We start from the raw sequence: 224068 nt of genomic DNA, 5'->3' as shown, positions 1-224068 counted from the left end.
CGAGCGGCATCGACAGCGCGCGTTCCAGCGCCTCGGCCATCTGCGACAGGTCGTACGGATTGACGAGCAGCGCGCCGGTCAGCTCGGCCGCCGCGCCCGCGAACTCCGACAGCACCAGCACGCCCGGATCGGCCGGGTCCTGCGATGCGACGTATTCCTTCGCGACGAGGTTCATCCCGTCGCGCAGCGGCGTCACGTAGCCGACCTGCGACATCCGGAAGAACGCCATCAGCAGGTTGCGCTCGTACTTGCGGTTCAGGTACTGGATCGGCGTCCAGTCGAGCTGCGAGAAGCGGCCGTTGATGCGGCCGGCCTCGCCTTCGAGCGTTTCGCGGATCTGCTGATAGGTCTGCACGTCGGAACGCGTCGGCGGCGCAATCTGCAGCAGCGACACGCGGCCCTGCCAGCCCGGCGCATTCGCGAGCATCCGCTCGAACGACTGGAAGCGCTCGACGAGCCCCTTCGAGTAATCGAGGCGGTCGACGCTCATCACCAGCTTGCGGTCGCCCAGCGCCTCGCGCAGCATCTTCACCGGCTTGCGCGTGCCGTACTGGACGGCCGCCTGCGCGATCGCGTCGGGATGCACGCCGATCGGATAGGCCGCGACCTTCACGACGCGGCCATGCGCGTGCAGCATCCCGTCCTCGCTCGCCGCGCCGATGCCGCGCCGCTCGATGTAGTCGGTGAACGCCTGTTTGTCGGCCTCGGTCTGGAAGCCTGCGACGTCGTACGCGCACATGAACTTCACGAGTTCTTCGTGCGGCGGCACGAGGCGCAGCATGTCGGGCGACGGAAACGGAATGTGCAGGAAGAAGCCGATCGGGTTCTTCACGCCGAGCTCGCGCAGGTAGTGCGCGAACGGCAGCAGATGATAGTCGTGCACCCAGATCAGGTCGTCCGGACGCAGCAGCGCGGCGAGCTGCTTCGCGAGCATCGCGTTCACGCGCAGATAACCGGCGTACTCCTGCCGATCGAAGCGCGCGAGATCGCCGCGGTAATGGAACACCGGCCACAGCGTCGCGTTCGAGAAGCCGCGGTAGTACTGGTCGTAGTCGCGCCGGGTCAACCCGAGCGTCGCGTACGTCACGTTGCCGTCCCGCTGGATCGCGGGCTCGGCATCCGGCGCCCCGACGATCTCGCCGTTCCAGCCGAACCAGACGCCGCCCGTTTCCTTCAGCGCGTCCATCACGCCGACGGCCAGGCCGCCCGCGCTCGGGCGCGTGTCCTCGCCGGCGGCGACACGATTCGATACCACGATCAATCTGCTCATGCGACTTCCCCTCCTCGATTCGATTGGCTGGCGCGCGACGCACGCCAAAGCAGGCGCGGCGGCCCGAGGGCGGCCGCGCGGCGATTCAGTTCCGAGAATTGCAATGAAATACGGCGATGGAATGCGGCGACGACCGTATCAAGCGTCCTGCTCCTGACCGAGGTCGCGTTGATAGTCGAGCCCTTCCGGGCGAGCACCGCCCTGGTTGTGATCGCCGTCCGACGGCGTCTCGTCCGGCGCGCCCGCGGGCGGTGCCGATGGCGCGTCGGTCCGCGGACGCGAGCGGTCTTCCGGATGGCCGGCCGCCGCGTCAGGCGGCCGGTGTGACAACCGTTTCGAACGGCGCATGGCTGGGTGTCTCATATGCGGCGCGGCTCGAGGCCGTCGTAGAAACATTCCATAGCTAAACAGTCTAGGTCGCCCGATCGCATCCGAAGGTAACAATTACCTTCAATTTGTAACGTTTCGACCCTTCGCCAATCATCTATCCGACAATGACGCCGCCCGCGCGCACGCGGCCTGCCGCGCGCACGCGGCCTGCCGCGCGGCGATTTGTCAAAGCTTTGCAGTTTTCCTATGACAATTGCGAAACAATGACGCGGCATCAGGGCGTGCATGCGTCGCCGCTCACCCAGACAGGACTTGCACTCAGGGATGAACATTCGTTTCGAATCGCCGCGCCGGGCCACGCCGGCGCGCATCGTGCTGGCCGTGATCGCCACGGCCGCACTGCTGTCCGGCTGCAATTCGTTGTACAGCGAAGGCGCGACAGCCGGCGCCGGTATCGCGGGCGCCGCGATCGCCTCCAAGGTCACCAACAACGCCGCCGTCGCGACGGGCATCGGCCTCGGCGCCGTCGCCGGCGCGCGGGCTGGCGTCCAGTATTCGCAACGCGTCGCGCACCGCTACACGCAGGAGCAGATCGCGAAGGCGGCCGGCCCGCTCGACGTCGGCGGCGTCGCGCCGTGGTCGACGCACCATTCGTTCCCGATCGAGGACGACGAGCAGGGCCGCGTGACGGTCAGCCGGATGATCAGCGTCGGTCCGCTCGACTGCAAGGAAATCGTGTTCGCGGTCGACACGCCGGCGAAGGCCGACAAGGCCGCGCAATCGGCGTTCTACGTCGCCACCCTCTGCCGCGACGGGCCCGTGTGGAAATGGGCCTCGGCCGAACCGGCGACCGAACGCTGGGGCGCGCTGCAATGAGCGTGGCGATCCGTATCGCGGCGATCGGCGCGCTGTGCGCGGCGACGGCCACGCTGTCGGGCTGCGGCTCGGTCGGCGCGGCGAGCGGCGCGCTGGCCGGCGCGGCGACGGGCCTCGTCACCGCGAACCCGGCGGTCGGTGTCGGCGTCGGGATTGCCGTCCAGGCCGCGACCGACGAAGCCGTCAACCGTACGATGAAGCAGCTCCATCAGAACCAGCAGGACGCGATCGCGAAGACGGCCGGCAGCCTCGCCGTCGGCGAAGTGAAGCCGTGGAAGGTGAAGAACACGCTGCCGCTGGAAAACGGCGAAGGCGAAGTGCGCGTCACGCGTGCGTACGCGTCGGCGCTCGCGCTGTGCAAGGAATTCGCGTTCTCGGTGAAGGACGGCGACAAGGCCGACTGGTACTTCGCGAATGCGTGCCAGCAAGGCACGCACTGGAAGTGGGCGTCCGCGGAACCGGCCGTCGATCGGTGGGGGAATTTGCAGTAACGGTGCGAGGCGCCGCGCATCATGCGTGGCGCCCGTGGCGTTCTGCGAGGCGTGGTTGGTTATACCAAGCGCCTCGCCAGCATCAGGACTCGACGTCCTCGAGGCTGAAGATTTCGGTCTGGTCGTTGTACGAGAAGATCTCGCCGTACCGCCCCCAGTCGATCACCGCGTCGAGCGTTTCCTCGGCCGCGCCGTCCGACAGGAAATCCTCGAGCTCCTGCTCGAAGCGCACGCGCGGCGCGCGATGACCCGGACGCTCGTTCAGCACCTTCTTGATCCGCGCCGCGAGCGGCACGTGCTTCAGCAGGTGATCGGCGAACATCAGCTTGCGCTCCTGCGTGCCGAATTCCGCGAACACGCGCCCCGGCGGCGTCAGGAACACGTCGCCTTCGCGCACGTCCGCGAAGCCGAGGTACTGCAGCACTTCCGCGATCGGGAACAGGTCGTCGACCTCGAGGTGCAGCGTCCGCGCGATTTCCGGCATGTCCGCGCGGCCGTGGTACGGCGCCATCGCGAGCGTCTCGATCAGGCCGGCCATCAGGTTGGTCGACACCTGCGGCAGCCAGCTGCCGAGTTCGAGCCCCTTCTTCGTCGCCTCGCCGGTCTGGCGCGCGGTCATCTTCGCGTAGATGTCGTCGACGAGCTTGCGGAACGCCGGATCGAGACGATTGCGCGGATGCTTGAACGGCACCTTGATCTCGGCGATCACGCGGCCCGGGTTCGACGACAGCACGAGAATCCGGTCGCACATGAACACCGCTTCCTCGATGTTGTGCGTGACGATCAGCACCGACTTGATCGGCATGCGTCCTTGCGTCCACAGGTCCAGCAAATCGGTACGCAGCGTTTCCGCCGTCAGCACGTCGAGCGCGGAAAACGGCTCGTCCATCAGCAGAATGGTCGGATCGACAACGAGCGCGCGAGCAAAACCCACGCGCTGGCGCATCCCGCCCGACAGCTCGCGCGGGTACGCGTTCTCGAAGCCGTCGAGACCGATCAGGTCGATCGCGGCGAGCGCACGCTCGCGCCGCTCGCGCGCGCCGACGCCGAGCGCTTCCAGCCCGGCTTCCACGTTCTGCAGCACGGTGAGCCACGGGAACAGCGCGAAGGTCTGGAACACCATCGCGACGCCTTCGGCCGGGCCGCGCAGCGGCTTGCCGAGGTAGGTCACCTCGCCGCCGGTCGGCTCGATCAGGCCGGCAATGATGCGCAACAGCGTCGATTTGCCCGAGCCCGAGCGGCCGAGCAGCCCGACGATCTCGCCTTCGCGCAGCGACAGGTTCGCGTCGTCGAGCACGAGCAGCTCGCCCTGCGTCTTGTTGAAGCCGCGGCAGACGTGATCGACGCGCAGGATTTCTTCACCGAGGCGCGGCGGCTGGGACGTCTGGACGGGGGCGTTTACAGCATTCGGATTGTGCATCGCGTTTCGCTCTCAATCGGTCTCAGTCGAGCCGCAGCTTCGCTTCGGCGAAGGCATACAGCGGCCGCCACAGCAGGCGGTTGAACAGGGTGACGAACAGGGACATCACGGCGATGCCCAGGATGATCTTCGGAAAATCGCCGGCGGCGGTGGTCTGCGCGATGTAGGCGCCGAGGCCGTGCGCCTCGATTCGGGTGCTGCCCCACTGCACGGCTTCCGACACGATGCTCGCGTTCCACGCGCCGCCCGATGCGGTGATCGCGCCCGTCACGTAGTACGGGAAGATGCCGGGCAGGATCGCCTGGCGCCACCACTGCCAGCCGCGGATGCGGAAGTTGGTCGCCGCTTCGCGATAGTCGTTCGGGTAGGACGTCGCGCCGGCGATCACGTTGAACAGGATATACCACTGCGTGCCGAGCACGATCAGCGGCGACAGCCAGATATCCGCGTTCAGGTGGAAGCGCGCGATCACGATCACGAATACCGGAAACAGCAGGTTCGCCGGGAACGCGGCGAGGAACTGCGCGAGCGGCTGCAGCTTCTCGGCCAGCTTCGGGCGCAGCCCGACCCACACGCCGATCGGCACCCAGATCACCGACGCGATCGAGATCAGCACGACCACGCGCAGCAGCGTGATGAGCCCGAGCACGAGCACGTGGCCGACCTCGGCCATCGTCACGCCGGTCGCGACGAAGCTGACGACGCGCCACACGATATAGGCCGTGCCGATCAGCACGAGCCCGGCCCACGCGATGTCGACCGTACGCGACGCCTTCTTCTCGACCTTCGGCAGCGTGAAACGCATCGCGCCCGACAACGGCAGGCGCAGCGGAATCCGCGCGGCCTTCGCGAAGAACCAGCCGGCCGGCACGAGCAACTGATGGATCAGCCGCGTGCGGCGCACGAGGTCGAGCAGCCACGATTGCGGCGCATCGCCCGACGCGGTGTTCTCCATCCGGAACTTGTCGGCCCACGCGATGAGCGGGCGGAACAGGAGCTGGTCATACGCGAGGATCACGACCGTCATCGTCAGGATCACCCAGCCGATCGCGCCGAAGTTCTTGTCGGAGATCGCCTGCGCGAGATACGCGCCGATGCCCGGCAGCGTGATCGTCTGGTTGCCGACGGTGATCGCCTCCGACGCGACGACGAAGAACCAGCCGCCCGACATCGACATCATCATGTTCCAGATCAGGCCCGGCATCGAGAACGGCACTTCGAGCTTCCAGAAGCGCTGCCAGGACGTCAGGTGGAAGCCGCGCGACACTTCGTCCAGGTCGCGCGGCACCGTGCGCAGCGACTGGTAGAAGCTGAACGTCATGTTCCACGCCTGGCTGGTGAAGATCGCGAAGATCGCGGCCAGCTCGGCGCCCAGCACGCGGCTCGGGAACAGCGCGAGGAAGAACGTGACCGTAAACGAGATGAAGCCGAGCACCGGCACCGACTGCAGGATGTCGAGGATCGGGATCAGCACCATGCCCGCGCGGCGGCTCTTGGCCGCGAGCGTGCCGTAGACGAGCGTGAACGCCAGCGACGCGACCATCGCGGCGAGCATCCGCAGCGTGGTGCGCAGCGCGTATTCGGGCAGGTTCGACGGATCGAGCGAGATCTTCTGCGTCTGCAGCACGCCGATCGGCGCCATCGTTTCGTGAAAGCCGACCACCGCCATCGCGATCAGGCAGATGATCAGCGGAAATGCGATGAAGTCCCACCGGTTCGGCAACACGCGCCACGCGGATGCGTTGGCGGTCCGGTTCGGATTGAAGAATCCGACGTTCATCAGGCGCCCTCCCCGGTAAGGCCGAACGAAGCCGGCAGTCGATGTTGATTCATGGCAAAGCGCACGGGCGCGGTAATTCGATTGACTGGCGATGTCGCGCACGCGCGGCGCGCCGTGCGCGCATGCGCTGCCGCGGCCGGGCGAGCCGGGCCGCGACGGCACGACACTACACCAACCTGTATTTCAGGTACAACCGTCCCGGGACGGCTAGGCAGCGCATGGATCGTGCCCGGCGCGTGGGCGGATGACGGGCGCGCGGTACGGAACGACCCGGCCGCGGTCGTGCGGCCGGCGCGCAGGCCCGAATTATGCCGTGATCCGGCCCGGCCGTGAACCCGCCCCCCGCACGCGGGCACAAACCGTGTCCGGCATCAGCAGCCGGATACGGCGAAGCAGGTATGATCGGGGCTAGCCCCCGGGTCCGTTTCGGCCGTGCCGCCGCAATGCGCGCGCGCCGTCCGTATACCGGCCCCGGGGATCGACCGACGAGCGGGAGGAAGGGAATGGCAGGAAACTTGGTGATCGTCTGTCGCGATCAGGATGCCGACGCGTTCTATGAACTCATGCAGGAGTACGGGTCGTTCCAGACGCGCCTGTCGTCCACGGCGTGGTACCTGAACATGAACGTCGTGCCGGAATCGTTGCAGGAGGAAATCCTGGAGCGCCTCGGCCGGTATACGACGGTCTATATCTTCGAGGCCACCACGGTGACCTACAACACGATCGACAGCAACGCGGCGGAGACGCTCGGCACGCTGTTCGGCGAATGATGCCGCGCGGCGCTTGCCCGCCCGGGCAGGCGCCGCGGCCGCTCATGCGGCCTGTGCGTGGGGTTCGTCCTTCGGCACGGCGTCGAACGGGAACGTCATCGATACCCGCAGGCCGCCCTCGGGGCGATTGCCGATGTCGCACGCGCCCCCCAGCCTGAGCACGAGCCGCTCGACGATCGCGAGCCCGAGCCCGCTGTGGCCGTTCCCGCCGCGCGCGGGATCGAGCCGCACGAACGGCCGCGTGGCGGCCGCGAGGTCGCGCGGCGCGATGCCGCCGCCGCTGTCGCTGACCGACAGCACGTAGCCGGCCGGCGTGCGCGCCGTCTCGACGAACACGGGCGGCGCACCGTACGCATGCGCGTTGTCCAGCAGGTTCGACAGGATCCGGTCGAGCGTCGCCGTCGGCAGCCGGAAGCCGGGATCGGCCTCCAGCCGCGTCTGGACCGTCGGCGCATTCGGCGCGACCGCACGATAGCTGCGCGCGATCCGCTCGCACGCCTGGTCGACCGACACCGGCTCGCTGCGGTCGGCCCCGCCGTGCGCAAACACCAGGAACTGGTCGACGATGTGCGACATCGAGTCGACGTCGCGCACGACGCCGTCGCGCAGCCGTGCGTCGTCCATCATTTCGGCCCGCAGGCGCATCCGCGCGAGCGGCGTGCGCAGGTCGTGCGCGACGCCGGCCAGCATCACCGCGCGATCGCTCTCGGCCTGCGACACCTGCTCCACCATCTGGTTGAAGCCGTGCGTGAGCTGGCGCAGCTCGCGCGGGCCGCGCTCGCGCAGCGGCGGCACCGGCTGCCCGCGACCGAAACGCGCGACCGCGCGCGCGAGCGAGCGCAGCGGCTGCTGCAACTGCCAGGCCGCGAACAGCGCGGCGATCACGCCGGCCGAGAAGATCGTGCCGAGCCACAGCAGCATCCGGTCGAGCGAGCGCGGCGGCCGCAGCGGCTGCACGGGCACCACGATCCAGTTGCGGTCGGTCGGCTCCTTCACCCACAGCACCGGCGGATGGCCGGGCGTGCCGATCTCCACCTGCGTGCCGGGCGGCATGCGCTCGCTCACGTCGTCGCGGAACCGCTTCAGCGGCGGCGGCAGGCCCGAATCGCCGCTCTTCGGCACATCGGCACTGTCGGGCGACACGAGCCGCACGCGCGATGGCAACGGCTGGTCGGGCGTACGCTCGATGTGCTGGCGCACCGCGTCGACGAGGAATGCGGCTTCCTCGACCGCATAACGCGTCTGCATCTGGTTGCGCTCGAGCCGCATCGCGAAGAACCACGCGAAGTGCGACAGGAGCAGGACACCGACGACGAGCAGCGCCAGCCGCCCGAACAGTGAATCAATGGGTTTGCGCATGGGCCTCGCCGTCGGGCACGAACACGTAGCCGCGCCCGCGGACCGTCTGGATGAAGCGCGGCGTCGACGGATCCGTTTCGAGGATGCGGCGCAGGCGCCACACCTGGACGTCGATGCCGCGGTCGGTGCCGTCGTACTCGGGTCCGTGCAGCAGCTCGAGCAGCCGCTCGCGCGTGAGCGTGCGCAGCGCGTGGTTCACGAAGATCTTCAGCAACGCGAATTCGCTACTCGACAGCGTGGCCGGCTTGCCGTCGACCGACAGCGTGCGCGCCTGGAAGTCGAGCAGGAAGCGGCCGAACGCGAACGGCTCGCGCTGCTCGGGCGCGGCCGCCGATGGCGTCGCGCGGCGGCGGCGCAGCACGGCCTGCACGCGCGCGAGCAGCTCGCGCGGATTGAACGGCTTGCCGAGGTAGTCGTCCGCGCCGAGCTCGAGCCCGACGATGCGGTCGACGTCGTCCGCCCGCGCGGTCAGCATGATCACGGGGATGTCGTCGCCGGCCGCGCGCAACTGGCGCAGCGCGGTCAGGCCGTCCACGCCCGGCATCATCAGGTCCAGCACGATCAGGTCGGGCCGCTCGCGCTCGAGGCGCTTCTCGAGCGTCGCCGCGTCGTGCAGCACGGACACTTCCATCCCCTGGCGCACGAGATAGTCGCGCAGCAGGTCTCGGAGTTCTTGGTCGTCGTCGACGATGAGGATCTGGGTAGTCATGGCTCGAAGTTTACCGCGCGAGGGCGGAGTCGAAGAACGAAACAAAGGGGCGAAAGGGTTACTGCGGGTTACCGCGCAAGGGAACTGTAATGCGCGGTAACCGGGCCGCCACCCCGCGTAACACCCGCCGGGGCCTGCATCGCTAACCTGCGTCTTACCGGATGCGGTACCCGACTTTCCCGGCACCGCATCGCCGGACCCTTTGGATACAAGGAGTTTCTGAAATGTATAAGAAGACTTCCCGCGTGGCCATCGCGGCCGCCACCGTGCTCGCTCTCGCATTCGGCACCGCGCATGCCGCGCAACCCACCGACGTGCCGCCGCCGGGCGGCCCCGGCATGCACCAGATGCACGGCGGGCACGAAGGCGGCCCGTTCGGCGCGATCATGAAACTGCACGACCAGCTGAAGCTCAACGCGTCGCAGGAACAGCAATGGCAGGCAGCCGTCAACACGATGAAGCAGAACCGTGACGCGATGCGCAAGAGCCACGAGCAGATGCGCGAGCAGTTCAAGGCGCAGCAGAACCAGCCGATCCTCGACCTGAGCGCGATGCACTCGGCACGCCAGCAGGCGGAGGCGCAGAACGCGCAACTGCGCGAGCAGACGTCCGCCGCGTGGCTCACGTTCTACAACGGGCTGAACGACCAGCAGAAGACGACGGTCAGCACGGCGCTCAAGCAGCAGTTCGCGAAGATGGAGCAGCGCCACGAGAAGATGAAGGAGCGCTGGGAGCAGCATCGCGCGGCCGCGAAGGGTGCGTCGGCGCCGGCGCAGTAAGCCGGCGGGCCGCTCCCGCAGCGGCATCGAAGGGGACGCAGGCACCGGCCTGCGTCCCTTTTTCGTTTCAGGCGACGTCGAACAGCAGCACCTCGGCCGTGCGGCCACGCGCGAACGCCACCGCATCCACGCCGCCGATCCGCGCGCCGTCGCCGGCCGCCAGCGCGCGGCCGTTGACCTCGACCTCGCCGCGCACGACGTGCACGTAGATGCTGCGTCCGGCCGGCACGTCGAACGCCGCCGTCTCGTCGCCGTCGATCAGCCCCGCGAAGATGCGGGCGTCGGCCCGCACCGACAGCGCGCCGTCGCCGCCGTCGGGCGCCGCGACGAGCCTCAGCCGGCCGCGCTTCTCGTCATCGGCGAAACGCCGTTCCTCGTAGCCGGGCCGTCCGCCCCGTTCGGCCGGCTGCAGCCAGATCTGCAGCAGATGCAGCGGCCGGTCGCGCGACGCGCTGGTTTCGCTGTGCACGAGCCCCGTGCCGGCGCTCATCCGCTGAATGCCGCCGGTCCGGACGATCGCGCCGCAGCCGAGGCTGTCGCGGTGCGCGAGCTCGCCATCCAGCACGTAAGTGAGGATTTCGACGTCGCGGCGCGGCTGCATCCCGAAACCGCGCGTCGGCGCGATCCGGTCCTCGCTCAGCACGCACAGCGCGCCGACGGGCGGACGCACCGGCGCATGCCCGTCGCGGCAGACGGACGAAAAGCTGTGACTCGATTCGAGCCAGCCGTGGTGCGTGCGGCAGCGGTCTTCGGCGCGCAGGATCTGGAACATTGGGGCGGACGCTCGGGGCGCAGATGTTCTGTTCGGGTTTACCTCCACTGTAAGGGGAGGCCGGCAGCGCCACAATCCGCCGCCCGCGCACCGCATCGTTGCACCCGCACACCCAATTGCCGAAATATTCGTTGCGAATACCTCGATTGCCGCAACAGCCGAATCGAGGAATCGGTCGACCGCGCCGGATTGCCGTTTTCCGGGTATCGCGTTCGGGTAAAATACCGCCCTTTTGGCGTTCGCCCTTCCGGCGGCCGCCAACGCCAGAGCGCCGATCGGCGATTTTTGGCCGTCTAGAATACGCCGCGGCGCCCGGTTCGACCGGCCGCGAGCGCCCCCGGAAAGTCAGCAACAGAAGGATGGAAATGAAGAAGGCCGCCCTGTGCGCCGCCCTCGCCCTCGTGGCGGGCAGCGCCTTCGCGAAGGAGTGGAAGACCGTGCGGATCGGCGTCGATGCCAGCTACCCGCCGTTCGAGTCGACCGCGCCGAGCGGCGAGATCGTCGGTTTCGACGTCGATCTCACCAAGGAAATCTGCAAGCGGATCAACGTGAAGTGCGTGTGGGTGGCGCAGGATCTCGACGGGATCATCCCGGCGCTGAAGGCGAAGAAGTACGACGTCATCGTGTCGTCGCTGACCGTGACGGACAAGCGTCGCGAGCAGATCGACTTCTCCGACAAGGTGTACGACGCGCCCGCGCGGATGATCGCGAAAACCGGCTCGCCGCTGCTGCCGACGGTCGCGTCGCTCAAGGGCAAGCGCGTCGGCGTCGAGCAGGGCTCCACGCAGGAAACCTACGCGAAGGCGTACTGGGAACCGCAGGGCGTGACGATCGTTCCTTACCAGAACCAGGACCAGGTCTATGCCGATCTCGGCACGGGCCGCCTCGACGCGACGCTGCAGGATGAACTGCAGGCCGACTACGGCTTCCTGCGCACGCCGCGCGGCAAGGGCTTCGCGTTCGCCGGGCCGGAAGTGAAGGATCCGAAGACGATCGGCGACGGCACCGCGATCGGCCTGCGCAAGGAAGATACCGACCTGAAGCTGAAAATCAACCAGGCGCTGGCCGACATGCACAAGGACGGCACGTACGACCGGCTGTCGCACAAGTACTTCTCGTTCAGCGTCTACTCTGCGCCGGCCCGCTGAACGTCGACAAGCAGCAGCGGATGCGGGGGCGGCCCCGCGTCCGGGCAGTACAGGCAGTCAACCACGCGCCGCCCGCCCCCTTGCCCGCCGTTCGCGCGACGGGCTCGCCCGGCACCGTTGCCGGGGCGGACGGTCATGATACGCACGGGGCGTTCCGCGCAGCTTGGCGGGCGCGTCTTTCGCGGCGCACGACGTGCACCGTCAGGGACCACACCAGGGACCACATATGTTTCTACAAGGCTACGGCCCGCTGATCCTCGCCGGCACCTGGCAAACCGTCAAACTGGCGGTACTTTCGCTTGCGCTGTCGTTCCTGCTGGGGCTGCTCGGCGCCGGCGCGAAGCTGTCGCGCAACCGCGTGACGAACGGCGTCGGCACCGTCTACACGACGCTGATCCGCGGCGTACCCGATCTCGTGCTGATGCTGCTGCTGTTCTACAGCCTGCAGATCTGGCTGAACATGGCGACCGACGCGCTCGGCTGGGACCAGATCGACATCGACCCGTTCCTCGCCGGCGTGCTCGTGCTCGGCTTCATCTACGGCGCGTACTTCACCGAGACGTTCCGCGGCGCGTTCCTGTCGGTGCCGCGCGGCCAGCTCGAGGCCGGCAGCGCCTACGGGATGACGAACTGGCAGGTGTTCACGCGGATCATGTTCCCGCAGATGATGCGCTTCGCGCTGCCGGGCATCGGCAACAACTGGCAGGTGCTCGTGAAGTCGACCGCGCTCGTGTCGATCATCGGCCTGGCCGACGTCGTGAAGGCGTCGCAGGACGCCGGCAAGGGCACGCTGCGGTTCTTCTTCTTCACGCTGATCGCGGGAGCGGTCTACCTCGCCATCACGACGATCTCGAACTTCGTGCTGATGTGGCTCGAAAAGCGCTACTCGACCGGTGTCCGCAAGGCTGACCTATGATCGAACTCATCCAAGAATACTGGCGCAACTATCTCTACACCGACGGCTATCGCATCACCGGTGTCGCGATCACGCTGTGGCTGCTCGTCGTGTCGATCGGCCTCGGCTTCTGCCTGTCGGTGCCGCTCGCCGTCGCGCGCGTGTCGAAGCGGAAGTGGCTGTCGGGCGCGGTATGGCTGTACACGTACGTGTTCCGCGGCACGCCGCTCTACGTGCAGCTGCTGCTCTGCTACACGGGCCTCTACAGCCTGCAGGCCGTGCGCGGCACGCCGATGCTCGATGCGTTCTTCCGCGACGGGATGCACTGCACGCTGCTCGCGTTCACGCTGAACACCTGCGCGTACACCACCGAAATCTTCGCGGGCGCGATCAAGGCGACGTCCTACGGCGAGATCGAAGCCGCGCGCGCGTACGGGATGTCGCCGTTCACGATGTATCGCCGCGTGATCCTGCCATCGGCGCTGCGCCGCGCGCTGCCGCTGTACAGCAACGAAGTGATCCTGATGCTGCACGCGACGACGGTGGCCTTCACCGCGACCGTGCCCGACATCCTGAAGATCGCGCGCGACGTGAACTCGGCGACCTACATGTCGTTCCACGCGTTCGGCATCGCCGCCCTGCTCTACCTCGTGATCTCGTTCACGCTCGTGTGGCTGTTCCGCCAGGCCGAGCGTCGCTGGCTCGCGTATCTGCGCCCGCAAGGCAAGTAAGTTTTCGCAGGACTATTGATGAACTCCCAGACCCAGAAGCTTTTCGTCGACGATCTCCACAAGCGGTACGGCGACAACGAGGTGCTCAAAGGCGTGTCGCTGAGGGCGAACTCGGGCGACGTGATCAGCGTGATCGGCTCGTCCGGCTCCGGCAAGAGCACGATGCTGCGCTGTATCAACTTCCTCGAACAGCCGAACGCGGGCCGCATCTTCGTCGACGGCGAGGAAGTGCGCACCGCGCTCGACAAGACGGGCGCGCTGCGCGCGGCCGATTCGAAGCAGCTGCAGCGCGTGCGCACCAAGCTGTCGATGGTGTTCCAGCACTTCAATCTCTGGTCGCACATGAACGTGATCGAGAACGTGATGGAAGCGCCGGTGAACGTGCTCGGCATCCCGAAGAAGGAAGCCGAGGACCGTGCGCGCGAGTATCTCGAGAAGGTCGGCCTCGCACCGCGCGTCGAGAAGCAATATCCGTCGCATCTGTCGGGCGGCCAGCAGCAGCGCGTGGCGATCGCGCGGGCGCTGGCGATGCATCCGGACGTGATGCTGTTCGACGAGCCGACCTCGGCGCTCGACCCGGAGCTGGTGGGCGAAGTGCTGAAAGTGATGCAGAAGCTCGCCGAGGAAGGCCGCACGATGATCGTCGTCACGCACGAGATGGGCTTCGCGCGCAACGTGTCGAACCACGTGATGTTCCTGCACCAGGGGCGCGTCGAGGAACAGGGCGTGCCGTCCGAGGTGCTCGCGAACCCGAAGAGCGACCGCCTGCGCGCGTTCCTGTCGGGCAGCCTCAAGTAACGCCCGCCACGCGCCACGCCCGAACGGGCGCCCGCGGTTCGCCGCGCGGCGCCCGTTTTGCGTTTACGCGGCGCTCACCGGCGCGCCGTCGGCGAACGCGCGCAGTTCGTCGCCCGCCAGCCGGTAACGCACCCATTCGCTCTGCGGCGCCGCGCCGACGCTTTCGTAGAAGCGGATCGCCGGCTCGTTCCAGTCGAGCACGCTCCATTCGAAACGCCCGCAGCCCGAGTCGACCGCGATCCGCGCGAGCGCCTTCAGCAGCCGCAGCCCCGCGCCCGCACCGCGAAAACGCGGCGATACGTACAGATCCTCCAGATACAGCCCCTGCCGCGCGAGCCACGTCGAATACGAGAAGAAATACACGGCGAAGCCGGCCGGCTCGCCGTCGACCTCGCACATCAGCGCACGCGCCGGCGAGCCTTCGCCGAACAGGCTGCGTTCGAGCGATTCGGGCGTCGCGACGACTTCGTGCTCCGCCTTCTCGTAGACGGCCAGTTCGGTGATGAAGCGCAGGATCAGCGGCACGTCGGCGACGGTGGCGGAACGGATATCGATTTGCACGGGTTGAGCCCTCCTCCGGCCCGGATGTGAAACGGAAAACAGCGGGAAAACGGTGCCGCGCGCCCGCGCTGGCGCCGTTCGAACCATCATGCTACGTTCATGCCACGCCTGCAGGAAGTGCAGTTTCTTCATCCGGACCTGAACATGATGCATCCCGATCTGCGCCGCCTCGACCTGAACCTGCTGCTCGTATTCGACGCGTTGTACCGCCATCGGTCGGTCGCGGCGGCCGCGCACGAGCTCGCGTTGAGCCCGTCGGCGTTGAGCCACGCGCTCGCCCGGCTGCGCGACGCGATCGGCGATGCGCTGTTCGTGCGCCTCGGCAACGAGATGCAGCCGACCGTGCGCGCCGACGACATCGCCACCTGGGCCGGCGACGCGCTCGACGCGATGTCGAAAGGGCTCGCCCGCGCGCGCCGCTTCGATCCTGCTCAAAGCGACCGCACGTTCGTGTTCGCCGCGACCGACTACACGGCGTTCGCGGTGCTGCCGGCGTTCCTCGCCCGCATCCAGCACGTGGCGCCGCACCTGCGGGTCCGCGTCGTCCATTCGGACCGCAAGATTTCCGTCGACGAGCTCGCGGCGGGCCGCATCGACTTCGCGCTCGGCTACCACGAGGAATCGGCGGCCGACGCGCCGGGCATCGAGGATTTCGACTGGTTCTCCGACGACTACGTCGTGATCGCGAGCGCCGCGCATCCGGACATCCGGCGGCGGCTGACGCTCGACCAGTACCTGGCGGCCCGCCACGTGGTCGTCACGCCATGGAACGAGTCGCGCGGTGTCGTCGACTACGTGCTCGACCGGCTCGGTCTCGCGCGGCAGGTGGCCGTGCAGTTGCCGACCGTGCTGGTCGCGCCGTTCGTGATCGCGGAGTCGGCACTCCTGATGACGGTGCCGAACCGCGCCGCGCAGGCGCTGCGGCATGCGGCGCCGATCCGCATCTTCCCCGCGCCGTTCGAGATCCCGCGCTACACGGTGAAGGTCTACTCGCACGCGAAGCATGCGCGCACCGATGCGCACCGCTGGATTCGCGCCCAGTTGCTCGCCGCACGGCCGAGCTCAGACTAGGGCCTGTTCCCGCTAATAACGGGCTTGCGAACGTGCCTTTCCGCCCGCAGGGCAAGAAGAGAGGAGGCGCAATAGCCGTAGCTATTGCAACGACGAACGACGCCGCCATGCGGGCGGAAAGGCACGTTCCCCTGTTTGGAAAAATTCATTCGTGGGGCTGGCCCCCAGAAGGGCCGATCGCCGCGTCATGCTCCTCGCGAATACGTCGAGTATTCGCTTCGTCGCAATCCTTGCGCTCGGCCCTTCTGGGGGCCAGCGCAAGCCCGTTATTAGCGGGAACAGGCCCTGGGCAGCGCGTTGCGGGACGGGGGTTTCACGCGTTGATCGGCGCTGTCGGCAATCGCCCGAATCATTACGAAATACTTACCAATTTCGCGACTTTCACGCTTACGCCGGCGCCCCGGCGACGTCAATAGTGGCAATCCTTGACCCACACCCGCGGAATCCATGTCTCCCTTGCGGGACAAGGGTTTTCCGGTAATCAGGAACCCTAGGGACACCCGTTGCACACCGTGTTGCATGGCAATTTGGCGACAGCGGTTAGTCAAACAACGATTTCCGTCGCCACAAAATTGTATTTTTGCTAAATTAGTAACCAAAGTAGCAAAACGAAGTTCGTGAAATGTAGTTTAGCTTCACGACACAACAAGGAGACCCCGCAGGCCGACCCGGCTGCGCGGGACCGCTCAACGGTTTTCCGTCTGCTTGCCCGCGTGCCGCGCTTACCGGCCCTGCACGAGGTCTCCCTGGTTATCCCGCTTTTGCCCGGCGCTCGCGCTCCGGGCATCTCGTGCAGTCTGGGTTGACTTTTTGACAGGGTATGGAGGAGATGATGAAGAAAGCTTTGGTCGCGGCCGCGCTGATGGCTGCTGGGGTGGTGACGGCGCACGCGCAGAGCAGCGTCACGCTGTATGGCCGCCTGGATGCAGGCATCGAGTACATGAACGGCCTGCAAAACGGCCACCAAGTGCGCGCGGAAAGCGGCGACTGGGGCACGAGCCTGTGGGGCTTGAAGGGTAGCGAGGACATCGGCGGCGGCAACAAGATCCTGTTCCACCTCGAAGGCGCGTTCAACACGATGACGGGCGGCTTCAGCGGCTCGATCTGGGATCGTTTCGCGACCGTCGGTATCTCGAACGACCGCTACGGTACGCTGCTGTTGGGTCGCGAGCTCGCGATCGCCAACGGCGTGTGGGACTTCGACCCGTTCGGTCAGTCGGCCTGGTCGACGGCCTCGCTGGTGCGCGGCCGCAACTGGAACAAGACCAGCAACAACGTGTCGTACCAGTCGCCGTCGCTCTACGGCCTCGACTTCTACGGCCAGTTCTCGTTCTCGAACTCGACCAGCTTCAACGGCAACACGACGGCCGGCCAACCGGGCCGTGCAATGGGCGGTCAGGTCACCTACACGAACTCGCTGTTCCAGTTGCGCGGCATCTACGACGAAACGCGCGACAGCAACGGCCGCTTCTCGGACGTGTTCAACTACTCGCGTGAATACTTCGCGGGCGTGAACGTGTTCCTCGGCCAGTTCAAGGTTCAGGCGGCCTACCAGGCATCGCGCGCCGACGGCAGCGGTGGCCCGGCAGTGAACGCCGGCGTGACGGGTACGCAACAGGTGTGGGGCGGCGTGACGTGGCAGGCCACGCCGGCAGCGGCGCTGATCGCGGCCGTGTATCACGTGAACGCGAACCACGGCGGCGGCAACGCGAACATCTACACGGTCGGCGGCTCGTACAACATCTCGAAGCGCACGCTGTTCGACCTGCAGGTCGCGACGGTGCGCAACAGCTCGTCGGCCAACTTCGGCCTGAACGCGAACGGCGCCGGTACGGCCGTCTCGACGGGCAACCCGCATCAGGGCGGCAGCCAGACCGGCGTCTACGCCGGTATCCAGCACCTGTTCTGATCAGGCGCCGTCAAAGAACGATTCGACAACACTTTCCACGCTGCTGCGAGAGGCGCGTATCGGTGCGGTACCCAACCGGGTATCCGCACCGTTTTTTCTTGGGCGTCGGGTTCGTACGACCCGTGGCCCGATCGGCCGAAGCGGCCGGGAAGTTAATCGAATGGCGCGGACGCGGCGCTCAGACGGCCGCTTCGTTCTCTTCGCCGGTACGGATGCGGATCACGCGCTCGACGTCCGACACGAAGATCTTGCCGTCGCCGATCTTGCCGGTGCGCGCCGCACCGATCACCGCGTCGATCACCTGATCGACCTGCGCTTCCGCGACGACCACCTCGATCTTCATTTTCGGCAGGAAGTCGACGACGTATTCCGCGCCGCGATACAGCTCGGTATGACCCTTCTGGCGGCCGAAGCCCTTCACTTCCGTCACGGTCAGGCCCGTGAGCCCCACTTCGGCGAGCGCTTCGCGGACTTCGTCCAGCTTGAACGGCTTGATGATGGCGGTGATGCGTTTCATGATGGTTGTCCCTCAATGCTCATTTGGATGAAAAATCGCGTTCCCGATTGTAAGCCGGCGGGCCGCCTCCGGCCCAGCACCGCTCAATCGAGCCGTTCGGTGAAGCGTGACGTGATCGGGTAGCGCCAGTCGCGCCCGAATGCGCGATGCGTGACGCGGATGCCGATCGGCGCCTGGCGGCGCTTGTATTCGTTGATCTTGATGAGCCGCGTCACGCGCTCGACGTCGGCCTGCGCGTAGCCGGCCGCGACGATCTCGGCGAGCGGCCGGTCTTCTTCCATGTACATCCGCATGATCGCGTCGAGCACGTCGTATGGCGGCAGGCTGTCCTGGTCGGTCTGGTTCTCGCGCAGCTCGGCCGACGGCGCGCGCGTCAGGATTCGCTCGGGAATCACGTCGCGCAGCGCGTAGTCGGTCGTTGCGTTGCGATAGCGGCACAGCCGGTACACGAGCGTCTTCGCGATGTCCTTGATCACCGCGAAACCGCCGGCCATGTCGCCGTACAACGTGCAATAGCCGACCGCCATCTCGCTCTTGTTGCCGGTCGTCAGCACGATCGAGCCGAACTTGTTCGACAGCGCCATCAGCAGCGTGCCGCGGATACGCGCCTGGATGTTCTCCTCCGTCGCGTCTTCCGCGCGGCCGGCGAATTCGCCCGCCAGCGCGGCGCGGAACGCATCGAACATCGGCGCGATCGCGATCTCGTCGTAGCGCACGCCGACGCGCCGCGCCATCTCCGCCGCGTCGGTGGTCGAGATGTCGGCCGTGAAGCGCGACGGCATCATCACCGCGCGCACGCGCTCGGGCCCGAGCGCGTCGCATGCGACGGCCAGCACCAGCGCCGAATCGACGCCGCCCGACAGCCCGATCAGCACGCCGGGGAAACCGTTCTTGCCGATGTAGTCGCGCACGCCGGTCACGAGCGCGCGGTACACCTGCGCGTCCGTGGACAGCTCGGGCGCGATCGCGCCGGGCAGCGGCCGCGCGCCGTCGAATTCGACGATCGCGTGCCCTTCGTCGAACTGCGGCATCTTCGCGACGAGCGCGCCCTCGCCGTCGAGCACGAACGACCCGCCGTCGAACACGAGTTCGTCCTGGCCGCCGACGAGGTTCACGTACACCATCGGCAGCCCGGTCTCGCGAATCCGCGCGCGCAGGATGTCGATGCGCACCGCTTCCTTGTTCAGGTGATACGGCGAGCCGTTCGGGATCAGCAGCACCTGCGCGCCGGCCGCCTTCGCGATCTGCGCGGCCGATGCATGCCACGCGTCCTCGCAAATGATCACGCCGTATTTCACGCCGTTCAGCTCGAACACGAGCGGCTCGGTGTCGGTCGCGAAGTAGCGCTTCTCGTCGAACACCTCGGCGTTCGGCAGATCCTGCTTGCGGTAGGTGCCGACGATCTCGCCGCCGACGATCAGCGATACCGCGTTGAAGGTGTCGGTGGGCGGCACGCCGCGCTCGATCGGGCGGTTTGCATTACCATCGACGGCTGACGCGCGCGCATCGTCGCCGGCCCCGCTGCCCGGACCGCGCAACGGATGGCCGACCAACACCGCGAGCCCGTCGAACGCCTTCAGCGCGTCGGCGAGCGCATCGAGTGCGGCGGCGGCGGCCGCGTAGAACGCAGGCCGCAGCAGCAGGTCTTCGGGTGGATAGCCGGACAGCGCGAGTTCGGGTGCGACCATCAGTTGCGCACCATCGTTGTGCGCGGCGCGTGCGGCCGCGACGATCCGCGCGACGTTGCCGGCGAAATCGCCGACGGTGACGTTGATCTGGGCGAGAGCGAGTCGGGTCTTCATGGCGGGAGCGGCGCAACCCGGCGGCGCGCCTTGAACGGCTGACGAAATCGACCCGGATGCGGGCCACGGCGGCCCGCATCCGGCAACATCCAACGGTACGGATTCACGCTTGAAACACGAACGCATCGATTATCGCACGGGCATCCTGTCGTCCCCCGCCGAGGTGCCGGCCGACGAATGGAACGCGCTGCTCGCGCGCGACGCGCAGCCCACGCCGTTCCTGCGCCACGAATTCCTCGACGCGCTGCACGTCGCGCGCTGCGCGGTGGACGACACCGGCTGGTCCCCGCACTTCGTCACGCTGACCGATGAGCGCACCGGCCGCCTCGCGGCCGCCGCGCCCGTCTATGCGAAACAGCATTCGTACGGCGAATACGTGTTCGACTGGGCGTGGGCCGACGCGTACCAGCGCAACAACCTGCCCTATTACCCGAAGCTGCTGTGTGCGGTGCCGTTCACGCCGGTGCAGGGCACGCGGCTGCTCGCGGCCGACGACGACGCGCGCCGCCATCTCGCGGCCACGCTGCTCGCGTTCGCCGAGCAGAGCAACGTGTCGTCGCTGCACGTGCTGTTCCCGACCGGCGACGAAGCGCGGCTGCTCGAATCGATGGGGATGATGCTGCGCGAAGGCGTGCAGTTTCACTGGCTCAACGACGGCTACCGCCACTTCGACGATTTCCTCGGCACGCTCGAGCAGAAGAAGCGCAAGAACATCCGCGCCGAACGGCGCAAGGTGCACGACGCGGGCGTGACGTTCCGGCGGCTCACCGGCGACCAGATCACCGACGCCGACTGGCGCTTCTTCTCGCGCTGCTATCAGCAAACGTACCGCGAGCACTATTCGAGCCCGTACCTGAACCTCGACTTCTTCCGCACGATCGGCGCGACGATGCCCGAGAACCTGCTGCTCGTGATCGCGGAAGCCGACGGGAAACCGATAGCGAGCGCGCTCGCCGTGTACCGGCGCGGCGAACACGGCGGCGGCACGCTGTACGGCCGCTACTGGGGCGCGATCGAGCACGTGCCCTGCCTGCATTTCGAAACGGCCTACTACCAGTTGCTCGAGTTCTGCATCGAGGCCGGGCTCGACACCTTCGAGGGCGGCGCGCAAGGCGAGCACAAGCTCGCGCGCGGTTTCCTGCCGACCGTCACGCACTCCGCGCACTGGCTCGCGCATCCGGCGTTTTCCGATGCGGTCACGCGCTTTCTCGAACGCGAGACCGAGCATATCCACGCATACGTCGACGAACTGCGCGAACACGATCCGTTCCGGCGCAACAGCGGCTAGCGTCGTCCGGCGCACCGCGCAGGCGGCGAAGCCACGCAGGGGCCTCGCCGCATGCCGCACGATCGTCGCCAGTTCAGTGCGCGGCGAGCGTCACCGTCTGCGACAGCGCCTGCGGGTCGCGCGACGACGCGGCCGCCGACAGCCCGTAGCTGCCCGCGCCGATCCGCCATGCGTGCGCGCTCGCATCCCACACCGCGAAGCGCTGCGCCGGCACCGCGATGCTGACCGTGCGCGCCTCGCCCGGCTGCAGCGCGACCTTGGTCCAGCCGACGAGCCGCTTCGGCGGCTCGCCGAGCGACGCGGGCAGCGCGGCGTAGATCTGCACCGTGTGCGTACCGGCGCGCGAGCCCGTATTCGTCACCGTCACGCCGACCGTCACGTTACCCGCTGCGTCGGCCTGCGCGGACATCGCCGACAACGCATACGTCGTGTACGACAGCCCGTAGCCGAACGGGAACAGCGGCTCGATCGCCTTCGCGTCGAACCAGCGATAGCCGTACGCGAGCCCTTCCGCATAGACGTTCCGCAGATTCGACGGATCGATCGTCGGCTGCGGCAGGTCGGCCTCCTGCTTCGGGAACGTCAGCGGCAGCCGGCCCGACGGGTTCGCGTCGCCGAACAGCAGGTCGGCGATCGCCTGGCCGCCCTGTGCGCCCGGATACCACACGTCCAGCACGCCATGCACGTTCGCGAGCCACGGCATCAGCACCGGGCTGCCGTTCTCGAGCACGACGATCACGCGCTTCGCCTTCGCGGCGACCGCGGCGATCAGCGCGTTCTGGTCGTATTGCTGGTTGTACGGGTCCGCCTTCGCATCGGGCAGCGACAGGCTCGCGAGGTCGAGCCCTTCCGTCTGCCACTGCGTGGCGAACACGATCGCGACATCGGCCTGCGCGGCCGCGGTGGCCGCGGCGTTCGCGTCGGTCCCGTCGAGATAGCTGACCGACGCATTCGGCGCCTTCGCGCGGATCGCCGCGAGCGGCGCGGACTTGTACCAGGTCGCGCATCCGCCGAACAGCATGTCTGCCGGCTGCTGGCAGGACGTCACCGCATTGCCGTCGATAGCCGGCACCGCCCCCGAGCCGCCGCCCGACAGCACGCCCGCGTCCGCATGCCCGCCGATCACGACGACCGACTTGAGTGTGCCGGCGGCCAGCGGCAGCACCGGCTGCGAGTCGTCGGGCGCGGCCGCGTTCTTCAGCAGCACCGCCGCTTGCCGTGCGATCGCGAGCGCATCGGCATTGCCGGCGGCTTCGTCGATCGTGCCGCCCGGCTTCGGCGGCGCGTCCATCACGCCGATGCGGATCAGCGTGCGCAGCTTGCGCTGCACCATGTCGTTCAGCCGCGCGGCCGACACGCTGCCGGCCTGCAGCGCCGCGCGCAGCTTCGAATTGAAGTACGAGCCGAGCGGCGCGTTGCCGTCGTCGGCCGCGCCCGGCTGTTCCTCGTCGAGCCCGGCCTGCACGGCGGCGACCGTCGAATGCGTCGCGCCCCAGTCCGACTGCACGACGCCCTTGAAGCCCCACTCGTTCTTCAGCACCGTCGTCAGCAAATACGGGTTCTCGCACGCATACACGCCGTTCAGCTTGTTGTACGCGCACATCACGTTGCCCGGCTGGCCGTCCTTCACGCCGATCTCGAATGCGAGCAACTCGGCCTCGCGCATGGTCCGCTCGTCGACGACCGAATCGACCGTCATCCGGTTGGTTTCCTGGTCGTTGAACGCGAAATGCTTGATCGTCGCGATCACCTTCTGCGCTTGCGTGGCCTGCGTGCGCGCGGCGCTCAGCGTGCCCGCAAGCACCGGGTCCTCGCCCATGTATTCGAAGGTGCGGCCGTTGCGCGGCTCGCGCGCGAGGTTCACGCCGCCGCCGAGCCCTTCCGCGAAGCCGAGCGCGCGCAGTTCGAGCGCGATGCGCGTGCCGTAGGCGCCCGCGAGCGCCGGGTCCCATGTCGCCGCGAGCGCGACCGGCGCCGGCAGCGCGGTCACGCGCGCATTCTTCACGTTCACGCCGCCCGCCGAATCGGCACTGCTGACGGCCGGAATGCCGAGCCGCGGCACGCCCGGGATGTAGCTCGCGCCGTTCAGCGCGTCGGCCGGGAACGGGCCGCCCAGGTCGAGGGCCGGCATGCCCGTGCCATGCACGAGTTGCAGTTTCTCGTCGGTCGTCAGTTGCGCGACGAGCGCGGCCGCGCGCTGGTCGGCTGCCGCGTCGGGGTCGGCCGGCGCGGTCGGGGCATGAATGTCGTCGCCGCCGCACGATGCGAGCAGCACCGTGAGCGCGCACGCGGACGCAATCGTCGAACACCGGAACAGCGAAGTTTTCATTGATCCTCCAGAATCGTTCTGTTGTAGTACTTGTCGCCTCACTCCAGCGTCCGAGTCTAAAAATCAACCGGTCACCACGCTTGACCGGCAGGAGCATGCGTTGACCTCTCGCAGCGGGGACAAACCCGAACGGCATGACGACAGGGAGACAGACATGGAGTTGCAACAGAAATCGGTATCCGTCCGGATCTACCGCTGGCTGTGCGAAGACGCGCGTGCGAACGGCATCGATCCCGCACCGCTTTACGAGACGCTCGGCATCGGGCCGGCCGAGCTCGCCGACGACACGCGCCGCATCGCGGGCGACCGGCATGTGGCCGCCATGCAGCAGACGAGCGGCTGGCCGCTGTCGTGGCATCGCCCGCCGCCGGAGGTCGTGCCGTGGCTCGTGCCGTTTCCCGAGCTCGCCGGCATCACCTGCAACGCGGCGACGCTGCGCGACGCGCTGCACGGCTACCTGCGCTATCGCGAGCTGATCGGCAACGTCGACTGGGTCTTCGCACACGAGAACGACGACGCGATCGCGCTCGAGTACGTGAACGAAGGAGACGGCCGGCACGCGGGCAGCGCGTTCGCGAACCTCGCGATTCTCGCGGCGCTGGCGCGTCTGTACGACCCGCACGTGCGCATCGACGATGCCGAATTCACCGGCCGCGCGTTCGCGCCCGTTGCCGCGCTGCGCGACATGCTCGGCGCGCCGGTATCGTTCGATGCCGCGCACAACCGCATCGTGCTGCGCTCCGCGCACGTCGACACGCCGTTCGAACGCTACAACGCCCCGCTCGCCGGTATCCAGCGTCATGCGGCCGACGCCGCGCGCGAACGCGTGCGCGCCCGCTCGACGTTCGGCTCGTCGGTCGAGCAATGCGTGCGCGACTGGCTGCGCACGTCCGACGACGTCGACGTGCCGACCGATACGCTGATGCAGCACGTGTGCACGCGCTTCGCGATGTCGCGCTGGACGCTGCGCCGGCGGCTGCATCGCGAAGCGGTCGGGTTCCATGCGCTCGTCGCGCAGGCACGGCTCGGCGAGGCGCGCGACCTGCTGCTCAACACGCAGTTGCCGATCGGCGAGATCGGCGTGCGCGTCGGCTTCCGTTCGACGAGCGCGTTCACACGGTTCTTCACGCGCGAACTCGGCGCGGCGCCGAGCCGCTTTCGCGACGGGCACGGCGACCGGTGGCGTTGACGCCCGTTTTTTCTGAGACACTGGCGGCTTCGCATCCCGCCGCCCCGCCATGTCCTGGTTTCTGTATCTGATCGAATGCGCCGACGACAGCGTCTACACGGGCATCACGACCGATGTCGCCGCGCGCTTCGACGAACACGCGTCCGGCAAGGGCGCGCGCTACACGCGTTCGCGCAAGCCGCGCGCGGTGCTCGCGTCGTTTGCGCTGCCCGACCGGTCGAGCGCGTCGCGCGCCGAATACTGGGTGAAGCGGCTCACGCCCGCGAAAAAGCGCGAGCTGGCGGCTGGGTTGCGCACGCTGGAATCGGTGTTGCCGGTGGTGGTCGCGCTCGACGAGGCCGGCGACACGGCCGGGACGAAGGCCACGGCGCGCGGGCGGAAGAAGGAGAAGGCGGAAAGCATCGACGATGCGGCGACGGCGGCTGCAACGGAACAGGTTGCCGGGAAAAAGGTGAAGGCCGGGAAAGTGGTCGGGGCCGCAACGGCCGCGAAGACGGCGCAGCCCGCGAAGGGCACACCAGCGTCGAAGTCGAAGTCGACGAAATCAAATCAAGCCGCGCCGGACGCGAAACGTGCAAAAGCCGACGGCAATGCTGCCGCAAAAAAGACCTCGTCGCGTGGCACACCGGTAAAGAAAACCGGCTCGCCCTCTTCCACGCCGTCAAAAAGGAAGGCGTCGGTCACTGCCGGCAAACCCGGCGCGAGCGTACGCGAAGCGGCCGCTTCCGCACCGGCCCGGCGCCGTCCAGCGGCCAAGAAAGCCGCCGCCGCGATCGCTCCGTCCGTTGCCCCGCCCAGAACGAAACGCGCGAAGAAAGCGCCGGCTGTCCCGCCCGCGCCCGTCTCCCCGGCCGCCCGCCCGAAAACCGCACGCGCAAAACAAAACCGCGCGGCCTCCTGAGGAGACACGCGCGGTTTGCGTTCCGTACGAACCGGCCGTCGGCCGGCACGCCGCTTACTTCTTGTAGTTCGCGGCGCCGTCGGTGATTTCCTTGTGCGCGGCTTCGATGCCGGCCCAGCCTTCGACCTTCACCCACTTGCCCTTCTCGAGCGCCTTGTATTGCTCGAAGAAGTGCTTGATCTGATCCTTCAGGTACTCGGGCACGTCGTCGATCGTCTTCAGGTTGGCCGTCATCGGGCAGATCTTGTCGTGCGGCACCGCGACCAGCTTCGCGTCGACGCCCGACTCGTCGGTCATCTGCAGCATGCCGAGCACGCGCGAACGCACGATCGAGCCGGCCAGCAGCGGAAACGGCGTGATCACCAGCACGTCGACCGGATCGCCGTCGCCCGACAGCGTCTGCGGGATGTAGCCGTAGTTCACCGGGTAGCGCATGCCCGTGCCGATGAAGCGGTCGACGACGAGAAGGCCCAGTTCCTTGTCCGCCTCGTACTTCACCGGATCGCTTTGCGCGGGAATCTCGATGATCACGTTGAAATCTTGCGGCAGGTCCTTGCCGGCCGGAACATGATTGAAGCTCATGAGCACTCTCTGTAGGTCGATGGGAATTCGGGACAGGGCGCCGCGGCCGATGCACCGCCGCGGGCATCCCCCAAAAGGAATGCGCCATTATAGCCAATCGACCGGTGGCGTCCTGATGACGATCGGCGCGATAATCGTTCCGGATGTCGGGCCGTCGAACCGGCGGCCCGTTGCACGTCGACCACAAAGCATGGAGCCCGGGCAAGCGCTGAAGCGCTCACTTGGATCGACCGCATTGCATGGGGCCCAAGTAACCACTAAAGCGCTAACTTGGGTCGACCGCTTTGCATGGGACCCAAGTAAGCGCTAAAGCGCTAACTTGGGTCGACTCGCGATGCATGGGACCCAAGTAAGCGCTAAAGCGCTAACTTGGGTCGACAGGAGGAGGCATGGAAGAGGCGAAGCATTTCATCGCGGGCGAATGGACGTTGCCCGCGCAACTGGAAACCATCGCGGTCGTCGATCCGTCCGACGGCCAGCCGTTCGCGACGATCGCGCGCGGCACCGCGCCCGACATCGAACGCGCGGTCGCCGCGGCCCGCGACGCGTTCGCGGGCCCCTGGGGCGCCGCCAGCGCCGCCGAACGCGGCCGCGTGCTGATGCGGCTGTCGGCGCGCGTGGCGGATTCGATCGAGGAGCTCGCCACGATCGAGGCGCGCGACACCGGCAAGCCGCTGAAGCAGGCGCGCGCCGATGCCGCCGCGCTCGCGCGCTACTTCGAATTCTACGCGGGCGCCGCCGACAAGCTGCACGGCGAAACCCTCCCCTACCAGGCCGGCTACACGGTGCTGACGGTGCGCGAGCCGCACGGCGTCACCGGCCATATCGTGCCGTGGAACTACCCGATGCAGATCTTCGGGCGCAGCGTCGGCGCGGCGCTCGCGGCCGGCAACGCGTGCGTGGTCAAGCCGGCCGAGGATGCGTGCCTGTCCGTGCTGCGCGTCGCCGAGCTGGCCGCCGAGGTCGGGCTGCCGGCCGGTGCGCTCAACGTCGTCACCGGCTACGGCCATGAAGCGGGTGCCGCGCTCGCGCGCCATCCGGGCATCGACCACATCTCGTTTACGGGCTCGCCGGCCACCGGCAAGCTGGTCACGCAGATGGCGGCCGAGAACCACGTGCCCGTCACGCTCGAACTCGGCGGCAAGTCGCCGCAAATCGTGTTCGCCGACGCCGATCTCGACGCGGCGCTGCCCGTGCTCGTAGCCGCCATCGTGCAGAACGGCGGGCAGACCTGCTCCGCTGGCAGCCGCGTGCTGATCGAGCGCGCGGTGTACGAGCCGCTCGTCGAGCGCCTCGCCACCGCGTTCAACGGGCTGCGCGTCGGCCCGAGCCGCGCCGATCTCGACTGCGGCCCGCTGATCAACGCGAAGCAGCAGCAACGCGTGTGGGATTTCCTGTCCGACGCGCAGCACGACGGCATTCCGATGGCCGCGCACGGACAGGTCGTCGCCGACGCGCCCGAAAGCGGCTTCTACCAGGCGCCCGCGCTGTTGCGCGACGTGCCGCCGTCGCATCGGCTCGCGCAGGAGGAAGTATTCGGCCCCGTGCTCGCGGCCATGCGTTTCGTCGACGAGGACGAAGCCGTCGCACTCGCGAACGGCACGCCGTACGGCCTCGTCGCGGGCATCTGGACCCGCGACGGTGCGCGCCAGATGCGGCTCGCGCGGCGCCTGCGCGCAGGCCAGGTGTTCATCAACAACTATGGCGCGGGCGGCGGCGTCGAACTGCCGTTCGGCGGCGTCGGCCATTCGGGCCACGGCCGCGAGAAAGGTTTCGAGGCCCTGTACGGCTTCACCGCGCTGAAGACGATCGCGATCCGGCACGGCTGAGCGCACGGCCCGCGACAGGCAGCCGGCAGCGGCCGGCTACCCGTCGACACGCGACGACCCTCGTCACCAGCACAGGAGACACACCATGCGGTTGAGCGGCAAGACGGCCATCGTCACGGGCGGCGGCTCGGGGTTCGGCGAAGGCATCGCGAAGACCTATGCGCGCGAAGGCGCGAACGTCGTCGTCAACGACCTGAACGGCGCGGCGGCCGAGCGCGTCGCGAGCGAGATCGCGCTCGCGGGCGGCAAGGCAATCGCGGTGGCCGGCGACGTGTCGAAAGAGGACGACTGGCGCGCGCTGCTGCAGGCCGCGCTCGACGATTTCCATGCGGTGCAGATCGTCGTGAACAACGCGGGCACCACGCACCGCAACAAGCCCGTGCTCGACGTGACGGAAGCCGAATTCGACCGCGTATACGCGGTCAACATGAAGAGCCTGTTCTGGTGCGTGCAGACTTTCGTGCCGTACTTCCGCGCACAGGGCGGCGGCGTGTTCGTGAACGTCGCGTCGACGGCCGGCGTGCGGCCGCGCCCGGGCCTCGTCTGGTACAACAGCACGAAGGGCGCGATGATCACCGCCAGCAAGTCGCTCGCGGCCGAACTCGGCGCCGACCGCATCCGCGTGAACTGCATCAACCCGGTGCTCGGCGAAACCGCGCTGATGACCGAATTCATGGGCTGCGAGGACACCCCGGACAATCGCCGCCGCTTCCTCGCGACGATCCCGCTCGGCCGCTTCTCGACGCCGCAGGACATCGCGAACGCCGCGCTTTATCTTGCATCCGACGAAGCCGAATTCATCACCGGCGTCTGCCTCGAAGTCGACGGCGGGCGCTGCATCTAGTCGTACCGGGCCGCACGATCGGCCCGTCTTGCTTCGCACGAAACCGGATCGGGCACCACCGCGCCTGCTCCGGCCCACTACAACGACAGCGGTGCATCGGATCAAGGTAGCCGCCCAAGCGCCGACCTCGATCGACCGCAAAGCATGGGATCCAGGTAACCGCTAAAGCGCCAACCTGGATCGACAGGAGACAACATGGCAACATCGACGCAGTCGCTGCCGGGCTCGTCCGGCGCATTCGAGGAAGCAACCTACCGCAAGGTGTCGTGGCGGCTCGTGCCGCTCCTCCTGCTGTGCTACGTGGTCGCGTATCTCGACCGCGTGAACGTCGGGTTCGCGAAGCTGCAGATGGCGAGCGACCTGAACCTGAGCGATACCGTGTACGGGCTCGGCGCCGGGATCTTCTTCTTCGGCTATTTCCTGTTCGAGGTGCCGAGCAACATCATCCTGCACCGGGTGGGCGCCCGCGTGTGGATCGCCCGCATCATGGCGACATGGGGCGTGATCTCGATCCTGACGATGTTCGTCACGACGCCCGCGATGTTCTACGTGATGCGCTTCCTGCTCGGCGTCGCCGAAGCGGGCTTCTTCCCCGGCGTGATCCTCTACCTCACCTACTGGTATCCCGCGCACCGGCGCGGCCGGATGACGACGTTCTTCATGACGGCCGTCGCGCTGTCCGGCGTGATCGGCGGGCCGATCTCGGGCTTCATCCTGAAGGCGTTCGACGGCGTGAGCGGCTGGCACGGCTGGCAATGGCTGTTCCTGCTCGAAGGCATTCCGTCGGTGCTCGCCGGCGTGCTCGTGTTCTTCACGCTCGACGAGCGGATCGCGAAGGCGACGTGGCTGACCGACGAAGAAAAGGCACTGCTCGCCCGCAACGTCGACGCGGAGGAAGCCACCAAGGAAGACCTGCCGCTCGGCGCCGTGATGTCGAGCCCGCGCGTCTGGCTGATGGCGCTGATCTATTTCTCGTTCGTGATGGGGCTCTACGGCGTCGGCTTCTGGCTGCCGACGATCATCAAGGCGACGGGCGTGACCGACACGTTCATGATCGGCCTGCTGTCGGCGATTCCGTATGCGGCCGCGGTGGTCGCGATGATCCTGATCGCGCGCAGCGCGGACAAGCGCCGCGAACGCCGCTGGCACCTCGCGATTCCGGCCGCGATCGGCGCGGTCGGCCTCGTGCTGTCGGTGATCTGGGCGCACCAGACGGCGCTCGCGATGCTCGGCCTCACGCTCGCGACGATCGGCATCCTGACGACGCTGCCGCTGTTCTGGAGCCTGCCGACCGCGTTCCTCGGCGGCACGGCCGCCGCCGCCGGCATCGCGATGATCAACTCGATCGGCAACCTCGCCGGCTTCCTGAGCCCGTACCTGATGGGCTGGCTCAAGCAGGTGACGGGCACCAACGATGCGGGCATGTACATGCTGGCCGGGTTCCTCGTGCTCGGCGGGCTGCTGGCGCTGTCGGTGCCGAAGCGGCTCGTCGACAAGTGACGACGCGCGGCGCGTAAAGGCGCCCGGATCGATCGAACACGCCGGCCGATTGCCGGCCCGTTTCTCCCCGATACGCCCCGACGTCCGGCATGGCCGGCCGCCGGGGCGTTTTCGATTCCGGACGGGCACACCCCGGATCGGCCGAGTGTCTCGCCCATCCGACGGCAGCCCCTTTATCACCCAAATTATTCCCTTATGCTCCTTTATATATGGAACAATAAAGATAATTAAGGAAATCATCGATAGCTCATGTTCCACACCGTCGAAGACACCGCCGCCCGCCTGCGCGTCCATCCGAAGACCGTCCTGCGGTTCATTCGCGACGGCAAGCTGCGCGCGACGCGGGTCGGCCGTGCATACCGCATCCTCGACGCCGACCTCGCCGCGTTCGCCCGGACGGAGCCGGCCTCGCCCGCACCGCGTGCGGTGCGCGTCACCAGCATCGTCGACATTCCCGATGCGTCGCAGTCGCTGCACCAGTACCTGTCGCGGTCGCTGCACGCGTTGGCGTCCGGCCGCACATCGTATGTCGACCCCGTGCGAATCGACGTCACGTTCGATCCCGCCTCGAGCGTGGCCAAGATCATCGTGACCGCGACACCGGCCGACACGGCCGCGCTGATGTCGTCGCTCGACATGCTGCTCCAGCAAAGCGGGACATGAGCGCAATCTTCAAGTCACCCCGCCATGCCCGCGCGATTCGCGCCGCTTACGCGGCCGCGCTGTCGCACTGGCCGGCCGGGCATCGGCGCGTCACCGTGCAAACGCGTCATGGCGCGACGCACGTCATCGCCTGCGGTCCCGAACACGCGCCGCCGGTCGTACTGATCCACGGCGCACAGACGACGGCGGCAAGCTGGCAGCATCACGCGGCCGACTGGGCGACGCACTTCCGGCTCTACGCGATCGACGTGATCGGCGAAGCGGGACCGAGCGCGCCGTCGCGCCCGCCGCTCGCGGGCGACGCCTATGCGCAGTGGCTCGACGACGTGCTCGACGGCCTGCAGGTGTCGCGCGCCGCGTTCGTCGGCATCTCGCTCGGCGCGCGAACGGCGCTCGACTTCGCGTTGCGGCGGCCGCCGCGCGTCACCCGGCTCGCGCTGCTCTGCCCGTCCGGCATCGGCAGGCAGAAGCCGTTTCTGTGGTGGGCGCTGCCGCTGTTGCTGCTCGGCGATGCCGGGCGCGCATGCGTGCGGCGGCGCGTGCTGGGTCGCCTGCCACCCGCATCGACGCCGGCCGAACGGGACGCGCTCGCACTGATGCGCGCCGTCGATCGCGGCTTTCGGCCGCGCATCGAGCCGATTCCGGTATTCGACGACACCATGCTCCGCACGTTATCGATGCCCGTGCTGGCGATCGTCGGAGGCCGCGACGTGATGCTCGATTCCCGCGACACGCAGGATCGCCTGACGCGCCTCGTGCCGCACGCGCAGGTGCGGTTTCTTCCCGAGCAGCCTCACTTCATCCGCGGGCAGCGCGACACCGTGCGCACTTTTCTCTCATCGACGGACACGCTCGACATGCCCCATCGAATCGTTCAGGCCGCCGGCAGCCGCGTGCTGGTCCGTGATCCTTCCGCCGGCCTCGTGCAACGGGAAAGCGACGCGCTCGATCTCGTCGCGCTCGCGCACGAGCATGAAGCCGACTGGATCGCGGTCGCGGCGGACACGCTGCACGACGACTTCTACCGGCTCGACAGCGGGCTGGCCGGCGCCGTGCTGCAAAAGCTGACCAACTACGGCGTCCGGCTCGGCGTGGTCGGTGACATCGACCGCCGGCTCGCGCGCAGCGAAGCGCTGCGCGCGCTCGTTCGCGAGTGCAATCGCGGAAAATCGGTCTGGTTCGTCGCGAGCGAGGACGACCTGCTGCGCAGGCTCGGCGCGTAACGCGCTGCGGGCCGCCCCTGCCTCGCCACAGGCGAAAAAAAGCCCCGAAGGCCGATCGGCGTTCGGGGTTTTTTACGCGGCGCAGCGCAGCGCCGCGCCGCGCCGCGTCACACGACGGTAATCGCCAGCGCGCTTTCGCGGTAGTGCTTCGCGGCCTTGTCGGTTTCGCCGAGGTGCTCGAACAGGCGGGCGAGCGCACGATGCGCCCGCACCTTCAGCGCCTCGTTGTCGGCCAGCTTCAGCGCCGATTCGAGGAACGACTGCGCCTTGCCCCACAGCTGCTGCTGCTGGCAGAGGCGGCCGAGCGCGAACAGCAGGTCGGCATCTTCCGGATGATCCTTCTTCCAGCCTTCGGCCTTCTGGATCAGCGGCAGCGCATCGGCGCCGGCCGTGTCCGGGTAACGGCGCAGCAGGCGTGCATCCCAGTTGTGCGCGAGCGCGTCCTCGACGATGCGGCGCGCTTCGTTGCGGCGCTCGAGCGGCACCAGCAGCTCGGCCGCGAGATCGGCCAGACGCGGCGACTGGCGCTCGACCGGCGACAGCGACTGCCACACTTCGAGCAGCGCGTCCGGATCGTGCCGGCGTTCGCGCAGCAGGTTTTCCGCTGCCTGCTGGCGCAGCCGCACGGCCGCGGCCGGATGCAGCGCCTCGCGCTTTTCGAGCGCCTTCGCGAGCTTCAGCACTTCGGCCCAGTTCTTCAGTTGCTGCTGGGCACGCAACGCGACCTGCTGCGCATGAATGCGCTTGCCGCCGGCCTGCATGTCGGCCAGCGCGGCGAGCGCGCCGTCGGCGTCGCGGGCGTCCGCGCGCATGTCGGCCGCGGCGAGCAGCCGCGCATCCTGCCATTCGGGCGCGTCGACCTTCGACAGCCAGTCGTCGCGGCGCGTGTACTCGTGCATCCGGTGCGCGGCCGTGGCCCCGACGAGACTCGCGGCGCCCAGGTTCGCGTCGACGGTCAGCGCTTCACGCGCGGCCTTCTCCGCACGCGAAAAGCGGCCCGCGTACAGGTTCGCGATCGCATCGCGCAGCGACGCCTGCGCCTTCTCGTTGCGCGAACGCGCGCGATACGCGGCGACCCGCTGCGGCATGCGCCAGATGTTGCGCACGATGCGCAGCAGCGCGTACACGACGATGAACAGCACGACGATGGCGATCACGAACAGGTTCAGCGACACGTCGATCCGGTACGGCGGATAGACGAGCAGCACCTGCCCCGCGTCGAAACGGCCGACGGTGGCGAGCGCCGCGGCGATCGCGAACAGGACCGCGAGCCAGACGATTCCTCGAAGCGTCATCGTTACCCCCGGCTCTTGAACTGCTGAACGGCGTTCAGGCTCGTGTTCAGGTTCGGCACCGCGACCGTCAGCGATGCGCCGTCAACCTGCTTGAGCAGATCCTCGACGGTCTGCGTGTCCTTCGACGCCTGATCGAAATACTTCCCGAGCGACGCCTGGGCGGCGTGCAGGTCGGCCTTCATCGCGCTGTCGTTGCGCGCCAGCAGCGACAGCCGTGCGGTCAGCAGGCGCAGCTTCACGTTCTCGCGCACGAAGTAGCCCTGGTCGGGCGACGCGAGCATCGCGTCCGCGTTGTCGATCCGGCGCACCTGCACGAGGCCCTTCAGTTGCTGGCCGAGGCCGGCCGAGAAGTCGTGCCACCACACCTTCCAGCGCGGCTCGCCGGCGGCGACCGACGAGGCGGCGTCAACCGGCGCGGCCTTCGGCGCCGCGTGCGGCACGATCGCCTCGCCGGACAGCGGCAGCGCGTCGATCCTGGCGATCGCGTCGTCGAGCTTGATCGCGAGGCCGGTGAGATCGGCCGTGGGCGCGGCCTTCAGCTTCTCGATGTCCAGCGCGAGCGCCTTGCGCACCGTGACGGCCTGCGCGCTCTGCGACGTCGCGAGACGCGCGTCGGCGTTCTGCAGCGCGATCAGCGCGAGTTGCGTGTTGCCGGTCAGTTGAAGCTGCTGGCTCGCGCTCGACAGCATCTGGTCGACTTCCTCGAGCATCCACGCGTCGCGGTTGCGCGACAGGTCCTGGTATTGCTGCTGCAGCGCCTGCTGCGCGCTCTGCGCATCGGCGAGCTTGCCGTCGAGCTGCGCGAGCTGCGTGTCGACCTGGTGCGTGCCGGCGAGCGCCTGCTCGGTCTTCAGCCGCGTTTCGGCCGCTTGCGCGTCGAGCGCCTTCTGGCGCGCGACGAAGGTGCCGTCGAGCCGGTCGATCTTGCGGTTCAGCGCGTAGCCGCCGACACCCGCCGCGCAGCCGAGCACGACGACGACGAACCACAGCACCGCGCTGCCGCCGCGGCGCGCACGCGGCTCGGGCGCGAGATAAGGGGGGCTGGACGGCGGTGCGGATGCAGCGGCCGGCTGGGAAGCGACGCTTTTGGAATCGTTGGTATCTGTCATGCGTTTAGTCACCGGTACGGCTGTCGCCGGTTGGACGGCCTCGTCGGCCATCGTTCGAAACGCGCGGACGATGCGCTCATCGCCCGCGCCGGTCAGCGTAATCCTATCAAAACCCAATGCCCGCGCGGTCTGCTCGATCCGCGGGTGCGGCGTGACGAGCGGCGCATGCTTGAGCGCGTCGATCTCGGCCTCGTTCAGATGGGCCCGCGCAAGCTCGTGCAGGTTGCGCACGCCTTCCGAGCTCGTGACGAGCCACCCATGCGGCTGGCCGTCGAGCAACGCGTGCACGCGCTCCCACGCACCGACGCGCGGCTCCGGCACGACGCGCCGGTACGCGGCGACGAGCGTGACGTCCGCGCCGGCCTCGCGCAGGCGCTCGGCGAGCCATTCGCGCCCGCCGTCGCCGCGCACGATCAGCACGCGCTTGCCCGCGAGCGCCTGCGCGCCGCCGAACGCGACTTCGATGCTCGCGAACAGGCTTTCCGAATCGTAATGGGGCACGCCGCCGTCGGCCGGCGCCTGCGGCGCGATCACGCGATGCGCGGGCGCCGCAATGCCGTGGCGCTCGAGCGCCGCGACGCTGCCGGGCCCGACCACGCCGACCGGCAGCGCGTTCGGCCAGATCGCGTCGTACCGCGCGAGCGCGCGGTCGATCGCATTCGGCGACACGAAGATCACCAGCGCGTAGTCGGCCAGCGCCGCGAACGCGGCGTCGAGCGGCGCCGGATCGTCGACCGGCGCGATATCGATCAGCGGGAATTCGAGCACGTCGCAACCGGCATCGGCCAGTTGCGCCGCAAGCGCGTCGGACTGGCCGTCCGGACGCGTCAGGACAGCGGTGAACGCGCGCGCGCCGCCCGCCATCAGGCGTCGCCCTTGCCCGCGGCCTGCGAGCCCGCGAGCAGCGCCTGGACGATGTCGAGCGCGCCTTGCGCCTCGAGTTCGTCGGACACCGCGCGGCCGAGCGCTAGCGCATCGGCGACGGTCACGACCGCGCCGCATTCCTCGGCCGTCAGCACGCGCTTGCCGTCGGTGGTCGATACGCGTCCCGTCAGGTACAGCTCGCCCGCGCGCCACACCGCGTGCGCGGCGAGCGGCACCTCGCAACTGCCACCGAGCGCGCGCGACACCATCCGTTCGGCCTCGACCGCGAGCGCGGTCTGCGGGTCATGCAGCGGCGCGAGCCACGCGGCGACGTCGTCGCGGTGCGCGGCGATCTCGATGCCGAGCGCGCCCTGGCCGGCCGCGGGCGGGCTGGCCTTGACGTCGAGCAGCGCGCGAATCCGCGCTTCGAGGCCGAGGCGTTTCAGGCCGGCGGCCGCGAGGATGATCGCCGCGTAGTCGCCGCGGTCGAGCTTCGCCAGGCGCGTGTCGAGGTTGCCGCGCAGCGGCAGGACCTCGAGATGCGGATAACGCGAACGCAGCATCGCCTCGCGACGCAGGCTCGATGTGCCGACGACCGCGCCGGCCGGCAGCGCGTCGAGCGACGCGTAGTCGTTCGACACGAAGGCATCGCGCGGGTCTTCGCGTTCCATGATCGCGGCGAGCGAGAAGCCGTCGGGCAGCGCCATCGGCACGTCCTTCAGCGAATGCACGGCGAGATCGGCGCGGCCGTCGGCCAGCGCGGCTTCCAGTTCCTTCACGAACAGGCCCTTGCCGCCGACCTTCGACAGCGTGCGATCGAGAATCTGATCGCCGCGCGTCGTCATCCCGAGGATTTTCACGTCACAAGCTGGATATAATTTGCGCAGCGCATCACGCACATGTTCGGCTTGCCACATCGCCAGGCGGCTCTCGCGCGAAGCAATCGTCAACGTCGCGGGCGGCTGTGCCTGCTGCGGCCCGGCCGCGGGGGTCTCGGAATTCATTGCTGGAACATCGAAGGACGGGATTGAAGATCGAACAATGGTAGCACGCACGCCCCGGCCCGCCCGGGCCCGGAGCCTGCGCCCGGCTTGCTTCCGCGCGGGTCGCGGCGCCGTTGTGCGGATGTGCCGCACGTAGCTGGTTGCTTGACCGCAGTTCCCGCAGTTTCCGCAGTTCCTTTTGACTCGAGCTTTCCCAAGGAAACCCATCGTGAAGTCTTCCGGATCGGCGCGTACGGCGCGCCGCAATGCTGCCTTGCCCTCCCCCGATGCCTCGACGGACACCGTCGCCACCGCCGCGAACGGCCGTGCGAAAACGGCAGCGAAACCCACGGCAACGAAACCGAAAGACCCGATACGTCAGACAAAACGCACGACGAAAGCCACGAGCCCCGCCGCCCGCAATGCCGTCGCGCCGAAGGCCGGCACCCGCACGCGCGACGACAAGGACGGCCCGCTGTTCGAGGACATCCGCTTCCTCGGCCGCCTGCTCGGCGACGTCGTGCGCGAACAGGAAGGCGATACCGTGTTCGACGTGGTCGAGACGATCCGCCAGACCGCGGTGAAGTTCCGCCGCGAGGACGACAGCGAAGCCGCGCAGACGCTCGAGAAGAAGCTGCGCAAGCTGACGCCGGAGCAGACGGTGAGCGTCGTGCGTGCGTTCAGCTATTTCTCGCACCTCGCGAACATCGCGGAAGACCGTCACCACAACCGCCGCCGCCGCATCCACGCACTGGCCGGCTCCGCGCCGCAGCCGGGCACGGTCGCGTACGCGCTCGACCAGCTGAAAACCACCGGCAATGCGTCGAAGCGCCTGCTGCAACGCTTCTTCGACGATGCGCTGATCGTGCCGGTGCTGACCGCGCACCCGACCGAAGTGCAGCGCAAGAGCATTCTCGACGCGCAGCACGACATCGCGCGCCTGCTCGCCGAGCGCGACCAGGAGCTGACCGCACGCGAGCGCCAGTACAACGAAACGATGCTGCGCGCGCGCGTGACCGCGCTGTGGCAGACGCGCATGCTGCGCGACGCACGCCTGACGGTCGGCGACGAGATCGAGAACGCGCTGTCGTACTACCGCGCGACGTTCCTCGACGAGCTGCCCGCGCTGTACGGCGACATCGAGGCCGCGCTCGCCGAGCACGGGCTGTCCGCGCGTGTGCCCGCGTTCTTCCAGATGGGCAGCTGGATCGGCGGCGATCGCGACGGCAACCCGAACGTGACCGCGGCGACGCTCGACGAGGCGATCAACCGCCAGGCCGCGGTGATCCTCGAACACTATCTGGAACAGGTGCACAAGCTGGGCGCCGAGCTGTCGGTGTCGAATCTGCTGGTCGGCGCGAACGACGCGGTGAAGGCGCTCGCGGCCGCGTCGCCCGACCAGTCGCCGCACCGCGTCGACGAACCGTATCGCCGCGCGCTGATCGGCATCTACACGCGGCTCGCCGCAAGCGCGCGCGTGCGTCTCGGCGAAGGCACGGTGCCGGTGCGCAGCGCGGGCCGCGGCGCGCCGCCCGTGCGGGCGATTCCGTACGAGGATTCCGAAGCGTTCGTCGCCGATCTGAAGGTGCTGACCGCGTCGCTCGACGAACACCACGGCGCGTCGCTCGCCGCGCCGCGTCTCGCGCCGCTCGTGCGTGCGGCGGAAGTGTTCGGCTTCCATCTGGCGAGTATTGACCTGCGCCAGAGCTCCGACATCCACGAAGCGGTGGTCGCCGAGCTGTTCGCGCGCGCGGGCGTCGAGGCCGACTATGCGGCGCTCGCCGAGGAGGACAAGCTGCGCGTGCTGCTCGCCGCGCTCGCCGACCCGCGCCCGCTGCGCTCGCCGTATCTCGAATACTCGGCGCTCGCGCAGAGCGAGCTCGGCGTGTTCGAGAAGGCGCGCGAGGTCCGCGCGCAATTCGGCGCGCGTGCGGTGCGCAACTACATCATTTCGCACACGGAAACCGTCAGCGACCTCGTCGAGGTACTGCTGCTGCAGAAGGAGACGGGGCTGCTCGAAGGCACACTCGGCGTGCCGGGCAGCCACGCAAAGAACAGCCTGATGGTGATCCCGCTGTTCGAGACGATCCCCGACCTGCGCGACGCGTCGCGCATCATGCGCGACTACTTCGCGCTGCCGGGCATCGACGCATTGATCGCGCACCAGGGCGCCGAGCAGGAAGTGATGCTCGGCTACTCGGACAGCAACAAGGACGGCGGCTTCCTCACGTCGAACTGGGAGCTGTATCGCGCGGAACTCGCGCTCGTCGACCTGTTCCGCGAGCGCAAGATCACGCTGCGGCTGTTCCACGGCCGCGGCGGCACGGTCGGCCGCGGGGGCGGCCCGACCTACCAGGCGATCCTGTCGCAGCCGCCGGGCACCGTGAACGGCCAGATCCGCCTGACCGAACAGGGCGAGGTGATCGCGAGCAAGTTCTCGAACCCGTCGATCGGCCGCCGCAACCTCGAGACGGTCGTCGCCGCGACGCTCGAGGCGTCGCTGCTGCCGCAATCGAACGCACCGGCGCAGTTGCCCGCGTTCGAGGCCGCGATGCAGACGCTGTCCGATTCCGCGATGGCCGCGTACCGGGCGCTCGTCTATGAAACCCCGGGCTTCACCGACTACTTCTTCTCGTCGACGCCGATCACCGAGATCGCCGAGCTGAACATCGGCAGCCGCCCGGCGTCGCGCAAGCTGCAGGACCCGAAGCAGCGCAAGATCGAGGATCTGCGCGCGATTCCGTGGGGCTTCTCGTGGGGCCAGTGCCGGCTGCTGCTGACCGGCTGGTACGGCTTCGGCAGCGCGGTGAGCGCGTATCTCGACGGCGCGCAGGACGACGCCGAGCGCGCGAAACGCGTGACGCTGCTGAAGAAGATGAACAAGACCTGGCCGTTCTTCGCGAACCTGCTGTCGAACATGGACATGGTGCTCGCGAAGACCGATCTCGCGGTCGCGTCGCGCTATGCGCAGCTCGTGTCCGACCGCAAGCTGCGCAAGCACGTGTTCGAGCGGATCGTCGCGGAATGGGAGCGCACGTCGCGGGCGCTCGCGGAAATCACCGGGCAGGAAGGCCGCCTCGCGACCAACCCGCTGCTCGCGCGCTCGATCAAGAACCGCTTCCCGTATCTCGATCCGCTCAATCACCTGCAAGTGGAGCTGATCAAGCGTCACCGCGCGGGCGACACGAACGCGCGGCTGCGCCGCGGGATTCACCTGACGATCAACGGGATCGCGGCCGGCCTGCGCAATACCGGCTGATTCCGCGGGCGGCGCGGGCGCCGGGTGTGTTCTTCGGCGCCGGCCGGCATCACGAAAGCCGCGATACGCGTTCATGCGTATCGCGGCTTTTTTTCATGCGGCGACGAAATGGCGCAACGGCAAAGCGGCGCGGCGCGCGCCGCACGCTCAGTGCGCGTCGATCAGCAACGCATCGTGCTCGAACGAACCGTCGGGCTGCACCGCGTAATAGGTGCGCACCTCGTCCGGCGCATGCGCCCACAGCGCGCGGATGCCGGCGACGCTGTCGGCCGGCGTGCGAATCCGCTCGACCCACGTATCGAAATCGATCGGCAGCCGCCAGCGGCTGTGCACCTGCGCGTCGAAGCCGGCTTCACGGAACATCGCGAGCCATTCGTCCGCGCGGTAGTCGCGCACGTGCGACGCGTCGCGCAGCACTTCCGCGGCCTGCAGGTACGTATCGAGCAGCGGATGGTCGTTGCCGGCGATGTCGATCATCAGCACGCGGCCGCCCGGCTTCAGCACGCGGCGCACCTCGGCGAGCGCCGCGCGCATGTCGTGCCAGTGGTGCGCGCTCATCCGGCTCACGACCCAGTCGAACGTCGCGGTGTCGAACGGCAGCCGCTCGGCCGGCCCCTGCTGCGTGCGGACGTTCGCGAGCCCGCGTTCGCGCGCGGCCGCATCGACGGTCGCGAGCATCGGCGCGGCGAGATCGTACGCGACCACATCGCGCACGTGCGGCGCGACCGCGAAGCTCGCGTGGCCGGCGCCGCAACCAAGGTCGAGCACCGCGGCGTCGGGCGTCGCGCTCACCGCGTCGGCGAGCGTCTGCAGGTCGGCGCCCGTCGCATGAACCGTGCTCGTCAGATAGGCGGCGGCCGTCGTGCCGAATGCGTCGGCGACCTGGTCGTGGTGTTTCATCGTTCGCTCCTTTCCTTGATGCAGTCGGCCGATCCCGGCGCTTCAGCGCGCGATCCGGCCCCGTGCAACGCATTGTGTGGGACGCCCGCTGCCCTGCCAGCGCGCGAGCCGCTACAATAGGCCTGCGCTTGTACCAGTACAAGTTAAGTAGTTATTCTGGTATTCGATCCACCTGTCTGATCCTTCGATCGTTGCCGCGTTTTCGCTTCCACTTCGCCGTTTCCGCATGAACCAGCCGTCCTCCGCCCCCGTCCCGCCGCTCGACGCCACGCCCGCCCGCGCGCTCGGCGAATTCATCCGCGCCCACCGCGAGCGGCTGTCGCCGCAGGCGGTCGGTCTGCCGCCCGGCCCGCGCCGCCGCACGCCGGGGCTGCGGCGCGAGGAAGTCGCGCAACTGTGCGGCGTGAGTCCGACCTGGTACACGTGGATCGAACAGGGCCGGCCCGTGTCGGCCTCCGCCGACGCGCTCGCCCGGATCGCCGTCGCGCTGCAGCTGTCGAAGGCCGAGCGCGCGTACCTGTTCGAGCTGGCCGCGCAGCGCGACCCGGCCGAGCCCGACGTCGCGGCCGGCGACCTGCCGCCGACGCTCGCCGCCACCGTCGCGGCCATCGCGACGCCCGCCTACGTGCTCGATCGCCAATGGAACGCGCTCGCGTGGAATGCGCCGGCCGCCGCGCTCTTTTCCGGCTGGCTCGACGACGAGCACGACCGCAACCTGCTGCGCTTCACGTTCATGTCGCCGGCCGCACGCACGCTGATCGTCGACTGGGACACCCGCGCGCGGCGGCTCGCGGCCGAATTCCGCGCCGATGCGATCCGCCACCTGACCGACGCGCCGACGCGCGCGCTGATCGACGCGCTGACCACCGGCAGCGACGCGTTCGCACAGTACTGGGCGTCGCAGGACGTGTTCGAGCGCGAAGGCGGCCTGCGCGAATTCGACCATCCGGCCGATGGCCGTCTCGTGTACCAGCAGATCACGCTGAAGCCCACGCACCGCGAGGACCTGAAGCTCGTCGTGCTGGTGCGCGACTGAGCGCGCCGGCCCCCGCGCCGGCGGCGGTCGGCCGGCCCGCGAATGTTAGAATCCCGGGATTCCCTCGGCGGCTCACGGCCGCCCAACTCCCCTTCGAAGAATCGCCATGACGTCCCAACTGCACAAAAAGGGCGAGGCCTGGTCGGCCCGCTTCTCGGAACCGATGTCGGAGCTGGTCAAGCGCTACACGTCGTCGGTGTTTTTCGACAAGCGCCTCGCGCTCGTCGACATCGCCGGCTCGCTCGCGCACGCGAACATGCTCGCCGCGCAGAAGATCATCAGCGCCGACGACCTCGCCGCGATCGAACGCGGGATGGCGCAGATCAAGGGCGAGATCGAGCGCGGCGAATTCGAATGGCAGCTCGACCTGGAAGACGTCCACCTGAACATCGAGGCGCGCCTGACCGCGCTGATCGGCGATGCCGGCAAACGCCTGCACACGGGCCGCTCGCGCAACGACCAGGTCGCGACCGACATCCGCCTGTGGCTGCGCGGCGAGATCGACCGTATCGGCGGCCTGCTGAACGACCTGCGCGGCGCGCTGATCGACCTCGCGGAACAGAACGCCGACACGATCATGCCCGGCTTCACGCACCTGCAGGTCGCGCAGCCGGTCACGTTCGGCCACCACCTGCTCGCGTACGTCGAGATGTTCACGCGCGACGCCGAACGCATGCGCGACTGCCGCACCCGCGTGAACCGCCTGCCGCTCGGCGCGGCCGCGCTTGCGGGCACGAGCTATCCGATCGACCGTCACGCGGTCGCGAAGACGCTCGGCTTCGACGGCATCTGCGCGAACTCGCTCGACGCGGTGTCCGATCGCGACTTCGCGATCGAATTCACGGCGGCGTCCGCGCTCGTGATGACGCACGTGTCGCGCTTCTCCGAAGAACTCGTGCTGTGGATGAGCCCGCGCGTCGGCTTCATCGACATCGCCGACCGCTTCTGCACCGGCAGCTCGATCATGCCGCAGAAGAAGAACCCGGACGTGCCCGAGCTCGCGCGCGGCAAGACCGGCCGCGTGAACGGCCACCTGATGGCGCTTCTCACGCTGATGAAGGGCCAGCCGCTCGCGTACAACAAGGACAACCAGGAAGACAAGGAACCGCTGTTCGACACGGTCGACACCGTCGCCGACACGCTGCGGATCTTCGCCGAGATGGTCGCCGGCATCACCGTGAAGCCGGACGCGATGCGCGCGGCCGCGCTGCAGGGCTTCTCGACCGCCACCGACCTCGCCGACTACCTGGTCAAGCGCGGCCTGCCGTTCCGCGACGCGCACGAAGCCGTCGCGCACGCGGTGAAGATCTGCGACGACCGCGGCATCGACCTCGCCGACCTGACGCTCGACGAGATGAAGCAGGAACTGCCGAACGTCGCGCACCTGATCGGCGACGACGTATTCGGCTACCTGACGCTCGAAGGGTCGGTCGCGAGCCGCAACCATCCGGGCGGCACCGCGCCCGACCAGGTGCGTGCGGCCGTCAAGGCTGCCCGCGCCGCGCTGGCCAAGTAACGCCCTGCGGTTCCGGACGGACGCCTTCGGCGTCCGTTTTTCATTCGGGCGCCCCTCGCGCCGCCCGCTGCTTTCCCCGCTTCACGGATGCCCCCGATGACCTTTTCCGCCGCGCTCTTCGACATGGACGGCCTGCTCGTCGATTCCGAGCGGACCATCATGAACACGTGGATCGACGTGTCGAACGCGCATGGCGTCGTGCTGACCGAGATCGACTACCTGCAGATCGTCGGCCGCTCGTTCGCCGAGGGCCAGGTGATCCTGGCGCGGTTAATCGGCGACCCCGCGACGTTCGATGCGGTGCGTATCCGCGTGCGCGAGCAACTCGCCGCACCCGAACCCCATTCGAAGTTTCCGCTGAAGCCGGGCGCGCTCGAGCTGCTCGAAACGCTCGCGCGGGCGGGCATTCCGTGCGCGGTCGCGTCGTCGTCCGCGGGCGACGTGATCCGCGCGCGGCTCGGCGCGGTCGGCGTGCTGCCGTTCTTCCGTGCGATCGCGGGCGGCGACGAAGTCGCGCGCGGCAAGCCCGACCCGGCCGTCTACCGGCTCGCGGCCGAGCGTCTCGGCGTGCCGGCCCACGCGTGCGTCGCGTTCGAGGACAGCGACTTCGGCGCGCAGTCGGCCGCCAGCGCGGGTGCTGCCGTCGTCACCGTGCCCGACCTGAAGGCGCCGACGCCCGAGATCGTCGCGCTGAGCCTGCACGTGCTCGCGTCGCTCGACGATGCGGTCGCGCTCGTGCCGTCGTGGTTCGGGCTGCAGGGCACGTCGCAACCCGCGTAGGCCCGCGTAGGCAATACGCCGCGCCATGCAAAACGGGCACCCGAGGGTGCCCGTTTCGTCGTGTCGCCCACTCGAAAGCGGCGCGCCCTTTACCGGTTGCCGGCCGTCTCCGACAGCCGCTTCATCGTCGCGATGCGCGCACCGATCAGGTCGACGCGTCCGTCCTCGCCGACGAGCGGCGCCGTCGCATCGCGGAACGCCACCCACGCGCGCTGCGCGCGCACGAGCGTCGCGGCCGAATGCGCGGGCATCTTGCGGCGCAGCTTCTGGTAATAGCGGTTCAGGTCGAACAGCGCGTGTTCGCACGCGGCATCCTGCACGCACGGCCGCACGCGGCGGATCGCCGGATCGCGCGACGCATTCGCCGGCTTGGCGCCAGCCGGCGCGGCCGCGCCACTGCCCTGCGCACCGCTCGTCGCCGCGACCGGCACGGCTGCCGGCGGCGGGGCATAGCGATCGGCCGCCCCGCGCAGCGCCAGCGCGCGATCGCGCACCGGCTGCAGCTGCAGGTCGGCGCTCGACATCGCATACGCGGTGCCGCGCGTCGTGTCGTACACGGCCTTCAGCAGCAGCACTTCGTCCTTGCGCCACGTGAGCCAGCGGCGCTGGCTGTCCTGCCAGCCGCGCTTCGCGTCGGCCGGCGCATCCTTCGACAGGCGCTGGTATGCGCCGTCCATCACTGCCTGCCACTGCTGCTGTGCTTCGCCCATGCACTGGATCTGCCCGGCCGGCGACGACCGGTCGCGCCGCGCGAGGCATTGCCGCATCGCGACGTCGATCGGGTCGGCCGCCGCGACTTCCGCATGGGCGACGCCCGCGCCCGCGAGCCCCGCCAATCCTGCCGTCCAGACGACGAGCGCGGCCAGCGCCGCGCGCATCGTCCGGAATCGTCCGTGCGCCGCCATCAGTCGCGCACGCAGTCGACGAAGTACTCGACGCGGCCGTTCACCTCTTCCGCGACGAGGCCGTGGATGTCGGTGTGGAAGCCCGGGAAACGCTCGTTGAAGTCGCGCGCGAACCGCAGGTAGTTCACGATCGTCTTGTTGAAGCGCTCGCCCGGAATCAGCAGCGGGATGCCCGGCGGATACGGCGTGAGCAGGATGCTCGTCACGCGGCCTTCGAGCTCGTCGAGCGGCACGCGGTCGATCTTGCGGTGCGCGAGCTTCGCGAACGCGTCCGACGGCTTCATCGCCGGCTCCATGTCCGACAGGTACATCTCGGTCGTCAGGCGGGCGATGTCGTTCGCGCGGTACACGTCGTGGATCTGCGTGCACAGGTCGCGCAGGCCGACGCGCTCGTAGCGCGGATGCTGCGCGACGAATTCCGGCAGCACGCGCCACAGCGGCTGGTTGTTGTCGTAGTCGTCCTTGAACTGCTGCAGCTCGGTCACCATCGAGTTCCAGCGGCCCTTCGTGATGCCGATCGTGAACATGATGAAGAACGAGTACAGGCCGGTCTTCTCGACGATGATCCCGTGCTCGGCCAGGTACTTCGTGACGATCGCCGCCGGAATGCCGGTCTCGCCGAACTCGCCGTCGACGTCGAGCCCCGGCGTGATGATCGTCGCCTTGATCGGGTCGAGCATGTTGAAGCCTTCCGCGAGCGGGCCGAAGCCGTGCCAGTGGTCGTTCGGCTTCAGCATCCAGTCCTCGCGCGAACCGATGCCTTCCTCGGACAGGTTGTCCGGGCCCCACACGCTGAAGAACCAGTCGTCGCCGTACTCGGCGTCGACCTTGCGCATCGCGCGGCGGAAGTCGATCGCCTCGGCGATCGATTCCTCGACGAGCGCGGTGCCGCCCGGCGGCTCCATCATCGCGGCCGCGACGTCGCACGACGCGATGATCGCGTACTGCGGGCTCGTCGACGTGTGCATCAGGTACGCCTCGTTGAAGCGGTGCTTGTCGAACGTGCGGTTCTCCGAATCCTGCACGACGATCTGCGACGCCTGCGAGATGCCCGCGAGCAGCTTGTGCGTCGAGTGGGTCGCGAACACGAGCGCGCCCGTGCGCGGACGGCCGTCGCCGATCGCGTGCATGTCGCGGTAGAAATCGTGGAACGTCGCGTGCGGCAGCCATGCTTCGTCGAAGTGCAGCGTGTCGAGCAGGTCGCCGAGCAGGTCCTTGATCATCTCGACGTTGTACACCACGCCGTCGTACGTGCTCTGCGTGATCGTCAGGATGCGCGGCTTCATGTCCGGGTTCTGGCGCATCGCCTCGCGCGCGAACGGGTTCGCCTCGATCTTCCTGCGGATGTTCTCCGGCTTGAATTCGTCGCGCGGGATCGGCCCGATGATGCCGAAATGGTTGCGCGTCGGCGTGAGGAACACCGGAATCGCGCCCGTCATCGTGATCGCGTGCAGGATCGACTTGTGGCAGTTGCGGTCGACCAGCACGATGTCGCCCGGTGCGACCGTCGCGTGCCAGACGATCTTGTTCGACGTCGACGTGCCGTTGGTCACGAAGAACAGGTGATCGGCGCTGAAGATGCGCGCCGCATTGCGCTCGGACGCCGCCACCGGGCCGGTGTGGTCGAGCAGCTGGCCGAGTTCGTCCACCGCGTTGCAGACGTCCGCGCGCAGCATGTTCTCGCCGAAGAACTGGTGGAACATCTGGCCGAGCGGGTTCTTCAGGAACGCGACGCCGCCCGAGTGGCCCGGGCAGTGCCACGAGTACGAGCCTTCGTCCGCGTACTTGACGAGTTCCTTGAAGAACGGCGGCGCGAGCGAGTCGAGATAGACCTTCGCTTCACGGATGATGTGGCGCGCAACGAACTCCGGCGTGTCCTCGAACATGTGGATGAAGCCGTGCAGTTCGCGCAGGATGTCGTTCGGCAGATGGCGCGACGTGCGCGTCTCGCCGTACAGGAAGATCGGAATGTCCGCGTTGCGGCGACGCACTTCGGTGACGAACGCGCGCAGCTCGATGATCGCGGTCGCGAGCTCGGGCAGCTCGCCGTCCGGGCCGGTTTCGCCGAGCATGAGTTCGTCGTCGTCGATCGACAGGATGAAGCACGACGCGCGGCTCGATTGCTGCGCGAACGACGTCAGATCGCCGTAGCTCGTGAGGCCGAGGACTTCGACGCCCTCCTTCTCGATCGCTTCGGCCAACGCCCGGATGCCGGAGCCCGAGATGTTCTCGGAGCGGAAATCTTCGTCGATGATGACGACGGGGAAACGAAACTTCATGGGCGATTCTCCAAAAAGAACGACCGCGGCGCGTCACGCGCAGCGGTCACCCGGAAACTGGTGAGACGTTATGCAACCAGATCAGGTTTTCGGCAGCGTGACACCGCGCTGCCCCTGATACTTGCCGCCGCGATCGGCGTACGACACGTCGCACACCTCGTCGCTTTCGAAGAAGAGCACCTGCGCGACGCCTTCGTTCGCGTAGATCTTCGCGGGCAACGGCGTGGTGTTCGAGAATTCCAGCGTGACGTAGCCTTCCCACTCGGGTTCGAACGGCGTCACGTTGACGATGATCCCGCAGCGCGCGTAGGTCGACTTGCCGAGGCAGACGGTGAGCACGGTGCGCGGGATGCGGAAATATTCGACGGTGCGGGCCAGCGCGAACGAGTTCGGCGGGATGATGCACACGTCGCCTTTGAAATCGACAAACGAACCCTCGTCGAAGTTCTTCGGATCGACGATCGTCGAGTTGATGTTCGTGAAGATCTTGAATTCGTCCGCGCAGCGGATGTCGTAGCCGTAGCTCGACGTGCCGTAGCTGACGATCCGGCGGCCGTCCTCGGACGCGCGGACCTGATCGGGCACGAACGGCTCGATCATCTTGTGCTCTTCGGCCATGCGCCGAATCCATTTGTCGGACTTGATGCTCATATCGGGGCGCCTGGAAACGCTGCGTGACGGTCAGGGGAGGGCCGCTCGCGCAAAGCGGCGGCCGGGAAAGGCGGACATTTTACGCGATCATCGGCTCACGCACGCGGCGGCCGTCAACGGATCACGCCGCAGGCCAGCGCGGGCCCCGCGCCATGCTGCGGAAACGCCGGGTCGCTCGAGTCGCGGTGCACCAGCGCCGCGCGGTTCATCGCCGAGCGCACGCCGTCGAGGGCCAGATCGGGCGCGACGATGAAGCCGGCCGCGACGCCGTTCGCATCCGCATGGATGTTGCCGAGATCGCCGGCGACGCGCGCGCCGGCGCGCAGCCGGTCGGCGGCCGGCGCGAACACCTGGCCGGCGCTCGAGCCGTCGCCCGCGTTGCAGTCGCCGCGCTCGTGCACCTGCAGCGCGTGATCGCTGTTCGGCGGCAGGCCGACCAGGTTGTAGGTGACCTGCACACCGTCCGGGCGCTCGACGAACGTCACCGCGCCGCGCGTCTGCGAGCCGACCGTCGGCTGCAATTGTGCGTCGGCCCGTTTTTCGTGCGACGAGGAAAAGGAGGTACAGCCGGCCAGCAGGCCCAGCGCGGCGGCGGCCAGCAGCGCGCGCCGCGCGCGGCCGGCGCGCACGCCGTGATGTCGTTGTTTCATTCGATCCTCATGCCGGCTGGCGGCCGTTTGACACGACGGCCGCGCCGGGCGGGTAAAGGGACCCGGGAAAAGTCGCCATGATACCGCGCCTCGCGGCGCCGTAAACAGCGTGAGGCCCCGCCCCGCAAGGGTTTTACGTATTTTGAACAACGATCGACGGGAACTTCGACGTCATGTCGCGCGATCGCTCGGCAATCGCCAGCGCGACCCCGCGCGCGATGTCGCGGTAGCGACGCGCGAGCGCGCCGTCCGGCTCGGCCGCGACCGTCGGCGTGCCGCTGTCGGCCCGCTCGCGGATCGCGATGTCGAGCGGCAGGCTGCCGAGCACGTTCACGTCGTAATCCTTCGCCATCCGTTCCGCCCCGCCGGCGCCGAAGATGTGCTCCTCGTGGCCGCAGTTCGAGCAGATGTGGATGCTCATGTTCTCGACGATGCCGAGGATCGGAATCCCGACCTTCTCGAACATCTTCAGTCCCTTCTTCGCGTCGAGCAGCGCGATGTCCTGCGGCGTCGTGACGATCACCGCGCCGGTGACGGGCACGCGCTGCGCGAGCGTGAGCTGGATGTCGCCCGTGCCGGGCGGCATGTCGACGATCAGGTAGTCGAGCTCGCGCCAGTTGGTCTGGCGCAGCAGCTGCTCGAGCGCCGACGTCGCCATCGGCCCGCGCCACACCATCGGGTTGTCTTCCTCGATCAGGAAGCCGATCGAGTTCGCCTGCAGCCCATGGCCGACGAGCGGGTTCATCGACTGGTTGTCCGGCGACTCGGGGCGCTGGCCGTGGATGCCGAGCATCGTCGGCAGCGACGGGCCGTAGATGTCGGCGTCGAGAATGCCGACCGACGCGCCTTCCGCGGCGAGCGCGAGCGCGAGGTTAACGGCCGTCGTGCTCTTGCCGACGCCCCCCTTGCCCGATGCGACCGCGACGATGTTCTTCACATTCGGCAACAGCTTCACGCCGCGCTGCACCGTATGCGCGACGATCTCCTGCGACACGGCGACGCGTGCGTCGCGCACGCCCGGCACGGCCTGGAGCGCCGCGGCGACGCGTGCGCGCACGTCATCGTGCTGGCTGCGCGCCGGATAACCGAGCACCACGTCGAGCGCCACGACATCGCCGTCGATCGCAACGTTGCGCACGCCCTTGTTCGCCGCGTACGGGCGGCCGGTATTGGGGTCGACGACTGCCGCCAGCGCGGCGTCGACTTGTGCCCGGTCAATGCTCATCAAAACTCCGTGAAAACGTTTTTCTCGCGCGCAAACGTCAAAAAATATCAAATTACGCTGCGAAAATCGGGAAAAGTGAAAGAATCTGTTGCACGCCATTGCGCGAACGCGCGACCCGGCGCACTCTTCGCGTGCGGCATGCTATAGGGCCAAATCGGCCGCTCACCGCCTATATTGTAGAGGCTGACGCGTCGCGCTGCCCGAACAGCCACGCTGACGGACAGGGCATGCGACCGCCTCGGCGGCTGCCGCAAGCGCAGGCCGGCCCTCCTTTTTCGGACGGCCCGCGCAGGGAGCCATAACTGTTGTTTGTCGTCGTTGTCGACTCGTTCAACCAAGAGAGGAATCCAAGATGAACATGAAAATCGCGACTCGCCTGTCCGTATTCGCACTCGCCGGCGCACTGCTGGCAGGCTGCGCCACGCAGCAAGGCAACAATACGGCCGTCGGTACCGGCACGGGCGCGGCGCTGGGCGCGGGGATCGGGGCACTGGCCGGTGGCGGCAAGGGCGCGGCGATCGGCGCGGGCGTCGGCGCACTGGTCGGTGGCGTGACGGGTTACAACTGGCAAGCGATCAAGAACAAGCTCGCGCCGTCGGCAGCGCAGACGGGCACGCAGGTCACCGAGCAGCCGGACGGCTCGCTGAAGCTGAACGTGCCGAGCTCGGTCACGTTCGCGACGAACCAGTACGCGATCACGCCGGCGTTCACGCCGCTGCTGAACGACCTCGCGACGACGCTGAACCAGAACCCGCAAGTGACGGCGTCGATCGTCGGCTACACGGATAGCACGGGCTCGCAGCAGCTGAACCAGACGCTGTCGCAGAACCGCGCGCAAAGCGTCGTGAACGCGCTCGTGCAGCGCGGCGTGAACGGCGGCCGTCTGTCGGCGCAAGGCATGGGCCCGTCGAACCCGATCGCGGACAACGCGACCGAAGCCGGCCGCGCACAGAACCGCCGCGTCGAGATCTACCTGCGCGCGCCGCAACAGCATCAGTAAGCGCGACCACGAGAGGAATCGTGCGGGCATTCTGCCCGCACAGCCCCGCCGGGTAAGGCTTTCGGCGGAGCCGGTAACAAATCGAAAAAATTTTCGAACTTCTGTCGCAGGCCGTGGTCAGTATTTACGGTACGTGGCTGGTGTTGCCGGCGCGTCACCATTCTCCTCTTGTCGTTGTTGCTCCGGGGCCGTATCCGCCCCGGTTTTTTTTGCCCGCAGATTTCATGCTGCACCGCAGCATCGCACTGCCGGGCGCGGCACCTGGGCGACCTCCTCCCTGCAGCCGGCCGGTCCGCGGCACCCGCCCGCCGCGCGAGCCCGCGCCCCTGCTAGAATCGCAGTTTCCCGTCGTTTTTCCCGCTGTTCTTCTCCAGACCCTATGTCCGCATCCGACCTCACTTCCGTGCAGGCTGCGGCGCCGCAAGGCAGCCGCCAGATCCTCGTTACGTCCGCACTGCCCTATGCCAACGGGCAGATCCACATCGGCCACCTGGTCGAGTACATCCAGACCGACATCTGGGTGCGGACGCTGCGAATGCATGGTCATGAGGTCTACTACATCGGCGCCGACGATACGCACGGCACGCCGATCATGCTGCGCGCGGAGAAGGAAGGCCTGACGCCGAAGCAGCTGATCGACCGCGTGTGGACCGAGCACAAGCGCGACTTCGACAGCTTCGGCGTGTCGTTCGACAATTTCTACACGACCGATTCGGAAGAAAACCGCGTGCTGAGCGAGAACATCTATCTCGCGCTGCAGGAAGCCGGCCTGATCGCCGAACGCGAAATCGAGCAAGCCTACGATCCGGTCAAGGAAATGTTCCTGCCGGACCGCTTCATCAAGGGCGAGTGTCCGAAGTGTCACGCGAAGGACCAGTACGGCGACAGCTGCGAGGTGTGCGGCTCGACCTACCTGCCGACCGAACTGCTGAATCCGTATTCGGTCGTGTCGGGCGCGACGCCGGTGCGCAAGACCTCGAAGCACTACTTCTTCCGCCTGTCCGACCCGCGCTGCGAATCGTTCCTGCGCGAGTGGGTAAGCGGCCTCGCGCAGCCCGAAGCGACCAACAAGATGCGCGAATGGCTCGGCGACGCCGGCGAATCCAAGCTCGCCGACTGGGACATCTCGCGCGACGCGCCGTACTTCGGCTTCGAGATCCCGGGCGCGCCCGGCAAGTATTTCTACGTGTGGCTCGACGCGCCGGTCGGCTACTACGCGAGCTTCAAGAACCTGTGCGAGCGCAACGGCATCGATTTCGATGCGTGGATCCGCCCGGGCTCGAAGGCCGAGCAGTACCACTTCATCGGCAAGGACATCCTGTACTTCCACACGCTGTTCTGGCCCGCGATGCTCGAGTTCTCGGGCCACCGCACGCCGACCAACGTGTTCGCGCACGGCTTCCTGACGGTCGACGGCGCGAAGATGTCGAAGTCGCGCGGCACGTTCATCACCGCGCAGAGCTACATCGACACGGGCCTGAATCCCGAGTGGCTGCGCTACTACTTCGCCGCGAAGCTGAACGCGACGATGGAAGACATCGACCTGAACCTCGACGACTTCCAGGCGCGCGTGAACAGCGACCTCGTCGGCAAGTACGTGAACATCGCGAGCCGCGCGGCCGGCTTCCTGATCAAGCGTTTCGACGGCCGCGTGCAGGACAGCGCGATGAATCATCCGCTCGTCGCGAAGCTGCGCGATGCGATTGCGCAGATCGCCGCGAGCTACGAAGCACGCGAATACGGCCGCGCGCTGCGCCACACGATGGAGCTCGCGGACGAAGTGAACGCGTACGTCGACGGCGCGAAGCCGTGGGATCTCGCGAAGGACCCGGCCAACGCGGTCGCGCTGCACGAAACCTGCAGCGTGAGCCTCGAGGCCTTCCGCCTGCTGTCGCTCGCGCTGAAGCCGGTGATGCCGCGCGTGGCCGAAGCGGTCGAGGCGTTCTTCGGGATCGCGCCGCTCGCGTGGGCCGACGCCGCGAAGCCGCTGTCGTCGGCGCAGCCGATCAAGGCGTACCAGCACCTGATGACGCGCGTCGATGCGAAGCAGATCGAAGCGCTGCTCGCCGCGAACCGCGATTCGCTGCAGGCCGAGGCAGCCGCCGCGGGCGCCACCGCCGCGAAGGATGCGAAGAGCAACGCGAAGGCGAACGCGAAGCCGGCCGTCGTGAACGGTGCCGACGACGCACCGATCTCGATCGACGATTTCGCGAAGATCGATCTGCGCATCGCGAAGATCGTCGCGTGCCAGGCGGTCGAAGGCTCGGACAAGCTGCTGCAGCTCACGCTCGACGTCGGCGAGGAAAAGACCCGCAACGTGTTCTCGGGCATCAAGTCCGCGTACCAGCCCGAGCAGCTCGTCGGCAAGCTGACGGTGATGGTCGCGAACCTCGCGCCGCGCAAGATGAAGTTCGGCCTGTCCGAAGGGATGGTGCTCGCCGCGTCGGCCACCGACGAGAAGGCGGAACCGGGCCTCTACATCCTCGAACCGCACAGCGGCGCAAAGCCCGGCATGCGCGTGAAGTAAGTCGAACGCGCAGTTGCTGCTTGCGCAAAAAAGCCCCGCACGAGTTGCATCGTGCGGGGCTTTTTTATTGCTGCCCGGTATGCCGCGCCCTTCGTCAGCGCTGCCCGAACCAGCGGTCGAACCGCCGCGTGTAGTTCAGGTCGACGCCCTGGAACGTGCCGCCGTACGCGGACACCGACCAGAAGCGCGTCAGGTTGATGGTCGCCTTGAACGCGTTGGCCGCCGATTGCAGCCCCTGCTCGAAGCCGAGCACGAACCGCTCGTTGATCGCCTTCGACACCAGCACGACCTGCGGATCGGTCAGGCCGACCTCGCTGCGGCCGACCGACACCTCGTCGAGACCGAAGGTCTGCGCGACCCGCTTGCCGGTTACGCTGCCGAGCAGCCCGAGCGCCGCCGTCATCGCCCCCTGCTGGCCGACGTTGTTGCCCTGGTCGGTGCCGTGCCCGAACAGCAGCCACGACAGCTTTTCGTTGTCCGTGACGTTCGGCTCCGACACGAGCTTGACCGTCAGTGACTGAATCGTGCCCGTCACCTGCACGCCGGCCTCGACCTCCTGGTTGCGCCGCATCGCGAGGATGTTGACGCCCGGGTTCGACACGGGGCCGTTGAACGTGAAGAAGCCGTTCTCGATCGCGAGCTTGCGGCCGAACGTCGTGTACGTCGAGCCTTCGGTCACGCGCACGTTGCCGACCGCGCGCAGCGGCACGCCCGGCGCGCTCATCACGGTGATCGTGCCGCGCAGCCCCAGATCCGCGCCGTGGCCCTTGAAGCGGAAGTTGTTGCCGAGCCCGACGTCGATGTTCGCGCGCGGCGCCAGCGACGGCGCCGGCTTGTTTTCGACCGGCTTCGGCTTCGCGGCCGCGGTGCCGGTGGGCGTCTCGCCGCGCACCGTGCCGTCCGGCTGCACGATCACGACGTCGTCGGACAGGTGCGGCGCCGATTGCTCGGGCAGATCGAACAGCGCGCGGTCGACCACGAACTTGCCGTCGATCGACAGCGCGCCGCGCGGCCCGTCGTTCGCGACGGTGGCCTTGCCCGACAGCGACAGCTTGCGGTCCGGCGCGGCGAACAGTTCGAGCTTGTCCGCGACGATGCTGGCGGTCAGGTCCGGCGCCTCGCCGTCGAGCCGCACGCGGCCGAGCGCGCGCAGCGTGCCGTCGCCGCCGTGAAATTCGACCTGCTGGAATTCGACGAGGTTGTCCGACAGCTTCACGCGCACGATGCCGTCCTTCAACTGCACGCCCTGGTCGATCAGCGTCGCGGAAAGCTCGTCGCCCGTCAGCGTCCCCGACAGGTTCGGTTTCACCGGCGTGCCGGAGACCATGAGCTTCAGCGCGGCGCGCCCGCCGAGCAGGTAGCTCGGCCCGAACAGGTTGCCGGTGGTCTTCAGCGCCGGAATGTCGGCGTCGATGCGGCCCGCCAGCGGACCGTCGTCGACGAGGCCGAACACGCCGTCGCGCAGCGCGAACGGCACCGTGACGTTCGCGTCGAGCGTGCCGACCCGGCTCGCCTTCGCGAGCGCCGTCACGTTGAGCCGGTTGCCGGGCGCGAAGCTCGCGCGGGCGGACAGGTCGGTCAGGCCGAGCGATGCGATGCCGCGCCCGGTCTCGATCGTCACGTCGCCGCCGCGGCGCTTCACCTGCACGTAGCCCGTCGCGTTCGCGCCGAGCGAGAAATCCCAGTCGGCATCGAGCACCACGTCGGTCCGCACCGGCGGCCGCTGGCCGGTCAGCGCCTGGCGAACCTCGAGGAAACGCGCGACCGACGCGCCGGTCACGGCGCCCGCCGAGCGCATCTGGCCGCGGTCGAACACGAACGATTTCAGGTCGATCGCCGCACCTTCGAGCGTGAGCCGCGTCGCGCCGAGCGTCACGCGGCCGGCGCCGGCCGATATCGTCAGCGGCGCCTGCAGCGCGAGCGCCGGCGTGCCGCGATTCGCGAGCCGCGTGACGGTGCCGTCCCAGCGCATGCCGTCGCGGTTCTCGACCACGCCGCCGTTCGCTGCAAGCGTCAGGTCGATCACGCGGCCGCCGGCCACCCCGAGCGCCGACGCGTCGAGCGTGTGCTTCGCGCGCGTGCCGTCGAGGTTCGCGCGCAACGATTTCAGCTGGAACGAACCGAGCGCGATGTCAGACGCGTCGGCCGTGAACACGAGCGCGCCGTGCGCGCCATCGCGGATGTCCGCGCGGCCCTGGGCGGTGCCGATCCGGTTCGACCCAACGACGACGTGCTCGGCCTTGTAGGTCGCCGTCACGTTCGGATGCGCGAAGCTGCCGGTCAGGTCGCCTTGCGCCTGCACGAGCCCCTGAACGCCGAAGCCGAGCCGGTCGAGCTGCGGCGCGTCGACGACGAAGCGCAGCCGGTCGCCGGGCGCGCCGAAGCTGCCGCGCAGGTCGACGTGGTTGCCGGCGATCGACAGGTTCGCGTTGCTCGGCAGGATTCGCGAGCCGGCGAGCTGCACGACGCCGGCGCCGGTCAGCGGCACGCCGTCGTACAGGCTGTCGGCGAGCTTGAAGGTCGCCTTCGTCGACACTTGCGGCGCGAGCGCGCCCGACGCGGTCAGCGTGCCCGACACGCGCGTCTCGCCGCGCTTGGCCGGGGCCTTGGCCGCCGTCGCGGGCGCCTTGCCACCGCCCGCCTTCGGCGCGCTCATCGCGGCGAGCAGCAGCGGATCGAACGCGGTCAGCGTCGCCTTCGCGTCGTAGCTCGAATGCGCGTCGTGGCGGAACACGCCCGTCAGGTCGATGCGCCCCTTGCCCGCCGTCACGCGCGTGTCGGTCAGCACGGTCTGCTGCTGCGTGAGCGCGACCTTGGCGCGCGCGCCGAGCGCGAGCTTCGGATCGTTCAGGTTGAAATCGACGGTCGTCACGTCGCCCGCGAGCGTCACGCCGAGCGGGCCGCCGAGGCGCATCGGCCGCAGCTCGGCGACGAACGCGTTCAGGTCGAGGTTCGCGACCTTCAGGTCGAAGCGGCCCTTGCCGCCCGTCAGCGTGCCGCCGCCGGTCACGCTGCCGTCGCGGATCAGCTTCAGCGCGAGGCCGTCGATCCGTTGCGCGTGCGCGTCGAGATGCACGTTCGCGTGCGCGTCGATCACCGGCAGAAGATGGTCGCCGAGCGTGCCCGGCTTCGCGTTGACGATCGACACCGGGCCCGTCACCGCGAAACCCTTCGCGGGCGCCGAGCCTGCCGGCGCGCTCACCGGTGCGAGTTCGGCGCGCACCGCCAGATCGGCCGCGGGCGCGCCGGGCGACAATGCTTGCGGGTTCACGTGGTCGAACGCGAGCGACGCGCGCGTGAGCGGCACCGCGCCGAACGGCGCGGCCTCGACGTGCGCGCGCCCGTTCAGCTTCATCCCGCTCGCGTCGACGTCGGCGACGAGCGCCTCGAGCGAGCCCGACACGCGGGCCCGCGCGTCGACCGGCTCGTCCGACAGCTTGCCCGCGTAGGTCGCTTCACCGGTCAGCGCGAACGGCTTCACGCCGTCGAGCTTCGCGCGCGCGGTCAGCGCGCCGTACGGCGTATCGACGCCGTCGAGCACGAGTTCATGGTGACGGCCGTCGCTGCGGCCATTCAGCGCGAGATGGTCGAGCTGCGTCGTCGACGCGCCTTCGTGAATCGCGAGGCGATCGACGCGCAGGTCGTCGATCCGCACCTGCAGCGGCAGACTCAGGTCCTGCGGCGTCGTGCTCCGCGTCGACGGCCCCGGCGCGATCCGCACGTCGATCGTGCCCGCGCGCAGATAGGCGATGGACAGCCGCCACGGCGCGCGGGTCAATGCCCAGCGGCCGTCGAGCCGGTCGATGCGCACCTCGGTGCCGGTGCCGTCGGGGCTCGTCCATGCGAACCCGCGCAAGCGCACGCCGGTCGCGAGCGAGCCGCCTTCGAGCGTGCCCGCGAGCCGCGTGCCGAGCACCTTGCCGGCCGCCTGCCACGCGAGCCGCGTCCCGCGCTCGGTCGTCACCGCGCCCAGCACGAGCCCCGCCGCCAGCACGACGAGCAGCACGACCGTCGCGAGCGTCCACGCAATGACACGCCACGCGCGGCCGCGACGCGGCGCGCGCGGCGGCGTGTCGGGCGCGCCATCGGGCGAATCCGGATCGTGAGGCGGCGGCGTGTCGTTCGGGTCCTTCGTCATGCGGTTCGTCGTGCGGGTCGTCGTCAATAGGGCGGCGGGTTCAGAAAGCGATGCCGAGCGTCAGGTACGGGCGCACGCTGTGGTTGCGCAACCCGTACGCGACGTCGACGTTGATCGGGCCGACCGGGCTGCGCCAGCGAGCACCGACGCCCACGCCCGGGTAAAACACGCGCTCGCCCCATGCATCGGTCGCGGTGCCGATGTCGAAGAACGTCGCGGCGCCCCAGTCGCGGTTGAACCAGTGCTGGTATTCGGCCGTCCCCGTCATCAGGTACTTGGTCGGCAAAACGGAGCCGTCGACGCTGTTGCCGATGCTCTGGTAGCCGTAGCCGCGCACCGAGTTCGAGCCGCCGGCGCGGAACAGCAGCGACGCCGGCACGCCGGTCGAGCTGCCGCTCGTAAATACGCCGCCGAGTTCCGCGCGGAACACGAACAGGTCGCGCTTGCCGATCGGCAAATACTGCTGGCCGCGCGCGTAGCCGCGAATGAAGCTCTCGTCGGCCAGCACGCCCTTGACCGCGAAGCCGGCCTCCGCATGAATCAGGTTGCCCGAGCGCGGGAACAGCGGATCGTCGACGTTGCGGCGGGTCCACGCCCACTGCGGCACCAGCGCGCGGCTCGTGGTCGGCCCCGCGCCGTTCTGGTCGAGCCGATCCTGGTAGTACATCAGCGAATACGCATAGTCGATGAACTGGCCGGTGCGCGTGCGCTGCACGCCGACCCGCGCGCTGTAGATGCGCGTGTCCGACACGTTGGTGTTCGTGTACGACGCGAGCACGCTGTTGGTCCAGCCCTTCTCGCCCGGCGGCATCGACAGCTGGACCTGCCCGTACTGCTGGATCTGGTCGAGCCGGCCCGAGACCGTCAGCGGCCACGCGGCGCCGAACGTGTCGAGATACGTATAGGAACCCTGCACGTGCGGCCCGGTATCGGTGGCGAAGCCGACGCCGCCGCGGATGTTGTTGTACGGAAACTCGCTGACCTTCACGTGCACGGGCGTGCGCTCGGGCTTCGACGTATCGTCGCCGACGTCGATCGCGACGCTCGCGTAGTACGGCGTGTTCTGCAACTGGCGCTGCAATTCGGCGATCCGCTGCACGTCGTAGATCTCGCCTTCCGACAGCGGATTGACGTTCGTGACGATCTTTTCCGGATAACGGCGCACGCCGTCGACATCAACCTTGCCGATCGTGAACGTCGGGCCGCTGTCGAACGCGACCGCGAGCGTCGCACGCTGCGTGCGCGGATCGATGCGCGCCTCGGACGACACGATCTTCGCGCCGAGATAGCGGCGCGACTGCAGTTGCCGGAGCGCCGCGCCCTTCGCGTCGTCCCAGTCGGATTGCGTGAACGGATCGCCCGGCTTCATCGAGAACGCGAAGCGGGTCGCGGTTTCCTGCTTCGGGTCCTCGGTCTCGACCGGCCCCTTGAACGTCAGGTCGACCGTCGACACGACGGTCTGCTTGCCCGGATCGACCGCGATGCGCACGTCGCGCTTGCCGTCGCGGGTGCGCACGTCGGTGCGCACGACCGGCGAGAAATAGCCGGCCGTCGCGGTCAGGTCGCGCACCTGCTGCGGCGTGGCGGTCACGAGGAAGTCGAACTGGTCGTCGCTGATGTCGTCGCGCTTCGCGAAGCGGGCAATATCGAGATGGGTCTTCAGGAGCTTGCGGATCGAGCGCGGCGCGTCGATGTCGACGTCGTATTTCGCATGGGCCGGCAGCGCGAAACACGCGGCCAGGCAACCCGCGAGGGCCGCCCGCGCGACGCGGGCCGCGGCGCCGGCGCGATCGCGGGCCGCGCGCGGGCCCGCGTGATGCGCCGTGTGTGCTTGCTGGTTCGACTGCCCCGCCAAATATGACCTCGCCGTCCTGGATGGTTACGGTTTCGTGGAAAACCCTGTATTTGACCACAGGGCGCCGGCGTCACAGCCAAACGATTGTGAAAGAGTGCCAAGGCGCCGGAAGGGCCGCCGCGCGGTGTCCGCCGGTACCGGCCCGCGGATTCGACGCGCGATTGGCGCCGGCTGTTCCCCGCGATGCGGTAAAATCCCGCCATCGCGAATCCGGCGCACCGTGCGCCGCCCGAAACGGAAGATCCAGCCATGCCGTACCAGTCCGACGTCACGCAGTTCCTGAACCAACTCAAGCAGCAGAAGCCGACGCTCGAGGAAGAGCAGCGCAAGGGTCGTTCCCTGCTGTGGGACAAGCAGCCGATCGATCTCGAAGAGCGCGCCGAGCAGCAGGAATCGCGCGTGAAGCAAACGTCGTACGTCTACTACCAGAACTTCTGACGACGTGAGCGCCGCCGACGAGGCCAGCGCCGCCCGGCAGGACGACGCGATCGCCGCGCCCGCGGGCGCCGATTCGACGCCCGACACGGTCGACGGTGTCGCGGCGTTCGCTCGCCTGTACGGCGAGCCGCTGTTCAAGCTGCCGCAGGATCTCTACATCCCGCCCGACGCGCTCGAGGTGTTCCTCGAGACGTTCGAAGGCCCGCTCGACCTGCTGCTGTACCTGATCCGCAAGCAGAACTTCAACGTGCTCGACATCCCGATGGCGCAGGTCACCGCGCAATATCTGGGCTACGTCGACCAGATCCGCGCGTCGAACCTCGAGCTGGCGGCCGAGTACCTGCTGATGGCCGCGATGCTGATCGAGATCAAGTCGCGGATGCTGCTGCCGGTGAAGAAGGCCGACACCGGCGAGGAAGCCGAGGATCCGCGCGCCGAACTCGTGCGCCGGCTGCTCGAATACGAGCAGATGAAGCTCGCCGCGCAGCGGCTCGACCAGTTGCCGCAGCTCGGCCGCGATTTCCTGCGCGCCGAGGTGTACATCGAGCAAAGCGTCACGCCGCGCTTTCCCGACGTGAATTCGGACGACCTGCGCGCCGCGTGGGCCGACGTGCTCAAGCGCGCGAAGCTCGTGCAGCACCACAAGATCTCCCGCGAGGAGCTGTCGGTGCGCGAACACATGAGTCTGATCCTGCGCCGGCTGCAGAACGCGCGCTTCATGGAGTTCGCCGACCTGTTCGACACGTCGCGCGGCGTGCCGGTCGTCGTCGTGAATTTCATCGCGATGCTCGAACTCGCGCGCGAATCGCTGCTCGAAATCACGCAGGCCGAGCCGTTCGCGCCGATCTACGTGCGCCTCGCGTACCTGCCCGCATAAGGTCTTCCCTCAGCCGTTTCCCCGCTCCCCGGTACATCCCGACGTTCGCGGCTTCGCCGCGGCGGACGGCCGTCCGGCGGGGTGTCCGGCACGCCGCCCTATAAAGTGAACGATCGTTCTTTTATCGATGCGTCGCGCGGCCAAATCCTCTACAATCCGCCGACGTCCGATGCGCCGCCCGCGCGCCGGCGTTCTCCGTTTCGACCCCGACGCCGCTGCCGCGGCGTCAACGCGCGCCTGCGCGAGGAACCCGCTACCCGATCATGAAAGTCATCAGCTCGATCCAGGAACTGCGCGACCAGCTGCGCGGACAGAACCGCACGGCGTTCGTGCCGACGATGGGCAACCTGCACGAAGGGCACCTGTCGCTGATGCGCCTCGCGCGCCAGCACGGCGACCCGGTCGTGGCGAGCATCTTCGTCAACCGGCTGCAATTCGGCCCGAACGAGGATTTCGACAAGTACCCGCGCACGCTCCAGGACGATATCGAGAAGCTGCAGCAGAACAACGTATACGTGCTGTTCGCGCCGACCGAGCGCGACATGTACCCTGAGCCGCAGGAGTATCGCGTGCTGCCGCCGGACGATCTCGGCGGGATTCTCGAAGGCGAGTTCCGGCCCGGCTTCTTCGCCGGCGTGTGCACGGTCGTCACGAAGCTGATGTCCTGCGTGCAGCCGCGCGTCGCCGTGTTCGGCAAGAAGGATTACCAGCAGCTGATGATCGTGCGCCGGATGTGCCAGCAGCTCGCGCTGCCGGTCGAGATCATCGCGGCCGAGACCGTGCGCGACGAGGACGGCCTCGCGCTGTCGTCGCGCAACCGCTACCTGACGGCCGACGAGCGCAAGGAAGCGCCGGAACTGGCGAAAACGCTGCAGCGCGTGCGCGACAGCGTGCTAGGCGGCGAACGCGACCTCGGCAAGCTCGAGCAGCACGCGCACACGCACCTGGCCGAACGCGGCTGGGTGCCCGACTACATCGCGATCCGCCGCCGCGCGAACCTGATCGCGCCGAGCGCCGCCGAACTCGAAGCCGGCGAGCCGCTCGTCGTGCTCGCGGCCGCGAAGCTCGGCGCGACGCGCCTCATCGACAACCTGGAAATCTGACGGCCGGCCCGCCCGCGCCCCTCACGACGCATCACGGAGACACCATGCAGCGCCACATGCTCAAATCGAAGATCCACCGTGCGGCGGTCACGCACTGCGAACTGCACTACGAAGGTTCGTGCGCGATCGACGAAGACCTGCTCGAAGCGGCGGGCCTGATCGAGAACGAACGGATCGACATCTGGAACATCAACAACGGCGAGCGCTTCTCGACGTACGCGATCAAGGGCGAGCGCGGCAGCGGGATGATCTCGCTGAACGGCTCGGCCGCGCGCCGCGCGCAGCTCGGCGACCTCGTGATTATCGCGGCGTTCGCAATGGTCGACGAAGCCGAACTGCAGGCCGGCTGGAAGCCGAAGCTGGTGTTCATCGACGACGGCAACAAGATCAAGGGCCACCGCGATCACGTGCCGACGCAGAACTGGACGTAAGCCGAGCGGCACGCCCGCGCGCCGTGGCGCGGGCCGCCCGCGCGGCACCGCTTGCCGCCGAAGGGCCGGACACCGTACACCACGGTATCCGACCCTTTCTCATTGGGTGTCGCGCCGGCAAGACGGCCGGATGGCCGGCGCTCAGGAAGCCTTGGCGGCCTTCTCGGCCTTCGGCACGCGGCGCTCGGCCCATTCGACGATCGGCCGCCACTGCTCGAGATCCTTCTCGACCCGGCTTTTCGCGACGTCCCACAGCGTCAGGCCGTGCGCGGCGATCTGCACGTAGTTCTGCGTGTCGCGCACGTAGCCGAGCACCGGCAGGCCGAGCCCCTCGACGAACCGGTGCAACTGGTCGGACGAGCGCGTGCGCGCGTCGACCCGCATCCCGACGATGCCGACCTCGACGCTGCCCTTGCGCACGGCCTTCTCGCCGGCGAGGCGCTCCAGAAACTGCTGGGTCGCGAGAATATCGAACATCGACGGCTGCAGCGGCACGATCACCTTGTCGGCCAGTTGCAGCGCGACGTTGAGCCGTGTGCCGTGCAGGCCGGCCGGCGTATCGATCACCGCATATTCCAGCCCGCGCGGCGGCTTCGACGGCGCCTCCGGATCGAGTTCCCACGCCTCGATCGCCGGCAAGCCGGCCGGCCGCAGGTCGAGCCACGCATGCGCGGACTGCTGCCGGTCCAGGTCGGCCAGCGCGACCCATGCGCCCTGCGCCGCGAAATAGCCGGCTAGATTGGTGGACAGCGTGCTCTTCCCCACGCCGCCCTTCGGATTCGCCACCACGATGACCGTCATGAATTCCCCCGAAAAAGCCGCGCGGCGCCGGCCGCATGGCAGGCGCCGCTCGATTGCGGATACAGGGAGCGATGATATCGGCAAACGGGGGGTCACCGGAACCGGTCACGCCGAACCGCGTGCCGCTTTCGTCTGCTTTCCTTCACGTCATGCGCGCTGGACCGCGGCCTCCCGCATGCCGAGCGCGAACGCGCCGCCGCCCAGCAGGGCCTGCACGGCCAGCGTGACGGCCCAGAACGCCGGATATTCCCAACCGCCGTGCGGCGACGCGAAGCTCCAGCCGTTCGGCAGATGCGCGGCGACCGCGCCGAGCATGAACGGCAGCAGCACCAGCGCGGCGATACGCACGTGGAACCCCGCGAGCAGCGCCAGGCCGCCTGCCAGTTCGACGAACGTGGTCAGGTAGGCGAGCCAGCCCGGCAGGCCGATCGACGCGAAGAACTGCGCGGTGCCGGGCAGCGTGAAAACAAAGACCTTCTGTGCGACATGCGCAAGGTACAGCACGCCGAGGGCGACGCGCAGCAGCGTCGCGGCGAAATCGTTCAGGCGGTTGGCGTTCATGACGGAGTCCTTCGTGAGTGGATGGGAGTGGATCGCACTCTATTCGAATCGATTCGGCCGATAAACACGCCATACCGCTTAAATTGATTCCATCAAGGAACGAATTGACGCAAAAAAAGGCATGACCGATCATGCCCTGCATCCCGCTCAGTAACCGCTCTTGCCTTGCGTGGCGTCGCCGCCGGACTGGCCGCCGCCCGGCGCATACGAATCGCACGCATGCGCCACCGCCGACACGCCCAGCAGCACCGCGAGCAGTACGCCCCACCACCGTCGAGCCCTCATCGTCGCCCTCCTTCGGGCGGACCTCCGCCCTCCTCTGTTGTACGTGATCGGGCGGAAAAAGCGAGGGCCGGCCTCAACGAAACTCGGCGTACAGCGCGTCGAGGTCGAGGTGCTCGGCGAACGTGTCGGCCAGCCGTTCCAGCGAAGCCTCGCGCAGCGCCGGGTAGTCGATGCGGGCCGCGCCGTCGAGCCCCGCCCACGCGAGCAGCGCCGCGCAGGCGTCGGGCGCGTCGAACAACCCGTGCACGTAGGTCGCGAGAATCTGGCCGTCGGCCGACAGCGCGCCGTCAGGACGCACGCCATCCCGCACGCCGTCCCGCGCGGCATCGGCGGCCAGCATCAGCGCGGGCGCCGCGAGCGCCGGCCCGCGCGTGTCGCCCATGTGGATCTCGTAGCCGCGCACGGCGGCCGCGCCCGGCAGCGCGAGTTGCCCGGTCACGTTCTTCAGCGTCTTGTCGGGTTGAAGCGTCGTGTCGAAATCGAGCAGCCCGAGCCCCGGCACGCTGCCGGGCGCGCCTTCGAGGCCGAGCGGATCGTCGAGCGTGCGGCCGAGCATCTGCATGCCGCCGCAGATGCCGATCACCTTGCCGCCGTAGCGCAGATGGCGCCGGATCAGCGCGTCCCAGCCCGCATCGCGCAGCCACGCGAGGTCGCGCTGCACGCTCTTCGAACCGGGCAGGATCAGCAGATCGGCGTCGGGTACGGGGCCGCTCTTCCAGTACGTGAATTCGACCTGCGGATGCGCGCGCAGCGGATCGAAATCGGTGTGGTTGCTGATGCGCGGCAGCGCGGGCACGACGACGCGCAACACGCCGGCATCGCTGCGAGCGGCGGCGCTGCGCGCCTGCGCGGGCAGCATGTCCTCCGCGTCGAGCAGCAGCCCGTGCAGATACGGCAGCACGCCGAACACCGGCTTGTCCGTCTGCGCGCGCAGCCAGTCGAGTCCCGGTTCGAGCAGCTTGAGGTCGCCGCGAAAGCGATTGATCACGAAGCCGCGCACGCGCGCGCGCTCGCTGTCCGACAGGCACGCGAGCGTGCCAACCAGATGCGCGAATACGCCGCCGCGATCGATGTCGGCGACGAGCACGACCGGGCAGTCGACGCGCTCGGCAAAGCCCATGTTCGCGATGTCGCCTTCGCGCAGGTTGATCTCGGCCGGGCTGCCGGCGCCTTCGACGATCACCGTGTCGTACCCGGCGCGCAGGCGCGCATACGATTCGAGCACCGCATCGAACGCGACCGGCTTGTAGTCGTGATACGCGCGCGCATCGAGGTTCATGCGCGCCTGGCCGTGAATGATCACCTGCGCGCCGCGGTCGCTCGTCGGCTTCAGCAGCACCGGATTGAAATCCGTATGCGGCGCGACGCCGGCGGCCAGCGCCTGCAACGCCTGCGCGCGGCCGATCTCGCCGCCGTCTATCGTCACCGCGCTGTTGAGCGCCATGTTCTGCGGCTTGAACGGCGCCACGCGCGCGCCGCCGCGGCGCGCGAGGCGGCACAGGCCCGCGACGAGCGTGCTCTTGCCCGCGTCGGACGTCGTGCCCTGGATCATCAGCGTGCCGCGCGGCCGCGGCTCGGGTGCATTCATCGTGTGAAAGGTGTCGCGAAGCAAAGGCGGCATTATCGCCCGCGGCGGGCCGCCCGCGCCGTTACAATCACGCGATGATTCCGCACGACCTCACCTTCGTCCTCGGCGGCGCGCGCTCGGGCAAGAGCGCGCATGCCGAGCGGCTCGCCGCCGACAGCGGCCGCCCCGTCACCTACATCGCGACCGCGACCGCCGCCGATGCCGAATTCGCGCAGCGCATCGCGCATCACCGCGCACGCCGGCCGGCCGACTGGGGGTTCGCCGACGCGAGCGTCGATCTCCCGGGCACGCTCGCGCGGCTCGACGATCCGCACGCGTGCCTGCTCGTCGACTGCCTGACGCTGTGGCTCACCAACCTGCTGTGCCCCGCCGACGGCGAACCGCTCGACGATGCGCAGTACGCGGCGCAGGTCGAGCGGCTCGAACATGCACTGTGCGTCGCACGCGCGAAGGTGATCGTCGTCAGCAACGAGATCGGGCTCGGCGTCGTGCCGCTCGGGTCGGTCACGCGCCGCTACGTCGACGAACTCGGGCGCCTGAACCAGCGCGTCGCCGCGCTCGCGACGCGCGTCACGCTGCTGGTTGCCGGGCTGCCGCTCGACCTCAAGGCGGGCGCGCCGTCATGCTGATGCTGTCGCTGCCCGTCGTCGCGATGCTCGCGGTCGCGGCCGCGCTCGTCGACCGCGCGATCGGCGAGCCGGCCGGCTGGCATCCGCTCGTCGCGTTCGGTCGCTTGGCCGCACGCATCGAAGCCGCGCTGAACACGGGCCGGCGCGGCCGCGTGATCGGCGTCGCCGCGTGGCTCGCGGCGGTCGTGCCGCCGGTGGCCGTCGCGGCATGGCTCGTCGCCGTGCTGCCCTGGCCGTTCGCCGCAGCGCTGCACGTCGCGCTGCTGTGGTTCGCGCTCGGCGCGAAGAGCCTCGCCGACCACGTCGCGCCGATCGCCGCCGCGCTGCTGCGGCGCGACCTCGACGCGGCGCGCACGCTGACCGCGCGCATCGTGTCGCGCGACACGAGCCAGGCCGACGAAGGGGCGCTGTCGCGCGCGGCCGTCGAATCGGCGCTCGAGAACGGCAACGACGCGATCTTCGGCGCGCTCTTCTGGTTCGTCGTCGCGGGCGGCCCCGGCGCGCTGCTGTTCCGGCTCGCGAACACGCTCGACGCGATGTGGGGCTACCGCACGCCGCGCTTCCTGACCTTCGGCTGGGCCGCCGCGCGCATCGACGACGCGCTGAACTGGATTCCCGCGCGCCTCACGGCCGCCAGCTACGCGCTGCTCGGCGACACGGCCGCCGCATGGCGCTGCTGGCGCACGCAGGCGCGCCACTGGGATAGCCCGAACGCGGGCCCCGTGATGGCCGCGGGCGCCGGCAGCCTGAACGTGCAGCTCGGTGGCCCGGCCGTCTATCACGGCGAAATCGAGGATCGCCCGGTGCTCGGCGCCGGGGCCACGGCCACCGCCCTTCACATCGTCGCCGCCCTGTCGCTGGTCACGCGCACGCTCGCGCTGTGGCTCGCGCTGCTGGTCGCGGGCGGCGCACTCGTCATGGCCACCCATCATGTCTGATTCATCCATCGCGCACGGCGGCAACCTGCATGAAGCCGCCCGCCGCCACGGCATTCCGTACGACGCGTGGCTCGACCTGTCGACCGGCATCAATCCGGTCGGCTACCCGGTGCCGCCCGTGCCGGCCGATGCATGGCGCCGGCTGCCCGACGACGGCGACAGTCTCGCGGCCTGTGCTGCGCAGTACTACCACGCGCCCGATCCTGCACACGTGCTGCCGGTTGCCGGCAGCCAGGCCGCGATCCGCGCGTTGCCCGCGTTGCTGCCGGCCGGCGACGCCGGCGTCGCGGCGCTCGCGTACGGCGAATACGGGCCCGCGTTCGCGCGCCACGGCCATCGCGTCGTCGCACTCGATATCCACGCCGACACGCTGCCCGCGACGCTGCGCCACGTCATCGTCGGGAATCCGAATAATCCGACGGCCGAGTGCGTGCCGACCGCGCGCCTGCTCGGCTGGCATGCGCAACTGGCGGCACGCGGCGGCACGCTGATCGTCGACGAAGCGTTCGCCGATACGGGCGCCGCGCCCTCGCTCGCGCCGCGGGTCGATCGTCCGGGGCTCGTCGTGCTGCGCTCGGTCGGCAAGTTCTTCGGGCTTGCCGGCATTCGCGCGGGCTTCGTGCTCACGCATCCCGCGCTGATCGCCGCGCTGCGCGACACGCTCGGCGCGTGGACGGTCGGCGGCCCCGCGCGCCACGCGGTCGCCGCGGCGTTCGCCGATCGCGCGTGGCAAGCTGCCGCCCGTGAGCGGCTCGCGGCCGACGGCGAGCGATTGGCCGCGCTGCTGCGCGCGCACGGCTTCGCGGTTCGCGCGACGCCGCTGTTCAGCTGGAGCGATGACCCGCGCGCCTCCGCGCTGCATGCCGCGCTCGCGGCGCGCGGGATCTGGACGCGGTACTTCCCGACGCCGTCGAGCGTACGCATCGGCCTGCCGCCGGCGAGCGAAGCCGAATGGCAGCGCCTCGGCGACGCGCTCGCGCATTGCGTGCCGCTGCTGCAGCGGGCCTCGGCATGAGTCCGCGCGTGTTCAGCCGGCTCGTGCCGGCCGCGCTGCTGGCCGCGCTCGCTCACGCACCGCTCGTCCACGCCGACGTCACGACCCGTGACGACACCGGCAATACGGTCACGCTGCCGGCGCCTGCCCAGCGCGTGATCAGCCTCGCGCCGCACGCGACCGAGCTCGTCTATGCAGCCGGCGGCGGCGCGAAGCTCGTCGGCACCGTCACGTACAGCGACTATCCGGCCGCCGCGCAAGCGGTGCCGCGCGTCGGCGACAACAAGGCGCTCGATCTCGAACGCATCGCCGCGCTGCAGCCCGACCTGATCGTCGTGTGGCGGCACGGCAACGCCGAGCGGCAGACCGACGCGCTGCGCGCGCTGCACATTCCGCTGTTCTTCAGCGAACCGAAGCATCTCGACGACGTGTCGTCGTCGTTGCGCCGGCTCGGCACGCTGCTCGGCACGCAACCGACTGCCGATGCCGCCGCGGCCGCCTTTACCCGAGACATCGCGACACTGCGCGCACGCTACGCGGCACGCCCGCCCGTCACGATGTTCTTCCAGGTGTGGGACCGCCCGCTGACGACGCTCAACGGCACGCATCTGATCAACGAAGTATTCGAGCTCTGCGGTGGCCGCAACGTATTCGCGTCGCTCAAGCCGCTCGCGCCGACCGTGACCGACGAGGCCGTGCTCGCGGCGAATCCGGAAGCGATCGTGACGACGAGTGCCGGCGCGACCCGTTCGAACGAACCGCTGCCGAGCCTCGCGCGCTGGCGTGCATGGCCCGCGCTGACGGCCGTGGCGCGCAACAACCTGTTCGCGATCGACGGCGATCTGCTGACACGGCCGTCGCCGCGCATCGCGCAGGGCGCGGCCGCGCTGTGCGAGGATCTGGATGCCGCGCGTGCGCGGCGGCCGGTGCGCTGATTTCCGGTGCGGCGGCTCGCGCGTTCATCGCGCATCGATGCCGGATGCGTCCGGCGCCCGAGCGCAGATCGATCCGTGTGCCGCGTCGTTCACCTTCAGACGCAAGTGCACCTATGCGTCCCAGTGCACGACTTCCCATGTGCGCGTGTCGTCGTCGTCCGTGCGCAGCCACACCGCCCCGCCCGTCGGCACCGGCCGCGACAGCAGCGTATCGAGCGGCACGCGCAACACATGCGACGCGAATGCGCGGACCACACCCGCATGCGTGACGACCCATTGCGGGCCGTCGCACTCCGCAAGCACATCGGCCTGCCGCGCGACCCGCGCGACGAATCGCGCGACGCTTTCCCCACCGTGCGCGCACGCGTGCATCAGGTCGGCCGCCCATGCATCGAGCGCCGCGCGGTCGATATCGTCCCAGCGCTGCATTTCCCACGCACCGAAATCCATTTCCTGCCAGTCGGCATCGCGCCGCAACGGCACGTCGAAAGCCCGCGCGAGCCGTTCGGCAACCGATGTGCAGCGCGTCAGCGGGCTCGTCCAGACCTGCTCGGGTAACGGCGCACCGAGTTCCGCCAGATGCGCACGCACGGCCTGCGCACCGCCATCGGCCGAATCGGCGAGCGGCACGTCGCTGCGCCCGTAGCAGACACCCGGCTCGATGCCGACGGCCGGATGACGGATCAGGACGATGTCCATCCGAGCACCACCAGATAGATCGTCAGTTCGCCCAGTTGCTGCGCGAAGCCGAGACAGTCGCCCGTATAACCGCCGATCCGCTTCACGAAATAGCGGGCGAGCCACGCACGCACCAGTAAGAGCGCCACGCACGCGGCAACGCCCATGCGCCAGTCCGGCCAGAACAGCCACGGCAATCCGAACCCCGCCGCGATGCACGCCGCGCGTGCGCCCATCCGCTGCGCAACCGGCTTCGCCTTGCCTTCGGGCCGCACGTAGTCGAGCGACATCAGCAGGCTCACGGCCATCGCGCGGCTCGCCGCATGCGCGACGATCATCGTCCATGCGGCGCGCAGCGGCAGCATCGCCGCCAGCGCCTGCCATTTCAGGCCGAGCGCGATCACGAGCGCGACCGCGCCGAACGTGCCGATCCGCGAATCGTGCATGATGCGCAGCACGTCGTCGCGCGTGTAGCCGCCGCCAAACGCATCGCAGCTGTCGGCGAGGCCGTCTTCGTGGAAAGCGCCGGTCGCGAGCAGCGTCGCGGCCATCGACAGCCCGACCGCGATCGACGCGGGCAGTACGCGCAGTGCGACGAGATAGACGAGCGCGCCCCATGCGCCCACGCAGGCGCCGACGAGCGGGAAATAGCGCGCGGCCTGGTCGAGATCGCCGGCCGTGTAGCCGATCGAGCGCGGCACGGGCACGCGCGTGAAATAGCCGAGCGCGACGAAGAAGTAACGCAGTTCGGCCCGCATGCCGCGCGCGCGCTCAGGCGTCACGATTGTCGACGCCGGCGGACTCGAAGCTCGCCATCTCGCTGAGGAACGCAGCCGCCGCGCGCACCAGCGGCAGCGCGAGCGCGGCGCCCGTGCCTTCGCCGAGGCGCAGGTCAAGCGCGAGCAGCGGTTTCGCGCCGAAATGCTCGAGCATGCGTCGGTGCCCGGCCTCGTGCGACGTATGCGAGAACACGCAGTAGTCGCGCACGCCGGGCGCGATGCGCTCGGCGACGAGCAGCGCGGCGGTCGCGATGAAGCCGTCGACGAGGATCGTCATCCGCTCGCTCGCGGCCGCGAGGTACGCGCCCGTCATCATCGCGATCTCGAAGCCGCCGAACATCGCGAGCACGTCGAGCGGCGCGATCGCATGCGAGTGCTTGACGAGCGCGCGGCCGAGCACCGCGCGCTTGTGCGCGAGGCCCTGATCGTCGAGGCCCGTGCCGCGGCCGACGCAGGCGTCGATCGGCACGTCGAGCAGGCGGCTCATCAGGCACGCGGCCGACGACGTGTTTGCGATCCCCATCTCGCCGAAACCGATCACGTTCGTGCCGAGCGACGCGTGCAGGCGTACCCGCGCCGCGCCGGCGGCCAGCGCCGTCATCGCTTCTTCACGGGTCATCGCCGGCTCCGTCGCGAAGTTGCGCGTGCCGCGCGCGACCGGCAGCGACACCAGCCGGTCCGACAGCGGCAGCGGCGACGCGACGCCCGCATCGACGATCTCGAGCGTGCTCTGCGCGACACCCGAGAACGCATTGATCGCCGCACCGCCGGCCAGGAAGTTCGCGACCATCTGTGCGGTCACCGCCTGCGGATAAGGACTGACGCCCTCGGCCGCGATTCCGTGATCGCCCGCGAACACGATCGTCACGGGACGCTGCACGACCGGTCGCTCGCTTAGCTGGATCAGGCCGATCTGCAGCGCGAGCGCTTCGAGCTGGCCGAGACTGCCGGGCGGCTTGGTCTTGTGGTCGATCACATGTTGCAGGCGCTTGCGCAGCGCGTCGTCGAGCGGCGCGATCTCGGGCGGGAATGGGGTGGGAGTCGTCATCGAGGAGCCGGGTCGTGGGCGCGGCTGGCGCCGCGCATCGAAAAAATCGGAACAGGAAAGGTCATTGTCGCGCAGGCCATGCCGGCAGCAGCGCATCGCGGCCGTTCTCGCGGATCAGCACGAGCGGATAGCCGAACGCGTCGCTCGCGCGCTCGGGCGTCAACACGTCGTGCACGAGGCCGGCCGACGCATGGCCACGGCCGTCGAGCAATAGCGCATGCGTCGCGAAGCGCCGCGCAAGATTCAGGTCGTGACACGAAAACAATATCGTGCGCGGGGCTGCCGCGAGCCAGGCGGCCAGCGCAGTGAGGCAATCGATCTGGTGATGCAGGTCGAGATGCGCGAGCGGTTCGTCGAGCAGCATCAGCGGCGCATCCTGACACAGCGTCGCGGCCAGCGCGACCCGCTGCCGCTCGCCGCCCGACAGCGACATCACGTCGCGCGACGCGAGCGGGCTCAGGTCGAACGTCGCGAGTGCAGCGCGCGCGGCCGTGCGGTCGTCGTCGCGCTCCCAGCCCCAGCCGCCGAGATACGGAAAGCGGTTGAGCAGCACCGTGTCGAACACGGTCGCGCTGAACGCATCGTGCAATTGCTGCGGCATCAGCGCGCGGCGCCGCGCGAGTGGCTCGGGGCGCCACGCGGCAAGCGGGCGGCCGTCGATCTCGACGTGTCCGCCGGCCGGCGGCTGCAATCCCGCGAGCGTGGCGAGCAGCGTCGTCTTGCCCGCGCCGTTCGGCCCGGCGACGCACCAGATCTCGCCGGGGCGGAACGCCTGCGTGAAGCGGTCGAGCAACGTGCGCGCGCCGGCCTTCAGCGTCAGGTCGACGGCCCTGTAGTGCAGATCGCCGGCGGCTGCGTTCGGTGCCGCGGTGCCCGTCATCGCATCGGCCTCCTCAGCAACATCCACAGGAACACCGGCACGCCGATCAACGCGGTCATCACGCCGACCGGCAATTGCGCGGGCGCGATCGCGGTACGCGCGAGCAGGTCGGCCGCCATCACGCCGCCCCCGCCCGCGAGCATCGCGGCCGGCAGCAGCATCCGCTGGTCGTTACCGAATGCGAGCCGCAACGCATGCGGCACGACGAGCCCGACGAAGCCGATCGTCCCGGCCGTCGTCACGGCAGCCGCGGCGGCCAGCGACGCGACGAGATAGATCCGCACGCGCAGGCGCGCGACCGGCACGCCGAGCGCCTGCGCGGTCGCGTCGCCGCGCAGCAGCACGTTCAGTTGCGGTGCGACCGGCAGCGCGACGCCTGCGCTCAGCAGCAGCGCGCCCCACGCGAACCACGGCGCCGTCGCGCCGTTCAGGTCGCCCGTCAGCCAGAAGATGATGCCGCGCAGCCGCGCGTCGGGCGCGAGCGACAGCAACAGCGTGACGAGCGCGCCCCACCCCGCCGCGATCACGACGCCGGTGAGCAGCAGCCGCGGCGACGCGTCGCGCGATTCGCCCCGCCACAGCTCGCGCCGCGCGAGACCGAGCACCAGCGCGACCGATACGAGCGAACCCGCGAACGCGGATGCGTCGACGAGCCACCATGCGCCGCCCGCGATCATCGCGACGAGCGCGAAACCGGCCGCGCCGCCGGACACGCCCAGCACGTACGGCTCCGCGAGCGGATTGCGCAGCAGCACCTGCAACAACGCGCCGGCCAGCGCGAGCAGCGCGCCGCACGCGAAACCCGCGAGCGCGCGCGGCAGGCGCAGCGTCCGGACGATGTCGGCAAACAGGGTGTCGCCGCCGTGCGGCGCGAGGGATGCGAGCGCCTGCCACGGCGACATCGGCACGCTGCCGATCGACAGCGACGCGACGAACAGCAGCGCGACCAACGCGGCCAGCGCGGCCCAGATGACGGTGGCGCGTGCGGCGCTCATGCCGCGCACGGCCGCGCGCACGACGCGCGGCGCATCCGCTTGCGGCAGCCGGCCGGGCGCGACAGGGGCGCGTGGCGGACGATTGGGGTCGGCATCGAAGAACGTTCCGTGAAACATTGCGCGCCCTGCTTCCCCGCAGGTCGCGCGTCATGAAGCCCGTGCGGGCTCCCCGTCTCGGCCGGTATCCGGGCTGGCGGCGGTCCGGCTCGCCTTCCCGCGCGATGACGCGCAGTGGCCCGCGCCCGCCTGCGACCAGCACGCGAAACGCGCCCGAGCCGGCCTGCGTCACACGACGCGGCCGCTTACCGTTGCGGGGGCAGCGCAGGTTGGCACGCTCGTGGAGCCCGCACCCTGCTTCCCGTTTAACCGCGCGTCCTGCGCGCGAGCACCGAGGCGGCGCCAGTTTAGGAGGCGGTCGCGCGAGCGTCAAGGAAGCGTCCGGCGCGGCGCGGGACACGCCTATTCGCGGCAAGAAGCCGGGGTGTTACGACTGGAAACGTTACAGATGTCGGATTGCGCGTTATTCCGCGCTAAAATGCTGGGTCTTTAGAGGACGCAGCAAATGCTCAACGAACTCGAAACCCTATCTCAAAATATTGGCCGTCTGATTTCGCTGAACAAGCGCTATCACTCGGAACGGCTCGCGCTCGAGGAGCAGGTCGCGCAATTGCGCGCGGAAGCGGACACGGTCCGCGCGGAACTCGCGCAGCTGCGCGACGAACGCAATGCGCTCGCGGCCGAGCGCGACACGCTGTCGGCGAAGATCGACGACGCCCAGGTGAAACTGAACGCGATTCTCGAAAAGCTGCCGCGCTCGAAGAGCGCGGAGCAAGCCGACAACCAGCTCGACCTGCTCGATGCGCAGGCGCGCACGGATGGCGATGACGCGGCCAGCCACGGAGAACATGCATGAGCACCAAGCAGATCGAAGTCTCGATTCTCGGTCAGCCCTATCGGCTCGCCTGTTCGGCCGAGACCGAAGCGGCGCTGCTCGAAGCGGTCGCACGCGTCGACGCCGAAATGTCGAAAATCCGCTCGAACAGCTCGGTGCGCGGCACCGATCGCATCGCGGTGATGGCGGCGCTGTCGCTTGCATCGGAATTGCTGCGACTGCAAACGAGCGTGCGGCACGGTGAAGCATTTCCGGCCGAGGAAATCCGTCGTACAATGCACCAGATGAACGAACAGCTCGGCGCGGTGCTCGCACAGCACGAGACGCAGTAACGTTTCAAACGATACGTCGATTCCGCTTGATCTCGACGATCAACGGTGGTCAAATTGGCGCATCGAAACACAGTTCAGTCAGCTTCCCTGCCTGGTTCGCCAAGGTCATATATTCCTTGAACCAATGCCATGTGCACGGTTGCGGAAATTTGTAGCACGGGCGCGCGCGTCACTCTGTCTGATGTACCCGAAGTGCTGCTAACTGCGACCAATTCTGAACCTCAGGTTCAGGATGCCGGCCTAGCGGCCAAGGCGGGGGCCTATCCAACGGCATCGGGCAACGCCCGGTGCCGTTTTCTTTTGTAGCGGCCTTTTTCTGCGTCGATCACGACCATGCAATACTGGCTGATGAAGTCCGAACCGGACGAAGCGAGCATCGACGATCTCGCCAACGCACCGCAGCGCTCGCTGCCGTGGACCGGCGTGCGCAACTATCAGGCGCGCAATTTCATGCGCGACACGATGAAGATCGGCGACGGCGTGCTGTTCTATCACTCCAGCTGCCCCGAGCCGGGCATCGCGGGCCTCGCCGAAGTATCGTCGACGCCCTACCCCGATCCCACGCAGTTCGATCCGAAAAGCCCCTATTACGACCCGAAATCGACGCAGGAAGCGCCACGCTGGCTGCTCGTCGACGTGCGCTTCGTGAAGAAGTCGACGCTCGTGCCGCTCGCCGCGCTGCGCGAACACGACGAGCTCGCCGACATGCGCGTGCTCGCGCGCGGCAACCGGCTGTCGATCACGCCCGTCACGCGTGCGGAATGGCGATTCATCACCGAAAAGTTGATGAAGTAGGCGCGCGCCAAACGTCAAATCCGGTCAGTACGCGTTGCCGCAACGGAACTCGCGGAGCGTTCGCGCAGCCTAAGCAACCGCTGTCGGCCAATCGGGCCGGCTGTCGTTTTTTCGTCGCGCGGTACGCCCGCGTCGCGCACGCGTGATCCGCGTGCGCGCCCTCGCACAAGGAGTCCAACAATGACCAAGAAATCCGCACTCGCGCTGTCGCTCGCCCTCGCCGCCGCCGTTCCCGTCGCGCTGACGCTCGCGTCGCCCGCCGCGCACGCGCAGGCGGCGAACCCGCACTTTCCGGAGCCGGCGGGCGTGCTGTCGCTTTCGTCGCAGGCCAGTGCCGACGTGCCGCAGGACATCATCCACATCACGCTGTTCTACGAGCAGCAGGCCAAGGACCCGGGCAGCCTCACCGCGCAGTTGAACCAGCGCGCGGATGCGGCGCTGTCGCAGGCGAAGGGCGTGTCGGGCGTCACCGCGCACACGGGCGCGTTCTCCGTGTATCCGAGCACCGATCGCGACGGCAAGATCTCCGCATGGCGCGGCCGCACCGAGGTCGCGCTCGAGTCGCGCGATTTCGCTGCGGCGTCGAAGCTGGCGGGCCAGTTGTCGAACCTGATGCAGGTCGCGAACGTCGAATTCTCGCTGTCGCCGGAAGCGCAGCGCACGGCCGAGCAGAAGCTCACGACCGAAGCGATCAAGTCGTTCCGCGCCCGCGCGGACGAAGCCGCGAAGGCGTTCGGCTACAGCAGCTACACGATCCGCGACGTGAACGTCGGCAGCGGCCGCAACGTGCAGCCGTACCCGCGCATGATGGCGATGGCCGCGGCGCCGATGGACAGCGCGAAGATGAGCGCGCCGATCGCGGTCGAAGGCGGCAAGGCCACCGTGTCGGTCACCGTCAACGGCTCGGTGCAGATGAAGTAACGCGCAGCACGCAGTCGTCGGAAACGAAAAACGCCGGCCCGAGGGCCGGCGTTTTCATGTGCATCGGGGTGACCGACGCGCGCGCCAAGCGTGTGCATCGATACTGCGTCATGCGGCCACCTCATGCAGCCACTTCATGTAGTCACTTCAAGCAGCCGCATTCGCCGCGCGACGCCGATACGCCCAGACCATCATCGCGATACCGGCGAGGATCATCGGCAACGACAGCCATTGCCCCATCGACAGGCCGAGTGCGAGCAGGCCGAGGAAGTCGTCGGGCTCGCGCGCGAACTCGACCGTGAAACGTGCGAGGCCATAACCGATCAGGAACAGCGCGGATATCGCGCCCATCGGCCGCGGCTTGCGCGCGAACAGGAACAGCACGAAGAACAGCGCGATACCTTCGAGCGCGATTTCATAGAGCTGCGAAGGATGGCGCGGCAGCATCTGGTATTGCATGAACACGTCGGCGAGATGCCACTTCTCGACGAGTTCCGGATGTTTCGGCAGCCATGCCGCATCGTCGCGCATCGCGCCCGGGAACAGCATCGCCCACGGCGCCGTCGGATCGGTCACGCGGCCCCACAGTTCGCCGTTGATGAAGTTGCCGAGCCGCCCGGCCGCGAGCCCCAACGGCACCATCGGCGCGACGAAATCGGTGACCTGCAGCCAGTGCCGCTTGCGCTGCCACGCGAACAGCATCATCGCGAGCGTCACGCCGAGGAAGCCGCCGTGAAACGACATGCCGCCTTCCCACACCTTGAACACGTCGAGCGGATGCGAGAAATAGAAATCGGCCTTGTAGAACAGCACGTAGCCGAGCCGGCCGCCGAGCACGGTGCCGAGCACGCCGTAGAACATCATGTCGTCGATGTCCTTCGCGGTCCAGCCCTGCGCCGCGACGTACGGCAGCTTCAGGCGGATCCGGCCGACGACGATCGCCGCGATGAAGCCGACGAGATACATGAGGCCATACCAGCGCACGGCCAGCGGCCCGAGATGGATCGCAACGGGGTCGAAATTCGGGTGAATGATCATGGGTTAGCGAAGAAGTTTTCGAATACGGTACGGCCGTCGCACATGTGCGGCACCGCGCGTTGGACGGGGCGCGCGCGCCATCGTTCACGTCACGCGGCAAGACCTTGCGCGCGCACGACGTCGATGAACCCGGCGAGCACGGGGCTCACGTCGCCGGTGCGCCACACGAGGCCCGTCTCGACGACCGGCGCAGGGCCGGCGAGCGGCCGGTAGACCACGCCGGTGCGCCGCAGGTTACGCAGCGATTGCGGCACCAGTGCGACGCCCATGCCGGCCGACACGAGGCTGACGATCGTCTGCATCTGGATCGCCTCCTGGCCGATGTGCGGGGTTTCCCCCGCCGCGCCGTAGCAGCCCGTAATGATGTCATAAAAGCCGGGCGCCAAACGACGCGGGAAGATCACGAGCGGCAACGCGGCGACTTCGGCGAGCTGCACGGGCGCGTCCTCCGGCGCGTCGGATGCTCCGGCCGGCATCGCGACCACCAGCGGTTCGCGCACGACGGGCAGGTACGACAGCCCGGCCGCGTGGCGCGGCGGTACGGGCGGAATCACGAGCCCGGCATCGATGCGCCCGGCGACGAGTTCGTCGATCTGCACGTCGCTCGTCGCTTCCGCAAGTTGCAGCCGCACCTGCGGATAGCGCGCGCCGAACGCACGCAGCAACGACGGCAGCAGCCCGTAGTCGGCGGTCGACACGAACGCGAGCGACAGCGAACCGGCCTCGCCGCGCGCGAGCCGTCGCGCGAGCGGCGGCAGCGCGTCGGCCGACGCCAGCAGCCGGCGCACGTCCGGCAGCAGCGCCGCACCGACCGCCGTCAGCGCCACCGAGCGCTTGGTGCGCACGAACAGCGCGACGCCCAGCGTGTCCTCGAGCGCGCGGATCGCCTGCGACAGCGGCGGCTGCGTCATCGACAGGCGCTCGGCCGCGCGACCGAAATGGCGCTCGTCGGCGACGGTGACGAAATAGCGCCACTGGCGCAGGTCGGGGGTAGGATCGGCCATGCTCGACTCATTCGTAAAACGACTTAATAAGCGACAAATAATATATTGGACATCCGATAACGGAAACTCCATGCTTGGTTGATCCACCCGGCGCACCAGTCGCGCCGGCGTCGCCAAAACAACGATGGAGCTCCCCATGTCGTACAACCGCCGCTCTAAGAACATCACGCAAGGCGTGGCCCGTTCGCCGAACCGGTCGATGTATTACGCCCTCGGCTACCAGAAGGACGATTTCGACAAGCCGATGGTCGGCATCGCGAACGGCCACTCGACGATCACGCCGTGCAATTCCGGCCTGCAGCGCCTGTCGGACGCGGCCGTGGATGCCGTGAAGGCGGCCGGCGCGAATCCGCAGATCTTCGGCACGCCGACGATTTCCGACGGCATGTCGATGGGCACCGAAGGGATGAAGTACTCGCTCGTGTCGCGCGAAGTGATCGCCGACTGCATCGAGACCTGCGTGCAGGGCCAGTGGATGGACGGCGTGGTGGTGGTCGGCGGCTGCGACAAGAACATGCCCGGCGGCATGATCGCGCTCGCGCGCCTGAACGTGCCGGGCATCTACGTGTACGGCGGCACGATCCGCCCGGGCAACTGGAAGGGCCGCGACCTGACGATCGTGTCGTCGTTCGAGGCCGTCGGCGAATTCACCGCGGGCCGGATGTCGCAGGAAGACTTCGAAGGCGTCGAGAAGAACGCGTGTCCGACGTCGGGTTCGTGCGGCGGCATGTACACCGCGAACACGATGAGTTCGTCGTTCGAGGCGCTCGGGATGTCGCTGCTGTATTCGTCGACGATGGCGAACCCCGACCAGGAGAAAGTCGATTCGGCCGCCGAATCGGCACGTGTGCTGGTCGAGGCGGTGAAGCGCGACCTGAAGCCGCGCGACATCATCACGAAGAAATCGATCGAGAACGCGGTGTCGGTGATCATGGCCACCGGCGGCTCGACCAATGCGGTGCTGCACTATCTCGCGATCGCGCACGCAGCCGAAGTCGACTGGACGATCGACGACTTCGAACGCATTCGCAAACGCGTGCCGGTGATCTGCGACCTGAAGCCGTCCGGACAGTACGTCGCGACCGACCTGCACCGGGCCGGCGGGATTCCGCAGGTGCTGAAGATCCTGCTCGATGCGGGGCTGCTGCACGGCGACTGCCTGACGATCACCGGCCGCACGATCGCCGACGAGCTGAAGGACGTGCCGGCCGTGCCGCGCGCGGACCAGCACGTGATCTTCCCGATCGAGCGCGCACTGTACAAGGAAGGCCACCTCGCGATCCTGAAGGGCAATCTCGCGGAAGACGGCGCGGTCGCGAAGATCACCGGCCTGAAGAACCCGGTGATCACGGGCCCGGCGCGCGTGTTCGACGACGAGCAGAGCGCGATGGACGCGATCCTCGGCGACCGGATTCGCGCGGGCGACATCCTCGTGCTGCGCTACCTCGGCCCGCAGGGCGGCCCCGGCATGCCGGAAATGCTCGCGCCGACTTCCGCGATCATCGGCAAGGGGCTCGGCGAATCGGTCGGCTTCATCACGGACGGCCGCTTCTCGGGCGGCACTTGGGGCATGGTGGTCGGCCACGTCGCGCCGGAAGCGTTCGTCGGCGGCACGATCGCCCTGGTGCAGGAAGGCGATTCGATCACGATCGACGCACACCGGCTGCTGCTGCAACTGAACGTCGACGAGGCGGAACTCGCCCGGCGCCGCGCCGCGTGGCGGCAGCCGGCGCCGCGCTATACGCGCGGGGTGCTCGCGAAATTCGCGGCGCTCGCACGACCGGCGAACCAGGGGGCGGTCACGGGTTGAAGCAGGGCCCCAAGGCATGCGACCCCGATAAACGGGACCGCCGGGAACGCGCAAAACGTGCTTCCCCTTTGCTTCTATAATGCGCGGACCATGAAGCCGGCCGTCCCCGCCGGCGGAGAACCGCATGAAACAGACGATATTGCGCGTGCTGCTCGCCACGCTGCTGACCGGCAGCGCGGCGGCGGCGCGTGCCGACCAGGCCGACGGGCTCGCGCTGGCGCAGCGCAAGAACTGCATGGCGTGCCATGCAATCGGCAAGCCGCTGATGGGCCCGTCGTTCCACGACATCGCCGGCAAGTACGCGGCGCGCGGCGACGCCGCCGATTATCTGGCGCAATCGATCGTGAAAGGCAGCGTCGGCGTATGGGGCAGCGTGCCGATGCCCGCCAATACGCAGCTGACGAGCATCGAAGCCCACACGCTCGCCCAGTGGGTGCTGTCGGTCCGCTGAATCGGATACTCGCGCGGCGTACCCGCGCCGTGTGCAGGGCGCAGCAAAAAAGCGGCCCGGTACTGGCCGGCCCACACCTCTGCGGCGCCTTCGCAGGCCCTTACCGGACCTGCCCCCTCTTTTTCGCCAGCGCAAACGATCGGCCGTTCAGCCGGAATGGCCGACGCGACGGCGGGCGATCTCTTCATCGACCGCATCGCGCACCCAGTCCATCACCTCGGTTTCCAGTGCGAGGGCGACTTCGCGCGTGATCTGGCCGACCAGCCAAGCCGAATGCTCGTGCAGCGCATCGCGACAGCGCGCTTCGATGGCGTCGCGCCCCGTCCCGGTCAGATAATTCGTCAGCCGATTGCGCAGCCGTTCGGCAATGTGCTGCGCATCTTCCGGCGTCAGCCCGGTTGCGACCTGCTTATCCGGCTGGGGCGCTGCACTCGACAGGTCCGCCTGCGGCATCGCCGTGTCGGGCGCGTGCGCAACCGCTTCGGGCGCAATCGCGGCGAACGTGTGCGGCGGCAGGTCGTCATCGACCAGCGACGAGCGCAGCGGCGCCGTCATCGCTGCCGCGTCTTCTGCGACCACGTGCTCCGCGGCGCCGGGTTCGGCCGGTGCATCGGTCTCGCCCGCGGCGGCGGCCGTCGCCGCGTCGCCGGGCAACTCGACGGCCGGCACGTGCGGCGTCGGGATGGGCTCGACCACGACGGATTCGGGGTCGGCTTCGGTTTGACGGAAATCAGCCGGCGCCGCACCGGCGCCGCCCGGGGCGATCACGTCGGTGAGCACCGGAATCGCCGCGCTGTCGTGCGGTTGGGGCGCGGCGGACGCGAACGAGCGCGCCGGCACCGGCTTGCCCGGCACCAGCACGTCGGTCAGCGTCGGGATCGAGGATGAATCGGCTTCTGTCACGGGAACACTCCGTCGACGGTTGCGGCTAGCCGCCCTGCTTGTAGTTGTTCAGCGCGTAGCCGCGGTCGCGGTAGAACCGGTAGCGGTCGCGGCCCGCGGCCAGCTCTTCCGGCGCGTTGCCGACCACTTCGAGCAGGCGCTCGAAGCGGGCGAACTGCGCGGGCACGGTCGCGCCGAGGTTCAGCAGCACGTGATGATGCGGTGCACGGTCGAGATCGGCGGCCAGCACGATCGGCGTGCCGGCTGCGTGCTCGCTGTCGACGCCGCAATGCGGGATGAAATCGAGCGGCGAGAACGTCCAGAGCCGCTCGTCGAGCGCGCGCAGGCGCGCGGGCTCGGCGAGCACGACGACCGGCTGCCCGGCCTGATAGGCCTTGCGCAGCAGCCGGCACGCGTACGCGAGCGAGTCGCCGACGTTCGAGTGGAAATCGATCCGCGTCATTGCCCGCGCACCCGCAGCGTCGTCAGCCCCGCCATCACTGGCCGGCGCGGTCGATCAGGAACTGCGCGAGCAACGGCACCGGACGGCCCGTCGCACCCTTCGCGGCACCGCCCTTCCATGCGGTGCCCGCGATGTCGAGGTGGGCCCACGGATAGCTCTCGGTGAAGCGCGACAGGAAGCACGCGGCCGTCACGGCGCCGGCCGGGCGCCCGCCGATGTTCGCGAGATCCGCGAAATTCGACTTCAGCTGATCCTGGTACTCGTCGTCGAGCGGCATGCGCCACGCCGGGTCGTTCGCCTCGCGCGACGCGTCGAGCAGTTCGCCCGCGAGCGCGTCGTTCGTCGAGAACAGCCCGCTGTTGTGGCCGCCCAGCGCGATCACGCAGGCGCCCGTCAGCGTCGCGACGTCGATCACGGCGGCCGGCTTGAAGCGCTCGGCGTACGTGAGTGCGTCGCACAGGATCAGGCGGCCTTCGGCGTCGGTGTTCAGCACCTCGATCGTCAGCCCCTTCATGCTGGTGACGATGTCGCCCGGCTTCGTCGCATTGCCGCCCGGCATGTTCTCGCAGGTCGGCACGATCGCGACGACGTTGATCTTCAGGCCCATCTCGGCGACCGCACGCATCGTGCCGAGCACCGAGCCGGCGCCGCACATGTCGTACTTCATCTCGTCCATGCCCTCGCCCGGCTTCAGCGAGATGCCGCCCGTGTCGAACGTGATGCCCTTGCCGACCAGCACGACCGGCGCGGCCTTCGCGGCGGCGCCCTGGTAGTGCAGCACGATGAACTGCGGCGGCTCGACCGATGCGCGCGCGACCGACAGGAACGACCCCATCTTCAGCGCCTGGATCTGCTTGAGCCCGAGGACTTCGGCCTTCAGGCCCCAATCCTTCGCGATCTTCTTCGCGGTGTTGCCGAGATAGGTCGGCGTGCAGACGTTGCCGGGCAGGTTGCCGAGGTCGCGGGTGAGATCCATCCCGTTCGCGAGCGCGACGGCCTGCTTGACCGCGACCTTCGCGGCCTTTTCGTCCGCCGGGTCGACGCTGAACACGACGCGCTTGAGCGTGTGCGACGCCGGTTCCGGCTTGCTCTTCATCTGCGTGAAGCGGTAGGTCTCGTTGCGCAGCGCGAGGATCGCGGCGCGCACGCCCCAGTCGGAGCTGCGCTCGTCGACCGGCAGTTGCGCGAGCGAGAACGTGACCTGGACGACCTTGGTCGCCAGCAGCGCGCGCCAGGCGGCCGTCGCCGCATCGTTATAGGCTTTCTGATTGAAAGCATCCTGCTTGCCGAGCCCGACGAGCAGCACGCGCGACGCGCCGATGCCCGACACTTCGTGCAGGAACAGCGTCTTGCCGCGCTTGCCGTCCATGTCGCCGGCCTTCACCACGCGCGAGATCAGTCCCTTGGTGGCCGTGTCGATGTCGAGCGCCGCGCCCGACAGGGTCTGCGCCTCGAAGATGCCGAGCACGATGCAGTCGGACTTCCCGGTCAGGAACCCCTTGGCCTCGCCTTTGCTCCAATCACAGCCTTTTATGCTAAAGTCCATCGCGCTTGTCCTCGGATAAAATCTGGGCTAAGGATGAAAGCCGCAATTATCCGCTATTTTTCCCGTGGCGGCGCGAGCGCTCCACCACGCGTGCGCAGCCTCCCGCCCTCTTCTCATCAAGAATGATCTTCGAACGCTCCCTCCAGCGCGAGCTTGCGTATACGGCTGGCGCCGTGTTCATGGTGCTGCTCACGATCATGCTCACGACGATGATGATTCGCATCGTCGGCTACGCCGCGTCCGGCGAAATCGATCCGCGGGACGTGCTCGTGCTGATCGGCCTGACCGTGATCGGCTACCTCGCCGTGATGCTCGTCGTCACGCTGTTCGTGTCGATCCTGTTCGTGCTGACCCGGTGGTACCGGGACTCCGAAATGGTGGTGTGGCTCGCGTCGGGCGTGAGCCTCACGCGCCTCATCAAGCCGATCGGCGTGTTCGCCACGCCGATCATCCTGCTGATCACCTTCTTCGCGTTCGTCGGCTGGCCGTGGTCGAACCAGCAGAGCAAGATGATCCGCGCGCGCTTCCAGCAGCGCGACGAAATCTCGCTGCTCGCGCCGGGCCAGTTCCGCGAATCGGCCGCGAACCATCGCGTGTTCTTCATCGAGAAGATGTCGCCGGACCAGAGCAAGGTCCAGAACGTCTTCGTCACGTCGACGGAAAACGGCAAGGTCAACGTGGTCGTGTCGCAGACGGGCCATACGGAAACCTCGAAGGACGGCGATCGCTTCGTCGTCCTCGAGGACGGCCGCCGCTACGACGGCACGCCCGGCCAGCCGAACTTCAAGATCATGGAGTTCGAGCGCTACGGCGTGAAGATCACGAGCAAGCCGGTCACCAACGTGCAGACCACCAACAGCACGCCCACGCCCGACCTGCTGCGCAACCCGACGCGCGACAATCTCGCGGAATTCGCGTGGCGCGCGGGGCTGCCGCTGATCGCGATCAACCTGATGGTGCTCGGCATCCCGCTGTCGTACCAGAACCCGCGCCGCAGCCGCACGATCAACCTCGTGATGGCCGTGCTGATCTACCTCACGTACTCGAACCTGCTGAACGTCGTGCAGGCGCAGATCGAGCAGGGCAAGATGTCGTTCGGCGTCGGTCTCGTCGGCCTGCATGTGGTCGTCGCGGCGATCGTCGCGTTCATTTTCTGGTTGCGCGTGCGCAATCGTCCGTTGTTGACACGCGCGCTGTTCGGCCGCTCGGGAGCATGATCGATGCGGCTCTATGAAAAATACTTCGCGCGGCAGATCTACATCACGTTCGTCTTCATCCTGTTCGCGTTCTCGGGTCTGTTCTTCTTCTTCGACCTGATCAGCGAGCTGAACTCGGTCGGGCACGGCAACTACAAGTTCGGTTACGCGGTGCTGCGCGTCGCGCTGCAGACGCCGTCGCGCTTCTACGAGATCATCCCGGTCGCCGCGCTGATCAGCGCGATCTACGTGTTCGCGCAGATGGCCGCGAACTCGGAATTCACGATCTTCCGCGTGTCGGGCCTCGCGACCAACCAGGCGCTGCGCTCGCTGCTGAAGATCGGCGTGCCGCTCGTGATCGTCACCTACCTGATCGGCGAATTCGTCGGCCCGTACGCCGACCAGTTGTCCGAACGCGTGCGGCTGCAGGCGCTCGGCGCCTCGGTGTCGTCGAACTTCCAGTCCGGCGTGTGGGTCAAGGACACGCTCGCCGCCCGCGAGAACGGCGAGCAGGTCACGCGCTTCGTCAACGTCGGCAGCCTGTCGCCCGACTCGACGATCAGCAACGTGCGCATCTACGAATTCGACTCGAAATTCCAGCTGCAGAACGTGCGAATCGCGCAGACGGGCCGCTACGAGCCGCCCGGCCACTGGCTGCTGAAGGGCGTCACCGAGACGGAGCTGACGCCGATCAAGCCGATCACCGGCCAGCCGGCCGATGCGCTGAACCCCGTGTACCGGTCGCAGCAGGTGTCGCTGCCCGAATACCGGCTGCGCTCCGACCTGACGCCGCAGATCCTGTCGGTGCTGCTCGTATCGCCGGAGCGCATGTCGATCATCAACCTGTTCCGCTACATCCAGCACTTGCGCGAGAACCAGCAGGACACGCAGCGCTACGACATCGCGCTGTGGCGCAAGCTGCTGTATCCGTTCGCGGTGTTCGTGATGCTCGTGTTGTCGCTGCCGTTCGCGTACCTGCACACGCGGGCGGGCGTGGTCGGCGTGAAGGTGTTCGGCGGCATCATGCTCGGCATGAGCTTCCAGCTGCTCAACACGCTGTTCTCGCACATCGGCACGCTGAACACGTGGCCCGCGCCGCTCACCGCCGCGACGCCGGGCCTCATCTATCTCGCGCTCGGCCTGTTCGCGCTCAAGTGGGTCGACCGGCACTGAGCGCCGTCACGACGGAGGCTTCCACATGCGTTCGCACGGTATCGTCCTGTTCGGCCACGGCGCCCGCGACCCGCGCTGGGCCGAGCCGTTCGAGCGGCTCGCCGCGCGGCTGCGCGGCGCCGGCTCCCCTGCCACGCACGTGTCGCTCGCGTTCCTCGAACTGATGACGCCGTCGCTCGGTGAGGCCGTGGCCGCGCAAGTGGCGGCCGGCTGCGCGCGCATCACCGTGGTACCCGTGTTCTTCGGCCAGGGCGGCCACGTGCGTCGCGACCTGCCGCAGCTCGTCGATGCATGCCGCGCCGCGCATCCGGGCGTCGAAATTCGCTGCGCGACGGCCGTCGGCGAAGACGACGGCGTGCTCGACGCGGTCGCGCGCTATTGCATCGACCAGCTCGGCGGCGACGCGTAGCAGCCCGCGCCTTCGCCGCACCCAAAGAAAAAGCGCCGGCATCTGCCGGCGCTTTTTTCGTTTCGGACCGCGTTCGAGCCGTGCTCAGGCGGCATGGCGCACCGGCGCACCCGCCTGCGCCTGCCGTGCGCGTTCGGCGAACGCATCGCCGATCATCAGCAGGCTCGGTTCCGCGGGATCGAGCCACGCCTGCGCATCGCCGGCCGCCATCTGCGCGAGCGTCAGCGTCAGCGTACGTTCGCGTGCGGTGCTGCAAGCCTCGACGATCGCCACCGGCGTCGCCGGCGCACGGCCGGCGTCGATCAGTTCCTGCGCGATGCCGGGCGCGCTGTCACGGCCCATGTAATAGACGATCGAATCGGCGCGCGCCGCTTCGCGGATCTCGTCGCTGCCCGGCGCACGGCTGTGCGTCGCGAACGCGACACTGCGCGATACGCCGCGCAACGTCAGCGAACGCTTGAGCGTCGCCGCACCGGCCAGCGCCGCGGTGATGCCCGGCACGACCTCGTAGTCGATGCCGGCCGCCTCCAGCGCGCGCATTTCCTCTTCCGCGCGGCCGAACAGCATCGGATCGCCGCCCTTCAGCCGCACGACGCACGCATGCTCGCGCGCCGCATCGACGATCTGCTTGTTGATGAAATGCTGCGCGGTCGAGCGCTGCCCGCAGCGCTTGCCGACCGCGATCCTGCGCGCGTTCGGCGCATAGTCGAGCATCGCGGGCTCGACGAGCGCGTCGTGCAGCACAACGTCGGCCTGCTCGAGCAGCCGCATGCCGCGCACCGTGATGAGGTCCGCCGCGCCCGGTCCTGCTCCGATCAGATATACCTTGCCCATGTGTGTCGCTTCGCTAGGGTCCTGTCGCGGCGGCCGGTTCGCCGCCGCGCAGATTGACGATTACGCCGAGAACGCGCGGATCATGCCCGCGGCGACCGTGTGATGCGTCGCCTCGTCGATCAGCACGAACGCGCCCGTACCGGGGTGCGCATCGTACGTGTCGCAGACGATCGGCTTTTGCAGCGTCAGCGCCACGCGGCCGATGTCGTTCATCTTCAGTTCCTGACGGTCGGTCGCGTGCGACAGCGTATGCACGTCGAGCACCTGCTTGACCGCGCCGATCTTCGCGAACACCGTGCTGGTGGTCTGCTTCAGCAGGTACTTGCGCTGCGGCGACAGCGGCGCCTCGTCGAACCAGCACAGGTCGGCCTCGAGCTTCTTGGCCGGCTCGACCGGCTCGGCGGTCGTGACGAACATGTCGCCGCGCGACACGTCGACGTCCTCTTCGAGACGGATCGTCACCGTCTGGCCCGCGAACGCGTGCGGAACTGCCGCGGTGCCGCCCGGCACCGGCGCGACGATCTCGGCAACCGTCGCGGTGCGGTTCGACGGCAGCACGACGATCGCGTCGCCGACCTTCACTTCGCCCGACTCGATCCGGCCCATGTAGCCGCGGAAATCGTCGGCCGAGCTGCCGTCCTGGCGTGCGACCCACTGCACCGGGAAGCGCAGCGCGTCATGCGCCTGCGTCTCGACCGGCAGCGACTCGAGCACGTCGAGCAGCGGCTCGCCCGCGTACCACGGCATGCGCTCGCTCGCGCCGACGATGTTGTCGCCCTTCAGCGCCGACACCGGCACGAAACGCACGTCGGTCAGGCCGAGCTGCTTCGCGAGCGCGACGTACGCGTCGCGGATCTCGTTGAAACGCGCCTCGCTGTAGTCGACGAGGTCCATCTTGTTGATCGCGACGATCACGTGCTGCAGCCCGAGCAGCTTGACGATCGCGCTGTGGCGCTTGGTCTGCGGCAGCAGTTGCACGACGCCGTTCTCGACCGTGATGCGCGTCGCGTCGATCAGCACGATCGCCGCGTGCGCGGTCGACGCGCCCGTCACCATGTTGCGCGTGTACTGCTCGTGGCCCGGCGTGTCGGCGATGATGAACTTGCGCTTCGCGGTCGCGAAGTAGCGGTACGCGACGTCGATCGTGATGCCCTGCTCGCGCTCGGCTTCGAGGCCGTCGGTCAGCAGCGCGAGATCCAGCTCGTCGCCGACCGTGCGCTTGTTCTTCGCGCGCGACAGCGCGGACAGCTGGTCGGACAGCACGGCCTTGCTGTCGTACAGCAGGCGGCCGATCAGCGTGCTCTTGCCGTCGTCGACGCTGCCCGCGGTGATGAAACGCAACACGCCGAGGTCTTCGGTGTTCTCGATGATGCTCATGATGTGAATGTCCTCGTGTGCTTCAGAAATAACCTTGCTTCTTGCGCTGTTCCATCGCGGCTTCGGAGGCCTGGTCGTCCATCCGGGTCGCGCCGCGCTCGGTGATCTCGGTCACCGCCGTCTCGGCGATGATCTTCTCGACGTCGTCCGCGTCGCTCTCGACCGGGCACGTGCAGCTGATGTCGCCGACCGTGCGGAAGCGCACCTGCGCCAGCTCGCTCGTCTCGCCGTCACGCATCGGCGTGAGCGGCGTGACCGGCACGAGCAGCCCGTTGCGGCGCACGATCTCGCGCTGGTGCGCGTAATAGATCGACGGCAGTTCGAGGTTCTCGCGCGCGATGTACTGCCACACGTCGAGCTCGGTCCAGTTCGAGATCGGGAACACGCGCAGATGCTCGCCCTTGTGCAGGCGGGCGTTGTACAGGCTCCACAGTTCCGGGCGCTGCGCCTTCGGGTCCCACTGGCCGAATTCGTCGCGGAACGAGAAGATCCGCTCCTTCGCACGCGCCTTCTCTTCGTCGCGGCGCGCGCCGCCGATCAGCGCCGTGTAGCCGTGCTGTTCGATCGTCTCGAGCAGCGTGACGGCCTGCGCGGCGTTGCGCGAATCGGTCTCGCGGCGCAGCACGACCGTGCCGCGCTTGATCGAATCCTCGACGTGGCCGACCACCAGCTCGGCGCCGAGCTCTTGCGCACGGCGGTCGCGGAAGTCGATCACTTCCTCGTAGTTGTGGCCCGTGTCGATGTGCACGAGCGGGAACGGCAGCGTCGTCTTGCGGTTCGCGCCGAGGCCGAACGCCTTCAGCGCCAGATGCAGCACGACGACCGAATCCTTGCCGCCCGAGAACAACAGCGCCGGCTTGCTGCATTCGGCAACCAGTTCGCGCAGGATGTGGATCGACTCGGCTTCGAGCCAGTCGAGGTGGCCCATGCGGCTGTCGGCGCCGGTGGGCGGGGCAAAGGCGGATTGCTCGAGCGTCGTGCTCATGATTTCAGTCCTTCTCTTCTGGGTTCGTGCCGCCCGCTGTTGCAGGCGGCGCAATATTCAGTTTCTTGTCGGCTTTCAGTGCGCGGCGCCGGCTTCGGCATCCGCGGGAATCGGCGTGATCGTCGTGATGTGCAGCCCGCATTCCTTCGTGTCGCGCGATTCCCACCACCAGCGGCCCGCGCGGCTGTCCTCGCCGGGACGGATCGCGCGCGTGCACGGCTCGCAGCCGATGCTCGGATAGCCGCGCGCATGCAGCGGATTGACCGGCACGTCAAACGCCTTAAGGTACGCCCACACGTCGGCTTCCGTCCAGTCGGCGAGCGGGTTGTACTTCGCGATCCCGCGCGCTTCGTCCTGTTCTTCCTCGTGCAGCTCCGCGCGCGTGACCGACTGCTCGCGGCGCTGGCCCGTCACCCACGCGCCGACGTCGGCCAGCGCGCGGTTCAGCGGCTCGACCTTGCGGATGTGGCAGCACGACTTGCGCAGCTCGACGCTCTCGTAGAACGCGTTCAGGCCGTGCTCGGCCACATACTGGTCGACCGCGTCTTGCTGCGGATGGAACTGCTCGATCTCGTAGCCGTAGCGCTCGCGCACGCGGTCGATCATGCCGAGCGTCTCCGCGTGCAGGCGGCCCGTGTTCAGCGAGAAGATGCCGATCGACACGCCCTTCGACAGGATCGCGTGCGTGAGCAGCATGTCTTCCGCGGCGAGGCTGCTCGCGAACTTCACCTTGTCGTGACGCTCGCCGATCCGCGCGAGCAGCGCGTCGAGGCGCTCGACCTTGGCGGCGAGTTCCGGCGTCAGCGCGGGGGCGGTCGCGGTGCTCATGCGCTCACCTTGGCGGCAGCCGCCTCGCGGCGGCGGAACAGCGGCGCCGGCTCGTCGAACGCGCCCTGGTAACGCTGCGTGAATTCGGTGAACGCTTTCAGCGCGTCATGGATGTCCTTGTCGGCACGCACCGCGAACGCGTCGAAGCCGCAACGCGACATGTACAGCAACTGGTCGCGCAGCACGTCGCCGATCGCGCGCAGCTCGCCGGTCCAGCCATGACGCTCGCGCAGCAGGCGCGCGATGCTGTAGCCGCGGCCGTCCGCGAAGCGCGGGAAGTCGACGGCGATCAGCGAGATCGCGCCGAAGTCGGCCACGAGATCGGCCGGCTCGCTGTCCGGCGCGAGCCACACGCCGAGTTCGTCCTTCGTCTTCGCGGCGACGAGCGCCGCGCGCTCGGCCTGCCACAACGCGAACGGCACCAGCACCTTGCCGGCCGGCAATGCGTCGACCGCGGGCAGCGTACCGTCTTCCGCCGCGCGTACGACCTGCCATGCGTCGTCGATCACTGCGCGGTTCTTGATAATCGAAGCCATCTGCAAATTCCCTCTACCCGGTTGGTTACGCGTTCACTGCCTGGCGCGCCGCATACACGCGCTCCTTGAACGGTGCGATGCCGATGCGATCGTACGTGTCGATGAAGCGCTCGCCGTCGATGCGCGCCTCGACGAACGTATCGATCAGCTTCGCGATCACGTCGGGCACTTCTTCCGCCGAGAACGACGGCCCGATCACGCGCCCGAGACGCGCGCCGTTGCGGCCCGTGCCCTGCTCGCCGCCGAGCGATACCTGGTACCACTCGGCGCCGTCCTTGTCGACGCCCAGGATGCCGATGTTGCCGACGTGGTGGTGACCGCACGAGTTCATGCAACCGGAAATGTTCAGCGACAGGTCGCCGAGGTCGTACACGTAGTCGAGATCGTCGAAACGCTGCTGGATCGCCAGCGCGATCGGGATCGACTTCGCGTTCGCGAGCGAGCAGAAGTCGCCGCCCGGGCACGCGATGATGTCGGTCAGCAGGCCGACGTTCGGCGTCGCGAAACCGGCCGCCTTCGCCTTTTCCCACAGCGCGAACAGGTCGCGCTTCTTCACGTTCGCGAGAATCAGGTTCTGCTCGTGCGACACGCGCAGCTCGCCCAACGAATATGCGTCGGCCCAGTCGGCGACCAGATCCATCTGCGCGTCGGTCGCGTCGCCCGGGGCCACGCGGTGGTCCTTCAGCGACAGCGTGACGGCCGCATAGCCCGGCACCTTGTGCGGCGCGACGTTACGCTCGACCCAGCGCGCGAACGCCTTGTTCTCGAGCAGGTGCTGTTCGAACGACGCGTCGGTGTCGGCCAGCTTCTCGTAGACGGGCGGCTGGAAGTACTGCGACACGCGGTCGATTTCGGCCTGCGTGAGCGTCGACGGGCCGTCCTTCAGGTGCTGCCATTCTTCCTCGACCTGCTGTGCGAACTTCGCCGGCGACAGCGCCTTCACGAGGATCTTGATGCGCGCCTTGTACAGGTTGTCGCGGCGGCCGTAACGGTTGTACACGCGCAGCACGGCTTCGCAGTACGTGAGCAGGTGCTGCCACGGCAGGTCTTCCTTGATCACCGCGCCGACGATCGGCGTGCGGCCGAGGCCGCCGCCCGCGAGGATGCTCGCGACCACCTCGCCCTGCGCGTTCTTCTTCAGGTACACGCCGAGGTCGTGGATCTGCACGGCCGCGCGGTCGCGCTTCGAGCCCGACACCGCGATCTTGAACTTGCGCGGCAGCCATGCGAATTCGGGGTGGAACGTCGACCACTGGCGCAGGATCTCGGCCCACGGACGCGGATCGATCTCCTCGTCCTGCGCGACGCCGGCGAACTGGTCGGCCGTGATGTTGCGGATGCAGTTGCCCGAGGTCTGGATGCCATGCATCTGCACCGACGCGAGCTTCGCGAGGATTTCGGGCGTGTCTTCCAGCTCGATCCAGTTGAACTGGATGTTCGAGCGGGTCGAGAAATGGCCGTAGCCGCGGTCGTGTTCGCGGGCGATGCGCGCCAGCATCCGGAGCTGGTCGCTGCGCAGGTTGCCGTACGGAATCGCAATGCGGTGCATGTACGCGTGGCGCTGCATGTACAGGCCGTTCTGCAGACGCAGCGGACGGAATTCGTCTTCGCTCAACTCGCCCGACAGCCGGCGGCGCACCTGATCGCGGTACTGCGCGACTCGCTCGTCGACGATCGTCTGGTCGTATTGGTCGTACTGATACATTCGGGGACCCCAGGGTTTTCGTGGTGACTGCGCGACGTCCTAGCCACGTCGCGCCCGAATCTCCGTTCCGTCGTCACCGCCGCCAACCGCTGCCGGCTGGATTGCTAATGACGAAAACAGATATCCATATTTGAAAAACTCCGGTGAATCGTAATAAACTCGCCTTATATTTCAAACGACTAAAAAATTCTGTTGATATGCGGAAGGGTTATAAATGAACCTGCACCAATTTCGCTTCGTGCGCGAGGCCGTCCGGCAGAATTTCAACCTCACCGAGGCCGCCAAGGCGCTCTACACGTCGCAACCGGGGGTATCGAAGGCGATCATCGAGCTCGAGGACGAGCTGGGCGTCGAGATCTTCACGCGGCACGGCAAGCGCGTGCGCTCGCTCACCGAGCCGGGCCGGATCATCCTCGCGTCGGTCGAGCGGATTCTCCAGGAAGTGGAAAGCCTGAAAAGGGTCGGGAAGGATTATGCAGCGCAGGACCAGGGCAACCTGACCATCGCGGCGACCCACACGCAGGCCCGCTACTCGCTGCCGGCGGCGATCGCCGAGTTCAAGAAGCGCTTCCCGAAGGTGCACCTGTCGATCCTGCAAGGCAGCCCGACGCAGGTGGCCGAGATGGTGATCCACGACCAGGCCGATCTCGCGATCGCCACCGAGGCGATCTCCGACTACAAGGAGCTCGTGTCGCTGCCCTGCTTCCAGTGGCATCACGCGGCCGTCGTGCCGGCCGACCATCCGCTGCTCGAACGCAAGCCGGTCACGCTCGACGATCTCGCTCAATACCCGCTGATCACGTACGACGACGCGTTCGCCGGCCGCAAGAAGATCAACCATGCGTTCGCGCTGCGCGGGCTGTCGCCGGACATCGTGCTCGAGGCGATCGACGCCGACGTGATCAAGACCTATGTCGAACTCGGCCTCGGCGTCGGCATCATGGCCGACATCGCGTTCAATCCCGAGCGGGACCGCGGCCTGCGGCTGATCCCGGTCGGCCACCTGTTCGGCAGCAACGTGACGCGCGTCGCGCTCAAGCAGGGCGCCTACCTGCGCAGCTATGTGTATACGCTGGTCGAACTGCTGTCGCCGACGCTGAACCGCAAGCTGATCGAGCAGGCGCTCAAGGGCGAAGCCGAATCGTACGAGCTTTGACGGACAGGTATGAACGCAGGGGCGCACATTGCGCCCCTTTTTCGTTGCCCGACGGAGATGGAGATTCCCGCATGACGCTTCCCGCCCTGTTGCGACGTCCCACCCTGTTGCGCCGCGCCGCCGGCGCCGCCCTCGTGCTGGCCTGCACGGCCGCGCATGCCGACCTGAAGGTCGGCGTCGACCTGTCGTCGACCGGCCCGGCCGCCGCGATCGGCATCACGAGCAAGAACGCGATCCTGATGTGGCCGAAGACGATCGCCGGGCAACCCGTGCAGGTCACGGTGCTCGACGACGCGTCCGACCCGGGCGCCGCGGTACGCAACATCCGCAAGCTGGTCGACGAGGATCATGTCGACGTCGTGGTCGGCCCGAACATCACGCCGGCCGCGCTCGCGGCGCTCGACGCAGTGGCGGCCGCGCAGACGCCGATGATCACGCTGGTCGGCTCCGGCTCGATCGTCGAGCCGCAGGAAGGCGCGCGAACCTGGGCGTTCAAGATGGCGCAGAGCGACCGCGCGATGGCCGACGTGATGACCCGCTACATGGCCAACCACGGCGTGAAGACGGTCGGCTTCATCGGATTCGCGGACAGCTACGGCGACAGCTGGCTCAACGAATTCACGCGCTTCGCGGACCTGCGCAAGATCCGCGTGATCGCGACCGAGCGCTTCAACCGCACCGACGCGAGCGTCACCGGCCAGGCGCTGAAGCTGATCGCGGCGAAGCCGGACGCGATCCTGATCGCCGGCGCCGGCACGCCGACCGTGCTGCCACAGCGCACGCTGATCGAGCGCGGCTACAAGGGCCCGATCTACCAGACGCACGGGATCGCGACGCCGGAATTCATCAAGCTCGGCGGCAAGGATGTGGACGGGACGCTGTTCCCGACCCAGCCGGTGGTCGTCGCGCGCACGCTGCCGGCCGACCACCCGGCCCGCCAGGCCGCGCTCGCGTTCGTCGACGCGTACGAGGCGAAATACGGCGCAGGCACGGTCACGCAGTTCGCGGGCGATGCAGCGGGCGTGTACCCGCGCCTCGCCGATGCGGTCGGCCGCGCGCTGAAAGCGGCGCAACCCGGCACGCCCGCGTTCCGCGCGGCGCTGCGCCGCGAGCTCGAACGCGCGCACGAGCTCGTCGTGCCGAACGGCGTCGTCAATACCAGCGACAAGGATCACGTGGGACTCGACCAGCGCGCGAGCGTGATGGGGATCGTGAAGCAGGGCCGGTTCGTGTACCTGAGCCAGTAGTCCACGCGCCCGGTCGCCGGGCTGCTTGCCCGGTGCCCGGTTTTCCGCCATAATCCGCGTTTCGCCGCGCACAATCTGCATCGGGCGCGCGGCCAGGATCAAGCCCAGGTGGTGAAATTGGTAGACGCAGGGGACTCAAAATCCCCCGCCGCAAGGCGTGCCGGTTCGATTCCGGCCCTGGGCACCATGACATAGTTCCGGGAAATTCCCGGAAGTCCCAAAACCCGCGACAGCACAAGGCTTCGCGGGTTTTTTCATTCCGGCAAAGTGCCGTGTGGTGCGTAGACAGCCGGGGGCAAGCGGGGGCAACATTGGGGGCAACCCATCCGAAATTGCCTTACCTGTCAGGAGTTGCCCCCGTGCCATTAACCGATACAGCCATCCGGAACGCCAAGCCTGCCGACAAGCCCGTGCGCCTGTTCGACGGAGGCGGCCTCTATCTGGAAATCGCCCCGAGCGGGGGCAAGTGGTGGCGCCTCAAATACCGATTTGGGGGCAAGGAAAAGCGCTATTCGCTCGGCGTCTACCCGGAAGTTACATTGGCGACCGCACGGAAGAAGCGCGACGAAGCCCGTGAAAAGCTCGCTGCCGGCATCGATCCGGGTGAAGCGAAGAAGGCGGAAAAAAGAGCCAGCCTGCTCGCAGCCGCCCATTCGTTTGAGGTTGTCGCTCGCGGCTGGATGGACGAGCGCAAGACGACCGTGGAGCCAGCGCAGCATGCCAAGACGCTCGCCCGCATGGAGAACGATGTATTCCCATGGCTCGGCAAGCGCCCTATCGCTGAGATCGACGCCCCGGAGATACTGGTCGTGCTGAAGCGCGTAGACGGGCGTGGAGCCAGATTTACCGCCCATCGCATCCGCAGCGAGATTAGCCGGGTATTCCGCTACGGCATCAAAGAGGGGCACTGCAAGGCCGATCCGGCCCGCGATCTGGTAGATGCAATCCCGCCCGCGCAGACAACACACTTTGCCTCAATCACTGAGCCGGAGAAAGTGGGCGAGATGCTTCGCGCGTTCGACGGCTTCACAGGCACGTTCCCGGTTCTCTGCGCGCTCAAGCTAGCCCCAATGCTGTTCGTTAGGCCGGGCGAGTTGCGGAAGGCAGAATGGGCGCAATTCGACCTCGACAAAGGCGAATGGCGCTATTTCGTCAACAAAACGAAAACGGATCACCTTGTTCCGCTGGCCGCGCAGGCTGTCACGATTTTGCGCGAGCTTCACGCCCTGACTGGCGAAGGCGTCTACGTGTTCCCCGGTGCTCGCGACCGAAATCGGCCGATGAGCGAGGCCGCTATCAATGCAGCCCTTCGTCGGCTCGGCTACGACACTCGCACCGAAATTACCGGTCACGGCTTCCGGGCAATGGCACGGACGATCCTGCATGAAGAGTTGGAGGAAAAGCCGGAAGTGATCGAGCACCAACTAGCGCATACGGTCCCTGACAGCCTTGGGCGGGCGTACAACCGAACAAAGTTCATCAAGGCACGACGCTCGATGATGCAACAGTGGGCGGACTACCTCGACAAGCTCAAAGCCGGGGCGGAAATCATTCCGATCGCGGCGGCAAGATAGACCCGTGCCGCCACGCGTATGACCCCCTTGCTGCGCACCTCCCACCGATTTCTCGGAGTTGGCATCGCACTGCCGGCTCCCTGCATGTCGGTATGAATATGCCCCCCCTTAGGCGCGCCGGGAGTAGGAAAAACACGCGGGTGTGAGCCCCCGCGTGTTTGCCCTAGACGCAGGGTCCCCCGCTTTCCGTCCACCCCGACACTTACCACGGGCGCAACAATGCCGGATCGGTGCGCGTCGTGGACACCCCCCTCAAAAACACGTCTCCGACACCCGTCAAATCCCGGAGAGCCGCGCCCCGTCTGGCTTTGTGGTCGATACCGGCGATCGACGCCTGTCCGCTCGCTGCAAAACGAGTTGGAGATTTGGAGATAAACGTCTGAATCGGCCGCAAAGCCTTGTGGGGTAAGGCTTCGCGTGTCTCCAAACGATTTGGAGAACGCTGGAGATACTGGAGATAAACCGGGCTGGATTGTTACGATGGCGGAAAGATTCGCGGCAACCGTCGGCCCGGTTCCGTCTGGAGCGGATCGCTCAAAGTAACTTTGACGCACGGGCCAAAAATGCCGCGCAAAGGAATGCCCGCCACCGCCCTCCCGGACGGCGGCGGCGTCTTTCACAGTTCGAGCGTGAAGATCGACGGCAGCACACGGTAGACCATGGCCGGGCCATGTCCCGGAATGTGCTCACGTCGGTACGGATAGCCGTCGGTGCGGGGCCTCAGCACACCACGCTTTATCAGCGCGTTCGCGACCATTTTGTGATCGAAGCCGGCGCACACATCCTTACGGAACACGGTCGACTCGATCAGATATTCCGTCTCGACGCACTCTGCATCTTCGGCGCTCATCTTGTCGCCGAACTCCGCGTAATAGGCTTGATTCGACTCAATCGCGATGCTGCCCTTGTCCTGTTTCACGAGTCGTTTCCAGCCCGCACGGTGCGGCGCGTTCGGCCGATGGTCGTCCTGCGCCCGGTTCATCCACACGAAACGGTTGTCGCCGTGTGCGACGAGGAAGTGCAGCACCTGTCGCACCGCATCCGCCTCGTCGGAATTACCCGTGCCGCCGCGCAGTTCGAGCCAGCCTTCGAAGCAGCGACGGGCTGCCTCGACCGCTTCGCCCTGCGGCCAACCAGTCAGCCCGTGCGCGGTGGCCAGCTCGCCGGCCACCGCAACGAGGCAGAACCGCTTAGCGACGCGCGCGACCTGCGAATGCGAGCCGTCCGGCACCCATTGCCCGACCAGCTCATCGACTCGCATGCGCAGATGCTCGGCCAGCTCGCCGGCCTGCGACGACGCCCATTCGATGAACGCGGGGCCGGCCGTGCCGTAGTGCATGCCGGCGTGCCGCTCTAGATGCTCGATCAGCGCGGCCGGCGTCGGGAAGCCGTGCAGCTTCTCTACGACGCCCATTTCGCCGACCTCGGCCGGGATCGCGGGCAAGCGCACCTCGATACCGCCTTTCATGGGCTTGTTGCCCTCGGCCATCAGCGCGGACACGCTCTTTTCGCCGTTCGACAGGAACAGCAACCGCCACGTCAGTACGGGTTTGGCCGAGCCGCTACGCGACGCGCGGGCCTTGCCCGACTCGTTCGCAAGCATGTAGATCACATCGCCGACCAACCGAGGCTCGACCTGCCCGATTTCATCAAGGATCAGCAGTGCGTCGCTATGCTGCGTGGCGACCGCTTCGAGCGCGTTGTCGGTCGCCTTCCAGCTCCGCACGTAGTCCGGCGAGCCGAACACGGACGCGGCGATGACGCCGCCCGTCGACTTGCCCTTAGACGTTGTGCCGAGCAGGTGGAAGCCGCCCGACTGGAGTCCGGAGAAGTGCAGCAGCGGACCAGCGAAGGCGGTAGCGACGCAGAACAGCAGGCGGCTATTGCCGACGCAGTAGGCCGCGACCTCGCGCTGCCAGTCGTCCAGCGTGCCGCGCTCCTTGAACTGGCTCTGGATCGGCGTATCGGCCTGATAGATCAGCGCCTCTTTGCCGGTGCCGATGACGCGATCGGGCAGCACGAACGCGCCGTGATGCCAGCCGACGCGCGGCACGCAACGCACGCGCTCGTCCGGCTGCGCCATCTGCACATAGTTCGCGATCTGCGTGCGGGCGATCTGCGTTACGCCGAGCTTCACGCCCATATCGAGCAGCATCCGGCGCAGCTCCGTACCGTCGCCGGCAAAGAGACCAGCCGGCACCGCCCATCGTTTCAGGATGCCGTCGCGGTCCGTGAATTCGAGCAGGTAGCCCCACTCGCTGTTCATCTCGTTGCGCGTCTCCGCAATCACGTCGATCCGCGTGCTAACCCAATGCGGCGGCAGCGGGTCGCCCTGATTGTTGAAGCCGTGAAACCACACGCCCTTGTCGTCGACGACAAACCGCGACTTGCCGTCCTGCGCGCGGGCCGTTTTGGGGCGCTTGGCGGGCTTCGCGGGCGCTGGAGCAGTCTTGCCCTTGCCGGCGCCAGTCGAGCCGGCCGGTGCGAGCGCAGCGCGCACGGCAGCGGCAACCGCATCCGGGCCGACGTGCGCAGCCAGGTCGTTGAAGTCGGTCCCGTTCGCCGGGCGGTTCGAACCGAAGTCGGGCACGGCCAAGATGCCGGCGACGGCCTCGGCCGCCGCGCGGGCCTTCGTCACGCCCGGATTGCCCTTCGTCGTGTGGTCGTCATCCGCGCATACGACGATGCGAACGTCCGGATACTGGCCGCGCAGCGCCGTCGCGACCGCGTGCAGGTTGCCGGCGTCGAACGCGACGGCGGCCGGATAGCCGGTCGCGGCCGCGAGCGTCGCGCACGTGGCGTAACCCTCGCCAATCAGCAGCGTGGACGACGCGGACGATAGCGGGCCGCCGATCAGCGAGAAGCAGCCCGCCTTGCGGCCGTTCGGCAGATAGCGCTTCTGACCGTCCGTCAGGACAAACTCCAGTGTCCACAGCTTGCCGTCCGCGTCACGGGCCGGAATGACGAGTGCACCGTCGCATGCGGCCGTGCCGATGCACAAGCCGCCGCGATAGACGCGCAGCGCGTCGACCGGGATGCGCTTGCGAACGAGATACGGGTGATCGGCCGGCGCAGGCTCGGCCGCCGACCAGATCGATTCGGCGAGCGTCGACGCGGCCTGCTGCTTCTCCGTCAGTTCGGCCAGCTCGGCCGCTTCGCGGGCCGCACGCTCGGCCTTCTGTCGCTCGCGCTCCGCTGGATCGACGGGCTTTGCTCGATGCGCGCGCGGATCGAAGCCGCCGAGCTTGGCGAGGTGAAACAGCGTGTTGATGGTGATCTTGCCGCCCTTGAACGACTTCCACACATCGCGCGCGTCCTTGCCGTTGTAGTTCTGCGCGCCTTGGCTCCATTCGTTCCAGAGGGCGAAGCCCTCCTCGCCAAACTCGGCCTTGAGCGCCATCCCCACCTGACTCCACGTGTCGCGGTCGTCGGGCGGAACATAGCCGAGCGCGACTCTCGCCCGCTCGAATTCGGACATGGGTGCGTTACTCATAGGTTCCCACTGGACGCGCGTCGGTCGGCTTCCGATTAGTAGTCCATATCGGATAAGCAGCTACCCGACGCGCGAAGAATTGAATGATGTGGCGATGCCTAGCGGGGCAGCGTCAGCCGGCCGCGCGAGGCACCGACAGAACCGCCCCGCCGGCCGTGACGTCGTTGCTGTAGACGTAGCGGCCGAGCCGCGACTCGCCAAGGGCATCGTTCGCCGCCTCCAGCGCCGCGCCGATCGACGGCAGGGACGCTCGGAACAGGCTCAGCACAAGCCAGTAGTCGTCATCGGACATGGCCTTGTCGGTCGCCCAATGCAGGCTGTCCAGCAGCTCCATCGCATCGCTGATCCGCGTGCCGATGCGGTTGTGATCGGGGCGGTTCACCTCGGCCACGAAGTGCGACGCGAGCGGTTGCACGGCATTCTTGTTCGTCTTTGCCATGACTGCCCCTCAGTGCGTCGTGCGCGGTTCGCGCGTGACGAGGCCGAGCGCTGCGAACAGGTGCTGCTGCACGCGCCCCATCAGGCCGGCCGCGAACGCTTGGCGGCTGATCGTCACGCGGTGCGCGTCGACGTCGCCTGCGTCCTGCATGGCGGCTTCCATGCCGCGCGCGAACGCAGCGGCTTGATGCGCCGCGTAGTCGTGCAGCCGCACGTCGCCTTTCAGGTCGAGCCATGCGTCGGCGCAGATCGCGCCAAGGTCGACGGCGAATTGCAGCTCGATCGGAGCCCCGGTATCCAACGGCGGTGCGTTGTCGAATCCGTCGACAACCGCGGTTCGGATGCGCTGATCAGTCATGGCACACCTCCGGCTGCGCGGTACGGCGCATTTCGGCGGAGTACCGGCTCGCGACGCTTTGCCCCATGTCGACGAGCGCGCGCTCGTAAGTGCCCTCCGCAAGATGCGAGCGGACGGCATCGAACAGCGCTTCGAGCTGGGCGAACTGATGGGCTGCACACATGGCGATCATCGTGACTTCGTTCGGCAGGCGGTATTTAGACATGGCGCACCTCCAGAATCGATGCGAGGAGGTGCCGGACGTCGACCGTGCAATCCAGCTCCGCTTCGCCGCGAATCGGCGTGAGGTTCCAGTCATAGACGGCCGCGTGCGCGAAATCGCCAGACCGGCGACCGCAGACGCTACGCCCCGAGACAGGGCCGCCCAAGATCCGCACGCGCCAATCGTGATCAGGTGTCGGACGAGCCGATGCCACCTCAACCAGCATGCCGATGCGTGAACGTGCATCGCATTGCGTGACGATCGCCAGATCGCCAATCTTGCAGCGCAGGTCAGCCATGGCGCACCTCCGCACGGACGAGCGCGGCGATTGCGGCCAGTGCCGCACCGGTCGCATCGAGCGCGTCTTGATACGTGTTTGCCGTTGCCGCGTCGCGCAGCGCTGTGCGGATGATGGATTGAATGAGATGGGATTGCTGCCCGGTACGGGCGTGCGTGGGCTGGCGCATTGAGTGCGACCTCCTTGGACGGGTTGACGAACCCGGTCCCGCTGTCAAACGGGGCGGCCGGGCACATGGCAGGGTTGACAGACCGGCGTCCAAGGGAACCGGCGTGCGCGAACGCACCCCCACCAAGGCCCGACCATAGAAGGCGCAAGGTGTACGGACGTAAAAAAACCGCGCGAAGGCGGTTGTCCGCCTTGGAACTATTCCGGCTGTCACCCCGGGCCGCTGTTGTCTCAGCGACGCGCACAGGATACCGCGCGATGCTGGACGACGCAAATCGCGACGCCCCTCGCCGCGTATTGCCTAGTGCAAAGCGACTTTGGGGGAGCATCAGGCGGCCTCCCCCTTGAGCACAGCGGTCGCCAGCTTGAGCTGTTCGATATCCAGTCGCGAGCTGCCCTGCGCCAGTGATTGGCCGAGCGCGACGCCTCGCAGCAGGGCGCTAACTTGCAAACGGCGCGTCCCGTCCGTGCACTGCGCATCGATGTCGTTGTAAAGCGCACGATAGGCTTTCCGCAGCTGTTGGTACTGTTGACGACGATAGTTCGCCGAATCCTGTTCAGCAGCGGCAATCGCCTGGACGAACTTCTCGCAGGCGGTGCCAAGTTGCTTTGTCGTCAGACGCGGGGCTTCGAGCGCGAGCGTCGAGGCAAGCGTGACGGCGATCGCAACGAGCTTCCCGGCGTCGTCGCCACGGTTCCAGAAGCAGCCCTCGATGTCATCGAGGATTCCTGCGAGCTTGCGGAGTCGGGCGTCGCGGCAACGCACGAACGCGGCGTCGCGGGCCGTGACGGCCGCGCCCATCGCCCGACCATACGGGCCGCCGCGATCGATCATAAGGGAGGGCGCGCTCATGCCTGCCCCCGGGTGGACTGACGGGATTCGAGCCATTGCTGGACGTCTGTGGCGCGCCAGCCGACGCTCCTGGCACCCAACTGGACCGGCGCTGGAAACTTGCCTTCACGAATCCAGCGATACAGCGTTGTTTTCTTGACGCCGACGCAATCCAGCACACCAATAAGTCGAAGAATCTTAAGAGCCATTTTCTGTTCAGAAATGGCCTGTTCCGCAAGAAGGAGGAAAGCGGCGGCAATAAACCGCGCCGTACTATCAAAGTACGGGCGAAATGAAGTTCTCGGGAGAGGCACAAAGTAACTTTGCAAAGTTACTTTGCACGGCGCGCCGCGCGCGGTATCATTCGTCCTAACAAGAGCTATGCGTTTCCTAGGCGCGGTGGCTCTTGTGGTTCCTCCAGTTATGGAACAGGCAGCCAAGCCAAAAAATCGCCGGCGGGATGTGTTGGTAGCACACCCCCCCGGCACCCTCTCGTCAGCTCGACGAAATATGCTCAACACTGAGCATTCCCCGCCTTTTTTCCTTGCATCGCCCACAGATTTCTAGAGCCGTGTTCGATTAGGTGCCAACAAGTACCTCAATTATATCGAAAGGTCTGCCCCCATAAAAGATTTGTCTCGGATTATCTAAGACCGAAATACATGGTGTCGCTGTTCGGCTATCGGGAAGAGGCGAGGTCGCGTGTCCAGTCCTCGACGATACCGTTTCGAAACTGGTAACAGCAGCCAATCCACTGCTCATCCGGATGACACTGGCCGGCGAAGAGCAGTCCGTCGTCAGGGATTGCTTTCCGGTAATTCGCGGGTTCGGTGTTAGGCGGGGCACGGCGCTTCGGAGGCCCGATCTCCGCTCCACGGGGAAGTGCGCCTTTTACCCGAACTTCAGCTGCTGCTAGGGCTATCGCTTGACGGCCATATCAACGCGTCCGAAGCCAATTCCGCCGTCAGCCGTCCGCACTATTTGAATGGTGAGTTTCGAGAGATATCTCGCAGGCGTCGCAATCCATTGCATGATCATCGCTTTTTCATCGCCGCCTGGAATATCTTCCCCGGTCTCATTCTGAAGCAGTAAATCCTGTACCACACCTGCGGCCAGATCTGGCACGCTCAACAGATCGTCCAGATGGCCTTTCTCCTTGAAGGACTTCGCAAATCCGACGACGTCGAGTCGGTGCGACAGGTACATGCCAAGCACGCGGACCAAGATTTGCTGGGTGTGCGCGAAATTCCACTTTTTACCGTCTTCGTTGATCAGGTCCCTGTCGCTGTACCAGAGCAACCTCTGGTTCTCTTGTGTCAGCAACGACGCAAATGCCGCGATGATGTTGACTATGCGTAGAACCTTTTCGGCTCCTGGGCCATGCCATTCACCAAGGCCTTCCTCTTTCAGTTGCGCCACCATGACCGATTGAGCCTGCTTCTTTTGTGCACCGAATACTGTCTCAATGCGCTTGTCGATTGCGATTGTAATGATCGCGCCGTGAATGAAACTATCGACTAACTGCAGATACTCGGGAAGCGCACGTGCCTTTGCACCTGATGAAAGATTTTTGTACGCAAACTCGCTGTAATGTTCGAGCAGACCATACTTCTTCCGCAGTTCCCTTATCTTCTCTTCGAACGGCCCAACCTTGTTGTACGCAAGAAAAAGGAATGAATAGGTGTGAAACTTCGCGCCGGAGTGTTCGCCGCCGAAGTCTGACATTACCGCGATCTTGCTATCGTCGGAGAAGTCTGGGAGCTCTCGAATCGATTGTTGAACGATTCGGTTCAAGAGGTCTGAGAAATACGGATATTCGTCCGTCACCTTCGAAAGCTTAAACGGCCCGACTTTTTTTATTTTCTGTTCGATAGGGGCGGCCATGGCGGTGAACTTCATCAAGTCAAATACGCCAGTTTCAGGCAATTCCGTAGCCGCACCAATTACTGTCTTTTTGAATGGAGGCTTCATTGATCCCGTTGAGGTGCTCGGATCGGCGAACGTCTGTTGACGAGCGACGAGCTGCCATTTTGCAAAGCGACGACCGACGATTCGGCGGACTGACCCACGCCCGTCGGTGATTTCTGCTTGAGCGGCCTTAAGTTTCACCGCTGTGACGCCCCACTCATCTTCTATCTAGTTCGGCTTCACGCCAAGTCTCGCCCATGCCATGGGATGAATGAATACTTCCGAGCTGGCCCGAATTTGCCCGTCACCAGGCGCGTTGATATCCATATACGCCCAAATTTGACTATTAAAAGATGCTAGCTTTAGACCCACCACGCCTATTGAGTAAAGCGCCTTTATAAGTTCGACACGGAATGCGTGAATGTTATCATTATTTATAAACGCAAATCCGGCCCGAATTACCGGGTCGACGGCATGCTCGCCATCGAAACACTTGGCAATAGCAAACTCATTGATACGATCTTTGTGGATTTGAGACAATCTAAATTTTGATGGCATTTGCTCTATTAGTGGCAAATATTCCAAGAAATCTGGGAAATGAGAAGTCCACTCGAAACTTAGCGCATTCATTCGTGCCGTCGAATACTCTATTTCCGCATTTCGAACTGTCTGAACTGTAACTTGCCCTTTACCCTCTGAGCGCTTTAAGCATTCGTTTATAAATGAGATTGCGTCTCTCGGGCGGTAGTGAGTTCGCTCTAGCAGATAATCAACGAACGCCTCTTTTCCAATCGTTTTGGGAAACAAATCCACTAACTCAATTGGTGATAAAGTATATTGCTCCCGCACCAGCCGTATAATGCGCTCATTGAGCATCTTTATCAAAAGGGCTTTTTCCCACCGGAGTTGCAAAAAAAGCGCAGCGTACTTTTCCTCTTGGAACCCCGCATCGCGCGTCCTTGCAAACACTGTTTGAACAAGATCTTGGCGCAAAGCCACGATTATTTTTACATTCACAATACTTCGAAAGGTCTTCACACATTCAATCAAAGCGCGAATTAACCTGTACCGGAGATCGTCATCAACCCAGTTTTCGTCAAGGCGATCAATCACAAGATAATATTTCTGCTGAGGGTCCGTAAATATTTCTTCGTTCATTAATGCGATCACATCGGCGAGCGCTTTAATTTGAATCGAATTTATAACGGTCTGCGCCTTGTTAACAACCTCCGTCTTACGCTCATCCATCCTTTTGAGGCCACCGCTTACATCCGCCTTCAATGCGCCGATTTCCGCCCCAAGCTTCGACGTGATTTCCCCCTCAAGCTTTTCGGTAACTTCCTTCACCCGATACTCAGTCTCTTGCCAAAAAGTATCACCCCATGTAGACAAGTAGTTAAAAGCGCGCTCCTTGGCTTGATCTTTTCGCTTCAGTGTAGGAATAAACCCCGCGATCCAGCTACGTGTCTTCTCTTCGTTAGTGAGATGGCAACGTCGCTTTAGTAGCTCAACGGCAAACACGTGCTTCCAAAGCAATCCGTAGAAAATATCCAGCTTAACCCCAGCTTTTTCTAGGGTAACAAGAATATCGGAATTTGAAAGATAATTAAGAGAAAGGTTTTCCGGAGATACTACGATGACGTTGGTTATATTTTCAATCAGATGATTGATCAGTGCAGTCTTCCCCGATCCCGTCCGCCCGACGATTATGCGGTGTGGAGATCGGCAATCTTTCAGCGTCTCGAAGTCTCCCGTATCCACGAAACAGGACGATAAAAAATCGCCGTCTGACTCGGCGTCAAGCTCGCCGATTGATGCGCCGCGGCGAAGCCGAAAGTGAAAACCGTGATTGGTCTCTATCATTTCAGTTCGAGTTTTTGTGTCGTTTTATCACTTCGCTTGACGCATGGCGTGATTCTGCAAACGAAGACTTTCAGCGTACAGAATATCGGAACGTGTGTAACGAACAAACCACCATGATCGGAAAAACGAAAAGGAGTCGGCTTCGGTGACGGCGGGAAGGTGCTGCGTCGCGCGCGAGGGCACCTCAGTTCGTTTCGCTGAGTATGCCAAGCTTGGCTTCCATCCGCAAAGCTTTTCCACTCGGTGCAGATCCATCCGATATTCGCTGGCGCCACCGTTCGACGGAATAGAGCGAATTCTTAAACAAGAGTTGTCAAGGCCCGCACGGGGCGTGGTCGAGACGGTAAGGACCGTTTTTGGTGAGGCCGAGACATTCGGAGAAGCTCATCGTCGGGCTGCAATGGATCGGTTGTTGTCGTTCGAATAGTGGCACCTTCCTGTCTGTCTCAGCGACCGACCAGAAGGTAATCGGCCTCCAGTCAAGTGCGCCTGTCCAAAACCGATCCCTTGCGGACAGGGGCATTTTGCCCTGTCCGTAAATAAGGGTTGAAACGTTTTGGACATTGCCTTATATTCGGACGTCCATTTCGTACAGATTGAGTGCCCGATATGTCCCGAACCTTTGCCTATGCCCGCGTCAGTACGTCCGACCAGACCACCGCGAACCAGTTACGAGAGATCGAGGCGGCCGGCTTCTCGGTCGACAAGCGCCGCGTTGTGTCGGAAAGCATTTCGGGGAGCGTAAGCGCCGATCAGCGGCCGGGGTTTGCGCAGTTGCTCGTCAAGATGGAAGAAGGCGACGTGTTGATCGTGACGAAGCTCGACCGACTCGGCCGCAATGCGATGGACGTGCGGGCCACGGTCGAAGGATTGGCCGAACGCGGTATCCGGGTTCATTGTCTCGCCCTGGGCGGCGTAGATCTGACGAGCGCGGCAGGCCGGATGACGATGCAGGTATTGAACGCGGTGGCTGAATTCGAGCGGGATCTGCTGATTGAGCGCACGCACGCTGGTATCGCTCGCGCGAAGGCGGAAGGCAAGGCGATGGGGCGGCCGTCCGCCCTGTCGGACGAGCAGCGGGCGGAAGTGCTGCGCGAGTTGGACGCGGGGGCAAGCGTGGCCGCGCTTGCTCGGCGATTTGGCACGAGCCGCCAGACGATCATGCGGGTACGCGACGCAGTCTAAGCGCGCGCGCCGTTCAACTCACGCCCTGCTAGAGCCCGGCTCGCTGGGTGGTGGAGCGAGCAGCTTAAAGGCGCGAGGCGGCGCATGCGCGGTTCCGGGTTGGATATCGGTCCGCATTGCCCAAGTGGCAGCACTCCAAAAGTGCGTCCAGTCTCTCATCTGTATAAGACTGGACCAGACCAAGCAGACAGTGTCAGGTTGTCTGACTCAGTTCGGCCACTTGCGGTTGTTCAACAGCGCTGTCGGGCGGACATTCGAACGTCAGTTCCGCTCAGCTACCAGACTCGCCCTGTCGAAATGCACCGTCCTGCTTCGGCGGCCCAATTGAGAGACTCCAATCTTTCTCCCCGCCAGGGAAGTCGGGGTTGCCAATCAACAACCGGCAAGCTACGAGTTCGCGTCGCGGTGCTGGCTGTCGAAACTCCGCCTCGCTTCTCGGAAGCGGTCCGCATTCTCGACGATCCAGGTCCACAGCGGGACCATGCGAACGAGCAGGTCCATGCCCGTGTCGGATAACTCGTATTCGACTCGAGGAGGCACTTCGTCGAAATCGTGACGGAGCACCAGGCCATCACGTTCGAGTTGTCGTAACGTGCGCGTCAACATCCGCTGAGTCACCCCGTGCATGCGCCTGCCGATTTCGGCATGGCGCAGCCTGCCGTACACCCCGAGCGTATGGATGACACCGAGCGACCAACGACTTCCGGCGTGTGCGAGCACCTCCCGCCGGAGCCCGTCATCATCGTCTCGCAGGCCGTCGCACACGGTCTGCGAATATTGGAGAAGTTCGTCTCGATCCAACTATCTGACTCCCAGTATCACGCATGTACCTTCTTTCATACACGTCCATGCACCGCTAGACTGCGTGCGACGCATTCCTCAGCAGGCAAGACGATGAACCAAACAGACCCTAACGCTACGTCTCAAAACATTCTCGTGCTCGGTGCCGGCGAACTCGGCCTCCCCGTGCTACGCAATCTTGCGCGTCGAGCGCAGGACATCGCAGGCGCGAAGATCAGCGTGCTACTGCGCGCGAGCGCCGTCGAGTCCAGCGCACCGGCCAAGCGGCATGATATCGCGGAGATTCGAGATCTCGGGATCGAGATCGTCGTAGGCGATTTCGTGAAAAGCTCCATCGATGAGCTTGCCGCCTTGTTCGCGCGATACGACACGGTAATCGGTTGCGCGGGCATTACAGCCGGAATCGACACGCCGATGAAGTTGGCGCGAGCTGCGTTGCAGGCGGGCATCCCGCGGTACTTCCCGTGGCAGTTCGGGGTCGATTTCGACGTGATCGGCCGCGGCAGTCCGCAGGACATCTTCGACGCACAGCTGGACGTGCGCGAGTTGCTGCGCAGTCAGCACAAGACCGAGTGGGTCATCATCTCGACCGGCATGTTCATGAGCTACCTGTTCGAGCCGGAATTCGGTGTCGTGGACCTGCAGAACGACGCAGTCCACGCGCTGGGCAGCCTCGACACCGCCGTGACGCTGACTACGCCCGATGATATCGGTGCGCTGACCGCCGCGATCGTGTTCGCCCAACCCCGTATCCGGAACGAGATCGTGTATCTGGCCGGCGACACCGTGACTTACGCGGAGGTTGCCGACAAGCTCCAGGCGGGCCTCGGCCGGCCGTTCAGCCGTTCCGTATGGAGCGAGCAGTATTTGCTGGATGAGCTAGCGCGCGACCCGAACAATATGATGCGCAAGTATCGTGCGGCTTTTGCTCAAGGGCGAGGTGTCGCATGGGACAAGAGTGGCACGTTCAACCAACGCCACGCCATTCCGGTCACCGATGTGGCATCGTGGATCAATGCAAACCTTGTTTCGGGCCGCGGCGAGTAATCGTGAGCCCCGCCATCTAGGCAAACCGTATCGAAGATCGTTCCCCCGACCAGAAAGCCCGCCCCCGGCCAAAGGGGCACGGGCTCCTGTTTTCCGCATTGACTTCAGCCGAATTCTGCTCGGCGAAGTCGGCGTGTGAAAACGATGTGGCGGCTGGCGGAAGTTGCTTGTTAGCGGTCGTTGGCGACGCGGAGGATTAGATGACGGGTTAGGGTCGACTTCTGCCGTCGGCGACCACGGCCACCAACGGTGCGTGCAAAACTACATAGTCGGTCCGGGTTCGGCCATGAAGCGTCATTGGTTTGCGTCAACGGCGAGACGTTGAGGCGTCCCGTCTGGCTCAGGGAGCGGACACCCAAGTCAGGCTATGCGAATTTTCCGATTGGTCGTGGCCGACTCACGGTTGGATAGATCGGAAAATGCAGCGCCTTCTCAGCCCACGAAAAATCCGTGTTGGAACAGGTCCCAACGGGAGCCGGCATTTGGATTTCGCCGCTGTATTGGCACGCGCCTACGGTCTGGGCCCGTTATCGACGCTGGTAGACAACGCCCTGAATCGACACCTGATCTGGCTCCGGCGCCTCGTCAAAACGTTTATGCGCCTCGGCAATGGCGACTTGATTCGCGCTCGCCCAGTTGACCAACGCCATGACAGGCTTCAACAGCGTTCTTCCCATGTCAGTGAGTTCGTAATCGACGCGAGGAGGAATCGTTGGATACATCGTCCGCGTTATCAGTCCGTCGCGTTCCAGTCCGCGCAAGGTGAGTGTCAGCATCCGCTGGGAAATGCCGTCGATGCCGCGCTTCAATTCGTTGAAGCGCCGCGGGCCATTGGCCAGCATAGCGACAATGTAGAGGCTCCACTTGTCGCCGATGCGATCCAGGATTTCACGAGTTGCCAAGCAGCCGCCAGCGTCAGGTGCAGGCATATCGGCAGGTAGCTCGGGGTGACTAAGTGACATGCGTGTGCCTTCTTGTGGGGAAGCGGCAGGAACCATACCATCCTTTGTATAAATTGGTAAGCAAGGATCGTTACCTTACTAAGTTCTCTTTTTATACCTTGGAGCCGCCATGAGCCACACCCTACTTGTCACTTCCAGCCCGCGCGGGGCTGACAGCCTTTCCACTCGCTTCGCCACCGAAATCGCCGATGGCATCCAAGCCCGCACGGGCGGTCCGCTGACCGTGCGCGACCTTGCCGCAAATCCGCCACCGCACATCACGCCAGCCTACATCCAGGGCCGGATCACGGAACCCGAAGATCGCACACCGGAACAGGTCGAGGCGGTGAAGGTCGCGCAAGAATTGGTCGATGAGTTGAAGGTCGCCGATGTGATCGTGCTCGGTTCGGGCATGATCAACTTCGGTCTGCCCTCGCAGCTCAAGGCTTGGTTCGATCACGTCACTTGGCCGGGCGTCACCTTCGGCTACGGCGATACTGGGCCGAAGGGGCTGCTGGCCGGCAAGAAGGTCTATCTCGTTACCGCTACCGGTGGCGTGTTCTCGGAAGGTGCTTGGGCACCGTTCGACTTTCAGACCAACTATTTGCTGCACCTGCTCGGTTTCATTGGCCTGACCGACGTCGAAGTAGTGCGCGTCGAAGGCACGGTTTTCGGCCCCGATGCGGCGCATGCCGCAATCGCCAACACCGAAACGGCCATCAAAGCTTTGTTGGCGAAGGCTGCGTGACCTCATGGCCGGGAAAAAAACAATCGCGTTGTTCGGTGCGACCGGGCCGACCGGAAGGCACATCATCGAGGAAGCCTTGAAACAGGGCTACAAACTGACGGTCTATACGCGCGACGCAAAGAAACTCGCGTCGTTCGCGGGAAGGGTAGAAATCGTTGTCGGCGACCTCAAAGACGAGAGTGCCATTGCGAAGTGCATCCAAGGTGCCGATGCGGTCATTAGCGCCCTTGGCCCCAACAGTCTCAAGGTGCAGGGCGATAAGCCGATCATGCACGGCGTGACCAACATCATCGCCGCGATGAAGCACGCGGGCGTGCGCCGTCTTATCCAGATTTCTACGGCTGCCTATCGTGATCCCAAGGATGGCTTTGCCTTCAAAACCCATGCGTTCGCGCTGTTGTTCAAGGTTATCGCGCGCAAGGGGTATGAGGACATCAAGGCGACTGGCGAATTGATCGCCGATTCGGACTTGGACTGGACACTGGTACGCATTCCGAACCTAAAGGTTGGTCCCGCCGATGGCAGCGTGGATGTGGGTTGGTATGGAAAAACCAAACTCAGCACGAAGCTCTCCAGAGGCAACCTTGCGAAATTCTTGGTCGACCAAGTGACCGGCAGGAAGTTCGTGCGTGCCGCGCCAGGCATCGCTAACCATTGACGCAATAACGTCTGGACAAGGTTCACGCCATGAGCGGATTCACCAATGCTGATGTACCCGATCAATCGGGCAAGACCTTTATCGTCACCGGCGCCAACACCGGCATAGGCTTTGAAATAGCGAGTACGTTGCCAAACAGCCCCGATCCGCCACGAGCGCGGATTCGGTTCGCCTGTGGCAAGTAGCAGAAGCATTGACGGCGACGAGTTCACCGCAGGTGTGATGAGCACCCGCTGCGCGGCCAGCCAGCTCCCGAATCAATCTTGTCGCGATTATGCCGCGCGTCCTCGTGCCGATCACTGACGTGATGCGACGGTTGCAAAGTAACTTTCTAGCGTAACGCCGGCTCGGGGGTGTGGGCGCGCGGGGCGTTCTTTGCGCGCGGCGTTCCAGAAGGCATGGCAACTCTCAACGTCGTCGTGCCGACGCCATAGCTCAGCAGTCTGTCTCCAACTTTATCTCCAAGAAAATGTGTACTTTGGAGATAGACTTGGAGATAACCACAGCCTTACCAGACAAGGCTTACAGGCCGATACAACCGTCTATCTCCAAATCTCCAAATATTTTTACTTCCGGCTGCACAGCAATGTTCCGCATGGCACCGGCCTTCGACTGATCGCGCCTATGCCGATACGCCTGTTGGAATCTTCTGAACGACCTCGCCCGAAAGGCACACGCAGCAGATCGATATGAATTCTGCGGCTGCCAGAAGCGTGGGGGCAACTCTGGGGGCAACTCCGCAACACTCCACGAGCAACACCCTTACACTACGAGCCTCACATAGAATTATTTCATTCCGGCCCTGGCACCAGAATTTCGCAGCGTCATGCGCTGCAACTGTCCAAACCCGCGCAAGCTCGCCGCTTCGCGGGTTTTTTGTTGTTGCGCCGCGTTCGCCGCAACAGGTGGCCCGCTCCGGTAGTCCAAGCATCAGGGAATGCCGACCATGGAGGCGCCCATGTCCATGCGCGCGATTGCATGCCGGACCTGCCGCGGCGTGCTCGCCGCCGTGCTGGCGCTCGTGCTCGGCGGGTGTGACGTGCTGAGCGCGCCGCCGGTTCCTGACTGGCCTGGCCCGCATGCGCCCTATCCGTTCCCGGACAACATTCCGCATCGCACCGAATGACCCGACGGCCGCCGTTCGCTCGGCAGACTCAGGCCATCAACTCGCGGACGAAGTCGAGAAACACCCTAACCTTGGCCGAAACGAGATTCGACGCGTGGTGATACGCGTAAAGCGGAAAAGTCTCGTCGGCCCACTCGGGCAACAACTGAACCAACCGCCCGTCGGCCAGGATCTCCCGCGCATAGAGTTCCAGCAGTTGCGCGATGCCGACACCGCCCAGGCAAGCGCCGAGCAGCCCGCCCGTATCGTTGACGGTCAACCTGCCGGCGACGTCGACCGGCACCACTTCCTTGCCGCGATGAAACTCCCATTCGTACGGTCGCCCCGTCACCGGATCGCGGATCAGCACGCAACGATGCCCGTCCGCGAGATCGCGCGGATGACGCGGTTCGCCATGACGCGCGACGTAGGCCGCCGATGCGCAGGTCAGCACACGCGTCTCGAGCAGCAGTCGCGCCCGATATGACGACGGCTCCGGGATACCGAAGCGCACGGCCACGTCGAAGCCGTCGGCGACGAGGTCGCCCATCCGGTCCCGCACGCTGATCTCGACCGACAGATCGGGAAAGCGGTCGAGAAATTCCGCCATCCGCGGCGCCAGCACGTAGTGGCCGAACGTGCCGTCCACGTTGACCCGCAGCCGCCCCCTCACGCGCGCCTTCGACTGGCCGGCGTCGAGCGCCGCCTCCTCGATGCCGGCCAAGAGCGGCGCGACCACCTCGTAAAAGCGTCGCCCTTCGTCGGTCAACGTGATCGCGCGGGCCGTCCGGTTGAAGATCCGGATGCCGACCCGCTCTTCCAGCCGGGCGACGGCGCGGCTCACCGCCGGTTGAGTCAGCCCCATCGCCTCGCCCGCCCGCGCGAAGGTGCCGGCCTCGATCACCGCGGAGAGCACACCGATACCGCTGAGCAGTCTGCTGTCGAATCCCATGAGACATACTTTCAGTCATTCATCGACTGATCATTATTCATTATTTTTATTTATCGCGGAAGCCTACAGTTGTCCTGTCGCCGGATCGAACGGCATTCATCCAGTCATCAGGAGCAGGACATGAGCACATCGGAACAGGTCGCCCTCGTCACGGGTTCGTCGCGCGGCATCGGCGCGGAAATCGCCCGCCAACTCGCCCGGGACGGCTTCCGGGTCGTCGTCAACTATGCCGGGAGCGCCGGCCCGGCCCGCGAAGTGGTCGACGCGATCGTCGCCGACGGCGGCCATGCGATCGCGGTGCAGGCGAACGTCGCCGACCCGGCGGCCGTGTCCGCGCTGTTCGACGCCGCGCAACACGCATTCGGCGGCCTGGATGTGGTGGTCAATTCCGCGGGCGTGATGAAGCTCGCGACCATCGCCGACTGCGACGATGCGCTGTTCGACGAAACACTCGCCATCAACGTGAAAGGCACCTTCAACGTCTGCCGCGAAGCGGCCAGGCGGGTGCGCGACGGCGGACGCATCATCAACCTGTCGACCAGCGTGATCGGCATGCGCATGCCGACTTACGGCGTGTACGTCGCCAGCAAAGCGGCGGTCGAAAGCCTCACGCAGGTGCTTGCGCAGGAAATGCGCGGGCGCGGCGTCCGCGTGAATGCCGTCGCGCCCGGGCCGGTCGCGACCGAGCTGTTCCTGCAGGGCAAGAGCCCGGAACTCGTCGAGCGGCTCGCGAAGCTGAACCCACTCGAGCGGCTCGGCCAGCCCGACGACATCGCGCGCGTCGTCGCGTTCCTCGCCGGCCCGGACGGCGCGTGGATCAACGGCCAGATCCTGCGCGCCAACGGCGGCATGTGCTGACGCCCCCTCGCCGCCACCTCATCTTTCTGCCAGAAGATCGCTCATGAAGGAAGTCGTCCTCGTCACCGGCGCGTCCAGCGGCTTCGGCTTGCTGACGGCCCAGGCGCTCGCGCGCGCCGGTCACACGGTCTATGCATCGATGCGCGAGCGCGCCGGGCGCAACGCGCCGCGCGCCGCCGCCGTCGCGGCCTATGCGCAAGAACACGGCGTCGACCTGCGCAGCCTCGAACTCGACGTCGGCGACGACGCATCGGTCGACGCCGCCATCGAGCGCGTGATCACCGACAACGGCCGTCTGGACGTCGTCGTCCACAACGCCGGCCACATGGTGTTCGGGCCGGCCGAAGCCTTCACGCCGGAGCAGCTTGCGCAGCTCTACGACGTCAACGTCGTGTCGACCCAGCGCGTGAACCGCGCGGCGCTGCCGCACCTGCGCCGCCAGGGCCGCGGCCTGCTCGTGTGGGTGTCGTCCCTCGTCGGCGCGCGGCGGCACCCCGCCGTTCCTCGCGCCCTACTTCGCCGCGAAAGCCGCGATGGACTCGCTCGCGGTGTCCTACGCCGCCGAACTCGCTCGCTGGGGCATCGAAACGTCGATCGTCGTGCCGGGCGCGTTCACCCGAGGCACGAATCACTTCCTTCATGCGGGCAAGCCGGCCGATACCGCCGTGCAGGCTGCGTACGACAGCGGGCCGTACGCGGGCGTCGCCGAGCAGGCGTTGACGGGCCTCGCCGCGCTCGAACCGGCGGACGCCGACGCCGGCGCCGTCGCCACGGCGATTGCCGAGCTCGTCGCGGCGCCGGCCGGCAAGCGGCCCTACCGCGTGTTCGTCGACCCGTCGCAGGACGGCGCCGAGGAAGTGTTCCGTGTCGGCGATCGCATCCGCCGCGAGATGTTCCGGAACATCGGGCTCGCCGATCTGCTCGCGCCGCGTGTCGGCGGCTGATTCTTCGCGCGCCGGGCCGGCCGGCGCGCGTCAATCCCGCTCGCAGAAGCCGAGAATCGCGTCAGCGACTGCTGCCGCGGATTCGCGCTGCGGGAAGTGCCCGATGCCGTCGAGCACCTGCCGCTCGTAACGACCGGCGAAGAACCGCTCGCGCCCGGCCGAGCTATCCGGATGATTGCAGGTGTCCGCGCCGCCATGCAGCACGAGCGTTGGTACCGTCAGCACGGGCGCCGGGTTCAGCCGCGCGTCGTCGTCGGCATAAGCCGGCGTGCCTGGCGCGAAGCCCCAGCGCTGCCGGTACGAATGCAGCACGACGTCGATCCAGTCGGGTCCGTCGAACGCGGCGGCCGCCGCGTCGAAATCGCTGTCGCGATACCAGCCCGGTGGCGACCACGTATCCCACATCAGGCGCGCGAACGCGCGACGGTCGTCGCGCAGCGCCTGCTCGCCGCGCGGCGTCGCCATGAACCAGTGATACCAGTAGTTGCGCGCCTGCTGCAGCGACAGCGGCTGGGCAGGATCGTTGGTGCCGTACCCGACCGACAGCATCACGAGCTGCGAGGCGACACCGTCGCGTAGCCCGCATGCGTTCGCGGCCGCGCGGGCGCCCCAGTCGTGTCCGACCAGCACGGGCCGCTCGATACCGAGCGCATCGACGAATTCGAGCAGGTCGCGCCCGAGCGCAGCGAGCTGGCCGCTGCGCGGCACGGACGCGTCACGAAAGCGCGTCGGCGCAAAGCCACGCAACGCAGGCGCGAGCACGCGGTAGCCGCGTGCGGCCAGCGCCGATGCCACCGCCTCCCAGCCGACCGGGCTGTCCGGCCAGCCGTGCAGCAGCACGGCCACGCGTTCGCCGCGCGGGTTCCATTCGAGATAGGCAATGTCGAGCGACGCGGTCGTCGCATGCGCATAGGTCGTCATCGTGTACTCCGTGAAGTCAGCGTGAACCTACGATGGTAGGTCGGCCTTTCATCACGATTCACGGAGTATCATGATTCACTCTTCAAATCTTGCGTTGAATCGATCCATGGAACCGCCGACCGATCCCGCGTCGACCACGCTCGACATCGCGCTGCTGCGCACCTTTCTCGAAGTCGTCGACCGCCGCGGGTTCGCGCCGGCCGCGGAACGCCTCGCGCTGACGCCGTCCGCGGTGAGCGGGCACATCAAACGGCTCGAACAGGCGGCCGGCACCGTGCTGCTGGCGCGCACCACCCGCAGGATCGCGCTGACGCCGGCCGGCGACACGCTGTACGCGTACGCGCGCAACATCGTCGACATGGAACGCGAGGTGCGGGCACGGCTGCGCGGCGCGCCGGCGCACGGGCCGCTGCGGATCGGCGCGTCGGAGGATTTCGCGGGCACGTGGCTGCCGCAGGTGCTGCGCACCTTCCGCGACCGCCATCCGCGCGCATCGATCGAACTGAAGGTCGGCATCACCGCATCGCTGCTGCGGGAGCAGACGCTCGGCCGGCTCGACGTCGTGTTCGGCAAGCAATGCCGACAGGTCGACACGCCCGACGAACTGCTGTGGGAGGAGCCGCTCGTCTGGGCCTTCGCGGCCGATACGGCGCTCGACGCCGAGGAAGGCGTGCCGCTCGCGCTGTTTCCGGAACCGTGCGTGTACCGGGAAGCCGCGGTGTCCGCGCTCGCCGCGGCGCTGCGGCCGTTTCGCGTGCTGTTCGAAAGCGCGAGCATGGCCGGCTGCATGTCGGCCGCGCTCGCCGGCTTAGCGGTCACGGCGCTCGCGCGCAGCCAATTGCGCGACGGCTTGCGGGAATGCGGGCCGCACGACGGCCTGCCGGTGCTGCCGGCCGCACGCTTTTACGCATTCGCGTCGAAACCCGCGGGCGCCGGCGCCGCGCTGATCGACGCGGTGCGGGCCACCGGGCGCACGCGGCAGTTCGCCGCCTGAGTACGCACGGCGCGCTCGTCGCACGGGCCGCCTCGCGCCGGCGCCGATCGGCCGGCGTCACCGGCCAGCGAGCAATAAGCCGGCCCGCGGATACCGGCACGATGCCGCCGTCAGTCGCCGCTGCCGCGCGCGCCCGCGTCGTTCAACGCATCGGCCATCAACGCGCCGAACCACTCGATGAACGCGTTGAGCCGCCGCGAGCGATGCCGGCGGTGCGGGTACACGGCCGCGACGTCCATCGGCTCGGCGCGGTGGCCGGGCATCACATCGACGAGCGCGCCGCTTGCCAGCAGATGCTCGACGTCGAAGCGCGGAATCTGGATCAACCCCATTCCGGCGATGCAGCCGGCGATATAGGTTTCGGCGTTGTTGACGATCACGCGGCTCGGCAGCGTCAGCGTGTGCCGCTGCCCGTCCGCGCAGTATTCCCAGCCGAGCTCGCGCCCGGTCGTCGGCGACGCATAGCCGATCGCCCAGTGCCCGTGCGCGAGCGCGTCCGGATGCTCGGGTACGCCGCACTCGCGCAGATAGTCGGGGCTCGCGCAGTTGATCAGCGTGAACTGCCCGAGCGGCCGCACGACGAGGCTGCTGTCCGCGAGCCGCCCAACGCGGATCGCGCAGTCGACGCCTTCCTGCACGAGATCGATCGAGCGGTCCGTCGAGCCGAGCGACAGTTGCAGCTTCGGGTAGCGGCGAAACAGCGACGGCAGCGCGGGCGCCACGACGCGGCGCGCGATCCGGCTCGGCACGTCGACGTTCAGCCGCCCGACCACGTCGCGGTCGCGGCGCCGAAACAGGCGGTCGAGTTCGTCGGCCTCCGCGAGCAGGCGCCGGCCGCGCTCGAGCAGCAGCGCGCCGTCGGCGGTCAACTGCACCTGGCGGGTCGTGCGGTGCAACAGACGCGTGCCGAGCGCCGTCTCGAGCTGCTGGACGGCCGCCGACACGGTCGCGCGCGGCACGTCGAGCGCATGCGCGGCCTTGATGAAGCTGCCCATCTCGGCAACCTGCAGGAAGATCCTGACCTGATCCAGCTTGTCCATCGGCGGGAAACCCGGGTTCGAACGACGGTCGCCGCCGGCCGCCGCGCATCGCGGCCGGCTTCGGCGGCACAGAGAAAACGGGCGCGCGGCCTCGTGGTCGCGCGCCCGTCCATTGTCCACGCAAACGCGCCAGTGCGGTGCGCCGCGCGGCCGGCAAGCGCCCCGGTTACTTGGTCGTATAGCCGCCGTTGATCAGGATCGTCTGGCCGGTGATCCACCAGCCGTCGGTCACCAGATGGCGGATGAACGGCACGACATCCTCGATGTCGGTCAGTCCCGTCTTGCTGAACGGCGACAGCGCGGCGGCCGTCTTGTGATACGCGACCGCATCGGCGCCTTCGGCCGGATAGAAGAACGGCGTGTCCATCGGGCCCGGCCCGACGGCCGTCACCGAGATCCCGCGGGCGCCGTACTCCTTCGACGCCGCGCGCGTGAAGTGCTCGACCGGCGCCTTCGATCCTTCGTACGCCGCGTAGAACGGCGTGAACGCGCCGAGCAGCGACGTCACGAGCGTGACGAGCTTGCCGTGATCCTCGAGATGCCGGCCGGCTTCCTTGATGAAGAAGAACGCCGACTTGCTGTTGACCGCGAACATCTCGTCGTATTCGGCCTCGCTGATCTCGGTGAACGGCTTCTTCAGCACCTTGCCGACCGTGTTGATCGCGATGTCGATCTTGCCGAAGCGCTGCTTCGCGTCGTCGAACAGCTTCTCGACCGCGGCGGCCGTCGTCAGGTCCGCCTGGAACGTCGCGGCCTCCGCGCCGGCCGCGCGCACCGCGGCAGCCGTCTCCTCGGCCTGCGCCTGCGACGCCGCGCTGTTGTAGTGAATCGCCACCGCCTTCGCGCCGTGGCCCGCCAGGTCCCGTGCGATCAGGCCGCCGAGATTCTTTGCGCCGCCTGCGATCAGGACGACCTTGTCTGCGAGCGTATGAGTTGCCACGGTTGACTCCTTTTTTCGTTGAACGAAGCTAGGAGTGTAGGCATGCGCGACGCGCCGGTCAGCCGGCCGCGGCTGGATGGATTATCCAAAAAACCGATCCAATCAAAGCCGCGCAAGGTAGTCTGCCGCACCGACGGCGGCGCAGGTTTCTGAAGCCGATGGCGCGGCCGCCGGCCAGGTCAGCGCACGTACAGCGCCGCGTCGATCTTGCCAAGCAGCCACTGCATGCCGGCCAGATGCTGCTGGTCGTGGCTGCACAGGTAGTGGACGAGCCCGCGCACGGTCAGCGAACCGTAGCCGTCGAACTCGCCGGTACGCTCGAACTGTGCGGGCGTGAGGCGCGACAGCCATGCCAGCGTTTCGCGTCGTGCGTCGCGGATCGCCGCGAGCACGTCGGACGCATACGCGTCGTCGTAGCGCCGCTCGATCGCGAGCGCGTCGCCGTCGATCGACACGAGCAGCGGGTGGTCTTCGTCGAGCATGCGCCGCAGCCGCACGTGATAGCCGTCGATCTCGATGTCGCGCACATGGCAGAGCTGCCCGAGCGGCGAGAAATGCTCGCTCGGGATGCCGGTCCAGTCGTCGGGTGTCCAGCGCGCATAGCCGTCGGGCACGGCCGCGAAATGCGCTTCGAGCTGACGGGGGAAATCGGCGAGTGCGTCGAGCGTCGTCGGATTCATGCGGGAGCCTCCCTGTCGGATAAAGGCGAGCGGCAACCCTGGCACGGGCCTGCCGCCGTCGTGGCGTCACTTCACGCTGAAGCCGTATGCGCCCTGCGTGCGATGCCCGTCGGTCGCGACGGCCACCCACTTCACCGTATACGCGCCGGTGCCGAGCGCCGCGAGCGGCACCGTCATCCGCTTGCGGTTCGACGCGTCGATGCGCGCGCGGTCGTTCGACACCGTCTTGCCGTCGCCGTCGACGACGACGATCGAGCTGAATGCCGGCTCCAGCGGCTCGGTGAAGTCGATCGTGACGGCCGCCGGTGCGGCGGCCAGCGCCGCGCCCGCCGCCGGGTCGCTCTTCGCGAGATGCGCATGCGCGAACGCGGCCGACGAAACGGTCGCGGCCGCGATGACGGCGGCAACGTGGCGGCCGAACGGGAATGAATCGAAAGGCATGGACTTTCCGTGAAGAATGAACGGGTGCCGCGCGCTGCGCGGCGTCCCGGCAGCTTACCAGCGCGGGCGCGTTCATGCCGCCCATGCGCCGGTGCTTGATAGAATGCGCGCGCTATGGATCTCGAAAGCATTCTCTACACCCAGGGCTTCGGCTCGCGCCGCCAGTGCCGCGGCCTGATCGAAGCGGGCCGCGTCGCCGTCGCGGGCGCCGCCGCGACCGACCCGGACGCCACCTTCGACACCGACGGCCTCGTGTTCTCGGTCGACGATACGGCGTGGCCGTTCCATGCACGCGCGTACCTCGCACTCAACAAGCCAGCGGGCTACGAGTGTTCGCGCGATCCGCAGCACCATGCGAGCGTGTTCAGTCTGCTGCCCGCGCCGCTCGTCGCACGCGGCGTGCAATGCGTGGGCCGGCTCGACCAGGACACGACCGGCCTGCTGCTGCTGTCCGACGACGGCCAGTTCGTGCACGCGTACACGTCGCCGAAGCGCAAGGTGCCGAAGACCTACGTCGCGACCGTGCGCCACCCGCTCGACGACACGCAACTCCACGCGCTGCGCACCGGCGTGCAACTGCATGGCGAACCGAAGCCGATCGCGGCCGTCGCCGCCGACGCCCGCGACACGCACGCACTCGCGCTGACGGTGCTCGAAGGCAAGTACCACCAGGTCAAGCGGATGGTCGCCGCGGCGAGCAACCGCGTCGAATTGCTGCACCGCGAAAGCATCGGCGGGTTCGCGCTGCCGGCCGACCTCGCGCCCGGCGCATGGCGATGGCTCGACGAAGCCGACCTCGCCGCGCTGCGCAATCCGGTCAAAACCCTGTAAGGGAAAATCCGCACGACCGTTCGGTGCCTGGCCGCGTCTCGGCCGCAGGTTCCCCCGCTATACTGAAATCACAAGCTGCAAGAGCAGCGATGCAGGGGGAGGCATCATGAACGTCAACCATTCTTTCGAACTGTCGTCGGTGATGATCGCGTTCGCGGTCATCGGTGTCATCGTGATCGGCGGCCTGCTGGCCACGATGCATCTGAAGCACAAATATCATCCGAACCTGATCGGCGCGCTGATCGGTGCGCTGCTGTGTTTCCTGCTGATCGAGGCGTTACCGGCGCTCACCTGACGCGCTGCCCGGCGCGAGCGTTTGAAGGAAATCGTCTACGGTCGGATAGCGCAACGTCACGCACAATTCGGCCTTGAGCCGTGTGTTGGACAGGCGCCGCGACTCGCGCATGAACGACAGCAGTGTCGGCTCGAGCAGGCGCTCGGCGTCCGCGCGGCTCACGCGCGGCGGCCTCGGCAGGCCGAGCACCTGCGCGACCCGGTCGAAATACTCCCCCATCCGCAGTTCGGTGTCGTCCGACGCGTGCACGACGCGCGCCGGCTTGCCGTGCTCGGCCGCCCGGCGCAGGATCGCCGCGAGATCGTCCGCATGGATGTGGTTCGTGTACACGTCGTCGGCCGGCTCGAGCGCCGGCGTGCCGCGCTCGAGCCGCGCGACCGGCAGGCGGTTCGCCGCGTAGATGCCGGGGATGCGCACGATGCGCGCGGACAGCACGCCACGCACCGTCGCCGCACGCAGTTGCCGCTCGGCCGACACGCGCCGGAACGCGCGCGGATTCGCGGGGCGCAGCGGGTGCGTTTCGTCGATGCGCGCGCCGCCGCAGTCGCCGTAGACGCCCGTCGTACTGGCGTAGACGAGCGTCGGCGCGCGAAGGCCGTCGGGTACAATACGCGCTGCCCGAACGGGCGCGCCGGCCTGTCGCGCCGCGCTGCGCAGCGTTCGGAGCCGGCCGACCGCCGATGCCGGCGGTGCCGCCGGCCGACGCGCGGGCATGGACGTTGCGGCGATCAGCGCACGCGTGCGCCGGTCGTCACGGCCGTCGGACTGCGGCGGCGCGAGATGCAGGATCGTGCGGGCGAGGCCCGCGAGACGGCCGAGCGTCGCCCGGCGATCGAGGTCGCCGACGATCGGCGTCGCGCCCGCGGCGCGCAGTTCGTCGCGGCGAGCCGGATGGCTCGTCAGCGCGAGGATATGCAGGTCGGGGCGCGCGTTACGCCATTGCGCGACGCAGCGCATGCCGACGTCGCCGCAGCCGACGATCAGTACGCGCGGCCGGCGCAGGATTCGTGTCGCGATCATGTTGGTTGCGAAATCAGTAGCCGCCGTTGCGCGACGCGCAACGGCTTTGCATTGTAGCTGCCGTGCGCGACATGCACGGTCCCCCCATTTTGTTCTAGTTTGGTTCTATGGCATTCAACGTCACTCTCAAGCAAAGCGGCCGGCAATTCCAGGTCGAGTCGGACGAAACCGTGCTGGCCGCCGCACTGCGCCAGAACGTCCATCTGCCGTACGGCTGCAAGAACGGCGCGTGCGGCTCCTGCAAGGGCCAGATCGTGTCGGGCCAGATCGAACAGGGCCCGCACGCCGCGTCGGCGCTGTCCAACGACGAACGTACGCGCGGCCTCGCGCTGCTGTGCTGCTCGAAGGCCCAATGCGATCTCGAGATCGACGTGCGCGAGATCGCCGGCGTCGACGGCGTGCAGGTGAAGAAGCTGCCGTGCCGGATCGCCGCGCTCGAACGCAAGGCCGACGACGTGATGGTCGTGAAGCTGCAGTTGCCCGCGAACGAGCGCCTGCAGTACCTCGCGGGCCAGTACGTCGAGTTCATCCTGAAGGACGGCTCGCGCCGCAGCTACTCCATGGCGAATGCGCCGCACGAGGAAGGCCCGATCGAACTGCACATCCGCCACATGCCGGGCGGCAAGTTCACCGACCACGTGTTCGGTGCGATGAAGGAGCGCGACATCCTGCGCTTCGAAGGCCCGCTCGGCACGTTCTTCCTGCGCGAGGATTCCGACAAGCCGATCGTGCTGCTCGCGTCGGGCACCGGCTTCGCGCCGATCAAGGCGATCATCGAGCACGTGAAGCATTCGGGCATCACCCGCCCGATGACGCTCTACTGGGGCGCGCGCCGCAAGAAGGACATCTACCTCGCCGAGCTCGCCGAGCAGTGGGCGCGCGAGATCCCGAACTTCAAGTACGTGCCGGTGCTCTCCGAGCCGGACGACGCCGACCAGTGGACGGGCCGCACCGGCTTCGTCCATCGCGCGGTGATCGAGGACCTGCCCGATCTGTCCGGCCACCAGGTGTACGCGTGCGGCGCGCCGGTGATGGTCGAATCCGCGCAGCGCGATTTCACGCAGCACCACGCGCTGCCGGCCGACGAGTTCTACGCGGACTCGTTCACGAGCGCCGCCGACCTCGCGCATCCGGTCTGAGCACGGGGCGCGCCGCGCCCCCGCTGCGCGCCGCCGTGTCACATCCGTGGCATCGCGGCGGTTTACAGTGGGGCGCGGGATGCCTTATGCTTGCGCACATGAACCGCTTCCTGTCCGCTCTCCGACGTCGCCGCTCGCCGCTCCGCCCGGATGCCGCCGGCTCGTCACGGACTCGCGCGTAACCCTCCTCCGCTTCATCGGTTACGCACAAGCTGTTCGACCCACCAGCCACGGCCTTCCGTGGCTTTTTTATTGCCCGTTTCCCTTTCAACGCCCGCTGGAGTCTGCTGCCATGCCCCTGAACGATTATCCGATCGACTCGCTGATGTACATCACGAACCGCCCCGACATCGTGTTTACGCACGGCAAGGGTTCGTGGCTCTACGATCACACGGGCAAGCGCTATCTGGACTTCATCCAGGGCTGGGCCGTCAACAGCCTGGGCCACTGCAACGACGGTATCGTCGAAGCGCTGAAGACGCAGGCCGAGAAGCTGCTGAACCCGTCGCCGGCGTTCTACAACGAACCGATGGCGAAGCTCGCGGGCCTGCTCACGCAGCACAGCGTGTTCGACAAGGTGTTCTTCACCAACAGCGGCGCCGAGGCGAACGAAGGCGCGATCAAGCTCGCGCGCAAGTGGGGCCGCAAGTACAAGAACGGCGCATACGAGATCATCACGTTCGACCACAGCTTCCACGGCCGCACGCTCGCGACGATGTCGGCCAGCGGCAAGCCGGGCTGGGACACGATCTACGCGCCGCAGGTGCCGGGCTTCCCGAAAGCCGAGCTGAACAACATCGAGTCGGTCGAGAAACTGATCACCGACAAGACCGTCGCGGTGATGCTCGAGCCGATCCAGGGCGAAGGCGGCGTGATCCCGGCCACGCGTGAATTCATGCAGGCGCTGCGCGCGCTGACGAAACAGCACAACCTGCTGCTGATCGTCGACGAAGTGCAGAGCGGCTGCGGCCGCGCGGGCACGCTGTTCGCGTACGAGCTGTCCGGCATCGAGCCGGACGTCATGACGCTCGCGAAGGGCATCGGCGGCGGCGCGCCGCTCGGCGCGCTGCTGTCGAAGGCCGACGTCGCGGTGTTCGAGGCCGGCGACCAGGGCGGCACGTACAACGGCAACCCGCTGATGACGGCGGTCGGCTATTCGGTGATCTCGCAGCTCGTCGCACCCGGCTTCCTCGAAGGCGTGCGTGCGCGCAGCGAGTATCTGAAGCGCAAGCTGCTCGAGCTGTCGGAGGAACGCGGCTTCGAGGGCGAACGCGGCGAAGGCCTGCTGCGCGCGCTGCTGCTCGGCAAGGACATCGGCCCGCAGATCGTCGAGAAGGCGCGCGACATGCAGCCCGACGGCCTGCTGCTGAACGCCGCGCGGCCGAACCTGCTGCGCTTCATGCCCGCCCTGAACGTGACGACCGAAGAAATCGACCAGATGATGGCGATGCTGCGGTCGATCCTCGACACGCTGTAAGGAGACCGTCGCGATGGATGCCGCCGCCGATGTTGTCGCTATCCGCCCGTTCGACCGTGCCGACACCGATGCCGTGCTCGCGGTATGGCGCGACGCGTTCCCGCAGTACGACGAAGCCGGTGCGCCGCCGCACCGCGATCCGCTGCGATCGATCGAGCTGAAGCTCGCGACGCAGCCGGAACTGTTCTTCGTCGCGACCAGCGGCGCGCGCGTCGTCGGCACGCTGATGGCCGGTTTCGACGGACATCGCGGCTGGCTCTACTCGTTCGGCGTCGCGAACGACGCGCGCCGGCTCGGCATCGGCCGTGCACTCATCGCGCATGCGGAACGCGCGCTCGCCGCACGCGGCTGCCCGAAGATCAACCTGCAGGTGCTGCCCGGCAACGACGACGCATGCCGCTTCTATGCGGCGCTCGGCTATCGCGTCGAGGAACGCATCTCGTTCGGCAAGACGCTGTCGGCCGCGTAACACGGCCGCTCGTAGCGGTGCGGCTCAGCGCGTGATCGGCCCCGCGCCCGGCAGCGGATTGCCGAGCGCGTCGGTCGGCACGGCCTGCTGCTCGAACGCCGCGAAATACGCGGCCCATTGCGTGTCGCTCACGCGCACGAGCAGCGCGCCGTCCTGCCAGACGTCATTGTGGTCGTTGTGGTCGTCACCCGCGCGATGCAGGTAGTTCGGGCCCGTCGATCCCTGGTTCATGTGCGTGTCGTGGATGCCGTTGCCTTGCGCATAGGTGCGGCCGAACACGACGACGTCGAGGCCCTGCGACTGCGCGGCGTTCACGAGCCGCAGCAGCGACGGGATCGGCTCCGGATGCTCGGTGCCGTCCATCACCGCACTCGCGCGCCACGCGCCCGTCTCGTTCAGGATGTCGCTGCGCAGATAGTCGAGCGCGGGCAGCGCGGCCCGCCCGGTCAGATCGGTATAGCCCTCGGCCGCGGCGGCGAGCGTCGCCGTGACCGGATGGTGGAAATCGTAGACGAGCTTGTAGTTCAGCAAATCGTCCGCGTCGCTGGTGCCAACGTTGATCGCGACGTCCCAGTCGCCCGCCGGCAGCGCCAGCGTCAGGTGAACGTGATACTGGATCTCGCGGCCGTGCGGCGAGCCCTTCAGCTTCGCCACCGACGTCACCTTCGCCTTCACGAAACCGTAGTCCAGACTCATGCGTGCTCTCCGTGTCCCGATGGGTCATCGATGCTACGCGGCCCGTGTGTCGGTTTGCCGACGGCCAGCCGCGTGCACGACCCAACAGTCGAATGGAGTGGCCTTTGCGCGCACAGTTCGACGCAAGTCGCCCAAGACGAAAAAAACCGTCACGGTTTCCCGTGACGGCTTTTCGGACAGCCCGCGCGCGACTTGCGCAACGGGGCCCGTTCGCTCGATCGCTTACTCGCCCAGATACGCGGCGCGCACCTTCGGATCGTCGAGCATCTGCTTCGCGTCGCCTTCCATCGTGACCGTGCCCGAATCCATCACGTAGCCGCGGTCGGCCGCCTGCAGCGCGAGGCGTGCGTTCTGCTCGACCAGCAGCACCGTGATGCCCTCCTTCGAGATCTCGCGCACCACTTCGAAGATCTTCTCGACCATGATCGGCGACAGCCCCATCGACGGTTCGTCGAGCAGCAGCAGCTTCGGCTTGGACAGGATCGCGCGCGACATCGCCAGCATCTGCTGCTCGCCGCCCGACAGCGTGCCCGCGAGCTGCGTCGCCCGTTCCTTCAGGCGCGGGAAGAAGCCGAACATCCGGTCGACGTCCTTCTTGATCTGCTCGTTGTCGTTGCGCAGATACGCGCCCATCTGCATGTTTTCGATGATCGACATGCGCGCGAAGATCCCGCGGCCTTCCGGCACCATCGCGAGGCCGCGCTTGAGCAGCTCGTGCGACGGGATGCCCTTGATCGACTTGCCTTCGTACTCGATGTCGCCCGCCGAGTACGGCTTCAGGCCGGTGATCGCCTTCATCGTCGTGGTCTTGCCGGCGCCGTTCGCACCGATCAGCGTCACGAGCTCGCCCTGACGGACTTCCATGTCAACGCCCTTGACGGCCTGAATGCCGCCGTAGTTGACCTGCAAGCCCTTGATTTTCAACATTGCCGCTGCCATCAGTGCACCCCTGCGCCGAGATATGCCTCAATCACCTTCGGATTCTTCTGCACGTCCTGCGGCAGACCTTCGGCGATCACCTTGCCGTAATCGAGCACCGTCATCCGGTTGCACAGCCCCATCACGAGCTTCACGTCGTGCTCGATCAGGAGAATCGTGCGGCCGTCCGAACGGATCTTGTCGAGCAGGCGCGTGAGTTCGACCTTCTCGGTCGCGTTCATCCCGGCCGCCGGCTCGTCGAGCGCGAGCAGCTTCGGGTCGGTCGCGAGGGCCCGGGCGATTTCCAGCCGACGCTGGTGGCCATACGACAGGTTGCGCGACGTGTAGTCCGCGTACTGCAGCACGCCGACGTATTCGAGCAGCTCGATCGCGCGTTCCTTGATCTCGCGCTCTTCCTGGCGTTCGGCCGGCGTCTGGAACACCGCGCCGAGCAGCCCGTGCTTGGTGCGCACGTGGCGGCCCACCATCACGTTCTCGAGCGCCGTCATCCCGCCGAACAGGCGGATGTTCTGGAACGTGCGCGCGATGCCGGCCTTGGCCACCTGGTGCACGGCCGTCGGCGTGTAGTTCGTGCCGTCCAGCTTGAAGTCGCCGGAGTCGGGCGTGTAGAGGCCCGTGATCACGTTGAAGAACGTCGTCTTGCCGGCGCCGTTCGGGCCGATCAGACCGTAGATCTCGCCTTCGCGGATCTGCAGGCCGACGTCTGACAGCGCCTGCAGCCCGCCGAAGCGCTTGTTCACGCCCGAGACGGACAGTCGGATTTGCTTGTCGCTCATGTGTGTATCCCCTTGTCCGTAGGTTAAGCGCGCACCGGCTTCTTGCTGTTGCGCTTCGCCAGTTTCGCGATCTTGTCCTCATGCTTCGGCGCGGGCCACAGGCCTTCCGAGCGGTACAACATGATGATCACCATCGCGAGGCCGTACAGCGCCTGACGGATCACTTCGGTATCGACGATGTCATGACCGAACAGCGCGTGCTGCAGCGGGCTCATCGTCGAGCGCAGGAATTCCGGGAAGATCGCGAGCAGCACCGCGCCCAGGATCACGCCCGGGATGTGGCCCATGCCGCCGAGCACCACGCAGGCGAGCACGACGATCGATTCCCAGAACGTGAACGACTCGGGCGACACGAAGCCCTGGAACGCACCGAACATCGAGCCCGACAGGCCGCCGAACGACGCGCCCATCGCGAACGCGAGCAGCTTCACGTTACGGGTGTTGATGCCCATCGCCTTCGCGGCGATCTCGTCCTCGCGGATCGCGGCCCACGCGCGGCCGATACGCGAGTGCTGCAGACGCGTACACACCCAGATCACCAGCAGCGAGCAGAGCACGAACAGGTAGTAGTACATGTACACCGACGGCAGCTGGAAGCCGAACAGCGTATGCGTCTGCGACAAGTTGAAGCCGCCGACGTGCACCGGATCGATGCCCGTGATCCCCTTCGGGCCGTTGGTGATGTTCACCGGACGGTCGAGGTTGTTCATGAAGATCCGGACGATTTCACCGAAGCCGAGCGTGACGATCGCCAGGTAGTCGCCGCGCAGGCGCAGCGTCGGCGCGCCGAGCAGGATCCCGAAGGTCGCCGCCAGCGCCATCGCGATCGGCACGATCAGCAGGAACGGCACGTGCAGCCCGTTCGGCGCGAGCGCCGCGATCCACTCGAACTGCGAGGTCAGGTGCGGCGAGCTCAGGAGCGCCGCCGTGTAGGCGCCCACCGCGTAGAACGCGATGTAGCCGAGGTCGAGCAGGCCGGCGAAGCCGACCACCACGTTCAGGCCCAGCGCGAGCATCACGTACAGCATCGCGAAGTCGAGCACGCGGACCCAGTAGTTGCCGCCGGCCGAGCCGATGATGATCGGCGCGGCGATCACGAACGCGGCGGTCAGGATGCCGATGACGACGGTCTTGGCGGTATTGCGCTCTTCGACCAGCGACGTCGACGATTCAATCGGTTGAATGGATGTCATGTTGTTTGCTCCCCTTCCGTTACGCGCGGTCCGCGACCCGTTCGCCCAGCAGGCCCGACGGGCGGAACACCAGCACGATGATCAGCACGACGAAGGCGAACACGTCCTGGTAGTTACTGCCGAATACGCCGCCCGTGAGGTTGCCGATGTAGCCGGCCCCGAGCTGCTCGATCAGGCCGAGCAGCACGCCGCCGACCATCGCGCCGCCGAGGTTGCCGATCCCGCCGAGCACCGCGGCCGTGAACGCCTTCATGCCGGGGATGAAGCCCATGTAGAAGTGCACGTTGCCGTATTCGGACGCGATCATCACGCCGGCCAGCGCGGCGAGCGCGGAGCCGATCATGAACGTCGCGGAGATCACGAAGTTCGGGTTCACGCCCATCAGGCTCGCCGTATTCGGGCTTTCGGCGATCGCGCGCATCGCGCGGCCGAGCTTGGTCTTGTGCACGAGCAGCAGCAGGCCGCCCATCACGATGAACGCGACCGCGATGATCACGATTTCAGTCACCGAGATCACGGCGCCGGGGGTCGTGTCGGTGGCCTTGATCACGTTGATCGGGTCGGTCGGCAGCAACTGCGGGAACGGCAGCGGGTTGCGCGACCAGATGATCATCGCGGCGGTCTGCAGCAGGATCGACACGCCGATCGCGGTGATCAGCGGGGCGAGACGCGGCGCGCGGCGCAGCGGCCGGTATGCGACGCGTTCGATGGTGAAGCCGACGAACGCACAGACGACCGCGGCGATGCCCAGGCCGATCGTCAGCGTCGCGACGTTGCCGAGTCCGGGAAAGTGGTTCTGCAGCACGGTGATGGCCGACAGCGCGACCATCGCGCCGATCATCAGCACGTCGCCGTGCGCGAAGTTGATGATGCCGAGAATGCCGTACACCATCGTGTATCCCAACGCGATGATGGCGTACACACTGCCGAGCACCAGCCCGTTGAGAACCTGCTGGACGAAAATATCCATTTAAAGCTCCTTGGCCCGTGCTGCCGGAGGACGTTGCGCCCCGCGGGTAAGCGAGGAATCGCGCCTTCTCGGCGACACTGCGGGTACTAGTCGATACCGGTAAGGGTGGATCGTTCCGGCGCGCGCCGCCCGGCCTGTACGGCCGGACCTGCCGCCGGAGCGGATACAAAAACGGCACCGCACTGTTCCGGTGCCGTCATGAGTCCCGTCGCTAAATCGTCACGACATCGAGGACGGTGTTCGTGGCCTCCTTGAAGTCGTGGGGCAGCATGCCGAGACGGCCGTCGTCCGGTTTCCCGGCATCCGTGCCTTGGCCCGTCCAGTGCCATGCAAGCATCGCGCCAGGACGGATCGGATTCCGCGTCGCGTCGCCGGCGAGGGCGTTGCGACAGCCGCGCCCGACTTTCGTCAGGACTGCATCGGAATCCATCGTACGAACCAGACTGCGCGTCGCGACACGGTCGGTCGCGGCGGCGCGCTGTTTCGTCGAATCGAATTGAAGGGGGGATAGTGGCCTCGGCACGCTGCCGGCCAGGCCGTGAGCATCCGGCATCCGTCGATCGGCGGCTGGCCGCGACGCAGCCGGCATGCCCGCTGCCGGCCCGGTCGCCAGGCCGCGCGCGTGGATTTCCTCGATCGTCAAACTCGCCAAACGTGCCCCGTTTTCCTTGTCCCTGCCCAGTTGCGCGATACGGCGCGCCGATGGCGCCGCACGTCCGGCTCCGGCGACGCGCACGCCGCCGGCCGATGGTGCCGCGCCCCCCGCGGCCTCCCTGCCCGCCTCGCCGTCGCTCTTTTTGCTGCAGCCGGCAAGCATTGCAACCGGCGCGGCGACGGACACGGCGTAAGCCAACTTCACATGCATTGAATGGTCTCCCGCGCCTTGCCAAATCCCGATTTCAAAGCCATTCCGGCTTGAAAACGGGCGCATTGTAACTCCATTTATAGGACGCCAATATTCCTGATTCGATGGGGTTTTCCTGCATTGCAACCAATTTTGAGACACGATTGGGCGCAGTCGGAGCAACCGGGTTGCACCATGACCGGGAATAATGGTTGCGATTTGAATGTCGAGGCACAAAAAAAGCGCGCCGGGAGGGCGCGCTTCGGTGTTCCGCGGAGTGCGATGCGGCAATCAGGCGGCGGGCGGCAGGTTCAACCCGCGCGGCAGCGGAAACGACACGTTTTCCTCGATGCCGTCGAGTGCGCGGACGTTGCGCACGCCGAGTTCGCGCAGCCGCGCGATCACGGCCTGGGCGAGCACCTCGGGCGCCGACGCGCCGGCCGTCACGCCGATGCGGCGCTTGCCGGCGACCCATGCGGGATCGATCTGGTCCGGTGCATCGACCATGTACGCGGCCACGCCGCGCTTTTCGGCCACTTCGCGCAGCCGGCTCGAGTTCGAGCTGTTCGGACTACCGACCACGATCACGACGTCGCATTGCGGCGCCATGAACTTCACCGCGTCCTGGCGATTCTGCGTCGCGTAGCAGATGTCCTGCTTCTTCGGCTCGCGGATCTTCGGATACTTCGCCTTCAGCGCGCCGATGATCTCGGCCGCGTCGTCGACGGACAGCGTCGTCTGCGTGACGAGCGCGATGCGCTCGGGATCGGCGAGTTCGAGCTTCTGCACGTCCTCGACGCTTTCGACGAGGTGCATGCCGCGCTCCACCTGACCCATCGTGCCTTCGACTTCGGGATGGCCCTTGTGCCCGATCATGACGATGTCGACACCGTCCTGGCGCATTTTCGCCACTTCGACGTGCACCTTCGTGACGAGCGGACAGGTTGCGTCGTAAATGCGCAGCCCGCGCACGTCGGCCTCGTCGCGCACGGCCTTCGACACGCCGTGTGCACTGAAGATCACGGTGTTGCCGGCCGGCACTTCCTCGAGTTCCTCGACGAAGATCGCGCCCTTCTTCTTCAGATCCTCGACCACGTACTTGTTGTGGACGATTTCGTGACGCACGTAGATCGGCGCACCGTGCATCGCGATGGCGCGCTCGACGATCTCGATCGCGCGGTCGACGCCCGCGCAGAAACCGCGCGGCTGGGCCAGCAGGATTTCGGCGTCGGCGGCGACGGTCTGCCCGGACAGCGTATCGGTGGTACTCATGATTACAGGATTCCGATGATTTTCACTTCGAACGTGAGCGCCTGGCCCGCGAGCGGATGATTGAAGTCGAACAGCGCGGAAGTCTCGCTGACTTCCTTCAGCACCCCCGCGTAGCGACCGCCATCCGGCGCATTGAACTCGATGAGTTCGCCCGGCGTGAAATCGTCGCCGACCATCCCGTTCTCGCGCAGCGTCGACAGCGTCACGCGCTGGAGCATGTCCGGATTGCGGGGGCCGAACCCCTGATCGGGGGCTAGCTGAAAAGTCGAATGGTCGCCGACCCTGAGCCCGAGCAGAATCTGTTCCAGCGACGGCGCCAGTTGCCCCGCGCCCAGCAACAGCGTGGCCGGCTTGTCCGAGAAGGTGTTGACGATGTCGGCGCCGTCGGCCAGTGCCAGCCGGTAATGCAATGTGACGTGGGAACCGGGCTTCACTTCGGATAGATCGATGAGGCTCATGAATTACTCGTTCAGTCGGCGCCCGCTACGGCCGAATGGCCCGGCGCAAAGCCAATATTGTAAGTCACCTGAGCGTGCAAGGCGGAAAGTGCGACGACGTTGCGCACGCCGCCCGCCGCCAATGGAGTTCCGACCATGCTGTCTCCCTGCCCCATCCCGCCGTCGGCCGAATGCCGCGACACCGCCGATACGCCGGCCGATCCGCCCGGCCGCGTCATCCCGATCAACCGGCGCAGGCGCCGTCCGGGCGACTGGCGGCCCGAGCGGCCGCGCGAACGGCTGCTGGAACGCGGGCCGGCCGCGCTGACCGACGACGAGCTGATCGCGCTGCTGCTCGGCACCGGCAAGCCCGGTCACGATGTATTCGTCACCGCCCGCGCACTGGTCGATCAGTTCGGCACGCTGCACGGGCTGCTCGAAGCGACCGCCGACGATTTCGAGGCGCACCCCGGCATCGGCCCCGCACGCTCCGCGCGGCTCGTCGCGGTCACCGAGATCGCGCGGCGCATGCTGGTGGAGAAAGCGGAAGAACGGATGCAGATCGACTCGCCCGGCGCCGTCGAGGATTGTTTGCGACTGAAGATCGGCACGCGCCAGTACGAAGTGTTCATCGCGGTCTATCTGGACGCGCGCAACCGCCTGATCGACATGGAGGAAATCGCGCGCGGCTCGCTCACGCGCATGGCCGTCTATCCGCGCGAGATCGTGCGCCGCGCGATGAAACACAACGCCGCGGCGCTGATCGTCGCGCACAACCATCCGTCGGGCGCGGTACAGCCGAGCGCGGAAGACCGCCGCCTGACCCGCGTGCTGAAGGACGCGCTCGAACTCGTCGACGTACGGTTGCTCGATCATGTCGTCGTCGGCGTCAGCGATACTTTCTCGTTCGCGCGGGCCGGTTGGCTGTAGACTGTGGCCCGGCGACCCACCCCGGGGCGCCGCAACGACGAAGCGAAATTAGGTTTGATTTTTCTGAACTTTTTCTGCTAGAATCGTCGTCTGTCTTTTTTCCAACCAGTTCTAGCCATCGAAGGGCCTTGTCTGTAAGGGCTACGGCGTTCTGAGTGCAGCCATGGATCACGTGGCGGTGCGATGGAACCTTCACCGGCGATCGAACCCCGAATTTAGCGTATTAGGAGTGCTCTCATGGCACGCGTATGCCAAGTAACTGGGAAAGCGCCGATGAGCGGCAACAACGTTTCCCACGCCAACAACAAGACGAAGCGCCGCTTCCTCCCGAACCTGCAAAACCGCCGGTTCTGGGTTGAGAGCGAAAACCGCTGGGTGCGCCTGCGCGTCTCGAACGCCGGCCTGCGCCTGATCGACAAGAACGGCATCGATTCCGTGCTCGCTGACCTGCGCGCACGCGGCGAAGCCTAAGCCCAAGGAGCACAATCATGGCAAAAGGCGCCCGCGACAAGATCAAGCTTGAGTCGACCGCTGGTACGGGTCACTTCTACACGACCACGAAGAACAAGCGCAACATGCCGGAAAAGATGGCGATCAAGAAGTTCGATCCCGTCGTCCGCAAGCATGTGGAATACAAAGAAACCAAGATCAAGTAATCTCCGGTTTCTGCCAGCCTGACGGCGACCGAAAAGCCCCGCACATGCGGGGCTTTTTGTTTTGCGCGTGTTTTGCGCGCACGCTCGAGCCCGACGCGGTATGCTCTCCCCTTTCCGCGGCCACGGCCGCCGGAACGCACAAGATCAAAAGCGTAACGATGGAGATGCAGCATGAAATTCGACGTGGCGATCGTCGGCAGCGGCCTGGCAGGGCTGTCGGTCGCACTCAACCTGGCCAGCACGCGACGTGTCGCACTGATCGCGAAACGTTCGATGATGGAGGGGGCGAGCGATAACGCGCAAGGCGGCATCGCGGCGGTCCTCGACTCGGCGGACAGCATCGAGAACCACGTCGACGACACGCTGGTCGCCGGTGGCGGCCTGTGCGACGAAGGCGCGACGCGCTACATCGTCGAGCACGGCCGCGAAGCCATCGAATGGCTGATCTCGCAAGGCGTACCGTTCACGAAGGACGACGCGGCCGAACTCGGCTTTCACCTGACGCGCGAAGGCGGCCACAGCCACCGGCGGATCATCCATGCGGCCGATGCGACCGGCCATGCGGTGCTCGCGACGCTGTCGGAGCGGGCGCGCCAGCATCCGAACATCACGTTCTTCGAAAACCACCACGCGATCGACCTGATCACGTCCGACCGGCTCGGCCTGCCCGGCCGCCGTTGTCACGGCCTGTATGCGCTCGACGTCGACAACGACCGCACGATCACGATCGAGGCGCCGCACACCGTGCTCGCCACCGGCGGCGCCGGCAAGGTCTACCTGTACACGACGAACCCCGACACCGCGACCGGCGACGGCATCGCGATGGCATGGCGGGCGGGCTGTCGCGTGTCGAACATGGAATTCATCCAGTTCCACCCGACCTGCCTGTTCCATCCGTATGCGAAGTCGTTCCTGATTTCGGAGGCCGTGCGCGGCGAAGGCGGCCTGCTGAAGCTGCCCGACGGCACCCGCTTCATGCCCTCGCACGATCCGCGCGCGGAGCTCGCGCCGCGCGACATCGTCGCTCGCGCGATCGACTTCGAGATCAAGAAGCGCGGGATCGACTGCGTGTATCTCGACATCAGCCATCAGCCGGAAACGTTCCTGCGCGAACACTTCCCGATGATTCATGCGCGCTGCCTCGAATTCGGCATCGACATCGCGAAACAGCCGATTCCCGTCGTGCCGGCCGCGCACTATACGTGCGGCGGCGTCGTCACCGATCTCGCGGGGCGCACCGATCTCGCCGGCCTGTATGCGGTCGGCGAAACGTCGTACACGGGGCTGCACGGCGCGAACCGGCTCGCGAGCAACTCGCTGCTCGAATGTCTCGTGATCGGCCGCGCGGCAGCCGAGGCGATCGAGGCGGCCGGCTTCGACGCCGACACGCCGGCCACGCTGCCCGCGTGGGACGAAAGCCGTGTGTCGGATGCGGACGAGGAAGTCGTCGTCGCACACAACTGGGACGAACTGCGCCGCCTGATGTGGAACTACGTCGGCATCGTGCGCACCGACAAGCGCCTCGAACGCGCGAAACATCGCCTGTCGCTGCTGCGCGACGAGATCCACGAGTACTACGCGAACTTCCGCGTGACACGCGATCTGCTCGAACTGCGCAACCTCGTCGACGTGGCTACGCTGATCGTCAAGAGTGCGCACTCCCGCCGCGAAAGCCGCGGGCTGCACTACAGCCGCGACTGGCCGCATACGCTGCCGAAGGCGTTGCCGAGCGTACTCACGCCGCGCGTGCGCCGCTGAGCGGCGCGCCGCCCTTCCCGGCCGCCGCCGCAGCACAAAAAAAGCCGTTGGCGTTTGCGCGCCAACGGCTTTTTGTCTGATCGGATGACGTTCGGTCAGTCGACGATTCGCATCGAATAGTCGGTCGCCCGCACGTCCTTCGTCAGCGCGCCGATCGAGATCCGATCGACGCCCGTCTCCGCGAACGCACGCACCGTATCGAAATTGACGCCGCCGGAGACTTCGAGCACGGCCTTGCCATCCGCGACGCGCACCGCTTCGCGCATCATGTCGAGCGTGAAGTTGTCGAGCAGCACCGACTGCGCGCGATGCGCGAGCGCCGTGTCGAGCTGCGCGAGCGTCTCGACTTCGATCTGCACCGGCACACCCGACTCCAGCGCGAACGCCGCATCGAGCGCCTCGCCGACACCGCCTGCCGCCGCGATGTGGTTCTCCTTGATCAGGATGCCGTCGTACAGCGCGAGCCGCTGGTTTTCGCCGCCGCCCACGCGCACTGCGTACTTCTGCGCGAGCCGCAGCCCCGGCAGCGTCTTGCGCGTATCGAGGATCTTCGCGCGCGTGCCTTCGACGCGTTCGACGTAACGGCGCGTCGCCGTCGCGACACCCGACAGCAGTTGCAGGAAGTTCAGCCCGTTGCGCTCGGCCGTCAGCAGCGCGCGCGCCGGCCCTTCGAGTTCGCAGACGGTCGAATCAGGCGTCATCCGGTCGCCTTCGCGATAGCGCCATTGCACGACGATCGACGGATCGATCCGGGCGATCACGCCCTCGAACCACGGCACGCCGCACAGCACGGCTTCCTCGCGCACGATGATCCGCGCGCGGCGGCGCTCGCCGGCCGGCACGAGCCTCCCGGTCTGGTCGCCGGTGCCGACGTCTTCGGCGATCGCGTCGCCTACGTTGCGCGCGATCGCTTCGTCGAATGCCGCGCCGTATTGGGCGCGAACGGCTTCGAACAGCGGGGATACGGCGTTGCTCATGCCGCCCCCACGTTCGCGAACAGCGACTGGTCGCGCTGCAGATCGCCGCTCGCCTGCACACGCTTCTTGTGCGCGGCCGCGAATTCGAGCATCCGGTCGATCGGCAAACGCGCACGCTCGCCGATCGCGGGATCGACGAAAATCTCGTTGTGACCGCGTTCGAGCACGTCGGCGAGGTTCGCGAGGCCGTTCATCGCCATCCACGGACAGTGCGCGCAGCTCTTGCAGGTCGCGCTGTTGCCGGCCGTCGGCGCGGCAATGAAGGTCTTGCCGGGCGCGGCAAGCTGCATCTTGTGCAGGATGCCGAGATCGGTCGCGACGATGAAGCGCTTCGCATCGAACTTGACGGCCGCGTCGATCAATTGCGTGGTCGAACCGACGACGTCGGCCTGCGCCACGACGTTTTCCGGCGACTCGGGGTGGACGAGCACCTTCGCGTCCGGATATTCGGCGCGCAGCAGGTCGAGCTCGATGCCCTTGAATTCGTCGTGGACGAGACACGAGCCCTGCCACAGCAGCATGTCCGCGCCGGTCTTTTTCTGGATATAGCTGCCGAGATGACGGTCCGGCGCCCAGATGATCTTTTCGCCGCGCGCGTGCAGGTCCGCCACGATCTCGAGACCGATCGACGACGTGACCATCCAGTCCGCGCGCGCCTTCACGGCCGCGCTGGTGTTCGCGTAGACGACGACGGTACGGTCCGGATGCGCATCGCAGAACGCCGAGAATTCGTCGACCGGGCAGCCGAGGTCGAGCGAACAGGTCGCATCGAGATCGGGCATCAGGATCCGTTTGTTCGGGCTCAGGATCTTCGCGGTTTCGCCCATGAAGCGCACGCCGGCGACGACCAGCGTCTGCGCGTCGTGGTCACGGCCGAAGCGGGCCATTTCGAGCGAATCGGCCACGCAGCCGCCCGTTTCGTCGGCCAGCTCCTGCAGTTCGGCATCCACGTAGTAGTGGGCGACGAGCACGGCCTTTTCACGGGCGAGCAGCGCCTTGATGCGTGCCTTCAGCGCAGCGCGCTCCTCGGCGGACGGCGCGTCGGGCACCTTGGCCCATGCCTGTCCGACGCCGCACACGGTCCCTGCTGCGACGGGCCGGTCGTACTCGACGGGTTTGATCGTCGATTGCATCTCCATATCTCCTGTCGACCCAAGTTAGCGCTTTAGCGCTTACTCTGATCCCAAGCCTCATACCAATCCCGGTGCTGCCGGTCCGTCAAAAACCGGCGGCCCAAATGAAAAAACCCCGCCAACGCGGGGTTTGTGACGTCCTGAGATTCTAATCGATTTCGAATCAGGCGTAGCGACGCAGGCGTGTCGCGAATTCCTGCAGCGCCTTGATGCCGCTTTGTTCTGCGCGATGGCACCAATCCTGCAATTGCGCGAGAAGCTGTTCGCGCGACGCGGTCGAACGATCCCAGATCGCGGCGAGATCCTGGCGCAGCTGGAAGTACGTATGCAACTTCTGGCTATTCGCGAAGATTTCCGGCAGCAGCTTCTTCTGCGGCTCGTCGAGGCCGTCGGCGTCCTTGTGGAACCACTTGCGCGCGCCGCGCATCAACTGGTACTTCTCGCTCGAACCGAGTTCCTTCAGGTGCGCGAGCTCCTGGCGGTACGCACGCTTCACGGCCTTGCCGTAACGCGCCATCACTTCGTAGCGGTTCGACAGCACGGCTTGCAGCGTTTCCTGGTCGAGCACCGTCTTCGGCTTGTTCAGGCGCGGCGTCGGCGCGACCTTCTTCACCTTAGCGAGACCGAATGCCGACATGATGCGGATGTACATCCAGCCGATGTCGAACTCGTACCACTTGTTCGACAGCTTCGCCGACGTCGCGAACGTGTGATGGTTGTTGTGCAGCTCTTCGCCGCCGATCACGATGCCCCACGGGAACAGGTTCGTGCTCGCGTCGGCCGAGTTGAAGTTGCGATAGCCCCAGAAGTGACCGAAGCCGTTGACGACGCCCGCCGCCCAGAACGGGATCCACACCATCTGCACGGCCCACACGGTGAGGCCGAGCACGCCGAACAGCGCGACGTCGATCACCATCATCATGCTGATGCCGAGAATCGGGTACTTCGAGTAGACGTTGCGCTCGAGCCAGTCGTTCGGCGTGCCGTGGCTGAACTTGCGCATCGTCTCTTCGTTCTTCGCTTCCGCGCGATACAGCTCGGCGCCCTCGAGGAACACCTTCCAGATGCCGCGCGTCTGCGGGCTGTGCGGATCTTCCTCGGTCTCGCACTTCGCGTGGTGCTTGCGGTGAATCGCGGCCCACTGGCCGGTCAGCATGCCGGTGGTCATCCACAGCCAGAAACGGAAGAAGTGGCTCGCGATCGGATGCAGCTCCAGCGCGCGGTGCGCCTGGCAGCGGTGCAGGTAGACGGTCACGCCGATGATCGTGACGTGCGTGACGGCGAGCGCGAACAACGCGACCTGCCACCACGAAAAACGCAGGAGCCCGTGGGAAAGAAAATCGAGCAGGGAATTCAACAAGGCAGTTACCTGTGATGAGAGCGACGCCGCACCGGCGTCAGAAGAATGAAAGCATACCGCGTGTAGACCAGAATTTTACTTCAACCGTTCCAAGTCTTTGTAAAAAATGAATATTTTCTTGCCCTGACGCAATCCGCGCGGTCCATGTGCGGACTGGGAAAGGCCCGCGATCCGGTTTCGACCGCGGAATCGGTACGATTGACCGCCCGTGGCCGCTACGCCGCCGGCGCGCGCCCGTCCAGCGCACCATCGACAAGCGCCGGATCGGGCCCGGCCGCCACGCCCGCCGCCGCGGGAAAGCCGTCCGGCAGCCCGACCACGCGCACTTCGCGCTGCGGAAACGGAATCGAGATCCCGTGCTCGCTGAACAGCCGCCAGATGTTGCGGTTCACGCTCGAGCGCACGCCCGACGTGCCTTTCGCCGAATCCTCGATCCAGAAGCCGAGCTCGAGATCGATGCCGTCCGCGCCGAACCCCACGAGGTACGGCGTCGGCGCCGGCTCGGCCAGCACGCGCGGCACGTCCTTCGCGGCGTCGGCGAGCAACGCGAGTGCCTGCTCGACGTCGCTCGTGTACGCGACCTGCACCGCGACTTTCGCGTAGCCGCGCGTCAGGTAGGACGACTGGTTCTGCACGACGTCGGTGATCAGCTTCTCGTTCGGGATCAGCGTCTCGTTGCCGTCAAGGCCGCGCACGACCGTGTAGCGCGTGCGGATCTGCGTGACGACGCCCTGCAGCCCGCCGACGCTGATCGCATCGCCGAGCCGCAGCGAGCGGTCGAGCAGGATGATGAAGCCCGACACGTAGTTGCTGGCGATCTTCTGCAGCCCGAACCCGAGGCCGACGCCCACCGCGCCGCCGAACACGCCGAGCACCGTCACGTCGATGCCGACCAGCGACAGCCCGATCAGGATCGCCGCGAACACGAGCAGCGCACGGCCGACCCGCGACAGTACGACCTTCAGGTTCGCGTCGAGCGTGCTCGCGCGCGACAGGCGATCCTCGAGCACCGAGCCGAGCCACATCGCGACCATCAGCGTCACGCACACCCACAGCGCGCCGGAGATCACCGACAGCAGCGTGAGGTGCGCGGTCGCGACCCGGAACTGCACGCTGTCGAGCCAGCCCAGCACGTCGCGCTGGATGCCGAGCACGGTCATCACCATCGCGGCCCACACGACGGTCGACACGATCTTCTCGACGATCGACAGCCACGCGTGCGTGTGACCGTCGCGCGCGAACACGCGCCGCGCGAAGAAGAACAGCAGGTAGATCAGCCCGATGCCGAACAGCGGCACGAGCGCGAGCGACAGCAGCGACGTCGACATGAACGGGTCGAACGCGAGTTGCGCGCCGCCGACGAACACGCTGCCGAACAGCGGAAACAACGCACGTTTCAGGCTTTGCGCGCCCGCGCCAGGCGCACGCCCGGCCGCCCGGCGCCGCGCATCGATCCGGCCGTGCACGAAGCGCGCGGCCACCCACGCGAAACACAGCGCACCGATGAGGATCGCCGCCTGCCAGATCATCACCGGCTGGTGGAAATCGCGAATCACCGATTCCAGCCGGTGCGACAGCAGGCGGCTCTGCAAATTCTCCATCGTCCGTCCGGGCAGTCGTTACTGCGCGGCGCGGCGCTCGAGCACCGCGGCGAAGAAGCCGTCGGTCGCGTGACGGTGCGGCCACAGCGACAGGTAGTCGCCCGTCTCGAGCTCGATGCGCTGGTCGGCCAGCACCTGCTGCGCCGGCACCAGCGTGAACTCCGGATGATCGGCCAGGAACTGTTCGACGATGCGCTCGTTCTCGGCGTCGAGCACGCTGCAGGTCGCGTAGACGAGCCGGCCGCCCTTCTTCACGAGCCGCGCGGCGCTCGCGAGGATCGACGCCTGCTTCGGCGTCAGCTCGTCGATCGCCGTGCGCGTCTGGCGCCACTTCAGGTCCGGATTGCGGCGCAGCGTGCCGAGGCCGCTGCACGGCGCATCGACCAGCACACGGTCGATCTTGCCGGCGAGCCGCTTGATCTTCGCGTCGTGCTCGCTGTCGATCAGCACCGGGTTCACGTTCGACAGCCCGCTGCGCGCAAGGCGCGGCTTCAGCTTCGCGAGACGCTTCTCCGAGATGTCGAACGCATAGAGGCGCCCGGTCGAGCGCATCATCGCGCCGAGTGCGAGCGTCTTGCCGCCCGCGCCCGCGCAGAAATCGACGACCATTTCACCGCGGCGCGGCGCGACCAGCGAGCACAGCAGCTGGCTGCCTTCGTCCTGTACCTCGATCGCGCCTTCCTCGAACAGCTTCAGGCGCGTCAGCGCCGGCTTGCCGACCACGCGCACGCCGAACGGCGCGAACGGCGTCGCGCCCGCTTCGATGCCGCTCACGCGCAGCGCTTCGATCACCTGGTCGCGGGTCGCCTTCTGCGCGTTGGCACGCAGGTCGAGCGGCGCCGGGTAGTTCAGCGCGGCGGCGAGCTGCGCGAGTTCCTCGGCGTCGAAACGCTCCGACAGCGCCTGGTGAATCCAGTCGGGCAGGTTCGTGCGAATGCGCATGGGCAGGCTCGCCGGATCGATCTTCGACACGTGCTCGAGCCACGCGGACTCGGTGTCGGACAGGAACGGCTTCAGCGCATTGCGCCCCATCGTCTGCATCAGGCCGAGCAGCGTGAGACGCCGCGCGGGCGTGCCGGTGCCGCTCTCGGCCAGATGCGAGAACTCCATCTTCCGGCGCAGCACCGCGAACACGGCCTCGGCGATCACGCCGCGCTCCGCATGCCCGAGCTTCGGGTGCGCGCGGAAGAACCGGCTCGTCGTCGCGTCGGCGGGGCCGGCGAACTTCAGCACCTCGGCGAGCAGGGTTTCGGTCTGGCCAATCAGGAATCCGTGCAGCTTCATACGCCCTCACTCGTTTCGGTTTGCGGTTGATCCGCGAAAATCCAGCGCGCCTCTTCGGGCGCGACCACTGCACGGCCGTCCTTGAGGCGCAGGCGCCCCTCGACGAACCAGCGCACCGCACGCGGATACAGCACGTGCTCGACCGTCAGCACGCGCCGCGCGAGCGCGGCCGCGTCGTCGCCGGCACGCACCGGCACCGCGCCCTGCGCGACGATCGCGCCGCTGTCGAGCTCGGGAATGACGAAATGCACGCTCGCGCCATGCAGCGCGACGCCCGCATCCAGCGCCTGCTGGTGCGTGTGGATACCCTTGAAGCTCGGCAGCAGCGACGGATGGATGTTGAGCAGCCGGCCTTCGTATCGTCTGACGAATGCGGGCGTGAGGATGCGCATGAAGCCGGCCAGGACCACGAGATCGGGCGAGAAACGGTCGATCTCGGCGGCGAGCGCCGCGTCGAAGCTGTCGCGGCCGTCGAACGACCGGTGGTCGACCACCGCCGTCGCCACCCCGTGCGACGCGGCAAAAGCCAGTCCGGCCGCATCGGGCCGGTTGGCGATCACGGCGGCAATCTCGGCCGGCCAGCGTTCCTGCGCGCACGCGCGGACGATGGCCTCCATGTTGCTGCCGCGACCGGAAATCAGGATCACGAGTTTTTTCATCCGCGAATTTTACCATTCGCCCTCGGGTTTCCCGCCTTCTCGGCCGTCGGCCCGCCCGAACGTTTATAATCTTCTGCTTTGCGGCATCCCACCGCCCATTCCCCGACGCTGCATCCGCTATCGTGAAAGTCTTCCGCGGCCTGCCCAACGCCGAGAGCCGCGCCCCGTGCGCGCTGACGATCGGCAACTTCGACGGTGTCCATCGCGGCCACCAGGCCCTGCTCGCGCGCGTGCGCGCGGCAGCGGATGCGCGCGGGTTGCCCGTGTGCGTGATGACGTTCGAGCCGCACCCGCGCGAATTCTTCAATCCGGCCGGCGCACCGCCGCGCATCGCGATGCTGCGCGACAAACTGGAAGCGTTGCGCGACCACGGGGTCGACCGCGTCGTCGTCGAGCACTTCAACCACACCTTCGCGAGCCAGTCGCCGCAGGCGTTCGTCGAACGCACGCTGGTGAACGGGCTGCACACTCGCTGGATGATGGTCGGTGACGATTTCTGCTACGGCGCGAAGCGCGCGGGCACCTTCGACACGCTGAAGGCGGCCGGCGAGCTGCACGGCTTCGAGGTCGAGCAGATGGGTACGGTGGCCGGCAGCGACGGCACGCGCATTTCCAGCTCCGGCGTGCGCGCGGCGCTCGCCGCGGGCGATCTCGACGCGGCCGCGCAGGCGCTCGGCCACGGCTACGCGATCAGCGGCCACGTCGCGCACGGGCTGAAGCTCGGCCGCGATCTCGGCTTCCCGACGCTGAACCTGCCGATCCAGCACAAGCGGCCGGCGCTCGCGGGCATCTTCGTCGTGCAGGTGCACGGCCTCGGCCCCGAGCCGCTGCCGGGCGTCGCGAGCCTCGGGCTGCGCCCGACCGTCGACGATTCGGGCCGCGTGCTGCTCGAAGTTCATCTGCTCGACTGGCACGGCAACGCGTACGGCAAGCTGATCCGTGTCGAATTCCTGAAGAAGCTGCGCGACGAGGCGAAATTCGACGATCTCGAGGCGCTGTCGCGCGCGATCGCGCTGGACGTCGCGAATGCCCGCGCCTACTTCACCGAACGCGACCATGCGCCGGGCAGCCGCGCGACGGGCTTCGCGACGTCGGCCACCGACCGAATTAGCTGATCCGGACGGCGGCGCCTCGCGCCGCACCCTCGCGCTGCCCTCGCGCGCGCCTACCCGATTCACGACGCCCGAGCGTCCCCCGATTTAGATAGCGATCCCATCATGAGCAACAAGAAAGCCGATTCGAAACCGCAGGCCAAGTATCCGGTCAACCTGCTCGACACGCCGTTCCCGATGCGCGGCGACCTGCCCAAGCGCGAGCCGCAGTGGGTCAAGGAGTGGGAAGAGCGCGGCATCTACGAGAAGATCCGCGCGGCCAGCCAGGGCCGCCCGAAGTTCATCCTGCACGACGGCCCGCCCTATGCGAACGGCGACATCCACCTCGGCCACGCGGTCAACAAGATCCTGAAGGACATCGTCGTCAAGTCGCGCAACATGGCCGGCTTCGACGCGCCGTACGTGCCGGGCTGGGATTGCCACGGGATGCCGATCGAGATCCAGATCGAGAAGCAGTTCGGCAAGTCGCTGCCGGCGGCCGAAGTGATGAGCAAGGCGCGCGCGTACGCGACCGAGCAGATCGAGAAGCAGAAGGTCGGCTTCAAGCGCCTGGGCGTGCTCGGCGACTGGGCCAACCCGTACAAGACGATGAACTTCGTGAACGAGGCGGAAGAAATCCGCGCGCTCGGCAAGATCATCGAGAAGGGCTACGTGTACCGCGGGCTGAAGCCGGTGAACTGGTGCTTCGACTGCGGCTCGGCGCTCGCGGAAGCGGAAGTCGAGTACAAGGATCGCACCGACCCGACGATCGACGTGATGTTCGCGTTCGCGGAACCGGAAAAGACCGCGCACGCGTTCGGCCTGCCGGCACTGCCGCGCGCCGAGGGCGGCATCGTGATCTGGACCACCACGCCGTGGACGATCCCCGCCAACCAGGCGCTGAACCTCCATCCGGAAATCATCTACGCGCTGGTCGACACCGAGCGCGGGCTGCTGATCATCGCGGAAGAACGCGTCGAAGCCTGCATGACCGACTTCAAGCTCACGGGCCGCATCGTCGCGACCGCGCCCGGCGTGAAGCTCGCGAACCTGCGCTTCCACCACCCGCTCGCATCGGCCCACCCCGGCTACAAGCGCACCGCGCCCGTCTACCTCGGCGACTACGTGACGACCGACACCGGTACCGGCGTCGTGCACTCGTCGCCCGCGTACGGTATTGAAGACTTCATGTCGTGCAAGGCGCACGGGATGACCGATTCCGACTTCATCAACCCGGTGATGGGCGACGGCCGCTACATCGAATCGCTGCCGCTGTTCGGCGGCCTGTCGATCTGGGATGCGAACCCGAAGATCGTCGACGCGCTGAACGCGGCCGGCTCGCTGCTGCGCAGCGAGAAGTACACGCACAGCTACATGCACTGCTGGCGCCACAAGACGCCGATCATCTACCGCGCGACGTCGCAGTGGTTCGCCGGCATGGACGTGACGCCGCAAGACGGCGGCAAGACGCTGCGCGAAACGGCGCTCGAAGGCGTCGACGCGACCGCGTTCTATCCGTCGTGGGGCAAGCAGCGCCTGTTCAGCATGATCGCGAACCGTCCGGACTGGACGCTGTCGCGCCAGCGCCAGTGGGGCGTGCCGATGGCGTTCTTCGTGCACAAGGAAACCGGCGAGCTGCACCCGCGCACGCTCGAGCTGCTCGAGGAAGTCGCGAAGCGCGTCGAACAGTCGGGCATCGAGGCGTGGCAATCGCTCGACCCGCGCGAGCTGATCGGCGACGACGCGAACCTGTACGAAAAGAACCGTGACACGCTCGACGTGTGGTTCGACTCGGGCACGACGCACTGGCACGTGCTGCGCGGCTCGCACAAGGATCAGCTGCAGTTCCCGGCCGACCTGTACCTCGAAGGCTCGGACCAGCATCGCGGCTGGTTCCACTCGTCGCTGCTCACCGCATCGATGATCGACGGCCGCGCGCCGTACAAGGGCCTGCTCACGCACGGCTTCACGGTCGACGGTGAAGGCCGCAAGATGAGCAAGTCGCTCGGCAACGGCATCGACCCGCATGAAGTCGCGAACCGCCTCGGCGCGGAGATCATCCGCCTGTGGATCGCGTCGACCGACTACTCGGGCGAGCTCGCGATTTCCGAGGAAATCCTGAAGCGCGTGACGGAAGGCTATCGCCGCATCCGCAACACACTGCGTTTCCTGCTCGCGAACCTGTCGGATTTCGACTTCGCTCAGCATGCGGTGCCGGTCGACGAATGGCTCGAGATCGACCGCTATGCGGTCGCGTTCTCGCAGCAGTTGCAGACGGAGCTGCTCGGCCACTACGAGAAGTACGAATTCCACCCGGTCGTCGCGAAGCTGCAGACGTACTGCTCGGAAGATCTCGGCGGCTTCTACCTCGACGTGCTGAAGGACCGCCTGTACACGAGCGCCGCCGATTCGCGCGCGCGCCGCTCCGCGCAGACCGCGCTGTACCACCTGACGCACGGGCTGCTGCGCGTGCTCGCGCCGTTCCTGTCGTTCACGGCGGAAGAAGCGTGGAAGGTGTTCCAGCCGGCGAGCGACACGATCTTCACGGAAACCTACTATGCGTATCCGGAAGTCGCCGGCTCGGCCGCGCTGATCGAGAAGTGGGCGCTGCTGCGCGACGTGCGTGGCAACGTGACGAAGGCGCTCGAAGAAGCGCGCACCGCGAACCGCATCGGTTCGTCGCTGCAGGCCGAAGTGGCCGTGCATGCGAGCGGCGCACGCTACGACGCGCTGACGAGCCTCGGCGACGACCTGAAGTTCGTGCTGATCACGTCGGCCGCGACGGTCGTCAAGGTCGACGACGAAGCGCAGGAAAGCGTCGACGTAGCCGCGTCGAAGTACCAGAAGTGCGAGCGCTGCTGGCACTACCGCGAAGATGTCGGCGCGCACGCCGAGCACCCGACGCTGTGCGGCCGCTGCTTCTCGAACCTGTTTGAAAACGGCGAAATCCGGAGCGCTGCTTAAATATGGCGAAGACCCTGTCGAAACCGGCCAGCGGCGCGCTCGCGCCCTGGCTCGGCATTTCGCTGATCGTGATCCTGTTCGACCAACTGTCGAAGATCGCGATCCTCAAAACGTTCGCGTACGGCGCGCAGCATGCGCTGACGTCGTTCTTCAACCTCGTGCTGGTGTACAACCGCGGCGCCGCGTTCGGCTTCCTGTCGACCGCGAGCGGCTGGCAGCGCTGGGCGTTCACCGCGCTCGGCGTCGGCGCGACGCTCGTGATCTGCTTCCTGCTGAAGCGCCACGGCCACCAGCGGCTGTTCAGCGTGTCGCTCGCGCTGATCCTCGGCGGCGCGCTCGGCAACGTGATCGACCGGCTCGTCTACGGTCACGTGATCGACTTCCTCGATTTCCACCTCGGCGCGTGGCACTTCCCGGCGTTCAACCTTGCCGATTCCGCGATCACGGTCGGCGCGGTCCTGCTGATCTACGACGAGCTGCGGCGCGTGCGCGGCGCGCGCTGAGCGCGCATACTCCGTGTCGACGGCCGGCTTCGCGCCGGCCGTTCCGTTTGACCCCAGGAGGCCTGAGTTGGCACACGCAGAACTTGCAGGAAAACACCTCGTTCTCGGCCTGACGGGCGGCATCGCCTGCTACAAGATCGCCGAACTCACGCGGCTGCTCGTGAAGGCCGGCGCGACCGTGCAGGTCGCGATGACCGACGCCGCCACCCAGTTCATCACGCCCATCACGATGCAGGCGCTGTCGGGCCGGCCCGTCTATACGAGCCAATGGGACGCGCGTATCGACAACAACATGGCGCACATCGACCTGTCGCGCGAAGCCGACGCGATCGTGATCGCGCCCGCGTCGACGGATTTCCTCGCGAAGCTCGCGCACGGGTTCGCCGACGATCTGCTGTCGACGCTGTGCGTCGCGCGCGACTGTCCGCTGCTCGTCGTCCCCGCGATGAACCGCCAGATGTGGCAGAACCCGGCCACGCAACGCAACGCCGCGCAATTGCGCGCGGACGGCGTGTCGGTGCTCGGCCCGGATTCGGGCGCGCAGGCGTGCGGCGAAGTCGGCGACGGCCGCATGCTCGAGCCCGAAGCGATCTATGAAGCGATCGTCGCGCACTTCGCGCCGAAGGTGCTCGCGCACCGCCGCGTGCTGATCACGGCCGGGCCGACGTTCGAACCGCTCGACCCGGTGCGCGGGCTGACGAACCGCTCCAGCGGCAAGATGGGTTTCGCGCTCGCGCGCGCCGCGCAACAGGCCGGCGCCGACGTGCATCTCGTCGCCGGGCCGGTCGCGCTCGACACGCCGTGGGGCGTGTACCGCCAGGACGTGCAGACCGCGCAGCAGATGTACGACGCGGTGATGCATGCGGTGGCCGACGCCGACATCTTCATCGCGGTGGCCGCGGTCGCCGACTGGCGCGTCGACCAGCCGGCCGAGCACAAGATGAAGAAGACGACCGACCGCAAGATGCCGGCGCTCGCGTTCGTCGAGAATCCCGACATCCTCGCGTCGGTCGCCGCGCTGCCCGACGCGCCGTTCTGCGTCGGCTTCGCGGCCGAAAGCGGCGACCTCGACGTGCATGGCGACGAGAAGCGCAAGCGCAAGAATGTGCCGTTGCTCGTCGGCAATCTCGGCCCGCTGACGTTCGGCCGCGACGACAACGAAGTCGTGCTGTTCGAGGCCGCCGGTCTCACGCGCCTGCCGCGCGCCCCGAAGGACGAACTCGCGCATGCGCTCGTCGCGGAAATCGCGAAGCGCCTGCCCGACAACCGCCTGATCTGATCCCGCGCGGCGGCCATAGCCGCCGCGCCCTTCCCGACCGATTCGACGACCGCATGAAACTCGACCTGAAGATTCTCGACGCGCGCATGCGCGACTACCTGCCCGCCTACGCGACCACCGGCAGCGCCGGCCTCGATCTGCGCGCGTGCCTCGACGCACCGGTCACGCTGCAGCCGGGCGAAACTACGCTCGTGCCGACGGGCCTCGCGATCCACCTTGCGGACCCCGGCTATGCGGCGCTGATCCTGCCGCGCTCGGGCCTCGGCCACAAGCACGGGATCGTGCTCGGCAACCTCGTCGGCCTGATCGATTCCGACTACCAGGGCCAGTTGATGGTCTCGACGTGGAACCGCGGCCAGACCGAGTTCGTGCTGAACCCGTTTGAACGCCTCGCGCAGCTCGTGATCGTGCCGGTCGTGCAGGCACAGTTCAACATCGTCGACGAATTCACCGAGAGCGATCGCGGCGAAGGCGGCTTCGGCAGCACCGGCCGCCACTGAGCCACGCAGCATGAGAAAAGGGGCCACGCTGAGTGGCCCCTTTCCTTTTCACGCACCGTCACTTGCCGGCCGGTTGCGCGATCCGCGCGGGCGCCGGTTCGCGACGCCGCGCCTGCGCGATGCTTGCATAGACGACCATCGCGACCAGCACGCCGAGCAGCACGGCCGACGAGCCGACCGTGCCGAGCGCGAGGCCGCCCTTCGCGACCGGCTTCGTCAGCAGGTCGCCGACCGTCGCGCCGAACGGACGCGTGAGCACGAACGCGGCCCAGAACAGCAGCACGCCGGAGATTCGCGTGAAGTAGTGCGCGAGCACGATCACCGCAAGCAGCCCGCCGATCAGCAGTGCGCCGCCGCCGAAGCCGAGCCCCGAGCTGTCCGCGAGGAAGTCGCCCAGCGCGGTGCCGAGCGTGTTCGAGAACAGGATCGCGATCCAGTACAGCAGCTCGACCTTGCGCGTACGGATCAGGTCGACCGACAGCGATTCGCCGCTGAGGCGCCAGACCGCGAAGATCGCCAGCAGGATCGCGACGAGGATCGACGAGCCGGCCGCATAGCCGAGGCCGAGCGTGCGATCCATGAAGTCGGACATCGTCGTGCCGGCCGTGCTCGTCGCGACGATCACGGCCCAGTAGATCGCCGGGCGATAGCGCGTCGTCCTGAGCTGGGCGCCCAGCGTCACGAGAAAGAAACCGAACAGCAGGATCGAGCTCACCGCGTAGCCGACGTTCAGCGTCATCGACAGCAGGTCGCCGCCCGTTTCGCCGAGCGTCGTCGCGCAGATCTTCATGATCCAGAACGCGAGCGTGATTTCGGGCAGTGTGTTCATTCGAACCCCTTTTTGCAGGAAGCGGCGCGCCGGTGCGGATCGGCACGCCATGCAGACAGGATCGAATGTAGGCGCAGCTCGCTTAACGGAACCTTAGCGAGTGTGACGAACGGCGCGAGTGCCCGCGCCGCCACGATCAGCGCGCGTGCTGGTGCCGGTAATGCAGCGCGTAGGCGAGCGTCAGCAGCACGACGAACACGACGCCGACCACCATCGTCATCCGGAATTCGCGCGTGAAAGCGGTCGTCAGCAGGATCGCGGCGACGAGCCCCGCGCCGAGCAGGCTGCCGAACGGGTGCCCCCACATCCGGAACGCGAGCGCGGGGCCGCGATACCGCGCACGGAACCGCAGGTGCGTGACGAAGATCATCAGCCACGTGAACAGCGCGCCGAACATCGCGATCGCCATCATCACCGTGAACGCGGTGTCGGGCGCGAGCGCGACCAGCACGGCCGCCACCGCGACGCCGCTCGTCGAGATCCACAGCGCCGCCCGCGGCACGCCGTTCGCGCCGAGCCGGCCGAACACCGCGGGCGCGAGGCGCGCGCGCGACAGGCTGAACATCATCCGCGTCGTCACGTAGAGCTGGCTGTTCATCGCCGACAGCGCCGCGATCAACAGCACGAAGTTGATCACGCCGGCCGCATACGGCACGTGCGTCGCGGCCATCACCTTCACGAACGGGCTTTCGTCGGTGCCGGCCTGCGTCCATGGCACGATCGCGAGCATCAGCGCGAGCGTCAGCAGGTAGAACAGCACGAGCCGGAACACGGTCGAGCGGAATGCGCGCGTGACCGCGTGCTGCGGATCGCGCGCCTCGCCGGCCGCGATCGCGACCGCTTCGATGCTCATGTAGCTGAAGATCGCGACGATCACCGCGACCCACGTACCCCACGGCCCCTTCGGCATGAAGCCGCCGTGCGCGGTGTAGTTCGCGAAACCGATGCCCGATGCGACCGGCGCCGCCCACACGAGATACGCACCGAGCACGATGAACACGACGATCGCCGCGATCTTCAGCAGCGAGAACGCGTATTCGACCGTCCCGTACAGCGTGACGCTCGCGAGGTTCACCGAGATCAGCAGCGCGGAGAAGCCGATGACCCAGTACCAGCCGGGCACGGCCGGGAACCAGTACTTCATGAATACCGCGATCGCGCTGATCTCGGTGCCGATCGCGAACACGACCGCGAACCAGTACGCGTAGCGCACCAGGAAGCCCGCGAGCGGGCCGACGTAATGCTCGGCATAGGCGCCGAACGAGCCGGCCGTCGGATGCGCGACGGTCATTTCCGCGAGCGCGCCCATCAGCAGCAGCGCGATCAGCGCGCCGATCGCATAGGACACCAGCACGCTCGGGCCCGCGAGCCCGATCGCGAACCCGCTGCCGAGAAACAGCCCCGTGCCGATCGCGCCGCCGATCGCGATCATCGCCATCTGCCCCGACGTCAGCGCGTGGCGCAACCCTTGTTCGCGCGCGACGATAGCGTCGAACGATCGTTGTTGTTGTGTCACTGCGTTACCACTCCCCTGCACCACCATCGCGCCGCCGGCGCCGGATAAAACGAAACGGCGCGGAGAACTTCCCGCGCCGTTCGCATGAACAACGAATTATCGCTTACTCGACTTCGACCGTCTCTTCGTTCGGCTTGTGCGGCGGATTCGCCAGCTTGTCGAACGACAACTGCACCTTGTCGCTTTCGTCGACGTCGACGGTCACGTGGCCGCCGTTGAGCAGCTTGCCGAACAGCAGTTCGTCGGCCAGCGCGCGCCGGATCGTGTCCTGGATCAGCCGCTGCATCGGCCGCGCGCCCATCAGCGGGTCGAAGCCATGCTTCGCGAGATGCTTGCGCAACGCGTCGGTGAAGAGCGTGTCGACCTTCTTCTCGTGCAGCTGTTCCTCGAGCTGGATCAGGAACTTGTCGACCACGCGCATGATGATTTCCTCATCGAGCGAGCGGAAGCTGATGATCGAATCCAGGCGGTTGCGGAACTCCGGCGTGAACAGGCGCTTGATGTCGGTCATCTCGTCGCCGGTTTCGCGGCGCGTCGTGAAGCCGATCGTCGCCTTCTGCATCGACTCGGCGCCCGCGTTCGTCGTCATGATGATGATGACGTTGCGGAAATCCGCCTTGCGGCCGTTGTTGTCCGTCAGCGTGCCGTGGTCCATCACCTGCAGCAGCACGTTGAAGATGTCCGGATGCGCCTTCTCGATTTCGTCGAGCAGCAGCACGCAATGCGGCTTCTTCGTGACGGCTTCGGTCAGGAGGCCGCCCTGGTCGAACCCGACGTAGCCCGGCGGCGCGCCGATCAGCCGGCTCACCGCGTGACGCTCCATGTATTCCGACATGTCGAAGCGGATCAGCTCGATGCCGAGCGTGAACGCGAGCTGGCGCGCCACTTCGGTCTTGCCGACACCCGTCGGGCCGGAGAACAGGAACGCGCCGATCGGCTTGTCCATCTTGCCGAGGCCCGCGCGCGCCATCTTGATCGAGGCCGCGAGCGCATCGATCGCCGGGTCCTGGCCGAACACGACGCTCTTCAGGTCGCGGTCGAGCGTCTGCAGCTTGCTGCGATCGTCCTGCGACACGCTTTGCGCCGGCACGCGCGCGATCTTCGAGATGATTTCCTCGATCTCGCTCTTGCCGATCGTCTTCTTCTGCTTCGACTTCGGCAGGATGCGCTGCGCGGCGCCCGCCTCGTCGATCACGTCGATCGCCTTGTCCGGCAGGTGACGGTCGGTGATGAAGCGCGCCGACAGCTCGGCCGCGGCCGACAGGGCGCCCGACGAGTACTTGACGCCGTGATGCTCCTCGAAGCGCGACTTCAGCCCGCGCAGGATCGCGACCGTCTGCTCGACGCTCGGCTCCGTCACGTCCACCTTCTGGAAGCGCCGCGACAGCGCCGCATCCTTCTCGAAGATGCCGCGATACTCGGTGAACGTGGTCGCGCCGATGCACTTGAGCGTGCCCGACGACAACGCCGGCTTCAGCAGGTTCGACGCATCGAGCGTGCCGCCCGACGCGGCACCCGCGCCGATCAGCGTATGGATTTCATCGATGAACAAGATCGCGTGCGGGCGCTCCTTGAGCTCCTTCAGCACCGTCTTCAGCCGCTGCTCGAAATCGCCGCGATACTTGGTGCCCGCGAGCAGCGCGCCCATGTCGAGCGAGTACACCTGCGCGTTCGCGAGGATGTCCGGCACTTCGCCGCGCGTGATGCGATACGCGAGCCCTTCCGCGATCGCGGTCTTGCCGACGCCGGCTTCGCCCACGAGCAGCGGGTTGTTCTTGCGGCGACGGCACAGCACCTGCACGACGCGCTCGACCTCGGGCTCGCGACCGATCAGCGGATCGATGCGGCCGTCCTTCGCCATCTGGTTCAGGTTCTGCGTGAACTGCGCGAGCGGGGTTTCCTTCTGCGCGTTCGCGTCTTCGCTTTCCGCGTTCGCATCGGTCGACTTCGCGGCTTCGCCGTTGTTCGTCTTCGCGATGCCGTGCGAAATGAAGTTCACCACGTCGAGACGCGTGACGCCCTGCTGCTGCAGGTAGTACACGGCGTGCGAATCCTTCTCGCCGAAGATCGCGACCAGCACGTTCGCGCCGGTGACTTCCTTCTTGCCGTTCGACGTCGACTGGACGTGCATGATCGCGCGCTGGATCACACGCTGGAAACCGAGCGTCGGCTGGGTATCGACGTCGTCGGTACCCGGGACGGTAGGTGTGTTGTCGTGGATGAAATTGCGCAGGTTCTGACGCAAGTCCTCGATGTTGGCCGCACACGCGCGCAACACCTCGGCTGCCGTCGGATTATCCAGCAGGGCCAGCAGCAGGTGCTCGACCGTAATGAACTCATGGCGCGCCTGGCGTGCTTCCATGAACGCCATGTGCAGGCTGACTTCCAATTCCTGGGCAATCATGCTTCCTCCATCACGCACTGCAGCGGATGCCCTGCCTGCCGCGCATGGGTAACGACTTGCTCAACCTTGGTCGACGCGATGTCCCGCGTATAGACCCCACAAACCCCTCGCCCTTCGCGATGGACCTTCAGCATGATCTGCGTGGCCGTCTCGCGATCCTTCTTGAAATACTCCTGGACCACCATCACGACGAACTCCATCGGCGTGAAGTCGTCGTTGAGCAGCACCACCTTGTACATCGAAGGCGGCTTGAGCTTCTGCTGCTTGCGTTCCAGGACGGTACTGTCCTGCTTGTCCGGGATAATCGCCATACACCCATTCTAAACAACTCGGACAGGCCCGCAATCCTGCCATTACCCGACCGACCGGCCGGCGCCCTCCCCGGTGTCCCGGAACACGCGATCGTCTTCGCGCCATACGAAAGCCGGCTGCGGTGCCGGCTTTCACGCATGGCGCGGAACACGAACCGTCAAGGGGAAGCTCACCGGAACGTCGTGTCCGCATCCAGTATCCCACAAGCCGGGACGACTCGAACGCGTGTCACTCGAGCCTGGTATATGAGCCGATTATGCGGCTTTTCAAGCCCCCGCGCTTGGCCACATGCTGCAAAGCAAAGCCGGAAAAACCCTGAAAATGGGTTCTTTACAACGACCCTCTAAACGTCTAAAAATTCCACTTGACACTCCAATAAAGAGCGCCAACAATCAAGCTGGCACTTTTTTCAATTTGCCGATTGGCGAAACGAAAGAGGCCGAGGTGAGCTTGTGAGGGGGGAACGGCCGTATTTTGGTCGTTTAGCTTTTCGAGCGTGCTCGTGGTAAGTAGCAGCGACTGTGTGACAGGGGAAGTAGGAAAATGGCAACTGGTATCGTTAAGTGGTTCAACGACGCGAAGGGCTTCGGTTTCATCACTCCCGACGAGGGCGGTGAGGATCTGTTTGCGCACTTCTCGGCTATCACCATGAATGGCTTCAAGACGCTGAAGGAAGGCCAGAAGGTGAGCTTTGACGTCGTTCAAGGACCGAAGGGCAAGCAAGCGTCGAACATCCAGGCCGCATAAGGCATCGGATATCGGACGAAGAAACCCGGCGCACAGCGCCGGGTTTCTTTTTTTGTGGCCGGCCAATCGATAATCGATTGGCCGGCCTTTTCGTTCAATCCCGATAATTGAACACACATTGTCTTGTCACGCATGCAGATCGGATATCGAATCCGCATGTGAAACATATCCGCGGCTTCGTTACACGACCTTCAGCGTACCCATCATGCCGAGATCCTCGTGTTCGAGAATGTGGCAATGAAACATGCGCTCGCCGGGCATGTCTTGCATGACGAGCAGCGACACGGTTTCACCGCTGCGCACGTTCACGGTATCGCGCCACGCGCGGAACGGCTCGCTCGTGCGCGAACCGGCCGACGTCCGCTCGATCACCTGAAACTGCGTGCCGTGCAGGTGGAACGGGTGGTCCATGTCCGTCGTATTGCGGATCTCCCAGCGCTCGACGTCGCCGCGGCGGCTCGTCAGCGTCGCGCGGTGCGGCGCGTAGATGTCGCCGTTGATCGTGAAGCGCATGCCTGCCGGGCGGCCGTGCGCCGCGCCCTTCATCATCGCGTCCATGTCCATTTCCTCGCCGAACGCGACCGTCTTGTGCGCCACCGGTTCGCCCAGCGGCAGTACCGCGCGCAGCGTGGCAGGCAGTGCGCGGGCCTCGGCGGGCGCAAACGCGACATCGGCCAGCGCCTGCGCCGGATCGGGCGGCAGGCTGCCGTGGCCGTCGTCGTGCGACATCGCCATCTTGCGGCGGTCGTACTCGGCCGCCTGCAGCACCGCGCGCGACGCGCGGTCGCCGGCGCGCACCAGCAGTTCCGCCCGCTCGCCCGGCGCGATCAGCAGCGACGTCACGCGCCGCGGCGCGTCGAACAACCCGCCGTCGGTGCCTGCGTGCTCGAACACGCGGCCGTCGTCGAACGCGATGCGCAGGTAGCGCGCGCTGCATGCATTCCAGACACGCCAGCGCTCGTCGCTCGCGACGTCGATGCGCGGCCGGCGCGCGCCGTTGACCAGCACGAATTGACCTTCCCGGCCGTTCATCCAGTCCATCATGTCGTTCGGCGCAATCGTGCCGTCGCGTGCAAGCTTCAGGTCCGACACGAACAGGTGACGCTCGGGCCAGCCGGCTAGCGGATCGTCCGCGGCGCGCACGACGAACGGGCCGGCCAGCCCGCGGAACACCTGCTCGGCGGTCATCATGTGCGGATGCGGGTGGTACCAGTAAGTCCCGGCGCTGCCCTTCGGCAGCGTGAAGCGATACACGCGCGACGCGCCGGGCGCAACGGGATCGGACGGATTGCCGTCCTGGTCGGGCGGCACGGGCAGGCCGTGCCAGTGGATCGTCGACGGCTGCGGCAGCTTGTTCACGAACCGGATCTCGACCGTATCGCCCTCGCGCACGTCGATCAGCGGGCCGACCACAGGGCCTTGCGTACCGGTACCGAACTGCCAGAACGTCGTCGGCCGCGCGCCGCGCAGCAGCGGTCGCGCCACCGGTTGAGCGACCAGCGTGGCCCGGAACGTGCCGGGCTCACGGCTTTCGTTGGCGAGCGTGCGCAACGTCGCGAGCGGCGCGCCGGCCGGCAGCGCGTCGGCGGCCGCGAGCGCGGCCGGCGCGGGCTGGCCGTGCTGCGCGTGCGCCGACATCCCTGACATACCCGACATGCCCGGCATGTCGTCCATCGAATCCATGCCGGCCATGCCCGCGTGACCGGCATGCTGCGCCGACGCGGTGCGTGCGAACAGCGACGCGGCCGCGACGCCGATGGCGCGCGACAGGAAGGTTCTCCGTCTCATCAATCGATCCTCGTTGTTCATGCAGCGCCGCGCGACAGCCGCGACGGTCGCGTCATCATAACCGCAGGGCCGGATCGAAAAACGCCGCCACCGGGCAGGCGGCAATACGCCGCGGCAAGCATCGTCACCGCGGAGGGACGGCGCCATGATCGGCGCCGCCGGGCGGTGCCCTGGCAACCATCGTTACTTATCTGTCGCCCTTTGCACCCTCAGCAAACACGCTTTGTGCCTTCCAACCCGGCCCCGCGTTCGCGCTCGCTGCCCCAACGATCCGCAAACCCACCTATTTTTCACGATGCGGAACAAGTCACTGCGTTATAAAAATTCGTGGTGCACGGCACAAATTCGCCGTTTCGCGATGCCGAAAAACGTTCCGCAATACAAAACGACGCAAATAAATTGTTGTTTTTGAAAAAGAATTTTTGTTTCGAGAAGCTGTTCTACATGCACCATCCGAGCGGGGCGCGGACGTAGACTTTGTTCCATGCACTGACGCTTCGCCACGACGTTCGACACGGAACCCGGCGCAAGCAGCCAGTCGGGCCACAGCCGGCCGAGCCGGCAGGCGGCACAACAGAATCGCTCGTGATCAGAAAGGGAGAACGGAAATGAAGGGATTTCGCTTTGGTTCAGCGCTCGGGTCGTTCTACATCCTGCCGGCAAACGGCGGCTGGGAAGCGACGTTCGGCAACGCCTCGCTCGGCGCGTTCTCGTGCCCGGAAGTCGCGGCCGACCGCATCTCCCGCGGCGACTGCGCGCAACCGTCCGAACTGGACACGGCCACGCTCGAAGTGCCGGACGAAATCGCCGAATGGGAAATCGTTCACGTCTGAATGGCAAGCCTGCAACGACAAACGCCCCGGGCGACCGGGGCGTTTTTATTGGGTGTCGGACGGCGAACGGCTAACCGCGCCGCGTCGACACACGCATCGGCTCGCGCGCTGGCGCGGCCGGCGTCAGGCGAGCGCGTCGACGATGCCGTTCAGCGTCGCGCTCGGGCGCATGGCCTGGCTCGTCAGCTCGACGTCCGGACGGTAGTAGCCGCCGATCGCCTGTGCCTTGCCTTGCGCGGCCGCCAGTTCTTCCAGGATACGCGCCTCGTTGTCGGACAGCGCCTTCGCCACACCCTCGAACTGCGCCTTCAGCGCGGCGTCCTCGGTCTGCTCGGCCAGCGCCTGGGCCCAATACAGGCACAGGTAGAAGTGGCTGCCGCGGTTGTCGAGGCCACCGACCTTGCGCGCCGGCGACTTGTTCTCGTCCAGGAATTTGCCGGTCGCCTGGTCGAGCGTCTTCGCGAGCACGAGCGCCTTCGGGTTCTGGTACGCGTTGCCGAGGTGTTCGAGCGACGCGGCCAGCGCGAGGAATTCGCCGAGCGAATCCCAGCGCAGGAAGCCTTCCTCGACGAACTGCTGCACGTGCTTCGGCGCGGAACCGCCCGCACCCGTTTCGAACATCCCGCCGCCGGCCATCAGCGGCACGATCGACAGCATCTTCGCGCTGGTGCCGAGTTCCATGATCGGGAACAGGTCGGTCAGGTAGTCGCGCAGCACGTTGCCGGTGACCGAAATCGTGTCCTTGCCCGCGCGGATGCGCTCGAGCGAGAAACGCGTGGCGTCGACCGGCGTCATGATGCGGATGTCGAGGCCGTTCGTGTCGTGATCCTTCAGGTAGCGTTCGACCTTCGCGATGATCTGCGCATCGTGCGCGCGCGCCGGGTCGAGCCAGAACACAGCCGGGGCGCCGGTCGCGCGGGCACGGTTGACCGCGAGCTTGACCCAGTCCTGCACCGGTGCGTCCTTCGTCTGGCACATGCGCCAGATGTCGCCCGACTCGACCGCGTGCTCGAGCAGCACGTTGCCGGCTTCGTCGATGACGCGCACGACGCCGTCCGCCGGGATCTGGAACGTCTTGTCGTGCGAACCGTATTCCTCGGCCGCCTGCGCCATCAGGCCGACGTTCGGCACGCTGCCCATCGTGACCGGATCGAACGCGCCGTGCTGCTTGCAGTCCTCGATCACGGCCTGGTAGACGCCCGCGTAGCAGCGGTCCGGAATCACGGCCTTCGCGTCGTACAGCTGACCGTCCGGGCCCCACATGCCGCCCGAATCGCGGATCATCGCCGGCATCGATGCGTCGACGATCACGTCGCTCGGCACGTGCAGGTTCGTGATGCCCTTGTCCGAGTTGACCATCGCGAGGCGCGGGCGCACCGCGTACTCGGCCTTGACGTCGGCTTCGATCGCTTCGCGCGTATCGGCCGGCAGGTCCTTCAGGCGCGCGTACAGGTCGCCGATCCCGTTGTTCGGGTTGAAGCCGGCCTTCGCCAGCACGTCCGCATGCTTCGCGAGCGCATCGCGGTAGAACACCGACACGAAGTGACCGAACAGGATCGGGTCCGAGACCTTCATCATGGTCGCCTTCAGGTGCACCGAGAACAGCACGTCCTGCGCCTTCGCGTCGGCGATCTGCGCTTCGATGAAGCTGCGCAGCGCATTGCGGCTCATCACCGATGCGTCGATCACTTCACCGGCCTTCACGGCCGTCTTTTCCTTCAGCACCTTCTTCGCGCCGTCGGTCGTCGTGAGTTCGATCTTCACGCTGCCGGCATCGGCGATCAGCGCCGACTTCTCGCTGCCGTAGAAGTCGCCTTCGGTCATGTGCGCGACGTGCGCCTTCGACGTGGCCTTCCACGCGCCCATCTTGTGCGGATGCTTGCGTGCGTAGTTCTTGACCGACAGCGGCGCGCGGCGGTCGGAGTTGCCTTCGCGCAGCACCGGGTTCACCGCGCTGCCCTTGATCTTGTCGTAGCGCGCCTTGACGGCCTTTTCTTCGTCGGTCGACGGATCTTCCGGATAGGCCGGCAGCGCGTAGCCCTGCGCCTGCAGTTCGGCGATCGCAGCCTTCAGCTGCGGCACCGATGCGCTGATGTTCGGCAGCTTGATGATGTTCGCTTCCGGCTTCAGCGTGAGCTGGCCCAGCTCGGCCAGATCGTCGGAACCCTTCTGCTCCGACGGCAGGACGTCTGCGAATGCCGCGATGATGCGGCCGGCGAGCGAGATGTCGCGCGTTTCGACGGCGACGCCGGACGAACGCGTGAAGGCCTTGACGATCGGCAGCAGCGAGTAGGTCGCGAGCGCCGGCGCTTCGTCGGTGAGGGTGTAGATGATCTTGGGCGAAGTGGACATGGTGGTCAAAGCATTGCTACGTGATTGAGGGACTGAGAAGCGCCGGCGGTAACCGGCGGGGAGCGACCGGGTCGATCGCGAAAGGGGCGCCGGCTCAGCCGGGCGGTGGTGTTGCGAGGGCCGTCATGTTCTACCTTGCAGGGCTTGCGGGCCGCTTCGCGGCGCCGCGGCCCGCATGCCGGGCCACCCTGCCAACAAACCTGCCAACAAACCTGCCATCCACGAAACGCTCCGGCGCCGGCAGTCAGCGCCGGGGCGGCCGGCACCGTGCCGGCCCACCCCGGAAGGGGTCTTACATGTTCTCGATCAGCACTTCGCCGAAGCCGGAGCACGACACCTGCGTCGCGCCTTCCATCAGGCGCGCGAAGTCGTACGTGACGCGCTTCTGCAGAATCGACTTCTCCATCGCGGCGATGATCGTGTCGGCTGCTTCCGTCCAGCCGAGGTGGCGCAGCATCATTTCCGCCGACAGGATCTCGGAACCGGGGTTCACGTAATCCTTGCCCGCGTACTTCGGCGCCGTGCCGTGCGTCGCCTCGAACATCGCGACCGAATCCGACAGGTTCGCGCCCGGCGCGATCCCGATGCCGCCGACCTGCGCGGCCAGCGCGTCGGAGATGTAGTCGCCGTTCAGGTTCAGCGTCGCGATCACGTCGTATTCGGCCGGGCGCAGCAGGATCTGCTGGAGGAACGCATCGGCGATCGAATCCTTGATCACGATCTCGTTGCCCGTCTTCGGGTTCTTCACGCGCATCCACGGGCCGCCGTCGATCAGCTCGCCGCCGAATTCCTTCTGCGCGAGCGCGTAGCCGGCGTCACGGAACAGGCCTTCCGTAAACTTCATGATGTTGCCCTTGTGCACCAGCGTGACCGACTTGCGATCGTTGTCGATCGCGTACTGGATCGCCTTGCGCACGAGGCGCTCGGTGCCTTCGGTCGACACGGGCTTGACGCCGATCCCGGAGGTTTCCGGGAAACGGATCTTCTTCACGCCCATCTCGTCCTGCAGGAACTTGATCACCTTCTTCGCCTGCTCGGAGCCCGCGGCCCATTCGATGCCCGCGTAGATGTCTTCCGAGTTCTCGCGGAAGATCACCATGTCGATCTTCTGCGGCTCGCGCACCGGCGACGGCACGCCCTTGAAGTACTGGACCGGGCGCAGGCACACGTACAGATCGAGCTCCTGGCGCAGCGCGACGTTCAGCGAACGGATGCCGCCGCCGACCGGGGTCGTGAGCGGCCCCTTGATCGACACCACGTATTCCTTCAGGACCTGCAGCGTTTCGTCCGGCAGCCACACGTCCGGACCGTACACCTTGGTCGCCTTCTCGCCCGCGAAGATCTCCATCCAGTGGATCTTGCGCTTGCCCTTGTACGCATGCGCGACCGCCGCATCGACGACCTTGATCATGACCGGCGTGATATCGAAGCCCGTACCGTCGCCTTCGATATAGGGAATGATCGGCTGATCGGAAACGTTGAGCGAGAAGTCCTTGTTGACGGTGATCTTGTCACCGCCCTCCGGAACCTTGATGTGCTGATACGGCATGATCGACTCCAGTGACGTGGCTGAGCAGGTGATGCTGGTCGAAGCTGCGCGCGCGGCGGGGGCGCGGCATGGCCACCCCGTGACGACAACAGCGAGCCGCTATTCTAGCGCCCCAACCGGGCACTTCGGCGTGAACCGCGGCACTGCGTATCAAGACCTCACTTATGTCTTATATAAGACAGAGGACTTGCCGTTCCGTATTATGCATTAAGATTCCGCCATTTGCCATAGACCGCCCGCCCCCGCTCCGCGCGGGGCGCCGGGCGGACGCCCCGCCATGAACCTGATCGTCCTCAACAAGCCGTTCGGCACGATTTGCCAGTTTTCCGCGCACGAGACGCGGCCGTCGCTCGGCGACTGGGTCAAAACGCCCGGCGTGTATGCGGCCGGCCGGCTCGACGCGGACAGCGAGGGGCTGCTGCTGCTCACCGACGACGGCGGGCTGCAGGCCCGCATCGCGGAGCCGCGCCACAAGCTGGTGAAGCGCTACTGGGCGCAGGTCGACGGCGCGCCGGGGCCGGCCGACCTGAAGGCGCTCGCCCGCGGCGTCGACCTCGGCGACTACGTGACGCGCCCGTGCCGCGCCGAATTCATCGAGCCGCCCGACACGCTGTGGCCGCGCAATCCGCCGATCCGCTACCGCGCCGCGATCCCGACCACGTGGATCGAGCTGGCGATCACCGAGGGCAAGAACCGGCAGGTGCGCCGGATGACGGCGGCCGTCGGCTTCCCCACGTTGCGCCTGGTGCGCGTCGGCATCGGCGCGCTGGACATATTCGCGCTCGGCATTGCACCGGGCGAAACGATCGCGCTGCCGCCGCGCGCGCCGTGGGACGGTTTCGCGCCCGCCGGATGACGAAGCCGGGACGCGCGCATTTTTCGTCATCTTTTTCGTCAACCGCCTGCGGAGATCGTGCGTTAAACCACGCAGATGCCAACCTTAGCTATCCGGCATTGGCAGCCGAACCCGTGTTTGCGTCACGAAAGCGACGTTTTATTCGAATACGATTCGGCGCCCGCAGCGCAAAGAGAAATTTCTCGAAGCGTCTGTCAACCGAAAGGTGGATGGCACCGTTAGACGACATGACTCCTATTGCCGGGTCATTTGGTTAATTAACTAAAGCTGAGGAACACAACATGAACAAACTGATCGCCGCTCTGGTCGCTGGCCTCTTCGCAACGGCTGCTTTCGCACAAGCTTCGGCTCCGGAAGCTGCTCCGGCAGCAGCAGAAGCTGCTTCGGCACCGGCTAAGCACGCTGCCAAGAAGCACCACGCTGCCAAGAAGCACCACAAGGCATCGAAGAAGGCTGCAGCAAGCGACGCAGCAGCACCGGCAGCTGCTTCGAACTAAGTAAGCTGGCTGTAATAACGCAGTCAAGAACACGCAGTCTTGCCGTTCTTACGGCGTTGAAAGGCAGATCACCGCAAGGCGATCTGCCTTTTTCTTTTTTGTGCCCGCCGGCGCGCATCGCGTACCATGCGAGTCTCGTTTTCCAGACAGGAGCCATGCTGTGTCATTCTCCCTGCGCCCGTCGCTCGGCCGCCTTGCGCGCGCCGCCGTGTTTCCCGCCGCGCTCGCCGTCTTCGCACTCGGCATGCAGGCCGCCAGCGCGCAAGTGCCGCCCGGCGCCAAGCAGCCGAGCGAGTTCCCGCGCGTGAAGCTGCGCGCCGGCATGTACGTGATCGACGCGGCCGTCGCCGCGAACGACGCCGACCGCGAACAGGGGCTGATGTACCGTTCGCAGCTCGCGCCGAACGAAGGCATGCTGTTCGTCTTCAACGAGAACGCCGTGCACTGCTTCTGGATGAAGAACACGCTGATTCCGCTGTCGATCGCATTCATCCGCGCGGACGGCACGATCACCGACATCGACGAGATGAAGGCCGAGACGACCGACAACCACTGCCCGCGCAACAACGGCGTCTATGCGCTCGAAATGAGCAAGGGCTGGTTCGCCGCGAAGGGCATCAAGCCCGGCATGAAGCTCGACGGCCTGCCGCGGCCCCAGTAACCGCAACGGTCCGCGCGGCGGCATCACGCCGCGCCCCGACCGAACAGCCGGCCGCCCGTCATTGCCTGTCGGGCGCCGGCTTTTTTTTTCGTCCGCCCACGGCGCCCGCCTTGATTCGGCACCCGCTGCCCGCATCTGCAAAAGCCACGGACAAGCGCTATCCTTTAAATCTCGCTAGTTCCAGCCCGGGCCGGCACCCAATCAGCCGGCCCGCTTACGATCCGAACCACCAGGAGGTTCACGTGCCCCGCAAAACCCCCATCGAGCGCTATCGAAATATCGGGATCAGCGCTCACATCGATGCCGGCAAGACCACGACGACCGAGCGCATCCTGTTTTACACCGGTGTGAGCCACAAGATCGGTGAAGTGCACGACGGCGCGGCCACGATGGACTGGATGGAGCAGGAGCAGGAACGCGGCATCACGATCACGTCGGCGGCGACCACGGCCTTCTGGAAGGGCATGGCCGGCAACTATCCGGAGCACCGGATCAACATCATCGACACGCCCGGGCACGTCGACTTCACGATTGAAGTCGAACGCTCGATGCGCGTGCTCGACGGCGCGTGCATGGTCTACGACTCGGTCGGCGGCGTGCAGCCGCAATCGGAAACCGTGTGGCGCCAGGCCAACAAGTACAAGGTGCCGCGCATCGCGTTCGTCAACAAGATGGACCGGATCGGCGCCGACTTCTTCCGCGTGCAGAAGCAGATCGGCGAGCGCCTGAAGGGTGTCGCCGTGCCGATCCAGATTCCGATTGGCGCCGAAGATCATTTCCAGGGCGTCGTCGACCTCGTGAAGATGAAGGCGATCGTGTGGGACGACGAAAGCCAGGGCGTGAAGTTCACGTACGAGGACATCCCCGCGAACCTCGTCGAGCTCGCACACGAATGGCGCGAGAAGATGGTCGAGGCCGCTGCCGAAGCGAGCGAGGAACTGCTCGAGAAGTATCTGCACGACCATGAATCGCTGACCGAGGACGAGATCAAGGCCGCGCTGCGCCAGCGCACGATCGCGAACGAGATCGTGCCGATGCTGTGCGGCAGCGCATTCAAGAACAAGGGCGTGCAGGCGATGCTCGACGCGGTGATCGACTACCTGCCGTCGCCGGTCGACGTGCCCGCGATCCTCGGCCACGACTTCGCCGATCCGGAAAAGCCGGCGGAACGTCATCCGAGCGATGACGAGCCGTTCTCGTCGCTCGCATTCAAGATCATGACCGACCCGTTCGTCGGCCAGCTGATCTTCTTCCGCGTGTATTCGGGCGTCGTCGAGTCGGGCGATACCGTGCTCAACGCGACGAAGGACAAGAAGGAGCGGCTCGGCCGGATCCTGCAGATGCACGCGAACGAGCGCAAGGAAATCAAGGAAGTGCGCGCGGGCGACATCGCGGCGGCCGTCGGCCTGAAGGAAGCGACCACCGGCGACACGCTGTGCGATCCGGCCAAGCCGATCATCCTCGAGAAGATGGAATTCCCGGAGCCGGTGATCTCGCAGGCCGTCGAGCCGAAGACGAAGGCCGACCAGGAAAAGATGGGCCTCGCGCTGAACCGTCTCGCGCAGGAAGATCCGTCGTTCCGCGTGCAGACCGACGAAGAGTCTGGCCAGACCATCATTTCGGGGATGGGCGAGCTCCACCTCGAAATCCTGGTCGACCGGATGAAGCGCGAGTTCGGCGTCGAGGCGACGGTCGGCAAGCCGCAGGTCGCGTATCGCGAAACGGTGCGCACGACGGCGGCCGACGTCGAGGGCAAGTTCGTCAAGCAGTCGGGCGGGCGCGGCCAGTACGGCCATGCGGTGATCACGCTGGAGCCGAACCCCGGCAAGGGCTACGAGTTCCTCGACGAGATCAAGGGCGGCGTGATTCCGCGCGAGTTCATCCCGGCCGTCGACAAGGGCATCACCGAGACGCTGAAGAGCGGCGTGCTCGCGGGCTACCCAGTCGTCGACGTGAAGGTGCATCTGACGTTCGGTTCGTACCACGACGTCGACTCGAACGAAAACGCGTTCCGGATGGCCGGCTCGATGGCGTTCAAGGAAGCAATGCGCAAGGCGAAGCCGGTGCTGCTCGAGCCGATGATGGCCGTCGAGGTCGAGACGCCCGAGGACTTCATGGGCAACGTGATGGGCGACCTGTCGAGCCGGCGCGGCATCGTGCAGGGGATGGAGGACATCGCGGGCGGTGGCGGCAAGCTGGTACGTGCCGAGGTGCCGCTCGCGGAGATGTTCGGCTATTCGACGTCGCTGCGCTCGGCCACGCAAGGTCGGGCGACGTACACGATGGAGTTCAAGCATTACGCGGAAACGCCGGCGAACGTGTCGGAAGCCGTGATCAACGCGAAGACGAAGTAAGGCCGCTCGCTCGCGCTCCGGCGCATGCGCGCAAAGCCCGTCCGGTTCATTCCGGACGGGCTTTTTTCTTCCGGCGCGCATCGCGTTCGTGGCTTTTTGATCGGCGCGCCGAGCTTTTTTTAGCGTGCCACAATGGATGGCGATTCGTCAGATGGAACCCGCCCGATGCCGCCCACCCCTGCCCTGCGCCGCCTGCTGACCCTCTATGCCGGCCTGATCGCCGCGAATGTCGCCGTCTGGCTGTGGGCGCTCGCCGTGCTGCACGATCATCCGCTGCTGTTCGGCACCGCGGCGATCGCGTACGGGCTCGGGCTGCGCCATGCGGTCGACGCGGATCACATCGCCGCGATCGACGTCGCGACGCGCAAGCTGATGCAGGACGGCCAGCGTCCGGTGAGCGTCGGCCTATTCTTCTCGCTCGGCCATTCGACGATCGTGATCGCCGCGACGCTCGGCATCGCGCTGACCGCGTTCGTGTTGCGCGACCGGTTCGATGCATTCCGCGACATCGGCGGCACGATCGGCACCGCGGTATCGGCCACCTTCCTGCTGGTGCTCGCGTGCGTGAACCTGATGATCCTGCGCGACGTGTGGCGACGCTATCGCGGCGCGTCCGGGCACACGCACGACGGCGCGCACGATCATCGTCCCGCCGGCCTCGTCTCGCGGTTGCTACGGCCGTTGTTCCGGTTCGTGTCGAAGAGCTGGCACATGTATCCGGTCGGCGTGCTGTTCGGGCTCGGTTTCGATACTGCAACCGAAATCGGCCTGCTCGCGATTGCCGCCGCGCAGGCGAGCCAGGGGCTGCCGATCTATACGGTCATGCTGTTTCCCGCGCTCTTCACCGCCGGCATGACGCTGATCGACTCGACCGACAACGTGCTGATGATTCAGGCGTACGGCTGGGCGATGGACGATCCGCAGCGCAAGCTGCTCTACAACGCGAGCATCACGTTCGTGTCGGCGGCCGTCGCGCTGGCGATCGGCGGGATCGAAGCGGCCGGCCTGCTGGCCGACAAGCTGTCGCTGACGGGCCCCGTGCGCGACACGCTCGATGCGCTCGGCGACCGCTTCGGCTCGATCGGCTATGGCATCGTGGCGCTGTTCCTCGTCTGCTGGATCGCGTCGATCCTGTTCCACCGCTGGCAACGCGCGGCCGACGCGCCGGCGCGCTGAACGACGCCCCGACGTTTCATTCCGGAAACAAAACCCTCCCCGACGACGTTGCATGCGTGGTCACGTGACTGCGCCCGCCTTGCGCCACGGCCCCGCGCGGCCGCTGGCACGAATCTCGCAGAGTGGGATGCGCACGGCGGGCCCGCGTGCCGATCCGCGTTCGCGGCCAGCGTCAAACGCTGGCCCGGAGGCCATCGGCTGACGATAGGACAACGAATCTTTTAAGCCCCCCTGCACCACACGTGAATAGTCGCGCGGCAACGAGGCATCGCGCGCATGGGGAGGCCATGATGCATAAGACGAAACAACCGTTCCGCACGGCGGGACGGCGCCCTCGTGCAACCTTGCTGGCCGCGGCCGCTTTGGCGTGCTGCTGCTCGTATGCCGTCGCACAGAACACCACACCTGACTCCGCGTCCGACGCAAATGCCAGCGCGGACACCATCATGACCCTGGTCGAGAACGCATCGCCGTGCGCCGCCAATCCGGCTGCGTGCGCGGTGCACGTTTATGCCGGCCGGGGCGTCGGTAATGGCGGTGCCGGTGCGGGCGGCAGTGGGAGCGGCAGTGGGAGCGGCAGTGGGAGCGGCGGTGGCACCGGTGGTGGGAACGGAAACGGTAGCGGCGGAAACAACGGGAACGGCGCCGTCGGACCTGCCGGCGTCGGCGGAACGACAGGTGGTACCTCAGGCAGTACGGGCGGCACGGGCCGTGGAGGCAATGCGTCCGGCAACGGTGGCTCGGATGGCGGCACTTCCGGTGGAGGCACTTCCGGTGGAGGCACCTCGGGTGGAGGCACCTCGGGTGGCGGCACTTCGGGTGGCGGTACTTCAGGTGGCGGTACTTCAGGTGGCGGTACTTCGGGTGGCGGCACTTCGGGTGGCGGCACTTCGGGTGGCGGCACTTCGGGTGGCGGCACTTCGGGTGGCGGCACTTCGGGTGGCGGCACTTCGGGTGGTGGTACTTCGGGTGGAGGCACTTCGGGTGGCGGCACTTCGGGTGGCGGTACTTCCGGGGGAGGCACCTCGGGTGGCGGTGGCCACGGTGACGGCGGTGGTCACGGCAATGGCGGCGGCCATGGTGACGGCGGTGGTGGTCACGGCAACGGCGGCGGCCATGGTGACGGCGGCGGTGGCCACGGCAATGGCGGCGGCCATGGCAACGGTGGCGGTGGCAACGGCAACGGCGGCGGCCATGGCAACGGTGGTGGCGGCGGCGGCGGCGGTGGTGGCGGCGGCGGTGGCGGCGGTGGCGGCAACGGTGGCGGCAACGGTGGCGGCAACGGCGGCGGCAACGGCGGCGGCAACGGCGGCGGCAACGGCGGCGGCAACGGCAACGGCGGCGGCGGCGGCGGCGGCGGCGGCCATGGTAACGGCGGGGGTGGCCACGGTAATGGCGGTGGCAACGGCAATGGCAACGGCAGTGGCGGAGCCGGCAACGGCGGCGCCAACGGCGTCGGCAACGGCCGTGGCAATGGCGGCAACAGTGGCAATGCCGGCGGCAGCAACGGTAACGGCGGTGGAGGCGCGGGTAACGGCGGCGGGAGCGGCGGCGCCAACGGCACCGGCGGCCACGGCAATGGCGGCGGCAACGGTAACGGCAATGGCAGCGGCGGCGCCGGCAACGGCGGTGCCAACGGCGTCGGCAACGGCCATGGCGCCGGCAACGGCAATGGCGGCGGTCACGGCAACGGTGGATCGTCCGGCGGCAACCACTGACCCGACGCGTTGCCCGGCCGAAGTCGGTCAGAGCATCTCGAGCGCGCGCTTGCTGCGCGGCGGACGGAAATATGCGTCAAGCTGCGCGCGCTCGTCATCGCTGAACACGACATCGAGCGCGGCACGGTTGTCACGCACGTGTTCGATCCGCGACGCCTTCGGAATCGCGAATACGCCCGGCTGCGCGAGCACCCACGCCAGCGCGACGCGCATCACCGACACGCCGCGCAGCCGCGCGATCTCGTCGAGCGGCGAGCGTTTCGGCAGCCGCCCGTGATCGACCGGGCTGTACGCCATCGCCGGAATCCGATGATCGGCCAGCCACGGCAGCAGGTCGAATTCCGGGCCGCGTCGCGCGATGTTGTAGAGAATCTGGTTGGTTGCGCACGCACCGCCGCCCGCCTCGTCGACGAGCTCGGCCATGTCGGCCGTATCGAAGTTGCTCACGCCCCAGTGGCGGATCTTGCCCGCGCGCTGCAACGCGTCGAAGCCCTCGACCGTTTCCGCGAGCGGCACCGAACCGCGCCAGTGCAGCAGATATAGATCGAGGCGATCGGTACGCAGGCGCTTGAGGCTCGCGTCGCACGCGGCGACGACGCCACGCCGGCTCGCATGGTGCGGGTAGACCTTGCTGACGAGGAACACGTCGTCGCGCAAGTCGGCGAGCGCGTCGCCGACGAGTTCCTCGGTCGCACCGTCGCCGTACATCTCGGCGGTATCGACCAGCGTCATCCCGCGTTCGATGCCTTCGCGCAGCGCGGCGATCTCGTCCGCGCGCCGCGCCGGCCGCTCGCCCATTTCCCAGGTACCCAGGCCCAGCTTCGGAATCGTCTCGCCGTTCGGCAAGACGACCGTGGCGATCGTGTCTGTCATGCGTGTCCTCGTCGCGAATTCGTGGCCGCCCACCGCGGCCGAAGCATCGGATACGACGCATCAGTGTAGTCAATCGGTGCGCCCCCGGCCTATTACACGGCAAAAACCGGCTATAACGGCGCGGCATGATGACTTAGAATGGCCGCAACCTGATCGATACCCATTGTATGAAGGCACCCACGGACGACCGCTGGCAGGACCTGCGCCCCGACCCCGACAACGATACGCCGCTCTACCTGCAGCTCGCCCGCAAGCTCGGCGATGCGATCCACGACAACCGCTGGACGGCCGGCGAAGCGCTGCCTTCCGAGCGTGTGTTGTCCGAAGCGCTCGGCGTGTCGCGCATCACCGCGCGCAAGGCGATCGCGCTGCTCGTCGAGCAAGGCCTGATCCGCCGTACGCAAGGCGCGGGCAACTTCATCCAGCCGCGCTACGAAGATCCGCTGTCGCGGCTGTCGAGCTTCAGCGAGATGCTCGAGCGCCGCGGTTTCAAGCCCAGCTCGCAGTGGCTCGCGCGCGAAATCCAGCCCGCCAACCGCGACGAAGTGATCCAGCTCGGCCTGTCGCCGGCCGCGTCGGTTACGCGCCTGAAACGCCTGCGTCTCGCCGACGGCATCGTGATGGCCGTCGAGAACTCGACGTTCCCCGCGACGCTGATTCCCGATCCGCAGGCGATCGCCGGTTCGCTGTACAGCTATCTCGAAGCGCGCGGCACGCCGATCGTGCGCGCGCTGCAGCATTTCCGCGCGGTGAACGCGACCGACGAGATCGCCGAGCAGATGGGCATCGCCCCGCACGACGCCCTGCTGCTGATCACGCGGATCGGTTATACGTCCGACCAGCGCGCGATCGAACTGACCGATACCTACTGCCGCAACGACTACTACGATTTCGTCGTCGAGCTACGCAAGTAACGCGAGCCGCGCCGCCTCCCCTTACAGCCAGCGCGCGTCGTCGGTGCCGAGCGGCACCGGCGGCCGCGCGAACGACGGCGGCGTCGCCGACAACCGCTCGGCCGGCCGCACGGTGTCGAGCGCGCCGAACGGCGACGCGATGCGGTCGATCCGGTCGCGCACGTCGGCCAGCGCGAGATCGGGCGCCTGCAGCCCGTCCGGCACCGCGCCGAACGACTGCAGCCAGCGCCCCGTCTGCGCGAGCGACATCCGCACGTGCCAGCTTCCCCCTTCGCGTGCCCGCCGGGCGAGCGCGATCATCGCGCCGAACGCTGCGAGATACCCCGTTGCATGATCGAGCGCCTGGCACGGCAGATGGCGCGGCACGCTCGCCTGCGCGGCCTGCTGCTCCTGCCATGCGATGCCGCTCGCCGACTGCACGAGGCTGTCGAACCCGCGCCGCTGCGCCCACGGCCCTGCATGCCCGTACGCCGACACCGACACGTAGACGATGCCGGGCCGCCGCGCCGCCAGCGCCTGCGGCGTGAAACCGCGCACGGCGAGCGCGCCGGGGCGGTACGACTGCAGAAACACGTCCGCCTCGCGCGCCAGGGCGTGCAGCGTATCGACGCCTGCCGCGTCGCGCAGATCGATCCACGTCGAACGCTTGCCGCGCCCGTTGTCGATCACGAGCGGCGCGATGTTCGGCAGGTGCGGACCGTTGACGAGCAGCGTCTGCGCGCCGTGCGAGGCCAACGTGCGGCCCGCGACCGGGCCCGCGATGATGCGCGTGAGATCGAGCACGCGCACGCCGGCCAGCGGCTGGCTGGCCTCGCCGCGGCCGATCGGCTCGGCCGGCGCGTCGCCGATCCGCTCGATCTCGAACAGCGGCAGCGACGCGATCGCGCGCGCCTGCTCGTGCGCCGCCCATTCGTCAGGGGTTCTGATCAATGCCGCGCACAGGCCGGCCTCGGCCAGCGCGGTATCGAGCGCCGCGCCGTCCCAGGTACGGATCGCCGCGGCGACGTCGGCGGGCTGCGGGCCGCAGCCGAGCACGTCGAGAATACCGTGCAGGTGATGCGGGAAATTCGCGTGCAGCTGAATCCAGCGCCCGTCGCCCGTCTCGAAGAAGCCGGTCACCGGATGACGCAATTCCGGCGGCGGGCCGTCGTCCACGCGCAGGTAGCGTTCGCTGCGGAACGCCACGAGCGCGTCGCGCACCGACACGTCGACCGATTGCGCCACGCCCGTCCGCAGCCGATGGCATTCGGCTGCCGCGAGCCCGGCCGCGGCGATCGTCGCGGCCGCGAGCGTGCCGACATGAAACGTCGACGGTAGCGTCGGGTCCTGCCCGGTCACGGTCGCGCGGGCCAGCGCGTCGCGTTCGCCGCGTGCGAGTTGCCAAAGATGCGCCAAGGCGGAATCGGGTGTCATGGTGAAGGAGACGCCGTTGAGGAGACGGAAACGAGTCTAGAATTCGCGACAGGCGCGATCAATCTTGATTGCGCGAATCAATACATAACGAATAGTTGTAGCGCGCCCGCGCTTCATGCGCGGCGACAGGAGCAACCGGCATGACGTCTCTCAGCGCGCAGGAAGCCGCCGACATGCTCGGCGTCAGCGTGAGCACCCTCTACGCGTACGTGAGCCGCGGCCTGCTGCGCTCGCTGCCCGACGGCGCGACCAAGCGCCGGCGCTACGACGCCAACGAAGTGCGCCTGCTCGCGCGCCGCCGCGCCGACGCGAAGCGCGCGGGCGGCGTCGCCGAACGTTCACTCGACTGGGGCGTGCCGGTCCTGGAATCGCGGATCACGCAGATCGCCGACGGTCGCCTGCGCTACCGCGGCGCCGATGCGATCGCGCTGGCCGACGCGGCGACACTCGAAGAAACGGCCGCGCGGCTGTGGGACTGTGCGCCCGCGCGGCTGGCCGCCGCGTCGCTCGCGTCGACCGGTTTCGACGCGGCGCAGTGGGACGACTGGGCGCGTCGCTGGGCGCACCTCGCGCCGCTCGAACGCACGCTGGTGCTGCTGCCGGCCGCCGCCGCCTCGCTGCCGCGTCTGTGGGCGCAGGGACGCGACGCACAGCTCGATGCCGCGGCGCTGCTGCTGCGCGTCGCGACGGCCGCGCTCGCCGGCATCGCGCCGGGCGACGCGCCCGTGCACCAACAGCTCGCGGCCGCGTGGCGCGTGCGGCGGCGCAATGAAGCCGACCTGCTGCGGCGCGCGCTCGTGCTGTGCGCCGATCACGAACTGAATCCGTCGACCTTCGCGGTACGCTGCATCGCGTCGACCGGCACCCATCTGTTCGGCGCGATCTCGGGCGGGCTCGCGGCGCTGTCGGGGCCGCGCCACGGCGGCGAGACGTTCCGCGCCGGCACGCTGCTCGACGAAGCGGCCCGCGCCGCCGATCTCGATCGCTACCTCGCGCTGCGGCTGGCGCACGACGAGCGCGCGGACGGCGGCCGCACCGCCCTGTCAGGCTTCGCACACCCGCTGTACCCCGACGGCGACCCGCGCGCGCGGGCGCTGCTCGATGCGCTGCACGCAGCGGCGCCCGAGCGGCCGGCGCTGCGCGTCGCGCACGCGCTCGCCGCACGCGTCGAAGCGGCGACGGGCCTGCAGCCGGCGATCGATTTCGCGCTCGCGGTGCTGGAGCGCACGCTCGCGCTGCCCGACGGCGCGGCATTCACGCTGTTCGCGGCCGGCCGCACGGCCGGCTGGATCGCGCATGCGCTCGAACAGTACGCGGACGGGAAGCTGATTCGGCCGCGCGCCCGCTACGTCGGCAGCGACGCGGCCGCGTGACGCCGGCCGTCACGCCACGCGGCGAACGGACGCCACCATGCAGACGCGGTGCGCACGGCCGGCGCCGCGAGCGGGCCGAATGCGAACGTCGCACCGCGCGCCCCCGCGCTGACCCACACGCGCATGCCGGGCAGCAAGGTCAACGATGCGCCCGCGCCCAGCCAGTGATCGTCGGACCGGCCCTCGACGGTCACCCACACGTCGCCTTCTGCCACTTCGAGCAGCGTGCGATCGACGATCCGCCACCGTCCGGCCGGCTCGTCGCCGTCCATTACGTAAAGTCGCAGTTCGCGCATGGCAGCCTCCTGGTCGCACGGGTTCGATGACGCCAGTATTTCGGACAGTGACGGCACACGGACAGATACGGCCGCAGACACTTTCGGCTGAACTGTACTGGCCGGCCGACGGGGACAGGCTTCCCGCGGGCCGGACCGGGCGGTCCGGGCCAGTCGGCGGGCCACACGACATACCGCGCCGAACCTGCACGGCGCGGCGGCTTTCCCTACAATGTCGGCTGTCCCGCGCCACCGCCCCCGCCGTCATGTTCCAACGCCCGCCCGCCGCCGCTCCCGGCGAAAAGAACCTCACCGTGATGCTCTGGCTCGTTGCGACGGGCTTCTTCATGCAGACGCTCGACGCGACGATCGTCAACACGGCGCTGCCGTCGATGGCCGCGAGCCTCGGCGAATCGCCGCTGCGGATGCAATCGGTCGTGATCGCGTATTCGCTGACGATGGCGGTGATGATCCCCGTGTCGGGGTGGCTCGCCGATACGTTCGGCACGCGGCGCGTGTTCTTCAGCGCGATCCTGGTGTTCTCGCTCGGCTCGCTGCTGTGCGCGAACGCGCATACGCTGACGCAGCTCGTCGCGTTCCGCGTCGTGCAGGGGGTCGGCGGCGCGATGCTGCTGCCGGTCGGGCGGCTCGCGGTGCTGCGCACCTTTCCGGCCGAACGCTACCTGCCCGCGCTGTCGTTCGTCGCGATTCCGGGCCTCATCGGCCCGCTGATCGGGCCGACGCTCGGCGGCTGGCTCGTGAAGATCGCGTCGTGGCACTGGATCTTCCTGATCAACGTGCCGGTCGGCGTCGCGGGCTGCATCGCGACCTTCTATTCGATGCCCGACTCGCGCAACCCGGCCGCCGGCCGCTTCGACCTGAAGGGCTATCTGCTGCTGACGATCGGCATGGTCGCGATCTCGCTGTCGCTCGACGGGCTCGCCGATCTCGGCATGCAGCACGCGGCCGTGCTGGTGCTGCTGATCCTGAGCCTCGCGTGCTTCGTCGCGTACGGGCTGTACGCGGTGCGCGCGCCGCAGCCGATCTTCTCGCTGGAGCTGTTCAAGATCCACACGTTCAGCGTCGGGCTGCTTGGCAACCTGTTCGCGCGGATCGGCAGCGGCGCGATGCCGTACCTGATCCCGCTGCTGCTGCAGGTGAGCCTCGGTTACTCGGCGTTCGAGGCCGGGCTGATGATGCTGCCGGTTGCGGCGGCCGGCATGTTCTCGAAGCGGATCATCACGCGGCTGATCACGCAGCACGGCTACCGCAAGGTGCTGCTCGCGAACACGATCATGGTCGGCGTGATGATGGCGAGCTTCGCGCTGATGCGCGACACGGTGCCGGTGTGGGTGAAGGTCGTGCATCTCGCGCTGTTCGGCGGCTTCAACTCGATGCAGTTCACCGCGATGAACACGCTGACGCTGAAGGATCTCGGCACCGGCGGCGCGAGCAGCGGCAACAGCCTGTTCTCGCTCGTGCAGATGCTGTCGATGAGCCTCGGCGTCACGGTCGCCGGCGCGCTGCTCGCAACGTTCACCGGCATGCTGCGCACCGTGACGCCGAGCAACACGCTGCCGGCGTTCCATGCGACCTTCATCTGCGTCGGGATCATCACGGCCGCGTCCGCGTGGATCTTCGCGCAGCTCGCGCCCGATATCCGCAGCACCGCGCGCAAGACCGACCCGTCCGAGCGCGCGTGACGCGCGGCGCGCGCCGAATCGGGCCGGAACGCACCATCGCGGTGCAGCGCGGCCCGGCACGCGTGCGCATGTCGGCGGCGGCGGGCGGCCGCACACGGCGCCTGCCGTGCATACTTCTTGCTCGCGTATTCTGTAGGTAAACTGGGAGTCTTCCTTCGGCCGACATCATGAGCATGATCGAAATCGATCCCCCCGGCTTTCAGCCGCCCCGCCCGGTCGCCGGCGACGACGGGAACCGACGCACCGTGCTGTACGGCGGCTACACCGTGTTCAGCGTGTTCCAGCCCGTGTTCTCGGTGTCGCACCGGCGCGCGATCGGCTATCACGCGTCGCTGCGCGCGCACGACGAGGAAAGCCGCCAGGTGGCGTCGCACGAGGTGTTCACGCAGGCGGCGCGGCGCGGCGACCTGCTCGAGCTCGGCCGGCTCGCCGAATCGTTGCATCTCGGTAACTTCCACGCGTTCGACAGCCACGACGAGTGGCTCTTCCTGAGCCTGCATCCGGCCGCGCTGATGGACACCATCTACGGCGACGCGCTGCTCGCGAACCTGAAGGCGCTCGGGCTGCCGCCGCACCGCGTGGTGCTCGAGGTGCCCGAACAGGCCGGCGGCGAGACGCCGCGCTATGCGGCGATCATCGACGGGCTGCGCAAGGCCGGCTTCCTGATCGCGCTCGTCGGATTCGGCGCGAAGCATTCGAACATCGATCGCGTGTGGCACCTGCATCCCGACATCGTCACGCTCGACCGCGGCATCCTCGCGCAGGCGAGCGAGCACTCGCATCTCGAACGCGTACTGCCGGGGCTCGTGTCGCTGCTGCACGAATCCGGCCAGCTCGTGCTGATGGGCGGGCTCGCGACCGAACGCGACGCGCTGATCGCGCTCGAATGCGACGTCGATTTCGTGCAGGGCCAGTACTTCGCGGGGCCGAGCGTCGATCCGGTGCAGCCGCAGGCCGCCGCGGGCTGCATGGATACGCTGTCGGCCGCGCTGCGGCTGCGCGTCGCGCAGCGCGAACGCACGCAGGCCGAACGGCTCGCGCCGTACGTGGCCGCGCTCGAGGACGCGAGCCGCAAGCTCGGCGCGGGCGAATCGCTCACCGATGCGGCCGCCGCCGTGCTCGGGCTGCCCGAGACCGCGCGCTGCTTCCTGCTCGACGCGTCGGGCCGCCAGATCGGCGACAACGTGCTCGCGCGCGGCAGCGTGTCGCAACGTGCGAAGCGCTTCCGCCCGCTGCTGCATTCCGAAGGCGCGAGCTGGGAACGCCGCCCGTACTTCATCGACGCGATGCGCGCGCCCGGCGGCGTGCATCTGACGCCGCCCTACCTGTCGATCAACGAGGCGCACCTGTGCGTGACCGCGTCGATCGCCGCACCGGCCGCGACGGGCATGCAGGTGCTCTGCGTCGACATCAACTGGGAAGCGGCACTCAGCCGCGAGTGAGTTCGCCAGCGCGGCGCGCTCACGCGTCGCCGCCCGCCTTGCGCACGATCAGCCGGTGCACGCGCTTGCCGGACGACACGCTGACGACCTCGTGTTCGTCGATCACGTGCACGCCCGCGCCCAGTGCCGCATGCATCCGCGCCGAGTCGAGCGGCGTATAGAGGCGGCCGCGCTCGTCGCGCAACATGCCGCTTCCGGCCACCCGCCAGCTCAGGTACAACGTGCCGCCCGGCATCAGCAGATCGGCCAGCCGCGCGGCAGCCGCCGCTGCATCCGCCTGTTCGAGATGCATGACGACCGTTTCGCACAGCACGTTGCGAAACGCGCCGGACGGTACGCCGGCCAGCGCCGGCAGCGCGGCCAGTTCGAACGTCAGATCGCGATGGCGCCGCCGCGCCTCGTCGAGCAGCGCGGCGCTCGCGTCGTAGCCGCACACGTCGAAGCCGCGCGACGCGAGCCAGGCCGTGTCGCGCCCCGCGCCGCAGCCGACGTCGGCGGTCAGCCCCGGCGAGAAATGCTGTTCGAGCAGCGCGTACATGTCGTCGGGCGCAGCCTGGTCGAGCCAGTCCTGCGCGTATTGCGCGGCATGGGCGTCGTAGGCATCGAGAGTCGGGCGATCCACCATGGCGATTGCTCCGCAAGGACGTCGGATGACGCACTCCGCATCTTAGTCGTTGCGCCCGGCCCGCGCCGCCGGCAGGCGCTGCGACACCGGCCTACGCGGCCGGCACGTGGCCCGCACGCGGCACCTGCGCGGCCAGGTCGGCCCACAGCGCATCGCCGCGCCACGCCGGACGCGCCGCCGCGCTTTCCGCGTCGTGGACGAGCGCGCACAGCCGCGCATTGACCGGCGCCGGCGCGCCGAAGCGCCCGGCCAGCCGCACGATTTCACCGTTGATCCATTCGACTTCGGTCGCACGATGCGCCGCGAGATCGTCGGACATCGACGAGCGCGCCAACGGATCGATCGCGAGCATCCGGCCGCCGAGCACGCGGAAAGCCGCATCGGGCAGCTCGAGCATCGCCGGAATCCATGCGGCCGGCAGCGGCGTCAAGCGCGCAGGCCGGATCGCGGCCCGCGCCAGCCAGGGCAGCGCCTCGCGCTGGGCCAATGCGACGCAGCGCCGGTACGTGCGTTGGGCGAGCTCGTCGCGCAGCGGCAGGTTCGCGAGCGCATTGACCGCATTGTTCAGGTTGAGCAGCAGCTTCGCCCACTGCACGGCGCGCATGTCGCGATGCAGCACGAGCGGCAAGCCGGCGCGCGCGAACAGGCCGGTGAACGGCTGCAGCGCGGGCGACGCGTCGACCGCCAGCCTCCCGGCCGAGCCCTGGTGAAACGCGCCGGGCCCGCGCTCGATCACGTTGAACGGCACCATGCCGGCCAGCACGGTCGCTTGCGGGAGTGCGTCGCGCAGCACGTCGGCGTTGTGCAGGCCGTTCTGGAAGCTGATCACGATCGCGCCCGGCCGCAGCACGCCGGCCAGTTGCGCGGCAGCCTCGCGCGTGGCGGCCGACTTCACCGCGACCAGCACGAGCCGCGCGTCGGCCGCCGCGGCCGGATCGGTGGTGAATCCGACATCGGCCGGCGCGAGCGCCGCGCGATAGCCGCGCCGGTCGGTCAGCGTGAGTCCGTGCAGATGAATCGCGTCGCCGATCCGTGCGCGGCCGACGAGCGTGACGTGCGCGCCGGCTGCCGCGAGGCAGCCGCCGAGATAACAGCCGACCGCGCCCGCGCCGAATACGCAGACCGGGCCGGCCGGCGCATCAGACATGCGAATGCGCGCCGCCATGCACGGGGCCCGCGCGCCGCTCGACTTCGCGGCGCACGTCGCCGCGCAGCCCCGCGAAGAACGCGACCTCGGCGACGACGAACAGCGGCCCGATGATCAGGCCGACCAGATCGTCGACGAACGCGGGCTTGCGGCCTTCGAACCAGTGCCCGACGAACTGCACGATCCAGCCGACGACGAACGCGCCGATGCCGATTGCAAGCCATTGCGCGGTCGGCAGCGGCGCCAGCGACTGCGCGGCCCACAGGCCGAGGGCGAGCAGCCCGGTCATCACGATCCCGAACCGCAGGTCGAGACGCAGGTAGAACAGCGCCGACACGACGGCGAGCAGCAGCGCCGGCGACAGCGCGATGCCGGCCAGCATCCCGAGCGCCGGCCGCGACAGCAGCACCTCGACCGCGAACACGATCATCGGGATGCCGATCAGATGCGTCGCGATGTTGCGCGCGTCGCGATGGTAGGCCGCATACTGGGAAAGATGGTCTTCGAGGGTCTTCATGGCGTCTCCTGATCGGTTATTGAGCGCTATGATGCGCGTCACGCCCGAGAACCTCTGTCAGCTACCCGACATCGCGTGCCCATGCCCTCTTCGCTCGCCCCGTACCTGCCGCAGATCGAAGCGAACCCGTGGTTCGCCGGGCTGCCGCCCGCGCTGCGCGCCGACCTGATCGCCCGCGCGACGCTGCGCCGTCTGCCGTCCGGCCACGCGCTGTTCCGGCGCGGCGACCCGCCGTGCGGGCTGTACGCGGTACTGGCCGGTTCACTCACGATAGGGGCGGTCGATCCGCAGGGCAAGGAAGCGCTGCTGACGGTGGCCGAGCCCGTCACGTGGTTCGGCGAGATCGCGTTGTTCGACGGCCAGCCGCGCACGCACGACGCCATCGCGCTCGACGACACGCTGCTGCTGCACGTGCCGCAGGCCGCGCTGCTCGCGATCCTCGATACCACGCCGCAGTACTGGCGGCAGTTCGCGCTGCTGATGGCGCAAAAGCTGCGCCTGAGCTTCCTGACCGTCGAGTCGATGAGCGTGATGCCGGCCGCGCAGCGGCTCGCCGCGCGGCTGCTGATGATCGCCGAAGGCTACGGCGGCATCAGCGCCGGGCGCACGCATATCCGGCTCTCGCAGGAAACGCTCGCGTCGATGCTGTCGCTGACGCGGCAGACCACCAACCAGTTGCTGAAGGCATTGCAGGCCGACGGCGTGGTGCGGCTGCACGTCGGCGAGATCGAGCTCGTCGACATCGACGCATTGCGCCGCGCGAGCGGGCTCGGCGACGGCGCGTCCTGAACGCCGCGCAACGGCCTCTGTCGGCCTCTGTCGACCGCTACGCGCCGCCCCGCAGCCGCCGAGTTGCGCTATCGTGGCGACTCGTTCCGCCAGCCGCGCGCACCGCCTTGAACACGTCGACCGTCCCCGCCCCCGCCCGTCATCCGTGGCCCGTCTTCATCGCGTTCCTGCGACTCGGCCTCACGTCGTTCGGGGGACCGGTCGCGCATCTCGGCTACTTTCGCGCGGAATTCGTCACACGGCGCGGCTGGCTCACGGAGCGCACCTATGCCGATCTGGTCGGGCTGTGCCAGTTCCTGCCGGGGCCGGCGAGCAGCCAGGTCGGGATGGCGATCGGTCTCGCGCGCGCCGGCTATGCCGGCATGTTCGCCGCGTGGCTCGGTTTCACGTTGCCGTCGGCGCTGCTGATGATGCTGTTCGCGCTCGGCGTTCACGCGACGGGCGCGCCAATCGAAGCCGGCGCGCTGCACGGGCTGCGCATCGTGTCGGTCGCGGTGATCGCGCAAGCAGTATGGGGCATGGCGCGCACGCTGTGCCCGGATACGCGGCGCGTCACGCTGATGGCCGCCACCGCCTGCGTCGCGCTGCTCGCACCGGCCGCCTGGACGCAGGTCGCGGTGATCGTCGTGGCCGGCGCGGCCGGTCTCGTGCTGCTGCCGCAACCGGCGCGCGACGCGCACGAACCGTTGCCGCTGCACGTGTCGCCCCGCGCGGGCGTGGCGTGGCTTCTGCTGTTCGCGGCGCTGCTCGTCGCGCTGCCGTTCGCGGCCCGCGTGCTGCGCTCCGATACGCTCGCCGTCGTCGATGCGTTCTTCCGCACGGGTGCGCTCGTGTTCGGCGGCGGCCACGTGGTGCTGCCGCTGCTGCAGGCGGCCGTGGTCGCGCCCGGCTGGGTCGGCGATTCGGCGTTTCTCGCCGGGTATGGCGTCGCGCAGGCCGTGCCGGGGCCGCTGTTCACGTTCTCGGCATTCCTCGGTGCGTCGCTGCGCGATGCGCCGAACGGCTGGCTCGGCGGCACGATCGCACTCGTGTCGATCTTCGCGCCATCGTTTCTGCTCATCGCCGGCACCGCGCCGTTCTGGGAACGCCTGCGCCGCAGCGCGCACATGCAGGCCGCGCTCGCCGGCGTGAACGCGGCCGTCGTCGGGCTGCTGCTCGCCGCGCTCTATCATCCGGTCTGGACCGACACGATCGTCGCGCCGCGCGACCTGGCCGCCGCGCTGGTCGCCTTCGTCGCGCTGGTGTTCTGGCGCGTGCCGCCATGGGCCGTCGTGATCGCGAGCGCAGCGCTCGGCTGGCTGCTCGGCATCGCCGGCTGATCCGGCGAGCGCGGCACGTTCGGGCCGCGCAAAAACAAAAAGCCCTCGAAACGAGGGCTTTTTTCGATGCCGCGCGCCGTGGCGGCGCGCAGGCGCCGGACTTACGCGAAGTTCTTCGCTGCGAAGTCCCAGTTCACGATGTTCCAGTACGCTTCGACGAACTTCGGACGCGCGTTGCGGTAGTCGATGTAGTACGCGTGTTCCCACACGTCGATCGTCAGCAGCGCCTTGTCGGCGGTCGTCAGCGGCGTGGCTGCGTTGCTCGTCGACACGATGTCGAGCGAACCATCGGCCTTCTTCACGAGCCATGCCCAGCCCGAACCGAACGTGCCGACTGCGGCCTTCGTGAACGCTTCCTTGAATGCGTCGTACGAACCCCACTTCGCGTTGATCGCGTCGCCCAGCGCGCCCGTCGGTGCGCCGCCGCCGTTCGGCGACAGGCTGTTCCAGAAGAACGTGTGGTTCCACACTTGCGCGGCGTTGTTGAAGATGCCGCCCGACGACTTCTTCACGATCTCTTCCAGCGGCAGGTTTTCGAATTCCGTGCCCGGGATCAGATTGTTCAGGTTCGTCACATATGCCTGATGGTGCTTGCCGTAGTGGTACTGGATCGTCTCGAGCGAGATGGTCGGCGCGAGTGCGTCTTCAGCGTACGGGAGCGGCGGGAGCGTATGAGCCATGGCGATTCCTTCGTTGAGTATGTAGGGAGGCTGTGTTGGATGCTACCGAGCGTCCGATTGTAGGCGAGGACGAATAACCCCGCAAACTCACGGGCCATTTATCCGCGGTATGCGGAAAAGCGCTGCTGGCGCGACGTCCGGCAGGACGAACCGGACGATGCGCAGCATTCGTGCCCGGCCGCGCCGCATGCGTTGCGACGATCCTCGCGTGTCGCGCGCGCCGCTTCTTGCGTCAGATCGTATCGGTCAGCCGCGGCTGCACGTCGGCGAGCGACACGTCGGCCGAGCCTTCGGCGAGATGCACGGTCAGGCGCCGCTGCGGCTTCAGCGCGTTCGGCGCGCGCACCGCACGGCCCGTCTGCGCATCGATCAGCGCCGCATAGCCGCGCTCGAGCGTACGCTGCGGGCTCAGCACCTCGAGCCGCGCGGCACAGGCCGACACGCGCGCCGTGTCGCGTTCGTGACGGCGCTGCAACGCGCTGGCCAGACGCTGCGACAGCCCCGCGAGCGCGTGGCGCGCCTGCGACGCATCGGGCCGCGCGCGCTGCCAGCGCAACTGCGCGAGCGCGAAACGCGCACGGGCATCGCGCACCGGCCGCGACGCCGCCGACGCCAGCCGCGCCGCGAGCTGCTGGACGTGCGTGCGCTGCCGCTGCAGCCGCTCGGCCGGACTCACGAGCCGGCGCGCGAGCCAGTCGAGCTGCTGCGCGCGCTGTTCGAGCCGGCGCGCCATGCCGCGCGCGAGCGCACGCTGGCGCTCGCCGACCTCGCGCAGCAGCAGCGCGCGCTGCGGGCTCGCGAGTTCGGCCGCGCCGGTCGGCGTCGGCGCGCGCAGGTCGGCCGCGAAGTCGGCGATCGTGAAATCGGTTTCGTGCCCGACGCCGCTGACGACCGGCAGCTCGCTCGCCGCGATCGCGCGCGCCAGCGCTTCGTCGTTGAACGACCACAGATCCTCGATCGAGCCGCCGCCGCGACAGACCAGCAGCACGTCTACCTCGCGCCGCGCATTCGCGGTCGCCACGGCCGCGACGAGCTTTTCGGCGGAACCGGCGCCCTGCACGGGGGCCGGATAGACGATCACCGGAATATGCGGCGCGCGCCGGGCGAGCGTGGTCAGCACGTCGCGCAGCGCGGCGGCCTGCAGCGACGTGACGATGCCGATCGCGCGCGGGTGCGCCGGCAGCGGCCGCTTGCGCTCGGGGGCGAACAGGCCCTCGGCCTCGAGCTGCGCCTTCAGCCGCAGGAATGCCTCGTACAGGCGCCCCTGCCCGGTGCGCCGCACGGCTTCGACGTTGAGCTGCACTTCGCCGCGCGGCTCGTACATCGTGACGACCGCGCGCACCTCGATGCGGTCGCCTTCGCGCGGCGTGAATTCCGCATACTGGGCGCGGCCACGGAACATCACGCAGCGCATCTGCGCCTGCTGGTCCTTGATCGAGAAATACCAGTGGCCGCTCGCGGCGCGCGTGAAATTCGACACTTCGCCGGAAATCCATAACAGCGGAAACGAGCGCTCGAGCATCGTCGAAATCGCACGATTGAGCGCCGAAACGGGAATCACTTCGTCGCCGCCGCGGGTGGCGCCGGGGGCGGAAAAAGGGGAATCGGAAAGCATGGGCGGTCGGATGAATGCTGGCGGCGTCACGATAGTCCGACACGCGCGCGGCGTCCAGCGCCGCCGTATTCGCCGTCGCGCACGGAAGGTGTCCACACTCTGGCATTCGTCCGCGTAAAACGCGCGGAAACCGCTAAAAAAACCAGACGATTCTCGGTAACGCCTTGATTTTTATAATTTTTTAAACCTTTCAGAATGATTCTCATCCGATTCGAGGCCCGCCGGACGGGCGTTTGAGACAATCGACGGGGGAGTTTTTCACAGAGTTATCCACAGGGCGCCGCGATCCGGCCCCGCACGCTGCGGCGGCCGGTCGCGCTTGCCGCGCCGGCGTGCGGCGCGCTAGAGTGCCGCCTTCCACGGACCCTGCGGCATGCGCCGCCCAACGGAGAATCCGCCTTGACGAATCCGTCCCTCGCCGCGGCGCACGACGCGCCGCGCCCGGCCCGATGAGCGCGCCCGGCGGCCCGCTCGCGCGACTCGAAGCGCGCCTGACACGCGAATGGCAGCGGCGCGGCGCGCTCGCGTGGGCGCTCACGCCGTTCGCCTGCGTGTTCGGCCTGTGCGCGGCGCTGCGGCGCACCGCTTACGCGCAGGGCTGGAAGCAGCCGGTCGACGTCGGCGTGCCGGTAGTCGTGGTCGGCAACGTGACCGTCGGCGGCACCGGCAAGACGCCGACCGTGATCGCGCTCGTCGACGCGCTGCGCGCGGCCGGCTTCACGCCCGGCGTCGTGTCGCGCGGCTACGGCGCGAACGTGAAGGCACCCACCGCCGTCACGTCGGCGTCGCGCGCGGGCGCGGCCGGCGACGAACCGCTGCTGATCGCGCGCCGCACCGGCGCACCCGTGTGGGTGTGCCCCGACCGCGTCGCGGCCGCGCAGGCGCTGCGCGCCGCGCATCCGGACGTCGACGTGATCGTCAGCGACGACGGCCTGCAGCACTACCGCCTCGCGCGCACCGTCGAGCTGGTCGTATTCGACCACCGGCTCGGCGGCAACGGCTTCCTGCTGCCGGCCGGCCCGCTGCGCGAGCCGCTGTCGCGGCACCGCGACGCGACGCTCGTCAACGATCCGTACAGCGGCGCGCTGCCGCCATGGCCCGACACCTATGCGCTCGCGCTGACGCCGGGCGCCGCTTGGCACCTCGACCAGCCCGCGCTGCGCCGCCCGCTGTCGCAATTCGCGCACGAACGCGTGCTCGCCGCGGCCGGCATCGGCGCGCCGGAACGCTTCTTCGCGACGCTACGGGCGGCCGGTCTCGCGCCGGCCACCCGCGCGCTGCCCGACCATTACGCGTTCGCCGACAATCCATTCGTCGACGATGCCGTCGATGCGATCCTGATCACCGAGAAGGATGCAGTAAAATTGGGCGCTTCCTGGCGCGACGCCCGACTGTGGGTGGTCCCCGTCGAAGCCGCGCTCGACCCTCGCCTCATTGCCCTCGTTGTGGAGAAACTCCGTGGACGCTCGCCTGCTTGAAATCATTGTGTGCCCTATCTGCAAAGGCCCGCTCCACTACGACCGTGCCGCGCAGGAACTGATCTGCAACGCGGACAAGCTCGCGTACCCGATCCGCGACGGCATCCCCGTGATGCTGGTCGACGAAGCGCGCCAGACCGTCGAAGGCACGCCGGTCGATCCGGCCGGCCGCTGAACCGCCGCGCCGCTCGCCCGGCGCCCCGTTCGACACCGTGACGGCCCGGCCCCGGCCGGGCTGCCGCACTCGCCGGGCGCCCGGCTTCCGGCGTCGCCCACCCCGTTCTTCCCAGCGCTCCCCCGATGACTCACCCGCCACCCTTCATCGCCGTCATTCCCGCCCGGCTCGCGTCGACGCGGCTCCCGAACAAGCCGCTCGCCGATCTCGGCGGCAAGCCGATGGTCGTGCGTGTCGCCGAGCGCGCGCGCGAAGCGGGCGCGCAACAGGTGCTCGTCGCGTCCGACGCGCAGAGCGTGCTCGACGCGGCGCGCGATCACGGCTTCGAAGCGGTGCTCACGCGCGCCGACCATCCGTCCGGCACCGACCGGCTCGCGGAAGTCGCGGCGGCCTTCGGCTGGCGCGACGACACCGTCGTCGTCAACGTGCAGGGCGACGAGCCGCTGATCGACCCCGTGCTCGTGCGCGACGTAGCGTCGCACCTGGCCGCGCATCCGGCGTGCGCGATCGCGACCGCCGCTCACCCGATCCACGACGCGGCCGACGTGTTCAATCCGAACGTCGTGAAGGTCGCGCTCGACGCGCAGAGCGTCGCGCTGTACTTCTCACGCGCGCCGATTCCGTGGAGCCGCGACGCGTACCAGCCGCACTGGCCCGACGTCGCGGCCATGCCTGCACCGGCTTTCCCGGTCTATCGGCACATCGGCCTCTATGCGTATCGCGCGCGTTTCCTGCGCACCTATCCGTCGCTCGCGCAGGCGCCGATCGAACAGGCCGAGCAGCTCGAACAGTTGCGCGCGCTGTGGCACGGCGAGCGCATCGCGGTGCTGATCACCGAATCCGCGCCCGAAGCCGGCATCGATACGCCGGCCGATCTCGCGCGCGTGCAGGCCCTTTTTCAGCCGGGTTCAAAATAACCCGTGGCATAATCAGGCGATTGTGCGAGCCGTCCGCGACCAGCGCGTCCTCGCTTGACCCCGCCCGTGGCCCTGCCGGCAGCCGCGCGTCGCTCGAACCGACGCGCCGCATCAGACCGGTCCGCCATGCGCCGGGCGAGCCCCGCGCCCGCTGTCGCCGACGCCTTTGTGTCTCGCCACACGAATCTACATACTTGGAGATATCACCATGCGTTTGATCCTGTTGGGCGCGCCCGGCGCGGGAAAGGGCACCCAGGCAAACTTCATCAAGGAAAAATTCGGCATTCCGCAAATCTCGACGGGCGACATGCTGCGCGCGGCCGTCAAGGCTGGCACGCCGCTCGGCGTCGAGGCGAAGGGTTACATGGATGCCGGCAAGCTCGTGCCGGACGCGCTGATCATCGGCCTGGTCAAGGAGCGTCTGAAGGAGTCCGACTGCGCGAACGGCTATCTGTTCGACGGCTTTCCGCGCACGATCGCGCAGGCTGACGCAATGAAGGAAGCCGGCGTCGCGATCGACTACGTGCTCGAGATCGACGTCCCGTTCTCGGAAATCATCGAGCGCATGAGCGGCCGCCGCACGCACCCGGCATCGGGTCGCACGTACCACGTCAAGTTCAACCCGCCGAAGGTCGAAGGTCACGACGACGTGACGGGCGAACCGCTGATCCAGCGCGACGACGACAAGGAAGAAACTGTCAAAAAGCGTCTCGAAGTGTACGAAGCGCAGACCAAGCCGCTGATCACGTACTACGGCGACTGGGCGCAGCGCGGCGAGGAAAACGGTCTGAAGGCGCCGCAGTATCGCAAGATCTCGGGCCTTGGCACCGTCGACGAAATCCGCGAACGCGCGTTCGACGCACTGAAGTAAGCAGCGCGTCGCGCACCGCAAGCCGCCCTGTCCGGGCGGCTTTTTTCTTTCCTGTCGCGATTTGCACGCCCCTGCGGCACGCGCGCAAGAAAAACGCCCGCGATGCGGGCGTTTTTTCCATGTACAAGAAGAGCGCGCTGGCGACTCAATCCTCGCCGTCGCGCTGCATCCGTTGCCGCAATTCGCTGACCTGCGACTCGACGACGGTCGCGTCTTCCGCCTCGGGCCGCTCGCCGAGATACTGCTCGAGATCCTCGAGCGCGGGGCGCAGGTAGTCGAGCCGCGCATACGCGAAGCCGCGGTCGCGCACCTCGTCGAGCTGCTCGGGCAGCAGGATCACGAGCCGCTGCTGCACCGCGAGCAACCGCTGCCAGCGCTCCGTCTGCAGATAGATCGTCTTCAGGTTGCGCAGCATCCGCGCGATGATCTCGCGGCTCGTCGCGGGCTGCAGCAGCGCGCGCAACGCGCTGTCCACCGCTCCCGCCGCCCGCGCGACGTACGGCTCGAGCATCTCGACCATCTCGGCTTCGGACAGCGAATGGCCGTTGGTCGGATCGATGATCAGGTCGCCATCCGGCAGCGTCACGCGCAGCAGGAAATGGCCGGGGAACGATACGCCGCGCGCCGGCACGCCGATCTGCTCGGCGAGCTCCAGGTACAGCACCGACAGCGAGATCGGAATCCCGCGCCGCCGCTTCAGCACGGCATTCAGGTGGCTGTTATCGGGGTCGTAGTAATCGTTGTGATTGCACGCGAAGCCGAGCTCGCGAAAGAAGAAGTCGTTCAGCGCGGCGACGCGGCCCTTCAGGTCCGTATCGTCGGCGAGCCGCCGGCGCAGCCGCGCCGCCAGCATGTCGAGTTCGGCCAGCGTGCCCTGCAGGTCGAGGTCGGGATACGCGTCCTGCGCCAGCGACAGCGCGGCTTCCGTGACGGGCAGACTGTCGTCGTCCGCCACGAGCGTGCTGAAGTAGTCGAGGACGCGGGTCATTGCGGTCGTCACTTGGCGCGCCTTCTGAAGTAAGCGTATTTGAAGCCCATCACCCACAACATACCGAAATATAGTGCAGCAAACAGCACGAGGCACGCAGCCATCAGCGCAATGCGATCGAGCGGCTGCGCGCGCATGCCGGTCCAGTCGAAGCTGATCGCGCACCAGTGCATCAGGCCCGCGAGCACGAGCGCCGCGCCGACGAGCTGCACGAAAAAGCGCAGCCAGCCCGGCGACGGCTGGTAGATGCCGCGCTTGCGCAGCCCGAGGAACAGCAGCAGCGAATTCAGGCACGCGCCGACGCCGATGCTCAGCGTGAGGCCCGCGTGACCGATCAGCGGCACGAACACGTAGTTCGACAGCTGCGTGACGATCAGCACGCCGATCGCGATCTTCACGGGCGTCTTGATGTCCTGCTTCGCATAGAAGCCCGGCGCGAGGATCTTGATCAGGATGATGCCGACGAGGCCGATCCCGTAGGTCGCGAGCGCGCGCGCGACCATCGTGACGGTATGCGCGTCGAACTTGCCGTAGTTGAACAGCGTCGCGGTGAGCGGTGTCGCGAAGAAGAACAGCGCGAGCGCGCTCGGCGCCGCGAGCAGGAACGTGACGCGCAGCCCCCAGTCGAGCAGCGCCGAATATTCGTGCGAATCGGCGTCGACGTGCGCCTTCGACAGGCTCGGCAGCAGGATCGTGCCGAGCGCGACGCCGAGCAGCGCCGTCGGGAACTCCATCAGGCGGTCGGCGTAGTTGATCCACGACACGGCGCCCTGCCCGAGCCGCGACGCGATGTTGGTGTTGATGATCAGCGACAGTTGCGCGACGGACACCGCGAACGTGGCAGGCACCATCTTCGCGAGCACGCGCTTCACGCCCGGATGACGCAGCGCGCGCAGCGGGTTCAGGCCGATCAGCGGCACCATGTCGATCTTCTTCAGGCCCGGCAACTGCACGAGAAACTGCAGCACGCCGCCGACGATGACGGCCCACGCGAGCGCGTAGACCGGCACCTTCAGGTGCGGCGCGACGAACACGGCCGCGGCGATGAACGCGACGTTGAGCAGCACCGGCGCGAACGCGGGCAGCGAGAAGCTCTTGTACGTGTTCAGCACGCCCGACGCGAGCGTGGTCAGCGAAATGAACACGATGTACGGGAACATGATCCGCGTCATCGTGACCGCGAGCGGAAACGCCTGGCCGTCGCTGTGCAGGCCGGACGCGACCGCGAACACGACCCACGACGCGCCGGCGATCCCGACGACCGACAGCACGGCCAGCGCCCACGCGAGCACGGTGGACATCGCGTCGACGAGCGCCTTCGTCGCATCGTGCCCCTGCTGGTTCTTGAACTCGGCGAGGATCGGCACGAACGCCTGCGAGAACGCGCCTTCGGCGGACAGGCGGCGCAGCAGGTTCGGGATACGGAAGGCGACGTAGAACGCGTCGGTGTATTGACTGGCGCCGAACGCACGGGCGATCAGCGTCTCGCGGGCCAGTCCGGTCACGCGCGACAGCAGCGTGAAGCCGCTGACCGTCAGCAGGGCTCGGAATAGATTCATGGGGCACTTATTATACGGACGTTGCGCGACCCGGCCACCGGCCGATGCCGAAAAGCGCACCGGCCGCCCGCGGCTCCATCCGGCCGGCATCACGTTGAACTTGCCACTCGCTTGATTTTGTTGCTATAATCGCCGGTTTCTGGGCTCGTACATGCACGGCAACTGCCGTTTTCATGTCCCGGCCTCGGTTAAAATCACCGTTTTTTTATGCGCCCCTGGGCAATCGTTCTCAGGGGACGGATCGAAAAGCAGCGCTTGGCCGTCAGGCTCCAAGCTCTGGAAACAGGACAGGATAAGGAACCGTCATGGCTAACTCCGCACAAGCACGCAAGCGCGCCCGCCAGGCCGCGAAGGCAAACTCGCACAACTCGGCGCTGCGCTCGAAATTCCGTACCGCGATCAAGTCGGTTCGCAAGGCTGTTGAAGCCGGCGACCAGGCAAAGGCTGCCGAGCTGTTCAAGGCTGCCGTGAAGACGATCGACACGATCGCCGACAAGAAGATCGTTCACAAGAACAAGGCCGCTCGCAGCAAGAGCCGCCTGGCCGCAGCCGTCAAGGGCCTGCAGGCAGCAGCGTAACTCCGGTGCGCCCGCTCAGGCGGGCGTTCCTGTTTCCTGCGATCACGAAAAAGCCCGCCTAGGCGGGCTTTTTTGTCGCCTGCCGACTGCGCATCACGCGCGGCGGCAGTTGCCCGGGCGGACGCAACCCGCGCCCTCGCCCGTCGGCATCACTCACTTCTTCGTGTTGTAGTCCGGCAATTCGCACGCCTCGGTCACGACGAGGTTGTTGTCCTTCGCGAAATTCAGCACGAAATCGAAAGCCATCGGCTCGATGTCGCGCAACCGCGAATCGAGGATCACGCATTTCAGGTCACCGAGCATCGTCGGGCGCACGTACAGCGAATACTTGAGTCGCGCATTCGGCCCGCTCGCCCCCGGCCCGAAGCAGGCCATCACACCGGCCAGACGTTCCGACCAGTCGCTCGGGCGAAACTTTTTCCCGTCTTTCGTGATGCCCTGGATGAAAAATTCGGTCGGAGGGGTTTCAGCCATGTGGTTACCCAAGTGACGGCCCGGCGATGTCCAGGCAACGGCGCCTGGATACGCGAACACAAAGCTGGAGAGGCGGCGGCACGAGCCGATCGATATCCCGAAAACGGGGCGTCGATGCGCGCCGCCGGTGGACTGCACCGGATGTGTGCAGCGCACGGCTTGTGTCCGGCAGAGCGCGAAAAGCCTTGCCTGCCGGGCTGGAGAAAACTTTTGAATTATACCGCAGCGCGCCATCGCGCGTCGTCCCGACGGCCCGCTTCCCGCACCGCGGATCGGGCGCGGCGATCCTGCCCCGCGTCGTTCCACGGCTCGTCAAAGCACAGAAAATCCTTTATGCTGCTTTGAGTTATCCACACCCGACGGCGGCGCCGTCCGGCCTCGCGGCCGGGTGAGACCGCCGTATTTCGTTTCATGACCGCCAAAACCATTCGTCACTACCTGCAGTTCAAGGATTTCTCGCTGGAAGACTACGAGTACGTGCTCGAACGCACGGGTATCCTGAAGCGCAAGTTCAAGAATTACGAAACCTATCACCCGCTGCACGACCGCACGCTCGCGATGATCTTCGAGAAGAGCTCGACGCGCACGCGCCTGTCGTTCGAGGCCGGGATCTTCCAGCTCGGCGGCCACGCCGTGTTCATGAGCACGCGCGACACGCAGCTCGGCCGCGGCGAGCCCGTCGAGGATTCCGCGCAGGTCATCTCGCGAATGGTCGACATCATCATGATCCGGACGTTCGAACAGGAGGTGATCACGCGCTTCGCACAGAATTCCCGCGTGCCGGTGATCAACGGGCTGACGAACGAATACCACCCGTGCCAGGTGCTCGCCGACATCTTCACGTACTACGAGCACCGCGGCCCGATCGCCGGCAAGACCGTCGCGTGGGTCGGCGACGCGAACAACATGCTCTACACGTGGATCGAGGCCGCGCAGATCCTCGGCTTCAAGCTGCGCCTGTCGACGCCGCCCGGCTATGCGCTCGACATGAAGCTCGTGTCGCCCGACAGCGCGCCGTTCTACGAGGTGTTCGACGATCCGAACGAAGCGTGCAAGGGCGCCGATCTCGTGACGACCGACGTGTGGACGAGCATGGGCTTCGAGGCCGAGAACGAGGCGCGCAAGCAGGCATTCGCCGACTGGTGCGTCGACGAGGAAATGATGGGCCATGCGAATCCGGATGCCCTCTTCATGCACTGCCTGCCCGCGCACCGCGGCGAGGAAGTGACGGCCGGCGTGATCGACGGCCCGCAGAGCGTCGTGTGGGACGAAGCGGAAAACCGCCTGCACGTGCAGAAGGCGCTGATGGAATTCCTGCTGCTCGGTCGCCTCAAGCACTGACGCGCCGCCCAACGCACACGCGTAAAAAAAGCGCCGGTCGACGATCGGCGCTTTCGTTTGGGCGCGCCAAAACCGGCGCGCGCTGCGTTACAGGCAGACCGGTTCCGCCTCCAGCTCGACGCCGAACTGCGCGCGCACGTCGGCCTGGATGGCCCGCGCCAGCGCCAGCACGTCGGCGCCCGTCGCGCCGCCGCGATTGACGAGCACGAGCGCCTGGCGGTCGTGCACGGCCGCCGCACCGAGCGCGCGCCCCTTCCAGCCGCAACGGTCGATCAGCCAGCCGGCCGCGAGCTTCACCTGCCCGTCCGGTTGCGGATACGACACGACATCCGGCGCGCGAGCGCGCAGCGCATCGAATTGCGCGGCGTCGATCACCGGATTCTTGAAGAAACTGCCCGCATTGCCGAGCACCAGCGGATCGGGCAGCTTCGCGCGGCGGATCGCGACGACCGCATCGAACACGTCGCGCGGCGTTGCCGCCTCGGGTGTGATGCCACGCGCGTCGAGCTCGCGCGTGACGTCCGCGTAGCCGAGCCGCGGCGTCCATTGCTTCGGCAGCCGGAACGTCACCGCGACGATCGCGAACCGGCCGCGCCCTTCCCGCTTGAAGAAACTGTCGCGGTAACCGAACGCGCAGCGCGCGGCGTCGAAGCGCTCGCGGCGCCCCGTCGCCAGCTCCACCGCGACCAGCGAATCGAAATACGCCTTCATCTCGAGACCGTACGCGCCGATGTTCTGGATCGGCGCGGCGCCGACGGTGCCCGGGATCAGCGCGAGATTCTCGAGGCCCGGCATCCCGTGCTCGAGCGTCCACGCGACGAACGCGTGCCAGTTCTCGCCGCCGCCGGCCTCGACGTACCACGCGTCGTCGTCCTCGCGCACGACGCGGCGGCCCGCGATCTCGTCGAGCAGCACGACGCCGTCGAAATCGCGCGTGAACACGATATTGCTGCCGCCGCCGAGCACGAGCTGCGGCAGGTTCGCGACCCGCGGGTCGCGATGCAGCGCCTCGAACTGCGCCGCCTGCGTAATGCGCGCGGCGAAGCGCGCGCGCGCGGCGATGCCGAACGTGTTGTGCGCGGCGAGCGGATGGTCGGGAAGCAGCGACAGGGCGGAATCGTCAGGGGGCATCGGCATTCGCGGTCACGTCGGCCCGGGCGGCGCATGGCCGGCCTTGGGCAAACGGAGGGGCATCGGTAAAATGGCAAACAGTCCGCAATTATAGCGAGTGCCCGTGCGTGAGCCGGGTGCCCGCATCTCAAGGGAGAATGCCATGCCATCGTTCGACGTCGTTTCCGAAGCGAACATGATCGAAGTGAAGAACGCCATCGAGCAGTCGAACAAGGAAATTTCGACGCGCTTCGACTTCAAGGGCTCCGACGCACGCGTCGAGCAGAAGGAACGCGAGCTGACGCTGTTCGCCGACGACGATTTCAAGCTCGGCCAGGTCAAGGACGTGCTGATCGGCAAGCTGGCCAAGCGCAACGTCGACGTGCGCTTCCTCGACTACGGCAAGGTCGAGAAGATCGGCGGCGACAAGGTCAAGCAGGTCGTCACCGTGAAGAAGGGCGTAACGGGCGACCTCGCGAAGAAGATCGTGCGCCTCGTGAAGGACAGCAAGATCAAGGTGCAGGCGAGCATCCAGGGCGACGCGGTGCGCATCTCGGGCACGAAACGCGACGACCTGCAGAGCACGATCGCGATGCTGCGCAAGGACGTGACCGACACGCCGCTCGACTTCAACAACTTCCGCGACTGACCGGCCGCCGGCCCGTCACGTCATCCGGCCGGGCCCCGCACACGCGGCCCGCGCCGCGCGCTCTCAGGCTTTCCCGCCGTCCTGCGCGCCGCCGTCCGCGGCCGCCTTCTTCTTGTCGCCGATCCGGCTCTCCTGCCCCGCGAGCAGCTTCGAAATGTTGCCGCGGTGACGCCACACGAGCAGCACGCTCATCGCCAGCACGGCCCACGCGACCGGGTTGTGGCCCGGCATGCCGAACAGGAACACGTCGAACACCGGCGCAAACACGGCCGCCACCAGCGCCGCGAGCGACGAATAGCGGAAGAAGAACGCGACGATCAGCCAGGTCAGCGCGGTCGCGAGCCCGAGCACCGGGTGCACGGCGAGCAGCACGCCGGCCGCGGTCGCGACGCCCTTGCCGCCCTGGAAGCGGAAGAACACCGGGTACAGGTGGCCGAGGAACACGGCGATCGCGACCCACGCGATCGCGACGTCGGGCAGGCCGAAGTGCCGGGCGAGCCAGACGGCGATCCAGCCCTTGAACGCGTCGCCGACGAGCGTCAGGATCGCGGCCTTCTTGTTGCCGCTGCGCAGCACGTTGGTCGCGCCGGGGTTCTTCGACCCGTACGAACGCGGGTCGGCCAGCCCCATCACGGAACTGACGACGACGGCGAACGACACCGAACCGATCAGGTAGGCAACGAGGGCGGCGAGCAGGATCTGCATGCGGAGGACTCTTCTTTCAACGTATCGGGAAAGGGACGGCCGGGCGCGGCAAGCCGGCAGGCCGAAACGGCGCCCATTCTACCGAACGGGCGCGGGGTGCCACGAAGGTGAAACCCTCAGTCGACGCTCGCGCACTGCACCGGCTGCGCGCCGAGCAGCGACGTGAGCACCGCCGGCGCGAGGCTGACGAGGTAGCCGCGCCGGCCGCCGTTCAGGTAGATCGTCGGCAATGCGAGGATCGTCGCCTCGACGTAGACGGGCATCGTCTTGCGCGTGCCGAACGGCGACGTGCCGCCGACGAGATAGCCCGAATGGCGGTTCGCGACCTCCGGCTTGCACGGCTCGACACGTTTCGCGCCGATCTGCCGCGCGAGATTCTTCGTCGATACGGTGCGGTCGCCGTGCATCAGCACGATCAGCGGCTTCGCGTGCTCGTCTTCCATCACGAGCGTCTTCACGACGCTGTGCTCGTCGACGCCGAGCTGGCGCGCCGATTCGCCGGTGCCGCCGTGCTCGACGTATTCGTACGGATGCTCGCCGAATGCGACGCCGTGACGGCGCAGCAGCTGGGTCGCAGGGGTTTCGGACACGTGTCTGGATTTGCTCATGGCGGCATTTTAATGGCGAACGATCGCCGGGCGCGCAGTGGCGAGCCCGCGCCGACGGTATACTCGCGGCCCGTTTTCCGCCGGCCCACCGCGTCGCCGTCACGATTGCGCCCATCATCATTGCAGACATCGTGAAGCGCTATTGCCCGATTGGCTGATTGTGGCGCGCGTCTCGCCATGGCACGATCGTTCGCAAATATCGTCGGCCGCCGCCGGCCCTTCATCTGGAGACGCCATGCCCTCGCCCATCCGTTCATCCGAATCGCTCGATGTCGATGCATTGCTCGCCGCGCTGCCGCGTCGCATCGCCGACGTGCCCGCGTACCGGGCCGCGGAGTCGCCCGCGCAGCCGGCGCTGATCGAGGATGCGCGCCGGCTGTCGTACGGCGACCTGGCGCAGGCCGTCGATGCGGCGGCCGCGCGGCTGGCGACTCTCGGCGTACAAGGCGGCGACCGCGTGATGATCGTCGCCGAAAACTGCGTCGCGCAGATCGTGCTGCTGTTCGCCGCCGCCCGCCTCGACGCATGGGCGCTCGTGTCGAACGCGCGGCTGTCAGCCGCCGAGCTCGACGCGATCGCCGCGCATGCGCGCCCGAAGCTGATCGCGTTCACGACCGACGTATCGCCCGACGCGCGCGCCCATGCCGAGCGGCTCGGCGCCACGCCGGCCGCGGCGCTGCCGGTCGACATCGGCGCGTGGTCGTATCACGTCGACGCGAGCGCGCCCGCCGAGCCGGTGGCCACCGGCAGCGCCGCACAATGCGCGGCATTGATCTACACCACCGGTACGACCGGCACACCGAAAGGCGTGATGCTGTCGCACCGCAACCTGCTGTTCATCGCGGCGACGTCGAGCATGCTGCGCCGCGTGTCGCCGAACGACGTCGTCTACACGGTGCTGCCCGTGTCGCACGTGTACGGGCTCGCGTCGGTCTGCCTCGGCAGCCTGTATGCGGGCGCGACGCTGCGGCTCGCGCCGCGCTTCTCGCCGGAAGCCGTCCGGGTCGCGCTCGCCGACGAAGGCGTGACGATCTTCCAGGGCGTGCCCGCGATGCACGCGAAGCTGCTCGAGCACCTGCACACGCACGGCCACGCGTGGCGCGCGCCGCGGCTGCGCTTCGCGTATTCGGGCGGCTCCCCGCTCGATGCGGACCTGAAGGCCCGCGTCGAGCACGTGTACGGCGTGCCGCTGCACAACGGCTACGGGATGACCGAAAGCAGCCCGACGGTCACGCAGACGCCGCTCGACGCGCCGCGCACGGACAGTTCGGTCGGCGTGCCGATTCCGGGCGTCGACGTACGGATCGTCGCGCCGGACGGTACCGACGTGCCACCGGGCGAAGTCGGCGAGATCCGCGTGCGCGGGCCGAACGTGATGCTCGGCTACTACCGCAACGCGGACGCGACGCACGCGGCCGTGTCGGCCGATGGCTGGCTGAGCACCGGCGATCTCGCGCGGCAGGAAGCGGACGGCGCGGTGACGATCGCGGGCCGCAGCAAGGAGCTGATCATCCGCTCGGGCTTCAACGTGTATCCGGTCGAGGTCGAGCAGGTGCTGAACACGCATCCGGACGTCGTGCAGGCAGCCGTGATCGGCCGCGCGATCGACGGCAACGAGGAAGTGCTCGCGTTCGTCGAACTGGTGCCGGGCGCGGCGGCGGACGAGGCAGCCTTGCACGCATGGTGCGCGGACCGGCTCACCGCTTACAAACGCCCTGCGCACATCCGCGTGCTCGATGCGCTGCCGGCCGCGTCGACCGGCAAGGTGCTCAAGCACCGGCTGCGCGAGCTGGTCTGACTCGGCCGACGCCACGGCACGCGAGTCCACATTGCGGCTCACGCCGAGCCGCATGCCCGCGTCGCGCGTCAGCCGCGCGGGTGGTGCTGCGCGTGCAGCGTCCTGAGCCGCTCGCGCGCGACGTGCGTATAGATCTGCGTGGTCGAGATGTCGCTGTGGCCGAGCAGCAATTGCACGACGCGCAAGTCGGCGCCGTGGTTCAGCAGGTGCGTCGCGAACGCGTGCCGCAGCGTGTGCGGCGACAGGTGCGCACGCACGTCGGCCTGCTGCGCGTGTCGCTTGATGATGTTCCAGAACTGCTGGCGCGTCATCCCGTCGCCGCGCGCGGTCACGAACAGCGCATCGGCCGCGCGTGCGCCGAGCAGCGCCGGCCGCGCGTCGCGCAGGTAGCGTTCGATCCAGCCGTGCGCGACTTCACCGAACGGCACGAGCCGCTCCTTCGAGCCCTTGCCCATCACGCGCACGACGCCTTCGTTAAGGCCGACCTCGACCGTCTTCAGCGTCACGAGCTCGCTCACGCGCAGCCCGCTCGCGTACATCAGCTCGAGCATCGTGCGATCGCGCAGGCCGAGCGGCGTGCCGATGTCGGGTGCGCCGAGCAGCGCCTCGACCTGCGCCTCGGACAGCGTCGACGGGAACCGGGCCCCCTGTTTCGCGGACGTGATCCGCAGCGTCGGATCGGCGCTCGCGCGATGCTCGCGCACGGCCCAGCCGTAATAGCGGCGGAACACGGACAGCCGCCGGTTCGACGACGTCGCCTTGCCGTCGCTGCGCGCGGCGATATAGCCCGTCACCATCGCCTCGTCGGCCGAGTCGAGCGGCGCGTCGTGCGTCGCGGCCAGCCATTGGGAAAACAGCGCCAGGTCGCGCCGGTACGCATCGAGCGTGTTGCGCGCGAGCCCGTGCTCGAGCCACAGCGCATCGCAGAACACGTCGATCGACGCGCGGCTCGCGAGCAGCGCGGGCGATGCCGCGACGGCGTCGGTGTCGGCTTCGGGAGTCGTCAAAGGTTCGCTCATCAGTACGGCACGCCCTCGTGCGTCAGCAGCCAGCGCTTCACTTGCTGGTAATAGCCGTTGTCGTCGTGGTTCGCGAATCCGCCGAGACCGCCCGCCGCGACGACGCGATGGCACGGAATCACGAGCGGGAAATAGTTCGCGCCGCACGCCTGGCCGACCGCGCGCGGCGCGCTGCCGATCCGCTTCGCGACCTGGCCGTAGGTCAGCACCGTACCGGACGGGATATCGCTGATCGCGTCCCACACCCGGTGCTGGAATGCGCTGCCGACGTCGGCGAGCGGCAGGTCGAAGCGTGCGGACGCGCGCTCGAAATAACGTTCGATCTGCTTGACCGCGCGCTTCGCGAGCGCCGAATCCGGATCGACCGACTTCATCGATTCGGGCAGATAGACGATCTCGCGCACCACCGCGGCATCCGTGCGGATGCCGACCTTGCCGAACGGCGCGTCGATGACTGCGTTGAACATTGAATTCTCCTGACCGAGGGATGCGTGCGCGGCCCTGCGCACGCGCCGACGACACTTTACGCCGCCTTCACGCGGCTCGCAGCGCCCATTCGACATGCTCGCGCACGACCGGCGACGGATCGTCGGCCCGGGCGCGCAGCGCGGCGACGATCGCATCGCGCGCGGGCGGCGCGAGCCGGTCCGCGCCGGCGCGCAGCGCATTGCCGAGCCCGACCGCGAGATTGCGCAGCCAGCTTTCGTAGCCGATGCGCCGGATCGCGCTGCCCTGCATCCGCGTGTCGAATGCCTCCGCGTCCCACGCGAACAGCTCGACGAGCGTCGCGCGATCGAGGCCGTGCCGCACGTCGAAATCGGCGACGGGCGCGGCCTGCGCGAACTTGTTCCACGGGCACACGAGCTGGCAGTCGTCGCAGCCGTACACGCGATTGCCGATCATCGGCCGCAGCGGCTCGGGGATGCTGCCTTTCAGTTCGATCGTCAGGTACGAGATGCAGCGGCGCGCATCGACGCGGTACGGCTCGACGATCGCACCGGTCGGGCACGCGTCGATGCAGCGGGTGCAGCTGCCGCAGTGCGCACCGGGCGTCTCGGGCGCGGTGTCGGGCGACGTGTGCGCGTCGGTCGGCAGCGGCAGGTCGACGTAGATCTCGCCGAGAAAGAACAGCGAGCCGGCATCGCGCTGCAGCAACAGCGTGTGCTTGCCGCGCCAGCCGACTCCGGCCTTCTGCGCGAGTTCGACCTCGAGCACGGGCGCCGAATCGGTGAACACGCGGTAGCCGAACCCGCCGATCTCGTACTCGATGCGCTCCGCGAGCGTCTGCAGCCGGTTGCGCAGCACCTTGTGATAGTCGCGGCCGCGCGCATAGATCGACACGACGGCCGCCTGCGGATCGTCGAGCCGCGCCCGTTCGCGCGCGCGCCAGTCGTGTGATACGAGCGCGCCGGGCTCGCCAGCGGGCGCGCCGTCGTCGAGCGTTTGGGCCGGCAAATAGGCGAGCCGCACGGAGATCACGCGTCGCGTACCGGCCACAAGTTCGGCCGGCCGCGCGCGTTTCATCCCATGTTTCGCCATATAATCCATTTCGCCGTGGTATCCGGCTTCCAGCCAGGCGGCGAGGCCCGCTTCGGCATCCGAGAGATCGGTATCGCTGATGCCGATCGCCCCGAAACCCAATTCGCGCCCCCACGCCCTGATGCGAGCGGCGAGCGCAGTCAACGCCGCATCGTCGAGCGCGCACGGCGCCGCGCCTTCGTCACGAGTCGAAGGCCTGTCGGATGCGGCGCGTTCCGGTAGTCGGTTCATCGCACTATTTTACGAGAATGCCAGCCACGTCCAGCCAACCGCCTCATGCCACGTTGCCCGCCCCGCTCGCGGAGCGCGTGGTCGCGCTCGCCGACGAAGCGGCAACCGAGGCCTTCGGCACCCGCTTCGCGCACGCGCTCGACGCGGCGCGCCTCGAGCTCGACCGCGCCCATGCGTTCGACGGGCTGCAGATCCAGCTGGTCGGCGATCTCGGCGCGGGCAAGACGACCCTCGTGCGCGCGATCCTGCGCGGCCTCGGCCACGAGGGGCGCGTGCGCAGCCCGACCTATACGCTCGTCGAGCCGTACGCGCTCGAACGCAGCGATGGGGAACTCGAGGTCTATCACTTCGATCTGTATCGATTCAACGATCCGGCCGAATGGTCCGACGCAGGCTTTCGCGAATATTTCAATTCCACCGCGATCTGCCTCGTCGAATGGCCGCAACAGGCGGGCGCCCTGCTCGGCGTGCCCGATCTGGTTTTCTCGCTCGACGTGGATGGCGACGGCCGTGCCCTCACCGTCCGGGCGTACAGCGCTTCAGGAAAGGCATGTCTCGAAAGATGTTGATCAAACCGTTCCGCTCGATCGAATCGGCGGCCACCGCGACGCACAACTGGCGGCGCCGTCAGATCCTGCGCGCGGGGGCGTCGACGCTGGTGCTCGGTCTCGTCGCGCCGCGGCTCGCGCACGCGTCGTCGGTGCTCGGCGTGCGCGTGTGGCCCGCACGCGATTACACGCGCGTCACGATCGAATCCGACCAGCCGCTGCAGAATAGCCAACAGCTGCTACAGGGTCCCGACCGTCTCGTCGTCGACCTGAGCGGCCTCGACCTCGACCAGGCGCTGCGCGATCTCGTCTCGAAGATCGCGCCGAACGATCCGCAGATCCAGTCGGTGCGCGTCGGCCAGTATCAGCCGCACGTCGTGCGGATGGTGTTCGACCTGAAAGGCTCGGTGAAGCCGCAGGTGTTCACGCTGCCGCCGGTGGGCACCTACAAGTACCGGCTCGTGTTCGACCTGTATCCGGCCGTCGCGCCCGATCCGCTGTCCGACCTGATCGCGCAGACGGAACGCAAGGAACAGGCGCTCAACGACACCACGCGCGCGCAGCAGATGCAGCCGCCGTCCACGCTGTCCGGCCCGGGCACCCCGCCGCCCGGCGCGGGCGACAACAGCGACGCGTTCTTCCAGCGTTTCGCGCAGAACACGCCGGCCACGCCGCACGCGCCGCCGGCCGCCGGCACGCCGTCGACGCCCGCGAAGCCGGCCGTCAAGCCGCCGCCCGTCATCGCGCGCCGCGACGACAACGACGACGGCGACGACACCTACAAGTTCACCGCGCCGAAATCGGGCAAGGGCGGCACGGTACGCCTGCTGACGGTCGCGATCGACCCCGGCCACGGCGGCGAGGATCCGGGTGCGATCGGCGGCGGCGGCACGTACGAGAAGCACATCGCGCTCGACATCGCGAAGAAGCTGCGCGCGAAGATCGACGCCGCGCCGAACATGCGCGCGATGATGACGCGCGACGCCGACTTCTTCGTGCCGCTGAACGTACGCGTGCAGAAGGCGCGCCGCGTCGGCGCGGATCTCTTCGTGTCGATCCACGCGGACGCGTTCACGACGCCGTCCGCGCGCGGCTCGTCGGTGTTCGCGCTGTCCGACCACGGCGCGACGAGCGCCGCGGCGCGCTGGATGGCGAACAAGGAGAATTCGTCGGACCTGATCGGCGGCATCAACATCAAGACGGCGGACGCGGCCGTGAACCGCGCGCTGTTCGACATGTCGACGACCGCGCAGATCCGCGACTCGCTGCGCTACGGCAACTACGTGCTGAAGGAAGTGGGCGGCATCAACAAGCTGCACAAGGGCTCGGTCGAGCAGGCCGGGTTCGCGGTGCTGAAGGCGCCCGACATTCCGTCGATCCTCGTCGAGACCGCGTTCATCAGCAACCCGGACGAAGAGCGCCGGCTCAACGACGACAGCTATCGCGACGAGATGGCCGACGCGATCTTCCGCGGCATCAAGCGCTATTTCGCCGCGAATCCGCCGCTCGCGAAGAGCCGGATGGCCTGAGCGCCATCACTCCCCTGCCGCCGGCACGCAGTGCGTGCCGGCGCGTCACGACGCCGCGAAGCGGCTCAGCAGTTTCCCGCCGAACACGTTCACCGCGAGCCCGCCCATCACGAGCGCGGCGCCGATCAACTGCGCCTGCGTCAGATGCTCGTCGAGCAGCAGCGCCGACGACGCGAGCCCGATGATCGGCACCAGCAGCGAGAATTGCGCGACCTGCGCGGCCGGGTAGCGCGACAGCAGGCGGCTCCACAGCCCGTAGCCGAGCAGCGTCGCGACGAACGCGAGATAAACGACCGCGAAGATCGACGCGCCGTCGAGCCCCGCGAGCGCGGTCGCGATCCGCTGCGGCCCCTCGAACCACAGCGACAGCAGGAAGAACGGCACGGGCGGCACGAGGCTCGCCCACACGACGAGCGACACGAGGTTCGCCTTGCCGACCTTCTTCGTGACGATATTGCCGACGGCCCACATCGCGGCCGAGCAGATCGTCAGCAGGAAGCCCGCGAGCGTCATCGCGCGGCCGCCCTGCGCGGCGATCACGACGAGCCCGCCCGCGGCGATCGCGAGCCCGACCAGGTTCTGCACACGCAGCCGCTCGCCGAGGAACAGCATCGCGAACACCAGCGTGAAGAACGCCTGCGACTGCAGCACGAGCGACGCGAGGCCGGCCGGCATGCCGACGTACATGCCGGTGAACAGGAACACGAACTGGCCGAGCTGGATCGTCGCGCCGTACAGCACCAGCAGCCGCCACGAAATCTGCGGCCGGCGCACGAAGAACACCGCGGGCACGGCCGCGAGCGTGAAGCGCAGCGCGCCGAGCAGCATCGGCGGCATGCCGTGCAGGCCGACCTTGATCACGACGAAGTTCACGCCCCACGCGAGGATCACGACCAGCGCGAGCAGCAAGTCCTTCGGGGCCATCACCGGCGTCTCCTCGATTGTCGAATTGTCGGTATGAAGCCGGTCAGTCTACCGGGTTTCGCCGCCCGGCCCGATACCCGCGCGGTGCGTATGGAATCGGCGGCGTGCGCAGCAGCCTGCGCACCGCGGAGGATGCCGCATGACGCGTGCCTGCCGCGGGTGCATCGCGCCGCGCGCGTTTCGCGCTCCCCCGTCACGCGCAGCGCCGCGCCGCGCCGCCAGTACAATGACCGGCAATCCAGCCGTTCCCCACGAGGCCCCCATGACCGACTCGATCAAAGCCCTGCTGAAGCCGCACGTGCGCGACATCGGCAACCTGCAGGTGCGCCGCACGCTGCCCGCGCTCGCCGCACGCCTCGTCGGCCCGTTCATCTTCTTCGATCACATGGGGCCCGCCACGCTGCCCGCCGGCACGGGGCTCGACGTGCGCCCGCATCCGCACATCGGGCTCGCGACGGTCACCTACCTGTTCGACGGCGCGATCCTGCACCGCGACAGCCTCGGCTCGCTGCAGGAAATCGTGCCGGGCGACGTGAACTGGATGACGGCCGGCCGCGGCATCGTCCATTCCGAGCGCACGCCGGACGCGCAGCGCACGAGCGGCCACACCGTGCACGGCATCCAGACCTGGGTCGCGCTGCCGCAGGCGCACGAGACGACCGAGCCGTCGTTCGAGCACCACGCGGCCGACACGCTGCCCAAGCGCGACGAAAACGGCGTGGCGCTGACGGTGATCGCCGGCGACGCGTTCGGGCTGCGCTCGCCCGTGACGACGTTCTCGCGCACGCTGTACGTCGCGGCCGAATTCGCGGCCGGCGGCCGGCTCGAACTCGATGCGTCGCACGAGGAGCGCGCGGTCTACGTGGTCGACGGCGCGCTCGCGATCGACGGCACGCCAGTACCGGCCGAACAGATGGCCGTGCTCGCGCCAGGCGCGACGGTCACGCTGACGAGCGCCAGCGGCGCGCGCGCGATGCTGCTCGGCGGCGACCGGATGGACGGCGAACGCTTCATCGAGTGGAATTTCGTCGCGAGCAGCCGCGACGCGATCGAGCGGGCGAAAGCGGCGTGGACGCGCCAGGAAATGGGCAAGGTGCCTGGCGAGACGGAGTGGATTCCGCTGCCCGAAGCGAAGCCGCGTTGAAAAAGCGGCGCGCCGCCCCCATCCTGACGATATTCGAACGGAAGAGAACGACATGGACACCACGCTTGCCACATTCGAGAAAGACGTCATCGAGGCGTCGCTGGACACGCCCGTGCTGGTCGACTTCTGGGCGCCATGGTGCGGCCCCTGCAAGACGCTCGGCCCGCTGCTGGAAAAGCTCGAGGCCGATTACGCAGGCCGCTGGAAGCTCGTGAAGGTCAACGTCGACGAGAACCAGGAACTCGCCGCGCACTTCCAGACGCGCAGCATCCCGCACGTGATCGCGTTCGCCGACGGGCGCCCGGTCGATCAGTTCGTCGGCGTGCTGCCCGAGGGCCAGTTGCGCGCGTTCCTCGACCGGCTGCTGCCGGCGGCCGAGGAAGCCGAGCGCCGCGCCGCGCAATATGCGATGGCCGAACAGCGCTTCGACGATGCGCTCGCCCACCTCGAAGCGGCGCTGGCGCTGAACCCCGGCTACGACGACGCGCGCCTCGACCTGATCGAGCTGCTGCTCGCGCGCAACGAGGTCGACGCCGCGCGCGCGGAGACCGAGCGCCTGTCGCCGCAAACCGTGCAGAACGGCGACCCGCGCTACCAGGCGATCAAGACCCGTTTCGACGCGCTGGACGCCACGGCCGACCTGCCGCCGACCGACGCGCTCGAAGCGCGCATCGCGGCGAATCCGGCCGATCTCGACGCGCGCTTCGACCTCGCGCAGAGCCTGATCGCGCGGCGTGCGTACGAAGGGGCGCTGGAACAGTTGCTGGAAATCGTGACGCGCGATCGCGCATACGGCGATGATCTCGGCCGCCGCACGATGATCTCGGTGTTCGAACTGGCCGGCGATCGCCCCGACCTCGTCGCCGCATGGCGACGCAAGCTGAGCATGGCGCTCAACTGAAGTACGACGAGCCGGGCCGCGAAAGGCCGAGCCACGAAAGGCCGGGCCACGAGAGGCCGGGCCGCGATGGCCCGGCTGACCTGCCGTATCGCTCGACGCGCGTTACCCGCGCCGCAGCACCACCCTTTCCTGCCCGCGCGTTGCACGCTCAGCCGGCCGCCTGTGCCGCGATCGCCCGCAGCGCATGCGCGGCCGCCGCGAAACCGAAGCTCGCGGTCACGCACACGCTCGAACCGAAACCCGCACAGTTGAGCCCCGCGACGTGCGCGGCCGCGGATGGCTCCGCGCCGTCCTCGATGTCGCAGGCCGCCGCTTCCGGGTAGATCAGCGGCTCGTCCGAATACACGGCGCTGACCTTGAAACGCGCCTTCGGCCCGCGCGGAAAACCGTGCTGCTTGCGCAACTGTGCACGCACCTTCGACAGCAGCGGGTCCTGGATCGTCAGCGCGAGATCGTCGATGCGGATGCGCGTCGGATCGAGCTGCCCGCCCGCGCCGCCGACGACGATCAACGGCTGCCGTTTCGCGACGCACCACGCGATCAGCGCGACTTTCGTGCGCACGCTGTCGATCGCATCGATCACGTAGTCGAAACCGCCGCCGAGCAGCGCGTCGAAGTTGTCGGGCTCGACGAAATCCTCGATCCGGTTCACGCGGCATGCGGGATCGATCAGCGCGATGCGCTCGGCCATCGCGTCGACCTTCGGCTTGCCGTAATTGCCGTCGAGCGCATGGATCTGCCGGTTCGTGTTGCTTTCCGCGACGTTGTCGAGATCGATCAGCGTCAGCGTGCCGACCGCGTTGCGCGCGAGCGCCTCGGCCACCCACGACCCGACGCCGCCGATCCCGATCACCGCGACGTGCGCCCGCTCGAACGCGGCGGCCGCCGGCGCGCCATACAGGCGCGCGACGCCCCCGAAACGCCGCGCGCGATCCATGTCAAGCTGGATTTCCGGGGTCGGGGTAAGATCGGAAGAACTGGGCGGGGCAGCGTCGGCGGAGGACATGGGAGCAAGGAAAACGTAAGTCGTGCAGCCCTCTATTCTGCCTGAACTCCCCGCTCCCACGCGCCACTGTGCACGCACGATTCTCGCGCGTTCGCTATACTGGCCCCAGATTGAAGCGTTTGCATAACATGACGACTCTCGCCGATCTCCGCATCAACTATTCACGTGCTTCGCTCGACGAAGCCGATGCCGCCCCCGACCCCTTCGCCCAGTTCGATCGCTGGTTCAAGGAGGCGCTCGCCGCCAAATTGCCCGAGCCGAACACGATGACGCTCGCGACCGTCGGCGCCGACGGCCGGCCGTCGGCCCGGATCGTGCTCATCAAGGGCGTCGACGAACGCGGGTTCGTCTTCTTCACCAATTACGAAAGCCGCAAGGGTCACGATCTCGCGGTGCATCCGCAAGCCGCGCTGCTGTTCTACTGGATCGAGCTCGAGCGCCAGGTGCGCATCGAAGGCCGGATCGAGAAAACCAGCGCGGAAGAAAGCGACCGCTATTTCGCGTCGCGCCCGCTCGGCTCGCGCATCGGCGCATGGGCGTCGGAGCAGAGCGCGGTGATCGACAGCCGCGCGACGCTCGAAGCGCGCGAAAAGGCCGTCATCGAACGCTACGGCGACAACCCGCCGCGCCCGCCGCACTGGGGCGGCTACCGCCTCGTGCCCGACTCGATCGAGTTCTGGCAGGGGCGCCCGTCGCGGCTGCACGACCGCCTGCTCTATACGCGCGACGCCGCGGCGGCGTCGGGCTGGACGATCTCGCGCCTGTCGCCGTAAGCGCGGCGCCGGCGCGCGCCGGTCGTGTCTCGTGTTGCATCCGGGTGCCCGCGCCGCAAGCGGCGGGCGCCGGTCAGGATACTTGGCTGTATTCGATTCAACGAACAAACGGAGAATCCAAATGTTCTGGGAAAAGAAGCTGGCACAGTGGGCGGATGAAGTACGGGCGAAAGCGAACATACCGGCGCGACTGGTGCTGTGGAACGGCGATCAACTCGATTTCGGCACCTTCAGCGCGCCGCAGGTCACGCTGAAGGTGAACAGCGCGTCGGCGTTGCCGCTGCTGCTCGAACCGAGCCTCGACAATCTCGGCGAGGCGTACGTGAAGGGCAAGATCGACATCGAAGGCAAGCTGTCGGACATCATCAACATCGGCTACTCGCTCGCGCGCAGCACCGTGACGAGCGCCAGCAAGCTCGCACGCGTGAAGCGCTACTTCAATCACACGAAGAGCACCGACAAGAAGGCGATCCAGTACCACTACGACGTCTCGAACGAGTTCTACCAGCTGTGGCTCGACGAGAACATGGTGTACTCGTGCGCGTACTTCGAGAACGGCGACGAGGATCTCGCCACCGCGCAGATCAAGAAGATCGACCACATCCTGACGAAGATCCAGCTGCAGCCCGGCCAGCGCCTGCTCGACATCGGCTGCGGCTGGGGTGCGCTCGTACTGCGCGCCGCGCAGAAATTCGGCGCGACGTGTCTCGGCGTGACGCTGTCGCAGAACCAGTTCGACCTCGCGACCGCGCGCGTGAAGGCCGCGGGGCTCGAAGACAAGATCGAGATTCGTCTGCAGGATTACCGCGAGATCGAAGGCCAGTTCGACCGCATCACGAGCGTCGGGATGTTCGAGCACGTCGGCCGCAAGAACCTGCCGCTCTACTTCTCGCGCGTGCACGACCTGCTCACCGACGACGGCATCGCGATGAACCACGGGATCACGTCGACCGACGCGGAAAGCGGCGAAACGGCGCTCGGCGGCGGCGAATTCATCGATCGCTACGTGTTCCCGGACGGCGAGCTGCCGCACATCAGCCTCGCGCTCGAAGCGGCGCAGCGCGGCGGACTCGAGGCGGTTGACGTCGAAAGCCTGCGCCGGCACTATGCGCGCACGCTCGATATCTGGACGGAAAACTTCGAAGCGAAAGCCGAGGAAGCGAGAAAGCTCGTCGACGACGAAAAATTCCGTATCTGGCGCGTGTATCTTGCCGGCTGCGCGTATGCGTTCGAGCACGACGACGTGTCGATCTTCCAGATCGTGTGCCGCAAGGCCGGACGCAGCGCGAAAACGCTGCCGTGGTCGCGGCGCTACATGTACGAACACGCGCTGCCGCGCTAGGCGGCGCATCACGCTGGGCATGCATGGGTGACGGCAGGACGCGGCGCAAGGCGCCGCCGCAACGACAGCAGCGCGACGACACCGACGAGTCGCACGCCGACGGGCAATTCGACCTGTTCGGCGTGCCGACGGATGCCGCACGCGCGTCCCCAGCGGACGACGAGCGCCCCGCCAGCCCCGATGAGCACGTGACGCCGGACGCACCGGAAGACGCACGACCGGCACCACCACCCGCCCGTGCGACCTCCCGACCCGCCGCCGCCGACGACGAACCTGTCCCGTCGTCCGGCCTGCTGTGGGACGAAACGTCCCCGCCGGCCGCGCCATCGAAGAAAGGCCGCCGCAAACGCGGCGTGCTGCCCGCGCCGATCTCGGCGGACGTCGCCGCCGCCGCAGCCGGCCTGCCGCCGAACGTACGGCTCGGCACGTCGTCGTGGTACTTCCCCGGCTGGAACGGCATCGTCTACGACGGCGATTTCGCGCAGACGAAGCTGTCGCGCGAAGGGCTCGAAGCGTACGGCGCGCATCCGCTGCTGAGGAGCGTGAGCCTCGACCGGTCGTTCTACGGCCCGCTGTCGGTGGCCGACTACCTGCGCTATGCGCAACAGGTGCCCGACGATTTCCGCTTCGTCGTGAAGGCGCCGGCCGCGGTGACCGACGCGGTGATCCGCGGCCGGCGCGGCGAGCCGTCCGGGCCGAACCCGACTTTCCTCGATGCCCAGCTCGCGACCCGCGAATTCGTCCAGCCGTGCCTCGACGGGCTCGGCCGCAAAGCCGGCGTGCTGGTGTTCCAGTTCTCGCCGCTGCCCGATCAGCTACTCGCGGCGCCCGCCGCGCTGATCGACCGGCTCACCGCGTTCTTCGCGGCGCTGCCGCCGCTGCCGCCGGATGCCGACGGCACGCGTTACGCGATCGAGATCCGCGACGCGAGCCTGCTCACGCCGCGCTTCATCCGCGCGCTGGCCGCGCTCGGCGTGCGCTACTGCGTCGGCCTGCACGCGCGGATGCCCGACCCGCTGCGCCAGGCCGCCGCGCTCGCGCTGCTCGATGGCGACGCGCCCGGCCCGCTGATCGTGCGCTGGAGCCTGCACGGCGGTTTCAAGTACGAGCAGGCGAAGGCGAAATACGAGCCGTTCGACAAGCTCGTCGACGAGGACCCGGCCACCCGCTCGGCGCTCGCCGAACTGGCCGCGCGCTACGCGCTGGCCGGGCAGCCGGTGATCATCACGATCAACAACAAGGCGGAAGGCTCCGCGCCGCTGTCGTGCATCGCGCTCGCACGCGAAATCGCCGCCGCGTGCGCACAGTGGCGCAACGAGGCGGCGTGACCGCGGTTTCCGCCGCCGCCGACGCTTACGCGCCGCGCAGCGACTTCAGCCGGTGCGAGAACTTCTGCCGGAATTTCGCGAGCTTCGGCCCGATCACGACCGAGCAATAGCCCTGCCCCGGGTTGCGCGCGTAATAGTTCTGATGATAGTCCTCGGCCGGCCAGTAGTTGCCGTCGAGTGGCACGACCTGCGTGACGATCGGCTGGCCGAACACCTGTTCGCGTTCGAGCTCGGCAATCACGTCGAGCGCCGTGTCGCGCTGCGCATCGGAATGCGTGAACACGACCGACCGGTACTGCGTGCCGACGTCGTTGCCCTGCCGGTTCAGCGTGGTCGGATCGTGCGTCGCGAAGAAGATCTCGAGGATCTCGCGATAGCCGATGCGCGCCGGATCGAACGTCACGTTGACGACTTCCGCGTGGCCGGTGTCGCCTTCGCAGATGTCGCGATAGCCCGGGTTGCGCGTATGGCCGCCCGCATAACCCGACTGGACGGCCGTCACGCCGTCGACGTCGAGAAACACGGCCTCCGTGCACCAGAAACACCCGCCTCCGAGCGTCGCGGTTTCAAGCATCTCGTTCCCCATGAAATCAGTCCCTCGTGGATGACGGCAGCCGGCACGCCAGTGCCGGCGCCATCGTTTCGCATCGCCGTTGCCCGCCCGCGAGACGGGAGGCAGCGGCACTTCGTCAAGTATCTCACTCGTGCGCGCAACTGGCAGATCGGACAGGGCGCCGCACGCGCCCCGCCGCGTGTTTCTCGTCTACACTTAGGCACGCGCAAGCGGCGGCCAACCCGTCGCACCCGCGCAGCGTCCGATGCATGCCCGACCCCGATGCCCACATCATCTGCCGGAACATCGATATGCACGCCTTAACAGACATCGCCCGCGTCGCGGGCCCCGTCGCCGCTACGTCCATCGCACCATCGCGATGGCGCGCGCCCGTTTCACCGAGTGCGCGGCGCGCCAACCTCTCGCCTTTTCCTGCTTTCACGACCTGATGCACGGCATCGCGCGCGTCGCCGACGCGGGCGTCCGCCGGCCGATCGCCGCGCCGGCATGATGCGCGCCGCGCGGCCACCGCAGTCCGCACGCCCGCAACGAACGGCCGTGCGTCCACGATTCGACACCATTCAGAGGACATCACCATGAGCATGCGGCCCGACCCGACGTTTCACGCTTCACCCGAGCTTGCGATGCAGGCGCCGGTGGAGGAGTTTGCCTATACGTTGTTGCTGAGCCCCGATTTTTCCAGACCCGACGCGCTCGCCGTGATCGACGTGAAGCCCGGCTCGTCGACGTACGGCAAGATCGTGCATACGGTGACGATGCCGAACACCGGCGACGAGTTTCATCACTTCGGCTGGAATGCGTGCTCGTCGTCGCTGTCGCCGCTGACCGGCCATGCGTTCCTCGAGCGCCGCTTCCTGATCATCCCCGGCCTGCGCTCGTCGCGCATCTACGTGATCGACACGAAGCCGCACCCGACGCAGGCGCGCATCCACAAGATCATCGAGCCCGACGAGATCTTCGCGAAGACCGGCTATTCGCGGCCGCACACCGTGCATTGCGGGCCGGAGGGCATCTACGTGAGCACGCTCGGCGGCGCGGGCAAGGACGGCACCGACGGCGCGCCCGGCATCTTCATCATGGATTGCGAGACCTTCGACGTGCTCGGCCGCTGGGAGATCGATCGCGGCCCGCAGGACAAGCATTACGACTTCTGGTGGAACCTGCCGCGCGACTACATGGTGTCGAGCGAATGGGCGCTGCCGCCGCAATTCGAGAACGGGATCGTCCCCGAGGATCTGCTCGCGAACAAGTACGGGCACCGGCTGCATTTCTGGGACCTGCGCGCGCGGCGCAACGTGCAGACGATCGATCTCGGCGCGCAGCACCAGATGGCGCTCGAGGTGCGGCCCGCGCACGATCCGGTGCGCGAATACGGGTTCGTCGGCGTCGTGGTCGATACGACCAATCTCGAAGGCTCGATCTGGACCTGGTGGCGCGAAGGCGGCAAGTTCCATGTGAAGAAAACCGCGACGATCCCGGCCGAGCCGGCCACGGCCGACGAGCTGCCGCCGCTGCTGCAAGGATTCGGCGCGGTGCCGCCGCTCGTGACCGACATCGACCTGTCGCTCGACGACCGCTTCCTGTACGTGTCGTGCTGGGGCACCGGCGAGATGCGCCAGTACGACGTGTCGGACCCGCACAACCCGGTGCTCGCGGGGTCGGTGCGCATCGGCGGCATCGCGCGCCGGGCGCCGCACCCGAACGGCCGCACGTTCGCGGGCGGCCCGCAGATGGTCGAGATCAGCCGCGACGGCCGGCGCGTGTACTGGACCAACTCGCTCTATTCGACGTGGGACGACCAGTTCTATCCGGACGGGGTGCCGGCCGCGCAGGTGCTCGCGCACGCGGGGCCGGACGGCGGGCTGACGCTCGCCGACGACTACTGGGTCGAATTCCCCGACGGCTATCGCGCGCACCAGATCCGGCTCGAAGGCGGCGACTGCTCGACCGACTCGTTCTGCTATCCGTCGGTCAAGCGTTGAGCGCCGGCCTTCACGCGCCGTTCGCGCTGTGGGCGGCCGTGCTCGCGAGCGGCGTCTATCACGGACTCAACCCGGCGATGGGCTGGCCGCTCGCGGTATCGAACGCGCTGATGACGCGCCGCGGCAGCGCGCTCGTCGCGGCGCTCGGGTATCTCGCGCTCGGTCATGCGCTGGCCGTCTTCGCGGTGATGCTGCCGTTCGGGCTGCTTGCCGCGCTGCTCGCGTGGCAGACGGCGATCCGGATCGGCGCGAGCGCGCTCGTGATCGGCTTCGGCGCGGTGCTGCTGATCCGGCGCCGGCATCCGCGGGCGCTCGCACGGATCGCGCCGGCGCGGCTCGGCCTGTGGTCGTTCGCGGTCGCGCTCGCGCACGGCGCGGGGCTGATGCTCGTGCCGATCTACCTCGGCCTGTGCGGGCTCGACCGGGATGCCGGCCACCGCGCGGCGGCGCTGCTCGTCGATGCGCATCTCGGCATGGCGCTCGTCGTCGCGGCCGTGCATGCAGCCGCGATGATCGCCGCCGGCGGCGGGCTCGCGTGGCTCGTGTACCGCTATCTCGGGCTGAAGTTCGTGTCGCGCAGCTGGTTCAATCTCGATGCGGTGTGGGCGTCGAGCCTGATCGTGACGGGGGCGCTGTCGCTCGGGCTGGCGGCGGCGCGATAGTGCGGGCAGCGAGGACCCGTTCGCGCACCGCGGCACCGAATGGAATGGCCGCACCGTTAAAAAACGTGACGGAACGGCGCTGCCGGCCGCGCGCCGCAGTGTTCGCTACGCCACCCTGCCGTCGCGATGCGCCGCTCGACCGGGTCCGGCGGCCCCGATTCCGCTAAAATCGGGCCATGCGCACCCCTTCCCAATCGACCGCGTTGTCATTTTTCGTCCGCCGCGCCCGTCACGCCCGTGTCGTGTCGCGCCCGCCCGTCCCGTTCCGGATGGCTGCCCGATGAGCCACGCCAATCCGCCGGATTTCGACGCGGCCGCCTTCCGGCAGGCGCTCGGCCAGTTCGCGACGGGCGTGACGGTGATCACGACGCGCGCGCCGTCCGGCCAGCTGATCGGCATCACCGCCAGCTCGTTCAATTCGGTGTCGCTCGATCCGCCGCTCGTGCTGTGGAGCCTCGCGCACAAATCGGCGTCGACGCCCGTGTTCCGCGGCAACAGCCATTACGTGGTGAACGTGCTCGCGGCGTCGCAACTCGATCTGTGCAAGCGCTTCTCGACCTACAAGGGCGATCGTTTCGAAGGGATCGCGCACGCGGCCGGCAATTCGGGGATGCCGGTGCTCGACGGCGCGCTCGCGTGGTTCGAATGCCACAACCGCAGCCGCTACGATGAAGGCGACCACGTGATCTTCGTCGGCGAAGTGGAACGCTGCGGCGTGCGCGCGGTATCGGAAACGGCCCCGCCGCTCGTGTTCCACGGCGGCGGCTTCCACGGCCTCACACCGCTTTGATCGCCCCCGTGCGCGCCAGTCCGACCGGCGCGCCGGCTTCGTCCTTCAGCGTCTGCAGCACGATGTTCGACCGGATGTCCATCACGCCCGGCGCCTTGTACAGGCGGTTCAGCACGAAATCCGAATAGTGCTTGAGGTTGTGCGCAAGCACGCGCAGCAGATAGTGGCTCTCGCCCGTCACGACGAACGCGCCGACCACCTCCGGCCATTCGCGCAGCGCTTCCGCGAAGCGCTCGTGCCATTGATTCTCTTCGTTGCGCATCGACACCTGCACGAACGCCTCGAGCTCGAAGCCGAGCTTCTCGCGGCTCAGGCACGCGCGATAGTGCTCGATCACGCCCTGCTCCTCGAGCAGGCGCATGCGGCGCAGGCAGGCGGATGGCGAAAGCGAGATGCGTTCGGCCAGGTCGAGATTGCTGATTCTGCCCTCCTCCTGCAATACCGCCAGAATCCGGCAGTCGGTGGCATCGAGCGTGATCGCGTGCATTTTTGGTCCCCGTTTTCCCTCTGAGTCGAATTATCTGCCAATCCGGCGGATTGTCCATGTTTATTTCGCAAGCACTTTCTGCGAGTGTCCACCTATCATTCGAAGGATCGACTCACGCTTCGTCATGCCATGGACACACTCTGGGACATCTCGCCGCCGGTCAGCCCCGCCACCCCCGTGTGGCCGGGCGATACGCCGGTTGCCGTCGAACGCGTATGGCGGATGGAGGCCGGCTCGCCGGTCAACGTCGCGCGCCTGACGCTGTCGCCGCACACGGGCGCGCACTGCGACGCGCCGCTGCACTATGACGCCGACGGCGCGCCGATCGGCGCGGTGCCGCTCGACACCTATCTCGGCCCGTGCCGCGTGATTCATTGCATCGGCGCATCGCCGGTCGTACGGCCGGCCGATGTGGAAGCCGCGCTCGACGGCGTGCCGCCGCGCGTGCTGCTGCGCACGTATGCGCGCGCCGCGGTCGAACAATGGGACAGCAATTTCTGCGCGGTCGCGCCCGATACCGTCGACCTGCTCGCCGCGCACGGTGTGAAGCTGATCGGCATCGATACGCCGTCGCTCGACCCGCAGGAATCGAAGACGATGGACGCGCATCACCGCGTGCGCGCGCACCGGATGGCGATCCTCGAAGGCATCGTGCTCGACGACGTGCCGCCCGGCGACTACGAATTGATCGCGCTGCCGCTGAAGTTCGCGACACTCGACGCGAGCCCCGTGCGCGCGGTGCTGCGCGCGCTGCCCGCGCACGCTTCCTGATTACCCGACCTACGACCCCACATCATGATGATCAAGACCCGTGAAGATGCGCTCGCGCTCGACCGCGACGACCCGCTGGCCCCGCTGCGCGACCAGTTCTCGCTGCCCGACGGCGTGATCTACCTCGACGGCAACTCGCTCGGCGCGCAGCCGCGCGCGTCGGCCGCCCGCGCGCAGCAGGTGATCGGCGCCGAGTGGGGCGAAGGCCTGATCCGCAGCTGGAACACCGCCGGCTGGTTCGCGCTGCCGCGCCGCCTCGGCGACAAGCTCGCGACGCTGATCGGCGGCGCGCCCGGCGAAACGGTCGTGACCGACACCATCTCGATCAACCTGTTCAAGCTGCTGTCGGCGATGCTGCGCCACCAGGCGGAGCGCGCGCCCGAGCGCCGGGTGATCGTGTCGGAGCGCTCGAACTTCCCGACCGACCTGTACATCGCGCAGGGGCTGATCGAGCAGCTCGGCGGCGGCTACGAGCTGCGCCTGATCGACGATCCGGCCGACCTGCCCGGCGCGCTCGGCGCGGACACGGCCGTCGCGATGATCACGCACGTGAACTACCGCACCGGCTACATGCACGACATGCCGGCCGTCACGCAGCTGGTGCACGACGCCGGCGCGCTGATGCTGTGGGATCTCGCGCACTCGGCCGGCGCGGTGCCGGTCGACCTGAACGGCGCGCGCGCGGACGGCGCGGTCGGCTGCACGTACAAGTACCTGAACGGCGGCCCCGGCTCGCCCGCGTTCGTGTGGGTGCCGCAACGCCATCTCGCACATTTCTCGCAGCCGCTGTCGGGCTGGTGGGGCCACCGCGCGCCGTTCGCGATGCAGCCCGGCTTCGCGCCCGATCCGGGCATCGCGCGCTTCCTGTGCGGCACGCAGCCGATCGTGTCGATGTCGATGGTCGAATGCGGGCTCGACGTGTTCCTGCAGACCGACATGGACGCGATCCGCCGCAAGTCGCTCGCGCTGACCGACACGTTCATCGCGCTCGTCGAGGCGCGCTGCGCGGGCCTGTCGCTGAAGCTCGTCACGCCGCGCGCGCATCACCAGCGCGGCTCGCAGGCGAGCTTCGAGCATCCGCACGGCTACGAAGTGATGCAGGCGCTGATCGCGCGCGGCGTGATCGGCGACTACCGCGAGCCGTACGTGCTGCGCTTCGGCTTCACGCCGCTCTATACGCGCTTCGCCGACGTGTGGGATGCGGTCGAGACGCTGCGCGACATCCTCGCCACCGACGCGTGGAAGGCGCCCGAGTTCGCCGAACGCGGCGCGGTGACCTGACCCGTCTTGCGCGGCGCGCCGCCGTTGCATGCCGCAGTTGCATGCGAAGCGCGCCACGCGTTCGTCATTCAAATCTGGAGATAGTCGTGAATTCTGGTCATATGCAGCCCCCCGGCGGCGACGCGCCGGCAGGCTGCCCGTTCTCGGGCGCACGCGCCGCACAACCGGCGCAAGCCGCGCACGAAGCCCCGCACGTGCCGGGCGAGGCCGACGCTCAAGCCGGCTGGCACAACGCGCAGCTCGATTTCTCGAAGTCGATGAGCTACGGCGACTACCTGTCGCTGAATTCGATCCTCGACGCACAGCATCCGCTGTCGCCCGATCACAACGAGATGCTGTTCATCATCCAGCATCAGACGAGCGAGCTGTGGATGAAGCTTGCGCTGTTCGAATTGCGCGGCGCGCTCGATGCGGTGCGCACCGACGCGCTGCCGCCGGCGTTCAAGATGCTCGCGCGCGTGTCGCGCATCCTCGAGCAACTGGTGCAGGCGTGGAACGTGCTGTCGACGATGACGCCGTCCGAGTATTCGGCGATGCGGCCGTATCTCGGCCAGTCGTCGGGCTTCCAGTCGTACCAGTATCGCCAGCTCGAATTCCTGCTCGGCAACAAGAACGCGCAGATGCTGCAGCCGCATGCGCACCGGCCCGACATCCTCGAACAGGTGCGCGCGACGCTCGAGGCGCCGTCGTTCTACGATGAAGTCGTGCGACTGCTCGCGCGGCGCGGCTTCCCGATCGCGGCAGAGCGGCTGGAGCGCGACTGGACCCAGCCGACGCGGCACGACGAGACGGTCGAGGCCGCGTGGCTCGAGGTCTATCGTCATCCGCAGCAGCACTGGGAGCTGTACGAGATGGCCGAGGAACTCGTCGATCTCGAGGATGCGTTCCGCCAGTGGCGCTTCCGTCACGTGACGACGGTCGAGCGCATCATCGGCTTCAAGCAGGGCACCGGCGGCACGAGCGGCGCGCCGTACCTGCGCAAGATGCTCGACGTCGTGCTGTTCCCCGAGCTCTGGCACGTGCGCACCACGCTGTAACGCACGCCACGCGCCCGCCGTCACGACGATCACGACGACGTGCGGGCGAGCGCCTCCCCTTCGCGCGGCTGCGCCGCCGCGCGCGACAGCCGCGGAATGTGCCGCCGCATCGCGAGCAGCGCGATGCACACCACCCCCATCGCGACGGCCAGCATCGTCAGGTACGCACCCGCGCCGCCCGCCGTGATCACGATCGCGCCCGCGAACGCGCTGAGGATCGCGCCGAGCCGGCCGAACGCGAGCGCACTCGCGGTGCCCGTCGCGCGCACGGCCGTCGGATAGATGTACGCGCACAGCGCATACATCGTCGACTGCACCGCGTTGACGAACAACCCGTGCAGACCGAGCCCGACGATCAGCCAGCCGGTATGGCGGCTGGCATCGACGCCCATCAGCCATACCGCGCTCGCCGCGCCGCCGATGCTGCACAGCGCGAGCGGCCAGCGCGACCCCGCATGCGCGATCGCCCATGCGCACAGCAGCGCGCCGATCACGCCGCCGAGGTTGTACGCGGTGAGGCCCGAGCCCGCGACCGACACGCTCAACCCGCTCGCCGCGAGCATCGTCGGCAACCAGCTGAACGCCGCGTACACGGCGAGCAGGCACATGAAGAACGCGCACCACAGCGCGATCGTGTCGCGCGCCTGGCCGCTCGCGAACAGCGCGCCGAAGCCGCCGCGGCTGCCCGGCGCACGGGCGTCCTTCGTGTCGGTGAACACGGTGCCCGGTGCGACCGGCCGCTGCATCCGCGCGAGCAGCGCGCCGAGTTCCGGCCAGCGTGCGGGGCGCCGCGCGAGATAGCGCGGCGATTCGGGCAACGCGCGCACCAGCACGAAGCCGAGCACGAGCGGCAACGCGCCGCCCGCGAAGAACAGCCCGCGCCAGCCGTAGCGCGGCAGCACCTCGTGCGCGAACAGGCCGGCCAGCATCCCGCCGAGCGGCACGCAGACGATCGTCGCCGTCACCATCATCGTGCGGCGCCGCGCGGGCGTGTATTCGGCGGTCATCGTCGTGGCCGTCGGCAGCGCGCCGCCGATCCCGAGCCCCGCGCAAAAACGCAGCATCGCGATCGTCGCGACGTCGGGCGCGAACCCGATCGCGCAGGTCGCGATGCCGAACAGGAACACGCTGCCGATCACGGCCTGGCGGCGGCCGAAGCGGTCCGCGACGATCCCCGCGCAGGCGCTGCCGATGCCCATCCCGACCAGTCCCGCCGCGACGGCCGGCGCGAACGCACCGCGCGTGATGCCCCATTCGCGGATCAGCACCGGAATCGCGAAACCGATCAACTGGCCGTCGAAGCCGTCGAGCACGATCGCGAGCGCGGCGAGCAGCACCACGCAGCGCTGCATCAGCGTGAACGGGCCGTCGTCGAGCGTCGTGCCGATGTCGACCGACGGTGGCCGTTCATTCAGTGCGTCGGGCGTGCTCATGCGGCCTCCGATGCACCGCGCGGCGGCGGCAAGATGCGCGAACGGTGCGCGACAAGACAACGGCATTCGATGGTTTTCATGGCGTCTCCGGTTGTCCGGGCTGGCGCGCGCACGCGTGCCCGAATCTCATGCTGTGCAGTCGAGCGGCGCCCATCGATCGGCGCCGGTGTCTCGTCCCACCCTTCACGATCCGGCGCCATCGCCCCGCGGGCGCGGCATCCGTGTCGTCATGCGGCGCCAGCCGGCCGCCGGCCTGTTGCTCAATTCGTCCGTGCGTCGATCAAGCGGACCAGCGCGAGCAGCGTCTCCGCATGCGGCACCGCGACGCCCGCTTCACGCGCGGCCGCGACGACCTTGCCGTTGATCGCATCGATTTCGGTGCGACGGCCCGCGAGCACGTCCTGCAGCATCGACGGGCGATGGCCGCGATGGTCGCGGATCGCATGCTCGACGTTGCGCGCGATGCGCTCGCCGTCGACCGCAATGCCCTTCGCGCGCGCGACGGCGGCCGTCTCGGCCGCGATCGCCAGCGCGAGCCGTGGCCCGTCGTGATGATGGCCGAGCTGATCGACGGTGCAGCCCGTCGTCGCGCACAGCGTGTTGAGCGCCGCGTTGAACGCGACCTTCTCCCAGATCGCGGCCCATACGTCGGCGTCGAGCGTGCACGCGAGCCCCGCGCGCGACAGCGCGTCGGCCACGGCTGTCGCAAAGGGACGTGCCGCGCCGTCGGCCGTCATCATCCGGATCGTGCCGGCGCCGTGCGAGCGCACGTGCGCAGGGCCGGCCGCATCGGCCGGCCACGTCGTCACGCCGACCAGGATGCGCTCGAGCGGCACGAACGCGTTCAGCGTCTCGACGTTGCCGAGCCCGTTCTGCAGCGTCAGCACGAACGTGTCCGAGCTCAGCAGCGCCCGCACGCCGTCGAGCGCCGCCCGCGTATGCAGCGATTTCGTGAAAACGATCAGCAGGTCGAACGGTGTGTCGAGTGCTGCGGCCGCGTGCGCATTCGCGGCTTCCGGCCGCACGGCCTGCAGCGTGCGAACGCGCCGTTCGCCGCGGTCGTCGTCGATGCGCAGCCCGTCGCGGCGGATCGCATCGAGATGCGCATCGTTCACGTCGATCAGCGTGACGGCTTCGCCGCTTTCGGCGAGCCGCCCGCCAAACAGCGAGCCCATCGCGCCCGCGCCCAGAATTGCAATTCTCATCGTCGACGCCTCGTCAGAACGGATAGTGGCGCGGGGCCGTCTGCACGGTGATCCAGCGCAGGTCGGTGAACGCGGCGATGCCGGCCTTGCCGCCGAAGTGGCCGAAGCCGCTGTCCTTCACGCCGCCGAACGGCATTTGCGCCTCGTCGTGCACGGTCGGGCCGTTCACGTGACAGATGCCCGACTCGATGCGCGCCGCGACGCGCAGCGCCCGCGCGACGTCGCGACTGAACACGGCCGACGCCAGCCCGAACGCGTTGTCGTTCGCGCAGCGGATCGCGGCCTCCTCGCCGTCGACGCGCACGATCCCCTTCACCGGGCCGAACGACTCTTCCGCGTAGATGCGCATCGCTGGCGTCACGTGATCGAGCAGCGTCGCGGGGAACAGCGTGCTGTCGGCGTGGCCGCCGCACCGCAGCGTCGCGCCGTGCGCGAGCGCATCGTCGATCAGCGCGTTGCAGCGCTCGACGGCCCTCGTGTCGATCAGCGACCCGAGCACGACCGGCCCGTGGCGCGGATCGCCGAGCGGCAGCGACGCGGCCTTGTCGGCGAGCTTCGCGACGAACGCATCGGCGATCGAGGCGTCGACGACGATGCGCTCGGTCGACATGCAGATCTGCCCAGAATTCGCGAATGCGCCGAATGCAGCCGCGGCGACCGCCGCGTCGAGATCGGCATCGTCGAGCACGACGAACGGCGCCTTGCCGCCGAGCTCCAGCACCGACGGCTTCAGGTGACGCGCGCATGCTTCGGCGACGATCCGCCCGACCCGCGTCGAGCCGGTGAAATTCACGCGGCGCACGGCCGGATGCGCGATCAGGGCATCGACGACGGCGCCCGCATCGTCGGGCGCATTCGTCACGAAATTGACGACGCCCGGCGGCAGTCCGGCCTCCTGCAGCGCCTCGACGACCAGCCCGTGCGTGACGGGACACAGTTCCGAGCCCTTCAGCACGACCGTGTTGCCACACGCGAGCGGCAGCGCGAGCGCGCGCGTCGCGAGAATCACCGGCGCATTCCACGGCGCGATGCCGAGCACGACGCCGGCCGGTTGCCGCACGCCCATCGCGAGCGAGCCCGGCACGTCGGACGGAATCAGCTCGCCGCCGACCTGCGTGGTCAACGACGCGGCCTCGACGAGCCCGCTCGCCGCGAGCTGCACGTTGAAGCCGGCCCACAGCGCGGACGCACCCGTCTCGGCCGCCATCGCGGCGACGAACTGCTCGTGCTTCGCTTCGAGCGCGGCGGCCGCCTTCAGCAGCAATGCGCGCCGCGCGCCGGGGCCGAGCGCGGCCCAGCCGGGAAACGCGCGGGCAGCCGCATCGGCCGCCGCGCGCGCATCGTCGACGGTGCACGCGGGCGCTTCGGACGCGACTTCGCCGTCGAGCGGGTTGCGGCGCACGAAGGTCGCGCCGCCGGACGAGTGGCGGCGTTCGCCGCCGATCAGCATCGCTACGGTTTGCATGGAATCTCCGGAAAGACGCGCGCGGCGCGTCACGCAATCTCGACTTCGACGACGACCGGCGTCGCCGCGCGCAGCGCGTCGGTCAGCGCGTCGGTCAGCGCGTCGGTCAGCGCGTCGCGCAGCTTCGCCGCTTCGGCGACGCGCACGCCGCGACAGCCCATCCCTTGCGCGAGCGCGACGAAATCCAGGTCGGGCAGATCGGTGCCTTGCACCGGGTCGCCGGGGCCGAAGCCGAACACGGGCGCGAAATCCTGCAGCGCCGCGTAACGCCGGTTGTTCAGGATCACGAACGTGATCGGCAGCTTCAACTGCGCGGCGCTCCACAGCGCCTGGATCGAATACAGGCTCGAGCCGTCGCCGATCAGCGCGATCACGCGTCGGCCCGGCTGCGCGAGCGCGACGCCGACGGCAGCCGGCATCCCGTAGCCGAGCCCGCCGCTGTCCATCGTGTAGAACGTGCCGCTGCGCGTGAACGGCAGATGTTCCTGCATCACCGGCCGCGCGCTCGGCGCCTCCTCGACGACGATGTCGTGCGCGTCGCGCACGTCGGCGAGCGTCTGCAGTGCGAACGCGACCGACATGCGTTCGCCGGCAGCAGGCGCGTCGACGCGCAGCCGCGGCGCGCGCGGCGCGGGCATCGGCCGCTCGGGCGGCGCGGGCCGCGCCAGCAGATCGCGCGCGGCGAGCCGCAAATTGCCGACCACCGCGTCGCCCGACGGCGTCCACGCGGCGACGCCCGGATCGTCGACGAGCTGCACGAGCGTCGCGCCCGGCGGCACGTGCGGGCCGAAGCCCTCGATGTGATAGGTGAACGCAGGCGCGCCGAACGCGAACACGAGATCGTGCCCGTCGAGCCGCGCGACGATCTTCTCGCGAATCGCGGGCAGGAAGCCGGCGAACAGCGGATGATCCTCCGGAAAGCTGCAGCGTCCCGACATCGGCGCGACGTACACGCGCGCACGGTGCCGCTCGGCGAGGCGCACGACGTCGTCCCATGCGCCCGCGCGATCGACGGCCGCGCCGACCACGAACGCCGGGCGGCGCGCCGCGTCGAGCGCGTCGCCGAGCCGCGCGAGCGCGTCTGGGTCGGGCCGCACGATGCTGCTCACGTCACGGCGCGGCAGCAATTCGGCCGGCTGATCCCAGTCGTCGACCGGAATCGACACGAACACGGGGCCGCGCGGCTCCTGCATCGCGATGCGGTACGCCCGCGCGATCGCGGCCGGCACGTCCTGCGCGCGCGCCGGCTCGATGCTCCATTTCACGTACGGCTTCGGCAGCTCGGCGGCCTGCGTCGCGCCGAGGAACGGATCGAACGGCAGAATCGCGCGCGCCTGCTGGCCCGCGGTGACGATCAGCGGCGAGCGGTTCTTGAACGCGGTGAAGAGATTGCCCATCGCGTTGCCGACGCCCGCCGCCGAATGCAGGTTGACGACCGCAGCATTGCCGGTGGCCTGCGCGTGACCGTCGGCCATCCCGACCACGACGGCCTCCTGCAGGCCGAGCACGTAGCGGAAATCGGCGGGGAAGTCGCGGAACATCGGCAGCTCGGTCGAGCCGGGATTGCCGAACACGCGGTCGATGCCGAACTGGCGGAACAGGTCGATCACGGCGTCGCGGACCGTGACGGGTGCGGCGGATTGGGACGGGGTGCCGGACATGCTCGGGCGTCTCCTCGATGGCTTGGCGGTTTCCACAGTATCGAAGCGCAAGCCATTCACGGATACTGTATTTTCTGCGCAAAGCCATTACGTTCCAGCATGACTTTCGATCTCCGACAGTTGCGTGCGTTCACCACGATCGTCGCGTGCGGCAGCCTCGGCCGCGCAGCCGACGCGCTGCACGTCACGCAGCCGGCGCTGAGCCGGATCCTGAAGCGGCTCGAGGATCAGGTCGACGCGCCGCTGTTCGAACGCCATTCGAAGGGCGTGCAGCTCACCGCGTTCGGCGAAGCGTTGCTGCCGCACGCGACGCTGCTGCAGCACGAGGCCGAGCATGCGCGCGAGGAACTGGACGCGATGCGCGGGCTCGCGAAGGGCACGATCAAGGTCGGCACGGTGGGCAGCATCGCGAGCCTCGTGTTGCCGGTCGCGGTCGGCCGCGTGCTCGATCGCTGGCCGAACCTGCGCGTCGAAATCATCGAAGGCGTGTGGGACCGGCTCGCGGAAGGGCTGATCAAGCACGAGATCGATCTTGCGCTGTCCGCGCACGGGCCCGATACCGACGAGATCGTCGCGATTCCCGAGTGCCGCTGGGAAGACCGCAGCCATATCGTTGCGGCGCCGCACCATCCGCTGCGCGCGCTCGGCCGCCCGCCGACGCTCGCCGATACGCTGCACGCACGCTGGGCGATTCCACCGCGCGGCACCGCGCCGTTCGACCACATGCGTGCGACCTTCGACGCGCACGGGCTGCCGTTGCCCGACATCGCGGTCGAGACACGCTCGGTCACGACGCTGAAGAGCCTGGTCGCACATGCGGGATTCCTCTGCTGGATGGCCGAGCCGATGTACGGGGCGGAACGGCGCGCCGGCACGATCGACACGCTGCCCGTGCGCGAAGTCGTCGCGGTGCGCACGCTCACCGCGTTCCGGCGCCGTCACGGCATCCTCCCCGGGCCGGCCGGCAAGCTGCTCGACGAACTCGTCGCACTCACGCGCGACGGGCGCTGACGCCCTTTTCCTGCGGCTCCCCGCGCCCGCCCTGCCCGCACGGCGCCGCAGCGCACCATCGAAATGCCGTGTCCCCGCCTTGACTTTCGCCCGCCCGAATACGATCATTCGCTCACACAAAGAGCAAAAGATCGTATTCGGCAGGATAGACAGGCTGGAACAGGAGACACCGGATGAGCGAATCGCCCGCCGCCCACGCGCCCGTGCTGCTGCACATCGGCGCGGGCTCGTTTCACCGCGCGCACCAGGCGTGGTATCTGCATCGCGTGAACGCGGCCGTACCGGCCGACGAACGCTGGTCGCTGACCGTCGGCAACATCCGCGACGACATGCGCGCGACGATGGACGCGCTCGCCGCGCAGCACGGTGCGTACACGCTCGAAACCGTCACGCCGCAAGGCGAGCGCGCGTACGAGACGATCCGTGCGATCACGCGCGTGCTGCCGTGGTCGATCGACCTCGCCGCGCTGATCGACGCCGGCGCCGATCCGGCCTGCCGGATCGTGTCGTTCACCGTCACCGAAGGCGGCTACTACCTCGATGAACACAACCGGCTCGACATCGCGAACGCCGATCTCGCCGCCGACCTGCAGGGCGCGCGCACGAC

Annotated in this window: 211 protein-coding genes, 1 tRNA gene, 1 other RNA gene, 1 pseudogene and 1 riboswitch (2 of these 215 cut by a window edge); of the genes and pseudogenes, 106 read left to right on the top strand and 108 right to left on the bottom strand. The window is 67.4% G+C overall.

The annotated features are described in order from the left end of the window. Window positions 1-1270 carry the 5' portion of an alpha,alpha-trehalose-phosphate synthase (UDP-forming) gene (otsA, locus tag BLS50_RS12725; RefSeq protein ID WP_074802352.1) on the bottom strand. 152 nt of this gene lie to the left of the window's left edge, so the window shows 1270 of its 1422 coding nt (coding positions 1-1270); its start codon is at window positions 1268-1270; its stop codon lies off the left edge, out of view. Window positions 1271-1408: 138 nt separating this feature from the next. Then, a complete protein-coding gene (locus BLS50_RS12720; protein WP_041489234.1) occupies window positions 1409-1618 on the bottom strand; it encodes a hypothetical protein in 210 nt (69 codons plus the stop codon). A 306-nt stretch (window positions 1619-1924) separates the two neighbouring features. Here BLS50_RS12720 and BLS50_RS12715 point away from each other — a divergent pair, with 306 nt between their 5' ends. Both BLS50_RS12715 and BLS50_RS12710 read left to right on the top strand, forming a co-directional pair. Beyond that, on the top strand, window positions 1925-2476 hold the full coding sequence (locus BLS50_RS12715) for a hypothetical protein (protein WP_074802351.1): 552 nt from the start codon (window positions 1925-1927) through the stop codon (window positions 2474-2476). Continuing rightward, window positions 2473-2967 (top strand): hypothetical protein, encoded by a 495-nt coding sequence (locus tag BLS50_RS12710; RefSeq protein ID WP_074802350.1) that lies wholly within the window; start codon window positions 2473-2475, stop codon window positions 2965-2967. The genes BLS50_RS12715 and BLS50_RS12710 overlap by 4 nt, the downstream gene beginning before the upstream one ends. A gap of 82 nt (window positions 2968-3049) precedes the next feature. On the opposite strand, the gene BLS50_RS12705 is transcribed toward BLS50_RS12710, so the two are convergent. Further along, window positions 3050-4387, bottom strand: coding sequence for an ABC transporter ATP-binding protein (locus BLS50_RS12705; protein WP_006755837.1), 1338 nt, complete (start codon window positions 4385-4387; stop codon window positions 3050-3052). A 22-nt stretch (window positions 4388-4409) separates the two neighbouring features. Then, window positions 4410-6167, bottom strand: coding sequence for an ABC transporter permease (locus BLS50_RS12700; protein WP_011545925.1), 1758 nt, complete (start codon window positions 6165-6167; stop codon window positions 4410-4412). A gap of 503 nt (window positions 6168-6670) precedes the next feature. Between BLS50_RS12700 and BLS50_RS12695 the strand changes: the two genes are divergently transcribed. Then, on the top strand, window positions 6671-6937 hold the full coding sequence (locus tag BLS50_RS12695; protein WP_011545926.1) for a double-stranded DNA-specific endonuclease: 267 nt from the start codon (window positions 6671-6673) through the stop codon (window positions 6935-6937). A 42-nt stretch (window positions 6938-6979) separates the two neighbouring features. On the opposite strand, the gene BLS50_RS12690 is transcribed toward BLS50_RS12695, so the two are convergent. Together BLS50_RS12690 and BLS50_RS12685 are read right to left on the bottom strand one after the other, a co-directional pair. Then, the gene (locus tag BLS50_RS12690) at window positions 6980-8296 is read right to left on the bottom strand and encodes an ATP-binding protein (RefSeq protein ID WP_027813840.1); all 1317 of its coding nucleotides are present in this window, start codon (window positions 8294-8296) and stop codon (window positions 6980-6982) included. Beyond that, window positions 8280-9005, bottom strand: coding sequence for a response regulator (locus BLS50_RS12685; protein ID WP_006493394.1), 726 nt, complete (start codon window positions 9003-9005; stop codon window positions 8280-8282). Before BLS50_RS12685 ends, BLS50_RS12690 begins: the two co-directional genes overlap by 17 nt. A 224-nt stretch (window positions 9006-9229) precedes the next feature. On the opposite strand from BLS50_RS12685, the gene BLS50_RS12680 reads away from it, so the two are divergent. Then, window positions 9230-9784 (top strand): periplasmic heavy metal sensor, encoded by a 555-nt coding sequence (locus BLS50_RS12680; protein WP_074802349.1) that lies wholly within the window; start codon window positions 9230-9232, stop codon window positions 9782-9784. A 67-nt stretch (window positions 9785-9851) separates the two neighbouring features. Here the strand turns inward: BLS50_RS12680 and BLS50_RS12675 are convergent, their stop codons facing one another. Then, window positions 9852-10556 (bottom strand): pirin family protein, encoded by a 705-nt coding sequence (locus BLS50_RS12675; protein ID WP_074802348.1) that lies wholly within the window; start codon window positions 10554-10556, stop codon window positions 9852-9854. Between the two features lie 365 nt (window positions 10557-10921). Here BLS50_RS12675 and BLS50_RS12670 point away from each other — a divergent pair, with 365 nt between their 5' ends. The 4 genes from BLS50_RS12670 to BLS50_RS12655 all read left to right on the top strand — a co-directional run bounded on the left by BLS50_RS12670 (window position 10922) and on the right by BLS50_RS12655 (window position 14128). Beyond that, the gene (locus tag BLS50_RS12670; RefSeq protein WP_074802803.1) at window positions 10922-11704 is read left to right on the top strand and encodes an ABC transporter substrate-binding protein; all 783 of its coding nucleotides are present in this window, start codon (window positions 10922-10924) and stop codon (window positions 11702-11704) included. A gap of 226 nt (window positions 11705-11930) precedes the next feature. Next, window positions 11931-12620 (top strand): ABC transporter permease, encoded by a 690-nt coding sequence (locus tag BLS50_RS12665; protein WP_006489645.1) that lies wholly within the window; start codon window positions 11931-11933, stop codon window positions 12618-12620. Continuing rightward, complete coding sequence (locus tag BLS50_RS12660; protein WP_011545931.1) at window positions 12617-13330, top strand: ABC transporter permease; 714 nt, start codon at window positions 12617-12619, stop codon at window positions 13328-13330. Before BLS50_RS12665 ends, BLS50_RS12660 begins: the two co-directional genes overlap by 4 nt. Window positions 13331-13348: 18 nt before the next feature. Next, window positions 13349-14128 carry an ABC transporter ATP-binding protein gene (locus BLS50_RS12655; protein WP_006478136.1) on the top strand — a complete coding sequence of 260 codons (780 nt, stop codon included), beginning with the start codon at window positions 13349-13351 and terminating at the stop codon, window positions 14126-14128. A 63-nt stretch (window positions 14129-14191) separates the two neighbouring features. Here BLS50_RS12655 and BLS50_RS12650 read toward each other — a convergent pair whose 3' ends face one another. After that, a complete protein-coding gene (locus tag BLS50_RS12650) occupies window positions 14192-14689 on the bottom strand; it encodes a GNAT family N-acetyltransferase (protein ID WP_012328987.1) in 498 nt (165 codons plus the stop codon). 99 nt (window positions 14690-14788) lie between these two features. On the opposite strand from BLS50_RS12650, the gene BLS50_RS12645 reads away from it, so the two are divergent. Further along, a complete protein-coding gene (locus BLS50_RS12645) occupies window positions 14789-15760 on the top strand; it encodes a LysR family transcriptional regulator (RefSeq protein ID WP_256333997.1) in 972 nt (323 codons plus the stop codon). A gap of 829 nt (window positions 15761-16589) precedes the next feature. Continuing rightward, window positions 16590-17669 (top strand): porin, encoded by a 1080-nt coding sequence (locus tag BLS50_RS12640; protein WP_027813490.1) that lies wholly within the window; start codon window positions 16590-16592, stop codon window positions 17667-17669. A 178-nt stretch (window positions 17670-17847) separates the two neighbouring features. Here BLS50_RS12640 and BLS50_RS12635 read toward each other — a convergent pair whose 3' ends face one another. Together BLS50_RS12635 and BLS50_RS12630 are read right to left on the bottom strand one after the other, a co-directional pair. Next, on the bottom strand, window positions 17848-18186 hold the full coding sequence (locus tag BLS50_RS12635; protein ID WP_006398637.1) for a P-II family nitrogen regulator: 339 nt from the start codon (window positions 18184-18186) through the stop codon (window positions 17848-17850). 83 nt (window positions 18187-18269) lie between these two features. Continuing rightward, window positions 18270-19988 carry an NAD+ synthase gene (locus BLS50_RS12630; RefSeq protein ID WP_069232987.1) on the bottom strand — a complete coding sequence of 573 codons (1719 nt, stop codon included), beginning with the start codon at window positions 19986-19988 and terminating at the stop codon, window positions 18270-18272. A gap of 109 nt (window positions 19989-20097) precedes the next feature. On the opposite strand from BLS50_RS12630, the gene BLS50_RS12625 reads away from it, so the two are divergent. Next, a complete protein-coding gene (locus tag BLS50_RS12625) occupies window positions 20098-21276 on the top strand; it encodes a GNAT family N-acetyltransferase (RefSeq protein WP_074802347.1) in 1179 nt (392 codons plus the stop codon). A gap of 73 nt (window positions 21277-21349) precedes the next feature. On the opposite strand, the gene BLS50_RS12620 is transcribed toward BLS50_RS12625, so the two are convergent. Then, window positions 21350-23605: a glycoside hydrolase family 3 C-terminal domain-containing protein gene (locus tag BLS50_RS12620; protein WP_074802346.1), complete on the bottom strand. Its 2256-nt coding sequence runs from the start codon at window positions 23603-23605 to the stop codon at window positions 21350-21352. Window positions 23606-23759: 154 nt separating this feature from the next. Between BLS50_RS12620 and BLS50_RS12615 the strand changes: the two genes are divergently transcribed. Beyond that, a complete protein-coding gene (locus BLS50_RS12615) occupies window positions 23760-24794 on the top strand; it encodes a helix-turn-helix transcriptional regulator (protein ID WP_074802345.1) in 1035 nt (344 codons plus the stop codon). A 49-nt stretch (window positions 24795-24843) separates the two neighbouring features. After that, the gene (locus BLS50_RS12610; protein WP_074802344.1) at window positions 24844-25695 is read left to right on the top strand and encodes a GIY-YIG nuclease family protein; all 852 of its coding nucleotides are present in this window, start codon (window positions 24844-24846) and stop codon (window positions 25693-25695) included. A 54-nt stretch (window positions 25696-25749) separates the two neighbouring features. Here BLS50_RS12610 and ppa read toward each other — a convergent pair whose 3' ends face one another. Then, on the bottom strand, window positions 25750-26277 hold the full coding sequence (ppa, locus tag BLS50_RS12605) for an inorganic diphosphatase (RefSeq protein WP_006489643.1): 528 nt from the start codon (window positions 26275-26277) through the stop codon (window positions 25750-25752). A 389-nt stretch (window positions 26278-26666) separates the two neighbouring features. Between ppa and BLS50_RS12600 the strand changes: the two genes are divergently transcribed. The 5 genes from BLS50_RS12600 (at window position 26667) to BLS50_RS12580 (ending at window position 32336) form a co-directional block, all read left to right on the top strand. Then, on the top strand, window positions 26667-28106 hold the full coding sequence (locus tag BLS50_RS12600) for an aldehyde dehydrogenase family protein (RefSeq protein ID WP_011545941.1): 1440 nt from the start codon (window positions 26667-26669) through the stop codon (window positions 28104-28106). 85 nt (window positions 28107-28191) lie between these two features. Then, entirely contained in the window at window positions 28192-28950 is a 759-nt protein-coding gene (locus tag BLS50_RS12595) for an SDR family oxidoreductase (protein WP_006478125.1), read from the top strand. Window positions 28951-29145: 195 nt separating this feature from the next. Further along, a complete protein-coding gene (locus tag BLS50_RS12590) occupies window positions 29146-30450 on the top strand; it encodes an MFS transporter (protein WP_006478124.1) in 1305 nt (434 codons plus the stop codon). A 249-nt stretch (window positions 30451-30699) separates the two neighbouring features. Next, window positions 30700-31113 carry a helix-turn-helix domain-containing protein gene (locus BLS50_RS12585; protein WP_053526349.1) on the top strand — a complete coding sequence of 138 codons (414 nt, stop codon included), beginning with the start codon at window positions 30700-30702 and terminating at the stop codon, window positions 31111-31113. Beyond that, window positions 31110-32336: an alpha/beta fold hydrolase gene (locus tag BLS50_RS12580; RefSeq protein WP_027808911.1), complete on the top strand. Its 1227-nt coding sequence runs from the start codon at window positions 31110-31112 to the stop codon at window positions 32334-32336. The genes BLS50_RS12585 and BLS50_RS12580 overlap by 4 nt, the downstream gene beginning before the upstream one ends. Before the next feature lie 107 nt (window positions 32337-32443). Here the strand turns inward: BLS50_RS12580 and BLS50_RS12575 are convergent, their stop codons facing one another. From BLS50_RS12575 to hemC, 3 genes are read right to left on the bottom strand one after another with little or no spacing between them, the layout of a single operon-like run. After that, complete coding sequence (locus BLS50_RS12575) at window positions 32444-33631, bottom strand: heme biosynthesis protein HemY (RefSeq protein WP_011545945.1); 1188 nt, start codon at window positions 33629-33631, stop codon at window positions 32444-32446. 2 nt (window positions 33632-33633) lie between these two features. Next, window positions 33634-35604, bottom strand: coding sequence for a fused uroporphyrinogen-III synthase HemD/membrane protein HemX (hemDX, locus tag BLS50_RS12570; protein WP_069232993.1), 1971 nt, complete (start codon window positions 35602-35604; stop codon window positions 33634-33636). Continuing rightward, the gene (hemC, locus tag BLS50_RS12565; protein WP_074802343.1) at window positions 35604-36608 is read right to left on the bottom strand and encodes a hydroxymethylbilane synthase; all 1005 of its coding nucleotides are present in this window, start codon (window positions 36606-36608) and stop codon (window positions 35604-35606) included. Before hemC ends, hemDX begins: the two co-directional genes overlap by 1 nt. Before the next feature lie 208 nt (window positions 36609-36816). Between hemC and ppc the strand changes: the two genes are divergently transcribed. After that, window positions 36817-39846: a phosphoenolpyruvate carboxylase gene (gene ppc / locus BLS50_RS12560; protein WP_074802342.1), complete on the top strand. Its 3030-nt coding sequence runs from the start codon at window positions 36817-36819 to the stop codon at window positions 39844-39846. A 147-nt stretch (window positions 39847-39993) separates the two neighbouring features. Here the strand turns inward: ppc and BLS50_RS12555 are convergent, their stop codons facing one another. Next, complete coding sequence (locus BLS50_RS12555) at window positions 39994-40746, bottom strand: class I SAM-dependent methyltransferase (RefSeq protein WP_074802341.1); 753 nt, start codon at window positions 40744-40746, stop codon at window positions 39994-39996. Between the two features lie 226 nt (window positions 40747-40972). Here BLS50_RS12555 and BLS50_RS12550 point away from each other — a divergent pair, with 226 nt between their 5' ends. From BLS50_RS12550 to BLS50_RS12540, 3 genes are all read left to right on the top strand, one after another. Beyond that, a complete protein-coding gene (locus tag BLS50_RS12550; protein ID WP_074802340.1) occupies window positions 40973-41782 on the top strand; it encodes a helix-turn-helix transcriptional regulator in 810 nt (269 codons plus the stop codon). A gap of 106 nt (window positions 41783-41888) precedes the next feature. Next, the gene (gene argH, locus BLS50_RS12545; protein ID WP_006478117.1) at window positions 41889-43298 is read left to right on the top strand and encodes an argininosuccinate lyase; all 1410 of its coding nucleotides are present in this window, start codon (window positions 41889-41891) and stop codon (window positions 43296-43298) included. 96 nt (window positions 43299-43394) lie between these two features. After that, window positions 43395-44078: an HAD family hydrolase gene (locus BLS50_RS12540; protein ID WP_069232997.1), complete on the top strand. Its 684-nt coding sequence runs from the start codon at window positions 43395-43397 to the stop codon at window positions 44076-44078. Window positions 44079-44167: 89 nt separating this feature from the next. On the opposite strand, the gene BLS50_RS12535 is transcribed toward BLS50_RS12540, so the two are convergent. The 5 genes from BLS50_RS12535 to apbC form a co-directional block, all read right to left on the bottom strand. Continuing rightward, window positions 44168-44983 carry a lysozyme inhibitor LprI family protein gene (locus BLS50_RS12535; RefSeq protein WP_012329006.1) on the bottom strand — a complete coding sequence of 272 codons (816 nt, stop codon included), beginning with the start codon at window positions 44981-44983 and terminating at the stop codon, window positions 44168-44170. Continuing rightward, the gene (locus tag BLS50_RS12530; RefSeq protein ID WP_011545955.1) at window positions 44983-47262 is read right to left on the bottom strand and encodes an arginine/lysine/ornithine decarboxylase; all 2280 of its coding nucleotides are present in this window, start codon (window positions 47260-47262) and stop codon (window positions 44983-44985) included. The genes BLS50_RS12535 and BLS50_RS12530 overlap by 1 nt, the downstream gene beginning before the upstream one ends. A gap of 81 nt (window positions 47263-47343) precedes the next feature. Next, window positions 47344-47913, bottom strand: coding sequence for a dCTP deaminase (gene dcd, locus BLS50_RS12525; RefSeq protein WP_006398615.1), 570 nt, complete (start codon window positions 47911-47913; stop codon window positions 47344-47346). Between the two features lie 113 nt (window positions 47914-48026). Next, window positions 48027-48563 (bottom strand): superoxide dismutase [Cu-Zn], encoded by a 537-nt coding sequence (sodC, locus tag BLS50_RS12520; RefSeq protein ID WP_027814454.1) that lies wholly within the window; start codon window positions 48561-48563, stop codon window positions 48027-48029. A gap of 133 nt (window positions 48564-48696) precedes the next feature. Next, window positions 48697-49788 (bottom strand): iron-sulfur cluster carrier protein ApbC, encoded by a 1092-nt coding sequence (gene apbC / locus BLS50_RS12515; protein WP_023477952.1) that lies wholly within the window; start codon window positions 49786-49788, stop codon window positions 48697-48699. 352 nt (window positions 49789-50140) lie between these two features. Between apbC and BLS50_RS12510 the strand changes: the two genes are divergently transcribed. Next, window positions 50141-50788, top strand: a complete 648-nt coding sequence (locus BLS50_RS12510) for an OmpA family protein (RefSeq protein ID WP_006478111.1) — start codon at window positions 50141-50143, stop codon at window positions 50786-50788. Between the two features lie 379 nt (window positions 50789-51167). Further along, window positions 51168-53315, top strand: coding sequence for a methionine--tRNA ligase (metG, locus tag BLS50_RS12500; protein ID WP_074802338.1), 2148 nt, complete (start codon window positions 51168-51170; stop codon window positions 53313-53315). A 94-nt stretch (window positions 53316-53409) separates the two neighbouring features. Here the strand turns inward: metG and BLS50_RS12495 are convergent, their stop codons facing one another. Together BLS50_RS12495 and BLS50_RS12490 are read right to left on the bottom strand one after the other, a co-directional pair. Beyond that, complete coding sequence (locus BLS50_RS12495; protein WP_074802801.1) at window positions 53410-57453, bottom strand: translocation/assembly module TamB domain-containing protein; 4044 nt, start codon at window positions 57451-57453, stop codon at window positions 53410-53412. Window positions 57454-57493: 40 nt separating this feature from the next. Then, a complete protein-coding gene (locus tag BLS50_RS12490; protein ID WP_074802337.1) occupies window positions 57494-59308 on the bottom strand; it encodes an autotransporter assembly complex protein TamA in 1815 nt (604 codons plus the stop codon). A 249-nt stretch (window positions 59309-59557) separates the two neighbouring features. Here BLS50_RS12490 and BLS50_RS12485 point away from each other — a divergent pair, with 249 nt between their 5' ends. The 4 genes from BLS50_RS12485 (at window position 59558) to panD (ending at window position 62157) form a co-directional block, all read left to right on the top strand. Continuing rightward, window positions 59558-59746 (top strand): DUF3460 family protein, encoded by a 189-nt coding sequence (locus BLS50_RS12485; RefSeq protein WP_006478107.1) that lies wholly within the window; start codon window positions 59558-59560, stop codon window positions 59744-59746. 4 nt (window positions 59747-59750) lie between these two features. Beyond that, window positions 59751-60623 (top strand): segregation and condensation protein A, encoded by an 873-nt coding sequence (locus tag BLS50_RS12480; protein ID WP_006478106.1) that lies wholly within the window; start codon window positions 59751-59753, stop codon window positions 60621-60623. Between the two features lie 263 nt (window positions 60624-60886). After that, complete coding sequence (gene panC, locus BLS50_RS12475; RefSeq protein WP_074802336.1) at window positions 60887-61726, top strand: pantoate--beta-alanine ligase; 840 nt, start codon at window positions 60887-60889, stop codon at window positions 61724-61726. A gap of 44 nt (window positions 61727-61770) precedes the next feature. Then, window positions 61771-62157 carry an aspartate 1-decarboxylase gene (gene panD, locus BLS50_RS12470; RefSeq protein WP_011545962.1) on the top strand — a complete coding sequence of 129 codons (387 nt, stop codon included), beginning with the start codon at window positions 61771-61773 and terminating at the stop codon, window positions 62155-62157. Window positions 62158-62298: 141 nt separating this feature from the next. On the opposite strand, the gene BLS50_RS12465 is transcribed toward panD, so the two are convergent. The 4 genes from BLS50_RS12465 to BLS50_RS12455 all read right to left on the bottom strand — a co-directional run bounded on the left by BLS50_RS12465 (window position 62299) and on the right by BLS50_RS12455 (window position 65392). Beyond that, window positions 62299-62958, bottom strand: a complete 660-nt coding sequence (locus BLS50_RS12465; RefSeq protein ID WP_011545963.1) for a ParA family protein — start codon at window positions 62956-62958, stop codon at window positions 62299-62301. A gap of 147 nt (window positions 62959-63105) precedes the next feature. Beyond that, window positions 63106-63519: a DoxX family protein gene (locus tag BLS50_RS12460; RefSeq protein ID WP_074802335.1), complete on the bottom strand. Its 414-nt coding sequence runs from the start codon at window positions 63517-63519 to the stop codon at window positions 63106-63108. Window positions 63520-63666: 147 nt separating this feature from the next. After that, on the bottom strand, window positions 63667-63804 hold the full coding sequence (locus tag BLS50_RS35910; protein WP_164728347.1) for a hypothetical protein: 138 nt from the start codon (window positions 63802-63804) through the stop codon (window positions 63667-63669). Between the two features lie 73 nt (window positions 63805-63877). Continuing rightward, window positions 63878-65392, bottom strand: coding sequence for a cobyric acid synthase (locus tag BLS50_RS12455; RefSeq protein ID WP_074802334.1), 1515 nt, complete (start codon window positions 65390-65392; stop codon window positions 63878-63880). 74 nt (window positions 65393-65466) lie between these two features. Between BLS50_RS12455 and cobU the strand changes: the two genes are divergently transcribed. Genes cobU through BLS50_RS12435 form a run of 4 tightly spaced genes read left to right on the top strand, consistent with a single transcriptional unit; the run spans window position 65467 to window position 68888 of the window. Beyond that, on the top strand, window positions 65467-66021 hold the full coding sequence (cobU, locus tag BLS50_RS12450) for a bifunctional adenosylcobinamide kinase/adenosylcobinamide-phosphate guanylyltransferase (RefSeq protein WP_074802333.1): 555 nt from the start codon (window positions 65467-65469) through the stop codon (window positions 66019-66021). After that, a complete protein-coding gene (cbiB, locus tag BLS50_RS12445) occupies window positions 66015-66959 on the top strand; it encodes an adenosylcobinamide-phosphate synthase CbiB (protein ID WP_074802332.1) in 945 nt (314 codons plus the stop codon). The genes cobU and cbiB overlap by 7 nt, the downstream gene beginning before the upstream one ends. Next, the gene (gene cobD, locus BLS50_RS12440) at window positions 66952-67974 is read left to right on the top strand and encodes a threonine-phosphate decarboxylase CobD (protein WP_074802331.1); all 1023 of its coding nucleotides are present in this window, start codon (window positions 66952-66954) and stop codon (window positions 67972-67974) included. The genes cbiB and cobD overlap by 8 nt, the downstream gene beginning before the upstream one ends. Then, on the top strand, window positions 67971-68888 hold the full coding sequence (locus BLS50_RS12435) for a cobalamin-binding protein (protein ID WP_074802330.1): 918 nt from the start codon (window positions 67971-67973) through the stop codon (window positions 68886-68888). Before cobD ends, BLS50_RS12435 begins: the two co-directional genes overlap by 4 nt. A gap of 111 nt (window positions 68889-68999) precedes the next feature. On the opposite strand, the gene cobC is transcribed toward BLS50_RS12435, so the two are convergent. From cobC to BLS50_RS12410, 5 genes are all read right to left on the bottom strand, one after another. Further along, window positions 69000-69587 (bottom strand): alpha-ribazole phosphatase, encoded by a 588-nt coding sequence (gene cobC / locus BLS50_RS12430; RefSeq protein ID WP_074802329.1) that lies wholly within the window; start codon window positions 69585-69587, stop codon window positions 69000-69002. Next, window positions 69572-70324 carry an adenosylcobinamide-GDP ribazoletransferase gene (locus BLS50_RS12425; RefSeq protein WP_074802800.1) on the bottom strand — a complete coding sequence of 251 codons (753 nt, stop codon included), beginning with the start codon at window positions 70322-70324 and terminating at the stop codon, window positions 69572-69574. The genes cobC and BLS50_RS12425 overlap by 16 nt, the downstream gene beginning before the upstream one ends. A 13-nt stretch (window positions 70325-70337) precedes the next feature. After that, on the bottom strand, window positions 70338-71393 hold the full coding sequence (gene cobT / locus BLS50_RS12420; RefSeq protein ID WP_074802328.1) for a nicotinate-nucleotide--dimethylbenzimidazole phosphoribosyltransferase: 1056 nt from the start codon (window positions 71391-71393) through the stop codon (window positions 70338-70340). Window positions 71394-71454: 61 nt separating this feature from the next. Continuing rightward, window positions 71455-72273 carry an ABC transporter ATP-binding protein gene (locus tag BLS50_RS12415; RefSeq protein WP_074802327.1) on the bottom strand — a complete coding sequence of 273 codons (819 nt, stop codon included), beginning with the start codon at window positions 72271-72273 and terminating at the stop codon, window positions 71455-71457. Further along, window positions 72270-73385, bottom strand: coding sequence for a FecCD family ABC transporter permease (locus tag BLS50_RS12410; RefSeq protein WP_074802326.1), 1116 nt, complete (start codon window positions 73383-73385; stop codon window positions 72270-72272). The genes BLS50_RS12415 and BLS50_RS12410 overlap by 4 nt, the downstream gene beginning before the upstream one ends. Before the next feature lie 42 nt (window positions 73386-73427). Further along, window positions 73428-73676, bottom strand: a riboswitch (cobalamin riboswitch). Window positions 73677-73830: 154 nt separating this feature from the next. Here BLS50_RS12410 and BLS50_RS12405 point away from each other — a divergent pair. From BLS50_RS12405 to BLS50_RS12385, 5 genes are all read left to right on the top strand, one after another. Continuing rightward, window positions 73831-74181, top strand: a complete 351-nt coding sequence (locus BLS50_RS12405) for an ATPase (RefSeq protein ID WP_006478092.1) — start codon at window positions 73831-73833, stop codon at window positions 74179-74181. Then, window positions 74178-74492: a cell division protein ZapA gene (locus BLS50_RS12400; RefSeq protein ID WP_006478091.1), complete on the top strand. Its 315-nt coding sequence runs from the start codon at window positions 74178-74180 to the stop codon at window positions 74490-74492. The genes BLS50_RS12405 and BLS50_RS12400 overlap by 4 nt, the downstream gene beginning before the upstream one ends. A gap of 81 nt (window positions 74493-74573) precedes the next feature. Further along, window positions 74574-74755, top strand: a non-coding RNA gene (ssrS, locus tag BLS50_RS12395) — 6S RNA. Between the two features lie 70 nt (window positions 74756-74825). Then, window positions 74826-75287, top strand: coding sequence for an EVE domain-containing protein (locus BLS50_RS12390; protein WP_027805245.1), 462 nt, complete (start codon window positions 74826-74828; stop codon window positions 75285-75287). A 180-nt stretch (window positions 75288-75467) separates the two neighbouring features. Beyond that, window positions 75468-76208 carry an SIMPL domain-containing protein gene (locus BLS50_RS12385; RefSeq protein ID WP_011545975.1) on the top strand — a complete coding sequence of 247 codons (741 nt, stop codon included), beginning with the start codon at window positions 75468-75470 and terminating at the stop codon, window positions 76206-76208. Window positions 76209-76355: 147 nt separating this feature from the next. Here the strand turns inward: BLS50_RS12385 and lgt are convergent, their stop codons facing one another. Together lgt and BLS50_RS12375 are read right to left on the bottom strand one after the other, a co-directional pair. Further along, complete coding sequence (gene lgt, locus BLS50_RS12380; protein ID WP_011545976.1) at window positions 76356-77246, bottom strand: prolipoprotein diacylglyceryl transferase; 891 nt, start codon at window positions 77244-77246, stop codon at window positions 76356-76358. Window positions 77247-77335: 89 nt separating this feature from the next. Further along, window positions 77336-78250 carry a LysR family transcriptional regulator gene (locus BLS50_RS12375; protein WP_074802325.1) on the bottom strand — a complete coding sequence of 305 codons (915 nt, stop codon included), beginning with the start codon at window positions 78248-78250 and terminating at the stop codon, window positions 77336-77338. A 136-nt stretch (window positions 78251-78386) separates the two neighbouring features. On the opposite strand from BLS50_RS12375, the gene ilvD reads away from it, so the two are divergent. Together ilvD and BLS50_RS12365 are read left to right on the top strand one after the other, a co-directional pair. Further along, window positions 78387-80060 (top strand): dihydroxy-acid dehydratase, encoded by a 1674-nt coding sequence (gene ilvD / locus BLS50_RS12370; protein ID WP_074802324.1) that lies wholly within the window; start codon window positions 78387-78389, stop codon window positions 80058-80060. Between the two features lie 124 nt (window positions 80061-80184). Continuing rightward, window positions 80185-80511, top strand: coding sequence for a c-type cytochrome (locus BLS50_RS12365; RefSeq protein WP_027812493.1), 327 nt, complete (start codon window positions 80185-80187; stop codon window positions 80509-80511). A 147-nt stretch (window positions 80512-80658) separates the two neighbouring features. Here BLS50_RS12365 and BLS50_RS12360 read toward each other — a convergent pair whose 3' ends face one another. Genes BLS50_RS12360 through BLS50_RS12350 form a run of 3 tightly spaced genes read right to left on the bottom strand, consistent with a single transcriptional unit; the run spans window position 80659 to window position 83402 of the window. Beyond that, window positions 80659-81414, bottom strand: coding sequence for a DUF2486 family protein (locus BLS50_RS12360; RefSeq protein ID WP_074802323.1), 756 nt, complete (start codon window positions 81412-81414; stop codon window positions 80659-80661). Between the two features lie 25 nt (window positions 81415-81439). Next, on the bottom strand, window positions 81440-81856 hold the full coding sequence (locus tag BLS50_RS12355; RefSeq protein WP_006478083.1) for a DNA polymerase III subunit chi: 417 nt from the start codon (window positions 81854-81856) through the stop codon (window positions 81440-81442). Between the two features lie 34 nt (window positions 81857-81890). Continuing rightward, entirely contained in the window at window positions 81891-83402 is a 1512-nt protein-coding gene (locus tag BLS50_RS12350; RefSeq protein WP_006478082.1) for a leucyl aminopeptidase, read from the bottom strand. A 122-nt stretch (window positions 83403-83524) separates the two neighbouring features. Between BLS50_RS12350 and lptF the strand changes: the two genes are divergently transcribed. The 3 genes from lptF to BLS50_RS12335 are packed head-to-tail and all read left to right on the top strand — an operon-like array spanning window position 83525 to window position 86180. Next, window positions 83525-84619: an LPS export ABC transporter permease LptF gene (gene lptF, locus BLS50_RS12345; RefSeq protein ID WP_011694363.1), complete on the top strand. Its 1095-nt coding sequence runs from the start codon at window positions 83525-83527 to the stop codon at window positions 84617-84619. A 3-nt stretch (window positions 84620-84622) separates the two neighbouring features. Then, window positions 84623-85771, top strand: a complete 1149-nt coding sequence (lptG, locus tag BLS50_RS12340; RefSeq protein ID WP_011694364.1) for an LPS export ABC transporter permease LptG — start codon at window positions 84623-84625, stop codon at window positions 85769-85771. A gap of 25 nt (window positions 85772-85796) precedes the next feature. Further along, window positions 85797-86180: a sirohydrochlorin chelatase gene (locus BLS50_RS12335; protein ID WP_074802322.1), complete on the top strand. Its 384-nt coding sequence runs from the start codon at window positions 85797-85799 to the stop codon at window positions 86178-86180. An 84-nt stretch (window positions 86181-86264) separates the two neighbouring features. Here BLS50_RS12335 and cobA read toward each other — a convergent pair whose 3' ends face one another. The 6 genes from cobA to BLS50_RS12305 form a co-directional block, all read right to left on the bottom strand. Next, complete coding sequence (gene cobA / locus BLS50_RS12330) at window positions 86265-87014, bottom strand: uroporphyrinogen-III C-methyltransferase (protein WP_074802321.1); 750 nt, start codon at window positions 87012-87014, stop codon at window positions 86265-86267. 60 nt (window positions 87015-87074) lie between these two features. Continuing rightward, window positions 87075-88391: a sulfate adenylyltransferase subunit 1 gene (locus tag BLS50_RS12325; RefSeq protein ID WP_011545985.1), complete on the bottom strand. Its 1317-nt coding sequence runs from the start codon at window positions 88389-88391 to the stop codon at window positions 87075-87077. 22 nt (window positions 88392-88413) lie between these two features. Next, the gene (gene cysD, locus BLS50_RS12320; protein WP_006478076.1) at window positions 88414-89376 is read right to left on the bottom strand and encodes a sulfate adenylyltransferase subunit CysD; all 963 of its coding nucleotides are present in this window, start codon (window positions 89374-89376) and stop codon (window positions 88414-88416) included. Window positions 89377-89451: 75 nt separating this feature from the next. Further along, window positions 89452-90204: a phosphoadenylyl-sulfate reductase gene (locus tag BLS50_RS12315; protein WP_074802320.1), complete on the bottom strand. Its 753-nt coding sequence runs from the start codon at window positions 90202-90204 to the stop codon at window positions 89452-89454. Next, window positions 90201-90740: a DUF934 domain-containing protein gene (locus BLS50_RS12310; RefSeq protein ID WP_006478074.1), complete on the bottom strand. Its 540-nt coding sequence runs from the start codon at window positions 90738-90740 to the stop codon at window positions 90201-90203. The genes BLS50_RS12315 and BLS50_RS12310 overlap by 4 nt, the downstream gene beginning before the upstream one ends. A gap of 25 nt (window positions 90741-90765) precedes the next feature. After that, the gene (locus BLS50_RS12305) at window positions 90766-92445 is read right to left on the bottom strand and encodes a nitrite/sulfite reductase (RefSeq protein WP_011545988.1); all 1680 of its coding nucleotides are present in this window, start codon (window positions 92443-92445) and stop codon (window positions 90766-90768) included. A 214-nt stretch (window positions 92446-92659) separates the two neighbouring features. On the opposite strand from BLS50_RS12305, the gene BLS50_RS12300 reads away from it, so the two are divergent. The 4 genes from BLS50_RS12300 to BLS50_RS12280 all read left to right on the top strand — a co-directional run bounded on the left by BLS50_RS12300 (window position 92660) and on the right by BLS50_RS12280 (window position 96422). Further along, window positions 92660-93601, top strand: a complete 942-nt coding sequence (locus tag BLS50_RS12300) for a CysB family HTH-type transcriptional regulator (protein WP_006478072.1) — start codon at window positions 92660-92662, stop codon at window positions 93599-93601. Window positions 93602-93690: 89 nt separating this feature from the next. Then, on the top strand, window positions 93691-94848 hold the full coding sequence (locus BLS50_RS12295; RefSeq protein WP_409333736.1) for an ABC transporter substrate-binding protein: 1158 nt from the start codon (window positions 93691-93693) through the stop codon (window positions 94846-94848). A gap of 102 nt (window positions 94849-94950) precedes the next feature. Beyond that, window positions 94951-95035, top strand: a tRNA-Leu gene (locus BLS50_RS12290). A 172-nt stretch (window positions 95036-95207) separates the two neighbouring features. Further along, a complete protein-coding gene (locus tag BLS50_RS12280) occupies window positions 95208-96422 on the top strand; it encodes a tyrosine-type recombinase/integrase (protein ID WP_028201415.1) in 1215 nt (404 codons plus the stop codon). A gap of 616 nt (window positions 96423-97038) precedes the next feature. On the opposite strand, the gene BLS50_RS12275 is transcribed toward BLS50_RS12280, so the two are convergent. From BLS50_RS12275 to BLS50_RS12235, 10 genes are all read right to left on the bottom strand, one after another. Beyond that, on the bottom strand, window positions 97039-99900 hold the full coding sequence (locus BLS50_RS12275) for a DUF927 domain-containing protein (protein WP_074802318.1): 2862 nt from the start codon (window positions 99898-99900) through the stop codon (window positions 97039-97041). A 127-nt stretch (window positions 99901-100027) separates the two neighbouring features. Next, the gene (locus BLS50_RS12270) at window positions 100028-100354 is read right to left on the bottom strand and encodes a hypothetical protein (RefSeq protein ID WP_074802317.1); all 327 of its coding nucleotides are present in this window, start codon (window positions 100352-100354) and stop codon (window positions 100028-100030) included. Between the two features lie 9 nt (window positions 100355-100363). Beyond that, a complete protein-coding gene (locus BLS50_RS12265) occupies window positions 100364-100711 on the bottom strand; it encodes a hypothetical protein (RefSeq protein ID WP_009908645.1) in 348 nt (115 codons plus the stop codon). Beyond that, window positions 100704-100916 carry a hypothetical protein gene (locus BLS50_RS12260; protein ID WP_006765346.1) on the bottom strand — a complete coding sequence of 71 codons (213 nt, stop codon included), beginning with the start codon at window positions 100914-100916 and terminating at the stop codon, window positions 100704-100706. Before BLS50_RS12260 ends, BLS50_RS12265 begins: the two co-directional genes overlap by 8 nt. Beyond that, window positions 100909-101211, bottom strand: coding sequence for a hypothetical protein (locus BLS50_RS12255; protein ID WP_074802316.1), 303 nt, complete (start codon window positions 101209-101211; stop codon window positions 100909-100911). The genes BLS50_RS12260 and BLS50_RS12255 overlap by 8 nt, the downstream gene beginning before the upstream one ends. Next, the gene (locus BLS50_RS35305; RefSeq protein WP_143028335.1) at window positions 101204-101380 is read right to left on the bottom strand and encodes a hypothetical protein; all 177 of its coding nucleotides are present in this window, start codon (window positions 101378-101380) and stop codon (window positions 101204-101206) included. The genes BLS50_RS12255 and BLS50_RS35305 overlap by 8 nt, the downstream gene beginning before the upstream one ends. Before the next feature lie 327 nt (window positions 101381-101707). Further along, window positions 101708-102232 carry a hypothetical protein gene (locus tag BLS50_RS12250; RefSeq protein WP_074802315.1) on the bottom strand — a complete coding sequence of 175 codons (525 nt, stop codon included), beginning with the start codon at window positions 102230-102232 and terminating at the stop codon, window positions 101708-101710. Continuing rightward, window positions 102229-102420: a helix-turn-helix transcriptional regulator gene (locus tag BLS50_RS12245; protein WP_010111958.1), complete on the bottom strand. Its 192-nt coding sequence runs from the start codon at window positions 102418-102420 to the stop codon at window positions 102229-102231. The genes BLS50_RS12250 and BLS50_RS12245 overlap by 4 nt, the downstream gene beginning before the upstream one ends. Window positions 102421-103129: 709 nt before the next feature. Next, complete coding sequence (locus BLS50_RS12240) at window positions 103130-104320, bottom strand: hypothetical protein (protein WP_218133153.1); 1191 nt, start codon at window positions 104318-104320, stop codon at window positions 103130-103132. Between the two features lie 27 nt (window positions 104321-104347). Next, window positions 104348-105982, bottom strand: a complete 1635-nt coding sequence (locus BLS50_RS12235; protein WP_074802314.1) for a P-loop ATPase, Sll1717 family — start codon at window positions 105980-105982, stop codon at window positions 104348-104350. Window positions 105983-106591: 609 nt separating this feature from the next. On the opposite strand from BLS50_RS12235, the gene BLS50_RS12230 reads away from it, so the two are divergent. Then, entirely contained in the window at window positions 106592-107167 is a 576-nt protein-coding gene (locus tag BLS50_RS12230; protein ID WP_074802313.1) for a recombinase family protein, read from the top strand. Window positions 107168-107554: 387 nt separating this feature from the next. Here the strand turns inward: BLS50_RS12230 and BLS50_RS12225 are convergent, their stop codons facing one another. Next, window positions 107555-107968, bottom strand: coding sequence for a winged helix-turn-helix transcriptional regulator (locus tag BLS50_RS12225; RefSeq protein WP_027807990.1), 414 nt, complete (start codon window positions 107966-107968; stop codon window positions 107555-107557). A 93-nt stretch (window positions 107969-108061) separates the two neighbouring features. Between BLS50_RS12225 and BLS50_RS12220 the strand changes: the two genes are divergently transcribed. Beyond that, a complete protein-coding gene (locus BLS50_RS12220) occupies window positions 108062-109015 on the top strand; it encodes an aromatic alcohol reductase (protein WP_027807991.1) in 954 nt (317 codons plus the stop codon). Window positions 109016-109542: 527 nt separating this feature from the next. Here the strand turns inward: BLS50_RS12220 and BLS50_RS12215 are convergent. After that, window positions 109543-109977 carry a winged helix-turn-helix transcriptional regulator gene (locus BLS50_RS12215; protein WP_074802312.1) on the bottom strand — a complete coding sequence of 145 codons (435 nt, stop codon included), beginning with the start codon at window positions 109975-109977 and terminating at the stop codon, window positions 109543-109545. Window positions 109978-110086: 109 nt separating this feature from the next. Here BLS50_RS12215 and BLS50_RS12210 point away from each other — a divergent pair, with 109 nt between their 5' ends. From BLS50_RS12210 to BLS50_RS35905, 4 genes are all read left to right on the top strand, one after another. Continuing rightward, a complete protein-coding gene (locus BLS50_RS12210; protein WP_074802311.1) occupies window positions 110087-110704 on the top strand; it encodes an FMN-dependent NADH-azoreductase in 618 nt (205 codons plus the stop codon). Between the two features lie 4 nt (window positions 110705-110708). Beyond that, a complete protein-coding gene (locus tag BLS50_RS12205; RefSeq protein WP_074802310.1) occupies window positions 110709-111362 on the top strand; it encodes an NAD(P)-dependent oxidoreductase in 654 nt (217 codons plus the stop codon). Window positions 111363-111391: 29 nt separating this feature from the next. Further along, a complete protein-coding gene (locus BLS50_RS35295; RefSeq protein ID WP_256333996.1) occupies window positions 111392-111547 on the top strand; it encodes a hypothetical protein in 156 nt (51 codons plus the stop codon). A 773-nt stretch (window positions 111548-112320) separates the two neighbouring features. Further along, on the top strand, window positions 112321-112488 hold the full coding sequence (locus tag BLS50_RS35905; RefSeq protein ID WP_164728348.1) for a hypothetical protein: 168 nt from the start codon (window positions 112321-112323) through the stop codon (window positions 112486-112488). Window positions 112489-112516: 28 nt separating this feature from the next. Here the strand turns inward: BLS50_RS35905 and BLS50_RS12195 are convergent, their stop codons facing one another. Further along, the gene (locus BLS50_RS12195) at window positions 112517-113419 is read right to left on the bottom strand and encodes a LysR family transcriptional regulator (RefSeq protein WP_074802308.1); all 903 of its coding nucleotides are present in this window, start codon (window positions 113417-113419) and stop codon (window positions 112517-112519) included. A gap of 120 nt (window positions 113420-113539) precedes the next feature. Between BLS50_RS12195 and BLS50_RS12190 the strand changes: the two genes are divergently transcribed. Then, a complete protein-coding gene (locus BLS50_RS12190; protein WP_074802307.1) occupies window positions 113540-114277 on the top strand; it encodes an SDR family oxidoreductase in 738 nt (245 codons plus the stop codon). A 43-nt stretch (window positions 114278-114320) separates the two neighbouring features. Then, window positions 114321-115221: pseudogene (locus BLS50_RS12185) on the top strand (SDR family oxidoreductase). A gap of 30 nt (window positions 115222-115251) precedes the next feature. Here BLS50_RS12185 and BLS50_RS12180 read toward each other — a convergent pair. After that, window positions 115252-116142 carry an alpha/beta fold hydrolase gene (locus BLS50_RS12180; RefSeq protein ID WP_074802306.1) on the bottom strand — a complete coding sequence of 297 codons (891 nt, stop codon included), beginning with the start codon at window positions 116140-116142 and terminating at the stop codon, window positions 115252-115254. 106 nt (window positions 116143-116248) lie between these two features. Between BLS50_RS12180 and BLS50_RS12175 the strand changes: the two genes are divergently transcribed. Continuing rightward, window positions 116249-117136: a LysR family transcriptional regulator gene (locus BLS50_RS12175; protein WP_074802305.1), complete on the top strand. Its 888-nt coding sequence runs from the start codon at window positions 116249-116251 to the stop codon at window positions 117134-117136. Window positions 117137-117246: 110 nt separating this feature from the next. Here the strand turns inward: BLS50_RS12175 and BLS50_RS12170 are convergent, their stop codons facing one another. The 4 genes from BLS50_RS12170 to copC form a co-directional block, all read right to left on the bottom strand. Next, window positions 117247-118176, bottom strand: coding sequence for a LysR family transcriptional regulator (locus tag BLS50_RS12170; RefSeq protein ID WP_074802304.1), 930 nt, complete (start codon window positions 118174-118176; stop codon window positions 117247-117249). Window positions 118177-118342: 166 nt separating this feature from the next. Beyond that, entirely contained in the window at window positions 118343-119116 is a 774-nt protein-coding gene (locus BLS50_RS12165) for an SDR family oxidoreductase (protein WP_006478064.1), read from the bottom strand. A 179-nt stretch (window positions 119117-119295) separates the two neighbouring features. Continuing rightward, window positions 119296-119796, bottom strand: a complete 501-nt coding sequence (locus BLS50_RS12160; RefSeq protein ID WP_074802303.1) for a DinB family protein — start codon at window positions 119794-119796, stop codon at window positions 119296-119298. A 66-nt stretch (window positions 119797-119862) separates the two neighbouring features. Next, entirely contained in the window at window positions 119863-120237 is a 375-nt protein-coding gene (gene copC / locus BLS50_RS12155; RefSeq protein ID WP_027813257.1) for a copper homeostasis periplasmic binding protein CopC, read from the bottom strand. Between the two features lie 114 nt (window positions 120238-120351). On the opposite strand from copC, the gene BLS50_RS12150 reads away from it, so the two are divergent. Beyond that, window positions 120352-121068 carry a 16S rRNA pseudouridine(516) synthase gene (locus BLS50_RS12150; RefSeq protein WP_074802302.1) on the top strand — a complete coding sequence of 239 codons (717 nt, stop codon included), beginning with the start codon at window positions 120352-120354 and terminating at the stop codon, window positions 121066-121068. A 106-nt stretch (window positions 121069-121174) separates the two neighbouring features. Continuing rightward, the gene (locus BLS50_RS12145; RefSeq protein ID WP_012329060.1) at window positions 121175-121363 is read left to right on the top strand and encodes a hypothetical protein; all 189 of its coding nucleotides are present in this window, start codon (window positions 121175-121177) and stop codon (window positions 121361-121363) included. On the opposite strand, the gene BLS50_RS12140 is transcribed toward BLS50_RS12145, so the two are convergent. Further along, entirely contained in the window at window positions 121346-122383 is a 1038-nt protein-coding gene (locus BLS50_RS12140; RefSeq protein ID WP_074802301.1) for an NAD-dependent epimerase/dehydratase family protein, read from the bottom strand. The two genes, BLS50_RS12145 and BLS50_RS12140, sit on opposite strands and share 18 nt — an antisense overlap. Window positions 122384-122490: 107 nt before the next feature. Between BLS50_RS12140 and BLS50_RS12135 the strand changes: the two genes are divergently transcribed. The 3 genes from BLS50_RS12135 (at window position 122491) to BLS50_RS12125 (ending at window position 125468) form a co-directional block, all read left to right on the top strand. Beyond that, on the top strand, window positions 122491-123522 hold the full coding sequence (locus BLS50_RS12135) for a CDP-6-deoxy-delta-3,4-glucoseen reductase (RefSeq protein ID WP_006478058.1): 1032 nt from the start codon (window positions 122491-122493) through the stop codon (window positions 123520-123522). A gap of 292 nt (window positions 123523-123814) precedes the next feature. Further along, entirely contained in the window at window positions 123815-124999 is a 1185-nt protein-coding gene (locus BLS50_RS12130) for an acetylornithine transaminase (protein WP_012329062.1), read from the top strand. A gap of 13 nt (window positions 125000-125012) precedes the next feature. After that, window positions 125013-125468: a GNAT family acetyltransferase gene (locus tag BLS50_RS12125; protein WP_074802300.1), complete on the top strand. Its 456-nt coding sequence runs from the start codon at window positions 125013-125015 to the stop codon at window positions 125466-125468. Window positions 125469-125492: 24 nt separating this feature from the next. Here the strand turns inward: BLS50_RS12125 and BLS50_RS12120 are convergent, their stop codons facing one another. From BLS50_RS12120 to BLS50_RS12080, 8 genes are all read right to left on the bottom strand, one after another. Then, the gene (locus BLS50_RS12120) at window positions 125493-126164 is read right to left on the bottom strand and encodes a DUF2278 family protein (protein ID WP_074802299.1); all 672 of its coding nucleotides are present in this window, start codon (window positions 126162-126164) and stop codon (window positions 125493-125495) included. Window positions 126165-126386: 222 nt separating this feature from the next. Next, window positions 126387-127103, bottom strand: coding sequence for an ABC transporter ATP-binding protein (locus BLS50_RS12110; RefSeq protein WP_006478054.1), 717 nt, complete (start codon window positions 127101-127103; stop codon window positions 126387-126389). Further along, window positions 127103-127879 carry an ABC transporter ATP-binding protein gene (locus BLS50_RS12105; protein ID WP_006478053.1) on the bottom strand — a complete coding sequence of 259 codons (777 nt, stop codon included), beginning with the start codon at window positions 127877-127879 and terminating at the stop codon, window positions 127103-127105. The genes BLS50_RS12110 and BLS50_RS12105 overlap by 1 nt, the downstream gene beginning before the upstream one ends. Window positions 127880-127902: 23 nt before the next feature. Next, on the bottom strand, window positions 127903-129072 hold the full coding sequence (locus BLS50_RS12100; protein ID WP_006478052.1) for an ABC transporter permease subunit: 1170 nt from the start codon (window positions 129070-129072) through the stop codon (window positions 127903-127905). Window positions 129073-129091: 19 nt separating this feature from the next. Then, a complete protein-coding gene (locus BLS50_RS12095; RefSeq protein WP_006478051.1) occupies window positions 129092-130042 on the bottom strand; it encodes a branched-chain amino acid ABC transporter permease in 951 nt (316 codons plus the stop codon). Window positions 130043-130253: 211 nt separating this feature from the next. Further along, window positions 130254-130907, bottom strand: a complete 654-nt coding sequence (locus BLS50_RS12090) for an amino acid-binding protein (RefSeq protein ID WP_074802298.1) — start codon at window positions 130905-130907, stop codon at window positions 130254-130256. A gap of 270 nt (window positions 130908-131177) precedes the next feature. Next, window positions 131178-132158 (bottom strand): 4-hydroxy-3-methylbut-2-enyl diphosphate reductase, encoded by a 981-nt coding sequence (gene ispH / locus BLS50_RS12085; protein WP_006488968.1) that lies wholly within the window; start codon window positions 132156-132158, stop codon window positions 131178-131180. Window positions 132159-132160: 2 nt separating this feature from the next. Then, window positions 132161-132616, bottom strand: a complete 456-nt coding sequence (locus BLS50_RS12080; protein ID WP_006488950.1) for an FKBP-type peptidyl-prolyl cis-trans isomerase — start codon at window positions 132614-132616, stop codon at window positions 132161-132163. Between the two features lie 135 nt (window positions 132617-132751). Between BLS50_RS12080 and radC the strand changes: the two genes are divergently transcribed. The 4 genes from radC (at window position 132752) to nadB (ending at window position 135939) form a co-directional block, all read left to right on the top strand. Continuing rightward, window positions 132752-133525 carry a RadC family protein gene (radC, locus tag BLS50_RS12075; RefSeq protein WP_074802297.1) on the top strand — a complete coding sequence of 258 codons (774 nt, stop codon included), beginning with the start codon at window positions 132752-132754 and terminating at the stop codon, window positions 133523-133525. Window positions 133526-133762: 237 nt separating this feature from the next. After that, the gene (gene rpmB / locus BLS50_RS12070) at window positions 133763-133996 is read left to right on the top strand and encodes a 50S ribosomal protein L28 (protein ID WP_004186391.1); all 234 of its coding nucleotides are present in this window, start codon (window positions 133763-133765) and stop codon (window positions 133994-133996) included. Between the two features lie 17 nt (window positions 133997-134013). Further along, entirely contained in the window at window positions 134014-134181 is a 168-nt protein-coding gene (gene rpmG / locus BLS50_RS12065) for a 50S ribosomal protein L33 (protein WP_006478046.1), read from the top strand. Between the two features lie 171 nt (window positions 134182-134352). Further along, window positions 134353-135939: an L-aspartate oxidase gene (nadB, locus tag BLS50_RS12060; RefSeq protein WP_074802296.1), complete on the top strand. Its 1587-nt coding sequence runs from the start codon at window positions 134353-134355 to the stop codon at window positions 135937-135939. A 95-nt stretch (window positions 135940-136034) separates the two neighbouring features. On the opposite strand, the gene nadC is transcribed toward nadB, so the two are convergent. The 6 genes from nadC to purN form a co-directional block, all read right to left on the bottom strand. Beyond that, window positions 136035-136916 carry a carboxylating nicotinate-nucleotide diphosphorylase gene (gene nadC, locus BLS50_RS12055; RefSeq protein WP_074802295.1) on the bottom strand — a complete coding sequence of 294 codons (882 nt, stop codon included), beginning with the start codon at window positions 136914-136916 and terminating at the stop codon, window positions 136035-136037. Next, window positions 136913-138049, bottom strand: coding sequence for a quinolinate synthase NadA (gene nadA / locus BLS50_RS12050; protein ID WP_023477032.1), 1137 nt, complete (start codon window positions 138047-138049; stop codon window positions 136913-136915). Before nadA ends, nadC begins: the two co-directional genes overlap by 4 nt. Window positions 138050-138212: 163 nt before the next feature. Beyond that, complete coding sequence (locus tag BLS50_RS12045; RefSeq protein WP_006478042.1) at window positions 138213-139409, bottom strand: DesA family fatty acid desaturase; 1197 nt, start codon at window positions 139407-139409, stop codon at window positions 138213-138215. A 215-nt stretch (window positions 139410-139624) separates the two neighbouring features. Beyond that, window positions 139625-141010: a mechanosensitive ion channel family protein gene (locus BLS50_RS12040; protein ID WP_074802294.1), complete on the bottom strand. Its 1386-nt coding sequence runs from the start codon at window positions 141008-141010 to the stop codon at window positions 139625-139627. Window positions 141011-141028: 18 nt separating this feature from the next. Further along, complete coding sequence (locus tag BLS50_RS12035) at window positions 141029-142294, bottom strand: RsmB/NOP family class I SAM-dependent RNA methyltransferase (protein ID WP_074802293.1); 1266 nt, start codon at window positions 142292-142294, stop codon at window positions 141029-141031. Further along, window positions 142291-142953, bottom strand: a complete 663-nt coding sequence (gene purN, locus BLS50_RS12030) for a phosphoribosylglycinamide formyltransferase (RefSeq protein ID WP_027805273.1) — start codon at window positions 142951-142953, stop codon at window positions 142291-142293. Before purN ends, BLS50_RS12035 begins: the two co-directional genes overlap by 4 nt. Before the next feature lie 122 nt (window positions 142954-143075). Between purN and BLS50_RS12025 the strand changes: the two genes are divergently transcribed. From BLS50_RS12025 to dut, 5 genes are all read left to right on the top strand, one after another. Next, window positions 143076-144068: a bifunctional riboflavin kinase/FAD synthetase gene (locus tag BLS50_RS12025; protein ID WP_074802292.1), complete on the top strand. Its 993-nt coding sequence runs from the start codon at window positions 143076-143078 to the stop codon at window positions 144066-144068. Between the two features lie 102 nt (window positions 144069-144170). Next, window positions 144171-147008: an isoleucine--tRNA ligase gene (ileS, locus tag BLS50_RS12020; protein WP_074802291.1), complete on the top strand. Its 2838-nt coding sequence runs from the start codon at window positions 144171-144173 to the stop codon at window positions 147006-147008. A 2-nt stretch (window positions 147009-147010) separates the two neighbouring features. Beyond that, a complete protein-coding gene (gene lspA / locus BLS50_RS12015) occupies window positions 147011-147511 on the top strand; it encodes a signal peptidase II (RefSeq protein ID WP_006478035.1) in 501 nt (166 codons plus the stop codon). A gap of 67 nt (window positions 147512-147578) precedes the next feature. Next, a complete protein-coding gene (coaBC, locus tag BLS50_RS12010) occupies window positions 147579-148790 on the top strand; it encodes a bifunctional phosphopantothenoylcysteine decarboxylase/phosphopantothenate--cysteine ligase CoaBC (protein ID WP_074802290.1) in 1212 nt (403 codons plus the stop codon). A gap of 53 nt (window positions 148791-148843) precedes the next feature. Then, window positions 148844-149290 carry a dUTP diphosphatase gene (gene dut, locus BLS50_RS12005; RefSeq protein ID WP_006488961.1) on the top strand — a complete coding sequence of 149 codons (447 nt, stop codon included), beginning with the start codon at window positions 148844-148846 and terminating at the stop codon, window positions 149288-149290. Between the two features lie 58 nt (window positions 149291-149348). On the opposite strand, the gene BLS50_RS12000 is transcribed toward dut, so the two are convergent. From BLS50_RS12000 to clpS, 4 genes are all read right to left on the bottom strand, one after another. After that, window positions 149349-150119, bottom strand: a complete 771-nt coding sequence (locus BLS50_RS12000; protein ID WP_069233037.1) for a COG4705 family protein — start codon at window positions 150117-150119, stop codon at window positions 149349-149351. Between the two features lie 136 nt (window positions 150120-150255). Continuing rightward, window positions 150256-151635, bottom strand: coding sequence for an amino acid permease (locus BLS50_RS11995; RefSeq protein WP_069233038.1), 1380 nt, complete (start codon window positions 151633-151635; stop codon window positions 150256-150258). A 103-nt stretch (window positions 151636-151738) separates the two neighbouring features. Continuing rightward, entirely contained in the window at window positions 151739-154039 is a 2301-nt protein-coding gene (gene clpA, locus BLS50_RS11990; protein ID WP_074802289.1) for an ATP-dependent Clp protease ATP-binding subunit ClpA, read from the bottom strand. Further along, window positions 154036-154350, bottom strand: coding sequence for an ATP-dependent Clp protease adapter ClpS (clpS, locus tag BLS50_RS11985; RefSeq protein ID WP_006398529.1), 315 nt, complete (start codon window positions 154348-154350; stop codon window positions 154036-154038). The genes clpA and clpS overlap by 4 nt, the downstream gene beginning before the upstream one ends. A gap of 544 nt (window positions 154351-154894) precedes the next feature. Between clpS and BLS50_RS11980 the strand changes: the two genes are divergently transcribed. Beyond that, window positions 154895-155098 (top strand): cold-shock protein, encoded by a 204-nt coding sequence (locus BLS50_RS11980; protein ID WP_006478030.1) that lies wholly within the window; start codon window positions 154895-154897, stop codon window positions 155096-155098. A gap of 180 nt (window positions 155099-155278) precedes the next feature. Here BLS50_RS11980 and BLS50_RS11975 read toward each other — a convergent pair whose 3' ends face one another. Then, on the bottom strand, window positions 155279-156886 hold the full coding sequence (locus BLS50_RS11975; RefSeq protein ID WP_074802288.1) for a multicopper oxidase family protein: 1608 nt from the start codon (window positions 156884-156886) through the stop codon (window positions 155279-155281). A gap of 608 nt (window positions 156887-157494) precedes the next feature. On the opposite strand from BLS50_RS11975, the gene BLS50_RS11970 reads away from it, so the two are divergent. Further along, a complete protein-coding gene (locus BLS50_RS11970; protein ID WP_006478028.1) occupies window positions 157495-157719 on the top strand; it encodes a hypothetical protein in 225 nt (74 codons plus the stop codon). Between the two features lie 123 nt (window positions 157720-157842). Here BLS50_RS11970 and BLS50_RS11965 read toward each other — a convergent pair whose 3' ends face one another. Then, on the bottom strand, window positions 157843-160071 hold the full coding sequence (locus BLS50_RS11965; protein WP_074802287.1) for an NADP-dependent isocitrate dehydrogenase: 2229 nt from the start codon (window positions 160069-160071) through the stop codon (window positions 157843-157845). Window positions 160072-160363: 292 nt separating this feature from the next. Then, the gene (gene icd, locus BLS50_RS11960) at window positions 160364-161620 is read right to left on the bottom strand and encodes an NADP-dependent isocitrate dehydrogenase (RefSeq protein WP_006478026.1); all 1257 of its coding nucleotides are present in this window, start codon (window positions 161618-161620) and stop codon (window positions 160364-160366) included. Between the two features lie 277 nt (window positions 161621-161897). Here icd and BLS50_RS11950 point away from each other — a divergent pair, with 277 nt between their 5' ends. The 6 genes from BLS50_RS11950 to BLS50_RS36305 all read left to right on the top strand — a co-directional run bounded on the left by BLS50_RS11950 (window position 161898) and on the right by BLS50_RS36305 (window position 168882). Further along, a complete protein-coding gene (locus tag BLS50_RS11950; protein ID WP_074802286.1) occupies window positions 161898-162476 on the top strand; it encodes a pseudouridine synthase in 579 nt (192 codons plus the stop codon). Between the two features lie 281 nt (window positions 162477-162757). Beyond that, window positions 162758-162973 carry a hypothetical protein gene (locus tag BLS50_RS11945; protein ID WP_011352970.1) on the top strand — a complete coding sequence of 72 codons (216 nt, stop codon included), beginning with the start codon at window positions 162758-162760 and terminating at the stop codon, window positions 162971-162973. 160 nt (window positions 162974-163133) lie between these two features. After that, entirely contained in the window at window positions 163134-163634 is a 501-nt protein-coding gene (locus BLS50_RS11940) for a DUF192 domain-containing protein (RefSeq protein ID WP_074802285.1), read from the top strand. A 242-nt stretch (window positions 163635-163876) separates the two neighbouring features. Continuing rightward, a complete protein-coding gene (fusA, locus tag BLS50_RS11935; RefSeq protein WP_053526114.1) occupies window positions 163877-165988 on the top strand; it encodes an elongation factor G in 2112 nt (703 codons plus the stop codon). A gap of 165 nt (window positions 165989-166153) precedes the next feature. Then, window positions 166154-167164, top strand: coding sequence for a HoxN/HupN/NixA family nickel/cobalt transporter (locus BLS50_RS11930; protein ID WP_176934195.1), 1011 nt, complete (start codon window positions 166154-166156; stop codon window positions 167162-167164). A 290-nt stretch (window positions 167165-167454) separates the two neighbouring features. Beyond that, entirely contained in the window at window positions 167455-168882 is a 1428-nt protein-coding gene (locus tag BLS50_RS36305; protein ID WP_074802798.1) for a hypothetical protein, read from the top strand. A 27-nt stretch (window positions 168883-168909) separates the two neighbouring features. Here BLS50_RS36305 and BLS50_RS11920 read toward each other — a convergent pair whose 3' ends face one another. Next, window positions 168910-169755, bottom strand: coding sequence for an aldo/keto reductase (locus BLS50_RS11920; protein WP_074802283.1), 846 nt, complete (start codon window positions 169753-169755; stop codon window positions 168910-168912). A 167-nt stretch (window positions 169756-169922) separates the two neighbouring features. Between BLS50_RS11920 and BLS50_RS11915 the strand changes: the two genes are divergently transcribed. Beyond that, window positions 169923-170669 carry a GntR family transcriptional regulator gene (locus BLS50_RS11915; RefSeq protein ID WP_011546029.1) on the top strand — a complete coding sequence of 249 codons (747 nt, stop codon included), beginning with the start codon at window positions 169923-169925 and terminating at the stop codon, window positions 170667-170669. A gap of 21 nt (window positions 170670-170690) precedes the next feature. On the opposite strand, the gene BLS50_RS11910 is transcribed toward BLS50_RS11915, so the two are convergent. Continuing rightward, window positions 170691-172082: a CoA transferase gene (locus BLS50_RS11910; protein ID WP_074802282.1), complete on the bottom strand. Its 1392-nt coding sequence runs from the start codon at window positions 172080-172082 to the stop codon at window positions 170691-170693. Between the two features lie 140 nt (window positions 172083-172222). Between BLS50_RS11910 and BLS50_RS11905 the strand changes: the two genes are divergently transcribed. Then, the gene (locus BLS50_RS11905) at window positions 172223-173455 is read left to right on the top strand and encodes a citrate/2-methylcitrate synthase (protein ID WP_074802281.1); all 1233 of its coding nucleotides are present in this window, start codon (window positions 172223-172225) and stop codon (window positions 173453-173455) included. On the opposite strand, the gene BLS50_RS11900 is transcribed toward BLS50_RS11905, so the two are convergent. Next, the gene (locus tag BLS50_RS11900) at window positions 173428-173751 is read right to left on the bottom strand and encodes a DUF2917 domain-containing protein (RefSeq protein ID WP_074802280.1); all 324 of its coding nucleotides are present in this window, start codon (window positions 173749-173751) and stop codon (window positions 173428-173430) included. The two genes, BLS50_RS11905 and BLS50_RS11900, sit on opposite strands and share 28 nt — an antisense overlap. A gap of 245 nt (window positions 173752-173996) precedes the next feature. Between BLS50_RS11900 and mdtD the strand changes: the two genes are divergently transcribed. Together mdtD and BLS50_RS11885 are read left to right on the top strand one after the other, a co-directional pair. After that, the gene (mdtD, locus tag BLS50_RS11890; RefSeq protein WP_074802279.1) at window positions 173997-175433 is read left to right on the top strand and encodes a multidrug transporter subunit MdtD; all 1437 of its coding nucleotides are present in this window, start codon (window positions 173997-173999) and stop codon (window positions 175431-175433) included. Window positions 175434-175600: 167 nt separating this feature from the next. Next, the gene (locus BLS50_RS11885) at window positions 175601-176875 is read left to right on the top strand and encodes an EAL domain-containing protein (RefSeq protein ID WP_011546034.1); all 1275 of its coding nucleotides are present in this window, start codon (window positions 175601-175603) and stop codon (window positions 176873-176875) included. Window positions 176876-176894: 19 nt separating this feature from the next. Here the strand turns inward: BLS50_RS11885 and BLS50_RS11880 are convergent, their stop codons facing one another. The 3 genes from BLS50_RS11880 to BLS50_RS11870 all read right to left on the bottom strand — a co-directional run bounded on the left by BLS50_RS11880 (window position 176895) and on the right by BLS50_RS11870 (window position 179164). After that, complete coding sequence (locus tag BLS50_RS11880; RefSeq protein WP_074802278.1) at window positions 176895-177500, bottom strand: class I SAM-dependent methyltransferase; 606 nt, start codon at window positions 177498-177500, stop codon at window positions 176895-176897. A gap of 91 nt (window positions 177501-177591) precedes the next feature. Continuing rightward, window positions 177592-178647 (bottom strand): 2-dehydropantoate 2-reductase, encoded by a 1056-nt coding sequence (locus tag BLS50_RS11875; protein ID WP_074802797.1) that lies wholly within the window; start codon window positions 178645-178647, stop codon window positions 177592-177594. Further along, entirely contained in the window at window positions 178640-179164 is a 525-nt protein-coding gene (locus BLS50_RS11870) for an Mpo1 family 2-hydroxy fatty acid dioxygenase (RefSeq protein WP_074802277.1), read from the bottom strand. The genes BLS50_RS11875 and BLS50_RS11870 overlap by 8 nt, the downstream gene beginning before the upstream one ends. A gap of 81 nt (window positions 179165-179245) precedes the next feature. Here BLS50_RS11870 and BLS50_RS11865 point away from each other — a divergent pair, with 81 nt between their 5' ends. Together BLS50_RS11865 and chrA are read left to right on the top strand one after the other, a co-directional pair. After that, the gene (locus BLS50_RS11865; protein ID WP_074802276.1) at window positions 179246-179953 is read left to right on the top strand and encodes a Crp/Fnr family transcriptional regulator; all 708 of its coding nucleotides are present in this window, start codon (window positions 179246-179248) and stop codon (window positions 179951-179953) included. A gap of 107 nt (window positions 179954-180060) precedes the next feature. Next, complete coding sequence (chrA, locus tag BLS50_RS11860) at window positions 180061-181272, top strand: chromate efflux transporter (RefSeq protein WP_074802275.1); 1212 nt, start codon at window positions 180061-180063, stop codon at window positions 181270-181272. A gap of 101 nt (window positions 181273-181373) precedes the next feature. Here the strand turns inward: chrA and sodB are convergent, their stop codons facing one another. Beyond that, window positions 181374-181952 (bottom strand): superoxide dismutase [Fe], encoded by a 579-nt coding sequence (gene sodB / locus BLS50_RS11855; protein ID WP_011546040.1) that lies wholly within the window; start codon window positions 181950-181952, stop codon window positions 181374-181376. Between the two features lie 232 nt (window positions 181953-182184). Beyond that, window positions 182185-183567 carry an exodeoxyribonuclease VII large subunit gene (xseA, locus tag BLS50_RS11850; RefSeq protein ID WP_074802274.1) on the bottom strand — a complete coding sequence of 461 codons (1383 nt, stop codon included), beginning with the start codon at window positions 183565-183567 and terminating at the stop codon, window positions 182185-182187. A gap of 449 nt (window positions 183568-184016) precedes the next feature. Between xseA and lpxK the strand changes: the two genes are divergently transcribed. The 4 genes from lpxK (at window position 184017) to adk (ending at window position 187008) form a co-directional block, all read left to right on the top strand. Next, on the top strand, window positions 184017-185045 hold the full coding sequence (gene lpxK / locus BLS50_RS11845) for a tetraacyldisaccharide 4'-kinase (protein WP_074802273.1): 1029 nt from the start codon (window positions 184017-184019) through the stop codon (window positions 185043-185045). After that, window positions 185026-185220 (top strand): Trm112 family protein, encoded by a 195-nt coding sequence (locus BLS50_RS11840; RefSeq protein WP_006482216.1) that lies wholly within the window; start codon window positions 185026-185028, stop codon window positions 185218-185220. The genes lpxK and BLS50_RS11840 overlap by 20 nt, the downstream gene beginning before the upstream one ends. A gap of 125 nt (window positions 185221-185345) precedes the next feature. Continuing rightward, window positions 185346-186137, top strand: coding sequence for a 3-deoxy-manno-octulosonate cytidylyltransferase (gene kdsB / locus BLS50_RS11835; RefSeq protein WP_011546043.1), 792 nt, complete (start codon window positions 185346-185348; stop codon window positions 186135-186137). A 208-nt stretch (window positions 186138-186345) separates the two neighbouring features. Further along, a complete protein-coding gene (gene adk, locus BLS50_RS11830) occupies window positions 186346-187008 on the top strand; it encodes an adenylate kinase (protein ID WP_006482212.1) in 663 nt (220 codons plus the stop codon). 145 nt (window positions 187009-187153) lie between these two features. On the opposite strand, the gene BLS50_RS11825 is transcribed toward adk, so the two are convergent. Continuing rightward, on the bottom strand, window positions 187154-187996 hold the full coding sequence (locus tag BLS50_RS11825) for a SirB1 family protein (RefSeq protein WP_011546044.1): 843 nt from the start codon (window positions 187994-187996) through the stop codon (window positions 187154-187156). Between the two features lie 8 nt (window positions 187997-188004). After that, window positions 188005-189555, bottom strand: coding sequence for a murein biosynthesis integral membrane protein MurJ (murJ, locus tag BLS50_RS11820; RefSeq protein ID WP_011694376.1), 1551 nt, complete (start codon window positions 189553-189555; stop codon window positions 188005-188007). Window positions 189556-189860: 305 nt separating this feature from the next. On the opposite strand from murJ, the gene rpsT reads away from it, so the two are divergent. Continuing rightward, window positions 189861-190133 (top strand): 30S ribosomal protein S20, encoded by a 273-nt coding sequence (rpsT, locus tag BLS50_RS11815; protein ID WP_006482211.1) that lies wholly within the window; start codon window positions 189861-189863, stop codon window positions 190131-190133. A gap of 153 nt (window positions 190134-190286) precedes the next feature. On the opposite strand, the gene BLS50_RS11810 is transcribed toward rpsT, so the two are convergent. After that, entirely contained in the window at window positions 190287-190607 is a 321-nt protein-coding gene (locus BLS50_RS11810) for a DUF3579 domain-containing protein (protein ID WP_011546046.1), read from the bottom strand. 411 nt (window positions 190608-191018) lie between these two features. Here BLS50_RS11810 and argF point away from each other — a divergent pair, with 411 nt between their 5' ends. Beyond that, on the top strand, window positions 191019-191948 hold the full coding sequence (gene argF, locus BLS50_RS11800) for an ornithine carbamoyltransferase (protein ID WP_074802272.1): 930 nt from the start codon (window positions 191019-191021) through the stop codon (window positions 191946-191948). A gap of 87 nt (window positions 191949-192035) precedes the next feature. Here argF and murB read toward each other — a convergent pair whose 3' ends face one another. Continuing rightward, window positions 192036-193085, bottom strand: coding sequence for a UDP-N-acetylmuramate dehydrogenase (gene murB, locus BLS50_RS11795; RefSeq protein ID WP_011546048.1), 1050 nt, complete (start codon window positions 193083-193085; stop codon window positions 192036-192038). A 136-nt stretch (window positions 193086-193221) separates the two neighbouring features. Here murB and BLS50_RS11790 point away from each other — a divergent pair, with 136 nt between their 5' ends. Then, window positions 193222-193707 carry a YajQ family cyclic di-GMP-binding protein gene (locus BLS50_RS11790; protein ID WP_006478013.1) on the top strand — a complete coding sequence of 162 codons (486 nt, stop codon included), beginning with the start codon at window positions 193222-193224 and terminating at the stop codon, window positions 193705-193707. A gap of 63 nt (window positions 193708-193770) precedes the next feature. Here BLS50_RS11790 and plsY read toward each other — a convergent pair whose 3' ends face one another. Both plsY and ybaK read right to left on the bottom strand, forming a co-directional pair. Then, on the bottom strand, window positions 193771-194412 hold the full coding sequence (plsY, locus tag BLS50_RS11785; protein ID WP_027808663.1) for a glycerol-3-phosphate 1-O-acyltransferase PlsY: 642 nt from the start codon (window positions 194410-194412) through the stop codon (window positions 193771-193773). A gap of 116 nt (window positions 194413-194528) precedes the next feature. Continuing rightward, a complete protein-coding gene (gene ybaK, locus BLS50_RS11780; RefSeq protein WP_027808662.1) occupies window positions 194529-195020 on the bottom strand; it encodes a Cys-tRNA(Pro) deacylase in 492 nt (163 codons plus the stop codon). A gap of 235 nt (window positions 195021-195255) precedes the next feature. Here ybaK and BLS50_RS11775 point away from each other — a divergent pair, with 235 nt between their 5' ends. Next, window positions 195256-196818 carry a class I adenylate-forming enzyme family protein gene (locus BLS50_RS11775; protein WP_074802271.1) on the top strand — a complete coding sequence of 521 codons (1563 nt, stop codon included), beginning with the start codon at window positions 195256-195258 and terminating at the stop codon, window positions 196816-196818. Between the two features lie 68 nt (window positions 196819-196886). Here the strand turns inward: BLS50_RS11775 and xerD are convergent, their stop codons facing one another. The 3 genes from xerD to queG form a co-directional block, all read right to left on the bottom strand. Further along, on the bottom strand, window positions 196887-197837 hold the full coding sequence (gene xerD, locus BLS50_RS11770) for a site-specific tyrosine recombinase XerD (protein ID WP_074802270.1): 951 nt from the start codon (window positions 197835-197837) through the stop codon (window positions 196887-196889). Continuing rightward, window positions 197837-198304 carry a methylated-DNA--[protein]-cysteine S-methyltransferase gene (locus tag BLS50_RS11765; RefSeq protein WP_074802269.1) on the bottom strand — a complete coding sequence of 156 codons (468 nt, stop codon included), beginning with the start codon at window positions 198302-198304 and terminating at the stop codon, window positions 197837-197839. Before BLS50_RS11765 ends, xerD begins: the two co-directional genes overlap by 1 nt. Before the next feature lie 67 nt (window positions 198305-198371). Then, window positions 198372-199607, bottom strand: coding sequence for a tRNA epoxyqueuosine(34) reductase QueG (gene queG, locus BLS50_RS11760; RefSeq protein ID WP_074802268.1), 1236 nt, complete (start codon window positions 199605-199607; stop codon window positions 198372-198374). Between the two features lie 17 nt (window positions 199608-199624). On the opposite strand from queG, the gene tsaE reads away from it, so the two are divergent. Further along, window positions 199625-200176 carry a tRNA (adenosine(37)-N6)-threonylcarbamoyltransferase complex ATPase subunit type 1 TsaE gene (tsaE, locus tag BLS50_RS11755; RefSeq protein WP_027808658.1) on the top strand — a complete coding sequence of 184 codons (552 nt, stop codon included), beginning with the start codon at window positions 199625-199627 and terminating at the stop codon, window positions 200174-200176. Continuing rightward, window positions 200158-201684: an N-acetylmuramoyl-L-alanine amidase gene (locus tag BLS50_RS11750; RefSeq protein WP_074802267.1), complete on the top strand. Its 1527-nt coding sequence runs from the start codon at window positions 200158-200160 to the stop codon at window positions 201682-201684. Before tsaE ends, BLS50_RS11750 begins: the two co-directional genes overlap by 19 nt. Window positions 201685-201729: 45 nt before the next feature. Here the strand turns inward: BLS50_RS11750 and BLS50_RS11745 are convergent, their stop codons facing one another. Then, complete coding sequence (locus BLS50_RS11745; protein WP_011694382.1) at window positions 201730-202608, bottom strand: O-acetylserine/cysteine exporter; 879 nt, start codon at window positions 202606-202608, stop codon at window positions 201730-201732. A gap of 262 nt (window positions 202609-202870) precedes the next feature. Here BLS50_RS11745 and BLS50_RS11740 point away from each other — a divergent pair, with 262 nt between their 5' ends. Further along, window positions 202871-203752 (top strand): pirin family protein, encoded by an 882-nt coding sequence (locus BLS50_RS11740; protein WP_074802266.1) that lies wholly within the window; start codon window positions 202871-202873, stop codon window positions 203750-203752. Between the two features lie 52 nt (window positions 203753-203804). Next, window positions 203805-204653 (top strand): thioredoxin, encoded by an 849-nt coding sequence (gene trxA, locus BLS50_RS11735; RefSeq protein ID WP_011694383.1) that lies wholly within the window; start codon window positions 203805-203807, stop codon window positions 204651-204653. A gap of 148 nt (window positions 204654-204801) precedes the next feature. Here the strand turns inward: trxA and BLS50_RS11730 are convergent, their stop codons facing one another. Continuing rightward, window positions 204802-205659 carry a tRNA threonylcarbamoyladenosine dehydratase gene (locus tag BLS50_RS11730; RefSeq protein ID WP_074802265.1) on the bottom strand — a complete coding sequence of 286 codons (858 nt, stop codon included), beginning with the start codon at window positions 205657-205659 and terminating at the stop codon, window positions 204802-204804. A 128-nt stretch (window positions 205660-205787) separates the two neighbouring features. Here BLS50_RS11730 and pdxH point away from each other — a divergent pair, with 128 nt between their 5' ends. From pdxH to BLS50_RS11715, 3 genes are all read left to right on the top strand, one after another. Beyond that, window positions 205788-206432 (top strand): pyridoxamine 5'-phosphate oxidase, encoded by a 645-nt coding sequence (gene pdxH / locus BLS50_RS11725; RefSeq protein ID WP_074802264.1) that lies wholly within the window; start codon window positions 205788-205790, stop codon window positions 206430-206432. A 121-nt stretch (window positions 206433-206553) separates the two neighbouring features. After that, the gene (locus BLS50_RS11720; protein WP_006477998.1) at window positions 206554-207774 is read left to right on the top strand and encodes an SAM-dependent methyltransferase; all 1221 of its coding nucleotides are present in this window, start codon (window positions 206554-206556) and stop codon (window positions 207772-207774) included. A 23-nt stretch (window positions 207775-207797) separates the two neighbouring features. Next, window positions 207798-209102, top strand: coding sequence for a DUF72 domain-containing protein (locus BLS50_RS11715; protein WP_074802263.1), 1305 nt, complete (start codon window positions 207798-207800; stop codon window positions 209100-209102). A gap of 25 nt (window positions 209103-209127) precedes the next feature. On the opposite strand, the gene msrA is transcribed toward BLS50_RS11715, so the two are convergent. Further along, entirely contained in the window at window positions 209128-209688 is a 561-nt protein-coding gene (msrA, locus tag BLS50_RS11710) for a peptide-methionine (S)-S-oxide reductase MsrA (protein WP_043888519.1), read from the bottom strand. 563 nt (window positions 209689-210251) lie between these two features. Between msrA and BLS50_RS11700 the strand changes: the two genes are divergently transcribed. The 3 genes from BLS50_RS11700 (at window position 210252) to BLS50_RS11690 (ending at window position 213110) form a co-directional block, all read left to right on the top strand. After that, complete coding sequence (locus BLS50_RS11700; protein ID WP_074802262.1) at window positions 210252-211658, top strand: selenium-binding protein SBP56-related protein; 1407 nt, start codon at window positions 210252-210254, stop codon at window positions 211656-211658. Beyond that, window positions 211655-212320, top strand: a complete 666-nt coding sequence (locus BLS50_RS11695) for a hypothetical protein (protein WP_074802261.1) — start codon at window positions 211655-211657, stop codon at window positions 212318-212320. The genes BLS50_RS11700 and BLS50_RS11695 overlap by 4 nt, the downstream gene beginning before the upstream one ends. A gap of 280 nt (window positions 212321-212600) precedes the next feature. Next, a complete protein-coding gene (locus tag BLS50_RS11690) occupies window positions 212601-213110 on the top strand; it encodes a flavin reductase family protein (RefSeq protein ID WP_006477993.1) in 510 nt (169 codons plus the stop codon). Here the strand turns inward: BLS50_RS11690 and BLS50_RS11685 are convergent. After that, entirely contained in the window at window positions 213097-213597 is a 501-nt protein-coding gene (locus tag BLS50_RS11685; RefSeq protein ID WP_006477992.1) for an Lrp/AsnC family transcriptional regulator, read from the bottom strand. The two genes, BLS50_RS11690 and BLS50_RS11685, sit on opposite strands and share 14 nt — an antisense overlap. A 129-nt stretch (window positions 213598-213726) precedes the next feature. On the opposite strand from BLS50_RS11685, the gene kynB reads away from it, so the two are divergent. The 3 genes from kynB (at window position 213727) to kynA (ending at window position 216686) form a co-directional block, all read left to right on the top strand. Next, a complete protein-coding gene (kynB, locus tag BLS50_RS11680) occupies window positions 213727-214368 on the top strand; it encodes an arylformamidase (RefSeq protein ID WP_011546066.1) in 642 nt (213 codons plus the stop codon). A gap of 27 nt (window positions 214369-214395) precedes the next feature. Continuing rightward, entirely contained in the window at window positions 214396-215649 is a 1254-nt protein-coding gene (kynU, locus tag BLS50_RS11675) for a kynureninase (protein ID WP_249177934.1), read from the top strand. Window positions 215650-215750: 101 nt separating this feature from the next. After that, window positions 215751-216686 (top strand): tryptophan 2,3-dioxygenase, encoded by a 936-nt coding sequence (gene kynA / locus BLS50_RS11670; protein WP_034201423.1) that lies wholly within the window; start codon window positions 215751-215753, stop codon window positions 216684-216686. A 29-nt stretch (window positions 216687-216715) separates the two neighbouring features. On the opposite strand, the gene BLS50_RS11665 is transcribed toward kynA, so the two are convergent. From BLS50_RS11665 to mdlC, 4 genes are all read right to left on the bottom strand, one after another. Next, window positions 216716-218119 carry an MFS transporter gene (locus tag BLS50_RS11665; protein WP_074802260.1) on the bottom strand — a complete coding sequence of 468 codons (1404 nt, stop codon included), beginning with the start codon at window positions 218117-218119 and terminating at the stop codon, window positions 216716-216718. A 260-nt stretch (window positions 218120-218379) separates the two neighbouring features. Beyond that, window positions 218380-219324 carry a ketopantoate reductase family protein gene (locus tag BLS50_RS11660; protein WP_074802259.1) on the bottom strand — a complete coding sequence of 315 codons (945 nt, stop codon included), beginning with the start codon at window positions 219322-219324 and terminating at the stop codon, window positions 218380-218382. Window positions 219325-219337: 13 nt separating this feature from the next. After that, complete coding sequence (locus BLS50_RS11655; RefSeq protein WP_074802258.1) at window positions 219338-220789, bottom strand: aldehyde dehydrogenase; 1452 nt, start codon at window positions 220787-220789, stop codon at window positions 219338-219340. A gap of 29 nt (window positions 220790-220818) precedes the next feature. Further along, on the bottom strand, window positions 220819-222450 hold the full coding sequence (gene mdlC, locus BLS50_RS11650) for a benzoylformate decarboxylase (RefSeq protein ID WP_074802257.1): 1632 nt from the start codon (window positions 222448-222450) through the stop codon (window positions 220819-220821). Window positions 222451-222549: 99 nt separating this feature from the next. Between mdlC and BLS50_RS11645 the strand changes: the two genes are divergently transcribed. Then, the gene (locus tag BLS50_RS11645; RefSeq protein ID WP_074802256.1) at window positions 222550-223461 is read left to right on the top strand and encodes a LysR family transcriptional regulator; all 912 of its coding nucleotides are present in this window, start codon (window positions 222550-222552) and stop codon (window positions 223459-223461) included. A 173-nt stretch (window positions 223462-223634) separates the two neighbouring features. Continuing rightward, window positions 223635-224068, top strand: partial view of a D-arabinitol 4-dehydrogenase gene (gene dalD / locus BLS50_RS11640; RefSeq protein ID WP_027812143.1) — the 5' portion only. Its footprint extends 961 nt past the window's final position; 434 of the gene's 1395 nt are visible here — the first part of the coding sequence; it begins with the start codon at window positions 223635-223637; its stop codon lies off the right edge, out of view.

Origin of the sequence: Burkholderia orbicola (assembly GCF_900100915.1) — a bacterium.
GTDB classification, from domain to species: Bacteria; Pseudomonadota; Gammaproteobacteria; order Burkholderiales; family Burkholderiaceae; genus Burkholderia; species Burkholderia orbicola.
This window is presented reverse-complemented; position numbering and strand designations above follow the sequence as displayed.

Excerpts from the sequence above, each read along its gene's own strand:
- BLS50_RS12720 (WP_041489234.1), bottom strand. The coding sequence starts at position 1,618 with ATGCGCCGTTCGAAACGGTTGTCACACCGGCCGCCTGACGCGGCGGCC.
- BLS50_RS12715 (WP_074802351.1), top strand. The coding sequence starts at position 1,925 with ATGAACATTCGTTTCGAATCGCCGCGCCGGGCCACGCCGGCGCGCATC.
- BLS50_RS12710 (WP_074802350.1), top strand. The coding sequence starts at position 2,473 with ATGAGCGTGGCGATCCGTATCGCGGCGATCGGCGCGCTGTGCGCGGCG.
- BLS50_RS12705 (WP_006755837.1), bottom strand. The coding sequence starts at position 4,387 with ATGCACAATCCGAATGCTGTAAACGCCCCCGTCCAGACGTCCCAGCCG.
- BLS50_RS12700 (WP_011545925.1), bottom strand. The coding sequence starts at position 6,167 with ATGAACGTCGGATTCTTCAATCCGAACCGGACCGCCAACGCATCCGCG.
- BLS50_RS12695 (WP_011545926.1), top strand. The coding sequence starts at position 6,671 with ATGGCAGGAAACTTGGTGATCGTCTGTCGCGATCAGGATGCCGACGCG.
- BLS50_RS12690 (WP_027813840.1), bottom strand. The coding sequence starts at position 8,296 with ATGCGCAAACCCATTGATTCACTGTTCGGGCGGCTGGCGCTGCTCGTC.
- BLS50_RS12685 (WP_006493394.1), bottom strand. The coding sequence starts at position 9,005 with ATGACTACCCAGATCCTCATCGTCGACGACGACCAAGAACTCCGAGAC.
- BLS50_RS12680 (WP_074802349.1), top strand. The coding sequence starts at position 9,230 with ATGTATAAGAAGACTTCCCGCGTGGCCATCGCGGCCGCCACCGTGCTC.
- BLS50_RS12675 (WP_074802348.1), bottom strand. The coding sequence starts at position 10,556 with ATGTTCCAGATCCTGCGCGCCGAAGACCGCTGCCGCACGCACCACGGC.
- BLS50_RS12670 (WP_074802803.1), top strand. The coding sequence starts at position 10,922 with ATGAAGAAGGCCGCCCTGTGCGCCGCCCTCGCCCTCGTGGCGGGCAGC.
- BLS50_RS12665 (WP_006489645.1), top strand. The coding sequence starts at position 11,931 with ATGTTTCTACAAGGCTACGGCCCGCTGATCCTCGCCGGCACCTGGCAA.
- BLS50_RS12660 (WP_011545931.1), top strand. The coding sequence starts at position 12,617 with ATGATCGAACTCATCCAAGAATACTGGCGCAACTATCTCTACACCGAC.
- BLS50_RS12655 (WP_006478136.1), top strand. The coding sequence starts at position 13,349 with ATGAACTCCCAGACCCAGAAGCTTTTCGTCGACGATCTCCACAAGCGG.
- BLS50_RS12645 (WP_256333997.1), top strand. The coding sequence starts at position 14,789 with ATGCCACGCCTGCAGGAAGTGCAGTTTCTTCATCCGGACCTGAACATG.
- BLS50_RS12640 (WP_027813490.1), top strand. The coding sequence starts at position 16,590 with ATGATGAAGAAAGCTTTGGTCGCGGCCGCGCTGATGGCTGCTGGGGTG.
- BLS50_RS12635 (WP_006398637.1), bottom strand. The coding sequence starts at position 18,186 with ATGAAACGCATCACCGCCATCATCAAGCCGTTCAAGCTGGACGAAGTC.
- BLS50_RS12630 (WP_069232987.1), bottom strand. The coding sequence starts at position 19,988 with ATGAAGACCCGACTCGCTCTCGCCCAGATCAACGTCACCGTCGGCGAT.
- BLS50_RS12620 (WP_074802346.1), bottom strand. The coding sequence starts at position 23,605 with ATGAAAACTTCGCTGTTCCGGTGTTCGACGATTGCGTCCGCGTGCGCG.
- BLS50_RS12615 (WP_074802345.1), top strand. The coding sequence starts at position 23,760 with ATGGAGTTGCAACAGAAATCGGTATCCGTCCGGATCTACCGCTGGCTG.
- BLS50_RS12610 (WP_074802344.1), top strand. The coding sequence starts at position 24,844 with ATGTCCTGGTTTCTGTATCTGATCGAATGCGCCGACGACAGCGTCTAC.
- ppa (WP_006489643.1), bottom strand. The coding sequence starts at position 26,277 with ATGAGCTTCAATCATGTTCCGGCCGGCAAGGACCTGCCGCAAGATTTC.
- BLS50_RS12600 (WP_011545941.1), top strand. The coding sequence starts at position 26,667 with ATGGAAGAGGCGAAGCATTTCATCGCGGGCGAATGGACGTTGCCCGCG.
- BLS50_RS12595 (WP_006478125.1), top strand. The coding sequence starts at position 28,192 with ATGCGGTTGAGCGGCAAGACGGCCATCGTCACGGGCGGCGGCTCGGGG.
- BLS50_RS12590 (WP_006478124.1), top strand. The coding sequence starts at position 29,146 with ATGGCAACATCGACGCAGTCGCTGCCGGGCTCGTCCGGCGCATTCGAG.
- BLS50_RS12585 (WP_053526349.1), top strand. The coding sequence starts at position 30,700 with ATGTTCCACACCGTCGAAGACACCGCCGCCCGCCTGCGCGTCCATCCG.
- BLS50_RS12580 (WP_027808911.1), top strand. The coding sequence starts at position 31,110 with ATGAGCGCAATCTTCAAGTCACCCCGCCATGCCCGCGCGATTCGCGCC.
- BLS50_RS12575 (WP_011545945.1), bottom strand. The coding sequence starts at position 33,631 with ATGACGCTTCGAGGAATCGTCTGGCTCGCGGTCCTGTTCGCGATCGCC.
- hemDX (WP_069232993.1), bottom strand. The coding sequence starts at position 35,604 with ATGGCGGGCGGCGCGCGCGCGTTCACCGCTGTCCTGACGCGTCCGGAC.
- hemC (WP_074802343.1), bottom strand. The coding sequence starts at position 36,608 with ATGAATTCCGAGACCCCCGCGGCCGGGCCGCAGCAGGCACAGCCGCCC.
- BLS50_RS12555 (WP_074802341.1), bottom strand. The coding sequence starts at position 40,746 with ATGAAACACCACGACCAGGTCGCCGACGCATTCGGCACGACGGCCGCC.
- BLS50_RS12550 (WP_074802340.1), top strand. The coding sequence starts at position 40,973 with ATGAACCAGCCGTCCTCCGCCCCCGTCCCGCCGCTCGACGCCACGCCC.
- argH (WP_006478117.1), top strand. The coding sequence starts at position 41,889 with ATGACGTCCCAACTGCACAAAAAGGGCGAGGCCTGGTCGGCCCGCTTC.
- BLS50_RS12540 (WP_069232997.1), top strand. The coding sequence starts at position 43,395 with ATGACCTTTTCCGCCGCGCTCTTCGACATGGACGGCCTGCTCGTCGAT.
- BLS50_RS12535 (WP_012329006.1), bottom strand. The coding sequence starts at position 44,983 with ATGGCGGCGCACGGACGATTCCGGACGATGCGCGCGGCGCTGGCCGCG.
- BLS50_RS12530 (WP_011545955.1), bottom strand. The coding sequence starts at position 47,262 with ATGAAGTTTCGTTTCCCCGTCGTCATCATCGACGAAGATTTCCGCTCC.
- dcd (WP_006398615.1), bottom strand. The coding sequence starts at position 47,913 with ATGAGCATCAAGTCCGACAAATGGATTCGGCGCATGGCCGAAGAGCAC.
- sodC (WP_027814454.1), bottom strand. The coding sequence starts at position 48,563 with ATGAAACAACGACATCACGGCGTGCGCGCCGGCCGCGCGCGGCGCGCG.
- apbC (WP_023477952.1), bottom strand. The coding sequence starts at position 49,788 with ATGAGCATTGACCGGGCACAAGTCGACGCCGCGCTGGCGGCAGTCGTC.
- BLS50_RS12510 (WP_006478111.1), top strand. The coding sequence starts at position 50,141 with ATGAACATGAAAATCGCGACTCGCCTGTCCGTATTCGCACTCGCCGGC.
- metG (WP_074802338.1), top strand. The coding sequence starts at position 51,168 with ATGTCCGCATCCGACCTCACTTCCGTGCAGGCTGCGGCGCCGCAAGGC.
- BLS50_RS12495 (WP_074802801.1), bottom strand. The coding sequence starts at position 57,453 with ATGACGAAGGACCCGAACGACACGCCGCCGCCTCACGATCCGGATTCG.
- BLS50_RS12485 (WP_006478107.1), top strand. The coding sequence starts at position 59,558 with ATGCCGTACCAGTCCGACGTCACGCAGTTCCTGAACCAACTCAAGCAG.
- panC (WP_074802336.1), top strand. The coding sequence starts at position 60,887 with ATGAAAGTCATCAGCTCGATCCAGGAACTGCGCGACCAGCTGCGCGGA.
- panD (WP_011545962.1), top strand. The coding sequence starts at position 61,771 with ATGCAGCGCCACATGCTCAAATCGAAGATCCACCGTGCGGCGGTCACG.
- BLS50_RS12465 (WP_011545963.1), bottom strand. The coding sequence starts at position 62,958 with ATGACGGTCATCGTGGTGGCGAATCCGAAGGGCGGCGTGGGGAAGAGC.
- BLS50_RS12460 (WP_074802335.1), bottom strand. The coding sequence starts at position 63,519 with ATGAACGCCAACCGCCTGAACGATTTCGCCGCGACGCTGCTGCGCGTC.
- BLS50_RS35910 (WP_164728347.1), bottom strand. The coding sequence starts at position 63,804 with ATGAGGGCTCGACGGTGGTGGGGCGTACTGCTCGCGGTGCTGCTGGGC.
- BLS50_RS12455 (WP_074802334.1), bottom strand. The coding sequence starts at position 65,392 with ATGAATGCACCCGAGCCGCGGCCGCGCGGCACGCTGATGATCCAGGGC.
- cobU (WP_074802333.1), top strand. The coding sequence starts at position 65,467 with ATGATTCCGCACGACCTCACCTTCGTCCTCGGCGGCGCGCGCTCGGGC.
- cbiB (WP_074802332.1), top strand. The coding sequence starts at position 66,015 with ATGCTGATGCTGTCGCTGCCCGTCGTCGCGATGCTCGCGGTCGCGGCC.
- cobD (WP_074802331.1), top strand. The coding sequence starts at position 66,952 with ATGTCTGATTCATCCATCGCGCACGGCGGCAACCTGCATGAAGCCGCC.
- BLS50_RS12435 (WP_074802330.1), top strand. The coding sequence starts at position 67,971 with ATGAGTCCGCGCGTGTTCAGCCGGCTCGTGCCGGCCGCGCTGCTGGCC.
- cobC (WP_074802329.1), bottom strand. The coding sequence starts at position 69,587 with ATGGACATCGTCCTGATCCGTCATCCGGCCGTCGGCATCGAGCCGGGT.
- BLS50_RS12425 (WP_074802800.1), bottom strand. The coding sequence starts at position 70,324 with ATGCGGGCCGAACTGCGTTACTTCTTCGTCGCGCTCGGCTATTTCACG.
- cobT (WP_074802328.1), bottom strand. The coding sequence starts at position 71,393 with ATGACGACTCCCACCCCATTCCCGCCCGAGATCGCGCCGCTCGACGAC.
- BLS50_RS12415 (WP_074802327.1), bottom strand. The coding sequence starts at position 72,273 with ATGACGGGCACCGCGGCACCGAACGCAGCCGCCGGCGATCTGCACTAC.
- BLS50_RS12410 (WP_074802326.1), bottom strand. The coding sequence starts at position 73,385 with ATGTTTCACGGAACGTTCTTCGATGCCGACCCCAATCGTCCGCCACGC.
- BLS50_RS12405 (WP_006478092.1), top strand. The coding sequence starts at position 73,831 with ATGCTCAACGAACTCGAAACCCTATCTCAAAATATTGGCCGTCTGATT.
- BLS50_RS12400 (WP_006478091.1), top strand. The coding sequence starts at position 74,178 with ATGAGCACCAAGCAGATCGAAGTCTCGATTCTCGGTCAGCCCTATCGG.
- BLS50_RS12390 (WP_027805245.1), top strand. The coding sequence starts at position 74,826 with ATGCAATACTGGCTGATGAAGTCCGAACCGGACGAAGCGAGCATCGAC.
- BLS50_RS12385 (WP_011545975.1), top strand. The coding sequence starts at position 75,468 with ATGACCAAGAAATCCGCACTCGCGCTGTCGCTCGCCCTCGCCGCCGCC.
- lgt (WP_011545976.1), bottom strand. The coding sequence starts at position 77,246 with ATGATCATTCACCCGAATTTCGACCCCGTTGCGATCCATCTCGGGCCG.
- BLS50_RS12375 (WP_074802325.1), bottom strand. The coding sequence starts at position 78,250 with ATGGCCGATCCTACCCCCGACCTGCGCCAGTGGCGCTATTTCGTCACC.
- ilvD (WP_074802324.1), top strand. The coding sequence starts at position 78,387 with ATGTCGTACAACCGCCGCTCTAAGAACATCACGCAAGGCGTGGCCCGT.
- BLS50_RS12365 (WP_027812493.1), top strand. The coding sequence starts at position 80,185 with ATGAAACAGACGATATTGCGCGTGCTGCTCGCCACGCTGCTGACCGGC.
- BLS50_RS12355 (WP_006478083.1), bottom strand. The coding sequence starts at position 81,856 with ATGACGCGGATCGATTTCCACTCGAACGTCGGCGACTCGCTCGCGTAC.
- BLS50_RS12350 (WP_006478082.1), bottom strand. The coding sequence starts at position 83,402 with ATGGACTTTAGCATAAAAGGCTGTGATTGGAGCAAAGGCGAGGCCAAG.
- lptF (WP_011694363.1), top strand. The coding sequence starts at position 83,525 with ATGATCTTCGAACGCTCCCTCCAGCGCGAGCTTGCGTATACGGCTGGC.
- lptG (WP_011694364.1), top strand. The coding sequence starts at position 84,623 with ATGCGGCTCTATGAAAAATACTTCGCGCGGCAGATCTACATCACGTTC.
- BLS50_RS12335 (WP_074802322.1), top strand. The coding sequence starts at position 85,797 with ATGCGTTCGCACGGTATCGTCCTGTTCGGCCACGGCGCCCGCGACCCG.
- cobA (WP_074802321.1), bottom strand. The coding sequence starts at position 87,014 with ATGGGCAAGGTATATCTGATCGGAGCAGGACCGGGCGCGGCGGACCTC.
- BLS50_RS12325 (WP_011545985.1), bottom strand. The coding sequence starts at position 88,391 with ATGAGCATCATCGAGAACACCGAAGACCTCGGCGTGTTGCGTTTCATC.
- cysD (WP_006478076.1), bottom strand. The coding sequence starts at position 89,376 with ATGAGCACGACGCTCGAGCAATCCGCCTTTGCCCCGCCCACCGGCGCC.
- BLS50_RS12315 (WP_074802320.1), bottom strand. The coding sequence starts at position 90,204 with ATGAGCACCGCGACCGCCCCCGCGCTGACGCCGGAACTCGCCGCCAAG.
- BLS50_RS12310 (WP_006478074.1), bottom strand. The coding sequence starts at position 90,740 with ATGGCTTCGATTATCAAGAACCGCGCAGTGATCGACGACGCATGGCAG.
- BLS50_RS12305 (WP_011545988.1), bottom strand. The coding sequence starts at position 92,445 with ATGTATCAGTACGACCAATACGACCAGACGATCGTCGACGAGCGAGTC.
- BLS50_RS12300 (WP_006478072.1), top strand. The coding sequence starts at position 92,660 with ATGAACCTGCACCAATTTCGCTTCGTGCGCGAGGCCGTCCGGCAGAAT.
- BLS50_RS12275 (WP_074802318.1), bottom strand. The coding sequence starts at position 99,900 with ATGTCCGAATTCGAGCGGGCGAGAGTCGCGCTCGGCTATGTTCCGCCC.
- BLS50_RS12270 (WP_074802317.1), bottom strand. The coding sequence starts at position 100,354 with ATGGCAAAGACGAACAAGAATGCCGTGCAACCGCTCGCGTCGCACTTC.
- BLS50_RS12265 (WP_009908645.1), bottom strand. The coding sequence starts at position 100,711 with ATGACTGATCAGCGCATCCGAACCGCGGTTGTCGACGGATTCGACAAC.
- BLS50_RS12260 (WP_006765346.1), bottom strand. The coding sequence starts at position 100,916 with ATGTCTAAATACCGCCTGCCGAACGAAGTCACGATGATCGCCATGTGT.
- BLS50_RS12255 (WP_074802316.1), bottom strand. The coding sequence starts at position 101,211 with ATGGCTGACCTGCGCTGCAAGATTGGCGATCTGGCGATCGTCACGCAA.
- BLS50_RS35305 (WP_143028335.1), bottom strand. The coding sequence starts at position 101,380 with ATGCGCCAGCCCACGCACGCCCGTACCGGGCAGCAATCCCATCTCATT.
- BLS50_RS12250 (WP_074802315.1), bottom strand. The coding sequence starts at position 102,232 with ATGAGCGCGCCCTCCCTTATGATCGATCGCGGCGGCCCGTATGGTCGG.
- BLS50_RS12245 (WP_010111958.1), bottom strand. The coding sequence starts at position 102,420 with ATGGCTCTTAAGATTCTTCGACTTATTGGTGTGCTGGATTGCGTCGGC.
- BLS50_RS12235 (WP_074802314.1), bottom strand. The coding sequence starts at position 105,982 with ATGATAGAGACCAATCACGGTTTTCACTTTCGGCTTCGCCGCGGCGCA.
- BLS50_RS12230 (WP_074802313.1), top strand. The coding sequence starts at position 106,592 with ATGTCCCGAACCTTTGCCTATGCCCGCGTCAGTACGTCCGACCAGACC.
- BLS50_RS12220 (WP_027807991.1), top strand. The coding sequence starts at position 108,062 with ATGAACCAAACAGACCCTAACGCTACGTCTCAAAACATTCTCGTGCTC.
- BLS50_RS12215 (WP_074802312.1), bottom strand. The coding sequence starts at position 109,977 with ATGTCACTTAGTCACCCCGAGCTACCTGCCGATATGCCTGCACCTGAC.
- BLS50_RS12210 (WP_074802311.1), top strand. The coding sequence starts at position 110,087 with ATGAGCCACACCCTACTTGTCACTTCCAGCCCGCGCGGGGCTGACAGC.
- BLS50_RS12205 (WP_074802310.1), top strand. The coding sequence starts at position 110,709 with ATGGCCGGGAAAAAAACAATCGCGTTGTTCGGTGCGACCGGGCCGACC.
- BLS50_RS35295 (WP_256333996.1), top strand. The coding sequence starts at position 111,392 with ATGAGCGGATTCACCAATGCTGATGTACCCGATCAATCGGGCAAGACC.
- BLS50_RS35905 (WP_164728348.1), top strand. The coding sequence starts at position 112,321 with ATGTCCATGCGCGCGATTGCATGCCGGACCTGCCGCGGCGTGCTCGCC.
- BLS50_RS12195 (WP_074802308.1), bottom strand. The coding sequence starts at position 113,419 with ATGGGATTCGACAGCAGACTGCTCAGCGGTATCGGTGTGCTCTCCGCG.
- BLS50_RS12190 (WP_074802307.1), top strand. The coding sequence starts at position 113,540 with ATGAGCACATCGGAACAGGTCGCCCTCGTCACGGGTTCGTCGCGCGGC.
- BLS50_RS12180 (WP_074802306.1), bottom strand. The coding sequence starts at position 116,142 with ATGACGACCTATGCGCATGCGACGACCGCGTCGCTCGACATTGCCTAT.
- BLS50_RS12175 (WP_074802305.1), top strand. The coding sequence starts at position 116,249 with ATGGAACCGCCGACCGATCCCGCGTCGACCACGCTCGACATCGCGCTG.
- BLS50_RS12170 (WP_074802304.1), bottom strand. The coding sequence starts at position 118,176 with ATGGACAAGCTGGATCAGGTCAGGATCTTCCTGCAGGTTGCCGAGATG.
- BLS50_RS12160 (WP_074802303.1), bottom strand. The coding sequence starts at position 119,796 with ATGAATCCGACGACGCTCGACGCACTCGCCGATTTCCCCCGTCAGCTC.
- copC (WP_027813257.1), bottom strand. The coding sequence starts at position 120,237 with ATGCCTTTCGATTCATTCCCGTTCGGCCGCCACGTTGCCGCCGTCATC.
- BLS50_RS12150 (WP_074802302.1), top strand. The coding sequence starts at position 120,352 with ATGGATCTCGAAAGCATTCTCTACACCCAGGGCTTCGGCTCGCGCCGC.
- BLS50_RS12145 (WP_012329060.1), top strand. The coding sequence starts at position 121,175 with ATGAACGTCAACCATTCTTTCGAACTGTCGTCGGTGATGATCGCGTTC.
- BLS50_RS12140 (WP_074802301.1), bottom strand. The coding sequence starts at position 122,383 with ATGATCGCGACACGAATCCTGCGCCGGCCGCGCGTACTGATCGTCGGC.
- BLS50_RS12135 (WP_006478058.1), top strand. The coding sequence starts at position 122,491 with ATGGCATTCAACGTCACTCTCAAGCAAAGCGGCCGGCAATTCCAGGTC.
- BLS50_RS12130 (WP_012329062.1), top strand. The coding sequence starts at position 123,815 with ATGCCCCTGAACGATTATCCGATCGACTCGCTGATGTACATCACGAAC.
- BLS50_RS12125 (WP_074802300.1), top strand. The coding sequence starts at position 125,013 with ATGGATGCCGCCGCCGATGTTGTCGCTATCCGCCCGTTCGACCGTGCC.
- BLS50_RS12120 (WP_074802299.1), bottom strand. The coding sequence starts at position 126,164 with ATGAGTCTGGACTACGGTTTCGTGAAGGCGAAGGTGACGTCGGTGGCG.
- BLS50_RS12110 (WP_006478054.1), bottom strand. The coding sequence starts at position 127,103 with ATGGCAGCGGCAATGTTGAAAATCAAGGGCTTGCAGGTCAACTACGGC.
- BLS50_RS12105 (WP_006478053.1), bottom strand. The coding sequence starts at position 127,879 with ATGAGCGACAAGCAAATCCGACTGTCCGTCTCGGGCGTGAACAAGCGC.
- BLS50_RS12100 (WP_006478052.1), bottom strand. The coding sequence starts at position 129,072 with ATGACATCCATTCAACCGATTGAATCGTCGACGTCGCTGGTCGAAGAG.
- BLS50_RS12095 (WP_006478051.1), bottom strand. The coding sequence starts at position 130,042 with ATGGATATTTTCGTCCAGCAGGTTCTCAACGGGCTGGTGCTCGGCAGT.
- BLS50_RS12090 (WP_074802298.1), bottom strand. The coding sequence starts at position 130,907 with ATGCATGTGAAGTTGGCTTACGCCGTGTCCGTCGCCGCGCCGGTTGCA.
- ispH (WP_006488968.1), bottom strand. The coding sequence starts at position 132,158 with ATGAGTACCACCGATACGCTGTCCGGGCAGACCGTCGCCGCCGACGCC.
- BLS50_RS12080 (WP_006488950.1), bottom strand. The coding sequence starts at position 132,616 with ATGAGCCTCATCGATCTATCCGAAGTGAAGCCCGGTTCCCACGTCACA.
- radC (WP_074802297.1), top strand. The coding sequence starts at position 132,752 with ATGCTGTCTCCCTGCCCCATCCCGCCGTCGGCCGAATGCCGCGACACC.
- rpmB (WP_004186391.1), top strand. The coding sequence starts at position 133,763 with ATGGCACGCGTATGCCAAGTAACTGGGAAAGCGCCGATGAGCGGCAAC.
- rpmG (WP_006478046.1), top strand. The coding sequence starts at position 134,014 with ATGGCAAAAGGCGCCCGCGACAAGATCAAGCTTGAGTCGACCGCTGGT.
- nadB (WP_074802296.1), top strand. The coding sequence starts at position 134,353 with ATGAAATTCGACGTGGCGATCGTCGGCAGCGGCCTGGCAGGGCTGTCG.
- nadC (WP_074802295.1), bottom strand. The coding sequence starts at position 136,916 with ATGAGCAACGCCGTATCCCCGCTGTTCGAAGCCGTTCGCGCCCAATAC.
- nadA (WP_023477032.1), bottom strand. The coding sequence starts at position 138,049 with ATGCAATCGACGATCAAACCCGTCGAGTACGACCGGCCCGTCGCAGCA.
- BLS50_RS12040 (WP_074802294.1), bottom strand. The coding sequence starts at position 141,010 with ATGGAGAATTTGCAGAGCCGCCTGCTGTCGCACCGGCTGGAATCGGTG.
- BLS50_RS12035 (WP_074802293.1), bottom strand. The coding sequence starts at position 142,294 with ATGAAGCTGCACGGATTCCTGATTGGCCAGACCGAAACCCTGCTCGCC.
- purN (WP_027805273.1), bottom strand. The coding sequence starts at position 142,953 with ATGAAAAAACTCGTGATCCTGATTTCCGGTCGCGGCAGCAACATGGAG.
- ileS (WP_074802291.1), top strand. The coding sequence starts at position 144,171 with ATGAGCAACAAGAAAGCCGATTCGAAACCGCAGGCCAAGTATCCGGTC.
- lspA (WP_006478035.1), top strand. The coding sequence starts at position 147,011 with ATGGCGAAGACCCTGTCGAAACCGGCCAGCGGCGCGCTCGCGCCCTGG.
- dut (WP_006488961.1), top strand. The coding sequence starts at position 148,844 with ATGAAACTCGACCTGAAGATTCTCGACGCGCGCATGCGCGACTACCTG.
- BLS50_RS12000 (WP_069233037.1), bottom strand. The coding sequence starts at position 150,119 with ATGAACACACTGCCCGAAATCACGCTCGCGTTCTGGATCATGAAGATC.
- clpA (WP_074802289.1), bottom strand. The coding sequence starts at position 154,039 with ATGATTGCCCAGGAATTGGAAGTCAGCCTGCACATGGCGTTCATGGAA.
- clpS (WP_006398529.1), bottom strand. The coding sequence starts at position 154,350 with ATGGCGATTATCCCGGACAAGCAGGACAGTACCGTCCTGGAACGCAAG.
- BLS50_RS11980 (WP_006478030.1), top strand. The coding sequence starts at position 154,895 with ATGGCAACTGGTATCGTTAAGTGGTTCAACGACGCGAAGGGCTTCGGT.
- BLS50_RS11975 (WP_074802288.1), bottom strand. The coding sequence starts at position 156,886 with ATGAGACGGAGAACCTTCCTGTCGCGCGCCATCGGCGTCGCGGCCGCG.
- BLS50_RS11970 (WP_006478028.1), top strand. The coding sequence starts at position 157,495 with ATGAAGGGATTTCGCTTTGGTTCAGCGCTCGGGTCGTTCTACATCCTG.
- BLS50_RS11965 (WP_074802287.1), bottom strand. The coding sequence starts at position 160,071 with ATGTCCACTTCGCCCAAGATCATCTACACCCTCACCGACGAAGCGCCG.
- icd (WP_006478026.1), bottom strand. The coding sequence starts at position 161,620 with ATGCCGTATCAGCACATCAAGGTTCCGGAGGGCGGTGACAAGATCACC.
- BLS50_RS11950 (WP_074802286.1), top strand. The coding sequence starts at position 161,898 with ATGAACCTGATCGTCCTCAACAAGCCGTTCGGCACGATTTGCCAGTTT.
- BLS50_RS11945 (WP_011352970.1), top strand. The coding sequence starts at position 162,758 with ATGAACAAACTGATCGCCGCTCTGGTCGCTGGCCTCTTCGCAACGGCT.
- BLS50_RS11930 (WP_176934195.1), top strand. The coding sequence starts at position 166,154 with ATGCCGCCCACCCCTGCCCTGCGCCGCCTGCTGACCCTCTATGCCGGC.
- BLS50_RS36305 (WP_074802798.1), top strand. The coding sequence starts at position 167,455 with ATGCATAAGACGAAACAACCGTTCCGCACGGCGGGACGGCGCCCTCGT.
- BLS50_RS11920 (WP_074802283.1), bottom strand. The coding sequence starts at position 169,755 with ATGACAGACACGATCGCCACGGTCGTCTTGCCGAACGGCGAGACGATT.
- BLS50_RS11915 (WP_011546029.1), top strand. The coding sequence starts at position 169,923 with ATGAAGGCACCCACGGACGACCGCTGGCAGGACCTGCGCCCCGACCCC.
- BLS50_RS11910 (WP_074802282.1), bottom strand. The coding sequence starts at position 172,082 with ATGACACCCGATTCCGCCTTGGCGCATCTTTGGCAACTCGCACGCGGC.
- BLS50_RS11905 (WP_074802281.1), top strand. The coding sequence starts at position 172,223 with ATGACGTCTCTCAGCGCGCAGGAAGCCGCCGACATGCTCGGCGTCAGC.
- BLS50_RS11900 (WP_074802280.1), bottom strand. The coding sequence starts at position 173,751 with ATGCGCGAACTGCGACTTTACGTAATGGACGGCGACGAGCCGGCCGGA.
- mdtD (WP_074802279.1), top strand. The coding sequence starts at position 173,997 with ATGTTCCAACGCCCGCCCGCCGCCGCTCCCGGCGAAAAGAACCTCACC.
- BLS50_RS11885 (WP_011546034.1), top strand. The coding sequence starts at position 175,601 with ATGAGCATGATCGAAATCGATCCCCCCGGCTTTCAGCCGCCCCGCCCG.
- BLS50_RS11880 (WP_074802278.1), bottom strand. The coding sequence starts at position 177,500 with ATGGTGGATCGCCCGACTCTCGATGCCTACGACGCCCATGCCGCGCAA.
- BLS50_RS11875 (WP_074802797.1), bottom strand. The coding sequence starts at position 178,647 with ATGTCTGATGCGCCGGCCGGCCCGGTCTGCGTATTCGGCGCGGGCGCG.
- BLS50_RS11870 (WP_074802277.1), bottom strand. The coding sequence starts at position 179,164 with ATGAAGACCCTCGAAGACCATCTTTCCCAGTATGCGGCCTACCATCGC.
- BLS50_RS11865 (WP_074802276.1), top strand. The coding sequence starts at position 179,246 with ATGCCCTCTTCGCTCGCCCCGTACCTGCCGCAGATCGAAGCGAACCCG.
- sodB (WP_011546040.1), bottom strand. The coding sequence starts at position 181,952 with ATGGCTCATACGCTCCCGCCGCTCCCGTACGCTGAAGACGCACTCGCG.
- xseA (WP_074802274.1), bottom strand. The coding sequence starts at position 183,567 with ATGCTTTCCGATTCCCCTTTTTCCGCCCCCGGCGCCACCCGCGGCGGC.
- lpxK (WP_074802273.1), top strand. The coding sequence starts at position 184,017 with ATGAGCGCGCCCGGCGGCCCGCTCGCGCGACTCGAAGCGCGCCTGACA.
- kdsB (WP_011546043.1), top strand. The coding sequence starts at position 185,346 with ATGACTCACCCGCCACCCTTCATCGCCGTCATTCCCGCCCGGCTCGCG.
- adk (WP_006482212.1), top strand. The coding sequence starts at position 186,346 with ATGCGTTTGATCCTGTTGGGCGCGCCCGGCGCGGGAAAGGGCACCCAG.
- BLS50_RS11825 (WP_011546044.1), bottom strand. The coding sequence starts at position 187,996 with ATGACCCGCGTCCTCGACTACTTCAGCACGCTCGTGGCGGACGACGAC.
- murJ (WP_011694376.1), bottom strand. The coding sequence starts at position 189,555 with ATGAATCTATTCCGAGCCCTGCTGACGGTCAGCGGCTTCACGCTGCTG.
- rpsT (WP_006482211.1), top strand. The coding sequence starts at position 189,861 with ATGGCTAACTCCGCACAAGCACGCAAGCGCGCCCGCCAGGCCGCGAAG.
- BLS50_RS11810 (WP_011546046.1), bottom strand. The coding sequence starts at position 190,607 with ATGGCTGAAACCCCTCCGACCGAATTTTTCATCCAGGGCATCACGAAA.
- argF (WP_074802272.1), top strand. The coding sequence starts at position 191,019 with ATGACCGCCAAAACCATTCGTCACTACCTGCAGTTCAAGGATTTCTCG.
- murB (WP_011546048.1), bottom strand. The coding sequence starts at position 193,085 with ATGCCGATGCCCCCTGACGATTCCGCCCTGTCGCTGCTTCCCGACCAT.
- BLS50_RS11790 (WP_006478013.1), top strand. The coding sequence starts at position 193,222 with ATGCCATCGTTCGACGTCGTTTCCGAAGCGAACATGATCGAAGTGAAG.
- plsY (WP_027808663.1), bottom strand. The coding sequence starts at position 194,412 with ATGCAGATCCTGCTCGCCGCCCTCGTTGCCTACCTGATCGGTTCGGTG.
- ybaK (WP_027808662.1), bottom strand. The coding sequence starts at position 195,020 with ATGAGCAAATCCAGACACGTGTCCGAAACCCCTGCGACCCAGCTGCTG.
- BLS50_RS11775 (WP_074802271.1), top strand. The coding sequence starts at position 195,256 with ATGCCCTCGCCCATCCGTTCATCCGAATCGCTCGATGTCGATGCATTG.
- xerD (WP_074802270.1), bottom strand. The coding sequence starts at position 197,837 with ATGAGCGAACCTTTGACGACTCCCGAAGCCGACACCGACGCCGTCGCG.
- BLS50_RS11765 (WP_074802269.1), bottom strand. The coding sequence starts at position 198,304 with ATGTTCAACGCAGTCATCGACGCGCCGTTCGGCAAGGTCGGCATCCGC.
- queG (WP_074802268.1), bottom strand. The coding sequence starts at position 199,607 with ATGAACCGACTACCGGAACGCGCCGCATCCGACAGGCCTTCGACTCGT.
- tsaE (WP_027808658.1), top strand. The coding sequence starts at position 199,625 with ATGCCAGCCACGTCCAGCCAACCGCCTCATGCCACGTTGCCCGCCCCG.
- BLS50_RS11750 (WP_074802267.1), top strand. The coding sequence starts at position 200,158 with ATGTCTCGAAAGATGTTGATCAAACCGTTCCGCTCGATCGAATCGGCG.
- BLS50_RS11745 (WP_011694382.1), bottom strand. The coding sequence starts at position 202,608 with ATGGCCCCGAAGGACTTGCTGCTCGCGCTGGTCGTGATCCTCGCGTGG.
- BLS50_RS11740 (WP_074802266.1), top strand. The coding sequence starts at position 202,871 with ATGACCGACTCGATCAAAGCCCTGCTGAAGCCGCACGTGCGCGACATC.
- trxA (WP_011694383.1), top strand. The coding sequence starts at position 203,805 with ATGGACACCACGCTTGCCACATTCGAGAAAGACGTCATCGAGGCGTCG.
- BLS50_RS11730 (WP_074802265.1), bottom strand. The coding sequence starts at position 205,659 with ATGTCCTCCGCCGACGCTGCCCCGCCCAGTTCTTCCGATCTTACCCCG.
- pdxH (WP_074802264.1), top strand. The coding sequence starts at position 205,788 with ATGACGACTCTCGCCGATCTCCGCATCAACTATTCACGTGCTTCGCTC.
- BLS50_RS11720 (WP_006477998.1), top strand. The coding sequence starts at position 206,554 with ATGTTCTGGGAAAAGAAGCTGGCACAGTGGGCGGATGAAGTACGGGCG.
- BLS50_RS11715 (WP_074802263.1), top strand. The coding sequence starts at position 207,798 with ATGGGTGACGGCAGGACGCGGCGCAAGGCGCCGCCGCAACGACAGCAG.
- msrA (WP_043888519.1), bottom strand. The coding sequence starts at position 209,688 with ATGGGGAACGAGATGCTTGAAACCGCGACGCTCGGAGGCGGGTGTTTC.
- BLS50_RS11700 (WP_074802262.1), top strand. The coding sequence starts at position 210,252 with ATGAGCATGCGGCCCGACCCGACGTTTCACGCTTCACCCGAGCTTGCG.
- BLS50_RS11690 (WP_006477993.1), top strand. The coding sequence starts at position 212,601 with ATGAGCCACGCCAATCCGCCGGATTTCGACGCGGCCGCCTTCCGGCAG.
- BLS50_RS11685 (WP_006477992.1), bottom strand. The coding sequence starts at position 213,597 with ATGCACGCGATCACGCTCGATGCCACCGACTGCCGGATTCTGGCGGTA.
- kynB (WP_011546066.1), top strand. The coding sequence starts at position 213,727 with ATGGACACACTCTGGGACATCTCGCCGCCGGTCAGCCCCGCCACCCCC.
- kynU (WP_249177934.1), top strand. The coding sequence starts at position 214,396 with ATGATCAAGACCCGTGAAGATGCGCTCGCGCTCGACCGCGACGACCCG.
- kynA (WP_034201423.1), top strand. The coding sequence starts at position 215,751 with ATGCAGCCCCCCGGCGGCGACGCGCCGGCAGGCTGCCCGTTCTCGGGC.
- BLS50_RS11665 (WP_074802260.1), bottom strand. The coding sequence starts at position 218,119 with ATGAGCACGCCCGACGCACTGAATGAACGGCCACCGTCGGTCGACATC.
- BLS50_RS11660 (WP_074802259.1), bottom strand. The coding sequence starts at position 219,324 with ATGAGAATTGCAATTCTGGGCGCGGGCGCGATGGGCTCGCTGTTTGGC.
- BLS50_RS11655 (WP_074802258.1), bottom strand. The coding sequence starts at position 220,789 with ATGCAAACCGTAGCGATGCTGATCGGCGGCGAACGCCGCCACTCGTCC.
- mdlC (WP_074802257.1), bottom strand. The coding sequence starts at position 222,450 with ATGTCCGGCACCCCGTCCCAATCCGCCGCACCCGTCACGGTCCGCGAC.
- BLS50_RS11645 (WP_074802256.1), top strand. The coding sequence starts at position 222,550 with ATGACTTTCGATCTCCGACAGTTGCGTGCGTTCACCACGATCGTCGCG.